209 protein-coding genes and 3 tRNA genes (2 of these 212 running past the window's edge) are annotated in these 230686 nt (G+C 31.8%); 76 read left to right on the top strand and 136 right to left on the bottom strand.

Annotation, left to right across the window (positions count from 1 at the left end; genetic code table 11):
• The 4 genes from ABGB03_RS01910 to ABGB03_RS01895 form a co-directional block, all read right to left on the bottom strand.
• Positions 1 to 198: the 5' end (the start) of a M1 family metallopeptidase gene (locus ABGB03_RS01910; protein ID WP_347924381.1), read on the bottom strand. 1797 nt of this gene lie to the left of the window's left edge; the window shows 198 of its 1995 coding nt (coding positions 1-198); the start codon lies at positions 196 to 198; its stop codon lies off the left edge, out of view.
• A 126-nt stretch (positions 199 to 324) separates the two neighbouring features.
• Complete coding sequence (locus ABGB03_RS01905) at positions 325 to 720, bottom strand: hypothetical protein (protein ID WP_347924379.1); 396 nt, start codon at positions 718 to 720, stop codon at positions 325 to 327.
• Positions 721 to 869: 149 nt separating this feature from the next.
• Entirely contained in the window at positions 870 to 1694 is an 825-nt protein-coding gene (locus ABGB03_RS01900) for an alpha/beta fold hydrolase (protein WP_347924377.1), read from the bottom strand.
• On the bottom strand, positions 1654 to 2532 hold the full coding sequence (locus tag ABGB03_RS01895) for an alpha/beta fold hydrolase (protein WP_347924376.1): 879 nt from the start codon (positions 2530 to 2532) through the stop codon (positions 1654 to 1656). The genes ABGB03_RS01900 and ABGB03_RS01895 overlap by 41 nt, the downstream gene beginning before the upstream one ends.
• A gap of 191 nt (positions 2533 to 2723) precedes the next feature.
• On the opposite strand from ABGB03_RS01895, the gene ABGB03_RS01890 reads away from it, so the two are divergent.
• Complete coding sequence (locus ABGB03_RS01890; RefSeq protein ID WP_347924375.1) at positions 2724 to 3713, top strand: hypothetical protein; 990 nt, start codon at positions 2724 to 2726, stop codon at positions 3711 to 3713.
• Positions 3714 to 3843: 130 nt separating this feature from the next.
• Positions 3844 to 6309, top strand: coding sequence for a zinc-dependent metalloprotease (locus tag ABGB03_RS01885; RefSeq protein ID WP_347924373.1), 2466 nt, complete (start codon positions 3844 to 3846; stop codon positions 6307 to 6309).
• Between the two features lie 124 nt (positions 6310 to 6433).
• Here ABGB03_RS01885 and yiaA read toward each other — a convergent pair whose 3' ends face one another.
• Complete coding sequence (gene yiaA, locus ABGB03_RS01880) at positions 6434 to 6913, bottom strand: inner membrane protein YiaA (protein WP_347924372.1); 480 nt, start codon at positions 6911 to 6913, stop codon at positions 6434 to 6436.
• 150 nt (positions 6914 to 7063) lie between these two features.
• On the opposite strand from yiaA, the gene ABGB03_RS01875 reads away from it, so the two are divergent.
• Positions 7064 to 8578 (top strand): hypothetical protein, encoded by a 1515-nt coding sequence (locus tag ABGB03_RS01875; RefSeq protein ID WP_347924370.1) that lies wholly within the window; start codon positions 7064 to 7066, stop codon positions 8576 to 8578.
• Positions 8579 to 8652: 74 nt separating this feature from the next.
• Positions 8653 to 9129, top strand: a complete 477-nt coding sequence (locus ABGB03_RS01870; protein WP_347924368.1) for a hypothetical protein — start codon at positions 8653 to 8655, stop codon at positions 9127 to 9129.
• A gap of 54 nt (positions 9130 to 9183) precedes the next feature.
• Here the strand turns inward: ABGB03_RS01870 and hemL are convergent, their stop codons facing one another.
• Genes hemL through ABGB03_RS01850 form a run of 4 tightly spaced genes read right to left on the bottom strand, consistent with a single transcriptional unit; the run spans position 9184 to position 12511 of the window.
• Complete coding sequence (gene hemL / locus ABGB03_RS01865) at positions 9184 to 10470, bottom strand: glutamate-1-semialdehyde 2,1-aminomutase (RefSeq protein WP_347924366.1); 1287 nt, start codon at positions 10468 to 10470, stop codon at positions 9184 to 9186.
• Positions 10470 to 11276 carry a glucosaminidase domain-containing protein gene (locus ABGB03_RS01860; RefSeq protein WP_347924365.1) on the bottom strand — a complete coding sequence of 269 codons (807 nt, stop codon included), beginning with the start codon at positions 11274 to 11276 and terminating at the stop codon, positions 10470 to 10472. The genes hemL and ABGB03_RS01860 overlap by 1 nt, the downstream gene beginning before the upstream one ends.
• On the bottom strand, positions 11269 to 12183 hold the full coding sequence (locus ABGB03_RS01855; RefSeq protein WP_347924364.1) for a pyridoxal-phosphate dependent enzyme: 915 nt from the start codon (positions 12181 to 12183) through the stop codon (positions 11269 to 11271). The genes ABGB03_RS01860 and ABGB03_RS01855 overlap by 8 nt, the downstream gene beginning before the upstream one ends.
• Positions 12173 to 12511 (bottom strand): hypothetical protein, encoded by a 339-nt coding sequence (locus ABGB03_RS01850; protein ID WP_347924363.1) that lies wholly within the window; start codon positions 12509 to 12511, stop codon positions 12173 to 12175. The genes ABGB03_RS01855 and ABGB03_RS01850 overlap by 11 nt, the downstream gene beginning before the upstream one ends.
• Positions 12512 to 12559: 48 nt before the next feature.
• Between ABGB03_RS01850 and ABGB03_RS01845 the strand changes: the two genes are divergently transcribed.
• From ABGB03_RS01845 to ABGB03_RS01835, 3 genes are all read left to right on the top strand, one after another.
• Entirely contained in the window at positions 12560 to 12727 is a 168-nt protein-coding gene (locus tag ABGB03_RS01845; RefSeq protein WP_347924362.1) for a DUF5522 domain-containing protein, read from the top strand.
• A 131-nt stretch (positions 12728 to 12858) separates the two neighbouring features.
• Positions 12859 to 14844 carry a urocanate hydratase gene (locus tag ABGB03_RS01840; protein ID WP_347924361.1) on the top strand — a complete coding sequence of 662 codons (1986 nt, stop codon included), beginning with the start codon at positions 12859 to 12861 and terminating at the stop codon, positions 14842 to 14844.
• 17 nt (positions 14845 to 14861) lie between these two features.
• Positions 14862 to 15407, top strand: a complete 546-nt coding sequence (locus ABGB03_RS01835) for a DUF4136 domain-containing protein (RefSeq protein WP_347924360.1) — start codon at positions 14862 to 14864, stop codon at positions 15405 to 15407.
• 36 nt (positions 15408 to 15443) lie between these two features.
• On the opposite strand, the gene ABGB03_RS01830 is transcribed toward ABGB03_RS01835, so the two are convergent.
• Complete coding sequence (locus ABGB03_RS01830) at positions 15444 to 17351, bottom strand: histidine kinase (RefSeq protein WP_347924359.1); 1908 nt, start codon at positions 17349 to 17351, stop codon at positions 15444 to 15446.
• 20 nt (positions 17352 to 17371) lie between these two features.
• Here ABGB03_RS01830 and ABGB03_RS01825 point away from each other — a divergent pair, with 20 nt between their 5' ends.
• On the top strand, positions 17372 to 18124 hold the full coding sequence (locus tag ABGB03_RS01825) for a LytTR family DNA-binding domain-containing protein (RefSeq protein ID WP_347924358.1): 753 nt from the start codon (positions 17372 to 17374) through the stop codon (positions 18122 to 18124).
• Between the two features lie 214 nt (positions 18125 to 18338).
• Entirely contained in the window at positions 18339 to 20207 is a 1869-nt protein-coding gene (locus tag ABGB03_RS01820; RefSeq protein ID WP_347924357.1) for a zinc-dependent metalloprotease, read from the top strand.
• Positions 20208 to 20255: 48 nt separating this feature from the next.
• Here the strand turns inward: ABGB03_RS01820 and ABGB03_RS01815 are convergent, their stop codons facing one another.
• Positions 20256 to 21350: an ABC transporter permease gene (locus tag ABGB03_RS01815; RefSeq protein ID WP_347924356.1), complete on the bottom strand. Its 1095-nt coding sequence runs from the start codon at positions 21348 to 21350 to the stop codon at positions 20256 to 20258.
• 4 nt (positions 21351 to 21354) lie between these two features.
• Entirely contained in the window at positions 21355 to 23577 is a 2223-nt protein-coding gene (locus tag ABGB03_RS01810; protein WP_347924354.1) for a carboxy terminal-processing peptidase, read from the bottom strand.
• Between the two features lie 154 nt (positions 23578 to 23731).
• On the opposite strand from ABGB03_RS01810, the gene surE reads away from it, so the two are divergent.
• From surE to ABGB03_RS01785, 5 genes are read left to right on the top strand one after another with little or no spacing between them, the layout of a single operon-like run.
• Entirely contained in the window at positions 23732 to 24511 is a 780-nt protein-coding gene (surE, locus tag ABGB03_RS01805; protein WP_347924352.1) for a 5'/3'-nucleotidase SurE, read from the top strand.
• Positions 24501 to 24782: a hypothetical protein gene (locus tag ABGB03_RS01800; RefSeq protein WP_347924351.1), complete on the top strand. Its 282-nt coding sequence runs from the start codon at positions 24501 to 24503 to the stop codon at positions 24780 to 24782. The genes surE and ABGB03_RS01800 overlap by 11 nt, the downstream gene beginning before the upstream one ends.
• A gap of 4 nt (positions 24783 to 24786) precedes the next feature.
• Positions 24787 to 25902: a lipid-A-disaccharide synthase gene (gene lpxB / locus ABGB03_RS01795; RefSeq protein ID WP_347924349.1), complete on the top strand. Its 1116-nt coding sequence runs from the start codon at positions 24787 to 24789 to the stop codon at positions 25900 to 25902.
• 21 nt (positions 25903 to 25923) lie between these two features.
• On the top strand, positions 25924 to 26457 hold the full coding sequence (locus ABGB03_RS01790; protein ID WP_347924347.1) for a C40 family peptidase: 534 nt from the start codon (positions 25924 to 25926) through the stop codon (positions 26455 to 26457).
• 21 nt (positions 26458 to 26478) lie between these two features.
• Positions 26479 to 28518 (top strand): ComEC/Rec2 family competence protein, encoded by a 2040-nt coding sequence (locus tag ABGB03_RS01785; protein ID WP_347924345.1) that lies wholly within the window; start codon positions 26479 to 26481, stop codon positions 28516 to 28518.
• Between the two features lie 2 nt (positions 28519 to 28520).
• On the opposite strand, the gene ABGB03_RS01780 is transcribed toward ABGB03_RS01785, so the two are convergent.
• A complete protein-coding gene (locus tag ABGB03_RS01780; RefSeq protein WP_347924343.1) occupies positions 28521 to 29069 on the bottom strand; it encodes a thioredoxin family protein in 549 nt (182 codons plus the stop codon).
• 88 nt (positions 29070 to 29157) lie between these two features.
• A complete protein-coding gene (locus tag ABGB03_RS01775) occupies positions 29158 to 30690 on the bottom strand; it encodes an oligopeptide:H+ symporter (protein ID WP_347924341.1) in 1533 nt (510 codons plus the stop codon).
• A gap of 156 nt (positions 30691 to 30846) precedes the next feature.
• On the opposite strand from ABGB03_RS01775, the gene ABGB03_RS01770 reads away from it, so the two are divergent.
• Positions 30847 to 32157, top strand: a complete 1311-nt coding sequence (locus ABGB03_RS01770; protein WP_347924339.1) for a hydroxymethylglutaryl-CoA reductase, degradative — start codon at positions 30847 to 30849, stop codon at positions 32155 to 32157.
• Positions 32157 to 33068 (top strand): GYDIA family GHMP kinase, encoded by a 912-nt coding sequence (locus tag ABGB03_RS01765; protein WP_347924337.1) that lies wholly within the window; start codon positions 32157 to 32159, stop codon positions 33066 to 33068. The genes ABGB03_RS01770 and ABGB03_RS01765 overlap by 1 nt, the downstream gene beginning before the upstream one ends.
• Positions 33069 to 33117: 49 nt before the next feature.
• Here ABGB03_RS01765 and ABGB03_RS01760 read toward each other — a convergent pair whose 3' ends face one another.
• The 7 genes from ABGB03_RS01760 to ABGB03_RS01730 form a co-directional block, all read right to left on the bottom strand.
• Positions 33118 to 35265 (bottom strand): SurA N-terminal domain-containing protein, encoded by a 2148-nt coding sequence (locus tag ABGB03_RS01760; protein WP_347924336.1) that lies wholly within the window; start codon positions 35263 to 35265, stop codon positions 33118 to 33120.
• A 175-nt stretch (positions 35266 to 35440) separates the two neighbouring features.
• Positions 35441 to 36727 carry a hemolysin family protein gene (locus ABGB03_RS01755; RefSeq protein ID WP_347924335.1) on the bottom strand — a complete coding sequence of 429 codons (1287 nt, stop codon included), beginning with the start codon at positions 36725 to 36727 and terminating at the stop codon, positions 35441 to 35443.
• Between the two features lie 3 nt (positions 36728 to 36730).
• Complete coding sequence (locus ABGB03_RS01750; protein WP_347924333.1) at positions 36731 to 36922, bottom strand: hypothetical protein; 192 nt, start codon at positions 36920 to 36922, stop codon at positions 36731 to 36733.
• Positions 36923 to 36974: 52 nt separating this feature from the next.
• Positions 36975 to 37529, bottom strand: coding sequence for an LPS export ABC transporter periplasmic protein LptC (gene lptC, locus ABGB03_RS01745; RefSeq protein WP_347924331.1), 555 nt, complete (start codon positions 37527 to 37529; stop codon positions 36975 to 36977).
• Entirely contained in the window at positions 37529 to 38917 is a 1389-nt protein-coding gene (locus ABGB03_RS01740) for a hypothetical protein (RefSeq protein ID WP_347924330.1), read from the bottom strand. The genes lptC and ABGB03_RS01740 overlap by 1 nt, the downstream gene beginning before the upstream one ends.
• Before the next feature lie 15 nt (positions 38918 to 38932).
• Positions 38933 to 40231 carry a hypothetical protein gene (locus tag ABGB03_RS01735; RefSeq protein WP_347924328.1) on the bottom strand — a complete coding sequence of 433 codons (1299 nt, stop codon included), beginning with the start codon at positions 40229 to 40231 and terminating at the stop codon, positions 38933 to 38935.
• A complete protein-coding gene (locus tag ABGB03_RS01730; RefSeq protein ID WP_347924326.1) occupies positions 40228 to 40959 on the bottom strand; it encodes a type III pantothenate kinase in 732 nt (243 codons plus the stop codon). The genes ABGB03_RS01735 and ABGB03_RS01730 overlap by 4 nt, the downstream gene beginning before the upstream one ends.
• Positions 40960 to 41058: 99 nt before the next feature.
• Between ABGB03_RS01730 and ABGB03_RS01725 the strand changes: the two genes are divergently transcribed.
• Positions 41059 to 41131, top strand: a tRNA-Phe gene (locus ABGB03_RS01725).
• A gap of 522 nt (positions 41132 to 41653) precedes the next feature.
• Here ABGB03_RS01725 and ABGB03_RS01720 read toward each other — a convergent pair.
• The 17 genes from ABGB03_RS01720 to ABGB03_RS01640 all read right to left on the bottom strand — a co-directional run bounded on the left by ABGB03_RS01720 (position 41654) and on the right by ABGB03_RS01640 (position 51215).
• Positions 41654 to 42088 (bottom strand): hypothetical protein, encoded by a 435-nt coding sequence (locus ABGB03_RS01720; protein ID WP_347924324.1) that lies wholly within the window; start codon positions 42086 to 42088, stop codon positions 41654 to 41656.
• A 9-nt stretch (positions 42089 to 42097) separates the two neighbouring features.
• Entirely contained in the window at positions 42098 to 42226 is a 129-nt protein-coding gene (locus ABGB03_RS01715) for a hypothetical protein (RefSeq protein ID WP_347924322.1), read from the bottom strand.
• 24 nt (positions 42227 to 42250) lie between these two features.
• Positions 42251 to 42925 (bottom strand): hypothetical protein, encoded by a 675-nt coding sequence (locus tag ABGB03_RS01710; protein WP_347924321.1) that lies wholly within the window; start codon positions 42923 to 42925, stop codon positions 42251 to 42253.
• Complete coding sequence (locus ABGB03_RS01705; protein WP_347924319.1) at positions 42909 to 43040, bottom strand: hypothetical protein; 132 nt, start codon at positions 43038 to 43040, stop codon at positions 42909 to 42911. Before ABGB03_RS01705 ends, ABGB03_RS01710 begins: the two co-directional genes overlap by 17 nt.
• 34 nt (positions 43041 to 43074) lie before the next feature.
• Complete coding sequence (locus ABGB03_RS01700; RefSeq protein ID WP_347924318.1) at positions 43075 to 43959, bottom strand: DUF5694 domain-containing protein; 885 nt, start codon at positions 43957 to 43959, stop codon at positions 43075 to 43077.
• Between the two features lie 53 nt (positions 43960 to 44012).
• On the bottom strand, positions 44013 to 44453 hold the full coding sequence (locus tag ABGB03_RS01695) for a DoxX family protein (protein WP_347924316.1): 441 nt from the start codon (positions 44451 to 44453) through the stop codon (positions 44013 to 44015).
• Between the two features lie 24 nt (positions 44454 to 44477).
• Positions 44478 to 44645 carry a hypothetical protein gene (locus tag ABGB03_RS01690; protein ID WP_347924314.1) on the bottom strand — a complete coding sequence of 56 codons (168 nt, stop codon included), beginning with the start codon at positions 44643 to 44645 and terminating at the stop codon, positions 44478 to 44480.
• A 77-nt stretch (positions 44646 to 44722) separates the two neighbouring features.
• Positions 44723 to 45403, bottom strand: a complete 681-nt coding sequence (locus tag ABGB03_RS01685; RefSeq protein ID WP_347924312.1) for a hypothetical protein — start codon at positions 45401 to 45403, stop codon at positions 44723 to 44725.
• Between the two features lie 47 nt (positions 45404 to 45450).
• Positions 45451 to 46041, bottom strand: coding sequence for a class I SAM-dependent methyltransferase (locus tag ABGB03_RS01680; protein WP_347924310.1), 591 nt, complete (start codon positions 46039 to 46041; stop codon positions 45451 to 45453).
• Between the two features lie 23 nt (positions 46042 to 46064).
• Positions 46065 to 46508, bottom strand: coding sequence for a hypothetical protein (locus ABGB03_RS01675; protein ID WP_347924309.1), 444 nt, complete (start codon positions 46506 to 46508; stop codon positions 46065 to 46067).
• A complete protein-coding gene (locus ABGB03_RS01670) occupies positions 46495 to 46917 on the bottom strand; it encodes a nuclear transport factor 2 family protein (protein ID WP_347924307.1) in 423 nt (140 codons plus the stop codon). The genes ABGB03_RS01675 and ABGB03_RS01670 overlap by 14 nt, the downstream gene beginning before the upstream one ends.
• A gap of 25 nt (positions 46918 to 46942) precedes the next feature.
• On the bottom strand, positions 46943 to 47398 hold the full coding sequence (locus tag ABGB03_RS01665; protein ID WP_347924305.1) for a nuclear transport factor 2 family protein: 456 nt from the start codon (positions 47396 to 47398) through the stop codon (positions 46943 to 46945).
• A gap of 92 nt (positions 47399 to 47490) precedes the next feature.
• Positions 47491 to 47712, bottom strand: coding sequence for a hypothetical protein (locus ABGB03_RS01660; RefSeq protein WP_347924303.1), 222 nt, complete (start codon positions 47710 to 47712; stop codon positions 47491 to 47493).
• Positions 47713 to 47717: 5 nt separating this feature from the next.
• Positions 47718 to 48035 (bottom strand): hypothetical protein, encoded by a 318-nt coding sequence (locus tag ABGB03_RS01655; protein ID WP_347924301.1) that lies wholly within the window; start codon positions 48033 to 48035, stop codon positions 47718 to 47720.
• Between the two features lie 28 nt (positions 48036 to 48063).
• On the bottom strand, positions 48064 to 48543 hold the full coding sequence (locus ABGB03_RS01650) for a hypothetical protein (RefSeq protein ID WP_347924299.1): 480 nt from the start codon (positions 48541 to 48543) through the stop codon (positions 48064 to 48066).
• 9 nt (positions 48544 to 48552) lie between these two features.
• Positions 48553 to 50070: an ankyrin repeat domain-containing protein gene (locus ABGB03_RS01645; RefSeq protein WP_347924298.1), complete on the bottom strand. Its 1518-nt coding sequence runs from the start codon at positions 50068 to 50070 to the stop codon at positions 48553 to 48555.
• Between the two features lie 86 nt (positions 50071 to 50156).
• A complete protein-coding gene (locus ABGB03_RS01640) occupies positions 50157 to 51215 on the bottom strand; it encodes a helix-turn-helix domain-containing protein (RefSeq protein ID WP_347924296.1) in 1059 nt (352 codons plus the stop codon).
• Between the two features lie 578 nt (positions 51216 to 51793).
• On the opposite strand from ABGB03_RS01640, the gene ABGB03_RS01635 reads away from it, so the two are divergent.
• Positions 51794 to 53254 (top strand): Xaa-Pro peptidase family protein, encoded by a 1461-nt coding sequence (locus tag ABGB03_RS01635; RefSeq protein WP_347924294.1) that lies wholly within the window; start codon positions 51794 to 51796, stop codon positions 53252 to 53254.
• Here ABGB03_RS01635 and ABGB03_RS01630 read toward each other — a convergent pair.
• A complete protein-coding gene (locus tag ABGB03_RS01630; RefSeq protein WP_347924292.1) occupies positions 53251 to 54204 on the bottom strand; it encodes an NAD-dependent epimerase/dehydratase family protein in 954 nt (317 codons plus the stop codon). The genes ABGB03_RS01635 and ABGB03_RS01630 overlap by 4 nt on opposite strands.
• 120 nt (positions 54205 to 54324) lie before the next feature.
• On the opposite strand from ABGB03_RS01630, the gene ABGB03_RS01625 reads away from it, so the two are divergent.
• Positions 54325 to 54861 carry a hypothetical protein gene (locus tag ABGB03_RS01625; RefSeq protein ID WP_347924290.1) on the top strand — a complete coding sequence of 179 codons (537 nt, stop codon included), beginning with the start codon at positions 54325 to 54327 and terminating at the stop codon, positions 54859 to 54861.
• Positions 54862 to 55003: 142 nt separating this feature from the next.
• Positions 55004 to 57067, top strand: coding sequence for a M13 family metallopeptidase (locus tag ABGB03_RS01620; protein ID WP_347924288.1), 2064 nt, complete (start codon positions 55004 to 55006; stop codon positions 57065 to 57067).
• 69 nt (positions 57068 to 57136) lie between these two features.
• Here the strand turns inward: ABGB03_RS01620 and ABGB03_RS01615 are convergent, their stop codons facing one another.
• Both ABGB03_RS01615 and ABGB03_RS01610 read right to left on the bottom strand, forming a co-directional pair.
• Entirely contained in the window at positions 57137 to 57844 is a 708-nt protein-coding gene (locus tag ABGB03_RS01615) for a hypothetical protein (protein ID WP_347924286.1), read from the bottom strand.
• Between the two features lie 67 nt (positions 57845 to 57911).
• Entirely contained in the window at positions 57912 to 60233 is a 2322-nt protein-coding gene (locus ABGB03_RS01610; RefSeq protein ID WP_347924284.1) for a M28 family peptidase, read from the bottom strand.
• Between the two features lie 100 nt (positions 60234 to 60333).
• Here ABGB03_RS01610 and ABGB03_RS01605 point away from each other — a divergent pair, with 100 nt between their 5' ends.
• Entirely contained in the window at positions 60334 to 60798 is a 465-nt protein-coding gene (locus ABGB03_RS01605) for a CBS domain-containing protein (RefSeq protein ID WP_347924282.1), read from the top strand.
• A gap of 1 nt (position 60799) precedes the next feature.
• Here the strand turns inward: ABGB03_RS01605 and ABGB03_RS01600 are convergent, their stop codons facing one another.
• From ABGB03_RS01600 to ABGB03_RS01585, 4 genes are read right to left on the bottom strand one after another with little or no spacing between them, the layout of a single operon-like run.
• Positions 60800 to 61507 carry a GIDE domain-containing protein gene (locus ABGB03_RS01600; protein WP_347924281.1) on the bottom strand — a complete coding sequence of 236 codons (708 nt, stop codon included), beginning with the start codon at positions 61505 to 61507 and terminating at the stop codon, positions 60800 to 60802.
• A 58-nt stretch (positions 61508 to 61565) separates the two neighbouring features.
• Complete coding sequence (locus ABGB03_RS01595; RefSeq protein ID WP_347924279.1) at positions 61566 to 61916, bottom strand: hypothetical protein; 351 nt, start codon at positions 61914 to 61916, stop codon at positions 61566 to 61568.
• Positions 61917 to 61927: 11 nt separating this feature from the next.
• Positions 61928 to 62722, bottom strand: a complete 795-nt coding sequence (gene speB, locus ABGB03_RS01590; RefSeq protein ID WP_347924277.1) for an agmatinase — start codon at positions 62720 to 62722, stop codon at positions 61928 to 61930.
• A 1-nt stretch (position 62723) separates the two neighbouring features.
• A complete protein-coding gene (locus ABGB03_RS01585; RefSeq protein WP_347924275.1) occupies positions 62724 to 63248 on the bottom strand; it encodes a DinB family protein in 525 nt (174 codons plus the stop codon).
• A 165-nt stretch (positions 63249 to 63413) separates the two neighbouring features.
• On the opposite strand from ABGB03_RS01585, the gene ssb reads away from it, so the two are divergent.
• A complete protein-coding gene (ssb, locus tag ABGB03_RS01580; RefSeq protein ID WP_347924273.1) occupies positions 63414 to 63749 on the top strand; it encodes a single-stranded DNA-binding protein in 336 nt (111 codons plus the stop codon).
• A 53-nt stretch (positions 63750 to 63802) separates the two neighbouring features.
• Here ssb and ABGB03_RS01575 read toward each other — a convergent pair whose 3' ends face one another.
• The 3 genes from ABGB03_RS01575 to ABGB03_RS01565 form a co-directional block, all read right to left on the bottom strand.
• Positions 63803 to 64255, bottom strand: coding sequence for a hypothetical protein (locus ABGB03_RS01575; protein ID WP_347924271.1), 453 nt, complete (start codon positions 64253 to 64255; stop codon positions 63803 to 63805).
• Between the two features lie 207 nt (positions 64256 to 64462).
• The gene (locus ABGB03_RS01570) at positions 64463 to 66718 is read right to left on the bottom strand and encodes a DUF5916 domain-containing protein (protein WP_347924269.1); all 2256 of its coding nucleotides are present in this window, start codon (positions 66716 to 66718) and stop codon (positions 64463 to 64465) included.
• A gap of 405 nt (positions 66719 to 67123) precedes the next feature.
• Positions 67124 to 67366 carry a hypothetical protein gene (locus ABGB03_RS01565; protein ID WP_347924267.1) on the bottom strand — a complete coding sequence of 81 codons (243 nt, stop codon included), beginning with the start codon at positions 67364 to 67366 and terminating at the stop codon, positions 67124 to 67126.
• A gap of 223 nt (positions 67367 to 67589) precedes the next feature.
• Between ABGB03_RS01565 and ABGB03_RS01560 the strand changes: the two genes are divergently transcribed.
• Positions 67590 to 68036 (top strand): Rrf2 family transcriptional regulator, encoded by a 447-nt coding sequence (locus ABGB03_RS01560; protein WP_347924265.1) that lies wholly within the window; start codon positions 67590 to 67592, stop codon positions 68034 to 68036.
• Between the two features lie 10 nt (positions 68037 to 68046).
• Here ABGB03_RS01560 and ABGB03_RS01555 read toward each other — a convergent pair whose 3' ends face one another.
• The 5 genes from ABGB03_RS01555 to nrdG form a co-directional block, all read right to left on the bottom strand.
• Complete coding sequence (locus tag ABGB03_RS01555) at positions 68047 to 69867, bottom strand: hypothetical protein (RefSeq protein WP_347924264.1); 1821 nt, start codon at positions 69865 to 69867, stop codon at positions 68047 to 68049.
• Positions 69868 to 69881: 14 nt separating this feature from the next.
• Positions 69882 to 70115, bottom strand: a complete 234-nt coding sequence (locus ABGB03_RS01550) for a cytochrome C oxidase subunit IV family protein (RefSeq protein ID WP_347924262.1) — start codon at positions 70113 to 70115, stop codon at positions 69882 to 69884.
• Position 70116: 1 nt separating this feature from the next.
• Positions 70117 to 70698: a cytochrome c oxidase subunit 3 gene (locus ABGB03_RS01545; protein WP_347924260.1), complete on the bottom strand. Its 582-nt coding sequence runs from the start codon at positions 70696 to 70698 to the stop codon at positions 70117 to 70119.
• A 121-nt stretch (positions 70699 to 70819) separates the two neighbouring features.
• Positions 70820 to 72697, bottom strand: coding sequence for an anaerobic ribonucleoside-triphosphate reductase (gene nrdD, locus ABGB03_RS01540; protein WP_347924258.1), 1878 nt, complete (start codon positions 72695 to 72697; stop codon positions 70820 to 70822).
• Positions 72690 to 73151: an anaerobic ribonucleoside-triphosphate reductase activating protein gene (gene nrdG, locus ABGB03_RS01535; RefSeq protein ID WP_347924256.1), complete on the bottom strand. Its 462-nt coding sequence runs from the start codon at positions 73149 to 73151 to the stop codon at positions 72690 to 72692. The genes nrdD and nrdG overlap by 8 nt, the downstream gene beginning before the upstream one ends.
• A gap of 177 nt (positions 73152 to 73328) precedes the next feature.
• Here nrdG and ABGB03_RS01530 point away from each other — a divergent pair, with 177 nt between their 5' ends.
• Positions 73329 to 73754 (top strand): cupin domain-containing protein, encoded by a 426-nt coding sequence (locus ABGB03_RS01530; protein ID WP_347924255.1) that lies wholly within the window; start codon positions 73329 to 73331, stop codon positions 73752 to 73754.
• A gap of 16 nt (positions 73755 to 73770) precedes the next feature.
• Here the strand turns inward: ABGB03_RS01530 and metG are convergent, their stop codons facing one another.
• Positions 73771 to 75840 (bottom strand): methionine--tRNA ligase, encoded by a 2070-nt coding sequence (gene metG, locus ABGB03_RS01525; protein ID WP_347924254.1) that lies wholly within the window; start codon positions 75838 to 75840, stop codon positions 73771 to 73773.
• Between the two features lie 302 nt (positions 75841 to 76142).
• Here metG and ABGB03_RS01520 point away from each other — a divergent pair, with 302 nt between their 5' ends.
• Complete coding sequence (locus ABGB03_RS01520) at positions 76143 to 77069, top strand: LD-carboxypeptidase (protein WP_347926360.1); 927 nt, start codon at positions 76143 to 76145, stop codon at positions 77067 to 77069.
• A 1-nt stretch (position 77070) separates the two neighbouring features.
• Here the strand turns inward: ABGB03_RS01520 and ABGB03_RS01515 are convergent, their stop codons facing one another.
• Both ABGB03_RS01515 and ABGB03_RS01510 read right to left on the bottom strand, forming a co-directional pair.
• A complete protein-coding gene (locus tag ABGB03_RS01515) occupies positions 77071 to 77652 on the bottom strand; it encodes a hypothetical protein (RefSeq protein ID WP_347924252.1) in 582 nt (193 codons plus the stop codon).
• An 8-nt stretch (positions 77653 to 77660) separates the two neighbouring features.
• The gene (locus ABGB03_RS01510; protein WP_347924250.1) at positions 77661 to 78221 is read right to left on the bottom strand and encodes a YceI family protein; all 561 of its coding nucleotides are present in this window, start codon (positions 78219 to 78221) and stop codon (positions 77661 to 77663) included.
• Positions 78222 to 78250: 29 nt separating this feature from the next.
• Between ABGB03_RS01510 and ABGB03_RS01505 the strand changes: the two genes are divergently transcribed.
• Positions 78251 to 79204 (top strand): winged helix-turn-helix domain-containing protein, encoded by a 954-nt coding sequence (locus ABGB03_RS01505; RefSeq protein ID WP_347924249.1) that lies wholly within the window; start codon positions 78251 to 78253, stop codon positions 79202 to 79204.
• Between the two features lie 64 nt (positions 79205 to 79268).
• Positions 79269 to 79628 (top strand): YraN family protein, encoded by a 360-nt coding sequence (locus tag ABGB03_RS01500; RefSeq protein WP_347924247.1) that lies wholly within the window; start codon positions 79269 to 79271, stop codon positions 79626 to 79628.
• 131 nt (positions 79629 to 79759) lie between these two features.
• On the opposite strand, the gene ABGB03_RS01495 is transcribed toward ABGB03_RS01500, so the two are convergent.
• The 3 genes from ABGB03_RS01495 to mfd all read right to left on the bottom strand — a co-directional run bounded on the left by ABGB03_RS01495 (position 79760) and on the right by mfd (position 85193).
• Positions 79760 to 80431, bottom strand: a complete 672-nt coding sequence (locus tag ABGB03_RS01495) for a pentapeptide repeat-containing protein (protein WP_347924245.1) — start codon at positions 80429 to 80431, stop codon at positions 79760 to 79762.
• A gap of 16 nt (positions 80432 to 80447) precedes the next feature.
• Entirely contained in the window at positions 80448 to 81728 is a 1281-nt protein-coding gene (locus tag ABGB03_RS01490; protein ID WP_347924243.1) for a TlpA disulfide reductase family protein, read from the bottom strand.
• Between the two features lie 120 nt (positions 81729 to 81848).
• Positions 81849 to 85193, bottom strand: coding sequence for a transcription-repair coupling factor (gene mfd, locus ABGB03_RS01485; protein WP_347924241.1), 3345 nt, complete (start codon positions 85191 to 85193; stop codon positions 81849 to 81851).
• 110 nt (positions 85194 to 85303) lie between these two features.
• Here mfd and ABGB03_RS01480 point away from each other — a divergent pair, with 110 nt between their 5' ends.
• The gene (locus ABGB03_RS01480; RefSeq protein ID WP_347924239.1) at positions 85304 to 85735 is read left to right on the top strand and encodes a TerB family tellurite resistance protein; all 432 of its coding nucleotides are present in this window, start codon (positions 85304 to 85306) and stop codon (positions 85733 to 85735) included.
• Between the two features lie 67 nt (positions 85736 to 85802).
• On the opposite strand, the gene fbp is transcribed toward ABGB03_RS01480, so the two are convergent.
• Positions 85803 to 86810: a class 1 fructose-bisphosphatase gene (gene fbp, locus ABGB03_RS01475; protein WP_347926358.1), complete on the bottom strand. Its 1008-nt coding sequence runs from the start codon at positions 86808 to 86810 to the stop codon at positions 85803 to 85805.
• A 132-nt stretch (positions 86811 to 86942) separates the two neighbouring features.
• On the opposite strand from fbp, the gene ABGB03_RS01470 reads away from it, so the two are divergent.
• From ABGB03_RS01470 to ABGB03_RS01460, 3 genes are all read left to right on the top strand, one after another.
• Positions 86943 to 87425, top strand: a complete 483-nt coding sequence (locus tag ABGB03_RS01470; protein ID WP_347924237.1) for a GNAT family N-acetyltransferase — start codon at positions 86943 to 86945, stop codon at positions 87423 to 87425.
• Positions 87425 to 88675, top strand: a complete 1251-nt coding sequence (locus tag ABGB03_RS01465; protein WP_347924235.1) for an aspartate kinase — start codon at positions 87425 to 87427, stop codon at positions 88673 to 88675. Before ABGB03_RS01470 ends, ABGB03_RS01465 begins: the two co-directional genes overlap by 1 nt.
• 69 nt (positions 88676 to 88744) lie before the next feature.
• The gene (locus tag ABGB03_RS01460; protein ID WP_347924233.1) at positions 88745 to 90559 is read left to right on the top strand and encodes a lysophospholipid acyltransferase family protein; all 1815 of its coding nucleotides are present in this window, start codon (positions 88745 to 88747) and stop codon (positions 90557 to 90559) included.
• Here the strand turns inward: ABGB03_RS01460 and ABGB03_RS01455 are convergent.
• The 23 genes from ABGB03_RS01455 to ABGB03_RS01345 form a co-directional block, all read right to left on the bottom strand.
• Positions 90551 to 90973 carry an arsenate reductase ArsC gene (locus ABGB03_RS01455; protein WP_347924232.1) on the bottom strand — a complete coding sequence of 141 codons (423 nt, stop codon included), beginning with the start codon at positions 90971 to 90973 and terminating at the stop codon, positions 90551 to 90553. The two genes, ABGB03_RS01460 and ABGB03_RS01455, sit on opposite strands and share 9 nt — an antisense overlap.
• 136 nt (positions 90974 to 91109) lie before the next feature.
• Complete coding sequence (locus tag ABGB03_RS01450; protein ID WP_347924231.1) at positions 91110 to 91601, bottom strand: N-acetyltransferase family protein; 492 nt, start codon at positions 91599 to 91601, stop codon at positions 91110 to 91112.
• Positions 91602 to 91603: 2 nt separating this feature from the next.
• Entirely contained in the window at positions 91604 to 92101 is a 498-nt protein-coding gene (locus tag ABGB03_RS01445; protein WP_347924229.1) for a DUF6428 family protein, read from the bottom strand.
• 47 nt (positions 92102 to 92148) lie between these two features.
• Positions 92149 to 92472, bottom strand: a complete 324-nt coding sequence (locus ABGB03_RS01440; RefSeq protein WP_347924227.1) for a metalloregulator ArsR/SmtB family transcription factor — start codon at positions 92470 to 92472, stop codon at positions 92149 to 92151.
• A gap of 110 nt (positions 92473 to 92582) precedes the next feature.
• Positions 92583 to 93050, bottom strand: coding sequence for a hypothetical protein (locus ABGB03_RS01435; protein WP_347924226.1), 468 nt, complete (start codon positions 93048 to 93050; stop codon positions 92583 to 92585).
• An 85-nt stretch (positions 93051 to 93135) separates the two neighbouring features.
• On the bottom strand, positions 93136 to 93522 hold the full coding sequence (locus ABGB03_RS01430; RefSeq protein ID WP_347924224.1) for a VOC family protein: 387 nt from the start codon (positions 93520 to 93522) through the stop codon (positions 93136 to 93138).
• Between the two features lie 51 nt (positions 93523 to 93573).
• Entirely contained in the window at positions 93574 to 94029 is a 456-nt protein-coding gene (locus ABGB03_RS01425) for a DUF1801 domain-containing protein (protein ID WP_347924222.1), read from the bottom strand.
• Between the two features lie 5 nt (positions 94030 to 94034).
• Positions 94035 to 94544, bottom strand: coding sequence for a DUF4199 domain-containing protein (locus ABGB03_RS01420; protein WP_347924220.1), 510 nt, complete (start codon positions 94542 to 94544; stop codon positions 94035 to 94037).
• Between the two features lie 106 nt (positions 94545 to 94650).
• The gene (locus ABGB03_RS01415; RefSeq protein WP_347924218.1) at positions 94651 to 95061 is read right to left on the bottom strand and encodes a response regulator transcription factor; all 411 of its coding nucleotides are present in this window, start codon (positions 95059 to 95061) and stop codon (positions 94651 to 94653) included.
• Between the two features lie 9 nt (positions 95062 to 95070).
• Complete coding sequence (locus ABGB03_RS01410) at positions 95071 to 96006, bottom strand: 2-hydroxyacid dehydrogenase (protein WP_347924216.1); 936 nt, start codon at positions 96004 to 96006, stop codon at positions 95071 to 95073.
• Positions 96007 to 96372: a cupin domain-containing protein gene (locus ABGB03_RS01405; protein ID WP_347924214.1), complete on the bottom strand. Its 366-nt coding sequence runs from the start codon at positions 96370 to 96372 to the stop codon at positions 96007 to 96009.
• Between the two features lie 25 nt (positions 96373 to 96397).
• Positions 96398 to 97768 carry a magnesium transporter gene (mgtE, locus tag ABGB03_RS01400; protein WP_347924212.1) on the bottom strand — a complete coding sequence of 457 codons (1371 nt, stop codon included), beginning with the start codon at positions 97766 to 97768 and terminating at the stop codon, positions 96398 to 96400.
• Positions 97769 to 97803: 35 nt separating this feature from the next.
• On the bottom strand, positions 97804 to 98583 hold the full coding sequence (rsmA, locus tag ABGB03_RS01395; RefSeq protein WP_347924210.1) for a 16S rRNA (adenine(1518)-N(6)/adenine(1519)-N(6))-dimethyltransferase RsmA: 780 nt from the start codon (positions 98581 to 98583) through the stop codon (positions 97804 to 97806).
• A 9-nt stretch (positions 98584 to 98592) separates the two neighbouring features.
• Entirely contained in the window at positions 98593 to 98916 is a 324-nt protein-coding gene (locus tag ABGB03_RS01390; RefSeq protein WP_347924208.1) for a DUF4286 family protein, read from the bottom strand.
• A 56-nt stretch (positions 98917 to 98972) separates the two neighbouring features.
• The gene (locus tag ABGB03_RS01385) at positions 98973 to 99488 is read right to left on the bottom strand and encodes a GNAT family N-acetyltransferase (RefSeq protein ID WP_347924206.1); all 516 of its coding nucleotides are present in this window, start codon (positions 99486 to 99488) and stop codon (positions 98973 to 98975) included.
• Positions 99489 to 99492: 4 nt separating this feature from the next.
• Entirely contained in the window at positions 99493 to 101274 is a 1782-nt protein-coding gene (locus ABGB03_RS01380; protein ID WP_347924204.1) for a tetratricopeptide repeat protein, read from the bottom strand.
• Between the two features lie 419 nt (positions 101275 to 101693).
• Positions 101694 to 102965, bottom strand: a complete 1272-nt coding sequence (gene serS, locus ABGB03_RS01375) for a serine--tRNA ligase (protein ID WP_347924202.1) — start codon at positions 102963 to 102965, stop codon at positions 101694 to 101696.
• A gap of 45 nt (positions 102966 to 103010) precedes the next feature.
• Positions 103011 to 104330, bottom strand: coding sequence for an HTTM domain-containing protein (locus ABGB03_RS01370; protein WP_347924200.1), 1320 nt, complete (start codon positions 104328 to 104330; stop codon positions 103011 to 103013).
• Positions 104323 to 105255, bottom strand: a complete 933-nt coding sequence (locus ABGB03_RS01365) for a bifunctional riboflavin kinase/FAD synthetase (protein WP_347924198.1) — start codon at positions 105253 to 105255, stop codon at positions 104323 to 104325. The genes ABGB03_RS01370 and ABGB03_RS01365 overlap by 8 nt, the downstream gene beginning before the upstream one ends.
• A 46-nt stretch (positions 105256 to 105301) precedes the next feature.
• Positions 105302 to 107287, bottom strand: a complete 1986-nt coding sequence (locus ABGB03_RS01360; protein WP_347924196.1) for a M43 family zinc metalloprotease — start codon at positions 107285 to 107287, stop codon at positions 105302 to 105304.
• 48 nt (positions 107288 to 107335) lie between these two features.
• Positions 107336 to 107902, bottom strand: coding sequence for an aminoacyl-tRNA hydrolase (pth, locus tag ABGB03_RS01355; protein ID WP_347924194.1), 567 nt, complete (start codon positions 107900 to 107902; stop codon positions 107336 to 107338).
• Between the two features lie 150 nt (positions 107903 to 108052).
• Positions 108053 to 108691, bottom strand: a complete 639-nt coding sequence (locus ABGB03_RS01350; RefSeq protein ID WP_347924192.1) for a 50S ribosomal protein L25/general stress protein Ctc — start codon at positions 108689 to 108691, stop codon at positions 108053 to 108055.
• Positions 108692 to 108717: 26 nt separating this feature from the next.
• Entirely contained in the window at positions 108718 to 109659 is a 942-nt protein-coding gene (locus ABGB03_RS01345) for a ribose-phosphate pyrophosphokinase (RefSeq protein WP_347924190.1), read from the bottom strand.
• Positions 109660 to 109805: 146 nt separating this feature from the next.
• On the opposite strand from ABGB03_RS01345, the gene ABGB03_RS01340 reads away from it, so the two are divergent.
• Positions 109806 to 109887 (top strand) — tRNA-Leu (locus ABGB03_RS01340).
• Positions 109888 to 109944: 57 nt separating this feature from the next.
• On the opposite strand, the gene ABGB03_RS01335 is transcribed toward ABGB03_RS01340, so the two are convergent.
• The 9 genes from ABGB03_RS01335 to ABGB03_RS01295 form a co-directional block, all read right to left on the bottom strand.
• The gene (locus tag ABGB03_RS01335; protein ID WP_347924188.1) at positions 109945 to 111363 is read right to left on the bottom strand and encodes a TolC family protein; all 1419 of its coding nucleotides are present in this window, start codon (positions 111361 to 111363) and stop codon (positions 109945 to 109947) included.
• A gap of 12 nt (positions 111364 to 111375) precedes the next feature.
• A complete protein-coding gene (locus tag ABGB03_RS01330; RefSeq protein WP_347924186.1) occupies positions 111376 to 112050 on the bottom strand; it encodes an ABC transporter ATP-binding protein in 675 nt (224 codons plus the stop codon).
• Positions 112051 to 112064: 14 nt separating this feature from the next.
• Positions 112065 to 112808 (bottom strand): head GIN domain-containing protein, encoded by a 744-nt coding sequence (locus ABGB03_RS01325; protein ID WP_347924185.1) that lies wholly within the window; start codon positions 112806 to 112808, stop codon positions 112065 to 112067.
• An 18-nt stretch (positions 112809 to 112826) separates the two neighbouring features.
• A complete protein-coding gene (locus ABGB03_RS01320) occupies positions 112827 to 115268 on the bottom strand; it encodes an FtsX-like permease family protein (protein ID WP_347924183.1) in 2442 nt (813 codons plus the stop codon).
• A gap of 29 nt (positions 115269 to 115297) precedes the next feature.
• Positions 115298 to 117649 (bottom strand): ABC transporter permease, encoded by a 2352-nt coding sequence (locus ABGB03_RS01315; RefSeq protein ID WP_347924181.1) that lies wholly within the window; start codon positions 117647 to 117649, stop codon positions 115298 to 115300.
• 25 nt (positions 117650 to 117674) lie between these two features.
• Complete coding sequence (locus tag ABGB03_RS01310) at positions 117675 to 120107, bottom strand: ABC transporter permease (protein ID WP_347924180.1); 2433 nt, start codon at positions 120105 to 120107, stop codon at positions 117675 to 117677.
• Between the two features lie 25 nt (positions 120108 to 120132).
• Complete coding sequence (locus tag ABGB03_RS01305; RefSeq protein ID WP_347924178.1) at positions 120133 to 122538, bottom strand: ABC transporter permease; 2406 nt, start codon at positions 122536 to 122538, stop codon at positions 120133 to 120135.
• A gap of 140 nt (positions 122539 to 122678) precedes the next feature.
• Positions 122679 to 123356, bottom strand: a complete 678-nt coding sequence (locus tag ABGB03_RS01300) for an ABC transporter ATP-binding protein (protein WP_347924177.1) — start codon at positions 123354 to 123356, stop codon at positions 122679 to 122681.
• Between the two features lie 23 nt (positions 123357 to 123379).
• Positions 123380 to 124630 (bottom strand): efflux RND transporter periplasmic adaptor subunit, encoded by a 1251-nt coding sequence (locus ABGB03_RS01295; RefSeq protein ID WP_347924176.1) that lies wholly within the window; start codon positions 124628 to 124630, stop codon positions 123380 to 123382.
• Between the two features lie 207 nt (positions 124631 to 124837).
• Between ABGB03_RS01295 and ABGB03_RS01290 the strand changes: the two genes are divergently transcribed.
• Both ABGB03_RS01290 and ABGB03_RS01285 read left to right on the top strand, forming a co-directional pair.
• Complete coding sequence (locus ABGB03_RS01290; RefSeq protein ID WP_347924175.1) at positions 124838 to 126187, top strand: sigma-54 dependent transcriptional regulator; 1350 nt, start codon at positions 124838 to 124840, stop codon at positions 126185 to 126187.
• Positions 126177 to 127520 (top strand): HAMP domain-containing sensor histidine kinase, encoded by a 1344-nt coding sequence (locus ABGB03_RS01285; protein WP_347924173.1) that lies wholly within the window; start codon positions 126177 to 126179, stop codon positions 127518 to 127520. Before ABGB03_RS01290 ends, ABGB03_RS01285 begins: the two co-directional genes overlap by 11 nt.
• Before the next feature lie 118 nt (positions 127521 to 127638).
• On the opposite strand, the gene trxB is transcribed toward ABGB03_RS01285, so the two are convergent.
• The 4 genes from trxB to ABGB03_RS01265 form a co-directional block, all read right to left on the bottom strand.
• Positions 127639 to 128586, bottom strand: a complete 948-nt coding sequence (trxB, locus tag ABGB03_RS01280; protein WP_347924172.1) for a thioredoxin-disulfide reductase — start codon at positions 128584 to 128586, stop codon at positions 127639 to 127641.
• Positions 128587 to 128600: 14 nt separating this feature from the next.
• Positions 128601 to 130073 carry an aminotransferase class V-fold PLP-dependent enzyme gene (locus ABGB03_RS01275; RefSeq protein ID WP_347924171.1) on the bottom strand — a complete coding sequence of 491 codons (1473 nt, stop codon included), beginning with the start codon at positions 130071 to 130073 and terminating at the stop codon, positions 128601 to 128603.
• 63 nt (positions 130074 to 130136) lie between these two features.
• Positions 130137 to 132671, bottom strand: a complete 2535-nt coding sequence (locus tag ABGB03_RS01270) for a cytochrome c biogenesis protein CcdA (protein WP_347924169.1) — start codon at positions 132669 to 132671, stop codon at positions 130137 to 130139.
• Between the two features lie 58 nt (positions 132672 to 132729).
• Positions 132730 to 135546 (bottom strand): insulinase family protein, encoded by a 2817-nt coding sequence (locus ABGB03_RS01265; RefSeq protein WP_347924167.1) that lies wholly within the window; start codon positions 135544 to 135546, stop codon positions 132730 to 132732.
• A gap of 187 nt (positions 135547 to 135733) precedes the next feature.
• On the opposite strand from ABGB03_RS01265, the gene ABGB03_RS01260 reads away from it, so the two are divergent.
• The 8 genes from ABGB03_RS01260 (at position 135734) to ABGB03_RS01225 (ending at position 144672) form a co-directional block, all read left to right on the top strand.
• Positions 135734 to 136069, top strand: a complete 336-nt coding sequence (locus tag ABGB03_RS01260; RefSeq protein WP_347924165.1) for an arsenosugar biosynthesis-associated peroxidase-like protein — start codon at positions 135734 to 135736, stop codon at positions 136067 to 136069.
• Between the two features lie 8 nt (positions 136070 to 136077).
• Complete coding sequence (arsS, locus tag ABGB03_RS01255; RefSeq protein ID WP_347924163.1) at positions 136078 to 137142, top strand: arsenosugar biosynthesis radical SAM (seleno)protein ArsS; 1065 nt, start codon at positions 136078 to 136080, stop codon at positions 137140 to 137142.
• 3 nt (positions 137143 to 137145) lie between these two features.
• Positions 137146 to 137748: a TIGR04282 family arsenosugar biosynthesis glycosyltransferase gene (locus tag ABGB03_RS01250; RefSeq protein WP_347924162.1), complete on the top strand. Its 603-nt coding sequence runs from the start codon at positions 137146 to 137148 to the stop codon at positions 137746 to 137748.
• The gene (locus ABGB03_RS01245; protein ID WP_347924160.1) at positions 137745 to 138557 is read left to right on the top strand and encodes a purine-nucleoside phosphorylase; all 813 of its coding nucleotides are present in this window, start codon (positions 137745 to 137747) and stop codon (positions 138555 to 138557) included. The genes ABGB03_RS01250 and ABGB03_RS01245 overlap by 4 nt, the downstream gene beginning before the upstream one ends.
• 2 nt (positions 138558 to 138559) lie before the next feature.
• Positions 138560 to 139531 carry an arsenosugar biosynthesis arsenite methyltransferase ArsM gene (gene arsM / locus ABGB03_RS01240; protein ID WP_347924158.1) on the top strand — a complete coding sequence of 324 codons (972 nt, stop codon included), beginning with the start codon at positions 138560 to 138562 and terminating at the stop codon, positions 139529 to 139531.
• A 22-nt stretch (positions 139532 to 139553) separates the two neighbouring features.
• Positions 139554 to 140327: a DUF547 domain-containing protein gene (locus ABGB03_RS01235; RefSeq protein ID WP_347924157.1), complete on the top strand. Its 774-nt coding sequence runs from the start codon at positions 139554 to 139556 to the stop codon at positions 140325 to 140327.
• Complete coding sequence (locus ABGB03_RS01230) at positions 140320 to 141105, top strand: glycosyltransferase family 2 protein (protein ID WP_347924155.1); 786 nt, start codon at positions 140320 to 140322, stop codon at positions 141103 to 141105. Before ABGB03_RS01235 ends, ABGB03_RS01230 begins: the two co-directional genes overlap by 8 nt.
• 114 nt (positions 141106 to 141219) lie before the next feature.
• Complete coding sequence (locus ABGB03_RS01225; protein WP_347924153.1) at positions 141220 to 144672, top strand: pyruvate carboxylase; 3453 nt, start codon at positions 141220 to 141222, stop codon at positions 144670 to 144672.
• An 18-nt stretch (positions 144673 to 144690) separates the two neighbouring features.
• Here the strand turns inward: ABGB03_RS01225 and ABGB03_RS01220 are convergent, their stop codons facing one another.
• Positions 144691 to 145650 carry a glycoside hydrolase gene (locus ABGB03_RS01220; RefSeq protein WP_347924151.1) on the bottom strand — a complete coding sequence of 320 codons (960 nt, stop codon included), beginning with the start codon at positions 145648 to 145650 and terminating at the stop codon, positions 144691 to 144693.
• Between the two features lie 145 nt (positions 145651 to 145795).
• Between ABGB03_RS01220 and ABGB03_RS01215 the strand changes: the two genes are divergently transcribed.
• From ABGB03_RS01215 to ABGB03_RS01195, 5 genes are read left to right on the top strand one after another with little or no spacing between them, the layout of a single operon-like run.
• Positions 145796 to 147136: an FAD/NAD(P)-binding oxidoreductase gene (locus ABGB03_RS01215; RefSeq protein WP_347924149.1), complete on the top strand. Its 1341-nt coding sequence runs from the start codon at positions 145796 to 145798 to the stop codon at positions 147134 to 147136.
• A 4-nt stretch (positions 147137 to 147140) separates the two neighbouring features.
• Entirely contained in the window at positions 147141 to 148721 is a 1581-nt protein-coding gene (locus ABGB03_RS01210) for a 4Fe-4S dicluster domain-containing protein (RefSeq protein ID WP_347924148.1), read from the top strand.
• A 43-nt stretch (positions 148722 to 148764) separates the two neighbouring features.
• Entirely contained in the window at positions 148765 to 149457 is a 693-nt protein-coding gene (locus ABGB03_RS01205; protein ID WP_347924147.1) for a glycosyltransferase family 2 protein, read from the top strand.
• The gene (locus ABGB03_RS01200; protein ID WP_347924146.1) at positions 149454 to 150944 is read left to right on the top strand and encodes a cellulose synthase family protein; all 1491 of its coding nucleotides are present in this window, start codon (positions 149454 to 149456) and stop codon (positions 150942 to 150944) included. Before ABGB03_RS01205 ends, ABGB03_RS01200 begins: the two co-directional genes overlap by 4 nt.
• Positions 150944 to 152434 (top strand): mannosyltransferase, encoded by a 1491-nt coding sequence (locus tag ABGB03_RS01195; RefSeq protein WP_347924144.1) that lies wholly within the window; start codon positions 150944 to 150946, stop codon positions 152432 to 152434. Before ABGB03_RS01200 ends, ABGB03_RS01195 begins: the two co-directional genes overlap by 1 nt.
• A gap of 47 nt (positions 152435 to 152481) precedes the next feature.
• On the opposite strand, the gene ABGB03_RS01190 is transcribed toward ABGB03_RS01195, so the two are convergent.
• The 11 genes from ABGB03_RS01190 to ABGB03_RS01140 all read right to left on the bottom strand — a co-directional run bounded on the left by ABGB03_RS01190 (position 152482) and on the right by ABGB03_RS01140 (position 161047).
• Positions 152482 to 152895 (bottom strand): bleomycin resistance protein, encoded by a 414-nt coding sequence (locus tag ABGB03_RS01190; RefSeq protein ID WP_347924142.1) that lies wholly within the window; start codon positions 152893 to 152895, stop codon positions 152482 to 152484.
• Between the two features lie 9 nt (positions 152896 to 152904).
• Positions 152905 to 153138: a hypothetical protein gene (locus ABGB03_RS01185; protein ID WP_347924140.1), complete on the bottom strand. Its 234-nt coding sequence runs from the start codon at positions 153136 to 153138 to the stop codon at positions 152905 to 152907.
• Between the two features lie 9 nt (positions 153139 to 153147).
• Positions 153148 to 153474 (bottom strand): hypothetical protein, encoded by a 327-nt coding sequence (locus ABGB03_RS01180; protein WP_347924139.1) that lies wholly within the window; start codon positions 153472 to 153474, stop codon positions 153148 to 153150.
• A 137-nt stretch (positions 153475 to 153611) separates the two neighbouring features.
• Positions 153612 to 154586: a deoxyhypusine synthase family protein gene (locus tag ABGB03_RS01175; RefSeq protein ID WP_347926357.1), complete on the bottom strand. Its 975-nt coding sequence runs from the start codon at positions 154584 to 154586 to the stop codon at positions 153612 to 153614.
• A complete protein-coding gene (speB, locus tag ABGB03_RS01170) occupies positions 154576 to 155517 on the bottom strand; it encodes an agmatinase (protein WP_347924137.1) in 942 nt (313 codons plus the stop codon). Before speB (ABGB03_RS01170) ends, ABGB03_RS01175 begins: the two co-directional genes overlap by 11 nt.
• Positions 155518 to 155521: 4 nt before the next feature.
• A complete protein-coding gene (locus ABGB03_RS01165; RefSeq protein ID WP_347924135.1) occupies positions 155522 to 156982 on the bottom strand; it encodes an arginine decarboxylase in 1461 nt (486 codons plus the stop codon).
• Between the two features lie 443 nt (positions 156983 to 157425).
• Positions 157426 to 158313 (bottom strand): EamA family transporter, encoded by an 888-nt coding sequence (locus ABGB03_RS01160; protein WP_347924134.1) that lies wholly within the window; start codon positions 158311 to 158313, stop codon positions 157426 to 157428.
• A 5-nt stretch (positions 158314 to 158318) separates the two neighbouring features.
• On the bottom strand, positions 158319 to 159218 hold the full coding sequence (locus ABGB03_RS01155; protein ID WP_347924133.1) for a hypothetical protein: 900 nt from the start codon (positions 159216 to 159218) through the stop codon (positions 158319 to 158321).
• 10 nt (positions 159219 to 159228) lie between these two features.
• On the bottom strand, positions 159229 to 159543 hold the full coding sequence (locus ABGB03_RS01150) for a hypothetical protein (protein WP_347924131.1): 315 nt from the start codon (positions 159541 to 159543) through the stop codon (positions 159229 to 159231).
• Positions 159540 to 160661: an aminotransferase class I/II-fold pyridoxal phosphate-dependent enzyme gene (locus ABGB03_RS01145; RefSeq protein ID WP_347924129.1), complete on the bottom strand. Its 1122-nt coding sequence runs from the start codon at positions 160659 to 160661 to the stop codon at positions 159540 to 159542. Before ABGB03_RS01145 ends, ABGB03_RS01150 begins: the two co-directional genes overlap by 4 nt.
• Before the next feature lie 14 nt (positions 160662 to 160675).
• On the bottom strand, positions 160676 to 161047 hold the full coding sequence (locus ABGB03_RS01140; RefSeq protein ID WP_347924128.1) for a cupin domain-containing protein: 372 nt from the start codon (positions 161045 to 161047) through the stop codon (positions 160676 to 160678).
• A 110-nt stretch (positions 161048 to 161157) separates the two neighbouring features.
• Between ABGB03_RS01140 and ABGB03_RS01135 the strand changes: the two genes are divergently transcribed.
• The 8 genes from ABGB03_RS01135 to ABGB03_RS01100 all read left to right on the top strand — a co-directional run bounded on the left by ABGB03_RS01135 (position 161158) and on the right by ABGB03_RS01100 (position 167217).
• Complete coding sequence (locus ABGB03_RS01135; RefSeq protein WP_347924127.1) at positions 161158 to 161763, top strand: CGNR zinc finger domain-containing protein; 606 nt, start codon at positions 161158 to 161160, stop codon at positions 161761 to 161763.
• 32 nt (positions 161764 to 161795) lie between these two features.
• Positions 161796 to 162641 carry a PhzF family phenazine biosynthesis protein gene (locus ABGB03_RS01130; RefSeq protein ID WP_347924125.1) on the top strand — a complete coding sequence of 282 codons (846 nt, stop codon included), beginning with the start codon at positions 161796 to 161798 and terminating at the stop codon, positions 162639 to 162641.
• A 173-nt stretch (positions 162642 to 162814) separates the two neighbouring features.
• Positions 162815 to 163447 carry a LysE family translocator gene (locus tag ABGB03_RS01125; protein ID WP_347924123.1) on the top strand — a complete coding sequence of 211 codons (633 nt, stop codon included), beginning with the start codon at positions 162815 to 162817 and terminating at the stop codon, positions 163445 to 163447.
• 176 nt (positions 163448 to 163623) lie between these two features.
• Positions 163624 to 164763: an aminotransferase class V-fold PLP-dependent enzyme gene (locus ABGB03_RS01120; RefSeq protein ID WP_347924121.1), complete on the top strand. Its 1140-nt coding sequence runs from the start codon at positions 163624 to 163626 to the stop codon at positions 164761 to 164763.
• Positions 164764 to 164784: 21 nt separating this feature from the next.
• The gene (locus tag ABGB03_RS01115; RefSeq protein ID WP_347924120.1) at positions 164785 to 165174 is read left to right on the top strand and encodes a RidA family protein; all 390 of its coding nucleotides are present in this window, start codon (positions 164785 to 164787) and stop codon (positions 165172 to 165174) included.
• Positions 165175 to 165415: 241 nt separating this feature from the next.
• On the top strand, positions 165416 to 166330 hold the full coding sequence (locus tag ABGB03_RS01110; RefSeq protein WP_347924119.1) for a PhzF family isomerase: 915 nt from the start codon (positions 165416 to 165418) through the stop codon (positions 166328 to 166330).
• Positions 166331 to 166355: 25 nt separating this feature from the next.
• A complete protein-coding gene (locus tag ABGB03_RS01105; RefSeq protein ID WP_347924117.1) occupies positions 166356 to 166826 on the top strand; it encodes an OsmC family protein in 471 nt (156 codons plus the stop codon).
• Positions 166813 to 167217: a Rid family detoxifying hydrolase gene (locus ABGB03_RS01100; RefSeq protein WP_347924115.1), complete on the top strand. Its 405-nt coding sequence runs from the start codon at positions 166813 to 166815 to the stop codon at positions 167215 to 167217. Before ABGB03_RS01105 ends, ABGB03_RS01100 begins: the two co-directional genes overlap by 14 nt.
• 198 nt (positions 167218 to 167415) lie before the next feature.
• Here the strand turns inward: ABGB03_RS01100 and ABGB03_RS01095 are convergent, their stop codons facing one another.
• Genes ABGB03_RS01095 through ABGB03_RS01055 form a run of 9 tightly spaced genes read right to left on the bottom strand, consistent with a single transcriptional unit; the run spans position 167416 to position 175192 of the window.
• Positions 167416 to 168255, bottom strand: coding sequence for a pseudouridine synthase (locus ABGB03_RS01095; RefSeq protein ID WP_347924114.1), 840 nt, complete (start codon positions 168253 to 168255; stop codon positions 167416 to 167418).
• A 39-nt stretch (positions 168256 to 168294) separates the two neighbouring features.
• A complete protein-coding gene (locus ABGB03_RS01090) occupies positions 168295 to 169245 on the bottom strand; it encodes a carbon-nitrogen hydrolase family protein (RefSeq protein ID WP_347924112.1) in 951 nt (316 codons plus the stop codon).
• Positions 169245 to 170150: a geranylgeranylglycerol-phosphate geranylgeranyltransferase gene (locus ABGB03_RS01085; RefSeq protein WP_347924110.1), complete on the bottom strand. Its 906-nt coding sequence runs from the start codon at positions 170148 to 170150 to the stop codon at positions 169245 to 169247. The genes ABGB03_RS01090 and ABGB03_RS01085 overlap by 1 nt, the downstream gene beginning before the upstream one ends.
• 53 nt (positions 170151 to 170203) lie before the next feature.
• Complete coding sequence (locus ABGB03_RS01080) at positions 170204 to 171133, bottom strand: mevalonate kinase (RefSeq protein WP_347924108.1); 930 nt, start codon at positions 171131 to 171133, stop codon at positions 170204 to 170206.
• 6 nt (positions 171134 to 171139) lie between these two features.
• Positions 171140 to 172225: a diphosphomevalonate decarboxylase gene (locus tag ABGB03_RS01075; RefSeq protein WP_347924106.1), complete on the bottom strand. Its 1086-nt coding sequence runs from the start codon at positions 172223 to 172225 to the stop codon at positions 171140 to 171142.
• 6 nt (positions 172226 to 172231) lie between these two features.
• On the bottom strand, positions 172232 to 172765 hold the full coding sequence (locus ABGB03_RS01070) for a DUF1697 domain-containing protein (protein WP_347924104.1): 534 nt from the start codon (positions 172763 to 172765) through the stop codon (positions 172232 to 172234).
• Positions 172766 to 172780: 15 nt separating this feature from the next.
• Complete coding sequence (locus ABGB03_RS01065) at positions 172781 to 173179, bottom strand: endonuclease domain-containing protein (RefSeq protein ID WP_347924102.1); 399 nt, start codon at positions 173177 to 173179, stop codon at positions 172781 to 172783.
• Between the two features lie 42 nt (positions 173180 to 173221).
• Positions 173222 to 174445: an NAD(P)/FAD-dependent oxidoreductase gene (locus ABGB03_RS01060; protein WP_347924100.1), complete on the bottom strand. Its 1224-nt coding sequence runs from the start codon at positions 174443 to 174445 to the stop codon at positions 173222 to 173224.
• Positions 174446 to 174496: 51 nt separating this feature from the next.
• On the bottom strand, positions 174497 to 175192 hold the full coding sequence (locus tag ABGB03_RS01055) for an energy transducer TonB (protein WP_347924099.1): 696 nt from the start codon (positions 175190 to 175192) through the stop codon (positions 174497 to 174499).
• 131 nt (positions 175193 to 175323) lie between these two features.
• Here ABGB03_RS01055 and ABGB03_RS01050 point away from each other — a divergent pair, with 131 nt between their 5' ends.
• Positions 175324 to 176109 carry a hypothetical protein gene (locus tag ABGB03_RS01050; RefSeq protein ID WP_347924097.1) on the top strand — a complete coding sequence of 262 codons (786 nt, stop codon included), beginning with the start codon at positions 175324 to 175326 and terminating at the stop codon, positions 176107 to 176109.
• Here ABGB03_RS01050 and ABGB03_RS01045 read toward each other — a convergent pair.
• From ABGB03_RS01045 to msrB, 5 genes are all read right to left on the bottom strand, one after another.
• On the bottom strand, positions 176106 to 179789 hold the full coding sequence (locus tag ABGB03_RS01045) for a metallophosphoesterase (protein ID WP_347924095.1): 3684 nt from the start codon (positions 179787 to 179789) through the stop codon (positions 176106 to 176108). The genes ABGB03_RS01050 and ABGB03_RS01045 overlap by 4 nt on opposite strands.
• Positions 179790 to 179930: 141 nt before the next feature.
• Positions 179931 to 180065, bottom strand: a complete 135-nt coding sequence (locus tag ABGB03_RS01040) for a hypothetical protein (protein WP_347924093.1) — start codon at positions 180063 to 180065, stop codon at positions 179931 to 179933.
• On the bottom strand, positions 180049 to 180303 hold the full coding sequence (locus ABGB03_RS01035; RefSeq protein WP_347924091.1) for a glutaredoxin domain-containing protein: 255 nt from the start codon (positions 180301 to 180303) through the stop codon (positions 180049 to 180051). Before ABGB03_RS01035 ends, ABGB03_RS01040 begins: the two co-directional genes overlap by 17 nt.
• The gene (gene msrA, locus ABGB03_RS01030) at positions 180300 to 180839 is read right to left on the bottom strand and encodes a peptide-methionine (S)-S-oxide reductase MsrA (RefSeq protein ID WP_347924089.1); all 540 of its coding nucleotides are present in this window, start codon (positions 180837 to 180839) and stop codon (positions 180300 to 180302) included. The genes ABGB03_RS01035 and msrA overlap by 4 nt, the downstream gene beginning before the upstream one ends.
• Positions 180829 to 181290 (bottom strand): peptide-methionine (R)-S-oxide reductase MsrB, encoded by a 462-nt coding sequence (gene msrB / locus ABGB03_RS01025; protein WP_347926356.1) that lies wholly within the window; start codon positions 181288 to 181290, stop codon positions 180829 to 180831. The genes msrA and msrB overlap by 11 nt, the downstream gene beginning before the upstream one ends.
• Before the next feature lie 275 nt (positions 181291 to 181565).
• Here msrB and ABGB03_RS01020 point away from each other — a divergent pair, with 275 nt between their 5' ends.
• Positions 181566 to 182765: a Pycsar system effector family protein gene (locus tag ABGB03_RS01020; RefSeq protein WP_347924087.1), complete on the top strand. Its 1200-nt coding sequence runs from the start codon at positions 181566 to 181568 to the stop codon at positions 182763 to 182765.
• Between the two features lie 17 nt (positions 182766 to 182782).
• Here ABGB03_RS01020 and ABGB03_RS01015 read toward each other — a convergent pair whose 3' ends face one another.
• Both ABGB03_RS01015 and ABGB03_RS01010 read right to left on the bottom strand, forming a co-directional pair.
• The gene (locus ABGB03_RS01015; protein ID WP_347924085.1) at positions 182783 to 185155 is read right to left on the bottom strand and encodes a GAF domain-containing protein; all 2373 of its coding nucleotides are present in this window, start codon (positions 185153 to 185155) and stop codon (positions 182783 to 182785) included.
• Between the two features lie 208 nt (positions 185156 to 185363).
• Positions 185364 to 185445 (bottom strand) — tRNA-Leu (locus ABGB03_RS01010).
• Positions 185446 to 185546: 101 nt separating this feature from the next.
• Between ABGB03_RS01010 and ABGB03_RS01005 the strand changes: the two genes are divergently transcribed.
• From ABGB03_RS01005 to ABGB03_RS00995, 3 genes are read left to right on the top strand one after another with little or no spacing between them, the layout of a single operon-like run.
• Positions 185547 to 186938, top strand: coding sequence for a dipeptidase (locus ABGB03_RS01005; RefSeq protein ID WP_347924083.1), 1392 nt, complete (start codon positions 185547 to 185549; stop codon positions 186936 to 186938).
• Between the two features lie 45 nt (positions 186939 to 186983).
• Positions 186984 to 189311 carry a DPP IV N-terminal domain-containing protein gene (locus ABGB03_RS01000; protein ID WP_347924081.1) on the top strand — a complete coding sequence of 776 codons (2328 nt, stop codon included), beginning with the start codon at positions 186984 to 186986 and terminating at the stop codon, positions 189309 to 189311.
• Positions 189312 to 189340: 29 nt separating this feature from the next.
• Entirely contained in the window at positions 189341 to 190213 is an 873-nt protein-coding gene (locus tag ABGB03_RS00995) for a DMT family transporter (protein ID WP_347924080.1), read from the top strand.
• A 189-nt stretch (positions 190214 to 190402) separates the two neighbouring features.
• Here the strand turns inward: ABGB03_RS00995 and ABGB03_RS00990 are convergent, their stop codons facing one another.
• Positions 190403 to 191794 (bottom strand): M28 family peptidase, encoded by a 1392-nt coding sequence (locus ABGB03_RS00990; protein WP_347924078.1) that lies wholly within the window; start codon positions 191792 to 191794, stop codon positions 190403 to 190405.
• 322 nt (positions 191795 to 192116) lie between these two features.
• Here ABGB03_RS00990 and ABGB03_RS00985 point away from each other — a divergent pair, with 322 nt between their 5' ends.
• The 12 genes from ABGB03_RS00985 to ABGB03_RS00930 all read left to right on the top strand — a co-directional run bounded on the left by ABGB03_RS00985 (position 192117) and on the right by ABGB03_RS00930 (position 212758).
• Positions 192117 to 192482, top strand: a complete 366-nt coding sequence (locus ABGB03_RS00985; protein WP_347924076.1) for a BlaI/MecI/CopY family transcriptional regulator — start codon at positions 192117 to 192119, stop codon at positions 192480 to 192482.
• Between the two features lie 2 nt (positions 192483 to 192484).
• On the top strand, positions 192485 to 195091 hold the full coding sequence (locus ABGB03_RS00980) for a M56 family metallopeptidase (protein ID WP_347924074.1): 2607 nt from the start codon (positions 192485 to 192487) through the stop codon (positions 195089 to 195091).
• A 52-nt stretch (positions 195092 to 195143) separates the two neighbouring features.
• Entirely contained in the window at positions 195144 to 196163 is a 1020-nt protein-coding gene (locus tag ABGB03_RS00975) for a thioredoxin-like domain-containing protein (protein ID WP_347924073.1), read from the top strand.
• A gap of 98 nt (positions 196164 to 196261) precedes the next feature.
• A complete protein-coding gene (locus ABGB03_RS00970) occupies positions 196262 to 197365 on the top strand; it encodes a DUF4407 domain-containing protein (protein WP_347924071.1) in 1104 nt (367 codons plus the stop codon).
• A gap of 70 nt (positions 197366 to 197435) precedes the next feature.
• On the top strand, positions 197436 to 197984 hold the full coding sequence (locus ABGB03_RS00965; protein WP_347924069.1) for a PepSY-associated TM helix domain-containing protein: 549 nt from the start codon (positions 197436 to 197438) through the stop codon (positions 197982 to 197984).
• 101 nt (positions 197985 to 198085) lie between these two features.
• On the top strand, positions 198086 to 200098 hold the full coding sequence (locus tag ABGB03_RS00960) for a trehalase family glycosidase (protein ID WP_347924067.1): 2013 nt from the start codon (positions 198086 to 198088) through the stop codon (positions 200096 to 200098).
• Positions 200091 to 203375: a glycoside hydrolase family 2 TIM barrel-domain containing protein gene (locus tag ABGB03_RS00955; RefSeq protein ID WP_347924065.1), complete on the top strand. Its 3285-nt coding sequence runs from the start codon at positions 200091 to 200093 to the stop codon at positions 203373 to 203375. Before ABGB03_RS00960 ends, ABGB03_RS00955 begins: the two co-directional genes overlap by 8 nt.
• Positions 203376 to 203385: 10 nt before the next feature.
• Positions 203386 to 206415 carry an aminotransferase class III-fold pyridoxal phosphate-dependent enzyme gene (locus ABGB03_RS00950; protein WP_347924064.1) on the top strand — a complete coding sequence of 1010 codons (3030 nt, stop codon included), beginning with the start codon at positions 203386 to 203388 and terminating at the stop codon, positions 206413 to 206415.
• Positions 206415 to 209522, top strand: coding sequence for a glycoside hydrolase family 2 TIM barrel-domain containing protein (locus tag ABGB03_RS00945; protein ID WP_347924062.1), 3108 nt, complete (start codon positions 206415 to 206417; stop codon positions 209520 to 209522). The genes ABGB03_RS00950 and ABGB03_RS00945 overlap by 1 nt, the downstream gene beginning before the upstream one ends.
• On the top strand, positions 209522 to 211108 hold the full coding sequence (locus ABGB03_RS00940) for a solute:sodium symporter family transporter (protein ID WP_347924061.1): 1587 nt from the start codon (positions 209522 to 209524) through the stop codon (positions 211106 to 211108). The genes ABGB03_RS00945 and ABGB03_RS00940 overlap by 1 nt, the downstream gene beginning before the upstream one ends.
• Entirely contained in the window at positions 211109 to 212263 is a 1155-nt protein-coding gene (galK, locus tag ABGB03_RS00935) for a galactokinase (RefSeq protein ID WP_347924060.1), read from the top strand. It abuts the gene before it with no gap.
• Between the two features lie 27 nt (positions 212264 to 212290).
• Entirely contained in the window at positions 212291 to 212758 is a 468-nt protein-coding gene (locus ABGB03_RS00930) for a GNAT family N-acetyltransferase (protein ID WP_347924058.1), read from the top strand.
• 11 nt (positions 212759 to 212769) lie between these two features.
• Here ABGB03_RS00930 and ABGB03_RS00925 read toward each other — a convergent pair whose 3' ends face one another.
• From ABGB03_RS00925 to ABGB03_RS00900, 6 genes are read right to left on the bottom strand one after another with little or no spacing between them, the layout of a single operon-like run.
• Positions 212770 to 214017, bottom strand: a complete 1248-nt coding sequence (locus tag ABGB03_RS00925; RefSeq protein WP_347924057.1) for an FAD-dependent oxidoreductase — start codon at positions 214015 to 214017, stop codon at positions 212770 to 212772.
• A 53-nt stretch (positions 214018 to 214070) separates the two neighbouring features.
• A complete protein-coding gene (locus ABGB03_RS00920; protein ID WP_347924055.1) occupies positions 214071 to 215081 on the bottom strand; it encodes a 4-hydroxyproline epimerase in 1011 nt (336 codons plus the stop codon).
• Entirely contained in the window at positions 215074 to 216795 is a 1722-nt protein-coding gene (locus ABGB03_RS00915; protein ID WP_347924054.1) for a DUF885 domain-containing protein, read from the bottom strand. Before ABGB03_RS00915 ends, ABGB03_RS00920 begins: the two co-directional genes overlap by 8 nt.
• Positions 216796 to 216812: 17 nt before the next feature.
• Complete coding sequence (locus tag ABGB03_RS00910; RefSeq protein ID WP_347924052.1) at positions 216813 to 218396, bottom strand: aldehyde dehydrogenase (NADP(+)); 1584 nt, start codon at positions 218394 to 218396, stop codon at positions 216813 to 216815.
• A complete protein-coding gene (locus ABGB03_RS00905) occupies positions 218396 to 218659 on the bottom strand; it encodes a DUF1272 domain-containing protein (RefSeq protein ID WP_347924051.1) in 264 nt (87 codons plus the stop codon). The genes ABGB03_RS00910 and ABGB03_RS00905 overlap by 1 nt, the downstream gene beginning before the upstream one ends.
• Before the next feature lie 10 nt (positions 218660 to 218669).
• The gene (locus ABGB03_RS00900; RefSeq protein WP_347924049.1) at positions 218670 to 219596 is read right to left on the bottom strand and encodes a dihydrodipicolinate synthase family protein; all 927 of its coding nucleotides are present in this window, start codon (positions 219594 to 219596) and stop codon (positions 218670 to 218672) included.
• A gap of 138 nt (positions 219597 to 219734) precedes the next feature.
• Between ABGB03_RS00900 and ABGB03_RS00895 the strand changes: the two genes are divergently transcribed.
• Positions 219735 to 220586, top strand: a complete 852-nt coding sequence (locus ABGB03_RS00895; protein WP_347924048.1) for an AraC family transcriptional regulator — start codon at positions 219735 to 219737, stop codon at positions 220584 to 220586.
• A 1-nt stretch (position 220587) separates the two neighbouring features.
• On the opposite strand, the gene ABGB03_RS00890 is transcribed toward ABGB03_RS00895, so the two are convergent.
• The 3 genes from ABGB03_RS00890 to ABGB03_RS00880 all read right to left on the bottom strand — a co-directional run bounded on the left by ABGB03_RS00890 (position 220588) and on the right by ABGB03_RS00880 (position 222942).
• On the bottom strand, positions 220588 to 221166 hold the full coding sequence (locus tag ABGB03_RS00890; RefSeq protein WP_347924046.1) for a PhnA domain-containing protein: 579 nt from the start codon (positions 221164 to 221166) through the stop codon (positions 220588 to 220590).
• A 97-nt stretch (positions 221167 to 221263) separates the two neighbouring features.
• Positions 221264 to 221728: a glycosyltransferase family A protein gene (locus ABGB03_RS00885; protein ID WP_347924044.1), complete on the bottom strand. Its 465-nt coding sequence runs from the start codon at positions 221726 to 221728 to the stop codon at positions 221264 to 221266.
• An 11-nt stretch (positions 221729 to 221739) separates the two neighbouring features.
• On the bottom strand, positions 221740 to 222942 hold the full coding sequence (locus tag ABGB03_RS00880) for a response regulator (protein WP_347924042.1): 1203 nt from the start codon (positions 222940 to 222942) through the stop codon (positions 221740 to 221742).
• A gap of 178 nt (positions 222943 to 223120) precedes the next feature.
• Here ABGB03_RS00880 and ABGB03_RS00875 point away from each other — a divergent pair, with 178 nt between their 5' ends.
• Genes ABGB03_RS00875 through ABGB03_RS00865 form a run of 3 tightly spaced genes read left to right on the top strand, consistent with a single transcriptional unit; the run spans position 223121 to position 228947 of the window.
• Positions 223121 to 226210, top strand: a complete 3090-nt coding sequence (locus ABGB03_RS00875; protein ID WP_347924040.1) for a hypothetical protein — start codon at positions 223121 to 223123, stop codon at positions 226208 to 226210.
• Positions 226210 to 227430, top strand: coding sequence for a hypothetical protein (locus ABGB03_RS00870; protein WP_347924038.1), 1221 nt, complete (start codon positions 226210 to 226212; stop codon positions 227428 to 227430). Before ABGB03_RS00875 ends, ABGB03_RS00870 begins: the two co-directional genes overlap by 1 nt.
• Complete coding sequence (locus ABGB03_RS00865) at positions 227424 to 228947, top strand: glycoside hydrolase family 2 TIM barrel-domain containing protein (RefSeq protein ID WP_347924036.1); 1524 nt, start codon at positions 227424 to 227426, stop codon at positions 228945 to 228947. The genes ABGB03_RS00870 and ABGB03_RS00865 overlap by 7 nt, the downstream gene beginning before the upstream one ends.
• On the opposite strand, the gene ABGB03_RS00860 is transcribed toward ABGB03_RS00865, so the two are convergent.
• Both ABGB03_RS00860 and ABGB03_RS00855 read right to left on the bottom strand, forming a co-directional pair.
• Positions 228934 to 230181 carry a glycosyltransferase gene (locus tag ABGB03_RS00860; protein WP_347924034.1) on the bottom strand — a complete coding sequence of 416 codons (1248 nt, stop codon included), beginning with the start codon at positions 230179 to 230181 and terminating at the stop codon, positions 228934 to 228936. The two genes, ABGB03_RS00865 and ABGB03_RS00860, sit on opposite strands and share 14 nt — an antisense overlap.
• 110 nt (positions 230182 to 230291) lie before the next feature.
• On the bottom strand, positions 230292 to 230686 hold the final stretch of the coding sequence (locus tag ABGB03_RS00855; protein WP_347924032.1) for an oligosaccharide flippase family protein. It continues 871 nt past the right edge of the window; the window shows 395 of its 1266 coding nt (coding positions 872-1266); its start codon lies off the right edge, out of view; the stop codon is at positions 230292 to 230294.

Genomic DNA, 230686 nt, shown 5'->3' with positions numbered 1-230686 from the left:
TAGCTGCCAGTAGTTGTTACCTGGTTTACCTGTAAAATTTCGAGTACCTTCGTTAAATGCTTTTGTTATAGAATTGGTTAATGGAACTTGTTGCCTAATGGCTCTCTTTTTTGAAGTTCCATCATTAATTTGTGCAGACATTAGTGAAAACTGCATCAAAACTAACATTAAAATAATGTGCTTTTTTTTTGTAATCATTGCGGTTGGATTTAAATTTTAATAACTTAATAAGCATAATTACAACATATTATATAAATATTAAAAAAAAAGCCAGTAATTAACATTACTGGCTTCAAGGTCCTTATTAATACTCTTTGGCAAAAATTAATAAAGACACACTACTACATCTTCTTTTTCACAGTTTATACCTTTATATGGATTAAAGCCACTAGGTAGATATTTACTAGTATCGAACTCTAGTTCCACTTCTTCCTCTACTTCTACTAATTCAATGCTTGACCAGTCAATATCGTTTTTCCCTTCTAATGGGTTAAAATCTTCAGGTAAATATTGTTTTGGATCAAAATCGAAATGCACTTCTTCTTCTATTTCATAGACTTCAAAAAGGCTTAGATTAATATCGCTTTCAAAAAGTGCAATTTCAAGGTTTATTTCTTTTAACGTTTTATAATTTTTTTTAGTATCAATAGGAATCTCTCCAGAGATTGCATTAGCATTAAACGCTATAAATGCTACAAGTAATAAAATTAATCGGTTCATAATATTTTTGGTTTTTTGTTTTGTTTTATACCTCTATTGACGCTACAAAAACCTAAATGTTACGAGTGTTTAGAAATGTTTAACACATTTAAACTCTTTTTAGTGATTTTTTAAGATTCGTGACTTGAAATGTTAATTTTTTAAGACAGCTATTTCAGAATTTCATTGATAAGTTGGTGGTATTTATCAAACTCATTTAAATTATTATGACCACCATTTTCTATAACTGTTAAAGTTGTTTTGCCTTTAGGTGAAACCTCATACAATTTTTTTCCGCTTGAGAATGGTACAACATAGTCATCAGTTCCATGGATAATAGAAATTGAACATTTTACATTTTTAATATGTTCGTTATTTGGCAACTTATATTTAAGTAAGCTATTTGCAGGAAAAATTGGAAATCGTTTTTTAGCAACATCGGCTATACTATAAAAAGGGGCTTCTAAAATTACTTTTTTAGGGTTATTTAAGGATGCCATTTTTGTTGCCATAGCTCCTCCTAAAGATCGACCATAAACAATAATGTTGTCTTCTGCCCAAAACTGTTTTAAATGATTATAGCATACTTGCGCATCATCATATAGTGCTTGCTCACTCAACACTCCTTTACTTTTTCCATAAGTTCTATAATCCATGACATATATATCATATCCCATAGTCACAAAATACTCAACAATCTTTCCCCAGCGTTTTAAATTTCCTGCATTACCATGAAAATACAATATTGCTCCTTTTGGGTTGTTTGCCTTTATGTGTAACGTATTTATAACACCTTCATTTGGTGTATCTAGAAAATACTCATCATATTCATAAGTCAATTCGTAGATATAATCTTGAGTTAGCGTTTCTGGTAAAAACAAAAACTTCTCTTGCAATATATAAAGTATTGCTCCAACAATAATATAAAGCCCTAGCAGAGTTAAAGCGAGTTTTTTAAGCTTTCGTTTTAGATTTTTTGGACGTGTGTATAACATTAATACTTGTTGTTGAAAAATCGATTTCTACAGGTTTTGAATTTATAATTTCTTCAATCATTTTATGGTAAGACTCATAATTATTTAAGTTTTTATGTCCTCCGCCTATCACAGTATGCAATTTAGTTCGCTTAGCATTAACCTGAGATAACTTAACACTAGACTTGTAAGGTATTAACTTATCATGTGTGCCATGAATGATATGTATTGGACATTGTACATATTTTAACCATTTGTAGGTTGGCAATGGATATTTCATTAACAATGATAAAGGCATAAAAGGCATATAGCGTCCAGTAACCTTAGTTAAACTATAATAAGGTGCATCCAAAATTAAAAGTCTAGGATTATTAATGGATGCTAACTTTGCCGCAAAACCTGAACCTAGTGAGCGACCATATAAAATAATATGCTCCTCTGGAGTTCGCTCCTTTAATTTATTATACACTTCTTGTAAATCTCGCTTAATAGCTTTTTGCGAACGTCGTCCTGTACTTTTTCCAAAGCCTCTATAATCGACCATAAACACACTATAGTCATGTCTTGTAAAGTCTACAGCAAATTTGCCCCAACCCTTAATACTTTTTGAATTTCCTTTTAGATATAATACAATACCTTTAGGTTGATTTTTACTCTTAAACAATAAACCATTAATTTTTGCTCCATCTCTGGTTTCTAAATAGTATTCTTTTGTGTCTTGATTTTCGTAAGCAAACTTAAAATCTTCACTCAGTTTTTCTGGTTTAAACAACATATAATCTTGCAAATAATATAAGGCAATACTAATTACAATATAAGTAACAGCAACAATCAAAATAATTTGCAACCAATAAGGCATTTTTAATAATTTCTATACAATATATGAAATTTCAATCTATCTCATTATTGACGTATTTCTTATTCAAGAATAAAAATAGCTTTCTTCTTAGCAGAGTGAATTCATAGAAAATAATGACAACATATCGGTTTTTTTAAAATGCTTTGAGACTTTTTTACTACTTTCAGCAACAATTATTAAAACCCAAATTAATGAAACGCCTTATAATTGCTTTAGTGGTATCATCTCTTTTTACGTCATGTTTAAATGATTCTGATGATTATGTTGTATTACAAGATGATCCTATTGTTGCTCAATTTTTACCAAACCTCTCTCAATTAAATTTATTTGTAGGAGATTTAAATACCCTAACCATAAACTCCAATATGTTTAAGTATGAATTAAACACTCAATTGTTTACCGATTATGCTCATAAACTAAGAATTATTGGACTACCAGAAGGTGCAACTTTACAGTATGAAGATGATGGGTTTCCAATATTCCCAACAGGAACTTTGATTGCAAAAACATTTTATTACAATTTAGACGAAACCGACCTAAACTCGGCACAGCAAATTATAGAAACTCGTGTGCTAATTAAAGAAGAAACCGAATGGACAATTGGGAACTACGTTTGGAACGAAGAACAAACTGAAGCTTATTTAGATACTAATGAGCATCAAGTAAAAGTAGACTTTGTCAATGAAGAAGGTGAAGACGTTGAGATAAACTATGTTGTACCTGGGGCAAATGACTGTACAAAATGCCATAGTAATAGTAATGATGTTACGCCAATAGGTCCAAAATTACGCACCATGAATTTTGATATTGATGGTGTTAATCAATTGCAAAGTTTTATTGATAAAGGTTACTTAACAGACGCTCCTTCTCTAGGTGAAATAGAAGTTTTACCTAATTGGGAAGATGATGTAAACTACAGTTTAGAAGAACGCTCACGTGCATATTTTGATATAAACTGTGCTCATTGCCACACACCAGGTGGGTTTTGTGAATTTCAATCGACTTTAGATTTAGCTTTTGAAACTGACTTTAATGACACTAATATATTTCAAAGACGATTTAGCATTTCTGCTAGAATGAGTTATTATTTTCCTGGAACTAGCATGCCACTTATAGGCACAACCATGATTCATTCTGAAGGTTATAATTTAATACAAGAGTATTTAGATTCTTTAGAATAATTAACTTTTATAAAGCTCGTTTTTAACACTCACTCATTTAAGTTAAATAAATATTAATTTTTTTTAACAAAAAAGAGCCGTTTGTTTAGTATTTCCTATTTTCACGTACTAAACCAAAAAACTAGTTAATTTGAAACATTCTATTAAAGTGTTACTATTAGCCTTAACGCTAATTATATCTTCATGTAACACATCAAAAAAAGCAGCCGAAGCTGAAGCTGCAAAAAAAGCAGCAGCAGCAAAAAAAGCAGCGCCAAAACCAAAGAAAGGCGATATTCAACCTTATAATAAGGTAGTAACTAAAGATGCCAAAACTGACGAAGGTCTTTTTAAAGTCCATAAAATTGATGATAAATACCTTTATGAAATTCCTGATTCACTTCTAGGAAGAGAAATGTTAGTTGTGACGAGAATTGCAAAAAACACTTCTAACAACAGAAACTTTGGGGGTCAAAAAGCCAATACACAAGTATTACGTTGGCAGAAAAAAGACAAACAAATAATTGTTCGAGTAGTATCACATAACATTGTTGCAGATGAGGATTTACCAGTTCATGAAGCTGTGGTAAACTCAAATTTTGAGCCTGTTTTATACACATTTCCAATACAAGCATTCAATAATGACAAAACTGCTACAGTTATAGATGTAACTGAGTTATACAGTTCGGACGTAAAAGCACTAGGACTTCCTGGTTATTTAAGAACCAGTTATAAAATTAGTAGGTTAGACACAAAAAAATCGTTTATTGAAAGTGTAAAAAGTTACCCTCTTAATATTGAGGCTAGACACGTAAAAACTTACATTGCTAATGCGGCTCCTTCAAATAGCTCTACTGGAACAGTATCTGTAGAAATGAGTAACTCAATGGTATTATTACCAAAAGAACCTATGAAGCGTCGTCATTATGATGAGCGTGTTGGCTGGTTTGCTCGCGGTCAAGTAGATTATGGTCTTGAAGATCAAAAAAGTAAAATGGTAAGATATCTTGATCGTTGGAGACTTGAAGTAAAGGAAGAAGATATCGCAAAATTTAAGCGAGGAGAGTTAGTTGAACCTAAAAAACAAATCGTTTATTATATAGACAGAGCTACTCCAGTGAAATGGCGTAAATACATAAAACAAGGTATTAACGATTGGCAAATAGCTTTTGAAGCAGCTGGGTTTAAAAATGCTATTATTGCTAAAGACCCACCAACTGCAGAAGAAGATCCAGAATGGTCTCCTGAAGATGTGCGTTACTCTGTGGTTCGCTATTTAGCATCTCCAATTCCAAATGCAAATGGACCTCATGTAAGTGATCCTCGTTCTGGAGAAATTTTAGAATCTGACATTAACTGGTATCATAATGTAATGAGTCTATTACAAGGGTGGTTCTTTGTTCAAACTGCAGCTATTAATCCAGAAGCCCAAATGGTAGGATTTAAAGACGAAGTTATGGGTGAACTAATCAAATTTGTATCGTCTCACGAAGTAGGACATACTTTAGGATTGCCACATAACATGGGTAGTAGTAGCGCTTATAAAGTTGATGATTTACGTGACGCTGCTTTTACTCAAAAATATGGCACTGCACCATCTATTATGGATTATGCACGTTTTAATTATGTAGCACAACCAGGAGATGAAGGTGTTGCATTGATGCCAAATATTGGTGTATATGACAAACACGCAATTAAATGGGGATATCGTCCAATTTTAGATGCGAAAACTGCATATGATGAAAAAGAAATTTTAGATAAATGGATTTTAGACCATGCAGACGATCCAATGTATCGTTTTGGACAACAAAACGGAATCGATCCTTCAGCTCAAACTGAAGATTTAGGTGACGATGCTATTAAAGCTAGTGCTTACGGAATAGCTAACTTAAAGCGCATTGTTCCTAACTTAATTGAATGGACTACAAAAGATGGGGAAACATTTGGCGATTTATCTGAAATGTATGGACATGTTGTATCACAATATAATCGCTACATGGGTCACGTAACTACTAATATTGGTGGTGTGTATAAATACACAAAAACTGCCGATCAACCTGGAGATGTATTTGTTAATGTTGACAAAGAGCACCAAGAAAACTGTTTAGAATTTTTAAATGAAGAATTATTTAAAACACCTACTTGGTTAATAGATGAAGCTATCATTAAAAAAACTGAGTTTAATGGTGTTACTGAACGTATTAGAGGTATTCAAGCAAGAACTTTGAATAATGTTTTAAACCTTACTAGAATGATGCGTATGATTGACAATGAAACGCTTAATGGTTCCGAGGCTTACAGCTTAACATCTATGATGACTGATTTACGAAATGGAATTTGGTCTGAGGTAAGAACAGGAAGAAATATTGATACTTACAGAAGAAATCTACAGCGTGCACATGTTGAAAGATTGGCAACACTTATGGAATCTAAAGATGTAACTGGTTTTAGAGGCACAGTAACTGTAAAGCAATCAGATATTCTTCCAGTTGTTCGTGGTGAGTTAAACAGAATTAAACGAATGGCTCAAAATGGAGTTAATAGAGGAAATACCTTAACAAGATACCATTTACAAGATATTGTAGAGCGTATCGATGCTATTTTAGATCCTAAATAATTACATTTCCAAAAAAAAAAGAATAAAAGCCTCTAAGTAAAATACTTAGAGGCTTTTTAGTTAACGCCAACTCATCACCAAACAAAATTTCGCTTGTCCAATATCTTGAGTTTTAAACTAAAAATCACTCCTTATTATCGTCTTTTTCACGATCAATATAATATATATCTCTAGTATTTTTTTGCACAGCAATGGCTGAAAAAATACTTAGCAAAAAGGATATCCCATAAAAGCCTTTTTCACTTAATAATAAATCTGCATTCCATAAACCAATAACCAACAGAACAACTGCAGCAGCCGTTGAAAACCAACTTAAACTATAATAAATTTCTGTTACTGGTATTCCTTCTAACTTATCTCTGACTGCTTTTTGCAAAGAGACAACTGAAAATAATCCGAAAAGTAGTATGGTAAAATAATACCCCTTTTCATTAAGCTGCATATCTGCATTCCATAAACCTATGCAGTATGAGGTTACAGCAACTAATAATGCTGTCCAAGAAGCACCAATAAAAGCAGCCGTAGGCTTTTGGTCAAATACTTTCACTTTCTTTTCTTTTGTTTCTAATGTTTCGTCAACCGAAACCGTTGTTTGATAATCCATGTTTTTTTGTTTTATGATTACAGGTCAAAAATGCAAAACAAGAAATAGTTTTAAAAATTAAAATTATCATATAACTGACGATATATTCTATACTAAATACTATTTTATACTTTTATTTAATGTATTTTTAAATTATATACTGACGATATAATGAACAATATAAATGATATAGTTTTAGATTTAACAACTGAAGAACAACAACGTTTCATTACTTATTTAGAAAAAAAGAATAAGCGTAATGATTCTAAAAATATTCAGTTATTTAAACTTTTAGTCAAAAATGAATTCTCCTCAAAAGAAATCTGTTTCAAACTTTACAATATCAACAAGCTTAATGCATATCATGCTTTAAGAAAAAGACTGTATAGATCTCTAATAGATTATGTTGCTAATACAAATTTAGAAGAAGAGAACTCGATAGATATGCAAATAATTAAATATATTTTGGCATCGAGAACATTTTTACAACAAGGACAATACAGAGTTGCCTATAACATTTTAAATAAAGCAGAAAATCTGGCAAGTGAGCATTATTTATTCGCCTTACTAAGTGAAATTTATCATACCCAAATTCAATATAGTTATTCTTATAAAGAGCTAAACATTGATGATCTAATTTCAAAATTTCAAGAAAACGAAAAAAATCATCATTTAGAGAATCAATTAAACATTGTTTACGCAAAAATCAGGCAAATTCTTAATGAAATTAGTTTCCAAGGAGAAGTAATCGATTTTCAAAGTATTTTAAATAATACCCTTAAAGAGCATAATATTGATATTAATGAGTCTTTATCATTTAAGTCTTTATATCAATTAATGAGTATATTTAGTATTTCTGCTTTTGTAACTAATGATTATTTAAACATTGAACCTTTTTTATTAAACACATATAGACCTATACTACTTCACAAACACAAACACAAGCAATTATATTACCACATACATGTTGTTTATATAATAGCTAACACCTTGTTTAGAAATAAGAAATTTAGTAAGTCAATAGATTTTTTACAGCAAATGCATTTATTAATGCAGGAAAAAAAAGGTAAACATTACAATAATTTTAAGTTAAAATACAACTTATTATTGGCCTTAAATTTAAACTATTCTAATAAACAAAAACTTGCTATTAAGACACTTGAATCAATCGTAAATGAGAATCATTCAGATATTGAATCACTATTAAATATCAATCTTAGTTTAATAACATTTTACTTTCAAGTTGATGATTTCAAAAAAGCTCATGGGATTCTTTCTAAACTTTACCACACAGATTTATGGTATACAAAAAAAGCAGGAATAGAATGGGTTATAAAAAAGAACTTAATAGAAATACTACTCCATATTGAACTTAACAATATCGAATTAGTAGAATCTAGGATTGCAAGTTTTAAAAGATCACATTTCAAATACTTAAAGAGTATTAAACAAGATCGAGCAATAACTTATCTTTTACTTGTTGAATCTTATTATAAAAACCCCGAAATTATTTCTGGGTATGCATTTAAAGAGAAGATAAAATCTTCTTTTGAATGGATAAAACCAGAACAAGAAGATATTTTTGTAATGAGTTTTTACTCATGGCTAAAAAGCAAAATTGATAATAAAAAGCTTTATCCAACAACTTTAAACATCATATCATTATCTCATTCTGTTAATACATAGTTAAAAATAAAACCTCTATTAAACCTTTAAATACTATTTAGGTCTTAACAGTATAACATCAATAATAAAAGCAAATGAAAAGATTAATTGTAATTGCTATAGCACTTGTAAGCTTACAAGGCATAGCACAAGAAAGACAAAGAGAACATCGAAAAGAAGATAGAAAAGAACGTCCACAAACTCTAAAAGACTTAAGTCCAGAAGAAGTTGCAACGCTTCAAACAAAAAAAATGACTTTATATTTAGATTTAACCGAAGCGCAACAAAAAGAAGTCTATAAGATTAATTTAGCTAACGCTAAAGAGCGTCAATCAAAAATGGAAGCGTTAAAAAAAATGAGAGAAAATGGTGAAAAACCATCAAAAGAGAATCGCTACAGCATGATGAATGAACGATTAGACAAGCAAATAGCTCAGAAAAAACAAATGAAATCTATACTTTCTAAAGAGCAATTTGAAAAATTAGAAAAAAGTGTTAAGCATAAAAAAACCGCACAACGTAAACAACATAAACAACGTGGAAAGCAAAAACAAAGATTAAGAAAATCTTAGTTTATTTGATTGGTTAGTTAGAAAAAGCATTGCTTAAAGCAATGCTTTTTTTTATTATAAATTTCTTGCTACTTTTTCTACCGCTTCTATTGTATCATCTAAATCCTGATAGCTTAAAGCATCTGTAATAAACCACGTTTCAAAAGCACTTGGTGCTATATAAACACCTTCATTTAAAAGTCCATGAAAAAAGCACTTAAATCTATCATTATTTCCTAAAGTAGATGTATCAAAGTCTGTAACCTCTTCCGAAGAAAAATGAACCGAAATCATCGATCCAACTCTATTAATCGTATGCTCAATATTAGCATTTGATAATACTTTGGCAATTCCATTATGAAGATATGCTGTTTTTTCCTCCAAACGATTAAACAATTCCTTATCAGAATTAATTGTAGTCAACATCGCTAAACCTGCAGCCATAGCAAGTGGATTGCCACTTAAAGTTCCAGCTTGATAAACAGGACCTAATGGCGCTAAATAATTCATTATTTCGTTACGCGCAGCAAATGCTCCTACTGGTAAACCACCTCCAATTACTTTTCCAAAACAAACAATATCCGCAGCTATTCCAAATAATTCTTGGGCACCTCCTTTTGCTAAACGGAATCCTGTCATTACCTCATCAAAAATCAATAAAACATTATGAGCATCACATAAACTTCTAAGCGATTGTAAAAAACCATCTTTTGGCGGAATACAACCCATATTTCCTGCAACTGGCTCTAAAATAATACAGGAAATATTATCTTTATTAGCCTCTATAAGTTTCTCAACATTTTCAATATCATTATACCTTGCTAACAAAGTGTCTTTAGCTGTACCTTCTGTAACTCCTGGACTATTTGGCGTTCCAAATGTTACTGCACCACTACCAGCCTGAATTAAAAAAGAGTCACTATGTCCATGATAACAACCAGCAAACTTGATAATTTTATCTTTACCTGTATAACCTCTAGCTAATCTAATAGCACTCATACAAGCTTCGGTACCAGAATTTACGAATCGTATTTTGTCAATATTTGGAACCATTGACACAGCAAGTTCTGCTATTTTAGTTTCGATTTCTGTAGGCATTCCAAAAGACGTTCCTTTTTTAGCCTTATCTACTACTGCTTTTACAACTGGCTCAAAAGCATGACCCAATAACATTGGTCCCCAAGAGTTTATATAATCAATTAATCGATTACCATCTTCATCATATAAATAAGCTCCTTTAGCTTCTTTTACAAAAATTGGAGTTCCTCCAACAGCTTTAAATGCTCTTACTGGTGAATTTACACCTCCTGGAATTACTTTTTCTGCTTCTGCAAACAACGCACTACTACGCTTATAAATCATTAATTTTTTTCTTTGGATTGTATATTTAAAACTTGACCAACACTCAAGTCTGTTCCTGACAAACCATTAAGTGTTTTAAGTTCTTTAACTGTTATATTGTGTTTTTTTGATATTGAATACAATGTGTCTCCTTTCACCACAGTATAGGTAGCAACTATATACTCTTGCTCCTTTTTTCGATGCGGTTTTGAAGGTTTATCATCAAATTTATATAACTCATAACGCTCTATAAGGCTAATGAGTTTTTCTGGATACTTTCTATCGGTTGCATAACCTGCGCGTCTCAATTCTCTTGCCCAACCCTTATAGTCGTCTTTATCTAACTTAAATAATTTAGCATATCGTTCACGTTTGGCTAAAAACTCCGAATGATCTCTAAAAGATTTGTCAGCATTTTTATACTTTCTAAAACATTCTTGAGCTTCATCATCATCATGATAGATTTTTGCTCCTTTCCAATCATGACATTTTATTCCAAAATGATTGTTTGCTTTAACAGCTAAACGCCCTCTTCCAGAACCTGATTCTAGAATACCTTGGGCCAATGTAATACTTGCTGGAATACCATATTGTTTCATTTCGGAAACAGCAATATCTTTATAAAAAGCAATGTAATCGTTAGTAGATTTAATTACTGGAGACTTCTTTATTTCTTCAGTTTCTGACTCAGTAACAACTTCTTTTGTTGAAGTAGGTCTTGTATCTGTCTTATTAATTCTAGTATCTACGGTTCTAGCCGATTTTTTTCTAGATCCGCAGCTAACTATAAGAATACTTAGAGCGAATATTAATACTATTCTATTCATTAATTAATGGTAATTCTTTTTCTTTTAATCTTTTATTCATGCCTTTAATGCCTTGTAAACCGCCAGTATGAATTACTAATATTTTAGAATGTTTTTCAAAATAATTAGCCTCAATCATTTTAATAACGCCAAACATGAGCTTTCCAGTATAAACAGGATCTAATGGAATGTTATATTCTTGTTTAAACTGATTTATAAACTCAATCAATTCCCTATTCACTTTAGCATAACCTCCAAAATGAAAATCGGTAATTAATTGCCAATTATTGTTGGTTACAAATTTACTAATATTGGTTGACAAAAAATCACCTTTTAAGGCTGGAAATCCTAAAACTTCTTGATATGATTTAGATGTATTTATAAGCCCTGAAATTGTTCCTCCTGTGCCAACTGCGGAACAGATATAATCAAATTTCTCATCTTCAGCTACTAATATTTCCTCACAACCCTTAACTGCTAGTTGGTTTGTACCTCCTTCGGGTACTAAATAAAAAATACCAAACTCCTCTTTTAGAGTCTTTAAAAAACTATTACTTTCTTTATCACGATAAGCACTTCTAGAAACAAACTTGAGTTGCATACCTTGAGATTTAGCAAACCGCAATGTTGGATTTTCATTAATTTTATTAAACAACTCCTCACCTCTTATCACTCCTATAGTCTTAAAACCAAATTCTTTTCCAGCTGCTGCAACTGCTACAATATGATTTGAGTAAGCACCTCCAAAAGTAAGCAAAGAGTCACACCCAAACTTTTGAGCCTCTTGTAGATTGTATTTTAGTTTTCGATATTTATTCCCAGAAATAAATGGGTGAATTTTATCTTCTCTCTTAATATAGAGCTCAATATTAAGTTCTTCTGGTAATTCAATCTTTTGATTAATACTATCCTGAAATTTAAAATTCATTGGCACTAATATACTTTAAAAAAGTCCAAGGTTTTCTATTTTTTAAATAGCCTAAATTTGTTTCGTTTAAGTAGCATTCTCTCTCAAAAGAAATATTCCTATAAGCAGTTTTCCAGTCTCTATATTGTATTAATCTAATCAAAAATTCAACTAAATACATAAGATAAAAAGGCACTACTAATAATTCTAATTGTTGCCGTAAATGGATACGCTCATGATTAATTAAAATCACATCTGTCTTTAATCTTCGGTATTTTAAAAACACAAAAGGATAAATTGTGAGTCCAGTGTATCCTTTTGGAACTAAGAATTTAGAGATTAAAATCATATATGTTACAATAAAAAATCAATCAAATTTACATTATCTTTGTGACTTATGAAGGAGTTTGTCCCAATTGAAGAAGGAGATTACTATTTAACTCCTGAAGGTTATCGTTGCTTTACCGAGCAATACCTTTTAAAAAGAGGATATTGTTGCGAAAGCGGTTGTAGACATTGTCCTTATGGTTTTGATAACAAAACTAATACCACAAAAAAATTGTAGTTTGGATACTTATTTAATGACATATAAAATAAAAGTTTCAAATACACATCATCGTATTGATATTCGTTATCCTTAGTATTGATAGTCTATTTAAATTTAAAATATTCTATCAATAAAACACACTAACATATATGACATTTCAAGAACAAATATTAGAAGGAATACCAAACATATTACCTCAACCAAAACCATACGAGAGTGCAATTAATCATGCACCAAAACGAAAAGATATTCTTTCGGTAGATGAAAAAAAATTAGCAATTAGAAACGCGCTTCGTTATTTTGATAAAAAACATCATGCAATACTAATTCCAGAATTTAAAAATGAGTTAGAAACTTATGGTCGTATTTATATGTATCGTTTGCGTCCAGATTATAAGATGTATGCGAGACCTATAGATGAGTATCCTGCAAAATCTAAACAAGCTGCTGCTATTATGCTCATGATTCAAAACAATTTGGATTATGCAGTAGCACAACACCCTCATGAGCTTATTACTTATGGCGGTAATGGCGCTGTATTCTCCAATTGGGCGCAATACAGATTAACCATGAAATATCTTGCCGAAATGAATGATGAGCAAACGCTCGTGATATATTCTGGCCATCCAATGGGATTGTTTCCTTCGCATAAAGAAGCACCTAGAGTGGTCGTTACAAATGGTATGATGATTCCAAATTATTCTAAGCAAGATGACTGGGAAAAATTCAACGCCTTAGGAGTTACACAATATGGACAAATGACAGCTGGAAGCTATATGTATATAGGTCCACAAGGTATTGTTCATGGTACAACGATAACTGTTTTAAATGGTTTTAGGAAAATTAAAAAAGAACCTAAAGGCAATTTATTTGTCACTTCTGGTTTAGGAGGAATGTCTGGAGCGCAACCAAAAGCTGGAAATATTGCAGGATGCATCACTGTTTGTGCTGAAGTAAATCCAAAAATCACTCAAGTACGATTAGACCAAGGTTGGATTGATGAAAAAATAACAGATTTAGATGAATTAGTTACTCGTGTAAATAAAGCAAAAGAAAATAAAGAAACCATTTCGATAGCTTATTTAGGAAACATTGTTAATGTTTGGGAAAAATTTGATGATGCAAACATACATATCGATTTAGGAAGCGACCAAACTTCACTTCATAATCCTTGGGCTGGAGGTTATTACCCTGTTGGCTTATCGTTTGAAGAAGCCAATGATATGATGGCCAATAATCCTGATACATTTAAAAGAAAAGTCAAAGAATCTTTACGTCGTCATGCAACAGCAATTAATAAGCATACAGCCAAAGGCACGTATTTCTTTGATTATGGAAACGCCTTTCTTTTGGAAGCTTCAAGAGCTGGTGCTGATGTTATGGCTGAAAACGGTATAGATTTTAAATATCCGAGCTATGTACAAGATATTATGGGGCCAATGTGCTTCGATTATGGATTTGGACCATTTCGTTGGGTTTGCACCTCAGGAAAACCTGAAGATTTAGAAAAAACAGATACTATTGCTTGTGAGATTTTAGAAGAAATGAAGAAACATTCTCCTAAAGAAATTCAACAGCAAATGGCAGACAATATACAATGGATTAAAGGAGCTCAGGAAAACAAACTAGTTGTAGGCTCTCAAGCCAGAATATTATATGCAGATGCCGAAGGACGCATGAAAATTGCTACAGCTTTTAATCATGCTATTGCAAAAGGAGACATTGGATATGTTGTCTTAGGACGTGACCATCATGATGTATCTGGAACCGATTCGCCATATAGAGAAACCTCAAATATATACGATGGTTCTCAATTTACAGCAGATATGGCTATTCACAATGTAATTGGTGATAGTTTTAGAGGCGCTACTTGGGTAAGCATACACAATGGAGGTGGAGTTGGTTGGGGAGAAGTTATAAATGGCGGATTTGGTATGGTTCTTGATGGTACTAAGGATGCTGAAAGGCGCTTAAAATCAATGTTATTCTGGGATGTAAACAATGGGATATCCAGACGAAGTTGGGCAAGAAACGAAGAAGCTGTTTTTGCAATAAAGCGAGCTATGGAAATAGAGCCTAATTTAAAAGTAACACTTCCAAATAATGTTGATGACGATTTACTGAACACATTTTAACCATTAATAAAATTGTTATGAAAAAGTTATTTTATTTATTACCAGTTACATTGCTCTTTTTAGCTACTTCTTCTTGCGTCTCTGTAAGAGTTGCTAGCGATTATGACCGAAATGCTAATTTCAATACGTACAAGACATTTGCGTTTTTTAAAGATGGTATTGATAAAGCTGAAATTAGTGATTTAGATAAACGAAGAATTCTTCGCGCTGTTGAAGCTGAGTTATTAGCCAAAGGGTTTACAAAATCTGAGAATCCAAATTTGTTAGTTAGTATTTTCACAAAGTCTAGAGAAAAAATAAATGTTTACAACAACGGTTGGGGACATTATGGTTATGGTTGGGGTTGGAGCCCTTGGTACTGGAACAATTACCGAGGAAGTACAATTTCTAGGTCTACTGAAGGTACGTTGTTTGTGGATTTAATAGATGCAGATAAAAAAGAATTAGTTTGGCAAGGAATGGGAACAGGTTATATTAAACAGAATATGAAAAATAAAGAAGAACGCATAAAAGAATTTGTTGCCAAAATCATGGAGAAATATCCTCCAGGTACAGAACGATGAATGATAAAAAAGCGCCCAAAAAGAGGGCGCTTTTATTTACGTATCTATCAAATATGGCAAATAGATTTCCACATGAGTCCCATTATTGTTACTACTAATTGAATATCTACAATTAACTTTAAACTTTTTTCTTAAAATTTCAAGACGTTCTTTTATTATATCACCAGAAATAGATTTGTGTATACCTTTTTTATCTATTAAAGAGGTTTTTGAATAACCAACTCCATTATCATCTACTTCACAAAGCAACAAACCTTTATCATTCTTAGTAATTTTAATTTCAATTTTACTTTTATTACTATTTTTTTTTAAACCATGTAAAATAGCATTTTCTACAAAGGGCTGTATCAACATTGGCGGTATAATATAATCTTCTTTATCAATAGTATTTTTTATTGAAAATTTAAAAAAGTTTGAAAAGTTTGACTGTAGCTCTAAATAACTATTGAGGGTTGCAATTTCATCTTTAATATTAACAAATTCTTCTCTTGAATTAGTAAGTACCAGTCTAAATAAATTAGATAGCTTATTAATATATGGTATAGCATCTTCAGATTTCTTATCAACCAATGCACTTATTGTATTCATAGCATTACCGATAAAATGAGGATTCATTTGCGAACGTAATAACCGTTGTTCTAGGTTTTCTTTTTCATATTGGTTTTTTAACTTTCGTTGTCTCCAAAAAAGATAGCCAAAACCAAATAAAAGCAAAATTAATCCACTTAATCCATATGCAATTGTTTTTTGTTGCTTTATTATTGTTTTTTGTTGCTCTTCATTTTTCTTTAACTGCTGAATAGATTCGTCTTTCTCTTTTGCTTGATATTTTGTTTCTAGACTTTGGATATTTTCTTTTGACCTGTCTTTTTGGAATGCATTTAAAAACAAAAATGTTTTATCTATCAAACTCTGATATTGATTATAATCTTGTGTTTCCTTATATGCATATCCTAGCGCTTTTACTGTTAAAAGCAATAGTTTTTTATCATTTCTGGTTTTCGTTTCAATAACATTCAAACTATCTAATAAATTATTCATATCCCGAATACCCTCATCCATAGAATTTTCGAGCATTTTCACATATGCTTTATAAAAAAATATATCATTTTCTCCTGCATCATCTCCTGTTCCATATTGCTCAAAAGCATCAATCGCTCTTTTATAATACTGTAAAGCTAAAATTGGCTGTTCTCTTATCAAATTTAAGCTCGCAATACTTCCATTTATTGAAGCTAGACTTATATTATACTTTGTAGAATCAGAAACATGCAATGCTATATCATAATAATCTTCTGCTTTATCATAATCTCCAAAAAATTCATAAAGATGACCAATTCTTGTATTGATTATAACTGATGCTCTTGGCACTTGCATAAAGATCTTATCATGAGTAGTTTCTAAATAATATTTAAGTGCAAGACTATCATTTCCTAATTTATAATGACTTGCAGCAATCCCTTGTTTAAAAACTCCAGCATACTTATATGGATGAGTCTTATTAATATCTAAAGCTTTTTGATGATTTATTATTGCAAGATTATATTCTTTGTTTTCCATCAAAATATCTCCTTTATAGTAGTAAAGCATCATTAAGTCTTGAATATTTGCTTCTTTCCTTTTACTTTCAACTTCATTATAAAAATTAATTCCTTTATCAATAGAAATTAATGCTTCATCATTATCATTTGCTCTCCATTTTGTAACTCCTTCTCCAAAATAATAATAGGACCAACCATAAAAATCTTCACCTGACTCAAGTATTTTTTTAAAATCCTCAAGTTCTATCCTTTTTCCAGCACTATTCCGAAGCACATTAATAAGCGAATCTACATAGACTTGCGTATATTCTTTACCAGTATCAAATTTAATTAATGCATCATTTTGAGCGTGACTTCTATTAAAAATTAGAAAAAAAGGAATTAAAAAAAGTATTACTTTCATGGTTATAAAAAATTTTAAAAATGCAGAATACCTCTAAAATTATAACAATTATTATAGAAGATGATATTCGTGCTCAGGAATATTTGATAAACATACTTCGAAATCACTTTTCTACGATTGATATTATTGGTGTCTCTCCAAGTATCAAAAAAAGTGTCGAACTTATAAATAGATTAAAACCTGAACTCATTTTTATGGATATTGAATTGACGGATGGATCTTCATTTGCAATATTCAACCAGCTAAACTATCACGATTTTGAAGTCATTTTCGTAACAGCTTTTGATAATTATATACAAAAAGCGATAGATCATTATGCGTTTAGTTTTATAACTAAGCCTATAGATAATGTTAAGCTCGTAGCTGCAGTCCAACATTATTTAAATTTAAAGGAGCGTCTTTATACGCAAAGTAAATTTGAACATTTTTCTAAATTCTTGGATCAAAAAAACACACGCCTTTTAATACATATCGGATCAGAGCATATATCTATTAAAATTGAGGAACTTATTAAATGTGAAGCCGAAGGCAACTACACACAGTTTTATATGAAAAATGGAGATACTCATTTAGCTTCAAATCCGCTTAAATATTATGAATTTCTTTTAATAGAAAAAGGTTTTTTTAAAGCCCATCGTTCAGTAATTATCAATATAAATTGGATAAAATCCATTTACAAAAAAGAATCTATTGTTTTAGAAAACAATGATAAAATACAGGTGTCTGTACGTAACAAATCACATTTATCAGATCTTATTAATTCTATTTCATAAATCTAGTTTACGCTTAACACGATATTCTTAACACTTAACATTTAATTGTTAACGCTCAACTACTTTCTCTAGCAAAAAAACATTTTTAGGAATAACTTCAAACAGTCTTTTATTAATTATTGTTGCTAGACACAACTATTTTAATACACCTTAAACAAAGTAAGATCGCGGTAGCCGAAAAGCGTAAGAGTAGGTTAAATCTAATTTCTATTTTATGAAAAAAATTAACTTTTTTATAGTACTCTTAGTACTTTTAAAAGCAGTAACACTTTATAGTCAGGGTGTTTCTTCTGAAGGCTTACATGCATCAGCATGTAATTATTATACTTCTGATGACTATTGCATTAAACTTAACATGCATAGTGTTGTTGATTCAAACTTTCCTCAAACTATTAATAATGCCATTCTTAATAATGCTGTAAACTTATTAAATGAGGCTTTTAGTAACTCTGGAATTACATTTCAATGGGATAATTCTGTTACAATACATAATAACAATGAAAACATTACTAGTTATTCTTTACCAAATCCAGGGTGTTATAGTGCTAACCAAAATATGTCCATTTTTAATGCTTATACTGAAAGTTCAGGTTTGAGCTTGTTTTTTTTTAATAAACACATTGGTGCAGATGGTGCCACAGATGGAGTAGCCAAATCTCCTTTTGTATTAATTTCCAATCCTACATTTGCAAGCAATAACGGGTTAAAATATAATTTAGCGCATAACGTTGGGCATGCTCTAGGACTATTTCATTTGCAACATGGAACCACCAATGGAAGCTGTGAAAACAACGATGGTTATACTGAAGTACCTGAAACGCCATCAACTAGATGTAATGGAGGTGATTATGTAGATGACACTCCTATTTTACTTGCCGAAACCCTTTTAATTGGTGCTAATTGTATGGTGCCGCAAGACCCAACTGCACCAGAAGCATACGGTCAAGGCAGCTTTACAGCAGATAATTTTATGCTTAATCCAACTCCTGGCACTGCTTCAAATCTTATTAATTGTATGAATTCTACAGCTTTTGGTTTTACTTCTGGTCAAATTAATAGGATGAAAATGTTTCTTGGTCGTCCAACTGATAATTTAAGTCACCTAATAGGAGATTGTTCTGTATCAACTGAATGTAGTGAGTGTAATAAAACTTCAAACTACTATGCGCAGAAAATATTATTTGAATCTTCATCTCCAACATTTTGGCCACCATCTCCTGGAGAAAAGTACTTAGAGCTTAATTGCAATAGTATTACAATAAATAGTTTACCTACTTTTTTTGAGCAACTCCCTCCCAATATTGCCGACTGCGAATATGAATATTCATTAAAACTACCTGGTAGTTCAAATTTTGTACCTTATCAATCTTTGTTTGGTCAAACGATAAATTTCACAGGAGATTCAACTACAGTCCTTAAATTATCAAATAGTGATGGTGATGTATGTTGTTATGAAATAAATTGTAGCACTCCATATACTACAGGATCTGCTATGAATAATTTGCAAACTGAATGCCCAATTGAATGTGATCCTTGCGATATTAACCCAAGTTTTACCTATGAATTTTTGAATTTTTGCACATACAGATTTGTAGCTAACTCTGGGACAAACTGTGAAGATAGTTTTTACGTTTATAAATGGTACCTAACTAGATTAGGTTTCCCTACCTATTATGTTGGTAGTGGCCAATCAATAGATTTGTTTGTTGAAGATTACCCTATGCTTAAATTAGTTATTGAAAATACCCAGCAAAATTGTGAGGTAGAAATAAATCAACAACTTTTGTTTGGTTGTTTTCAACTAAGTCCAAATAATGGAACAATTGAACAAAAACTATCAGGCACAAATAGAAGTATTACTATTTTTCCAAATCCATCAAAACAAGATACTGAATTACGATTTATTGGAATTGATTATAAAGAAGTTTCAACCATTGAAGTTTATAATATTATTGGTAACATAAAAACAATAATGAAGCCTAGAAACAATAGTTTTAAAATAGAAAAATTAACTTCAGGAATCTATTTCATTAGATTTAATACAACTAAAGGAATTGTTCAGAAAAAACTCATTATAGAATAATCAAATATTAAATTCATAATAAAGCCTCTAAATTTCTTTTTAGAGGCTTTAACTTTTAACGTCCAGAGCATCACGCAGAGTATTCCCAATAAGCATAAACGCCATAACCAAACTCATAATACACAATCCTGGAATTAAAGCTAAATAAGGTTTTCCAAGAATGATATAATTATAATGGTCTTTTATCATAGCTCCCCAACTAGCCATTGGTGGTTGTGCTCCTATACCTAAGAAGCTTAAACCACTTTCAATTAAAATAGCTGCAGCAAAATTAGCCGCAGATATTACAATAACTGGTGCCATGATATTTGGAAGAATATGCTTAGTAATAATTCTAAAATCGTTATATCCTAAAGCTCTTGCGGCTGTTACATACTGCATCTCTTTTACTCCAATAATTTGTCCTCTTACGACTCTTGCTACCTCAACCCACATTGTTAAGCCTACCGCAATAAATACTTGCCAAAAACCTTTACCAAGTGCCAATGTAATGGCAATAACCAAAAGTAAGGTTGGAATAGACCACGTAACATTTATAAGCCACATAATAATAGTATCTACTTTTCCTCCAAAATAGCCTGCAAGGCTACCTAATAATATTCCAATAACCAATGATATAAATACTGCTACAAAACCTATAAAGAAAGAAATACGAGCTCCTACAAGAATGCGACTTAAGTAATCACGCCCATATTTATCTGTTCCAAAAAGAAATGTTTTCTCCTCAATATAATCTTGAACTTCTCTATTAAGAAATATAGTTAGTGGTAAGGTTTTTATTTGTCCTACTAAACCATCGGAAGCATATTCGGTGTAACTTAAGATGTCATTTTCCATGTTATAACTGGAAATAGGAATCTCTTCAATTTGATTTATTTCACCAAAAAAAAGTTTCTTAACAAAAGACTGTTCTGTTTTATTCTCTGAAGGTAAAGATAACATAGTCACTTTAAAACCTGGTTTTTTTGAATGAATTGATAAATGCATCTGGTTAGCATTTTGAGAATTATCTGGCGCAATTACATAAGCAAAAACTGAAATTAAGCCTACCAAAACAATAAACCAAAAACTAAAAACGCCCCAAAAGTTCTTTTTAAACTTCTGGAGCGCTAAACTGGTTAATGAGCTACTGGTTTTACTCATTAAATTAATTTTTTACTGTCGTCGCTAATTTTGTTTTTACTTGGTAAGACATTTTTAAATCATTAAGAACGTTAAGAGCCTCCTCAATATATACATCTCTACTTAAACTTTCATGCCAACGGTCTCTCTTCATTTCTAACGTAGAATCTTGCGCTATTAAAGCCAATTCATAAGGCAATGAGTTGAACGTTAAATCTGTTTTGTATTCTGCTAATTTATTAAAACGTTTCGCTTCATTTTCATTAGCGTCCAATTGTGATTTATAGTCTTGATAGTTTAAAGAAAAGTTATTATTATCTCTAATTTTCTTAATCCATTTAGCATTTTCGTCAATTAGCTTAAGTTGCTCACTTTGTTCCATTCGTTCTTTACTTCTTTTTATGGTATCATCGTAATCGAAATAATTTCCCCAAGCTTCATAAGGTGCTGCTTCAATTTTATCCCATGGTAATGGATTGTCTTGATCCTTTTCGCCAATATTAATATAGCTATAACGATCTGGAACAACCACATCACTTTCAACACCTTTCAACTGAACAGAGCCTCCATTTATACGATAATATTTTTGGATTGTAAGCTTAATAGCTCCCATATCACCGTTGGTATTGTTTCTAACAAATCTATTTAAATCTACAACTCGTTGTACCGAACCCTTACCAAAGGTTTGCTTACTTCCAATAACAATAGCTCGCTTATAGTCTTGTAATGCAGCAGCCATAATCTCTGATGCAGATGCCGAGTTTTCATTCACTAAAATTACTAATGGACCATCCCAGGTTATAGAACGATCTCTATCTTTTAAAACCTCAGCTGGTTCACCAGTTGTACGTACTTGCACTACTGGACCTTCTTTAATAAAAAGACCAACCATATCTATAACTGCCCTTAAAGAACCTCCTCCATTATTTCTTAAATCTATTACAAGACCTTCCATTCCTTCGGACTTTAAACGCTCTACCTCTTTCTTAATATCACTTGCAGAATTTCGTGCGTTTTTATCATCGAAATTATCATAAAAACCCGGTAAATTAATCACTCCAAAGGTTTTATTATCCTTTTTAACAGTCGACGACTTTGCATACGTTTCTTCAAGCTCTATAACATCTCTTGGAATAGACAAATCTTCAATAGTTCCATCTACTTTTTTAAGAGTTAAAATAACATTAGTCCCTTTTGGACCTTTTATATATTTAACTGCATCACCAGATCTCATCCCAACAACATTAACGCCTTCTTCTTCATCTTCTTGTCTTACTTTTAATATGGCATCACCAACTTCCAACTTGTTTTGTCTCCAAGCTGAACCTCCCGATATAAGTTCGGTTATGGTAATATATTCACCTTTTTGTATTAACCTTGCTCCAATACCTTCATATTTTCCAGTCATTCGTACATCAAACTCTTCTCTTTCTTGAGGAGCTAGGTAATATGTATGTGGGTCAAATTCTCGTGCAATAGTATTGATGTACACTGTAAACCAGTCATTACGCTCTCTTTCATTAATAAAAACATAAAGTTCATCAAGTAAACGTAATGTTGTTTCTCGTGCTTCTATTTCTAACTCAGTATCAGATCTAACGACAAATTTATTTTCACTATCATCATTAAAAAACTTTTCTAATTCAACATCAGTTAAAGTTTTAATTCCTTCTTCATCTAAAGCACCTACTTCTTGTTTTCTTTTTATATCTGCTTCTTGCTCTAAAACAATATCATGGTAATTAGCAATAGTAGAAAACTTTAATTGGTGCCTCCAACGTTCTTTCATTTCTTTTTTTGATGACACATAAGCTAAGTTTTCATAATTTGCTTCAAAAACTTCATTTTTATTATAATCAAAAGGGGTTTTTAATACTTCTTTATATACCTCTTGAGATTCTGCCATACGCTTTAATAAACGTTCATAAGTTAAATCAAAAAATGCTACATCATAAGCCAATATTTGATCGTCCAACTCAGTTTTATATTTTTCAAATTCCTTAATATCTGACTCATAAAAATAACGCTTATATGGATCTATTTGATCTATATATTCATCAAAAATTGCCTCTGAAAAGTTGTCATTTATGTCTTTAGGTTGAAAATGTCCTTGTTCCAATACCATGGTAATTAATTCCATAAGAGCTTTATCTTTATCGGTATCATCATCTATAGTTTTTGTAGTAAAACTACATGATGCAAAGGCTAAGAGTAATGTAAGTAGTAAAATATTATAATTCCTTTTCATTCTTTCTTTCTTTTTGGGTGAAATTTTATATAAATTAAAGAAAAAATTATGCCAATATTGTGTTATGACACACAATTTTTTGTTAAACAGTATAAAATAAGAATTTCCGAGCGAATTTATTTACTTTTGTAGTTCACAATTTTCCAGTTAAAGTATGCATAAAAAACCACTTATTCTTGTTACAAATGATGATGGTATTACGGCTCCAGGTATTAGAACTTTAATTAAAGTTATGAATACTATTGGTGACGTTGTTGTTGTGGCGCCAGATAGTCCACAAAGTGGGATGGGTCATGCAATTACTGTTGATGCTACTTTACATTGCAGAAAAGAACATATTGATGATGGCCCTCAAGTAGAATATAGTACTTCAGGCACTCCAGCCGATTGTATTAAATTGGCAAGACATGAAATTTTAGACAGAGTACCTGATTTATGTGTTTCCGGAATCAATCATGGCTCCAATTCATCAATAAATGTTATTTACTCAGGCACTATGAGTGCTGCCATTGAAGCTGGAATAGAAGGTATTCCAGCTATTGGATTCTCATTATTAGATTATAATTATGACGCTAATTTTGCACCCAGTGAAGGTTTTATAAAGGCAATCACACTTAATGTTTTAAATAATGGTTTACCAAAAGGGGTGGTTTTAAATGTAAATATTCCTAATCTATCAAAAAAAGCTATTAAAGGCATTAAAGTTTGTAGGCAAGCAAATGCTAATTGGGTGGAGAAATTTGATAAACGTCAAAATCCGCAAGGGAAAGATTATTATTGGTTAACTGGAGAATTTGTGAATTTAGATAAAGGTGAAGATACCGATGAGTGGGCTTTAAAACAGGGTTATATTTCGGTAGTTCCTGTACAATTTGACATGACTGCTCACCATTTTATACAACAATTAAACTCATGGTCTTTTAATGAAGAATAAAAATATTATTATTGGCATACTAGTTGGACTAGTTGCTAACGCTATTGGCTTATATTTTGCAGCAATGTTTTTAGGAAAAGGAGACGATCCTTTTACGGTTATTAAAGCTGCAAATACTGAAGGGTTTTTAGGCAAATTAGTGAGTCTCGGTGCTATTGTAAACCTTGGAGCTTTTTTTGTTTTTATAAAAAAGAAACAAGACCATCGTGCTAAAGGTGTGCTTTTAGCCACTGTTTTAATTGCTGTTTTTACGTTTGTAATTAAATTATAAATACATGAAGTACTACATTATTTCAGGAGAAGCTTCGGGTGACTTACATGGATCTAATCTCATGAAAGCACTCCAACACCAAGATGTGAACGCTGAGTTCAGGTTTTGGGGAGGCGATCTTATGCAAAATGTTGGTGGTACTTTAATTAAGCATTATAAAGAATTGGCCTTTATGGGTTTTATCGAGGTTATTATGAACCTTAGAACCATTACCAAAAACCTTAAATTCTGTAAGCAAGATATTGAAACCTATAATCCAGATGCAATTATATTTATAGACTACCCTGGATTTAATTTACGTATAGCAAAATGGGCGAAAGTCAAAGGATTTAAAACGCATTATTATATTTCACCACAAATTTGGGCATGGAAAGAAAATAGAATCAATGCTATTAAAAGGGATGTTGATAAAATGTATGTTATTCTTCCTTTTGAAAAATCGTTTTATGAAGACAAACATAATTATCCAGTAGAGTTTGTTGGTCATCCATTAATTGATGCAATAGCCAATAGAACACAAGTTGATTTATATGAATTTAGAGCAGAACATGAACTAAGTAACAAACCAATTATTGCCTTATTACCAGGAAGCAGAAAACAAGAGATAACAAAAATGCTTTCTATAATGCTGAGTGTGGTTGAAAATTTTAAAAATTACCAATTTGTTATCGCTGGTGCACCTAGTCAAGATTATAGTTTCTACCAACAATTTATTAAAAAAGCCAATGTCCATTTTGTAAGTAATAAAACGTATGATTTGCTAAGTGTATCCAAGGCTGCTTTGGTAACATCTGGCACTGCTACCTTAGAAACAGCCTTATTTAAAGTTCCTCAAGTAGTGTGCTATAAAGGTTCATGGTTATCATATCAAATAGGTAAACGTTTAGTAAAGCATATTAAATATATTTCACTAGTGAATTTAATTATGGACAAGGAAGTTGTTACCGAACTGATTCAAAATGAATGCAATACAAATCGTATAAATAAGGAGCTGCAAAAAATTCTAGATGATTATGAACGCTCCAAGTTTTTTATAAGCTATTACGAACTTGAAAAAAAGCTCGGTGGCAAAGGCGCTAGTGAGAAAGTTGCACAATTAATTTTTAATTCTTTAAATTAGCAATGACTACATATAGTTTTTATGCGATTTTTGCCCTTTATTTTATTACTTCTTATTGGTTTTACGTCTTGTAAATCTTCAAAACTTACGACTAAAAACAAGAGCGAACCCATTGCAAAAACACATCGGTTAAAAAAAAGTAAGAAAACCTATAACGCAAGTTCTGAAAGTTTAAAAGCAGAAAATATTGTGTATTATGCTCAACAATTTGAAGGTGTTAAATATAAGTACGGAGGTACTACAAAAAGAGGAATGGATTGTTCTGGGCTCATTCAAACTTCATATAAAAGTGAATCTATATTGCTGCCAAGAACAACTCATGATTTAGCTAAATCAGGTGATTGGATTGATTTAAAAGAAGTGAAAAAAGGTGATTTACTGTTTTTTGCAACCAAAAAAAACAGCAGAAAAGTGAATCATGTTGGTATTGTAACCAATGTAAATAATGATGATGTAGAATTCATCCATGCTTCTACAAGTAAAGGTGTTATTAATTCAAAATTAAAAGAACGTTATTGGTATTTTGCCTTTGTACAAGCAAGACGTGTTTTGTAAGATTTTTATTATCTTACATGTATGCAACTGCTTAATTTTACGATAATTAAACTGGCTATATGCTTAATCATAGGTATTCTTATTGGATATTTTTTTGATGTAAACACAGTGTATATTATAAGTTTAAGCGTTGCTTTTTTATTAATGTTAATTGTTGATTTATTCATCTTTAAAAATACTCGAAAGAAACATTCTTGGGCTGCATATGTTATTTATTTGACAACCATTTGTATTGGCTGTTTAAGTATTAATACACATACTGAGTCTAATTTTAATAATCACTATACTAAGCTTAATAAAAAGCAAACAGATTCAACTCTACTAATAAGCCTTAGAATAAGAGAGGTTTTAAAATCAGGAAGTTTTTACGACAAGTATATTATTGACATCTTGAGTCTTGATAGTACAAAAATCTCTGGTCGTTCGCTACTAAATGTTGCTAAAGATTCAACAACATCCCCTCTAAAAGTTGATGACATTTTAATAACTAAAACACAGTTTAAGGAATTGATTCCTCCTCTAAATCCTTATCAATTTGATTATAAAGCTTATTTAAAGAAACAACATATTTATCATCAACTTTTTGTTTCAAATACTGAAATTTATACTATAAGTAAAAACAAACACACACTATTCGGTTTTGCTAGCTTACTAAGAGAAATCATAAATAGTAAACTTCAAAGCTATAGTTTTAAACCTGAAGAACTTGCTATAATTAATGCATTACTATTAGGGCAAAGACAAGACATATCTAAAGAGATATATGATAATTATACACAAGCTGGAGCCATACATATACTGGCGGTTTCTGGTTTGCATGTTGGGATTATTCTTATTCTATTAAATGTTTTGTTTAAACCTATAGAATACTTGAAACATGGTTTACTTATTAAAACCTCATTGCTAATTATAGTTTTATGGAGTTTTGCAATAGTTGCTGGATTATCTGCTTCGGTTGTTAGAGCCGTAAGTATGTTTACTGTGGTAGCAATAGCCATAAATTTAAAAAGACCAACCAATGTATACAATACATTGACTATATCCATGTTTATCCTTTTACTATGGAAACCAACCTTTTTATTTGATGTAGGTTTTCAACTAAGCTATCTGGCAGTTTTTGCAATTGTTGCCATACAACCAATGTTAGATAAACTATGGCAACCTAAACTTAAGTTGGTAAAAATATTCTGGAATATTTTTACTGTAACACTTGCTGCTCAATTTGGCATTATACCAATAAGTCTATATTATTTTCATCAGTTTCCAGGATTATTCTTTATTTCAAATCTTGCTATTATTCCATTCCTAGGAATAATTTTAGGTTTAGGAATTATTGTCGTTGGACTATCATTACTAAATCTGCTCCCATCTTTTCTTACAAATGCTTATGGAACTATTATTTCAAAAATGAATATGCTTGTTGATTGGGTAGCAAATCAAGAATCTTTTTTGTTTAAAAATATTTCTTTTGACTTTATACATGTACTAATTAGTTATACAATCATTATTGGCATCATATTTTATTTGAAAACTAAAACGTTAAGAAGTATTATTTCTTTACTTGCCATCATTATTGTTAGTCAAGGTGTTTTAATGTTTGACAAAAAGAAAAATGTTGAAAATTCCTTTGTAGTATTCCACAAATCAAGACACAGTATTATCGGTCATAAAGCAAACCAAGAATTGCATCTTTATACAAGCATCAATGATAGTATTTTACAGAATGAAAAAACTATTACCAACTACAAAGTTGGTGCCCATATAAAAACTACTACTATTGATTCCATTAAAAACATCTATATTTTTAACAATCATAAACTATTAGTAATAGATAGTTTAGGTGTTTATAAAACTTCAAAATTTAAGCCTACTATAGTATTGCTTCAATACTCTCCTAAAATTAACTTAGAACGATTAATAGAATGGTTACAGCCTGAATTAATAATAAGTGATGGAAGTAATTACAAAAGCTATCAAGAACGTTGGAAAGTTACTTGTGAAGCAAAAAAAATCCGTTTCCATAGGACAAGTGAAAAAGGAGCTTTTATATATGATTATTAAAATTACTTCTCTGTAAACTCAGGCTTGAATGCTTTGTAATACTCAGTAAAAGCGTCTTGCGATTTAATGTTTTTATGCTCGTCCTTTTTAAACATCTTTAAGTATAATTCAAGTTCTTGAGGTTTTTTAACACCTCTTAATGGTACTAGCATTTTTAAATCTTCATCTAAAAAAACAACTGTTGGGTAAGCTGAAACTTGAAAATATCGTGTTAATTGATGTGCTGAATTTCTAGATTTTGCCCTAGCTGGTTCGTAATTAGGGTTAGAGAATACTCTACCATTAAATACAAGCTCATCGTTTCCTTCTGCATTAAATTTTACAGCATAATAATGCTCATTTACATAAGCAACTACATCTTTATTTTTAAATGTAATTCGATCCATCAATTTACATGGTCCACACCAAACGGTGTACATGTCTATCATGATTTTTTTAGGTGTTTTCTTTTGAAGCTCAACAGCTTCTTCAATGGTTACCCAATTTATATCTTGTGCTGATATTAGGTTTACAGCAAAGACTAGCACGAAGGTTATTACTATCTTTTTCATAATTCGATTTGTTGCAAAATATGTGCCTAACTTACAAAAAATGCTCCTAAAAAGGAGCATTTTACGTTTATTTTAACTGTTTTTTCGATTAATGAACGTTACCCATTAGCTTTTTCATTAATGGTCCAAATACAAGAACAATAAGACCTGCACCAATAGAATATTGCGCAATTAAGCTAAATCCATCGGTATAAACACTCAACGTATCAAAACCTCCAATATTGGCATCTGTACTTTCAATAGCCAATTTTTTTCCGATAAACCCAACTATTTGAAATGCAAAAGCGGAAGACAAAAACCATATACCCATCATAAAGGCTACAATTCGTTTTGGTGATAAATCAGTAATTTTAGATAACCCAACAGGTGACATAAATAACTCACCAACAGATATAATAAAATACATTGCTAATAGATACCACATTGGTACCATACCATTTTCATTAGCACTTCCTCCACTTAACGCCAACACATAAAAACTGACACCAGCTAGCACTAATCCCAAACCAAACTTATAGGGCGTTCTTGGGTTTAACCCTCTTTTAGATAAGTAACCCCATAATAGTGAAATTGGGATGGCCAATATAATAATGAACATTGAGTTCAGTGCATTTGTTTGACCAGCGTTTATTAAGGATAAATCAACATTTCTAGAAGCAAATAAGGTAATTACACTTCCTGATAATTCATGAAAACCCCAAAAAAGTGTCATAAAAAACGTAATTAAAACTGCCATAAATAATTTTTTTCGCTCATCTAAAGTCGCTTTAATCATTATATTCGCCATATAAGCAACAACAGCAACCAAAATAATTTTGAATAATAATCCAACCACAGTTTCATCTCCTAAAAAAGATTCTCCGTTTGCTATAGACTTATAAGAAGATAGTAAATATGCTATTATTGGTGCACTTAGGAAAGCAACAATTGGAACGAACGTTTTTTGAGGAATTCCTAAAATTTTCTTTTTATAAACTTCTGGGTTTGGAGGCATTCCCTTATCTCCAAAAACATTCTTTTTAATACCACTCCAAAAGAAAATAAGTCCTGTTAACATCCCTATGCCTGCCAATCCAAAACCATAATGATACCCATAAGCCTTTGCTAACCAAGCACATAGTAAAGGTGCCACAAAGCCTCCAATATTAATTCCCATATAAAAAATAGTAAACCCTGAGTCCTTTCTGGTATCACCATCTGGATATAGTGAGCCTACAAACGTGGATATATTAGGCTTAAAAAAACCATTACCAACAATAATAAAAGATAGGGCTAAAAAGAAAGCTACATTATTTTCTATCGCAAGGACAAAATGACCTAAAGCCATCAAAATACCTCCTAAAAATATAGAGCTTCGCATCCCTAGTATTTTGTCAGAAATTCTTCCACCAATTACTGTTGAAGCATATACTAAAGATCCGTACGAAGAATATACTACTGCCGTAGCAAAATCTCTTTCCATTAATGCTTCAAATATCACTTCAATCATGTAAAGCGTTAATAAAGCTCTCATTCCATAGAAACTAAAACGCTCCCATAATTCTGCAAAGAATAAATAAAATAAGCCTCTTGGATGCCCAAATAAATCAGACTGATTATTGTTTTCTACTGTATCTGCCATAATTAAATAATTAGTTTAGTTAGTTTATTAGTATGCCAAGTTTAATAAAAAATAAGCAAAAACTCGCAATAATCGCAGTTAAATAAATGAATGCTTCGGTGAAATAATCATATTTTAGGTAAGAATAGTATCTTTACAAATATAATTATTGATTAAATGAGTAAGTCTATTTCTGGTTTTTCTAAACTGTCAAAATCTAAAAAAATTGATTGGATTGTAAACTCTTACTTCTCTAACAAAGTAGAAGCTAAAACCATAATAAAGCAGTATTGGAATACCAATGACAAGTTGCAACAATTACATGACGAGTTTATTGAAAATACGATAACAAACTACTATTTACCTTTGGGTGTTGCTCCTAATTTTCTTATAAATAACACCCTGTATACTATTCCAATGGCTATCGAAGAAAGTTCGGTAGTTGCTGCTGCGAGTAAAGCTGCAAAGTTTTGGTTAGATCGTGGTGGTTTTAAAGCTGAAGTTCTATCAACAAAAAAAATTGGTCAAGTCCATTTTATGTATAATGGCAATTATGATATATTAAAAGCTTATTTCAGCTACATAAAGCCTCAATTAATATCCAATGCAAAACCTATTACAAAAAACATGGAAAAGCGTGGTGGTGGCATTTTGAATATTGAATTAGTAGATAAAACTCAAGACATCCCAAATTACTATCAATTACACGCTACTTTTGAGACCTTGGATGCTATGGGCGCCAATTTCATTAATTCTTGCCTAGAAAGTTTTGCTAATACCTTTAAAACTGAGGCAGCCTATTTTAATGATATAAAAGATTCACACATTGATATAGTGATGAGTATTCTCTCTAATTATGTCCCAGAATGTCTAGTTAGAGCTGAAGTAAGTTGTAAAATTGAAGAGTTGAATGAAGATCCAAATATTTCTTCAGAAGATTTCACAAACAAATTTTTACAAGCAGTTCGAATTGCTGAAGTTGAGCCATATAGAGCAGTTACTCATAACAAAGGTATTATGAATGGTATAGATGCTGTTGTATTAGCTACTGGAAACGATTTTAGAGCTGTTGAAGCTGGTGTGCATGCATATGCATCTAGAAACGGTTCTTACTCTAGTTTAACTCATGCTAGCGTGAAAAATGGCATTTTTAAATTTTGGATAGAAATTCCATTAGCTCTTGGAACTGTTGGTGGCTTAACAGGATTACACCCTTTAGTAAAGTTATCTCTAGAAATGCTAAATAAACCTTCTGCAAAAGAACTTATGATAATTGTTGCTGTAGCTGGTTTAGCGCAAAATTTTGCTGCACTTAAATCATTAACAACCACAGGAATACAAGAAGGGCATATGAAAATGCATTTAATGAATATATTAAATCAGTTTAATGCAAATGACAATGAAAAGACGGCACTTATTGAATATTTTAAAACTAATATCGTAACTCATAGTGCCGTTGTGGAAGCTATAGAAAACTTAAGACGCTAATGAATAACTTCTATAGCAACGGAAAGTTATTAATAACAGGTGAATACACCGTTTTAGATGGTGCATTAGCCTTAGCACTTCCAACAAAGCATGGCCAATCCTTAAACATTACTAATATTATTGAAAATAACATTATTTGGAAAAGTATTGACAATAAAAACCAAATTTGGTTTGAAGAAGTATTGCCAATAGAAGAGATTGCTTTAGGTGTTTTTAATACTCGTAATGAAATTTCGAAAAAACTTATTGAAATATTACATGCTGCAAAAGTACTAAACTCCAGTTTTTTAGACTCTAAAGCTGGATTTTGCGTCACTACCAAGCTAGGTTTTCCAACAAACTGGGGACTAGGAAGTTCTTCAACACTCATAAACAATATAGCTAATTGGGCGAAAATTGATGCCTACAAGCTTTTAGAGCTAACCTTTGGAGGTAGTGGTTATGATATTGCTTGTGCGCAGCATAACCAAGCTATTACTTATCAATTAACAAATTCTCATAGAGAGATTAATAAAGTAGAGTTTAATCCAAAGTTTAAAGACCACTTATATTTTGTTCATTTAAATAAAAAGAAAAATAGTCGTGAAGGAATTATAGAATACAATAAAAACAAACAATCCATTTCGGCAGAAATAAATGATATAAATACTATTACCCAAAAAATAATTAATTGTACTTCTTTAGAAAACTTTAATCTCCTTATAGATTCGCATGAAATTATAATAAGTTCTATAATTAAACAGAAAACTATTAAAGATTTACTTTTTAATGATTTTAAAGGCTCTATAAAAAGTCTAGGAGCTTGGGGAGGTGATTTTATTTTAGTGAGCACTTTAGATAATCCAAGCTCTTATTTTAAAGAAAAAGGTTATCCTACAATTATTCCTTTTAAAGACATGATATTAAATTAAAAAAGCTTCACAATGTGAAGCTTTTTTTTAGTATTTAATAACTACTTTATTAATAAAAAGTAGCTCTATTATCTTCAATTTTAGCTGCTTCTTTTAGAGCATTTAATAATGCTACATCTACTGTAGTAGCTTTTGCTGTACCAATTCTATTAGCTGCAGCTTGGTAGTTTGGCAATTCAGCAGCAGGAGTTAGTTTTGTTAGTTGAACAACAAACACACCTGTATTACCTCCAATTGGTTTAGATATAGCACCCTCAGTTAATCCAAAAGCTGTCCCAACTATTTTAGGCTCACTTCCTGCACCAGATACTGTTGGGGCTTTCATAGTAACTGCTAATGCTATTTGCACAGTTTGACTTTGATTAGTAGCAATATCTTCTAAAGTTGCTCCAGAAATTTGTGCTTTAATAAGTTCGGCTTTCTTTTCTTTTCTTATCGCTGGTAATGCTGTAACTGAAGCTTTCTCTGTACTCATTAATCCTTTAGCATTTATAGCAGTTAACTGCACAATTGCATAACCTCCTGGTATATTAAATCTTTTAACGTCACCAACTTTAACACCATCTTCGTAAGCCCATCTTACAATATTTCTTTGACTACCCAAACCTGGAATAGCTTCGTCTAACGCTTTAACAGCGCTTACAGGCATTACAGTGTAATCACTTTCGCTTGCAACTTCCGTAAAATCTCTATCTGCCACTGCAATTTCAAATTTAGACGTCTCGTTAAATACTCTATCAACAGTTTCATCTGATGCTTCAATTGCTCTTGCTAAGTTGCCAACTTTTATAGCTTTTTGTTTTTCTCCTTGGCTTAATATTTCAATAATATGGTACCCAAAATCAGTTCTTACTACGTCTATATCTCTTACTTTATTATCAAATGAAAAGGCTTTAAATTCTGGTGCCATTCCAGCAGTATAAGCAAACTCTATTTCTCCATCGTTTTGATTGCTTACTAAATCTGATGATAGTGTTAACAGATCTTGAAATTTAGAACGATTAGATTTTATAACAGCTAAAATACTATCGGCTGTTACTTTTGCTTCAGCTTCAGTTTTCACAACATCTGGAGCAGCTTGTACAGCACCAGCAAACGGAATTAATATGTGTCTTACTTTAACTGAGTCCGCTATTTGCTTAACATCTATCACCTTGCTTATCATGAACATGTTATTGTTCTTATAAGGGCCATAAAGCTCTCCTTTGTTTAAATTCCATATGCTATCGGCATGTTCAACAGGCAGATTTGCTTTAAACATATAATCATCAAATAATTTAACTGCTGAATTTGCTGCTAAAAAACCTTCATCATCAGTTGTATTTTTAAAACCAATAACTGTTTCAGTGCTTTTTGAAGCTTCAACATATTCCTCTTTATCTTCTAACAAGCTTTTTAAATCATTTTGAATGTTAGTTTCGTCTTCTAAAGATGCTTCTTCTTTAAATTGCACAAAACGAATGTCTCTCGATTCATCTACTTCGTATTGGCTTTTATTTTTGTTGATATAGTTTGTGATATCAGACTTAGTTACTGTTATTGTACTATCAGCAATTGATGTGTAAGGGATTCTAACATATCTAAAATCCACCTTATTATTTTCTAACTTATAATCTAATTCTCCTTCAGCAAGTGTTCCTAAAAGACCAGCTTTAACCATATTAAAATATGTTTGTTGCTTCCCAGTAACTGCCATATTATTTTCATAATTTGTCCAAGCTTCATAATTGATTGGTGAACCACCTAAGATTGCTGTTTCTGGAGAAATGGCTTTTAAGTTTGCAATGAATTCGTTTAATTTATTTTCATCATAAATGCCATCTTCATTTTTAAACTCTTCAAAACTGGCCAATCCTAATCTTAACAAGTCTCTCATTTGGTCACGCTCTACTGTTAGTCCTAAAGCATCGTATTGCGCATTCATTACTGCATCGTTCACTTCTTGATCCCAAACTCTATTCATTGCTTGAGTAGCTGTAAGCGATCCTCCAAATTGGCGTTGAGCATTTTCAACTTTAAGTTGAAAATCGGCACGGTCAATATCTTTACCATCTATGGTAGCGATGACGTTTTGAGACTTACTATTAAAGCCATCTGTATTTTTAAATAAATCTGCTAAGACAAAAGAGAAAAGTGCCATAGCGATTACTAAGATTAAGAATAACGAACGTTGTCTAATTTTATTTAAAATTGCCATATATAATATAAATTTTAAGTAACCTTTTTTGGGGTTTAACAAATGGATCAATACATCTAATAAATAAGTAAGTAATGATCTTTAATTAATTTCGATAAAATATCGTGCGCGAAAATACCATTTTCTACTTAATAATAAAAGCAGAACAACGTATTAATTGTACTGTTGTAAGATTTTAATCGTCATTTAGAATACGAAGAGAAACAATTTCGATTTTAGTATTAGAGACTTCTAAAATTGTAAATAAATAGTTATCTATAGTCACTTTTTCGTTTTGTTCTGGAATTTCTTCGGTGCTATTAACAATTAAACCTCCTAACGTCTCATAATTTTCATTTTCGGGCAAATCTAATTTATAGGTTTCATTTATATAATCTACATCTAATCTTGCTGAAAAATTAAATTCAGTATCGCTTATTTTTTCTTCTAATAATTCAGTAGTATCATGTTCGTCTTCAATTTCGCCAAACAATTCTTCTACAATATCCTCAATAGTCATAATGCCTGACGTTCCTCCATATTCGTCTAGCACTACCGAAACACTCTTACGTTTTTTAATAAGCACGTTTAAAACATCTTTTATCAGCATCGTTTCTGGAACAAACTCGACAGGCATAATGATGGATTTTATGGTCTTTGGGTTTTTAAAAAGATCGAAAGAATGGACATATCCTAAAATATCGTCTATTGTATCTTTATACACCAAAATTTTAGAATATCCCGTAGATGTGAAAAGCTCACTTAATGTTTTTATTTTATCATGAATCTCTACAGCAACCAACTCTGTACGCGGTATCATAACTTCTCTAGTTTTTACTTCGGAAAACTCTAAAGCATTTTGAAAAATTTGAATTTCGCTATCTACATCGTCGTCATCGTCAACCGATTCCATTTGTTCACTAATATAATGTCCCAATTCAACTTTAGTAAATGCCAACTGCACTTGATCTCCATCGGTTTTAAAAAAAGTTTTTAATACCACGTCGGAAATCCAAATAACAAAATTGGAAACCAATGAGAACAAGACAAAAAACACATATGCTGGAATCGAAAATAGTTTAAGCAACAAATTGGAATAAATTTGAAAGAATACTTTTGGTAAAAACTCTGCAGTAATGAGTATTACTAAAGTGGAAATAATAGTTTGAGTTAATAAGCTAAAATCTGTAATTAGGGCATTAAGAAAAGTATTATCTAGCGTCATGCTTTGAAACCAACCCATCAATACATCACCCATATAAAACCCATAAATGACTAGTGCTATATTGTTTCCAATAAGCATAGTGGCAATAAATTTTGAGGGTTTTGCAGTAAGTCTTGTAAGGATTTTGGCTAACAAGCCACTTTGTTTTTTTTCAATTTCAATATGAATCTTGTTAGAAGATACATAGGCTATTTCCATTCCTGAAAAAAATGCCGAAAATATAAGCGAGATAATTATAATTAAGGTTTCGGAACTCATCTTTTAAAGCTTTCCTCTATCCTCGAAACGCTTTCGGAATTTCTTCCTAAAAAAGAACATAAATATTGCTAAAGCTGCAAGTGCTAATGACAAGTAAGGGCTTTTTCCCTCAACATTCCAGTTGCTAATAGCGTCGAATAAAAACAATACTGCAAAAATTAAATACGCATATTGAAAAAGCTGTAATACCTTCATTACTAAAATGAGTTAGTGATTGTTGTAATTTATAACTACGCAAAGGTAAGAATTATTCGTCTAAATAAATTGTTCCTGAATACTCTAAAACGTTGGCAATTGTAAAATCTTTATTCGCATCGAAACCCGTCCCTAAATCAATATTATCTTTACGACGAAATTTTACAGGCTTGTTCGTAAACATCCATTCTCGTTTTTGATCATAAAATAATTGTTCAGTGAAAAGAGTGTCGTTTGCATGTGTTGTCACTATGACGTTTCCTTGTAGATCTATTAAATCGGTATCGTTATAAATCATAGCAAAATCTGCTATCACATTATTTTTATTGCCCTTTTCGTCATAAATAGTAAAATTGATACCTTCGGGAAACTCGACGAAGGAAAATTTTCTATTAGAAAAATCTAACATTTTAGGGCTCACTAAGTGTGATTTTAATCTTCCCGAATCAGTATACTTTGTGTTAATGTTTTCTGCTTCGGTAATTGGTTTATTACTTAAAAGCCCAATGTTTTGGACTTCTTTAAAATTATCTTTGCATGAAAAAATTATGGTCACAGTAAAAACTGTGACCATAATTCTTATAATATATTTTACTATTGAATTCATTAAAGCTTTGGCACTGTTACGCTTCTACCAATCCAACATCCAATTTTAATTGTTGTTCCAGCATTAGCTTCTGCAAATATTTCGCTTTTTGTAGGCGCTTTTGCCACATAGTTTGCAACATTTTGAGAAGCTGCTGAAGCTAAATTAGGATCTACTCTACCTGCTTTTCTAGCTTCCTGAGCAGCTAACCAATATACAGCTCTTTTATTAAAGTTTGTATCTCCACAGTTATTAGCACTAGCAGCGTACATTTGTGCTATTGCTAAATGTGCTCTTCCATAAGAAGGGTTCGCACCAAGTACTTTCTGGTAATATGTTCTTGCTTGTCCATAACTACCCTTTTTCTTAAATCCAGAAGCAATTCTATAAAGTATTTTAGCTTTATCAATATTATCTGTTTCTAATTCTACAGCTTGATTGTAAAAAGTTAATGCTGCAGCACTATCTCCTTCTTTATCTTTTAAAATTCCTAAATAATATGCAGTAGATGCATTAGGCTCTAAGTTGTTCTTTTGTTCTACTATTTTAACAAATAACGGATCGTCTGTACATTCTTTATTAAACAATCTATTCATTGCTCTTTGTAACCATAAACCATCATTTTTGTTCTCTTCGTAGTTTCTAGTATATAAAGGAATTAAGTTTTCACAATTTGCACGATCACCTAAATCTCTATCCATTCCAGACGAAATTTGATCGTAAGCTCTTAAAAAACTAGTATAAGATTTAACTCTACTGGCGTCCTTTTTACTTAATACTGGCTCTTCATCGGTATCTTCTGCAGGCACATATTTATTTAATAAATTTGTATAGTGCTTTACCTCTGCTTCAATTTTCTCTGAAACCTCATCATATTTTGTAAACAACTCTTCAGCAGGTTTTTTTCCATCATCATACAAATTTACCATTAGTTTAAAATATGTATATAATGATTTTGGGTTTTTAAATGTTTCAGCGTCTGTTTTAAAAGCTTTATCAAAACAATCGTACAATTGACTATCAGTCATTTGCAACTCATCCTTGTAATCATATTGTAATTGACATGCTTTTGCCAAAAATTCTCCTTCTGGAGTTTTACTAGCAAAATGTTCACGTCTCTCATCCCACATTTTTACTAGGTCTTTAATAAAACCTACTTTTTCGGCACCTGATGATTTTTCTATTTTGTGATCAAGGATACGTTCTCCATAAGTGAAAATTGCTCTGTTAAACTTAGGGTTTCTTTTTCTTAATTCCATCCAAGGACCATAAGCAGCATCATAATTTTTAGCTTTAGCATATTCACTAAAAATTGACAATGTATTCATGTCTTCTTCCTGACCCTGAGCATTAATTGCACTAAACCCAAGAAAAAGCATTGCTATTAATAGTGTAATTTTCGTCTTCATAATTCTAGTTATTAATTAGTTAAATTTTCTTTTTTCAAACCATAAATCATTTAATGATAGGCTAAGCTGGAAATTTACAAAATTTTCTTTTACTAAATTTTGGTTAATTGTTCCGCGTTGTCCAACTTCAATTCCAATATTTACATTTGAAAACACATCTCCAACTGGTAATCCTACACCAAAAGACATGCCAAACTCGCTTATTGATTCATTTGCTATTTTTAATCCTGTGTTTTCAAATCTAATTCCCGCTCTATAAACCGTTCTTTTCCAATAACTAAAGGAATTGTATTGTGGCACTAAAAATCCTCCAACCGAAATTGTTGAAGCATCTACGTAAGTAGCATTGTCAAAACTGAAAATTTCATTCGAGAACTCACTGGTTTTTAACATTGTATACTCAGCTCCTAAAAACCATTTTCTAGGTTGTCCAATACCAGCTCCGATAGCTGTTTTAGTTGGCAATGACAATACTGTTTTGTCTAATCCTTGAGCTTCAAGATCCATTTCTATTTCATTAACAACAAATTCTTGACCAGTCGAATTAATTACTACACTTGCAAATGTTCTTTGATTTGTAGAGGTTAAATCAGCTTTGGGAGAAAACGTAATTGAAGATGTTAGCTGTAACTTCTCAGAAATCATTGGTGTATATGTAAGTCCGAAGTTAAAATTCAATCCACTTAAGTCTGACCTATTCACTTCTCGACTATGGTATTGCAGAGGATTTCCTTCATCATCATATCTAAAATTTAAGACATTATTTCTAATATTTCCAAAATTATAGTTTGCATCTGCACCAAATCTTAAATCTTTAGTTATTAAATATCCTATCCCCAAAAATGCTTTATTTACACCTCCTTCGCCACTATATCTATAATCCAAAATATCTTCGTCTCTAATGGACTGCAATTTATATCCAACCGACGTGTAAGGCATTAAACCAAAACCCATACCTAGTCTACCCATAGGAATTGATAAAGCTAGATAATCGAAAGTTATTGCGTCATCTTTATCAGATGCAGAATTAGTTTTTAATGTTGTATTTGAGCTACTACCTCCAACTGCAAACTTCACATAATGCCCTTCACCGCTTTCTGTAAATAACCTTCCCGCATACGATGCTGGATTGCGCAAATTAACATGAATACTATCTGTAAAAATACTTAAACCTCCCATACTCACGTTTTCGGTTGTACCTTTAAATTTCAAACTTCCTAAGCCATAAAATGAATATGGCGAGGTAGTTCCTTCTTGAGCATGAATATTTAATGCTAAAAACGCTATAAATATTAAACAAAGTTGTTTTATCATTCGTTTAAGTTAAATTCTAATATGAAATTCAAACCTTCTAATAGAAAATTTGAGTTCGCAAATATGCTACTTTTTAATCGCTTTGACAAGAAATCTGAGTCTCCTCCTGTTAAAATAACTGTTAAATCTTTATATTTTCTATGGTATTTTTTAACAATTCCATCAATTTCCATTAAAATTCCATTAATAACCCCCGAATGAATAGATTCTTTTGAAGAATTACCAATTAATTTTTTTGGTGCTTTTCTTTTCAATAACGGTAAGTTGGCTGTTAAATTATTTAGTGAATTGTAACGAGTTGAAATACCAGGTGATATGGCTCCCCCAAAATATTCATTTTTTTTATTAATAAAATCGTAGGTAATACAGGTTCCAGCATCAATAATTAATACATTTTTTTTAGGATATTTTAGCACAGATGCGCTTACTAACGCTATTCTATCGACGCCTAATGTGCTTGGTGTTTTATATTTATTTTTAAATGGAATTTTGGTATCCGAGCTTAAAACAATCGTTTTAAGTTGTTTGGTAATGTTTGTAAGCTGTTGTTGACTTAAATTACCTACTGAAGATATAATGGATTTATCTAAAAGCTCATACTTTTTTAAGAGTCTTTCTATTTTAATTTCAATATCATCTAAGTCAATAGTCTCTTTATGGACTATTACACTATCTTGAAAAACAGCAAGTTTCACACTAGTATTACCTACATCAATAATTAAATTCATCTGAAAAATAAAAGGTGTAAATTTACAAAACCATTTTTTATATCTTTTTATTTTGCGGAATAATAAAATAGGATATATATTTGCATCCGCATTTAGCGAGGTACCTTAGCTCAGTTGGTAGAGCAACGGACTGAAAATCCGTGTGTCCCTGGTTCGATTCCTGGAGGTACCACTCGAGAGGACAATTTCAATTTAGTTGAAAATTGTCCTCTTTTTTTATTATATAACTCGCTGTTTATCTGCAAAATAAAGCGTAATACATCATTGATTCTTGCAGTTCGACATTCATTCCCTTCAAAAAATAAATTTTCAGGAAATATCGAACTTAATAGTTTTTGTTTCTGTTTAACTGTCGATTTGTTATAGTGCTCTTTCATGTTTTTAAGTAAATGGATTCCTTTGATTAGCCAAATTCTGTATTGGCTATTTCCCGTTTGCAAACTTTTAACCTCTTTTTTTAATCCTTCTCGTTTCAAATTATATCTATCATAGGTATCAGTATAAGCGTTTACATCTATTTTGTCATCAACAAATAAGTCTTGAAGCTTTTCTAAACGTTTTGTGGTTTGGTCAATTTCAGAATTTAGCTTCTTTCTTTTTATTGCTGCTTGCTGTTCATTTCCAGATAATAGTTTCTGATGCTTTCGTACTCCCCTCTTGTCTTGTGGATGCAATGTTATTATTTTTTTTGTCATCAAGCATGATTTCTATTTTTAAATGTGTAAAAAGTAAATAGAAGGCCTAATAATCCAAACGAAACTATTTTATCGAATGCATTTACTAATGTATAACTGGCAGGAAACATAAACCAATTCATTAAACTAATATCACTCATAATTACAGTTAAAAGCCCTAAAAATAAAGTTACACTAAAAATGTTTTTCCGATTCTTAATAGTCATTCTTGAAATAATAAATATGGAAAAAATTACGGTTACTAAATTGATTAATAAGCTAAATACAAATGTTTTACTATTAAATAGCTGAGTAGGTTCTTTTACATAAACCATTAAAGTTATTCTTGGATCTTGTTTTAGTTTATTTTTAATTTTATCAATTTCTATTTGAGATTGATTTTTGGGTAACCCAGGATAATGATAAACACCACTTTCGGGTATTTCGTTTTTCAAAACATTTGTTTAAATTACACTCTCAGGTATCGTTTTTAATGTTTTTGTATGAAAAGGCAATGCCATCCAAGAAATGACATTCCATAAAAACAATAATAATGTTCCTAATATAACCGAAACTAGTACTTTTTTATCCATGTCATTAAGTTCTTTTTATTTAAATTACATCAAAATAATTTTAGCCCCTTCCCTCCACAAATAAGTATCTGAAAACCAAATGCTTCCAATATGCATTAAAAAAAATAAAATACATCCTACTAAATAAGGTTTATAGTCTTTCTTATAATAGGTATCATATATAAGAAATGCTACAAGGCATAAATCCATAAACCATAAGTCAGCATTAAAGCTATCAAGCCCAAAATCTATTCGTCCAATGGTTGGTCCAAAAAGAGCAACAGAAGATACTATTATATAGCGCATATGAATTTTTAGTTTTTTTACATTCAGCATAGCCAATATGTAAAATAAGACAAACAGGAATAGTTGAGATATAGGTAAAAATAGCTGACTTAGATTTTCATCAAGAGATAAATGAGTCTTCATTCTTTCAAATGAATAAACAATAATCATACAAATTGTATAAACAACTAAAGGAAAAAATAAATACGATAGTTTGCCTATTAACTTATGTGCTTTATTTTTTCTTTTTCTTATTAAAATTGGTTGAATGATTAATAACAAACACCATATACCCATTACCAAAGTATGAATATGAAGAATGTTGTTTATGCTTTCTTCATTAAATAGTTTTATAAAATATCTTTTGAAACCTATTGGAACTAATGCCAATATAATGATGAAAAAGATATGTATACTTTTATACTTCTTTTCCATTTATTTTGCTTTTTAAGTAATCATCTAATGATAAATGTGCTACACCAAAAGCAGCTAATATATTTAATTGTACGGTTGCTTTCAAAAAGGGTTTAATGTTTTTATTTTGTGCCATAATATATATGTTATTTATATTCTGTTGCCCTTAGCTATTTTTCATTGTTCAAAAAGCTATTCGTATCTGTAATATTAAACTCAGGATTGTCGTCAAAGAATTGTTTTAAATACCTTACGTGTCCGCTACCGAAAATTATTAAAACTCTATCACCTTCTTCCGTTTTCTCAAGGATGTTACGGTATATGAATAGATTCCGCTTATACCATTCAGTTACAAGTTCTACACCGATGTTATTGAAATCAAAAGAACGCATTTGATAAGGTAGTCCATCAATTTCCTTTTCCATTTCTTTATAACTAAACATAACACTTGAAGTGTCTTTTACGGTAATCGCTACGTTGTTGTAATAGTTGTGATTATTTAAAATTTGCTGCCAATCATTTAGATAAATGAAATTTTCTTTTACCGTATTTTTAGTAAAGCTTTTTTGTCGTTTTTCTATTTGTTGTTTGTAATCTACACTATAATCTTGATATGATTTTATTAAAAGCGTGTCTGCAATGAAATCCACATATGACCCTAAATATACTCCATGATGGTCTACTGCTAAAATTTCTTTAATACCCAATTGTTTTGCTAACCGAAATCCTAATTGATATACCTCATTCTGCCCACCATTAATATCTTTTAATGATAAACGATTATCTGCATATAGAGTAAACAAACTATCTAGTTTGGCTTGTTGGCTTGGTAAGAATTCTACAAATATTTTATTTGGCCTATTTTTTGCTAACAGATTAACAACTTCTTGGATCTCAGCCTGTCTTTTTTTTGTAGAATAATCATCAACTTCCATATTATAGGTATCCATTCCTGGATTATTGAAATGATATACACCAAGAATCATTACTTCTTTTGAAGCTAGAGAAGATAATTGTGCTGATTTATTTTGAGCTTCTTTTTGATTGCATCCCATTATAATAGATAATGCCAGGAAGGATATTATTAATCGTATTTTATTCATATCTTTTATACTTCTTTTCCATTTATTTTGCTTTTTAAGTAATCATCCAATGATAATTTTCCAGAACCGTTGAACAAAAAGAAAAAAGAAATAGCTAACATTTGTATAGCCTGAAACGAATCTTTATAAGGGTCAGCAGCATGTACCAAAAAGAATGCTACTAAGAATGTTACAATTAAAGGAATAGAAATCAATCTTGTCTTAAAACCTATAATTAATAAAACCCCACCAAAAAATTGCGCTAGAATATATAGCCAAGATGCAAAAAAAGGAAAAGGAACGCCTAATGAACCTAGCCACTCAGCATTATCTCCAGCAGATAAATTTATCACATCACTACATGAATAGTATAATAAGTGAAAACCAAAAGCAAGCCGAATAAATAAAACTCCTAAATAATTTTTGCCTACTACTACTCTTTCTAAGCTTTTAAATATATTATTCATTTTTTAAATTATTAAAAACATCAACTACAATCCTATATCTCCATCTTTATTAAACCTCCAAACATTTACATACTTATATTTTAAAGCTTCAATATTGAAATTCTTGATATTTACTTGATCTTTTTTATCTACATTTTTTTTACAGCTAGTAAACGCTATTAGCACTACTATAAAAAGATAATTGTTTTTCATAATAATTTATTTATCAAAGTTTTTTTATACGTCTCACAGAAAAAACATAAGTTAGATGCTGTTCCGCTTATCTAAAATTATTTTATACTCTTTAAAATCCAAACACCCAATGCTATTCTTACTAGAGGTTGCAGATAAGAATAAATCCATTCATAACACCAATTCACAATTCCAGTTAGAGTATCTAGCCCCAAGTAATAGCGCAGAAATGAAGATAAACTAAGGATTCCAATAAAGATAAAGGAAATCCCAATCCACTTCCCTAAACCTTTTTCATGAATAAATGCTAATCCATATAGTAGAGTACCTATACCAAACCCATAAATGACTAAGAAATACTTACTATCAGAAATACCATTCGCAGCATTGATTAGGGTTTTAAATATACTCCTTGTAACACCATCATTTGCTTCAATATAACCTGGTCTCCAGATTTGGTTTAATGTATCAATTAGTAGTGATTGTTGAGACATTTCCGAATATGCCCAAATTAACAGAAAGAACGTGCCAAAAATTATTTGTAATGGATACTTTTTGAGTATTAGATATGCTATACCGAAGATGGCTAAAATATTTACTTGTGGATGAATGTAAAGAATCCATAATTTACTTAAATAAAGATTATTATTATAAAGTAATGTTCTTGTCTCAAAACTAAAAGTTTCCGGGTTTGGAAGAAAAATTAATAGGATTGTTGTCAAAGCTCCAAGAAAAGAACAAATTGCTGTTGCTCTAAGAAATGTTTTGTTTTGTTCCATGATATTTTTTTTATAATTCATAGTATAACTACTTTTTATACATTGTTTTATGACAGTTGTATTTTATTAAGTTTTGTTATTTTATAAATTTTAATAACGGGATCGAAAGTTGAATACGATTCATAGCATATATGACTTAATGATTCTAAGAGTCCTTCCATATAATTGTTTTCTTTGTATACTTTAAATTTTGAATAATGACCAGAAAACTTCTGATCCATATATAAAAGAAAACTCTGTCTCAAATTTTCAGGTTTACTCAGTCCGCATACAATAGTTACCTCCGATATATTAATCATTTGTTTTAGTAGAAAATAAGCATCATTCTTAGAAAGGACATGCAAAAAAAGACTAGCTATTGAATAATTAACCAATCTGTTTGGAAAAGAATCTTTGCATAAATCTATTAGTTTGAAATCAATATTACTTATTCCATTTAATGCTTTTTTCTTCATTGCATAAGAAATCAACGCCTTTGAATTATCAAACCCTATTCCTTCTTTTATCTTATGCGATAGTTTAAAAAGCAAATCACCATTTCCACAACCAAAATCCAAAACATCTGCATTTGGTAGAATCAAATCTATAATCTGTTCGCGTATTGGAAGCAAGTATTTATCAGCTATTATACCTTTCATGTAGAATTAATGAGTAAATATTCTTAATCTATTCTATGCCATCTTTCCTTTAAAGTCAGTTCTCCTACTTTTCCAAATTGATAAAGGTATAGACTATCAAAATAGAGGGTTCCTTTAAATTCCGTTCCATTAAAATCTGATTGATGATGGAACTCAATCTTTTCAACATACACAGAATCTTTTAGAGTAAATGTTCCTCCTCCCATTCCTGCGATTTCATTTTTATTAAAATCATAGCCAGTAAATGTGAACCTGTTTTTTGTGAATGTTTTTATTCTAACCCAATGTTTAGGTACGTGGTGAAATGTAGTATCTTTCTTTATTTCCATTGAATAATCCATTTGCCAAACCGTGCCTTCTAAACTTTGCTTTTGAATATACTTTTGCTGATCTTTTTTAAGATCAATATTGTTTCTACAACTCACTCCAATTATAGCAAGTAATAAAAGGAAACTATTCACCTTCATTTCTCATCCTTTTGTAAAAGATCTTGCTCACTATTTTCCACTGACCATCAATTTTCAATAAACTCATATAGTCAATAAATGTAAAAGTTTGGTATTCAATTTCTAATTGAGCAGTAGCAGCATTTCCTGTTATATTTATAGAAGTTATTCTTGTTTTTCTTTCTTGTTTTGGACCTGGCTTAATGCCTTTTTTGAAAAAATCAATTGCATTCACTTCTTTATATTCTTCCCCTACAAACTTCATTGTAGCTGTTGAATGAAAGGCTTTCTTTAAAGTTTCAAAATCATTATTAGTACCTCCATCTAAATAATAATCTAAAGTTGTTTCAATTTTTGTGAATTCTGATTCTTGTGCGAAGAGGTTTGTACAAAAAAATAGCACAAAGCTTATTAATAAAATAGATTTCATTTGTATCGTATTAAAGTTTTAATTATTAATCCGTTATTGGAGAACTATGTGTTGAGAGCGTAAGAACTTTTCCGTCCTTCTTTTTATAAATATCTGTAAAACTGAGTTTTATTTTTGCTGTATCACCTTTTTCACCAATAAACTTTAATGTTTCTTTTGCTCTAACGATGGCTATATCATCAAAATACTTAATGACAATATCGTAGTATTCTGGTGGTAACATATTTGAGTTATCATTCTTAAGATTTTCTACCATCTGTTCTTTATTAGTTAGTGAACCATCATTACTCCCTGAATAAATAAAACTTTTATCAAGAATAGATTCAAGAAGCTGATAGTCCTTATTTATAAATGCCTGCTTCCAATTGGAGATCATCTGATCGACATCCTTTTTCGAAATTTGTTCACTTTGATTGCTCTTGTTTAAGCATCCCATTGAAGTAAATGCTATTATTATTAAAATTAAGGTTATGTGCTTCATGTTTTTGTTTGCTTTGTTTAATCGGTTATCTCTGCTAACTATTAGTTCGAGTTTTCAAGAAATATTTTATTTAACTATAATCGTTTGGTTCTTTATTCTTTTTGCTTTTTCAACTTCATTTGAAAGAAGGGAAACCATTTTATTCCACCAAAAGAATAGTCTCCTTGTTCCAACCATACTCCATCTTCTGAAAAATCTTCTCTAAAACGTATTGCTCCTCCGTTCTTATCTTTAAATGACCATTCCAGTTTTTTATCTCCAATTAATTTTAGTTCATTTTCCATTTTGTCACCAGCTGAGGAAAAAGAAAGCATAGTCATCATTCTTTTTCTTCATTATAAGAAATTACTCCAAAAGCATTATGAATAACTTTTTTCGTCTCTTGCCCCTTGTTAATACCATACCCTATTCCATCAATAATCAAAATTTTGTTATCTATTCTCGAACTGATTGTTTCATTTTGAGTAAATTTTTTACGTTCTTTTTTAATCATCATCCAGCCATCTCCTTTCCAATTTCCTTTCATAAAACTTACTTGATCAATTGTTTTAAGTGATTTAGTTTTAAATGCATTTTGAGTAACACTAGATACACTAATGAAGAGTAATAGAATATAAAGTAAAGTTGATTTTTTCATAAAAAGATTAAATTAGATTAGTTGCATTCTATTGTTTTATACTATCATTAAAAGTGTCAATAACAACTTTGTACTTTCCAGAACTATTTAATTTCCAAACATTTACATATTTGAAACTCAGTGTGTCTATAACTCCGTTCTCATTGAGCACCATAACAATACCTTTTCCTGTTTCGTATAACAATTCTTTTGTTCCCTCTAGCGATTCCATACTCAACTGTAAATCAGTTAGAAAATCCATTGAAGCTTTCCAATATTCTGTAATAGCTTCTCTGCCATGCAGAGCTACATCTTTATTTGGTAAATAATGTGCTTTAGGATCATAGAGGTTAGAAATTAGGGATATATCTTTATTTCTTAAGGCCTTTCCCCAAACCTCTCCATTCTTTTGGATTATTGGTTTTATTGCTTCTATGTTAAAAATCCCTTTTTGCTTTTGATTTTCTTTTTGTTGACATGAAAATATGATTAATAAAATCATAATAGATAAGTATTGCGCTTTTTTCATAATTCAATTTTACTCTTTTATTAATATGAATTTTACTTTTAATTTCTCAAACCATTCTGGCTTATTTCCATTTGGATAGGTTTCATCAAACATAATAAGCTCCAATTCTTCCTCTAAATTAAAATGCAACTTATAGAACTGTTTCCCTCCCTCAAAACCAGGTACTTTAGCTATATCTGCTTGAGTTTCGATTACATGGTTATTAATGGAGTAACTTCCTGTGTTAAATACAATGCTACCAAAAGCATTGTTTATTTCATCCTGATCTGGTTTAGATAAATTTTTAAAAGGGACACGTTTTTGCATTCTAGGGTTGTACATTAACGCATAGCTGTTTTTAGAAAAGATAAAGCGTCCATAATCTTTTGTTTTCATTATGTATGTCGTGTCTGAATATTGATAATGAATTTCTTTTACTTTCCATGAACCTAAAAGCTTTGCTTTTTCTTTTTGTAAATCTTTTTCCTCTATTAGCCTTATAAGCTTTTCATTTTTGTAATTCTTAACCATATCATAGGCAGAGTACATATTTTCTTCCAATGCTTTTTCATGATAATTAGCTCCATTATTAATTAGAAATTCGGCAAAATCTGTATTGCCGTAAAAAATAGCCCAATGCAACGGAGAAGCATTGTTTATAACATCTTTATGATTTATTTGAGCTTTGCTATTAATAAGCAATTTACCAATAGAAACATCTCCGCCAATAGCTGCCCCAATCAATGATGTAAGTTGATACTTATGGTCAGTTTTATTAGAATCTGCTCCTGACTCTAATAAATATTTAACAACTTCTAAATGTTTAAAACGAGATGCCCAAGTAAGAGGTGTTTGCCCAACTCTGTTAAGAATGTTTACATCTGCACCGTAACCAACCAAAAATTCAATCATCTTTTTATCACCTTTCTGTGATGCTAGTTGCATAATTGGGATTCCAATTCCATCTTTTAAGTTGGGGGAAACACCTTTTTCTAATAGTTTTTTAAAGACATTATAGTTTTCTGATTTTATTGCTTTTAAAAATTTATTTTCATCTTTTGTTATCAATTGTGCCAATGAAGTTGACCTAAATATATTGGCAACTGAATCGTGATGCCATAATCTTAAAGCTACATCTACAGCTGTCCCATGCTTACTTTTAAGACTGAGATTAGTGCCTTCTTTAATAAGTAAGCTCATAATATCAACATAGCCATAAAATGTTGCCCAATTTAAAGCATGATCTTTATTCACATCCAATTGGTTGATATTTGCGTCATGCTCAAGCAGCAGTTGACACAATAGTTTATCTCCAGTAGAAACAGCATACATTAAAGCTGTGCCTTTGAGGCCATCTTTTTCGGCAAGATTTACGTCAGCTCCTTTCTGTAAAAGTGTTTTTACTTTATCAAATTCTTTATTCGAAACGGCTTTTATAAGTCTTGTTTTTCCTTCTGAATCAAATTGATTTAAACCCTCTTCTGTAGTTTGCCCATTAACTTGAATTATAAATACTAGACAAATAATAATGCTATTTATTAATTTCATGTTTAATAATTTATACAGCAAAACTTCGCTTTTTTGCTTAATAAATCGTCAGAAGTAATTAGTAAAACGTTAATAAAAATTATTATTTACTTTTTACTTCTTGCCTTTCGGAATTTTGATGGCGTAGTATCTGCAAACTTTGAAAAAGCCTTATAAAAAGTAACTTTATTATTAAAACCACTATCAAAAGCGATAGCCTCAATTTTGTAATTTGAATGAGAAGGATTAATTAATAGACTTTTAGAGTGCTCAACTCTATGCTTGTTAATGTAGTCATTGAAATTTTCTTTTACCAATTCAGATAAGGTCTGAGAAATATGATGTGGCTTTACTTTTAGTTTTAAAGAGAGTTCGTCAAGCGTCAGATTATTATTTAAAAATATTTTTTCTCTGATAAGCTCATTTTTAATTTTTGATTGAATAGTTTTCATCTCTTCAATGTTAAGTCTTGCCCCTTTATACTTCTCTTTAATTGCTTTGAAAAAGTTTGGGTCTTTAAACAAAACATATCCTAAAACACAGACAAAACTGATAGAAATAATATAATACAAGGAAAAATCTCTGAAAGAATTTGCGAAAAATGTTAATGAGGTAATAAGAACCGTTGTAATTATATACATAATTGATATGCCTCCTAAATGAAATTTCTCATTAACATTTATACGATCTTTAAATAACCAAACGATTCTAAATAACAAAAAAGCGTAAATAATTTGGTGTAAATCTCTAAAATAATTTAGATAGATTATACAGTTGTTAAAATTATCGATATTTTCAATATAGGCTATTCGCTCTTCATTAGAGAGAGTAATGACATCAAACATAAATACATTAAGAACAAGTAATGGTAATAAATGCCAAAGGTCTTTTAAAATAAATTGTTGCTTTTGCCCAATTATAGATTTAAAATGAAAATATAATAGTGGACCATATAAAACACCTATTGAAAAATAAAAAAGACGACCATAAAATTCTGGATATAATTTACCTATTTCGCTCGTACCATATAAAAAATATAATATTTCAAATGACAGAAGTAAAAAGTATAAAGAGAGCGTTTTATTTTTATAGCTATTTTCTTTAAAAAATATACCCCCAGCAATAAATAATGTTAATAGTGCTTGAAAAAATAAGAAAATTTGCATAAAACTCTTTTTTAGCAAATATAAATATTTTGTAGATGCTCCTTTGTCTTAAGTGAAAGAGTATTCCACACACATTTTCCTTCACTCCTCATCCTTTCGTAAAAAAAGTGTTCCATTAACATCTTAAAGGAAACTTATAGGGTAATTTTTTTAAGAACCTTTAGTAAAAAAATTCACTTTTAACCAAAGCTCAAGTTACATAACGCGATACATTATATTGCAAATGTATTGTTTAGTAATAAGAGTCGTTTATCTATTTGATAGCTATAATGTAGTATTATGTACAATAGACTAACTAATTATATTGCACATTGATACTTAATCAATTATTAATTCTATTCAAATCCTCATCAAAATAGTTCGACTTTTGTCCCGTTGACTCCACTTAAAAACCTTGAAAACAATAAATTTTCGAGGTTTTTTTGTTTAAACTTCTTTACTTTTTTATACATTAAATTTCTTTCTGGATTTCATATTAGGGTAATATCTGTGTTAAGCTTGGTAAAAATATTCTTAAATTGTTACCTATCTAGATAACAATAGCATCAACTCTTTAATCAACTAAAATAATATTCATCATGAATTCCAAAAAGACACAATCTCTAGCATTCATACTTTTATTTTTAGGTCAATCTATTTTAATCGCTCAAGAAAAGCACTATTATCAAACAGATTTCTCGATTGAAGAATTTGAAACTCGAAGAGGTAAAATATTTGATGAAATAGGGAACAATGCTATTGCACTCATACAAAGTGCGCCTAGTGTAGCAGGTTTTAAAGTTTTTAGGCAATCAAATACCTTTTATTATTTAAGTGGACTAGAAGAAGGACATGCTTATTTATTATTAAATGGAAAAAATAAAAGCACCACTCTTTATTTACCTCACAGAGAAGAAAGTAGAGAAAGAAGTCAAGGTAAAATTTTATCAGCAGAAGATGCGAATTTAATAATAGAATTAACAGGTGTAAATCGTGTACGTCCGTTAGAATTTCTTGGAAATGATCTCGTTGGCACTGGACTTATAAAAGGAAGTACCCCAATATTATATACTCCTTTTAGTCCAATAGAAACTGGAAATGATAGTCGTGACGAAATATTGCATGGTCATGCTCGTGCAGCAGCCGATCCTTGGGATTCACAAACGACGAGAGAAGCGCGTTTTATTAAGCTAATAAATGAACGATTTCCAGAATTTGAAATTAAAGATTTATCCCCTCTTTTAGATTCCATGCGTTTAATAAAAAGCAAAGAAGAAATTGAAGTTATAAGAAAAGCTACAGAAATTGCTGGTCTTGCGATAGTGGAAGCAATGCGATCAACCAAACCTGGTGTGTATGAGTATCAATTAGATGCAGCTGCTAAATATGTTTTTTATCAACATGGTTCGCAAGGTGATGGTTATCCTGCAATAATTGGAGGTGGCACCAATGCATTTATGGGGCACTATTTTAGAAAAACTGATGTGTTAAATGATGGTGACTTAGTACTTATGGATTATGCTCCAGATTATCATAACTACACGAGTGATGTGACACGAATTTGGCCAGTAAATGGAAAGTTCAATAAAGAACAAACAGTATTATATGAGTACATTCTTGCTTACAGTAAAGCATTATTTAGATACATAAAACCTGGAACAACAGCCAATGAAGTTATGGATAAAGCTGCAGCAGATATGAAACAATACCTAGTTGGAAAAACATTTGTAAAATCTGCTCATTTAAAAGCTGTAGAAAATGGTATAAAGTTTAGAGGCCACTTTCAACATCCTGTTGGTATGGCAGTTCATGACGTTGGAAGAGTTAGAGGGAATGTAAAATTACAACCAGGAATGGTTTTCACAATAGATCCAATGATTTGGATTCCAGAGGAACGTTTATATATTCGTATAGAAGATGTAGCAGTAGTCACAGAAACTGGTGTTGAAAATTTAAGCGCTTTTGTACCAACAAAAATTAGTGATGTAGAAAAAACAATAAAAGAAAAAGGTTTAACCGAGTTTAGACCAGCGGAATTGCTGCCTCTTAAAAAAAACTAAGAGATTGCTTTTTCACCTAATTGAAGTAACATTTCATTAGTAATTGCTTCTAAGTCATACGAATGATTCCAATTCCAATCTTCTCTTGCAGAACTATCATCAATAGAATTTGGCCATGAATTTGCTATTTTCTGTCTAAAGTCTGGTTTATAGCTTATAGTAAATTCAGGTAATTGCTTAACAATTTTCAAAGCTAATTGCTTTGGTGTAAAACTAATAGCAGACAAATTGTATGATGACCTAATTTTTACATCATTAGTGTTAGCACTCATAATATCTAAAGTAGCCTTTACAGCATCATCCATATACATCATTGGCAATTCTGTATCTTCAGTTAAAAAACAATCATAATGTCCAACATTTATAGCTTTATGAAAAATATCAATGGCATAATCGGTTGTACCACCTCCTGGAAGGGTCTTCCAACTAATAATTCCAGGGTATCTAATACTTCTTACATCCACTCCGTAATTATTAAAATAATACTCACACCAACGCTCGCCAACTTGCTTAGTAATACCATATACAGTTGTAGGCTCCATAATGGTTCGTTGCGGTGTATTTGTTTTTGGTGTGGAAGGTCCAAACACAGCAATACTAGATGGCCAAAACACTTTGCTTATAACCTTATCTTTTGCTAAATTAAGTACATTCAATAAAGACGACATATTTAAATCCCATGCTTTTTGAGGAAATTTTTCACCTGTAGCACTTAATAGAGCAGCCATTAAATAAACAGTATCAATATTGTACTTTTTAATACAGTCTTTAATTTGTTTCAAGCTTTTAGCATCAATAATTTCAAATGGTCCTGATTTAACAAGCTCCAAGTTACTTTCTCTTATATCACTTGCAATTACATTTTCGGGACCTAATTCTGCTCTTAATTTATTAGTCAATTCAGAACCTATTTGACCACATGCTCCAATAATTAAAATTTTCGATACCATTCTTTAACTTTATTCGTTTTCAAAAATAATAAGATTTTAAGCATTGTATGAAAATAACATATAAAACTTTTTACAATGCCGCTTTAGCAATATATTTGTATGATTATAAGTTTTATTTTTATGTCTAAATTACATCTGGTTTTTTTTCGTTTCGCTTTGCTAGGAATACTGCTTTTTAACATCCAATGTAAAAATACTGAAGACTCCTCATTAGAAACAGAACAAGAAACAACTACTGAGTTTACCAAAATCACAGCTCAAGACATAAAGAATATTAAGTTTACAGAATACGTCCTTAGTGATCTTGCAAAAAAAGAAGTTACAAATTGGTCGAAATTTAAAGACTTAGAGATTCAAATTGAAAACTTAAAAAATGGGATTTTATCTTTTTTCAAAGACGACAAAACTATACTTCAAGGATTTATTACTGATTTAAAAAATCAAATTCCAGAAAATTTAAATAGTTCATCAATTATTGTACGCCTTTCGGTTTTAGAAACTGCCATGTATAAATTTGATGAAACTATAAACCTACAAAGCTCAACAAAAGAAGCTGTTATTAAGGACATTGAAAATCTTCTTTTAGCGCACAACAATGTTGTTTATCAAGTAAATAAAGTACTTGAAAAAAAATCTCAAAACATTATTAAGCCTTAGACTGTTTTTTTTTCTAATTTAAATCTACAAAAACGTTAATATTTATTCTGTTTTAGGTAAAATCCTTATTAACCTGTAACAAAAAAAGTTTTTAGACTTCTAAATAATAAGTAAATTGTACACTAAATAAATACTATACAAAATGAAAATCAATTCAAAAAGCGTATCGCTATTAGGTCTTTTTGCCTTTTTAGCGGTTGTGGCTTGTAAAGAAGACACAAGCAAGGACACTGCTGAAGCAGAAAAAATTCCAGGTATTATTCTAGAAAACATGGATCGTGACGTAAATCCAAAAGACGATTTTTACAATTACGTTAACGGTAATTGGATGAAAACTAACGTAATTCCTGACGACAGAACACGCTGGGGAGGGTTTGGAGTGTTAAGCAAATCAACTGACGAAGATGTATTAGAGATTATTAAAACATCTAAAGAACTTGGTAAATATGCTGAAGGAACAGACCAAAAGAAAGCGTTATTAATCTTTGAAACAAAACTCGACACAGTTGCAAGAGATGAAGCAGGGATTAAACCACTCCAACCACTACTTGATGCAATTAATGGTATCAATAATCTTAGTGATATGCAAACTGTATTTGCTACAACACTTGGTGTTGATGCACCATTTACAGGAATGGGTGCAGGTCCAGATATGAATAATAGCACCATGAATATGGCATGGGTAGTTTCTGGAGGACTTGGTTTACAGAGAGATTATTATTTAGAGAACGACGATAATTCTAAGAAAATAAGAACTCAATATGTTGATTTTGTATCAAAAATGCTTCAGTTTATAAATTATGACGAAGCAACTTCAAAAGCTGCTGCTGAAAAAATTCTAGCATTAGAAACAAAATTAGCAGAGCCAAGATTAGATAAAGTAGCTAGAAGAGATGCTCGTAATATCACTAATCCTATGTCTGTTGAAGAACTACAAGAACTAACACCTGTAATAGATTGGAATAAGTTTATTACAGATATGGGAATAACTAAAACCATAACAAGGGTAAACGTTCAGGAGCCAAAATACATGAAATATCTTAATGAATTCTTAACCTCAACATCTATTGAAGACATAAAAACGTTAATGACATGGAGTACGCTTAGATCTAATTCTGGGTATTTAACGACAGATATGGAAAAAGAAAATTGGAACTTTTATGCAAAAACCTTAAGTGGCGCTAAAGCCATGCGACCAGCTGAAGAAAGAGCACTACAAACAGTAACTGGAACTGTTGGAGAAGCTATTGGACAATTATATGTTGAAGCTAAGTTTCCGCCAGAAGCAAAAGAAAAAGCTGAAAAAATGATTGCTGATGTGATAAAAGCTTTTCAAAACAGAATCCAAAAGCTAGATTGGATGAGTGATAGTACCAAAACTAAAGCTATTGAAAAGCTAGATAAGTTTACAGTTAAAATAGCTTATCCAGATGAATGGGAAGATTATTCGGAATTAATGGTAAAAGAAGGCAACACTTTTGCAGAAAATATGATGGCAGTTGGAAAATGGGGAATGGATAAAAATTTATCTGAAATTGATGAGCCTATTGATAAAAGTGAATGGGGAATGCCACCACAAATGGTAAATGCTTATTTCAATCCAATTAACAACGAAATTGTTTTTCCAGCAGCTATTTTACAACCTCCTTTCTATAACTATACAGCAGATGACGCAGTTAATTATGGTGGTATTGGTGCAGTAATTGGGCACGAAATATCTCATGCTTTTGATGATTCAGGATCTAGATTTGATGGTGACGGAAACTTAAAAAATTGGTGGACATCTAAAGATTTAGAAGAATTTACAAAAAGAGGAGATGCATTAGCAGAGCAATATAGTTCTATTGAAGTTTTAGATAGTGTTTACATTAATGGTAAATTTACCTTAGGTGAAAACATTGGAGATTTAGGTGGTTTACTTGGAGCTTATGATGGTTTACAACTTAGTTTTGAAAGAGAAGGTCGACCAGACGATATTGACGGATTTACTGCAGAACAGCGTTTCTTTATGTCTTGGGCTACTGTTTGGAGAACTTTAATTAGAGAAGATGCTTTAAGAACACAAATTAAAACAGATCCACACTCTCCAGGAATAAATAGAGCTATACAACCTTTAAAAAATATAGATGCTTTTTATGAAGCTTTCGATATTAAAGAAGGTGATAAAATGTGGTTAGCTCCAGAAAAAAGAGTACGTATTTGGTAAAATACCAAAGCTATATAAATAAAAAAGCAGCTCTTTCGAGCTGCTTTTTTATTTATACATGTGCTGCTTTTAATTATCTTTTTTAGCTGGAGTTGACGGAGGGTTTTTTCTTGCTTCTAAAGCTTTTTTACTTAATAATGCCAAATTAAAATTAGGAGCTAAAGCAATAGCTTCATCTAATAAAGCTATGGCTCCATCTAAATCACTCTGGTTTAATTTATATTTTGCTAAACCCTTTAAATACACAAAAGCTGCTTTTGCTGGTACTTGATAAGGTGTTTGTGAATCATAATACGTACGCATTTCATCATCCTTAGAATTAGAAATACCATATTCAATATTTACAGTAGCCCCAGCTATGTTATTTAATTGAATTTTAATATCAGCCATCTCATAAGCAATCATAATATTTGGTGTTCTTTTGAACAATTCCTCAAAATGTACTAAAGCTTTTTGTGGTTCATTTAAAGATTGAAGGCTAACTGCTTTAACTTCTACAGCCATATTAGAATCGCTTGCATTTGCATCAATACCAATGGTATTTAGAGCTTGCATATGCTTGCCGCCATTCATATACAATACCGCTAAAGTATCTAGTCTTGCCTGATTAGGTGATAATACATTTAGGTGAGTTAATGCGTTAATAACACCTTGCATATCTCCTTGCTTTTTCATTTGCGCATAATAAGCTTCATAATGCTTTAATAACTCAGAATTAGTTTGTGCACTAGCTTGAAATGCTACAACTAATAATAAAATTCCTATAACTTTTTTCATGTGTAATTATTTAAGGGTTCAAAACTAAACAATTAAGTGGAACAATAGTAATGCCAAAGACTAAATTTTAGTTAATATCAATAGTTTTTGTAACTATAATTGCATCGTTCAAAATGAAAGGTTTTGGTATCATTCCTTTAGTTCTTTCAGGGACGCTAAACAGTTCATTTGACAATAAATCAAAAGAGGATTCATAAATTTTAAATTGTGTTTTTTGATCTTTAGGAACTGTAAAATTCAAATTTAAAGAATCGTTATCAGACACATAATAGCTAAGTAACCTAGTACTTCTTCTATTTTCGAAAGCTAACCCTTCTGGTTTTCCTTTAGGTACTTCAACACCATTTACTTCAAAATCTTTAAACATCACCTCTTTGTTTGCATATAAATCAAACCTATTGATTTGTCTTTGCTGGACAATAGACATATTAATATATCGCAAATCATCAATTATAGTATCCTTGTAAATAGTGATTTTAGACTGTGGTATTGACTTAACGTCAGTATTTTTTATATAGGTAAATCCTGAGTTATACTTACTACTAAATGTATTATCCTCTCTACTAGAATCAGCCTCATTATCTATAAAATTCTTTGTCCATGCATCGAGTTTCTTATCATACGTCGCCCAATTAGCCGCATTAGTATCTGCATTTAAAACATATACTAAACTGTTTGGTTTAGGTCGTTCTTCATTAAAACCAGATTTAAACTGTGCGGAAATTAAAAAACAAAATGCAATAAAAAATAGCACATAAGCTAAACGCTTTTTATGCTTAAAGAATCCGAATACCGATATCATTAGTCCAAAAATTAAAGCAATAAGCAACATGGACACTAGTTTAACTGTAATTGAAACAGCTCCAATCTTCATAAAAAACCCTAATGCTACTGGAAAAAGCTTTATAAACGGACTAAAAATAAACAACAACGGAAAACACAAAATAGCCATTAATAATAAACTTGGTTTTTTCTGTTTTATAAGAACAAACAAGCTAATTAATGCAAAATACACTGGAATTATAAAAAAGCTAGCACCTTTTAAGTACTGCCCTACTAGAGCACATATTATTAGCCATATAAAAATTGGTGCTACTAATAAACTAGCAGTATTGTCTTCTTTATAATATTTGTTATAAACACTCGCACAAATACCAATCGCTATTAAACTAAACGTTGCAATGTATGTGTAACCGTTATAGGTAAACTTATGCAACATTTCATAATATTGAGGATTCAAAAATTTAATAATCTCCCAGAGAATAAATCCAACAACTAAACAGCTAATAATTGAACCGATTAGAGGTATGAAACCTTTAAAAACATCAGCTATAGCTAGTTTACCATTCTTAAACCCGAATAATAGAAGAACAACAAATATTATTAATGCCACAAAAAACATTGGCCATATTAATGCATAGTCGTAAGCTACAGTTTTAAATAATGGCACATTAAAATAGATTTTGTCTTCTGTACTTTTTAGATTGCTTAAATCTGCATTCGAAAAATGACTTAACAATGGCATTAAATAAGAACCTTGATGCTCAAGTGTATTTCTATCTAATCGCTCAAAAGAATCGTTAGCTGTGTGGTAATCGTAATGGTCATCTATAAATGCAAAATTAAAGCTTTCAATATCGCCGTCTTCTCGAAATCGCGTGGCATCAGTATCATTTGGTAATAGCTTATAAATACTATAAATTAACGAATAAGCAACAGGATACGATGGATTTGCTTGAACAAACTCATCTACAAGTTTCGCATTTCCTCCATTGGTTTCTGGCCACATTACAGCTGGCCCTCCACTTCCTCTAGCTTCAAAATTCAGCACTAAACCAACATCTTTTGCCCATCGATGCTTATTTACAAAAATATCTGCACCATTAAGTCCTAGCTCTTCAGCATCAGTAATAACAATTATAATATCGTTTTTTGGTTGTTTTCCACTATTTAAATATGCCCTTAAACTTTCTAGAATTGTAACCACTCCCGAACCTGCATCACTAGCTCCTAGTGATGCTTGTGGTGCACTATCGTAATGAGATAATAACAATAATGCTTTCGTATTATCACTTCCTTTTATTTTCGCAATAATGTTTTTAGGCTTAGATAAGTTTCCCCATTCTCTCATAGAAAAACTTTCCTGAATTTCCACATCTAGTCCAAGTGCTTCTAACTCACTAACTATATAGTTTCTTACGTTTTCATGTTCGTCACTTCCAACATAATGTGGTGCTTTGGTAATTTCTTTTAGATGAATTAACGCTCGTTCGGTTGAAAACTCATCCTTATCAGTATTTAAATCAGATATTTTTGAAGGTATCATTGCTGAATAGCTCCAGTATACAGCAACAATTAATAACAATAATGCTATTGCTTTTTTTATCATATTAGGAAGATTACTTAGTTTTTATAAATGTAGTAAAAATCCATTTAGAGTAAGTCGCAAAAAATTAGTAACTTATAAGACAACACTAAATACAAATATTATGGGAATTAAAAGCTTTCAAGGCTCGCGGAGGATGCAACAAGAAGTTGAAATATCTCCTATAAAAGTTAAAGATTACATGACTACGAATCTAATTACATTTAAACCAGAGCAATCTGTTGAAGAGGTTATTGATTCGCTTATAAAAAATAGAATTTCTGGTGGTCCAGTTGTGAATAACAACAATGAGTTAATTGGTATTATATCAGAAGGTGATTGTATTAAACAGATTAGCGAAAGTAGATATTATAATATGCCTTTAAGTAACAGTTCGGTTGAAAAGCATATGGCAATTAATGTTGAAACCATTGATGGTAATATGAATATTTTTGACGCAGCAAGTAAATTTTTAGATTCTAAAAGACGACGCTTTCCTATTGTTGAAAATGGAAGGTTAATTGGTCAAATTAGTCAGAAAGATATTTTAAAAGCAGCTCTTAAACTTAAAGGGCACAATTGGAAATAATTTAAAATCTACTTCTTTTTTCATTCTTCTGTGGAATATCAGTAATTATTAATTTTTCTTTTCCTTCGCTTACAAGTTCAGCAATTTTGGAATAATGGTAGTCAGGTATTGGTTCGTTTAATGTTTTCCATTTAGCAATACCAGCAACCGTAATTTGCTCGCCAATTTCAATAACGCCTTCCTTGTAACGAAGTGATTTATTAAACCCTAAAAAATTAAGAGGGTCAATATTATAGCTTTTTAAAAGCGATTCAAACTCAGGTGTTGGGTCGTTAAAAGCTCCAGAAGATGTTCTTTTATCTTTTACTAGATAACTTAAATAATTTTTTGGTGATTGCGAAGGTCTCACTATAACAAAGTCTCCGTTACTATCTATAAAGAATTCTTGCGTTTTTTCTTCATCAATCACAGTTTTCCAATGTGAACTTTTTCCTGTACTTACTCGTTTTTCAATTTTAATAGTATAAAACACACATTTTCTTCCGCTTAATGGTGCTATTAAAGGTTCTTTAACATGTAATGCTTTACCACTTACTTTTGTGAGTTCGCTAGTTTTTAAACCTGTAGCAGGTTTCAAAGGAATTTTAGATAAGTTCCTTAAAACAACTTGCTTTCTAGAAAAATAATAAGACAGAAATATAATTGTACCAACAAGTACAATTATTAGTGGGATGATTATCATCATTTCATTTGAAGAAAGCAATAGCATATTGATGGGTTTTTAGTGTAATATATTAGTGCAAAAATCTTAAGTAATGTTACAAAATCTAAGAATCACGTTTTACCAAAGCATAATAGTCATTCTCCAAAGGTAAATAACCTTGGTCATACACAAAGTAATAAATAGCTCCTGCTTTGGTTGTGTAAATACTTGTAAAATAATTGAAATCAAATCCCTTTTCTATCAGTTTAGCCCGTGAAGTTCTCGTTTTTTGATCAGGATTAAGATCTTCAAGAATTCTGTAATTTTTACGTAACCTATTGTTTGTATTACGTATTAAGTTCTTGCTATCCTTATTAACTCTGTTGTTGTAAGAGTTTCTGCAAGCATCACTACAGAACTTCTTGTCTACACGACCAACAATCTTGTCACCACATTCTGGACATTCTCTTTTCATAATTTAAAAATTTAATCGAGCATTTTAGAAGCTAATTCCTTAAATAATTTATAAGCTACCATGGCAGTCATATTGTTAACATCTCTTTTTGGGTTTAACTCCACAATATCTGCTCCAACAATAGGTGTCTTTATTCGCTGTATACAATCTATTAATTGTCTTGTAGTCATTCCTCCAGGTTCATGATGGGAAATTCCAGGAGCATATGCTGGATCTAGTACATCAATATCTAATGAAATATACAAAGGTGTTTCTAACGAATTAATAAACTCCATATTAAAATCTTTCATTTCAATAACCTTAACATCAAAACGTTCAGCTTGTTCTTTTTGATGCGTATTAAATGTTCTAATACCCACTTGGGTTAGCGAATTTAACACGCCTTTTTCCATGAGTCTTGCAAATGGTGACGCATGCGAATAGGGGTTGTTCTCAAAATTATCATACAAATCGGCATGTGCATCAAAATGGAGCACATTAAGTTTTGAATATTTTTCTGAAAATGCTTCAATCACAGGAAAGGAGATAGAATGATCGCCGCCTAAACTAATGACTTTACTTCCATCCTCTAATTGTTTGCTTATAGTCTTCTTTATTTTTTTATAAGCAAAAGCGGCATCAATTTCAGTAAATTCTATATCACCACAGTCTGTATAATTTTTACCTTCAATTATTTCGTTACCAAATTCACAAAATTTATTTGCTGAACCTTCTTGATCCATTAACCTAATGTATTTTGGAGCTAAAGCTGGACCTCTTAAATAAGAAGAATTAGCATCGTAAGGTATTCCTATTAATTTAAGCATACTATTTATTTAAAATCGAAATATATTCTATCCAAGGTCCGACCTCATCTTTATATTGCTTAGCCATTACTCTTGAGATTTGTGCAATATGACCAAGGTCGTGTGTCACCCAAGTAGCTAATAAGTTTTTAAGTGTTACTTCACCAAGTGATGGATGAAATGCTTTTTCATTGAAATCTGCTTCAGATATATTTATAGACTTTAAGAACTTTATATTTTGTTGTCTAAGATTTGAAAATTCCTCTAGCAATTGTCTTGCAGATTTTCCTTTCGATTCTTCAAACTGCGCAAACCTATCGTAAGGTTCAAAGGTTTTGTTTTCGGAATCATTTAAAACAATTTTTAAACGAGGTATCCAATCGGTTTTTTCACCATGAATTAAATGTCCAACGATATCGAATGCACTCCAAGTTTCATCACCTTCATTACAAAAAATCCATTCATCGGATAAATTCTCTAAATATGATTTTAAAATCTTTGGTGTGCGTTCTAAAATCTCTAAAGCCTTATCAATACTATATTCCATAAGGCTAATATAATAAAAATTATTCGTTTACAAACGACTACAAACATTTACAAACGAGTTTAAATGCGTAATAACCGACTAATACTTTGATAGCGTCGCATCTTTGCAGTGTCGAAACATAAGAACTCGATAGTATTAACTGTTTAACACAAAAAATTTAAAATTATGAACTCATTAAGAAACAAAGTACAGTTGATTGGAAACCTTGGGAACGACCCAGAAATTATCAATCTAGACTCAGGAAAAACATTAGCAAAATTCGCAATCGCAACCAACGAAAGCTACAAAAATGCAACTGGTGAAAAAATTACAGATACGCAGTGGCACAACGTTGTTGCCTGGGGAAAAACAGCTCAAATCATCGAGAAATATGTTACCAAAGGAAAAGAAGTTGCTATAGAAGGTAAATTAACCTCAAGAAGTTATGATGACAAAGATGGAAATAAACGATACATTACAGAGGTAGTTTGTAATGAATTATTAATGTTAGGTGGCAAATAACAAAATATCATCTGTGATAAAGAATAAAAAGCTGTCCTAATTTAGGCAGCTTTTTATTTATTTGTATGTTTTATACTTACGTTTTCTAAAACAAAGTTTAATTTACCTTCTAAATCATAAATAGGATTGAATACTCCTGTTACCTCTACCGTGTCATCTGATTTAAATTTCTTTTTTTCATTTTTAAATCCTAATAATTCCAACACAGTTTCTGGACCAGCCTTACCACAAAAGAAACAGGTTGCAAAAGGGTTTTTTGAAAGAACAAACCATTCCCCATCTGGATCTAAATCCAAAAAATATCCAACAATCGTTATTCTTTTATTTTCAATATCTCCCATCGTCATTGCCTTTTCATTAATTGTAGATGTAGGATTTTTTTCGGTGAGACGAAACTCATTAGCATATACATCTAACATATTTTTCCAAGTGATCTTTTTTTGACCAAAAGTATTCTTTGGAAGTAAAACAAGAAGGAAAAGGAATAATACAGTTCTATTTTTCATTACTTAATATTTTAGATACATACATTTAATAATAGGACGAATAGCCATTAAAGTAGCTGTTATAATAATGCCAAATATAAAGAATAATAATTCTAGAATGTTATGGGAAAATTCCAATAAACAACAAATCTATTTATTGGAATTTTCCATAGAAATAAAAATCACAAATAATCCAAGAAAAATAAAAAACCCTTATTTATCAACATTCTAAAACTGTTTTAAAAAAGTAAGTTTCCCTATAAACTGTCTATTATTCTGCACTGGGTCTAAACTATTATCTTGTGTATCGTTATAAACCATATAGATGAAAGAATTGGGCTTATATTCCCAACTAAATCGGGCGTTCCACCTACCTTGATTTGTAAAAGAATTGTGTTGGTAAAACGTTGACAATTGCACTCTAGGGTTTAGTGCTAATCTTAAACTACCTGTATATAAATTGGTTTCTAACTTTTTTTCTTCTATCCCTATATTTTTTAAATCGTTGTATACGTAATCTAAAGAAAGAGAGAAATGAGGAATCGGAGCATAGCGAGTCCCTACCGATAGAGATTTCCTTTTTCCATTATAAAACTTACCCCACTCAAATTTACCAGATAAAGACATTTTTTTAGACCTATCAGAATTATAGCGAACAAATTGTCTTGTGTAATAGTACTGATCTTTTGCAATGGAAAGTCCTAAAGGAGCAAAATCAAAGTTAATATTCTGCCATGTAGGAGTTACAGCATATTCTACAAAGCTATTGTCTTTAAAGAAAATATAAATAGGAAATAAGTACAAGCTAGCTTGTTGGAAATTTTTGGGGTTATTGAAGTCATGATAATATTTTACAAAAACACCTGGGTCCCAACGACGTATCCATGGCATAGACTTGGGACGCAATATAAAGTAACCTCCTGGATTGTGTTGTATAACATTGTTTTGATAAACAAAACCCATAGCTGGGTTATAATTATTACTTACAAAATTAGATTTCCAACCCCAATACATTTTATTGGTACTATACCCTGCAAAAACAGTACCTGAATAACCCCATTTATTAGATGCCTCATCTTTGGATGTAGACATTAAATAAGAAAGTGTCCATTCTGCTTTAGGACGAATTAATCCGTCTATAGTAAAAGTGGTATTGTTGTTTTTATCCAATGATAGTGCACTATTGTTTTCGTTTAATCGATGCGTTAACATAACACCTACATTATTCTCTTTACCATAATTTTGAAGATAACGGAGTACTCCAAAATTTGCAGCAGCCGATACATCCGTGTCTCCTTGATGAACATATAAACCTGCCAAAGTTTTATTTTCATCTCTATTAGTAAAACGCGCTCCAACATCTATAGGAGCTGGTTCAGCATTAAAGCCTCCGTCTAGACCTATTTGCCTACTAAAAAAAGGAATTATATCATTGTCTGAAGCTCCGGCCCAAATCCCAGAGTTTTCAAGAAAAAATTGTCTGCGTTCTGGAAAAAAGATATTAAAGCGTTCTAAATTATTTACAGCTCTATCCACATCAGCTTGAGCAAAATCAGTATTAACAGTTAAATCGACTACTGTATTAGGAGAAACTACCCATTTTACATCGCCACCAACTTTCACATCATTATGAGAATCGACCACATTAGTACCGCTTTTGGTTTCATCAAATTGATATAAAGTATAAGGTTCAATACGCAAATTTGCCGAAGGGGGAGGCACTTCTAACCCAGTAAGTTTAGCAGCATAGGTCATTCTATATTGCGAAAAAGCTTGTGGAATTTTAGGAAAAACTGTTAGTTCATAATCTCTACGTGCTAATCGAGAAAACGTAATCCCCCAACTTACTGGCTCTCCTTCTTTTGGTTCATCGTACCTTAAAGATTTAAAGGGAATAGCAAATTCGGCATAATATCCTTCTGAGGTACGCTGAGTCCTAACTGACCAAAGAGCATTCCAATCATTATCGGTATAACTATCGTTAAAACTTTGTAGGTCTCGCTGGTTACCATATGGTGTTGTCTGAAAAGAAACCGCATACTGCTTAGTGTTTTGCGCATCAATTTGAATAGCAAAAATATCGTTCTCTCCAAAAGCAAAATCACGCCTTAAATCTTGAACTCGAATTCCTTTAAGCCCTAATGAGTCTTTACAAAAAGCACCAACATAAAGGTTTTTATCGTCATATAGGAGTTTTACTTCTGTTTTATACCTATAGTTATTAGATTGTACAGGTTCTATTTTAAAGAAACTGGATATAATAGGCGCATTCTTCCAATCTGTTTCATTCAACTTTCCATCAATGGTAATAACTCCTTTTGCTTTAGTGGCTACAATTTCATTGGGAGTTTCTGGAGGTGGAAAATTATCATTTTCTTGACCAATAATTACTTGCTGAGCCATTGTAGGCATCCAAAACAAAAAGAAAAGAAGAATTGTTACTGTTAATTTTTTAAAAGATTTGATTGAATTACTATATGTCATAACTACTTTTTAATATTTATATCATGGCTTTTTGTTTCCATGTGTTTTGTTTAAAATACTTAAGGACAAATTGTTTACATCAAAAAGAATATTGACATGATTCTTTAATTGTCATGCATTTTGCATCAATCATATTTTTTATCACCTGCTTCTTAAAAGGTATAAATGATTGCAAACAACTGACTTTTCAATTTGTGATTAAAAGATGATTTTGAAGAATAATTTTCACCCTCTAAAAGGATTATTGTATAGGACTATAGCTTTTTATACACCTATCTTTTTAATATAGCATTATATAAATTAGCCACATATAAAGATTGTACTGCTATTAAAACTAGCCATATATGCTTAATTAAGTAAAAAAGGGATTCTTTCTATCTTAAAAAAATACATTAGAGTTGAAAATTATATTAGAACCGGAGGTGGCCTAGAAAATAAGTTAGTAGTACTTGGTGTAGAACTATAAATGAAATTATAATCTATAACAATTTTTGCAACATTAAAATCTAAGTCGCAAAATGTGTCACTTTTAAAACTATCACTGATTGTAGGTGTTAAATTACTAGCAGTAACTAACTGACAAACTTCGCAATGTTCAATAGCTCCATCATCATTATGGACAATGACATGTAAGCTTGCCACTTTCAAAGAAAGAAATATGACAATAAAAGTATAGGCTATATAATTTTTTAAACGACCTAATTTCATCGCTACTAACCTACTAAATAAAAATAAAACAAAATGTTAAATTTTTAAAAACCCTTTAAACCTTATGATTAACTAGAAAAGAAATGCTCTAATACAAGTTTCTTTTCTAAACTATACGTTACAAGTATAAGTACTATATTTGACTAATAATTTTATAATTAAAATGCTTACTAACGCCACCAAAATTGCTATTAGAGCTACATTATATTTAGCTATGTTTTCTAATGAAACAAAAAAGCTAGGTGTAAAACATATTGCAGATACTTTAGAAATACCTAAACCCTTTCTAGCAAAATTATTACAAAAGCTCAATAAAAGTGATATTGTATCTTCTACAAAGGGACCAAAAGGAGGGTTTTACTTAAACAAAATAAATGCTAAAAAAAATGTTTGGGATATTATTGTTTGTATAGATAACCCAGAGCGTTTTGACCATTGTTTTTTAGGTCTAGCAGAGTGTAGTGATGAAAATCCATGTCCTGTTCATTTTACTGTATCGCCTTTTAAAAAAAGAATTATGAAGGACTTTAAAGATAAGACTATTTATCAGTTTGCAACTGAAATTAAAAACTCCGATAAGGTTATTATTTCTTTAAAAGACTTGTTTTAATTTTCAAAGTCTAAAATGTTTGAAGGTTCTTTTTTTTTAAACCTTCTATCTTAACACTAATCAAATTTAATTCATGCTCACCTATTTTTAACTCATTAAAAATTACTGTTTTCTCCTTATTGAAAGTGTGTTTTAAATCATTAAATAAATTATAATAATATAATATACCTTCTTTTAGATTATTTGTAAAAGTCGTTAGGTATTTTTCTTGTTTCCTATTCATAGTCGTTTTTGACTCTTCTATCTTGTTTTTAAGAAAATCGATATAGATCTGTAATTCCTTTATAAATACATTAGGTCTATCTGTTCTGCTTATCACATTTGACCTTCCATAAATATGGTCTGTAATATCCTTTAAACTCATAATCTTAGAATAGTAAGCCATATTAGGCCCCGGACAAATAGAAACACCCTCTCCTTCTACTCTAGTATCTAAATCGTAAGCCAAAAGTGCCGATGTTCCTAAACCAACACAGGTACATGTTTTTTCAATAATCTTGTGATACTTACTTTGATATTCTATAGAAGTTACATTCTCTTTATCAAGCTCCTTTAATTTTAAGTACTGATATTGCCTTGAAGCTGTACATATTCCTTTTTCGGTAAATTCCTTATTCAATGCAACAAACTTTTTAGGGCACGAACTTCCTGGTCGTCCTTTAGTAATAAAAACCTCCTTTTCTACATCTTTAGTATTATCCCTAAGATTATTAAATGGCACACCTAAAGGAGAAATATCACTTAAGTATAAATCTTCTTCTTTTGCTGTAACTAATTTTTCAAGCGTTTTATTATCTACTGTTGTAGCTTCTGGTACCAATAAAAAGGGACTTCCCCAGCCCACAGAATCTAGCTTATAATATTTCATTAAAAAGTCATGTTCTTCTTCGGTTCCTACCCCTCCTTGAGCAGTAATTTTCAATGATAGTGCTTTTTTAGGCACTATACGTTCTTGACTTATAAGTTCCAAATTTAATAGCCCTTGAATAGACGCTCTTAACTCTTCTCTTTTTTCTTTAAACTCGGCTAATACAGGTCCTAAAAGATATCCATCAGTAGCAAAGGCATGTCCTCCACAATTAAGACCCGACTCGATTCTATATTCCGATACCCACAAGCCTTTTTTAGCTAGAAACTTTCCTTGAATTAAAGCTGATCTATAATCGCTAACTTTTAAAATAATTTTCTTTTTAATATCTCCACTTTTATTAGGATAAAAATCATCAAACTGATTCATATAAGCATACAATCTAGGATTCATGCCTGCCGAAAGTATTACTGAAGATTTCAAATCGCTATTGGCATACCCTCTAAGCGCAGCATGAGCATCATTATACTCAATTGGTAACTTTTCGTTTTTATTATAGTTATCCTTATCTACTTTGGTCATAATATTCACGTCAATACTTCCCATCGTTAGAGTTTTGGTTGCCCAACTTTTAATTTCAGAAAAATCATAGCCTTTAGTAGTAATTTTTTTAAACTCTTTTTTAATTATCGAAGTATTTGGCAGCATATTGACATACGCTTTTATTTCATCTGTTTTCTCAGTAGTAACATTTTTTAAGGCTTCAAATTTTTGTTCAGCTAGAGTATTTATTAAGTTTAAGTATGACGTAATTCTTTTAGCTCTAAAGTCATCTATTTTATCTGTAATTTCTTTATAAGGGATTTTAAATTTATCACTATACATTTTTCTCAATTTTTCTAGTAAAATATCATCAACTAGAGAAATCACCGAATCCATACCATATTTTGCAACTTTTAATGGGGTGTCTATTGTAAATCCAATTCCCATAACTGGAATGTGAAATGAATGCGTCTTTTGCATAATCTATATATGTTTTATATTATTATTAATATTGTTGCTAAAAACAGCGCTAAAAAAATTAATATACTTCCTTTCCAAAATACATTAGCATGTCTTAAATCCATAAAGTAAAAAGACACACCTATAAATTTTAATACAGCCAATAATAGTATCACAATTACTACATAACTAACAGTAGCACTAGAAATTATTGCAGTAATAATGGTCAATGCAATTAAAATAGTTAGTGTTACTAGTAGTTTCTTCATCTTAAAACAATAAATAAATTATAGGAAATAATAGTAACCATATTAAATCACACATATGCCAAAAAGCAGCACTAGCCTCAACATCTTCAAGCTTTGTTGTTGAATTAACTTTACTTAAGCCTAGATAAACAGACCCTAGAATAACTAAACCTACAATTACATGAACTACATGAAATAAGGTAAGCATCCAGTAATATGTGAAAAATGAATTATAGCCAATGTTAAATCCTGCTTCTATTTTATCATAATATTCAACCCCTTTAAACCCTAAAAACAAAAAGCCCCCAAGCATCGTAAATTTTAAAAATAACTTTGCTTTATAGAGATTTTGGTGCTTTAAATGGTATACAGAAACTGCCATAAAAAACCCACTTACAATTAAAAATACTGTATTTATAGCACCAATTGTTGTGTTTAAATATAGCCTTGATTCATGAAATAATTCAGATGTTTGCTTGCTGCTATAAACCATTGCAATTAAAGCAATACCAAAGGTAAAAAGCTCTAAAAAAATGATAATCCACATCAAAATTCCTCCTGGAGGGTAGTATATGCTTTTATAATTGATTTTAGTTATTTCCATTTAGCTTAATAAGACCTTAAATATTCCATTTTACATCTATTTAAGGTTTCCAAATGTATAGCGACCCTTTTTTTTAACATATGATATTTATCACCTATTCTCTAAAACTATTCAAACATTATTATTTGAGTAGTTTATTAAACTTCATTTCAACAAGTTTGTTTTTATTTTGATAATGTTTTACCATAAGTTTAGTTCTATTTTTAGCAAATTTATTTTCTAGTTGATTTATGTGATAATATCTTAAATTATGCTCTTTTTGACGACCTGAACTAAAACTTGATACACGTTTTAAATAACCAATAACTCTAGTGCCATGATCTACGTTTTTAGAGTAACACTTACTACAAGAGTAAGACGTTTGCTTATCTATATGTTCGCAGTCATTACAAATTGTTATTTTAATATTAAAGCAAAAGTAATTGCAACCAGCTTTAGCTGTCGCATGAATTAGTTTTACAAATCCCTCCTTATTTGGAGCTTCTTCAAGATTTAAATGTAATGCTGAGCCTCCATCAAGATATTTAATGATTTCCTCACCATGCAAAACTATTTTATCTAAAGTATTGGTATTGGTGTCTTCAACTTTATAGAAATAAGAATTATAACAATCTCGTGGTACAAATAATCCATCTTCTCGATCCCATTTAGCATTCTTCACACCTAAATTTTCAGCAGGAACAAACTCTGTGTTAAACATATAACCGTATTGCTTTTTAGCTCGTTTGTTTTCATCATAAATGGCTTTTAAATGAGTATTTACAAATGCTTTGTATTCGTCATTATTTCCAACTTTCACTCCTTGACTTTCTGCAGCTTCTACCATACCATTTATTCCTATGGTTAAAAATTGTTTTTCTAATGATATAAAACCAGCTTTATAAACTGGAAGCAATCCAGCTTCCTTATATTCATTTATTAAAATTCTATAGGCTACTTGATATTTATGAATTTTTTGAACTTCAGAAACAATATCTGCTCCTTTCTGAATCAATCTATTCATGTTTAGCGTAATGACATTTATAGAACCTGTGGCAACACCTCCTGCTCCTAATGAATAACTAAAGGTGTTATCACTAATTTCGTTTCGTAGTCTACAACAAGAAGCTAAACTATCTGCATTTTCAGATTGATAGATAAAAAAAGAGTTTCCTTCACTTAGCTCTTGGGCACACATATCTGTGAATTCAGTATCTACAGGTTTGCCATCATTCACCAACATGGCTGCAGTAACCACAGGAAAGGTTAATATTGCTTTATTGCGTTCTTCATTAAACCACTTCATGAAGAATGCTTGCAAGCGTTTAACCCTTTCCCATTCTGGCTTTGCCATATCTGGAAACACAAAATCTCCAAACATACTATTAAAATAGGCTTCATCATATAAAGAGATATTCCAAAATACAGATTGATATCCTCTTGCAGCTGCTGGTTGGTTGATAGCGTAAACCACATGTTGTAAATGGTTTTCAATTGTTTTTTTATTTGTTTTTAAATAATCTTTACCATAATCTTTTGCTGCAAAATGATCGAAATACATTAAAAATTCAACAGTTGCTAATGCTCCAGCAAATTGAGAGCTTACAGCAAAAACCAAGTTTACAAACTCACCACAAAAACTTTCTAGGTGCTGAGGCGCTCTACTTTCTCCTCCAAGTTTGGTGAGTCCGTCAAATAAAAAAGGATACATACTAATCGATACGCAATAGGGCTTTAATGATGTTTCGTCATGCACATATATTTCATGTGTTTCTATTTGACGTTCATATTCATTCGCTAACTCTTTCCCAAAAAGCACTTCTATTTTACGCTTTACTAAAGCACGATTAACTTGAATATTTATGTCCTTATTAAGTTCGGCTTCCATGGTGGCAATATTCTTGGAAGTTACATTTGCATTAGCATCAACTTTAGAACCATCTGCTGCATTTGATGAATTAATGTATTGGTCAATAAAATTAATCTTGTTGTTTACCTGTGTTTCGGTTAGTCTAATCATAGTTTTGGTTTTTAAGAAATAAATGGTTTTGTATTGTATTTGTTTTTACGTTTATAAATTTTTGATTTGTTGTAGGCTTATCTAAGCCTCCTTTTAAAGCCTCCCATTTTCCTGTTTTAATCCAATTTAGCTCGTTAAGGATAGACTCAGAAATCTGCTCCTCTCCAGTATAAAGACAAGTCTTATAGTGATTTTTATTGGCTATTTTTAAGTACTCTACTAATTCTTTTTCATGCCATTCACCTCCCATAAATAGCACACAAGAAGCCAAGTTTTTATATTTATTTAATAAGGATAAGTATGTGCTTTTGTTTAATAAACTACCACTGCCTTCTTTCCACAAAAAAGGAGAATGACAGCCTTTACAACACAATTGGCAACCAGAAATTGAAAAACAAAGACTTACCTCGCCTGGGACTTCTTGAAGAACAACTTGAAAATCGTGATAATACATAAATAATAAAAGACTATTTTATCTTCTATAAAAATATAGAACAAAAACGCATACTCAATAACTCTTAAAATGAGTTATTAAAAATGTTATTAACATACTTGAAATTGGACAATAAAAAATAAATGCAATCTTGATTATCCTATAATATACCTATATTAGTCAGTAAAATAAATTACAATGAAAAAAAGAAAATCATTAATAGTTTTATCATTTGTATTCTTCATCAATATAAATGTTTTTTCTCAAGAGTCTGAAGCGGTTATTATACATTCAAAAGATTTAGTAGATCAAAAAGTTAAAGATGAAAACAAAACTTCAAGAGTTTGGAACCTAAAAAAAGATAATACTATTAGAATTAATTTAGTAGAAATGAAGGGTGAATTAACAAAACATATTCATCCAGATGCTGATCATAGCCTTATCGTTATAGAAGGAAAAGTAAAAGTGCTAGTTGGAGAAAAAATATACTATCTGGAAAAAGGAGATTTTATTTCGATTCCAAAAAACATACCTCATAAGTATTGGACAATAACTAAAACTGCTCTTTTAGCCAGTATGGATGCTCCATATTACGATCCAAAAAAGACAATTCGTTTAGAATAAATAACTACTTTACCTTTTAACTTATCTTCAATCCATTTGAAACATCATTGGTATCATCAGGATTAACAAACACCAAATTACCAGTTTCGTCTTCGGTCATTAAAATCATGCCTTGACTTTCAACACCACGTAAAGCTCTAGGAGCAAGATTTACCAATACCGTTACTTTTTTACCTACAACTTCTTCAGGTGAAAAACTTTCAGCAATTCCAGATACGATAGTTCTTGTATCAATTCCAGTATCGACTTTTAAAACTAATAATTTTTTAGTTTTTGGCATTTTTTCGGCTTCCAAAATAGTACCAACACGAATGTCTAATTTTGAAAAATCTTCCCAAGTAATTTCTTCTTTTTGTGGTTCTACTTTTTTACCAGCAGCTTCGTTGGCTTTTTTACTTGCTTCTAATTTATCTAATTGAAATTGTACATCTTTATCTTCAACTTTAGCGAATAATAATTCTGCTTTTCCTATAGTATGATTTACAGGAAGTAATTCTCGACCTTCGGAAATACCGTTCCAAGTCCAATTCGATTCTAATTCTGAAGTATTAAGTATTTTATTTAATTTATTTGAAGTGAATGGCAAAAATGGTTCGCTCAATATAGCTAATGCAGAAGCTATTTGCAACGCTATATACATAACAGTTTGCACGCGAGCTTCATCTTCTTTTATGACTTTCCAAGGTTCTTCGTCTGCTAAATATTTATTACCAAGTCTAGCTAAATTTATGAGTTCTTGACTTGCTTCTCTAAAACGATAACGTTCAATAGAACTAGCAATAACATTTGGAAATGCTTTTAGTGTTGCTAAAGTTTCTTCATCAACTGTTGAAAACTCATTAGGTTTTGGTACAACACCTCTATAATACTTATTAGTAAGCACTACTACTCTATTAACAAAATTTCCAAAAATAGCAACTAACTCATTATTGTTACGTGCTTGAAAATCTTTCCAAGTAAAATCATTATCCTTATTTTCTGGTGCATTTGCAGTTAAAGCATAACGCAACACATCTTGTTTATCTGGGAAATCTTGTAAATATTCATGCAACCAAACTGCCCAATTTTTAGACGTTGACAGTTTATTGCCTTCAAGATTTAAAAATTCATTTGCTGGTACATTATCTGGTAAAACATAACTCCCTTCTGCCTTTAACATTGCTGGAAATATGATGCAATGAAACACAATATTATCCTTACCAATGAAGTGCAGTAACTTAGTGTTTTCATCTTTCCAATAAGGCTCCCAATCTTTTCCTTCTCGTTCAGCCCATTCTTTAGTTGCCGAAATATAGCCTATTGGTGCATCAAACCATACATATAAAACCTTGCCTTCTCCTCCTTCAACTGGAACAGGAATTCCCCAATCTAAATCACGAGTTACAGCGCGTGGACGTAGACCATCATCAATCCAAGATTTTACTTGTCCATACACATTAGATTTCCAATCTTTTTTATGACCAACTAGAATCCATTCCTTTAAAAAAGCTTCATGTTTGTCTAAAGGTAAAAACCAATGCTTGGTTTCCTTTAGTATTGGCGTTTTTCCTGTTATTGCAGATTTTGGATTAATTAAATCAGTTGCATTGTGACTTGTTCCGCAACTTTCACATTGGTCGCCATAACTTTCTTCATTCCCGCATTTTGGACAGGTTCCAACCACAAAACGATCTGCTAAAAACTGATTTGCTTCGGCATCATACAATTGCTCTGTAACTTCTTCAATAAATTCACCTTTATCATACAACGTCTTGAAAAATTCAGACGCAGTCTCGTGATGTATCTTAGCTGTAGTTCTTGAATAATTATCAAAAGAAATTCCAAAATCTAAAAATGACTGCTTGATAATAGCATGATATTTATCAACTATATCTTGAGGTGTTACGCCTTCTTTTTTAGCCTTAATAGTAATAGGCACTCCATGTTCGTCACTACCGCAAATAAATGCTACATCCTGACCTTGAAGTCTCTGATAGCGTGCATAAATATCTGCAGGAACGTAAACACCTGCCAAATGACCAATATGAATAGGGCCATTGGTATAAGGTAAAGCCGCAGTTATAGTATATCTTTTTGGATGATTCATCAATCTTAAAATTAAATTATTACGTCATTGCAAGAAGTAAAACAATGAAGCAATCTCATTAATTACAACACCAAACAGACAGATTACTTCATTATACTCGTAATGACGAGGTATTTTAAAGGCACAAAAATACACAATTTGAATCCTATTTAGAAACCAAATTAATTAGAACTTCGTTATATTTACAAAAAGCCATTAATATGATTTTTAAACGCATTATATACACTTTATTAATACTGACTTTATTTGGTCAAAGTATGGTTTTAGCTCAGTCATCCAATTCATCTTATTCAAATACAACAATGTCCAAACCTTTTATACAACCGCAACATTTAAAAGCTGGTGATTCAGTTGCCATAGTTGCTCCTTCAGGGATTTTAAAAAACCGTGAAAAAGAAATAAACCAAGCTAAAGAGTTACTTAAAAGCTGGGGACTTAATGTTATTGTTGGTGATCATGTTTTTAAAAAAGCGAATCATTTTGCTGGAACAGATGATGAGCGAGCAAGCGATTTTCAAAAAGCATTAGATAATCCAAATATAAAAGCCATTTGGTGTGCGCGTGGTGGTTATGGCACTGTGAGAATGATTGACAAATTAGATTATACTAGGTTTAAAGAAAACCCTAAATGGATTATTGGGTATTCTGATATTACTGCCATTCATAACCAGTTAAATATTGAAGGCAGTGAGAGCATTCATGCAATGATGTGTACGAGTTTAAAAGATGATTTAACAGAGATAGAGCATACTATAGAAACGTTTAAATGTGCTTTGTTTGGCCAACCTTTAAACTATACCGTTGAAGGTTCAAAGTATAATAAAATTGGAAATACTAGTGGTCCATTAGTTGGTGGAAACTTAACCTTACTACATACTATGCTAGGCTCAAAGACAAGTATTGATACCTCAGGTAAAATTTTATTTATTGAAGAAATTGGTGAGTACAAATATCATATCGACCGAATGTTGCAAAGCTTAAAACGAGCAGGTTATTTTAATAACCTAAAAGGACTCATTGTTGGAGACATGAGTAACATGCGAAAAAACACAACGCCTTGGGGAACGACTGTAGAACAATTAATTTTAGATGTAGTTGCCGAATACGATTTTCCTGTATTGTTTGATTTTCCAGCTGGTCACGAAGATGATAATCGTGCATTAATTTTGGGAAGAACGGTTAAGTTGAAAGTTGGCAGTGAACAGTCTACGGTTGTTTTTGAAGACTAATTTAGTTTTCACAAAAGTCTTTTTTAAGCTTTACTTCAGCCAATGTATCCCAAACTGGGTTATCAAACGGTTTTGGTGAAAACCTAAAATGGATGATTGTTTTATTTTCTTGTTCACAAAAAGAAGTTTCTACAGTTACATTTAGTGTCATAGGCTTTTTGGTGTAACGAGTATCATGTGTTTTTACTTTACCAACAAATTGCGATTTATTTTTTTTAATAAATACTGCATTTGTTTTCCGCAAAGGTTTGTCGTCTATTTTATAAAAATCAAGACCTAATAAGCCATCAAAATAATACTGTATGTTTTTTTCTAAATCGTTCGTCGTTACTTCTTCTGTGTCAATAATACTCCAAGCCCAAACATAAGACCAAAAATTTGGGCTATCCTCTTTAGACCAACCTTGAGGGAAACGTAAATCTTCAAATCCTTCGTATTTAATTTCTTGAGCAAACCCAATAGGGAATTCGATGATTTCTTTTATCCAAGTACTATCAGTTTCAAAGACTGCGAGATCTTGTTTTTCTTGACTAAATCCAACTAAAGAAAAAAGAAATAGTGATATTGTGATTATTTTTTTCATTTTGGGTATTAAAAATACAATTCTACTTCAAATTCAATAGCATCAGAAATGGCGTAGTCTTTTACACTGACTTTGTCTTTAGAGCCATATCTAATGTTCCAATCCGTACGATCAATTTTAAATTTGGTTATCATTTTGTTGTCGTTTATGAGTTTGGCATCAAAAAATATTGGTTTAGTAATTCCAATTATTGTCAGATCTGCATCAATTCTTAAACTTCCATTGTCATTATATGTTACCTTGCTTATGGCTAAGCTTGAGGTTGGGTGTTTTTTTACATCAAAAAAATCTTCGTTTTTTAAATGGTTCACTAAGTCTTCATTATAATCTCCATCTGTATTTAACATGGTATTCATATCAACTATAAATGTTCCGCCTGAAATCTTGTTCTTTACTTTTGTTATTTTACCTTTCTTAAATTTAGCTGTTCCAAAATGTTCCCCAAAGTTAAAAAGCATAGTTCCTTTCCAATTTATGGTGCTTTTAGAAGTGTTGATTGGCACTTCGGTTTGAGCGCTAATTAAATTTGAGCATGCAATAATGATAAATGTGATAACTGTACGTTTCATGATGATTTGTTTTTTTTGGTAAAACTATTTTGAAAGCTGAAGAAAAATGTCAAAAAAGTGTAAAAGATGTGTCAACAACTGCAAAAAGTCGTGAAATTGTCTTTTTTTTACAATTAATTATGAATTACAGCGCCAAATATTTTTTTAGAAGTTTAGCCTTAGTTGCTTTTTTAATTTGTGTATTATCCAGTTCCAGAAATAGTGATAAAGAGTTAGCCGAAGTTGCCAAAGTATCTTTACGTGATGTTGGTCACAGATTATTGTTATTTAATCAAGATTCTACATCTTTGGTAAAGCCTATAATTGCTTTAGAGAATTTAAAATTTCAACTGTCTTTTGAAGAAACGATTTCCATACATCCAGATACTTTAGTTAACACCATTAAAAATAGTTTTGAAAAAGCAGGTTTGCCAAAACATTATCTAACAGAAGTAAAACACTGCGAAAATGAAGAGGTTGCCTACAGCTATGAAATTAAACAAGATGTTGAAAATGACATTGTACCTTGTAGTGGAAGACAACTACCAAAAGCCTGTTATGTAATTAGTGTTAGGTTTACAAAAGCACAAGAAGTTACAAGCTTAGAGTATTTATATATTCTTATTCTTGGAGCTTTATTGGTTTTTACTATTGTGTTTTACAAAAGGAAACATAGTGCATCTACTTTAACAAACAATGAGAACTATGCTGAAATAGGCAGCTATCACTTTTATCCTAATCAAAATAAATTGGTTAAAAAGGCCAAAGAAATAAACCTTTCTAAAAAAGAATGTGAGCTATTGGAAATTTTGGTGGCTAATCCTAACCAAACTGTAAAACGTGATGAATTAGAAAAACGCGTTTGGGAAGATAATGGTGTGGTTGTTGGTAGAAGTTTAGATACTTATATCTCTAAGCTTCGCAAGAAACTACAAGATGATGATTCTATAAAAATAACCAACACTCATGGAGTTGGTTATAAATTGGAAGTCCTTAAAAAGTAAACTTAATTTATTATATTCATTTTAATTAACTGCAAACTAAAGACTACTACTGAATACTTTATTTATGGCACAACACAACGAACTTGGTAAAAAAGGCGAGCAATTGGCTGTAGATTATCTACTTAAGAATAAATATGAAATCATAGAACGCAATTACCGATTTGAAAAAGCCGAAGTTGATATTATTGCCAAACAAAAAGACACCCTTGCCATTATTGAAGTTAAAACACGTTCCTCTTTAGAATTTGGTAATCCGCAAGATTTTGTAAAACCAAAACAAATACAACGCCTAGTAAAAGCTGTTGATGAGTATGTTACTGTTAATGATTTAGATGTAGAAATTCGCTTTGATATTATTGCTATTGTAAAACAAGGAAAATCATACAATATTGAACATTTAGAGAATGCTTTTTATCATTTTTAATGTGTTCATATATAATTTTTGCCCGTTCCGTTTACCTAATTTTACATATACAAACCGAATAGAAAGCCCTCACGAATTTTGGTAAAACTTACACTGACAATAAATAATAAGTGTTATAGATGTTTCGGCTTTTATTCCATTTCTATTACCCAATCATTAAATTCGGTTTGTCCGATTCCTTCAACTGAATGACAATAATTATCATTAAAAATAAAACTATTTGTTTTAGCTCCTTTAAATTTTGTGGATTCGAAAGACACATTTTCCATTAATCCGTTGGTCAAATCCGCATTCCGAAAATCTGAAGTTTTAATGTTACTTTTTATGAACTTCGCACCTCTTAAGTTAGAATTTCTGAAATCGGCAGAAATAAAACAATTTTGAAAAGTTATTCCTGAAAGATTCTCATTTCTCAAGTCCATATTTTCCAAGTCAATTTCTTCAAATATTGTTTTCCCAGATCTTAATTGCTCTAAGAATTCTACTTTTGTTAATTGATGATAATCAGATTCATTGCATTTCATGTCACTTATTGTTGAATCGATTAGTTGAATCAGTTCGCTATGAGTATTAACAAAGTCTTTTCTTATTTCATAAAATTTTGATTCATTCCACAAATGCTTTTCTTTTAACGCAGGTAAATCGTCAAATCCGTTCAGATAGAAATGAGCAATCGGTTCGAGTTCTTTTATTCCGTTGGAATATTTAGAATAAACTTTTTCTAAAAGAATTATATGATCAACTTTTTCGGTTGATGGATTTTCTTTTAAATCGTTTAGTAAATTAATTATTTCTTGGTTCATTTTTAATGAATAGCGACTACTTACTAATAAACTCTTTCAAAGCGGCTATATCATAAGGCTTCGCTAATATTTTTTTATCGCTATCTAAAATAAAATATGTTGGCGTTGCACCCACATTATAACTATTACCAATTTTATTTTCCCATTTTCCTAAACCTAGAACGTGTATAAACTCTGGATATTTAACAATTTCTTTCTCCCATTGGTAAGTATCGTCTTCTAAACCAATAGCAATTACTTTATAATCAGGATTATTTAGGCTTTGAAGATGCGCTTGTAATTGTGGGATTTCTTCTAAACAATGTGAACATGAGCTACTCCAAAAAACAACAATATACTTTTTGGCTACATCTAAAGAGTACATTGAAATTGGTGTTCGTTCTCCATTTTTTTCTACGAACACATCAAATTCTGGTGCTTTGTTACCTATAGATACACTTTTAAAAAGCTTGAGTCCATTTACTAATTCAGTGTCTTTTAAAGATTCTGCTAGCTTTATTAAATACCTATCAGAAATATAATTTGCAACTTCCTCAAAATTAGTGTCAACCATTTGTTGCCAAACAACTTCTAATAAAGTGCTTTTAATTTCTGGTTTGGCATCTTTCATTGCCTCATAAACTTCATCTATGTTGCGTTTATAATCATCTATTTCATCTTCCTTATTAGAAGCCATTCCAAACACATAATTAAGCACACGCTCTATTAAAAAATTAGAACTCTGCAGTACTTCATTGTTAAAATTCACGTCATTAAAAAAGTGTTTTTTTAGATTTTCTATATAGGTTGAAATATCCTCGTAAGATTCAGGAATATATGGCCTATTAGCTTTTATAAAATTACTAGCTATAGAGTTTTCAGCAGCTTTTTCATATTCTATTTGTGTTTCCTTTTGGGTTTTAAAAATTGCCATTAAAGCTAAACTGTCTTGGCTTTGTTGATTATAAAAATTCCCTATGCTTTGACTAATAAGTGACATACTATTTGTGTATGAACTCATTAAAGTATTTTCTACAGATGCTTTAAAATCGACACCTGTCTCAGTATTAAAGGTTAACGAAACATCTTCGTTAGCATTATAAATTATATCGAAATTAAACTCTTCTTGTGGTAAAGCATATACCAACCTATAGATGCCTTTGTTAACTGTAGAGTCAAGATCAAATTGAAAATTTCCCTTCTCGTCCATTTGTGTATTTGCCACATATAGAGTAGTTGTTGGCGTTACTTTGTATAATACCGCGAAAGGATAATCTTTAGCTGGAGAAAATGTCCCTTTTATGGTATGCTGCGCCATTAAAAAAGTTGGAAAAATTGAGAGAATGAAAATTAGTTTTTTCAACATTGTAGTTATTTATTAATAAGACCCTTATTAAGTTTTATGGTCACGGATTTTTATTTATAATTGTTTCAACAATCAAGCCAAAATTGGTTGTAATACTTTTAAAGCATTATCTACCGATTTTATGTTTTCAAAAGTAAGCAATAAACGTAAACCTTGGCGTGTTTGTTTTTCTTTCATTTTACAAGCAGTAGGATGATTTTGAATGTATTGCAACACTTTTGTAAAGTTAGCGCTTTGGTAAAAACTACTTTGCTGATCTTTTATAAAATATCCAATGCATTTGTTTTGTTTCATTATTATTTTTTCAAAGCCTAACTTGGTTGCCATCCATTTTACACGAACACTGTTTAATAAATCCGCAACTTGAACTGGTAACTCGCCAAAACGATCAACTAATCTTATCTCAAAACTTTCCAATTCTTCTTCTGTTTTCAGCTCGTTTAACTCGGTATATAGACTTAAACGTTCGGCAATATTGTTTATATAATCATCAGGAAATAATAACTCAAAATCTGTGTCGATTGTTATGTCCTTTACATACGTTTTTTCTTTCTCTTCATCTTTATATAAATCTTTAAACTCATTTTCTTTGAGCTCTTCAATGGCTTCATTTAATATTTTTTGATACGTATCAAATCCAATTTCATTAATAAAACCACTTTGCTCACCACCAAGTAAATCTCCAGCTCCTCGAATTTCTAAATCTTTCATAGCAATATTAAAACCACTTCCAAGCTCTGTATGCTGCTCTAAAGCGGTAATACGCTTTCGTGCATCATCAGTCATTGCCGAATATTCTGGTGTAATGAAATAGCAAAACGCTTTTTTATTACTTCTACCAACACGACCTCGCATTTGATGTAAATCACTTAGCCCAAAATTATTGGCATTATTAATAAATATGGTATTTGCATTTGGTACATCCAGACCACTTTCAACAATAGTTGTACTTACTAATACATCAAATTCACCATTCATAAAAGCTAACATAAGCTGTTCTAATTTCTTACCTTCCATTTGTCCATGACCAATACCAATTTTAGCATCAGGAACCAAACGCTGAATCATACCAGCAACTTCTTTAATATTTTCTATGCGATTATGAATAAAAAATATTTGTCCACCACGTTGAATTTCATAACTCACAGCATCACGAATAGTTTCTTCGCTGAAGCGAATTACATGACTTTCTATTGGATAACGATTTGGTGGAGGTGTTGTAATGACTGATAAATCGCGAGCAGCCATTAAACTAAATTGAAGCGTTCGTGGTATTGGTGTAGCTGTAAGTGTCAACACATCCACATTCTCTTTAATAGTTTTGAGTTTTTCTTTAACAGCGACTCCAAATTTTTGTTCCTCATCAACAATGAGTAAACCTAGGTCTTTAAATTTGACATTTTTATTGACTAATTGATGTGTGCCAATTACAATATCGACTCTTCCATTTTCAAGGTTTTCTAAAGTTTCCCGTTTTTGTTTTGCTGTTCTAAATCGGTTTAGATAATCTACAGTTACAGGAAAATCTTTTAAGCGTTCTGTTAAAGTTCTATAGTGTTGATACGCTAAAATTGTTGTCGGCACTAAAATAGCCACTTGTTTTCCATTATCAACAGCTTTAAACGCTGCTCTAATAGCTACTTCTGTTTTTCCAAAACCAACATCACCACACACCAAACGATCCATAGGTTGCTCGCTTTCCATGTCTGCTTTAATATCAGCAGTTGCAGTTATTTGATCTGGTGTGTCTTCATATACAAAAGATGCTTCCAATTCGTGTTGCATATAACTATCTGGCAAATACTGATATCCTTTTTCCAGTCTACGTTTTGCATATAATTTAATAAGATTGAAAGCTATTTCCTTAACACGAGATTTTGTTTTTTGTTTAAGTGTTTTCCAAGCTTTACTACCTAATTTATAAATCTTTGGAGGTTTGCCATCCTTTCCATTAAACTTCGTGATTTTATGTAATGAATGTATACTTAAATACAATACATCGCGTTCGCCATAAACTAATTTAATGGCTTCTTGTTTTTTTCCTTCAACATCAATTTTTTGTAAGCCTCCAAAACGGCCAATACCATGGTCTATATGTGTTACATAATCGCCAACATCTAAATTGGTGAGTTCCTTTAAGGTAATAGCTTGTTTTTTAGCATACCCATTTTTAAGATGAAACTTATGATAGCGTTCAAATATTTGATGATCTGTATAGCAAACAATTTTGCTGTTATGGTCTATAAATCCTTGATGCAAGGACAGCACAAAAGTTTTGTAATGTACATCTTGCTCAACATCGTCAAAAATATCGTGAAAACGCTTTGCTTGTTGTTCAGAAATACAACTAATATAATTCGTATAACCTTTAGTGTAATTGGTATTAAGGTTTTCTATTAATACATTAAACTGTTTGTTAAATGAAGGTTGAGGGGAAATGTTGAATTCAATTATTTGTTCAGCTGTATTGGTGAAAAACGAAGTCGTTCCAAACTCAACTAAACTAAAGTCTAACAGTTGCTTTTTTAATAATGCTGAATCACAAAAAAGAGCTTCGGGTTCGGCATGTTTAATATCAGAAGACAAATTATTAAACGCTTCAACTGCTTTGCTATAGAAGTCGTCAATCCTTGCGAACATCAAATCTATATTTTTGGCATAAACCACAGTTTTTTGAGCAATATATTTAAGAAAACTCTGTCTACTTTCTTCTAAAAATTTATTTGCAACATTAGGGATGATATTTATTTTATTAACCTGTTCTGTAGACAATTGCGTTTCTACATCAAACGTTCTAATACTATCTACTTCATCCCCAAAAAACTCAATGCGATATGGTTCATCATGAGAAAAGGAAAACACATCTACAATCCCTCCTCTAACAGAAAACTCTCCAGGTTCAGTAACAAAATCCACACGCTTAAATTTATATTCGAACAACACTTCATTTACAAAATCGATAGATAAATTATCATCTTTCGAGATTTTTAACGTGTTTCTCTCTAACTCCTTTCTAGTTACAACTTTTTCAAAAAGAGCATCAGGGTACGTAACTATAATTGCTGGCTTTTTTCTAGAATTTATTCTGTTTAAAACTTCAGCCCTAAGTAACACATTAGCATTATCGGTTTCTTCAATTTGATACGGTCTTCTATAGCTTCCTGGGTAGAATAAAACATCTTTATCATTAAGCAATTGCTCAAGGTCATTTAGGTAATAAGCTGCTTCCTCCTTATCGTTAAAAATCAATAAAAATGGCTTGTTTGCTTCCTTAAAAGCATTAGTAATTACAAAAGAAAGTGCTGAGCCTAAAAGCCCTTTTAAATGTACTTTAGATTCATTTTTGGCAATAGCAATTTGCAGTTTTTGCTGTTGCAAAGACTGTAAAAAAGTTTGCGAGATTGTTGTTTTACTCACTAAGAAAATTTTGGCACAAATATATAATAAATGTTAATTAGAATTTTACCTTTTATTAGAACAAAAACGTATTAATAATATTATATTTGCAGCACAAAAAATTACAAATTATGTCAATTTCAGATTTATTTGATAGCGGTTTTAGAAAACGAAATGAAGATCATTTTGCTGCTATTGTAAGGATTGCTATGAGCGATGATATTATTAATGATGCTGAAAAAGCCTTTTTAGATCGCTTAGCACGAAATTTAAATATTTCGGAACTCGATTATAAACAAATTTTAAAAGATTATAAAACGCACCCTATTAATCCACCATTGTCTTACGATAGACGTTTAGAGCGTTTATATGATTTGGCAAGAATGGTTTGGGCAGATCATATTGAAGGTAAGGATCAGGTGAAAATGCTTAAAAAGTTTGCTATTGGGTTAGGATTTAGAGCAGAAAATGCAAAATACATTACAGACAAAGCCCTTAAATTAGTGCATGAAAATGTTGATCTTGATACATTTACTGAGGAAATGAAAACAATGAATCAATAATTATAAAAGCCATATAAAAAAAGCGAACTGAAAAAGTTCGCTTTTTTTATATCTTAAATTTAAGCTTTTAGTTAGCGTTCTTCATGAATTCCTCAACTTTTTCAACCATATTTTTACTCCCACAAACAAAAGGAATTCTTTGATGTAACTCTGTTGGCTTTAAATCCATAATTCTAGTAAAACCGTCACTAGCTTTACCATTAGCTTGTTCTGCAATAAATGCCATTGGGTTTGCTTCGTATAACAAACGTAATTTTCCACTAGGGTATCTTGAACTTTCAGGATACATATACACACCTCCTTTTATCATATTTCTATGAAAATCGGACACTAAAGAACCTATATACCTAGATGTATAAGGACGATTACCCTCTTCTAATTGACAATACTTAATGTAATCTTTTATACCTTGTGGGAAACGAATATAATTACCTTCATTTACCGAATAGATTTGTCCATCTAATGGAAACTCCATATTTGGGTGAGATAAATAAAATGTTCCAATAGCAGGGTTCAATGTAAATCCATTAACACCATCTCCAGTTGTGTATACTAACATGGTTGACGTTCCATAAATAACATATCCTGCTGCAACTTGATCACTTCCTTTTTGAAGAAAATCTTCTAAAGTTACTGGAGTACCAACAGGAGTAACACGTCTATAAATAGAGAAAATGGTACCAACCGACACATTTACATCTATATTAGAAGATCCATCCAGTGGATCCATTAACACTACATATTTGTTTTGATTATTCTCATCCTGACTATTAATGGTGATGAAGTCGTCTTCTTCTTCACTAGCAATCCCACAAACTATATTTCTGTTAGTAAGTGTTTGGATAAATTTTTCATTGGCATAGACATCTAATTTTTGCTGGTTTTCACCTTGAATGTTTTCTTCGCCTGCAGCACCTAGAATATCTACTAATCCAGCTTTATTTACTTCATAATTCACAACTTTAGCCGCCAACCTAATTGAATTTATCAAGCGAGATAATTCACCTGAAGTATATTTAAAAGATGTTTGATTTTCAATAATAAACTCTCCTAAAGTTTGATTTCTTTGAGACATATAAAGTTGTGCTTTAATTTTGTGCAAATATCGTACTTTTTAACAAAATTATCTGGTTTCGTTATATAATAAATAAACAATATTATCAACTTTAAACTATCTTTGGCCTTATTAATTTCCTAGATAATTATAATGAAATTTACAATTAGAGATGCTGCTAAAAGTGATATGCCTAGTGTTTTAGGGCTTATTAAAGAATTGGCAGAATTTGAAAAAGAGGCTGATGCAGTAGAAGTAACTATTGATGATTTACAAAAAGATGGTTTTGGAGACAACCCCGCTTTTAAATGCTTTGTTGCTGTAGTAGATAACCAAGTACATGGAACTGCCATTGTTTATAATCGATTTTCTACTTGGAAAGGAAAAATAATTCATCTTGAAGACTTGGTTGTAAGCCAAAAAATGAGAGGTCACGGTATTGGTACTGCGCTTCTTGACAAAGTTGTTATGTATGGGCATGAACTAGGTGTAAAGCGTATTAATTGGGAAGTTATAAATTGGAATGAAGGAGCCATTAAATTATATGAGGCTAAAGGAGCTAAAATTTTACGTGATTGGGATGTGGTGCATTTAGATGAAAACGGAATAAAAAATTACATTTCAAACTTAAGCTAATGCGCATATTTAAATTTGGTGGAGCATCGGTTAAAGATGCCGAAGGTGTAAAAAACTTAGTTAAAGTATTGCAAACCGTTGGCTATAATGATACCCTTGTAATTGTTTCGGCAATGGGCAAGACTACCAATGCGTTAGAAGTTGTTATAGACAATTATTTAAATAACGTAAAAGAGCTGCAAAGCTCTATCCAAGAAATTAAAAAGTATCATAATGCTATTTTATTAAATCTTTTTGAGAACGAAAACCACCCTGTTTTTAAAACTGTAGCAAATCTCTTTGAAGAATTAAATATTTTCTTTAATCGGAATAAATCACCCGATTACAATTTTGTATATGACCAAGTTGTAGGATATGGAGAGCTAGCTTCTACAGCTATAATTAGCAGTTTTCTTGAAGAAATAGGTATAAAAAATAACTTATTAGACGCTAGAGATTTTATTAAAACAGATAACTATTACCGAAGCGCAACGGTAGATTGGGATGCTACTCAAAAAAATATTTCAAAAAAAATAAATACATCAATTTTAAATATCTCTCAAGGGTTTATTGCAAGCGATAAGAACAATTTTTATACCACTTTAGGAAGAGAAGGAAGTGATTACACAGCAGCCATTTTTGCCTATTGTTTAAATGCTGAAAGTGTCACTATTTGGAAAGACGTTCCTGGAGTTTTAAATGCAGATCCTAGATATTTTGAAAATGCACAACTAATTAACCAAATATCGTATAGAGAAGCCATTGAATTAGCTTTTTTTGGTGCTTCTGTCATTCATCCAAAAACACTACAACCATTACAAAGAAAGGAAATTCCATTATTTGTAAAATCATTTAAAAACCCTCAAGAAAATGGGACTTCAGTAAGTAAAGGTATTGATATTGATCCTAAAATTCCTTGCTTTATAGTTAAGAAGAACCAAGTATTACTTTCTCTGTCCTCATTGGATTTCTCATTTATTGTAGAAGAAAATATCAGTCACATTTTTCAATTATTGCACTTATATAAAATGAAAGTGGATGTTATACAAAATTCAGCCATCAGTTTTTCAGTTTGTGTAGATAATAACTATAATAATCTTGAAGAATTATTATTGCATCTTAAAGCAAAATATAAGGTAGATTACTTTAACAATGTATCACTTTATACTATTAGACACTATAACAATCAAGTTATTAAAGCATTAGAAGAAGATAAAACAGTTTTATTGAAACAAATCTATCAAGAAACCGTTCAAGTTGTAACAAAGTAAGACCAGAAATAGTCTTTATTGATATGAAAAAAATGATTAGGTTTGTAATTCTTTCATAAATACAACTAAATGGGACTAGTAACTGCAAAAGAAGTAGCAAAAGCCATTCATGCTGATAAGTATGGATTTATTGGAACTTTTTTTGGATGGATTATAATGAAAGTCCTTAATATTTCTACTATTAATAAAATTTATAATAGAAACAAACACCTTAACAATCTTCCCTTTTTAAATGCGCTTTTAGATGATTTTCAAATAAAATTTGAAATACCTGACGAAGATTTAAAACGTCTTCCAAAAGATGGTTCCTATATCACAGTTTCAAATCATCCTTTAGGTGGTATTGACGGTATTTTGTTGCTTAAACTAATGTTGGAACAACGAAGTGATTTTAAAATTATAGGAAACTTTTTATTACATCGCATTGAGCCATTAAAACCTTATATAATGCCTGTAAATCCTTTTGAGGATAGAAAAGATCTAAAATCTAGTATTGCTGGTTTTAAAAATTCATTATTGCATTTAAAACAAGGACATCCATTAGGTGTTTTTCCAGCTGGCGAAGTTTCAACTTATAAAGACGGAAAATTAGTGGTTGACAAACCTTGGGAAGAAGCTGCAATGAAGCTAGTAAAAAAAGCAGAAGTTCCTGTAGTGCCTATATATTTTCATGCAAAAAATAGTCGCCTATTTTATCGTTTATCCAAAATTAGCGACACATTGCGTACAGCTAAACTGCCATCAGAATTACTAACTCAAAAACATCGAACCATAAAGGTTAGAGTTGGAAAACCTATTTCAGTAAACGATCAAAAAGAACATGAATCGCTAAAAGATTTTTCAGAGTTTATTAGACGAAAAACCTATATGCTATCTAATGTCTTTGACAAGCCCAAAATACTTGACAATTTTCAATCTAGTTTAAAAGTTCCAAAAGCTCCTAAAAATATCGTCACTCCTGTAAGCAGAGAAAGTATGGTTGCTGAAGTAGAGGCTCTAAACGGAAGTGACTGTAGGCTTTTAAAAAGTAAAAACTACGAGGTATACTTATGTCATGCCAAACAAATACCCAGTATTCTACGTGAAATTGGTCGTTTAAGAGAAATTACTTTCAGAGAGGTTGGAGAAGGCACAAATGAAGCTATTGACTTAGATACATTTGACACATACTATCACCATATGTTCCTTTGGGACGATGACAAAAAAGTAATTGCTGGAGCTTATAGAATGGGGTTAGGCTCAAAGATTTTTGAGGCTTATGGTATCGATGGATTCTACCTTCAAGATTTATTTAGGTTTGAACCAGAGCTTTATAAAATGATGAGTCAATCTATAGAAATGGGACGTGCTTTTATTATTAAAGAGTATCAGCAAAAACCAATGCCTTTATTTTTACTTTGGAAAGGTATTGTACATACAACGCTTCGTTATCCTGAACATAAATTTTTAATTGGTGGTGTAAGTATTAGTAATCAGTTTTCAAACTTCTCTAAATCATTAATGATTGAATTTATGAAGTCACATTACTACGATCCTTATGTAGCGCAATATGTACATCCTAAAAAAGAGTTTAAAGTAAAACTAAAAGATGCAGATAAAGACTTTGTATTTGATGCCACCGAAGCTGATTTAAACAAATTCGATAAAATTATTGATGAAGTTGAACCTGGTGCATTACGTTTACCTGTGCTTCTAAAAAAATATATTAAGCAAAATGCTAAATTGGTGGCGTTTAATGTCGATCCTTTGTTTAATAATGCCGTTGACGGTTTAATGTATATTAAAATTGCCGACTTGCCAGAAAGCACTGTAAGACCCGTTATGGAAGAGTTTCAAGCAGAGTTAGAGAGTAAGTTTTCTAATAACTCAGAGGCATCAGAGTAAATTTTGATCTACAAACTTTTTAAAATAATCTTTTATCTCATTTCTAGCTTTTAAAAAAGCAGTATGCTTTTCATTTTCGGTTCCTATAACTTTTGAAGGATCGAAAAAATTATGATGTAGCCTCACAGCATTTTTGCTTGGGATATAAGGACAGTTTTCATTGGCATGATCGCAAACAGTAATGATGAAATCAAAATCAATATCTTTGTATTCATCAACATTATTTGAAGTGTGATTAGATATATCTATACCATCTTCTTTCATTATTGCTGCAGCTCCAGGGTTTATTCCATGTGTTTCAATGCCTGCGCTATATACTTTTACTTTTCTATTATCTAAAAAATGATTCAAATAGCCATGTGCCATTTGGCTTCTACAGGAGTTTCCTGTACATAATACTAGGATGTTTTTCATCAAAATATTTTTTCTTCAATTTAATTCTACTCCTTTATAAGGAGGAGTGGGTTTCGATTTTATAAATCGAAAGACGAGGTGGTTTTTAACCCTTCCGTCACTTCGTGACACCTTCCCTTAAAAGGGAAGGAATTTTTTAATTATTTAACTTACTTCGCCTTTCTAAAAAGTGGTTATCATGCCATTTTCCATCACGTTTGCCAATTTTTTCTCTAATACCCACGACTCTAAATCCACATTTTTCATGTAATTCTATACTTGCTTTATTAGATGAGAAAATTCCAGCCTGTAAAGTCCAAAAGTTTTCTTTTTCACTTTCTTCTATCAAAGCATTTAACAATAGTTTTCCAATTCCTTTACCTCGTTCCTTTTCTGCTACATACAGCGTTACCTCAGCAACGCCACTATAAACTTTACGCTTAGAAACTTGAGATAGTACCGCAAAACCCAAAACATCATTATTAGCTTCAGCAATTAAACGAGTTTTTTTTATGAATTTTTCATCCCAAACATCAAAAGTAGGAACTTCGGTTTCAAAAGTTGCAATTCCAGTAGCAATACCTTCAGCATAAATTCTTGAAACCGAATTCCAATCTTGCTTTTTAAATGCTCGAATAGAAATATCCATTACTAGCAACAATTTCCGTCTGGTGTGCAACAAAGCTCGTCAGACACAAATACTTCTTTAACTTTATCTACAACACCACAAACTGTCTTCGCTTTACAGTCAGTTTTCTCAACGGCTAACTTAAAAATTAAGTTATTATCTCGTATTTCGAAATCGTTAACAAACAGTTGCGCTGTATGAAATGTTTTATTACTGTACTCAAATTTAACCTCAGCTTCCATATCATAAGGTTTCATTTTACCTACTTTGTTTAAAATTCCTAAGGCCTTATAAACGCTCATGAAATCGCGTTTACCAATTTCCAGAGGGCTTTCCCATAATTGAATAATAGTTTCATTCCAAGCATCTATTCCTGAGCCACAGTCAACAGAATCAATTTTTAAGTGCTTTACTTCGGTAATATGATAATTTGCTTTTACAAACTCGTTAGGCATAAATTCGAACAACAGTGATTTGTCTTGGTGTGCATTTAAAACTTCAAATAATTCTTTAGTTTTCATATACTTTAATTTTCTTGTGAGTTATATTATTAATTGTCATTATAAGGTTAGCAACAATTTAATTTTGTTTTATTAAAAAATGTATTAAATAGCTCTTGCAATTGTTGAAATCGGTCAATATTTAAGCAATAACAAAGGCTTTTTCCTTCAAAAGTACCTCTTAGTAATCCTGCGTCATTAATGACTTTTAAGTGTTGTGATATTGTAGCTTGAGCTAATCCAATTTCTTCAACTATATCATTACAAATACATGCCTCTTGTTTACTTATATATTGTAAAATCGCTACTCTTGCAGGGTGAGAAAACACCTTTGCTACAACTGCAATTTCGTTTATTTCATTTGAATAAATATCTACTTTTGACGCTCCCATTATCTTGATTTAGATGACAAATATACAAAATAATTGTATTATTGCAATATTACGATATTAAATAATTAAAAAAAGATCGAAAACAATATTCCGATCTTTAAATTATGATTTTAGAACCAAGGTTTTTTTCCTACTTGATACGTATTATAAAATTCTTCATCTGATTTTGTGAGATAGATGATACCTTCAATTAATCCAATAACTCCAGGGATCCATATTAATAAAAGTCCAATCCCAACACAAGATAGGATAGCTCCAAGTAGCCAAACACCCAGTAATATACCACCTTCTTTATTATAACCTAAAATAAACTTATGGACGCCTAATCCACCAAGGATAATACCTAAAATTCCAGCTAGTATTTTTTTATTATCTCCAGCTGTAACATCATTAAATGCTTCTTTAGCACCACTTGCAAATTCTTTAGCGCTTTCTTTTGCGCCATCGGCAAATTCACTTGCTTTCTCCTTAGCATCACCTAGAGCTTCTTTAGCTTCATTAGCAAATTCACTAGCTTTTTCTTTTGCGTCGCCTAACATATCGTTAAGATCGTCGCCTAAATTTTTTTCATCTGACATTTTAAATAATTTTGGTTAGATATATAAATATACTAAAATAAAGGTTGGTTAGCTGTAATTTTTTCCTTGTTTAGAGTCTTTTTGTTTATTGAAATGCCTTGTCTACAGGCTCCCATAGTTCAATTTTATTTCCGTCGTTGTCCATAATGTATCCAAACTTTCCGTAGTCATATTCTTGAATATCTCCAATAATAGTGACGCCTTCTTCCTTTAAAACAGCCATTAGTTCATGTAAATTTTCAACGCGATAATTAAACATGAAATCTTTCTTAGAAGGTTCATAATATTTGGTGTCTTGTGCAAACGGACTCCACTGCGTTGAGCAATCATTCCCATCTTTGTCTTTCCACCAAAAGGTACAACCGTAATCATCTGTATTAAATCCTAAGTGTTTTTTGTACCATTCTTTAGATGCTTTTGGGTCTGTAGTCTTAAAAAACAAACCTCCTATTCCAGTTACTCTTTTTTTCATCTCTTTAATATATTAGTCTTTAGGTTTAAAATTTTGTTACAAGTTTAGGAATTATCTCTTAAAAGCACTTTCATATACTTGAATCCATTCATCAGCTGACATCTTAGCCGTTAGCTGACCTATTAGCTCATATGGAATGTCTTCAATTTTTTTAAATCGAACACAGCTTTTCCCCATATCTAATTTGTATTTACAATGCTTTGGGTATTCAGATGTAAACCAATCTAATATTTCTTTTTTTGCATACATTCCCATGTGATACACAGCTACAAAATTTTTCTGTGAAGCAATATTCATAAATGGCAATGGTAGTTTTGTATCACAGTGATAACCGTTTGGGTAAATTGAATGTGGAACATAATAACCAATCATGTTATAATTCATTCCTTCTTCAAATCCTTTTGGTAAATTATCTTGAATAACTTTACGAAGCTTTTTCATTGCTTCTTGTCTTTCTTTAGGAATTTGGCTTATGTAGTCTTCTGGTGATGTTGCTTTATACTGCATAATATTTAGTTTTTTCGTTGAAGGATTAGCCCTGAAATTAATGAAATTATAAATCCAATGATTACGACTGTTACAAACATTAATGTAGCCATAAAGCCTGAGCCTCCGTAATCCTTCATTTGCTGAGTGAGTTCTGCCTTTTTGGCTTCAAGTTCGGCACCAGAATACTCTGTTTCTAAAATCGCAATGGTTCTATCTAAGTATTCTTGAGCAAAATCAGGATTTACAACTGTTGTATAAATATAATCTGCTATAGCAACTCCCACTCCAACAAGTGCAGAAATTAGCAAGCCAATCAATAACGATTTTCCAAAGCTAACAACACCATTATTTACCTTGTCTCTGTAATGTTTAATTCCGAAAAATATAAAGGATAATGTTGCAACCATGGTAACATAGCCTAAAATTTCTTGTAATGAATAATCAAGGCTTTTGGTTACTAAAATTGAAACTAAAAATAATACAACTCCTGTTAAAAGTCCATAAGAGCCATATTTTAAAACTGTTTTTTTCATCTTTTTGAATTTAAAAAATTATGATTCAAAAGTAGAAGAAGACATCCTTTTTTGAGTCATACTTTAGTGCCAAAATAATCATACTTTAGTCTAAAAGTAACCATTTTTAAATAATTTGATATGCTTTAGCAATTTGAATGGCTTGTGTACGTCTTTTTGCGTTTAGCTTTACTAAAAGATTTGAGACATGAGTTTTTATAGTACTTTCTGAGAGAAATAATTTTTCAGCTATTTCTTTATTTGATAATCCTTCAGAGATGGCCTGAAGTACTTCATATTCTCGATTACTAATTTCTAAATCTTGAATCTTTTGATGGTTAATTTCGGTTGAAGTAACTTTCCTTTTATGAAGACTCTTTTTGTTGAGATACACACCAACAAAAAAGAAAACTATGGCAATAACGGCAATCGTAATTTCAAGGTTTAAATTACCAGATATCATTGCATATTTACTAAGTTGAAACAATAGAAATATAGCTAGAATAAGCAGCGTAAAAACAAGAATCGTTTTCTTCATGCTTTAAATTTAGCAAAATCTTTGCTTTATTCTATCTACAATGGTTTGTGCTAACTTTTCTTTACTCTCAATAGTCCAACCTGCTACATGAGGTGTGAGTAAAACATTTTCAGATTGTATTAAATATTGGAAAGCTTGAAGCATTTCAGAAGAAAACAAATTCTCAAATGACGCTTTTTCATACTCCAAAACATCTAACCCTGCTCCTAATATTTTGCCAGATTTTAATGCTTCAACTAAATCTGAGGTCACAACGCTCTTACCTCTTGCTGTGTTAATTAACCAAAACGATTTTTTAAATTGATTAACAAAAGCTTCATTCACCATTTTTGTAGTCAAAGGTGTTTGTGGTGTATGTAGACTAAGCACATCTGCTTTGTCTTGAAGTTCTTGAAGCGTTACTTGCTTTGCATTTTCATCTCCAACATTGGGTTTAATGTCATAACACAACACCTCAACCTCAAAGCCTCTTAGTTTTTTAGCGAAAGCTTTTCCCATATTGCCATAACCAATCAATCCAACCGTTTTTCCGTCTAGTTCAATACCTCTATTGTCTTCTCGCAACCATTTACCTTGCCTTACTTCTTTATCTGCTTTATTGAGTTTATTAAACAACGAAAGTAACATTCCTAAAGCATGTTCACCAACAGCGTTTCGGTTTCCTTCAGGCGCAGAAATAAGATAAACATCTTTTGATTCGGCATAACCGCAATCAATATTTTCAAGTCCAGCTCCTACTCTTCCAATAAATTTAAGATTGGTTGCATTATCTAAGAACTCTTTATCTATCGTGAATCTGCTTCTAATAATAATTCCATCATACTCATGGATTTTTGTTTCAATGTCTTCTTTTGAAGATTTATAATCCTCGTGATTTATAAAACCTAAATCATTTAGTTGATTGATTAATAAAGAATGATTGGTATCGAGGTGAAGAATTTTCATCTAGATTTTAGGATAATGCGTTTGTGTTTTTTCGTCTATAACCTTTCCTGTATGTGCTGTTGATAGTTTTTCAAACAATAATACATGTACTTCCTCATCATTTTTAGTACAAGGATTATGCTCCACACCTTTAGGAATTACAATAATTTCTCCTTCACTTACAACTTCTGTTCTATCTCTAAATTGCATATAAAGTGTGCCTTTTATAACCTGAAATAACTCATCTTCATCATCGTGACTATGCCATACAAACTCACCTTTTAACTTAGCTAAAATGACTTGCATATTGTCAACAATTGCAATTTGATGTGGATGCCAATTTTTAGAGAATTTGTTGAATTTTTCAGAGATATTTATTGATTTCATAAAATAGAATTAATTATGAAGATTACTATATATTAAGAATGAATTTTGCAATCCAAAAATAAATTAAGATTCCAAAAATATCATTACTTGTAGTAATAAAAGGGCCAGTTGCAATAGCAGGATCTATACCTCTTTTGTCTAAAAATAAAGGAATAAATGTTCCTATTAAACCAGCAATAATAATGACAGCGACAAGAGAAACAGAAATAGCTAAAGCTGTAGTAATATCATGCTCATACAGCCATACAAATAAAAATAAAAATAGCGCTAAAATAACACCGTTAAGTGCCGCTAAAAGCATCTCTTTTATTAAGCGGTTATTAATACTGCCTTTAACATCGTCATTAGCTAAACCCTGAACAATAATTGCACTTGATTGCACACCAACATTTCCAGCCATAGCCGCAATTAATGGTGTAAAAAAGAAAAGTACTTTATAGGTATCGAAAGCTTTTTGAAAACCTTCCATAATTAAAAATGCACCAACACCTCCTACCAAACCTAAAAAAAGCCAAGGTAATCTTGCTCTAGTAAGCTCAAAAATACTATCATCTGCCTCTACATCTTGGGTAATACCTGCTGCTAATTGGTAATCTTTATCCGCTTCCTCTTTCATGACATCTACAACGTCATCGATAGTAATTCTTCCTAGTAAAATTTGGTCATTATCTACAACAGGAATAGCTTCCAAGTCGTATTTAGACATTATTCTTACTACTTCTTCCGCTTCTTCATTTACATTTACGGAATCGACATTTGAGTTAGATATTTCAACAATTTTTTGATCGCTTTTAGCAACAATTAAATCTTTTAAAGACAAACGACCAATAAGTCTTTCTTGTTTGTCTACAACATAAATAGAGTGCACGCGAGTCACATCTTTGGCTTGACCTCTAATACGACGCATGCAACCAGCAACCGTCCAGGTTTCATAAACTTTTACAAGTTCTTTCGCCATAAGTCCACCAGCTGTATCCTCGTCATAAGCTAAAAGTTCTTCAATCTCCGCTTTATGCTCTTCGTCTTCAATTTTAGAAATTACTTCTTCCTGACGTTCTTCTGGAAGTTCAGAAATCATATCGGCAGCATCATCGGTATCTAGCTCTTCAATTTCTTCAGCAATTTCTTTAGCCGATAAATTTTGGAGTACTTTTTCTCGAATATCTTCATCGAGTTCCATTAAGATATCTGAAGTGGTTTCAGAATCTAATAACTTAATCACATACACTGCTGCTTCTTGATCAAGTTCGTCAAGAATTTCAGCAACATCAGCATAATGAAATTCATTTAATAATAGTTGTAACTTTTTATCGCTTTTTTCTGCGATAAGCTGTTCAACATTTTCAATGAGTTCATCAGTGAGTTGAAACTGTATGTTTTCGGTTTCTTCTGACATAAGATACTTCGACTGCTATCTACGCGACAATTAATTTATGATTCAACATCACTTTCAATTAATTGTGTAAGTTCAATAAACGAATCAACACTTAATTGTTCTGGACGTTTGCCAAATATAACATTTGCTTTTAAATTATCGGAAAGATTCAAGGTTTTTAAACTGTTTCGTAATGTTTTTCGACGTTGTTGAAAAGCAGTTTTAACCACTCTAAAAAAAAACGTTTCATCACACGGCAAATCAAAATTTTCTTTTCTAGTTAAACGGAGTACTCCAGAATCCACTTTTGGGGGTGGATTAAACACAGATGGTGGTACTGTAAATAAGTACTCAGCGTCATAAAAAGCTTGTGTTAATACTGAAAGTATTCCATAAGTTTTATTACCTTCTTTTTCGCAAATACGCTGTGCTACTTCTTTTTGAAACATTCCTGAAAACTCAGGAATTTGATGACGCATTTCTAACGTTTTAAAAACTATTTGTGTAGATATATTATAAGGAAAATTACCAATAATAGCGAATTGCGATTCCTTAAAAACTTCGTTAAGATTATATTTTAAAAAGTTTTGTTCAATGATTCTTGGTGCTAAATTCAAGAAGTTTGCTTGTAAATATTCAACCGATTCTGAATCTATTTCAATAACATACGTCGCAATATCTTTTTGAAGTAAATACTTGGTAAGAACACCCATTCCTGGTCCAATCTCCAATACGTCATCATACCCTATTAAGGATAATGTATTGGCTATTTTTTCTGCGATATTTTCATCTCGCAAAAAATGTTGTCCTAGGTGTTTTTTAGCTTTTACTGTCAAAAATATATTTTAATTAAATGTTACCGAATACTCATCAATCACTTCCAGTTCTGTTCTAAAAGCTAACATTTTATCTGCAAACTGTTTTAAACCTTCACTTCTTAATCGCTCTGCATCATGTGCATAGTAACTATCTAAAGCTTCTCTAGACTTAGCTTTATACTGTACTGAATAGGTTGTACCTCCCATTTCTTCGTCAATTAAAACTTTAGTGAGTTTTGCATCTATAAATTTTCCCGTAGCTAATACTTGAGGGATATGAAGCTTAATCCAATTAAGCCATTCTTGATGAATACTTTCATCTACATTAACGGTTACGTTGTAAATTATCATAATATTATTAAAGTGAATTCCTGCTCCCGAAAATTTCGAGACAAAAGGAATGACAATTAAAGTAATTCTTTTGCAAAGAACAGAAGTTCTTTATCATCATCAAAGGGTTTTACTCTTTTTTCGAAAGAAAAGCCTAGTTTTTCTAAAAGTTTGATGGAATTTGTATTTAACTCTAAGGTAATTGCGCCTACTTTGTCTAAACAAAACTTATTCTTCGCTTGCTCTAAAACTGCAACCGAAGATTCATAACCAAACCCTTTGCCTTCGTGCTCTGGTAAAAATCCAAAACCAATATCTGGAATATCCAATTCTTCACGTTTCACTAAACCACAAATACCAATAGCAGTATTAGGCTCTAATTTTTGTACAACTTTATAGAAACCATAGCCAACTCTTGCATAACTTTTTAGAATGCCATTTTTAAGATATGCCTCAGTGTCATTAACAGTTTTCACGTTTCGGTCACCAATATATTTAATCCAGTTAGGTGTATTCATGAGTTTTAACATGAATGGTGCATCCTCTAAGGTTATTTCGGTAAGGATTAAACGGTTTGTTACAGCTATTTGCATACTATTAATTTATAGCATCACCACGCAGCGCTCTATACTTCTTACGTGCTTCAACAAAAAAGATACTATCTGCATAATCGAAAATAACTTTTTCGTAAAACTCTTTCGCCTTTTCTGGTTGTGCCAATTGGTTGCTGTATAGTTCAGCTAATCTGTAATACGCATCGTCTGCTAAAATATCTTCACGATAATCTTCAATAATTGCTAAGTAATTAGTTTCGGCTTTTGGGTAGTCTTTTAATTGTTCAAACAATCTAGCTTGCTTATACAAAGCTTGATCCATAATAGACTCCGTTTTGTGGTTAGCAATAATTACATCTAACTTAGAAATAGCTTCATTGGTTTTATTTTGAAACGCCAATAAATCTGCCTTAGCATACAACTTTAAAGCGGTTTGCGTGGAGTCGTCATATTTATTATCTGATATTAATAACTTTAAGTCTAAAGCATCATTAGCAATTAATTGCGATGTGGATGATTTAAGAATTTTTAATTGAGATTCTGCCCATTTAAAGTCGCCTTTATAATAACTTGCTTTTGCTACTCGAAACCTAGCTTCTTGCGAAATAATACTATTTTTTAAACTCACTTGAATTTGAGAATAATAAATTAGTGCTTCGTTAAACCTTTCTTGCAATATCAATATATCTCCTAAAAGTAGTTTAACTCTAGCTTCTTGCACTCTAGATACTCTATTATTTAACGTTTCTTTTAAAAAGACAATAGCTGCTTCTGGCTTGTTAAAATAAAAAGCCAGAAACTTAGCGTAGGACAACTGTAAATTAGTGGTTTGAACATTTCTTCCATAGAGCTCCAATAAGCTTTTATACTTTTCGTCTATGGAGATGTAATTATCCTTTAAAGAGTGTTTCGCCTCAATTTCTAACAAATCTTTGTGAGCATCAAGCACAATGGTTGGTTCCATCACATTTTCGATAACATAATTTAAAATAGTATTTGCTACTTCAACCTCATCTTGCTCAATTGCAATTCTTGCTAAATCTAAAATACCTCTTAAAGACTCTGGTGCTCTTTTAAAAATAGCGCGTTCTTGTGCAAATGCTTTATTATAGTCTCTTTGCTGAATAAATAACCAACTTAACAACTGATTCCAAATTATATCTGGGTTTAATTGTGCCTTACGTAAAAATGCTTTTCTTAAAAACTCATTATTCTCGTCGTTTCCATTTTCAGTAATGTACTGACTAAATAACCGTTTTGCTTGATGTACAAATGTTGGGCTTACTTCTATGAAGTCGACATAACTATTGAACATTTTTTCAACCTCACCTTGTTCTCCATAAATACGAGCTAACTGATTGTGAAAATTTGACTCAGGACGCAATTCCATAGCTCTCTCGTAAACAATTGCAGCTTTATCAATAAGCGCATGTACTTCAAAACGACGTGCAACAAAATAAGCAAACACAGGTTCGTTTTCTATTTGAGAAATAGCTTCGCTATAATACTTTTCAGCCTCATCTTGATTCCCTCTTAACTGAAAATTATAACCTAGCTCCACAAGAAATTGTCCATCTCTTTGACCATTTATTCTTTCTTTAAGTAAAAGTTCGGCTAAATCATACTGTTCTAACTGTTGATGTATTTCAATAATTGTAAAAAAGTAGTTTAAGTTATTTTTCTTAGTTTGATATAGGTTTTGATAAGAAATTAATGCTTTCTCAAACTCACCATTATCAAAATAGCTCTTAGCTAAAGCCTCATCATTCTGTGAAAATGCAGTGACTGATAAAAAGAAACAACTTATATAGATTATAAACTTCATAGCTCTGTAAATATAATAAATGTGAGTTTTAGATATTGTGAATATTTTAATAAAAAAATGCCTGAACCGAAGTTCAGGCATAACCATCCAAAATAAATGTGCTATTAATCATGTTTTTTCAAAATGATTCAATTATCCTGTTGTGGCATTTTAGATATCTTAAGGGAGTTATATCGATTTGGGTTCTTTTTAATTAAAAATTACTTGAACTACCAGTACCACAAGGGTTACCAATAGAAATATTCGTTTAAAATTTTTCATAACTGTAGGTTAATTAGATTTGGTGCTACTAACTTCAGCATTTTTTTTCAAAAATCAAAGAAAAAAGATAAAAAATTCGTCAAACAACGAGTTTTTGTTACATTTTAACGATTGAAATGTTAAATTTTAACATTTCAATTTGATTCTAGAAAGTTGAATTAATCTATAAATGTAAAGCCAGTATAAGGTACTAAAACGTCTGGAATTTTAATTCCTTTTTCTATTTGACAGTTCTCTAAAATTCCAGCTAGTACACGAGGTAATGCTAAAGAGCTTCCATTTAAAGTATGTGCTAGCTCACTTTTACCGTTACTATTTTTAAAACGCAATTTTAAACGATTCGCTTGAAATGTTTCAAAATTTGATACCGACGAAATTTCTAACCATCTATCTTGCGCTGTTGAAAATACTTCAAAATCGTATGTAAGTGCCGATGTAAACCCAAGATCTCCACCACATAATCTTAAAATTCTGTAAGGAAGCTTTAACTCTTGCAAAATAGACTTTACATGCTCTACCATTTCATCAAGTGCTTGATATGAGCGTGTTGGATGTTCAACTCTTAAAATCTCTACTTTATCAAATTGATGCAGCCTATTTAATCCTCTTACATGTGCTCCATAGCTCCCTGCTTCACGACGAAAACAAGGCGTGTAGCCTGTTAAGGCTTTTGGTAGTTCATCTTCTTTTAAAAGTTCGTCTCTAAAAATATTGGTTGCAGGTACTTCGGCTGTTGGTATTAAATACAAATTATCTCCAGTTACATGGTACATTTGCCCTTCTTTATCCGGTAATTGACCTGTTCCAAAGCCTGATGCTTCATTTACTAGATGTGGCACTTGCACTTCCTGGTAACCAGCTGCTGTATTTTTGTCTAAAAAGTACCAAATAAGTGCACGTTGTAGTTTTGCTCCTTTTCCTTTATATACTGGAAAACCTGCACCTGTAATTTTATTTCCTAGTTCAAAATCAATGATATCGTATTTTTTAGCTAGCTCCCAATGTGGCAAGGCATTCTTATGCAAAACAGGGATATCACCTTCTCTAAATACTTCTTCGTTATCTTCATCGGTATTTCCAGATGGAACAGATTCATGTGGCACATTTGGAATCTTGAAAAGCACTTCTTCCAACTGTGAAACTATGGTATTTAAGTCTTCCGTTAGTTGTTTTGAGTCTTCTTTAAGCAACAATGTTTTTTCCTTTAAAATATTAGCTTTATCGGCTTGTCCAGATTTATACAACATACCAATCTCTTTAGAAAGCGCATTAGATTCTGCCAAAGTATTATCTAATTGAGTTTGTATGGTTCTGCGATTTTCATCTAGAGTAATCACTTCGGCAATCATTTGTTTTGCATCAATATTTCTTTTTGCTAAACGTGTTATTACCAAATCTTGGTTTTCTCTAATAAAAGGAACTTGTAACATTGAGTAAAAAATTTAAGCAACAAATTTACGGAATTACAAAGAAAATCAATCTTGTTTTGATGGTAAAATCCATGGTGAATGTTTAAAAGCATTCCACTTTACAGAAGCTAAATCAACCTTAGGATCTATAAATGGTTTAAAAGGCTTCCCATTTACTTTAATTTGACAGTCAACAAATACCATAACATCTCTATTCACTTCTTCTTTATATATCTTTTTTATAAATTGTGAGAATTGCCAAATCATATCTGGCTTGGTCGCAAAATTTCTTTGTTGCTTATAAGTTAAATAAGTATCTAATTGAATTGGAATAGCTTGATTGTTTTCCTTATCTATAACTCTAAATGAAATTATACCTTGTCTTGCTCTTAACATCATTCTCCAAGATAATCGATGACCTTCTTCTGTCCAAAGTACATCACCTTTAATAACCCAATGACGTAGTGGTAACACTAATTGAACAACAAAATAAGAGATAAATACTATTTTTATGAAATTTGATTTTTTAAAGACTGTTTCTTTTTTACTCTCAATAGATTTTAGCTTTTTAAGGAATATTTTCCTTATGGTTTTAGGTTCAAAAAAGAATACACACAAAGCCAAAGACATATATGGAAATATCCCTATTTGAAAAACTATAGAATTAAATAGATGAAATACAATGGTTACTAAAAAAGCATACTTTCGGCTTTGTTTCCAGAGTAATAATGGCACAATAACTAAATCGAAAATTATTCCAAAATATGCGATGATGTAGTGCATCCATTTTTTTTGCAGCAAATTACCTATAATGAAATAGTCTTTTTTAGACTTCACTAAAATTTCAATAACTGATGTATCTAACCAATCTGGGTACAATTTTGCTATGGATGCGCAAGTATATACTATCCACATTTGAATAATAAAAATCAATGCACACCAATTTGGCATTATATTACTTTGGATGCTTGAGTTGTTTTTAGAATCTAATGAAAGTCTAGTATTTGCAGGTACTACTACCATAAAAACACTTAACAGAATTAATAAATAGTAATGATTATTATATGACGTTTTTTGCATGAAATAAGTTCCAGACCATAAAACTGCAAACGATATAATACTCCATCGATACTTATAACCTACCATTACCAATAAGCCACAAACTCCCATTATTGCATAATACACATACATCCAAAAATCTGGAAGTGGCTGCAACCATTCAAAACCAATAAATGAAAACGTGTATTTAGGTTCAACTAAAGCTTGATGTACCCAACCAGAAACTATGGCACCAAAAGATTCTAAAGAAATAAGAAAGCCAAATAGAATTCTAAACACAATTAATGCGCTATTATCTATTGGTTTGAATAAAAACTTATTAAGCATTGTTATGCTCTAAAAAATTTAAGCTAATATCTTTATCTTTATGTAGTTGTTCTTTTAAAGCATCTATTGAGCTAAACTTTTCTTCATCTCTTAGTCTTTTTAAAAGCTCTACTTGTATTTTTTTATTATAAATATTTTTACCGAAATTAAAAAAATGAACCTCAATAGTTTGTTTTTCTCCATTTACGGTAGGATTGTTTCCTATATTCATCATTCCGTAAATGGTTATACTATCTATAATTGATTTAACTACATATGACCCATTTTTAGGAATAAGCTTATAAGTTTCTTCAATATTAAGGTTTGCTGTTGGAAAACCAATTTCTTTTCCAAGATTTTTACCCTCTACAACTGTTCCTGTGAGCATGAAATTATAGCCCAAAAAAGCATTCGCAATTTCAATATCCCCAGCATTTAATGCTTTTCTAACTTTTGTAGAGCTTACAGCAACTTCATTAATCTCTTGTGCCGATATTTCTGTGATTCGAAAATTATAAACCTCTCCATATTCTCTTAAATTGTCAACATTTGCATTTCTATTTCTTCCAAACCTATGATCGTAGCCAATAATAATATGTTTAACACTAAGCTTATTCACTAAAATATCTCTAACAAATTCTATGGCTCCTAATCGAGAAAAGTCTTTGGTAAATTTGTGTATTACTAGATGGTCTATCCCTAAATTTTCTAATAATTGTGACTTCTCATCTATGGTATTAATCAATTTAATGTTTGTATCCTTTTGTAACACCATTCTAGGATGAGGGAAGAATGTAAGCACAACGGCTTGTAAATTTTCTTTTCTAGAAATTTCAACAAGTCGACTGATTATTTTTTGATGACCAATATGTACACCATCAAAGGTGCCAATTGTTACTACTGAATCTTTTTTAGGGTAAGCTTCTAAAGTGGTCTTAATTTTCAACTAATTCCTTTTTTACAAAATTAGATAATATGTTAGTAAAAACACGTTATTTTTTTATAAACGGTAGCGATAAGGAAGCTCCATTTTTTATAACTTTAATAAAATACAACCCATTACTTAAACTAGAAACATCTACATTAAGTTGTGAAGTATTTTTTACTTGATTTTCTTTTACTAACTGACCTAATAAATTATATACTTTGTATGCATCAGGTAAATCATTCCTATTAGCTAATTTTATGTTTAAAATACTATTTGTTGGGTTTGGGTAAATACTTATTCTGTTATCAACAAAATACTTATTCCCGCGAAGAGTTACCATAGTTGAAACCTTAGTTGTTTCAGAAGCTCCATAGTCTCCACCAGAAACAATCACTGTATTATCATCTGCTTTTAATTCATAAGAACCTGTTCCAAAATCACAACAAATTCCATCACCAGGTGCATCAAAAATAGTAAATGTGTAACACTCATTAGCTACCACATTAAACGATTCGTTTATTACATCAGTATTCCCATCAGTATAAGGGCCTCCATTATTAAGTAGGTTATTTCCAGAATCTCTGAATTCCCATGTTATCTCACTACCAAAACTATCTGGAGTTAAAGTTAAATGTACTTGAGTTGTACTGGCATAAGATTGATCTATACTAAATGCAGCACTATCATCATCATTACAACTTCTTAAATCTGTATTCCCATTCGGATTGGATATAGACACATTAAATGTGTGATTTCCAGAAGAAGAAACAATTACTGGTAAATTAACTACTTCAAATTCACCATAATCTAAAGACCCTGACCAATTATAGTTGGATGCAGTTCCTCCATCTTCATCATAAGTAATTAAAGCTGAAGTTAAGGTTATTGTACCCCAGTTAGTAATCCTTATAGAAGGTGTTACGTTAAAGCCACATTCTTCGATTGCAACACCTTCTATTTGCACACTACCATCATCATTAACCGAAGCCAATGGTGTGCAGACATTTGAAGTTATTGTTGTTGGTCTGTTCGCAGACCCTGTTAGAGTAGCTACAACTCTTACTTTTTGATCATTTGTAAACACATTCATACATGAGTCTTGGCTATAATCCATATAGTTCTCAACCATATCTGGGAATCCTGCAGGTGTAGGACAAGAATCATTTCCAGTATTACATATGTTTGCATTAGAGCCTGAGCTTGCTACAGCTGGAGTATCAGCGCATAAATCTCCTCCATCTATTTCAGAACAACCGCCTTGAAAAGTATGGAATAGCCCTAAATAATGACCTACTTCGTGTGTTGCAGTTCTTCCTAAATTAAAGCGTGGATCAGAGTCAGGTAAAGTCACACTTGGATCATCCTCCGTACCGAAATATTGATACCCAATCACAACACCATCACTAATGGCAGGACCTCCAGGAAACTGCGCAAATCCTAAATTACCGCTGTTTGAAAACTTAACAGACCACATATTTAAATATTTAGAAGCATCCCAAATTGTAGCTGGTTTTAAAACAGTATCTGTATTACCACCAGGTCCAGACCATGTAGTACTTACTGCAGACATATCTATTCTATTAATCCCATTGGTAACACAGCCATCTGGTGTTTGTTGTGCTAAACAGAATTCTACCTCAACATCTGCTCCATCTGGATGTGTGTTAAAACCTCTTGTACCAGAAAGTCTTCTAAAATCTTCATTTAACACTTGTATTTGAGAAAGAACTTGAGCATCAGAAATATTAGTTTCAACACCAATAGCCTCTCCATTATGAATAACATGAACCACTACAGGAATAGTATAAACTACTCTCCTATTTGAAGACGAATTAATACCACTTCTTTTTATATTATTTAATTGGATTTGCTTGCTAAGTTGCTGTTCAAACGCTTTGCTACCCATCATGTTTGGGTTGTCTTTTAATAACATTTTGTTATACTCGTCTGTAGCACAACGCTCTGGCTCTTTTTCTTGGGCAAATGTTACTACAGTTGATAATAAAAAACTAAAAAACAGAATGCTAAATGTAGTTTTCTTGAAGTCCATATTCCTTAGGTTAAATCATTTAAAGCAGTTGTAAAGTTACCATTTTTTTTATTTACCGTTAAATCCGTTCATCGTGTTATTCATTCCAGATAGCGCAAATGACTTAATTATCTCTATACTTTTGCTTAGTCGTTCATCTAATTTTTCGCTTTCCTCTTGAGTCCATTCCCCTAAAACATAGTCAACTTGTCGACCTTTTCCAAAATCGTCACTAATACCAAATCTAAATCTATTGTACTTAGTTGTGCTTAATTTTTCCTGAATATCCTTCAGTCCATTATGTCCTCCATCGCTTCCTTTTGTTTTTAATCTTAATGTTCCAAAAGGGAGGTTTAAATCATCTGTAATAACTAATAAGTTATCTAAAGGAATTTTTTCTTTTTCTAACCAATACTTAACTGCTTTTCCACTTAAATTCATAAATGTATTTGGTTTTAAAAAAATAAAAGTCCTCCCTTTTAATTTGTATTCTGCTCTATCGGCTAGTTTTTCTGTTTTAAAAACCAACGTCTCTTCGGTTGCAAAAAAATCAAGTATTTTAAATCCAATATTATGTCTTGTGTTATGGTATTTTTCGCCAATATTACCTAAACCAACTATTAAAAACTTTTTCATTATTGTTTTATCTTCTTTAAAAGATTGCTTCTTTTTTTCGAAAATCCAATTAAAAAATTTACACATATAACTTAGTATATATTGTAAAAATAAAAAAGCATCCTGAATTAACAGGATGCTTTTAATTTTATTACATGAATATAATAATTGTTATTCTTGAGTAGCTTCTGCAGTAGGTGCTTCTGTTGCTCCATCAGTCGCTCCTTCCACGCCTTCTTCATCTTCATCCTCATCAATATCTACTGAAACTCTAGAACGCTTCACTTGACATACTACTGTATTATCTGGGTGTAGAAATCTATACCCTTCATTTTCTAATTCAGTAATATAAAGCTTACTTCCTATTTTTAGTTTAGTAATATCTGCTTCAATAAAATCTGGAAGATTTGTAGGTAAAGCTTTTACTCTAAGCTTACGTCTATTTCTTCTTAAATTACCTCCATTTTTTACTCCAATAGAATTCCCTACAATACGTACAGGAATATCCATTGCTATTTCTTTATTTTCGAATAATTGATAAAAATCTACGTGTAAAATTTTATCTGTTACTGGGTGAAATTGAAGGTCTTGTAAAACCGCATCATACTTTTCACCGTCTAAAGCAATCACAACTGTATGCGCATTAGGCGTATATACCAGTTTAGAGAATGCCAATTCATTTGCTGAGAAATGTACTGGTTTGTCTCCTCCGTATAATACGCAAGGAACCTCTCCAGCATTACGTAAGGCTTTTGTTGCTTTTTTGCCCACGCTTTCTCTTTTCGATCCATTGATTGTAATTGATTTCATTTTGAAATTGTATATTAATTAATTGTTTACATTATAAATTTTGAACTGATAGATTTGTTATGATGTACTTTATGCATAACATCGGCAAATAAATTAGCACAACTTAATACTCTTATTTTTTTACTTTCTTGTGATAACGGAATAGAATCGGTTACGATTAATTCTTCTAATTTTGAATTTTCTATACGCTCGTAAGCATTTCCAGATAAAATTGGATGTGTACAAATTGCTCTTACACTTAACGCTCCCCTTTCCATCATCAAATCGGCCGCTTTTGTAAGTGTTCCTGCTGTATCTACCATATCATCGGCAAGTACAACATTTTTCCCTTCTACATTGCCAATTAATTCCATGTGTGAAATTACGTTTGCCTTTGCACGTTGCTTATAACAGATCACTACATCACTCTCTAAGGCTTTAGAATATGCGTAAGCTCTCTTAGAACCACCCATATCTGGAGAAGCAATAGTTAAATTATCAAGGTTTAAACCTTTTAAATAAGGTAAAAATATAGTTGAAGCAAATAAATGATCGACAGGTTTTTCAAAAAACCCTTGAATTTGATCTGCATGCAAATCCATTGTAATAATTCTAGTTGCTCCAGCAGTTTCAAGCATTTTTGCAACTAACTTAGCTGCAATTGGTACTCTTGGTTTGTCTTTTCTATCTTGTCTTGCCCATCCAAAATATGGTATAACTGCTGTGATATGTCTTGCAGAAGCTCGTTTTGCAGCATCTAACATTAACAATAGCTCCATTAAATTTTGAGGTCCAGGATGTGTAGACCCGATAAGAAATACTCTAGCACCTCTCACCGATTCTTCAAAAGAAGGCTGAAACTCTCCATCACTATAAGTAGATGTAATTACATTACCTAAATCTTCACCATAAGCTTTAGCTATATTTTTAGCTAGCTCGGTACTTTGGGTACAGGCAAATATTTTGGCTTGTGTTTTAATTTTTGTCATGACTAACTATTTGTTAATGAGTCGAAAAAATACTACTTATTTTTAATGAGGTGCAAATTTAGGGATTTATTTGAATTCCAAAAGGATAAAAGCTACTATTTTAATAGTAAGGAGTGAATTTATTTTTTATTTTTGCTGTCCGTTTTGCTCAAGTGGCGGAATTGGTAGACGCGCTGGATTCAAAATCCAGTTTCTTTGGAAGTGTGGGTTCGATTCCCACCTTGAGTACAATAAAACCTTCAACAATAAAGAGTTGAAGGTTTTTTATTTAAATAATGTTGGTTATTAAAAGTTACCTCTATAATATTCTAAAACCTTAACAAGTAATAAATACTCATATTTAGCATTTGTAAGGTTGGTTTTAGAATTATCTAAGTTATTCTTACTTGTTATATAAGCTAAGAAATTTGACACACCATTATTAAATCTAATTTCGTTAATACGATAAGATTCTTTAAACGCTTCAACCTGCTTCATTAGACTTTGATAACGCATATAGCTTGCATCCATATCAAAATAAACTTGAGAGATTGTATTTTTAATTTCTTGGCGAGTCCTATCTAACTCTATACGAGATTCTTCAAGCTTAATTTTTTCAAGTGCTACATTATTCTTAGCCCTAAAGCCATTAAAAATTGGAAGGCTTACAGATAAACCTACTACTGTACTTAAATTATTATCGAATTGATCTCTATAACCAATTTTATGACCTTCAAAGACTGTTTGCTCTTTTAAAACAGGAACATCTTGATTGTCTATAGTTACAAAGTCACCCGTTTCAATAATATTAGTGCCTGTTGCTGTAAATGTTTCTGCAAGACTAGAATAATTCGTGTTTAAACCTGCAAAAGCTGATATTTGAGGTGTAAATTGAGCTTTAGCAATACTTATTCCTTTTTTTACTGCCTTTATTCTTGTTTCTTTAGCTTTAAAAGTCGCTAAACCATTCAAGGCATCATTGAATACATCTTCTGGAGAAAATTCATAGCGCTCAAGATTTAATAAAAGGTCATTAGCTTCAATAGAAATAGTTTCATCTAAGTTAAGTAATCTTGTTAGGTTTAGTTTAGAATTATTTAACGCACTTTTTAGATTAAGTATGTTTGTTTCGTCAAGAGTTTTCTGCGCTTTTATATCTGTATAATCAGCTGGATTCCCAACTTCTTCTTGATAGATTTCTTCTTGTCTTTTTAGTTGATTATTTGTGACTTCTAAACGCTTATTTGCCAATTCTAATACATCACTATTATTTAACACTTGTAGATATGCCAAAGTTACATCTAATATCAAATTTTGCTCAGCCTCATCTATTTCATGCTCTGAAGCTAGCCTATTTAAACGTTCTTGTTTTACAGTATTAATTAACCTAAACCCATTAAATATTACAGCATCTAAATCTAATCTAGCATTAGAAAATGTTAGTTCTTGGTTTATAAAATCATTAGTAAAAGGATCTATACTTCGTCCATCGTTAATTCCTATATTATAGCTTCCGTTTATTGATGGCAATATATTCGCTTTAGATTGTTGGAAATTTATTTTAGCTGAATTCGCTCTTAATTTTGACGATTTCAAGTCTAAGTTATTCTCTAAAGCAATTGCAATACATTCGTTTAATGTATATTTTTTCACACTTGTACTTTGAGAAAACCCTATTGAGAATACAAAAAAAGCTATTGGGAAAATTTTGAATTTTAATGACATAGTTTTGATTTATTAAGAAACAATTTTACCGTCCAAAAGATTAATAATTCGAGAGCCAAAAGACGCATTATTTTCTGAATGTGTAGCTTGTATTATGGTAACTCCTTCTTTGTTTAATTCTGAAAATAACTCCATAATTTCTTCACCTTGTTTCGAATTTAAATTCCCAGTTGGCTCATCAGCTAATATTAATTTAGGCTTAGAAATTAAAGCTCTGGCAATTCCTACAAGTTGTTGTTGACCACCACTTAATTGTGATGGAAACAAATCTTTTTTACCAACAATATTAAAACGATCTAGCATATCTGCCACAAGTGCCTTACGCTCAGATGATTTTATACTTTTGTACAATAATGGTGTTTCAATATTTTCTAAAACAGTTAACTCATCAATTAAATGATAGGCTTGAAACACAAAACCGATATATTCTTTATAAAGCTTAGATCTGTCTCTTTCCTTCAATCTGTGCACAGGTTCTCCAAGAAAAGTATAACCCCCTCCTGTAAAACTATCTAACATTCCAATACAATTTAGTAATGTTGATTTACCAGAACCAGATGGCCCCATTAGTGATATAAATTCTCCTTCATTAACCTTTAGATTAATATTATCGAGTAAAGTCACTTTATTACTTCCAGAATTAACCGTTTTTGATGCTTCACTTATATGTAATAATGTATTTGTCATTTTAATAGATAGTTTTAATTAATGCGTTCAACTTCTGAATCTCCAAAGCTTAGTCCTTTATCAACATTAGCATTGCCTTTATAACGTAATTTTGCTTCTCCATAGGCTGTAAATCTAATATGCTCTGAAGCATTAATAATAAACTCCGCTTCGCCAAACGCCTTAAGTTTTGATGTTTTATTATCAACCTCAATGAGGTTAATTTCACCTTCGCCGTATGCTGTTATTTTTTGATGATTAATAGTTCCTTTTTCAATTGTTAATTCACTTTCTCCATAGATATCTACATCTAATTCTTTTAAATTAACTTCACTAAGCACCACTTGAGATTCGCCATAAATTTTAAGCTTAAACTTTTCAACATCAATTAAATCTTTACATTCTGTTCTTTGTTCTCCCCTCAATGAAAGTTCATTAATATGTTTATAGGTAACAAGAATAGTTAGCACTTTGCCCTTATATATAGGCACTTTCATTTTTATACCATCCTTTACTATTTTTTTACTCTTAGTAGTTTCATTAGCATCATCTAAGTAAACTCGAAGTGTTTCTCCCTTTACTTCTATATTTATTTTATTCTCTGGTTCTGTGCTATCAAGAATAGTTACAGACTCTTCATCTCCTTGTACAAATGTGGTTTCAATATGTGGACTAATAATCACTTTATCAAAAGACGCAACAGTCTTTTTTGTTTGTGATAACAATGCTTGACTTATAAAAACCAAAGTAATTATTGTTAAGTACTTTGAATGTTTCATGATATATATTTTTAATATTTATTCTGTCTTTAAACTATGAACTGGGTTTTTTAAAGCAGTTGATACTGTTCTAGCACTCATTATTGCTAGAGCAATAATTACCATTCCTAAACCACTTAAAACAAAAATCCACCAGCTTAAATTAGTTTTAAACGAAAAGTCATTTAACCATTTGGTTAATCCATAGTATGCTATTGGAGTTGCAATTAAAAAAGCAATCCCTACTAATACTAAAAACTCTTTACATAGTAATACATTAAGTTGAGACAACGTAGCTCCTAATACTTTACGAATTCCTATTTCCTTAATTCTACGTTCTGTTGTATAAATTACTAGACCTAATAAGCCTAAGCAACTAATTAACACTGATAATCCCATTGCCCAATTAAGTAACTTAGATAAACTTTGCTCTTTATTGTAAAATCTTTCAACAGTATCATCCATAAAATTTACTTGAAAATCATCCTCAGGATAAATTGATTTAAATGAAGTTTCGATTTTAGCAATTGTTGCTGCCATACTAATTTCTTCATTAGTTGCTAAAGTAAAATGCATCACTCCAAAAAATGCTCCGTCCCAATTTCCAACTAAAGCAAGTGGATTAATAGGCTCTTTTAAAGACCGTTGATTAAAGTCTTTTACGACGCCAACGATTGGATACAATTCATCACTCCTTTTAACTTGTTTTCCAATAACATCTTGAGGGTCTTTAAACCCTAAAATATTAAGGTAAGTTTCATTAATAACAAGTTCTTTAATTGTATCATTTAATGTGGTTCTACCTGCCAATAGCTCAATATCATAAAGATCAATATAATCTTTAGTTCCTCTTATCATCTGCAATGGTGTTTGAATCTCAATACCTTCATCATTGATGTAAGTCACAGAAGTAGTACTAGTACCAAATGATGCAGGTGTACGACCTCCTCTAGCAAGTTTTGTTATTTCTGGATATTTTTTAAGTTCTTGTTCAAATCTCACTTGCTTTTCTTCAGTGTTATTATACCATGGTGTTTGGACATTAGCAATAGCATCAGTTTTAAAACCCATATCCTTATTCATCATAAAATGAATCTGTTTGGCTACCAAAATTGTTGAAATAATAAATACTTGGGCTATTGAAAATTGAAATACTGTTAGAAAGCGTCGTAACGCAGGCTTCCCAGTTTTACTAACAACTTGGTTTTTAAGTACCGAAATTGGTTTATACTGTGTTAATACTAAAGCTGGATAAATCCCTGAAAAAATAGTGACTAAAATGATTAACACAACAGCAAACCCAATAATTAGAGGATCTTTAAAAAGCGAAAAACTTAATCCGTTTGGAGTAAAATCTGAGAATACCTGAAGCAACCAATATGCCATCGCTACAGAAATAATTGCAGAAGCAAGTGTTAGTAAAAAAGTTTCTCCCATGAATTGAAAAACAAGTTGCTTTTTAGAACTCCCAAGTGTTTTACGAATGCCTATTTCTTTAGCTCTCTGGCTAGCTTGCGCAGTATTAAGATTTATAAAGTTAATGACGCCTAATAAAAGCAAAAACAATGCAATTAAACCAAGCCCAATCATAACCGATTTATCTGCTGGCTCTTCACTAAAATTAAAAATCCCCACATCACCATTAAAATGCAAGTCACTAATTTTTTGAAGATTAAAACTTTGCTTCTGATTGTATTTTATTTCCCAATCCGATCTGTGCTCAACAGCCAAAACATCCATTTGTTCTTTGATTGATTGTGTCACTAAAGGATTAGATACTTTAATAAATAATTGATCTCCAGAGTTTGTACTATCCCATTGAGGGTTTAAAAAATTGCTTCCTTGATTTGTTTTTTTTGACGTTTCAATTGATAGAAACTCTTCGAAAATTAAATCGGTGCGTTGTTCAAAATTTGCAACAATTCCTTTAATAGTGGTTTGTATTGAATCATTATAGACCAAGGTCTTTCCTATAATTTCGTTTAGCGTTAGTGTTGGGAAATATTTTTCAGCTCTATTTTTTGTTAATACTAATTGATTTGGAGCATTCAAAGCCGTTTCAGGAGTGCCAGCTAGCCAATTATAGCTAAATATTTTGAAGTACTCTGGGTCTGTAAAAACAACATATTTTGGATTCCTAAATATTTTATTATTGATTTCTTCTTCAACCTTTTGAAGATATGCAACGTGAATTCCACTTGCTATTTCTATACCACTTATATTTTTTTTAGCCTCAACTATATAAGGTATAGGAATCCCTGGATTACTACTTTCTGATTCATTAGAAATATGACTAGTGGTTACTCTATAAATAAGCTCACTATCGGGATGAAACTTATCGAATGTTAAGTCATAATAAACCATTAATCCAATTACAAATGAAGCGCTAAAGCCAATTGCTAAACTAATTATATTGATAGACGAAAAAAGTTTATGCCTCCAAAGGTTTCTCCAAGCTATTTTAAAATAATTTCTAAACATAATTTTTCCTCTTTTGATTAATGATAATATTATTCCGTTTTCAAACTATCTACTGGATTTGCTAAAGCTGCCTTTATTGCTTGAAAACTCACAGTAACTAATGCGATAAGTACAGCCATTATTCCTGCAATAACAAAAATCAACCAATTAATTTCTATACGATACGCATAATCTTGAAGCCAATTGCTCATAGTTAACCATGCGATTGGAACTGCAATTAAAATTGAAACAAAAACTAGCTTTAAAAAATCTTTAGATAATAACTTAACAATAGTAGATACACTAGCTCCTAACACTTTTCGAACTCCAATTTCTTTACTTCGTTGTTCTGCTGTATAAGCTGCCAAACCAAAAAGCCCTAAGCATGAAATAAATATTGCTAACAATGCAAATATTTGTGAAAGCTGACCAACAAGTTGTTCACTTTTAAACTTCGCATTAAACCTTTCGTCTACAAAAGTATACTCAAAAGGAAAAGCTGGGTTGTGCTTTTTTAATACTGCTTCAACTTTAGAAAGCATCTCTCCTGCTGCTATGTCTGAATTCGCTTTTATATAAAAATATCGTGCGTAATTATGATAGTTAAAAAATAATACTGGATCACTAGCGCCATACATATCTCCATATAAATAATCTTTTACAACACCAACTACTGTATAGGTATCTCCTCTTGTAACTTGTTTTCCTATAGCACTCCCTTCTCCCATTAATTTTGCAAAAGATTCAGTAATCATCACATTCGTACTATCAGCATCAACATTTTTATTAAACCCTCTACCTTCAACTAATTCCATTCCTGTAGTATTCAAAAAATCTGAGCTTACATACCTAAAAGAAATTAACACGTCTTCTGTATTGGTTCCGCCTGTCCATTCTAAACCTGATCCATTATTTCCACCTTGTAATAATTGAGAATTACTCAATGTAGCATCTTTAACAGCTCCTGTGTTTATCAAATCTTGCCTTATGACCGAAAACTTCTCAATCATGGTTCCATTAACATTCATTGAGATCAATTGGTCTTTATCATAGCCTAAATCTCTATTCTTAACATGTTGAATTTGTTGATATACTAAAATGGTACTTATAATAAATACAATAGATATTGTAAACTGCCCTACAACTAATCCTTTGCGTATAAATGTTGCCGAACCATGAGTTGCTTTAATGCCTTTTAAAACTTCAACAGGCTTAAAGGATGATAAATAAAATGCTGGATATAAGCCTGCAAAAACACCACAAACCAGTGTAATTCCTAATAGAACTAGTATATGTATTGGGTTAGATAATCCTAATGCTAAATCTTTTTCTATTAATAGATTAAATTGAGGCAATAGTATTAATAGTAAGAATACACTAAATAACGTGGCTATAAAAGATAGTATCAATGCTTCAGAAACAAACTGAATAATTAATCGTGAACGTCCTGAACCCATTGCTTTACGAACACCAACTTCGTTCGCACGTTTTTCACTACGAGCTGTTGATAGATTCATGAAATTTATACAAGCTATAAGTAATATAATTAAAGCAATTATGGAAAATAACCGCACATAAGTTATTCGGCCACCAACTTTTTCACCACCTTCAAACTTAGATCTCAAATGCCAATCTTTGATGGTGTGCAAAAAAGCATACGAATCACTCTCTTCGGTTTTCTCTTGAAGAATTTGACGAACCTGTGCATCAACAGTATCAAAATCAGCTTCAGGCGACAATTCAACAAAAGTATCTGAAAAGAAGCTCCCATATTCAGTCATCCATTCTGCTCCATCTCTATAACGCTCAAACGGAGCCACCCAACTAAAGGGAAAAGATACATTCTCTTGAAGATTTTCTACAACACCAGTAATTACATAATTGTCAGTATTATTAACTCTTAAAACTCTCCCTAATACTTTTACATTTTTACCATAAAGATCCTCTGCAGTCTTTCTTGTAAGTACTATTGCTTCTGGATTAGAAAAAGCATCTTTGGCATTTCCTTCAATAAACTTCAGGCTAAATATTTCTAAAAAATCGGCATCTGCATATCTCCCTCTTCTATTTATAACATTGTCCCCAACTGTAAACATACGTTCTTCACTGCTTGAACGTGTTGCTCTTACTATTCCTGGAATTTCATCCTTCATGGCTTGCGCAAGTGGTCCAGGGGTGGAATAAAATGTACGCCATTCCCCCTCATAACTTTGATTGGTAGGAATGATATATACTTGATCTTGTTTTTCAAATGCATTATTATAGCTCACTTCATCTTCAACCCAAAGAAAGATTAAACTTGCGCAGGTAATACCAATGGCGAGTCCAAAAATATTTAAGAAACTGTAGCCTTTGTTTTTTAGTAGGCTTCTAACTGCAATTTTTATATAATTAAATATCATGATTGTTCGTTTTTTGATGATTGATTTATTCCGTTTTCAAACTCTTTACTGGATTGGCTATCGCTGCTCTAATAGCTTGAAAACTCAATGTTATTAATGCTATTAATAATGCTACAAATCCGGTTATTGCAAAAATCCACCAATTAAGGTCTATTCTATAGGCAAAATCTTGTAACCATTTATTCATAAACCACCATGCAATTGGTGCTGCAATTAGAAAAGCTATAAGCACTAACTTTATAAAATCTATTGAAAGCATCCTCACAATATTTGAAACAGATGCTCCAAGTACCTTTCTAACTCCAATCTCTTTAGTTCTCTGTTCTGCTATATATGTTGCCAATCCGAATAACCCTAAACACGCAATAATAATTGCTAAAATTGCAAATGTAACTGCAACCTTACCTACACGTCTTTCTTGACGATACATATTATCAAATGACTCATCCATGAATCTATACTCAAAAGGCATTCCTGGAGATACAGCTTTATATTTATTGCTAATAACATTAACTAAATTAGCAACATCAGTAGTATTAAATTTATAAGCAGTTTCCCAGCTATTATTTCCTAATCTAAAACTCAATGCTCCAACATTTTCCCTTAGAGATTGATAATTAAAATTTTTAACAACACCAACAATAGTATATACTAATTGACTATTGTCTCCATCTGTTGTATATAATTTTTTTCCAATTGGATTATCAAATCCAGCTAGTTTTGCAGCAGTTTCATTAATAATCATTGCAGTTGAATCAGAACCAAAGGAAGGAGAAAAATTTCGCCCTTCAACTAATTCCATATTCATTGTTTTTAAATAATCGTAATCAATTCGCCAATATTGCATATTAAATGCGTTGGACGACGTCATTACAGTTTCAGTGGAAAAAGTGGTGTCACTTCTTGAAGATCCCGATACAGGTAAAAAACCTGCAAATGAAGCAGATTCAATTTCTGTTAGTTGCTCAATCTCATTTTTTAAAGACTGCCTAGTTTCACTTGGCATTCCAGAATTACTTACAATCATAACTTGATCTTTATCAAAACCTATTTTTGCAGTTTGAATATGTTGTAGCTGTTTATAAATTACAACTGTTCCAATAATTAATATCACAGAAGTTGCAAATTGAAATACAACTAAAAAGTTTCTCAGTGTATTCTTTTTATGTCCAGTTGATAATTTACCCTTTAATACAGTTATTGGTTTAAATGATGACATAAAAAAAGCTGGATAAATTCCTGCTAAAGCACCAATAATAAGAGGAAGGATTAATATAAACGACAAGAATTGCGGAGTAAACAATGAGCTCATTATCATTTCTTTTCCAGAAATATCATTAAACCAGCCAAGAGATAACCAAACAAACAACAATCCTACTACCAACGCCAAAATTGATATAAGTGTAGATTCTGTTAAAAATTGCCATATTAATGACTTTTTTTCTGTTCCTAATACTTTTCTAATTCCAACTTCTTTTGCTCGACCAGAAGAACGTGCAGTAGTTAAATTCATAAAATTAATGCAAGCAAGTATTAAAATGAACAATGCTACAGCTGAAAAAATATACACATATTGTATATTGCTATTCGCACTTAACTCAATTCCGCGAGAAGAGCGTAAATGTATATCTATAATTGGGAATAATGAATATTCAAGATGATTTCCTGCTTTCTCAAACTCTTCCATACTATTAATTTGCATAAATTGAGAAGCTTGCGGAAGTATGTATTTATCAATGACTTCATTAAAGTTATTATTAAATACTTTGTAATCTGTACCTTCCTTTAATACTACATACGTATGAAAGTTATGACTTAAATAATTTCCAAAATCATAATTGATATTTGCCATTGAAAAAAAGAAGTCAAAATTAAAGTGAGAATTTTTAGGTATATCTTCAATTACTCCAGTAACATTGTAAAGCGTACTTCCGTTATCGTCTGTTTCTAGCATTTGCCCAATAGCGCTTTCTGGAGTTCCAAAATAACGCTTAGCTGCCGATTTTGTAATAACAACTGTATTTGGCTCATTAAGTGCTGTTTTGGTATTTCCAACTATTGCAGGTAATGTAAAAACATCAAATAATGTTGAGTCAGCATGAGTGACAGCATTTTCATTAATAAATTCACTTCCTTTTTTTACTAATTTAGAACCGTTTGAAGCATATAACCTGGCATATTGTTCTACTTCAGGGTAGTCATTTTTTAAAGCTTCTCCCATAGGGTCAGCACTGACTGCCATACTCAGATCTGTCCCACCAAAAAGTATGTCAGAATTAATTCTATAAGTACGATTTGCCTTTTCATGAAAACGATCGTAACTTAATTCGTCGGTTACGAACATTGCAATAACTATAAAACATGCAATACCCAATGATAAACCTATAATATTAATAACAGTAAACCCCTTGTTCTTTAGAAGGTTTCTCCATGCTATTTTAAAATAATTACGTACCATAACATTCGTTTTTTTGATTAATTGATTACTCTGTTCTTAATGAATCTACTGGGTTTGATGTTGCTGCTTTAACAGATTGAAAGCTTACCGTTATAAGTGTTATTATAAGTGCTCCTGAACTAGCGATTAAGAATACACTCAATGAAATATCTGTTCGATAACTAAACTTGAGCAACCATTGACTCATAACGTAATAGGCAATAGGCGAAGCAATTAAAAGCGATATAACAACAAGTGTTATAAAATCCTTTGAAAGAATCATCCATAATTGACTAACAGAAGCTCCTAAAATTTTGCGAACGCCAATTTCTTTTGTACGTTGCTCTGCTACAAAAGCGGCTAATCCGAATAAACCTAAACAGCTAATAAATATGGCTAATCCTGTAAATACTTTAGCTAAGCTCGCAATACGTTCTTCAGCTCTAAATTTCCTGCCGTATTCTTCGTCTACAAATTGAAAATCAAAAGGTGTATTAGGAAAGTTCTTTTTAAAGGTACTTTCTATTAATTCTAAGTTTTCACTAGTTCCTTTTGCTGGATTTAATCTCAAATTATAGTAAGCTATATTTCCATATTTTTCAAAAACATACATGGCCTGTTTTACTGGACTATAAGGCGATTGAATTATCATATCTTCAACAACACCAACAATTCTTAACGGTGGCTCTGGACTAGGATCATCTATGTCTGAATCTTTAATGAACTTACCTATTGGATTTGTTAAATTCATATACTTCACAGCTGTTTCATTAAGAATTACAGCATTAGAATCTGTAGCAAATTCTCGTGAAAACCCTCGTCCTTCAAGGATCTTTAAACCTAAGGTTTCAACAAAATCATAATTAACCGACGTATATGCTAAATCCTCTTGAAAGCCTTCGGTTTTACCTTCCCATGTATAGCCACTTCGATTAGACCAAACACTGGTCATTGGACCACTCATTGTGGTCATTTTTACGGCTCCACCTGAAGCAATAAACTGATTCCGCATTGTTTCGTGCTTCCCTATAAACTGTGAACTCATCACTGGGATTTGAATCAAGCCTTCCTTATCATATCCAACAGGTCTATCTTTACTATGTTGAATTTGATTCATGACTACTAAGGTTCCAATAATTAGTGCAATAGAAACGGTAAATTGAGTTACAACAAGCACTTTTCTTGGTAACGACGAATAACGTCCCGCTTTAAAAGTTCCTTTTAAAACGGTAACTGGATTAAAGGAAGATAAATATAATGCTGGATAACTCCCTGCTAAAAATGAGGTAATTATTATAAAAACAAGTGAGATTAGCCAGAACATAATATTCACCCATGGAAAAACAATCGACTTACTAGCTAAGTTATTAAAGCCATTTAAAAACAATAGTACAATACCAAGAGCAAATACAAATGATAAAACAACAATTAAAAACGATTCGCTTAAAAACTGAAATATTAGCTGACCTCTTTGCGATCCTATAGATTTTCGTATGCCTACTTCGGTTGCTCTTTTTTCAGAACGTGCTGTACTTAAATTAACAAAATTAATACACGCTAATAACAGTACAAACAAACCAATAATACCAAATAACCATACATTTTCAATGCGCCCACCAGACTGAACACCGTTTTCAAAATCGCCTCTTAAATACCAGTCTTTCATTGGGAATAAGAAAACTTGAGGATTAAATTCCGCTTCACCTGGTGATGCGTTTTTCTTAACATCAATAATTTTAGCTGTAATGGCTTCCATTGTTGTGTTCTCATTAATTTGCACAAACATTTGAAACGAATTATTGCCCCAAGATGTTTTAGCTCTTTCTATCCATTGTTGAGTAGTTATATAATACTTCCATGGGATTAAATAATCCGTGTCATTAAACGAATTATTCTCAGGTATATCCTTATAAACTCCAGAGACAATTAAGTCGTCTTGATTATTAACTTTTACGATTTTACCAATAGCAGTTTCTGAACCAAATAATGCCTTTGCAGAAGATTGAGAAAGCATAATGGCATTTATTTCTTTTAACCCATCTCTTATCCCTTCAACAATTTCTAAGTTCAACATTTCTGGACCGTCTTCTTGCATGGCGTTCCCTGATCTGTTTATATTGGTTTCGCCAAAACTTAGATATCTAGGTTGCGTCCAAGACGCCATAACAATATGCTTAAAATTGTCATTATAATCTTGTCGTAAAGCAAATTCTAATGGTCTTGGAATTGCTGGACTAGTTTCTATATTACCATTACTGGACGACGACTCATATACTTGAGCGATGTTAGATTTATTTTCAAAGTAATTATCGTAACTAAGCTCATCCATTATCCACAATCCTATCATCATGGTTGCAGCCATACCAATGGCTAATCCAGAAATATTAATGAATGAATACACCTTGTTCTTTAACAAGTTTCTAAACGCTATTTTGAAATAATTTTTAAGCATAATTTATAAGAATTACTGTTCGTTTTGTTGATTGAATTAGCTTTAACACTTCAGTACAAATTGATTTACTGGTTGGTTATTTCTTATACCGAAGTGAAATTGCCCGATTGATTGATTATTGATTGATGCGTATTCTTCTTTTAAGCTAAAATATTCTCGGTTACTTTTTGACCGTCTAGCATGCGTATAATGCGATGACTGTATTTTGCATCATGCTCGCTATGAGTTACCATAATAATTGTAGTTCCTGCATCATTTAAGTCAATAAGTAAATCCATAACCTCATTACCATTTGTACTATCTAGATTTCCTGTTGGCTCATCGGCTAAAATCAATTTAGGATTATTCACCACAGCTCGGGCTACAGCAACACGTTGTTGCTGACCACCAGATAATTGCTGCGGAAAATGATTTCGTCTGTGCATAATTTGCATTTTTTCTAAAACTGCCTCTACTTGCACTTTTCTCTCGGCAGGTTTTACACCTGTATAGATTAATGGAAGTTCTACATTTTCAAAAACTGTTAACTCGTCTATAAGATTAAAGCTTTGAAAAACGAATCCTACATTATGCTTTCTTAGTTCAGATCGCTTACGTTCGTTATATCCTGAAACTTCTTCACCATTGAATTTAAAACTCCCTCCATCGGAATTATCTAACAGTCCAAGTATATTTAGCAAAGTAGATTTACCGCAACCAGAAGGCCCCATAATAGCAACAAATTCGCCTTGCTTTACATCAAAAGATAATTTGTTTAAAGCTATGGTTTGAACTTCTTCGGTTCTATAAAATTTTTCTAAGTCGGTTATTTGTATCATTGCACTCATGTTATATTGATTTCTTATTTTAATATTAATTCTTCTGTATCTCCATAGCTGTCATAGCTAGATGTAATAACTTTATCACCAGGATTTAATCCGTCGAGAACTTCGTAATACTCTGTATTTTGACTTCCTAGTTTAATATTTACTTTATAAGCTGAATTTCCGTCATCACTAACCTTGAAAATCCAGTTACCTCCCGTTTTTTGAAAAAATCCTCCTTTAGAAACTAGTAAGGCTTCTTTTTCTGCACTTAAAGCCACTCTAATTTGTAAATTTTGACCTCGACGTATGCCTTCTGGCACATCCCCTTCAAAATGCATGTCTACTTGAAAACGACCATTTGTAACTTGAGTGAATACCTTTTTGATGACTAAAACATATTGTTTATTATTAAATGTAAATGTTCCCTTTTGCCCATTATAAATTCTTGAAATATAATGTTCGTCAATATCTACACGTACTTTAAAACCACTTAGCACATCCACTTGCCCTAGACGCTCTCCTTTAGTTTTAGATTGACCTATCTCTGCATCTAAAGAAGTAAGCTGACCATCTACTGGAGCTTTAACAACTAAATCACCAACTTTTTTCCTCATTAACTCTAAAGCATTTTGAGTTCTTGCATAAGAACTCTGTGCCTGACTAAATTCTTGCTTAGATGCTATAGAGTCTTGGCTTAATACCTGTTTTGCCAACTGCATACGTTGCTTTTGATAGTCGTAATTATTTTTAGAAGATTCATAATCTTGTCGACCAATAGCATCTTTTTCATAAAGACGTTTATTTAAATCATATAAACGTTTCGCCTCAATAAGACTATTTTCTACATCAGTAAATTGATTGCGTCTATTAATAGTATTTTGTCTTGCAGCATTTTGCGAAATTTGCATTTGAGTTAATAGATTGTAAACTGATGTTTCTTGATTGATTAAAGTCAATTCTAAATCTGTGTTAGACAATCTTAAAATAGGCTCTCCCTTTTTTAATATAGCACCATCCTCAACATATTTTTCTTCTACGCGACCACCTTCTAAAGCATCTAGATAAATAGTACTAATAGGTAAAACTATTCCGTTCACTGGAATATTCTCTTGAAACACATTGTTAGTAACAGTATTAATAGAAATACGTTCTTTTTCTACATTTAATTTAGAACCGCCTGAAGTACTAGAAATAACAAAAACAATTAAGGCTATAATTGCTAACCCACCAATAATTAATGTTAATCGTGATTTTGAAAATTTTTTCTTTTTAATTGGAACGTCCATTTTAGTTTTTTTAATTACAATAGTATATAGTGAAGATGATGCCAAAAACACAAAGTACTCACAAACAGCTTTTTATGTTTTTGACTAAAATTTAAAGTGTCCGTTTTTGATACACTTCATGCACGTAAACGGACACATTTTTAAGCTTATATTTTTTTCTTTTTCTAATTTTTACAAGCTGAATATAATATTGTATTATTGTATTATATGGTACTAAAAGAAGCTACAATATTAGTAATAGATGATGACCTCGATGTGCTAACGGCATTACGCCTCTTACTCAAGCCATTGGTTAAAGAAGTAGTTATCGAAAAAAATCCTAGCAACATAAATTCACAAATCGCTAGTAAAAAATTCGATGTTATAATTTTAGATATGAATTTTAATGGTTTAGTTAACACTGGAAATGAAGGCATTTTTTGGCTAAATAAAATTAAAAATCAAAAACCTGAAACTGATGTTATTTTAATTACTGCTTACGCAGATATTGACTTAGCCATAAGAGGTTTAAAGGAAGGTGCCTCTGATTTTTTAGTAAAGCCTTGGAAGAACGAAAAAATTCTAGATATTATAACATCTATTCTTCAATCTAAAAAATCTAATACTAAAAAAGAGGCCGCTTTAAACTCTATTAGCGCAGAGATTATAGGTGATAGCGATGCAATGAAAGATGTATTTGTCAAACTTAAAAAAGTTGCTCCTACAGATGCCAATGTTTTAATATTAGGAGAAAACGGCACTGGTAAAGATTTAATAGCTCGCGCCTTACATGAAAATTCTAACAGAAAAGACAAGCCCTTTATTAAAGTAGATGTTGGGTCATTATCTTCTTCATTATTCGAAAGTGAATTATTTGGCTATAAAAAAGGAGCTTTTACAGATGCAAGAGAAGATCGTAAGGGACGCTTTGAAGCTGCTAATGGTGGCACACTTTTTTTGGATGAAATAGGTAATATTACATTAGGCCAACAGGTACGTCTTTTAACAGTTTTACAAAACAGGCAAGTAACCCCATTAGGCTCCAATGAATCTATTCCTATAGATATTAGACTTATTTGCGCCACTAATATTGAGCCAAAAACATTAGCAGATGAAAAGAAATTTAGGAAAGATTTAATTTACAGAATTAATACAGTTGATATTATAGTACCTCCTTTAAAAGATCGTAAAAATGATATTACAATACTAGCAAAATATTTTATTGAAATTTACGCTGAAAAATATAACAAGAATACCTTTTCTCTAGATTCTGGATTTATTTCAAAATTAAAGAAACACCCATTTCCAGGAAATGTAAGAGAGCTTCAATATGTTTTAGAAAGAGCTGTTATTATGACTGATGGAAACATTCTAAAACCTGAAGATTTAGTATTTTCTTCAATCGAACAGCCTATAAATTCTAGTACTAGCGATAGTACCATGAACTTAGACGATATCGAGAAAAATGCTATTCTTATAGTACTAGAAAAACACAAAGGAAATATTTCAAAATCTGCAAAAGAATTAGGAATAACACGAGCAGCTTTATATAGAAGATTAGATAAATATGAACTATAAAGGCTACATTTTTAGACTCTTTTTAAGAATACTCTTTCTTGTTTTTTCAATTCTAAGTTTAGCATATTTTATATATACCAACAAGGTTACTTTTATTGTCTTATCTGGCTTTGCAATAGTGTATTTGCTTAACAATATTTATTCATTCGTTAAACGCCGTTTTGTCGCAATGGATGACTTTTTTGAAGCAGTAAAATATCGTGATTTTTCAAGATGGTTTCCCGAGGACAGAGGTCCAAGTGATATTAGGTTTCTATACACAGGGTTTAACGAAATAAACCGAACCATAAAAGACATAAATTCTAAAAACGAAGCACAATACGTCTATCTGCAAAAGATTTTAGAAATGGTTGATATTGGTATTATTGCATATAACCTTGAATCTGGAGATGTATTATGGAGCAATAATTCTTTTGGAGAAACTTTAGATGTTCCCTCTTTTAAAAACATTCGATTTTTAGAAAACAGGAAACCCAAGTTATATGCAACTATTTTTGAGACCTATCATAGAGAACCTAACTCTATTTCAATAGTAGTTCAAAATGAAAAGATAAAAATTTTAATTTCAGATACGGTTTTTCAAGTTCAAGATGATGCTTTCAAATTAATAGTTATTCAAAATATAAATGATACATTGAATAAAAATGAGTCTGAATCTTGGAAAAAATTATTGAGCGTCATGACTCATGAAATAATGAATTCTATTGCGCCTATTTCATCTTTAGCAGATACTTTGCAAAGAAATTTACAGTTGACTTTGGAGAATCCAGAAGAGCATAAACTTGAACCTGAAGATCTTAATGCAGGGATAAAAACTATTAAAAGTAGAAGCGAAGGACTCTTAAAATTCGCAAAAACATACCGTAGTTTAAGTAAAGTTACTCACTTAAATCTTCAAAAAACGAAAGTCGCTGATTTATTCAAGAATATTCAGTTACTAATGGAGCCGTCAATAAAGGCAAAAAACATTGCCATAGACTTTAATATAAATACACCAAAGTTAGAACTTGATATAGATTTACATCTCATAGAACAAGTTCTAATAAACTTAATATTAAATGCTGTTGATGCTTGTAAAAATAAAAAAGATGCCCAAATAAAAGTTCAAGCTTCTCAAAATTCGAATAGAGATATTATTATTAAGGTTTTTGATAATGGTAGTGGAATCCCGCAAGACATATTGGAACAAATTTTTATTCCTTTTTTTACAAGTAAAATGACAGGAAGTGGAATTGGTTTAAGTCTTTGCAAGCAAATAATGCTATTACATAAAGGCAAAATTTTAGTCAATAGTATTGAAGATGAAGGCTCTGTTTTTAGTCTAGTATTTTAATAATTAATCCAAAAACTGTTAGATTAGAAGCTAATTGTGTTGTACTAAAAAACCTCAACCATTTAATTTATAATAGATTGAGGCTTTTTATAGTTTCTAGTCAATTACTAGTTATATATTATTCTTTAGCAGCTAAATAACGTTCAGCATCTAACGCAGCCATACATCCTGTTCCTGCTGCTGTTACTGCTTGTCTATAGACATGATCTGCTGCATCTCCGCTAACAAATACACCATCAATATTTGTCTTTGATGTTCCAGGCTTATTGATGATATAACCTGTTTCATCTAACTCTAAATAGTCTTTAAAAATATCGGTATTCGGTTTATGACCAATAGCTACAAAAAATCCAGTTGCTGGAATATCGTGCTTTTCGTTTGTTTGGTTATTAAAAACTCTAACACCAGTTACAACTTGACCGTCTCCTAATACTTCATCTGTTTCGGTATTAAAAAGAATTTCAATATTTTCAGTATTCTTAACTCTAGCAGCCATAATCTTAGATGCTCTAAATTCATCTCTTCTAACTAACATAGTCACCTTGGTGCATAACTTTGATAAATAGTGAGCTTCTTCACAAGCCGAATCACCTGCTCCAACAATAACAACTTCTTGGCCTCGATAGAAAAATCCATCGCAAACTGCACAAGCAGATACACCTCCACCTAGTTTTAGATATTTTTGCTCAGATTCTAAACCTAAATATTTTGCAGATGCTCCTGTTGAGATAATCACTGTTTCACAATGAATTTCCTTAGTATCATTTACCCAAACCTTATGAATATCTCCAGAAAAATCTACTTTAGTAACCCATCCATCTCTAACATCTGTATCAAACCTTTCAGCCTGTTGTTGTAATTGAATCATCATTTCAGGTCCAGTTACACCATCTGGATATCCTGGAAAATTCTCAACTTCATTTGTCGTTGTTAATTGCCCTCCTGGTTGTGTCCCTTGGTATAATACTGGGTTCATATTAGCTCTTGCTACATAAATTGCAGCTGTATAACCTGCAGGTCCTGAACCAATAATTAAGCATTTTACTTTTTCTATTGTCTCTGACATTTTATTAATCAATTTTAAACATTAAACCAATTGTTGGTTATTTCTTTTTCTATTTCTAAATTTTGATTGTGCTCGAATTCGTTCTTAATCGCATTATATTCGTAATCCTTACCCCAAGCTTCATAATTTTTTGCTACATCTTTAATCGCATCACAAATAAAATGCACTTCTTTATCTGTCATTGTTGGATGAATTGACATTCGCACCCAACCTGGTCTTTCAATTAAACAGCCTTCTAAAATCTTCAATTCAATAGCTTTTGACGTTGGTAAATCTACATTTAGCAAAAAATGACCATACGTTCCTGCACATGAACAACCTCCTCTGGTTTGAATACCATAACGATCATTTAAGAGTTTAACCACTAAATTATAATGTGCATCTATAATGTAAAATGAATATACTCCTAGACGCTCTTTATGATGTCCCGCTAAAATTTGAAGGTTTTCAATTTTAGATAGTTTGTCTAAAATAATAGTATTCATTTCATGCTCTCGTTGCAAAATATTTTCAACACCCATTTGCTCCTTAAGTTTAATAGACAAAGCTATTTTAATAGCTTGTAAAAACCCTGGAGTTCCGCCATCTTCTCGAGATTCGATATCATCAACATAATCATGATCTCCCCAAGGATTAGTATAAGATACTGTTCCTCCTCCTGGATTATCTGGCACTAAATTTTTATATAATTTCTTGTTGAATATTAAAACTCCCGAAGCTCCAGGTCCTCCTAAAAATTTATGTGGTGAAAACATGACAGCATCTAAATACGCCTCTTCATCTTCAGGATGCATATTTATCTCTACATAAGGTGCCGAACATGCAAAATCGACAAAACATAAACCATTATTTTGGTGTATTAGTTTCGCAATAGCATGATAATCTGTTTTAATTCCTGTGACGTTAGAACATGCCGTAACAGCAGCTATTTTTATTGGGTGGTCTTTATACTTGTCTAAAAGCTTTTGATAGCTTTTCATGCACACCAAGCCAACTTCATCACATGGAATTACTTCAACTTTAGCAATAGTTTCTAACCAAGAGGTTTGATTTGAATGATGCTCCATATGAGTCACAAAAACCACAGGTCGTATATCGCTAGGAATATTGGTGTAGTCCTTTAAGTTTTCAGAAACTTTTAGTCCTAAAATGCGTTGAAACTTATTGATTGCGCCTGTCATTCCTGAGCCAACAGTAATGAGGATATCATCAGTTGATGCATTAACATGCTTTTTAATAATATTTCGCGCTTCATGATACGCATGCGTCATTGAAGACCCTGTAATTGATGTTTCAGTATGCGTATTAGCCACATAGGGTCCAATAGCATTCAACATCTTTTCTTCTATAGGTCTGTACAACCGCCCACTTGCAGTCCAATCGGCATAAATAATGTCTTTTTTACCATAAGGCGATTCGAAGGATTCATCAATCCCAACAATATTTTTTCTAAATGTTTGGAAATATTTTTCTAACTCGGTTGACATTGTTTTCTTAAAATTTTGCGTGTACAAAAATAGTGAAAAGAATTGCTTTACGTAACTAAATATTTAAGGTGTTATGCTAAAATCCGTTTTATTAGATTCTTTAAAAACACTAAGTCCGCATTCTAAAAATTTCGCATATTCTTCTTCATTTGGCGTATATCCTACTGGTTGATTTAAAATCTTTGTACCATCTGGGTTTAACAACACGTAATATGGTTGCGAATTAGTTTGAAAGAACTGTGTTTGAAAATGCGCCCATTTATGTCCATAGTTTTTTAATGTTCTAGTTCCGCCATTTATTCTTGGTACTTCAATACGTTCGCTTTCTGGCAATTCTTTTTTATCATCAACATATAAAGAAATTAACACATAATCATTTCTTAAATACTTATCTATTGAAGGTAATGGCCAAACGTGTTCTTCCATTTTTCTGCAATTGACACAAGCATATCCTGTAAAATCAAGAATAATAGGTTTGTTAACTTTTTTGGCATATTCAATTCCTGTTTTTAAATCTTTAAAACAATCCAATTTATTAGGACAATCCATAGGCTTTATAAAACTATAACCAACCGGTGGTGTTAAACCACTCAGTAGAGTAAGCGATGTAAACGTATCTGTTTCTTTATTTACTCTAAATCCAGACACTAAATACACAACAAAAGCAGCTACTAAAATTCCAGAAGAAATTCTAAAAAAAGATAATTTTCTAATTGGTGAATCGTGAGGAAACCTGATTTTTCCAAAAATATACAATGCTAATCCAGCAAATATAATAATCCATAAACCTAAGAAGGCTTCAAATTTTAAAACCCCCCAATGTTGCACTAAATCGGCATTTGATAAAAATTTAAATGCTAAAGCTAATTCTAAAAATCCTAAAACTACTTTGGTTGTGTTTAACCAACCTCCAGATTTTGGCAATGCATTTAACATATTTGGAAACATGGCAAACAATGCGAAAGGCAGTCCTAAGGACACTCCAAAACCAGCCATTCCAGCTGTAAGTTGCCACGCACCACCATCTGCAGTTAATGATCCTGCTAGTAATGAGCCTAAAATTGGTCCTGTACATGAAAATGAGACTATGGCTAAAGTAAGTGCCATGAAGAATATTCCTAAAACTCCTCCAATATTTTCGCCTTGCGTTGTTGTGTTTGTCCAACGTGCTGGTAATGTTAATTCATAATATCCAAAAAATGAAAAGGCGAAAAAGACAAAAATGATAAAGAAAATAACGTTCAATACAACATTTGTAGAGATTTCATTTAAAATATCTGGGTTTACCGAATCCAATAAATGAAATGGCACACTTAATACCACATAAACTGCAAAAATAAAAAAGCCATAAAGCAATGCTTTTGACACGCCTGCGCTATTATTTCCTCCGCTTTTTTTAGTAAAAAAACTTACCGTTAAAGGTATCATTGGAAACACACAAGGTGTTAACAATGCTAACAAACCACCTAAAAACCCTAGCCCAAAAATGCTCCAAAGAGATTTTCCTTTTTCTTCTACATTTGACGTTATTGTTGCGCCTTCTATATCACAATTTATATCAGATTTTGAAATATCACCTGCAGACATTCCATAGAGTAACTGGTTGGTGTTTTCCGTATTAACAATAGTCGGATTGACAACTAAGTTTTCATCATCATTAACAGCAACTAAACCTGTGTTTTTCGAGTAATTAAATGTAAACGGATTGTCTGGTTTAAAAATACATTGCTCATCATCACAAGTCATATATTCTACATTACCATTAATCACAAATTGATTACCAACTACTTTAATTCGTTGTGTAAAAGTGGCTTGGTTATAAAACTTAGACACCTCCATGTCAAACACCTTGTCGTGTTTTGTCACTTTATTTTCATCACTTTCAACAACTGAGTCAATTAGTTGATAGTCGTTACTTTCTTCAAAATTAAATGTGGTAGGCAAAGGCCCTCCTTCTTCAACAAATTGCGAATAGACAGCCCATTTATCATCAATATTGGCCTTAAAAATGATATCGTATTCTTCCTCACTAACTTTCTTCGTTTCAAATTCCCACGATACTGGGTCTAGTATTTGAGAACTACCTAAATTAAACTCAGGAATGTCTTCTTGTTCCAACAAACTATCAGAAATATTAAATTCAAAAGGCACGTCTGTTGGAGGCAGGCAACGCTTATCGTCACAGGTCATAAAATTAAGCGTTCCAGTAATGGTAGCATTTGGATTTGACAACTTTACAACTTGCGTAAATTCGGCTTTATTATAAAATTTAGATAAGATCATGTTAAACACAGGGTCGTGTTTGGTTACCTTATTTTTATCATTTTCCTTAACATTTCCTATTAAGGTAAATAGATCGCTTTTATCAAACTCAAAGCTTGTAGGTATTGGACCATCATCAGGAATATCTTGGGAATAAATAGCCCAATTATCATCTACAAAAGCGATGAATTTTAACTGATACTCATCTTCAGATAGTTTTTCTGTTTGAAACTCCCACTTTACAGGCTCTAAAATTTGAGCAGGGAGCAAAGTGCTAAATAGAAAAGCAATAATTACAATGATATGCCTCATCATGATGGTTTTAAACAAATTCAAAAATAGCGTTTTAGAATAAATGTATCTAAAACCCTATTTATTTTAACTTAACATTATACTACTGCTCTGGTTTAAATACAATTTCAAACGATTTATGGTCATCTAACAATCTTTTTGCCATATCCTGAATATCTTTCTTTGTGATTGATTTAACAATATTTTCGAAGTTTCCAGGTGCATTCATGTTATAACCTTCTAATATCAAATTCTTTATTGAGGTCATTTCGTAAGCATTAAAGCTCTTACTATCTTCTCTTTCTTTTAAAATATTAGTTGTTATTTTATCCAAATCGTCTTGTATAACAGTACCATTTTTAATCGTTTCAATTTCTTTATGAACGATTGCTATTAATTTTTCAACAAGATCTGGATTACAATCAAAAGACACTGATAAATAAGCCAAAGACCTTGGTTCTTTTACCATAAAACCAGAACTGCTAGCTCCATATGTACCTCCTTCGTCTTCTCTTAAAGCTTCGGTGTAACGCAACTGTAATATTTTCCCAAATGCCTCCATTAAAATTTCATCTTTTAAAGTATGAGGCATTTCTTTTTTATAAGCAATACGAACAGAGCTTTTTGGATCTTCCATTGGTAAATAAATATCTTTATCTACGTTTTTAGCAGACCATTCTACAGCATTGTTTTTCCAATTTTCTTTAAGATTTGTAGTTGGAATACTAGCAATATAGTTAGCCAATAATGGTTTTAAATCGTCTTTTGCAACGTCACCAACAATAAAAAATGTAAAATCGGCAGCATTATTGAATCGGCTATTGTAAACCGCTTTCGATTTTTCAAAACTCATATCTTCAACAAATGCTTTATTAAAAATACGTTTTGTCGGATGGTTATTACCATAGAGTGTTGTAGTTACACTATCGGACATTTTAGAATTTAAATCTTTACTTTTTCTTGTTAAAAAATTATCAACGTTTTGCATTAATATACTATAACTGGTTTCATCAAAACGTGGCTTTATAAAGCGTAAATTAACCATTTGCAACATCGTTTCAACATCTTTTGTTGAAGATGATCCAATTATAGCTTCTGTGGTTTCTCCAATGCTAAAAAATGTATTTGCTGTTTTTCCAGCTAGAACTTTAGGCAAGTCTGTCATTGAAAATTCACCAAGCCCAGATAGCTGTGCTACATTACCAACTATTTCAGCTGATGGCAATTCATCAACTTTTAATAACGATTTTCCACCATCACTTATGGCTTCTAGTTTTACATCGTTTTTATTTTTATCTGCAAACTTGTAATGTACATTAATCCCATTACTTAAGGCAAAAGTTGTAAACCCTAGAGTTTCATTTGTTTTTTCACTTACAATTTTTCCAGGAACTAGATTAACTCCTGTCATTAATGATTTTACTTCCTCCTCCTCTTCATAAGGTTTTAGAGTCTCATCGTTTTCAACCTCATTTAAGATTTGAATTGCCTGTTCTTCTGTTAAATTGTTTTTCCCTTCTACACCTGTTACAACGATACTTCTATTTTTTTGAGTATATATACCTTGCATTCTCTTTAACAAATGGTCTTGAGTTATTACATTAAACAACACCTTTACAATCTCATATTCCTTTTCGATATCTGTTAAATGTGCATTCTCAAGATAATTTTTTTGGATAGACCGTATTATTTGTCCATGTGGACGATCATTACGTTTTGCTATCTGGTTTTCGTAACTATTAGATAATTGTGCTTTAACTCTAGTGATTTCAGCATTAGTAAATCCAAACTTAACTGCTCTATTAATTTCAGCCATAGCTAATTTAAATGCTTCTTGCTGCATGTCAGGTTTAGGAAAAACACGAACATTAAAGGCATTGTGCACTCTAGTCATATCTCCAAAACCAGCCCCAACTGCCATAAAAGGTGCATCTGGAGTTTGCGAGATTTCTTGAAAACGTGTGCTTAAAATACTTGAAATTATATTATCAATAAGACCTTGAGCTAAATCAACAATTGTTTCGTCTTTTAAGGATTTATCATGTCGAATACCAAATGAAATATTAGCTGTAGACACTTCCTTATCCATAGCTATATCATACATAAGTTTTTCGTTGTCCTCAATTTTAACTACAACACGTTCAGGTCCATTTTCAACCGCTGGAATTGATGAGAATTTTTCTATTATTTTTTTCTCCATCTCATCAACATCAAAATCACCTACTATGGCTATTGCTTGTAAATCTGTTCGATACCAATCGTGATAAAAATCACGAAGTGCTTTATACTCAAAATTCTCAATAACGTCCATATCTCCTATTGGAATGCGTTTTGCATATTTTGAACCACCAAACATCGTCTCGATAGATTGTTGCAAAATTCGCATTTGCCCACTTTGGCGTGTTCGCCATTCTTCTTTAATCACGCCTCTTTCTGCATCAATCTCTTCGTCTGTTAACGACAAATAATTAGACCAATCACGAAGAATTAACAATCCTGTTTCTATTAACTCAGGTGTTGTTGGCACATTATCAATATTATACACTGTTTCATCAAAAGATGTATACGCATTAATATCTTTTCCAAATACAATACCTTCCTTTTCAAGAGTATTTAAAATGCCTTTTCCTTCAAAGTTCTCAGTGCCGTTAAATGCCATATGTTCTAAAAAGTGAGCCAATCCTTGTTGGTCGTCATTTTCTAAAACAGATCCAACATTTTGAATTATATAATAGCTTGCCACATCTTTTGTAACATCTGTACTGTGCAAATAATAAGTCATACCGTTTGGCAAGACTCCCTTTTTAATACTTTGATCTACAGGTAGTGGTTGGTTTAAATTTTGTGCAGACACAGTAAAACCTAACACTACAAGGCATAGATTTAGTAATAAATTTTTAATTTTTTGGGTGCTTCTCATTTTCATATTATTCAAATAATTATATAAGTTGCAATTTAATTACTTTTCTTTAAGGTTTCAATGTTAAATTGATTTTAAATTAAAAACAATAGGCGTTTTTGTGCTTTTAATTAAGAATCTTTTAATAGCATAAGTGTAATCTTTTGTATATTTTTCGAACTAATGAAAACGACTTAAATTTATATAAATGTCTAAAACATATTACGACCCAGCAGATCTTAGAAAATTTGGGAATATTACCGAATGGAGTGAAGAACTTGGGACCAAATTTTTCGATTATTACAATTCAGTTTTCAAAGAAGGAGCTTTAACTGCTCGTGAAAAATCACTAATTGCATTGGCTGTATCACATACTGAAAAATGTCCATACTGCATCGATGCTTATTCAAAAGATGGTTTGCAACGTGGCATAACTAAAGAAGAAATGATGGAAGCTGTTCATGTTGGAGCTGCTATTAAAAGTGGAGCTGCTCTAGTTCATGGTGTTCAAATGATGAACAAAGTGAATAAACTAGATGGATAAAACAACTTATGACAAAACTCAAAACACAATCTTTACATAAACGCGAAAGCGAATTAGCCAATAGCAATAGGCAGCTAGAAATTCTATCTAATGGGATTTTTAAAACTGGTGAACTACCAAAATTTAAAGACAAAATTGCTGAAATTGGACAGTTCCCATTAAGACCTAAGAAACTTGAAATTCTTCAAATTAATGTTGGCTATATGTGTAACCAAGTTTGTGAGCATTGCCATGTAGATGCTGGTCCAGATCGTAAAGAAATTATGACGCTTGAAACTATGCAGCAATGCTTGGAGGTGATTAAAAATACTGGATCACATACATTGGACTTAACTGGAGGAGCTCCAGAAATGAATCCTAATTTTAGGTGGTTTGTTGAGGAAGCTTCAAAAGCTGGTATAAAAGATTTTATTGTTCGTTCTAACTTAACCATTATTAGAGCCAATAAAAAGTATTACGATTTACCCGAATTCTTCAAAAAACACAATGTTCATGTGGTGAGTTCGATGCCTCATTGGACACGCGGAAAAACAGACAAACAGCGTGGTGAAGGCGTTTTTAATCAATCAATAAAAGCCTTGCAAGACTTAAATGCAATTGGCTATGGGATGCCGAATAGTGACTTGAAATTAGATTTAGTTTATAATCCTTCAGGTGCTTTTTTACCAAGTGATCAAGCTTCGATGGAAAAGGATTTCAAAAAAGCTTTGTTAGAAGATTTCAATATTCAGTTTCATAATTTATTTGCCATAACCAATTTACCTATTTCAAGGTTTTTAGACTATTTAATTGCTTCAGAAAATTATGAAGATTATATGTATGCCTTAGTTGATGCTTACAATCCAGCAGCTGTTGCAAACGTGATGTGTACCAATACGATTTCTGTTAGTTGGGATGGATGGTTATACGATTGCGATTTTAATCAAATGTTAGATTTAAAGGTTGCAAGCAAAGTAAAACATATAAGTGATTATAATGAAGATTTACTAAACGACAGAAACATTATAATCTCTCAACATTGTTATGGCTGTACTGCAGGAGCTGGAAGCAGTTGCCAAGGTACTGTAGCTTAAAATATGTCAAAAAAATTACTCGTCATTTTTGTTAAAAATATCAAACTTGGAAAGGTCAAGACACGTTTGGCTAAAACTGTTGGTAATGAAAATGCTTTCACAATTTATAAAGCCTTAGTTGAGGTTACAGAAAACGCGACTTCTACCATTAATGTTGATAAACGCATCTATTTTTCAGATGCAATTATTCATGAAAAATGGCCAAATGATTATAAAGCAGTCCAAAAAGGAGCCAATTTAGGAGAGCGAATGAGCAATGCATTTCAAGATGGGTTTGATGATGGTTATGCCGAAATTGTACTTATTGGGTCAGATTTGCCAAATATTACCGAAACTATTATTCATGAAGGTTTTAGGTCATTATTGCAGAATGACGTTGTTTTCGGTCCAGCTGAAGATGGAGGCTATTATCTTGTTGGAATGTCTAAATTTTATAATTGCATTTTTCAAAACAAAGCATGGAGTACCACAACCTTATTAGATGAAACTTTAGCAGAATTAAAACAGAAAAAAATTGAAGTTTCACTCATTGAAACTCTAAATGATATTGATACCTTTGAGGATCTTCAAGGATATCCAAAATTTTTAAAACTCATTTCTAAATGATCAAACAAATAGAAAAAACAACCGAATACTTAATAGAAAAAGGATTCGAAAAACCAGAAATAGGCATCATTCTAGGCACTGGTTTAGGACAATTAATTGATGAAGTTGAAGTCTTAAAAGAAGCAAGTTATAACCACATACCTTACTTCCCAACTGCCACTGTTGAATTTCATAAAGGAAAATTGATTTATGGTATTTTGGAAGGTAAAAAGGTCGTGATTATGCAGGGACGTTTTCATGTTTATGAAGGTTACTCGCTTCAAGATGTAACGTATCCTGTTCGCATTATGGAAAAATTGGGGATTCACACCTTATTAGTTTCAAACGCTTCTGGTGCAATCAATTTGAATTTCAAAAAAGGAGAATTAATGCTCATTGATGACCACATCAACTTACAAGGCAGTTCTCCTTTGGCATTTAAAGGTGTTTCACAATTAGGAGAACGTTTTGCCGATATGAGTGCACCTTATGATTTAGAAATCAATAAAAAGATTGAATCCATTGCAAAAAACCACAACATCAAGCTTCATAAAGGTGTGTATGCATCAATGGTTGGACCTCAGTTGGAAACCAGAGCAGAATACAGAATGCTTAAAATAATTGGTGCAGATGCTGTAGGAATGAGTACTGTTCCAGAAATCATTGTGGCTAATCATTTAAAATTAAAAGCAGCTGCTGTGTCAGTTTTAACAGATGAATGCGACCCAGATAATCTAAAACCAGTAAATATTGAAGAAATCATTGCTATGGCTAATAAAGCCGAACCAGAAATGATTACTTTATTTAAAGAACTTATTAAGACCTTATAGTTATGAGCAACTACCTTGACACTACTCACGATGTATATAAAGAAGCAGCATTAACTCCAGATGTAGGCTTATGTTGTACCACAAATCCTATTTGGGAATTACCAGGTTTAAAAATTCCACGCATCATGCAGGAAATGAATTATGGTTGTGGAAGTACAGTTCATGCTCGAGATTTGACCAACAACCCTAAAATGCTCTATGTTGGTGTTGGTGGAGGTATGGAATTACTCCAGTTTTCATATTTCAATAGAACAAAAGGTGGTGTGATTGGTGTTGATGTTGTTGACGAAATGTTAGAAGCTTCTCGCAAAAACTTTGTGGAAGCTGAAGCCTTAAATCCTTGGTTTAAAAGTGACTTTGTGGAGCTAAAAAAAGGTGACGCAATGCATCTTCCAGTTGAAGATAACAGCATCGATGTGGCTGCGCAAAATTGTCTGTTTAATATTTTTAAAGCTGATGATTTAAAAAAAGCCATTGCCGAAATGTATCGAGTACTAAAACCTCATGGACGTTTAGTCATGAGTGATCCAACTTGCGAACAACCTATGAATGATGATTTACGAAATGATGACAGACTTCGAGCCTTATGCCTAAGTGGTAGTTTACCGATTGCAGAGTATGTAAAAATGCTAACTGATGCTGGTTTTGGAACCATTGAAATTCGCGCTAGAAAACCTTACCGAATTTTAGACCCAAAGCATTATGCGACTGATGAATTAATTTATATTGAATCGATTGAAGTTGCTGCTATAAAAGATCCAATGCCAAGCGATGGACCTTGCATGTTTACTGGAAAAGCAGCAATTTATTTTGGTGATGATGATTTTATTGATGATAATGCTGGACATATTTTATTAAAAAATCAACCCTTAGCTATTTGTGATAAAACGGCAGGAGCCTTGGCTTCACTAAATCGTGATGATATTTTTATTAGCGAATCAACTTACCATTATGATGGTGGAGGTTGTTGCTAATTAGTATTTAATATAACTATTAATGAGACGATTATTTTTTCTAGTGTTTGTTACGATTATATCTTCTAGTTTTTTCTATAAAGGTATAGCTCAGAACACATCAGAGAGAGGAAATCAATTTCATCAAGAACTATCAAAACGAACCGGTCCGATTCATTTATTATGGGATGAGTTATTACAAAAACACGTTTCGGATGATGGAAATGTCAATTATAAATCGTTTAAGACTGAACATAAAAAATTATTAGGATACATAAAAGTTTTAGGATTATTCCATTCCAATGATATCTTTAAAACTATTTCTAAAGAAGAAAAATTAGCCTTTTGGATTAACGCTTACAACGCCTTAACTGTAGATTTAATCATTAGAAATTATCCAATAAAAAGCATCAAAGACATTAAAAATCCATGGAAGCAACGCTTATGGAAACCAGCTAATTTAAATTATAATTTAGACGAAATAGAACACGATATTTTACGCAAAATGAATGAACCTCGTATTCATTTCGCAATTGTGTGTGCGTCTTATTCTTGTCCGAAGTTACAAAATAAAGCCTTTACTGCTGAGGGTTTAGAAAAGCAATTAACCACAGCAACCAAAGAATTTTTAGCTGATACAAACCGAAATGAAATTTCAGAAAACAGCATTAAAATTTCAAAAATTTTCGATTGGTTCTCAAAAGACTTTACCAAAAATGGAAGCTTGATTGATTTCTTAAACCTATATACGGACATAAACATTTCGCCAAACACAAAAAAGCGATACAAAGATTACAATTGGGCTTTGAATGACTAAAATTTCAATCATTATTCCTATTCTTAATGAAGCAGAAACCATTGAAAAACTGCTTAATCACCTAATTAAAAATTCTTCAAAGCAAAATATAGCAGAAATTATCGTTGTTGATGGTGGAAGTACTGATGGTTCACAAAACATAGTTTTACCTTTTATCACTTCGAGTAATTCTGAACGAAGTGAAGAATTTTATCGAGAAGTAAACCAAAAAGGTCTCGATACTTTTCCGCAAAGCGAAAACACTCGACCTAACATTATATTGTTAAACTCTCAAAAAGGCAGAGCCAAACAAATGAATACAGGCTCTAAAATTACTACAGGAAACATTCTATATTTCTTACATGCCGATTCATTTCCTCCAAAAGATTTTGATCAACATATCATTAACGAAGTTGTAAAAGGAAATCGTTCTGGTTGTTTTAGATTGCAGTTCGACCATAACCATTGGTGGTTACGCTTAGCTAGTTGGCTTACCCAATTTCGTTGGAGAGCTTGTAGAGGTGGTGACCAAAGTCAGTTTATTACTAAAACGCTATTTGATGAGATTGGTGGTTTTGATGAAAACTATATTATTTATGAAGACAACATTTTAATTAATGAGCTTTATAAACGAAAGCAATTTACAGTCATTAATAAAAAACTAATTACCTCGGCGCGTCGTTATGAAAAGTATGGTATTTGGAAAATACAATACCACTTTTGGATGATTTATATAAAAAAATGGTTTGGTGCTTCAGCAGAAGAACTACACATTTACTACTCGAAAAAAATAAAATGATTGTTATATAATTTACAATTTCTGCTTTTTTGAAATTTCCTACAATACAAAACTATTTAATACCCTAACATTTAATACTTTTGCAAAAAAGTAAATCACTAATTCAAAAAAAACATGAAAATTAAAAAAGTACTTGTCGCTAATAGAGGAGAAATTGCTATCAGAATTTTTAGAGCTTGTACCGAAATTAATGTCAAAACAGTTGGTGTATATACTTTTGAAGATCGCTATTCATTACATAGATATAAAGCTGATGAATCATACCAAATTGGAAAAGATAATGAGCCTTTAAAGCCCTATTTAAACATTGATGCTATTATAGCAGTAGCACTAAAAAATAATGTAGACGCTATTCATCCTGGTTATGGTTTTCTTTCTGAAAATGCTGAATTTGCTCAAAAATGCAAAGACAATGACATTATTTTCATAGGTCCTAAAGTATCTGTTTTAAAAGCTTTAGGTGATAAAATTACTGCAAAACAAGTTGCAGTCGCCAACAATATTCCTATTATTAGAAGTAATGAAAAACCTATAAACAGTATTGAAATAGCCTTAAGTGAAGCAAAAAAAATCGGCTATCCAATTATGCTTAAAGCTGCCTCTGGTGGTGGTGGACGTGGTATGCGTGTTATAAGAAAGCCTGATGAATTAAAAAATGCTTATACCGAAAGTAAACGTGAAGCCTTAAATGCTTTTGGAGATGATACCGTTTTTCTTGAAAAATTTGTTGAAAACCCAAAGCATATTGAAATACAAATTGTTGCCGATAATTACGGCAGTACAGTACATTTATTTGAGCGCGATTGTTCCGTACAACGACGTTATCAAAAAGTGATTGAATTTGCCCCTTCTTTCGACTTAAAACAAGATACAAAAGATGCACTTTACGAGTATGCTATTAAAATATGTAAAGCAGTAAACTACAATAATATTGGTACAGTCGAATTTTTAGTTGATGATGATGGCTCTATTTATTTTATAGAAGTAAATCCACGTATTCAAGTAGAGCATACCGTTACCGAGGTAGTTACCAATATAGATTTAGTAAAAACACAATTGTTTATTGCTGGTGGTTATAAATTGTCAGATCAACAAATAAAAATCACTAATCAAGAAGCAATAAAAGTTACTGGTTATGCATTACAATGTCGTATTACTACTGAAGATCCGCAGAATGATTTTAAACCAGATTACGGTGAAATTACAACATATAGAAGTGCTTCTGGTTTTGGAATTAGACTAGATGCTGGTAGTGTATATCAAGGAGCTGTTATATCCCCGTTTTTTGATTCTATGCTAGTAAAAGTTACTGCAAACAGTAGAACCTTAGATGGTGCTTGTCGTAAAGTGCGTCGTGCTTTAGCTGAGTTTAGAATTAGAGGCGTTAAAACTAATATGCCCTTTCTTGATAATATTTTAAAACACGAAACTTTTAGGAAAGGAGAAGTCACCGTAAATTTTATCAAGCAAAATCCAGATTTATTTGTTTTTAAAGCTCCTAGAAACAGAGCTACAAAGTTAGTAACATATTTAGGAAATGTTATTGTTAACGGCAATCCTGATGTTAAAAAAATAGACACTACAAAAACATTTGTAAAGCCCATTGTTCCAAAGTTTGATGCAAATGCAACCTATCCAGAAGGAACAAAAGATTTATTGACCAAATTAGGTCCAGATAAATTCTCTCAATGGTTAAAAAATGAAAAGAAAGTTCATTTTACTGATACCACAATGCGAGATGCTCATCAGAGTTTATTAGCCACCAGAATGCGAACTTTTGACATGCTAAAAGTTGCTGAAGGTTATGCAAAAAACAATCCAGACATCTTTAGTATGGAAGTTTGGGGTGGAGCAACCTTTGATGTTTGCATGCGTTTTTTACAAGAAAATCCATGGGAACGTCTTCTATTACTACGTAAAGCGATGCCAAACGTATTGCTTCAAATGTTAATTAGAGGCTCTAATGGAGTTGGTTACACTGCCTATTCCGACAATCTAATTGAAAAATTTGTAGAACAATCTTGGGAAAAAGGTGTAGATATTTTTAGAATTTTCGACTCGCTTAACTGGATGAAATCCATTGCACCTTGTATAGAGCATGTTAGAAACAAAACTCAAGGTTTAGCTGAAGGCTCTATATGTTACACAGGAGATATTTTAAATCCAGAAAACACAAAATACAATCTTAGGTACTACACGTCACTTGCAAAAGATATTGAAAATGCAGGTGCACATATTTTAGCTATTAAAGATATGGCTGGTTTACTAAAACCTTATGCTGCTTTCGAGTTAGTATCCGCATTAAAGCAAGAAATAAACATTCCTATTCATTTACATACACATGATACTTCTTCAATTCAATCTGCTACCTATTTAAAAGCTATTGAAGCTGGCGTAGATGTTGTCGATGTGGCTCTTGGTGGTTTATCTGGATTAACCTCTCAGCCAAATTTTAATTCGGTTGTAGAAATGCTTAAATTCCGTGATAGAGAAAGCAATATGAATATTGATTCTTTAAATGAATATTCCAACTATTGGGAAACCGTAAGAGAATACTACTATCCTTTCGAATCTGGTTTAAAAGCTGGTTCGGGAGAGGTTTTTAAACATGAAATACCTGGTGGTCAATATTCAAATCTAAAACCACAAGCCCAAGCTTTAGGCTTAGAAGATCGTTTTCATGAAATAACCAAAATGTATGGTGATGTGAACTTACTTTTTGGAGATATTGTAAAAGTAACGCCTAGTTCAAAAGTTGTTGGAGATATGGCGCAATATTTAGTAAGTAATAATTTAACTATTCGAGATGTTTTAGAACGTGGTGATACTATTTCGTTCCCACAATCTGTAGTAAGCTTCTTTAAAGGCGATTTAGGACAACCTGTTGGTGGTTTTCCAAAAGATCTTCAAAAATTAATTTTAAAAGACGAAGAACCATATACTGATAGGCCAAATGCACATATTGAACCTATTGATTTTGAAGAAGAATATAAATACTTTAAAAAAGTATTTGAAAGTGGATTAGGACGACCTATAGACATTACCGATTTCCTATCATACAGACTCTATCCAAAAGTATTCACCGATGCTTTTAATAACCACTTAAAATATGATAATTTAATGAACCTTCCTACTAAAAATTTCTTTTACGGAATGGAAAGAGGTGAAGAAATTACTGTAGAATTAGATAAAGGAAAAACACTACTAATTACTTTAGAATCTGTTGGAAGACCAAATAAAGATGGTCTGGTTACCGTATATTTTAAAGTAAATGGGCAAGGTAGAAGTGTACAAATAAAAGACGAATCAATTAAAGTTGATAAAGTTGAACACATTAAAGCTGATAAAAATAACCCAAAAGAAATTGGAGCGCCTTTACAAGGTATGTTGTCTACAATTTTAGTGAAGAAAGGTGAAAAAGTTGCTAAAAATCAACCTTTATTTGTAATTGAGGCCATGAAAATGGAAACCACTATTACAGCTATAGATGAAGCTACAATAAAGCAATTAGTTTTAAAATCTGGAGTAATGGTAAATTCTGAAGATTTAGTTCTTATTCTAGATTAGAAATATCTAAAAAAGAATCTATTGTTGAAGTTTAAAACGTTCTCTAATAATAGATTCTACTGGTTTATTTTGTGGTGTAAATTGGTTATTATCTTCGCCTCCACTTCTTTCATAGTTATGAAACCACTTCCAAACAAAGCCTCCAGCTAACCAATCTTCTTGCCAAAAGGTATCGAATAATGCCTTTGTTGTATTTGTTTGAGCTTCCATGTTTATACTGTTCATACTTCTGTCAGATTTCCAAGGTTCTTTTCCCGAATAATCCACACTTCTATATCCAAATTCAGTAAATAAAATGGGTTTGTCAAATTTATCAGAAAGCTCGCTTATAATTGTTTTATGAACCTTCCAACCCTCTAAACATTCTTCAACAGTTGGTGTTTGTGAGTCACTAACAGGAAAATAGGCATCCACACCAATATAATCTAATTCGCCCCAAAAAGGTGTACGCTTAAATTCATCCCAATTGGCTGCGTACGTCAGTTTACCTTTATAAACAGTTTTAATCTTTTTTATTAATTCGTGCCAATAAGCTGGTCTATGCTCTATAAATTTTTCTAATTCTGTTCCAATACAAAGTATTTCGGCATTTGTTTCTTCTGCTAATTCAGCGAAATCAAGTATAAATTTTGAATATGACGCTTCTAGCTGTCGCCATTTGTTTTCCGATGACATAGTTACATGACCTGTAAAATCACCTCTACCAATCCAAATATGAGGCTTCATCATAACTTTAATATCTTGTTTATGTAGTGCTTCGATGTATTGTTTTGCCCCCAATTTTGATTCACCAAACCATTGTCTATTTGTATTGTAGATAATCTCAGGATTTTCGACGTCTCTAAAAAACCCAAAAGGCATAATAGCTGCATAATTAGCATTAACATTTAATACTGGCTGAATGTGTTTTTCAAAAATTGAATCTCTTGAAGCAACAAAACTCACTCCATTTATTTTTGGAGCATTGTAAGTAGTCATACTACATGAGCATAGAAGCAATATCAAACAAAGCCGAAAAAGAATCTTCATAAGTGTTAATTAATTTCTAAATTTAAACAATCTGAAATTATCTAGTTAAGGATTTAACAAAACGTTCGACAAACCTTTCAACTAAACCACAACTATGGAGCATATTGTAATTATTGGAAACGGAATTTCTGGCGTGACTGCTGCTAGACATATTCGAAAAGGTTCTAATAAAAAAATTACTATTGTTTCTGCTGAATCTGACTACTTTTTTTCGCGTACTGCACTTATGTATGTGTACATGGGGCACATGAAATTTGAACATACACAACCCTACGAAAATTGGTTTTGGAAAAAAAATCGCATCGATTTAAAAAAAGCTTATGTTAATCGCATAGATACAAAAAACAACACTTTACATTTTGCCGAAGGTGACTCTTTGCAATATGACAAACTCATTATTGCCACAGGAAGTAAACCAAACAAATTTGGTTGGCCAGGACAAGATTTGAAGGGCGTTCAAGGACTTTACAGCAAGCAAGATTTAGAAAACCTTGAAATCTATGCACCAAATAACAAAGTATGTAAACACGCTGTCATTGCTGGTGGTGGACTTATTGGTATTGAACTTGCTGAAATGCTACATTCTCGTCATATTCCTGTAACTTTTTTGGTTCGTGAAAGTAGTTTCTGGAATGGTGTTTTACCTGCTGAAGAAAGTGCTATGATTAACAAAGAAATCCTTAGCAATGGTATTGATTTGAGACTGTCTTCAAATTTAAAAGAAATCAAATCTGATGAAAACGGAAAAGTGAAATCTGTTATTATTAAAGAAACTGGCGAAGAGATTCTATGCGATGTTGTTGGACTAACAGCTGGAGTTTCTCCTAATATTTCCTTTTTAAAAAATTCAGATTTAGAAACTGGAAGAGGTATTAAAGTAAATCGTTATTTAGAAACGAGCATTCCAAACATTTATGCTATTGGCGATTGTGCCGAACAACATGAAGCCATTGGAAATCGCAGATCAATTGAAGCGGTTTGGTATGCAGGACGTATGATGGGAGAAACAATAGCGCAAACCATTTGTGGTAACCGGATTGAATATAAACCTGGACATTGGTTCAATTCAGCTAAGTTTTTTGATATTGAATATCAAACTTATGGCTGGGTCTGGGCGCAACCTAAAGAGAATGAAGCGCGCTTTTATTGGGAACACGATAGTGGTAAAAAATGTATTCATATAAGTTTTGATAAAAACACTCGCGAACTTATTGGTATTAACACTTTTGGAATTAGAATGCGTCATGATTTTTTTGATAAGGCACTTACAGAAAAACGAACCGTTGAATATGTCTTAGAACATTTAGCTGATGCTAATTTTGATCCTGAGTTTTATAAACTCCATGAAAAAGAAATCGTGGCAAAATTCAATACTGAAAATAGCACCAATATTCAACTGAAAAAGAAAAGCTGGAAACGTATTTTCAGTGCTTAATTATATGAAACAAATACAAAACATAGGATTAAGTCTTTTTTTAATCGGTCTTGCTATATTCACTTCTCTCATCTTTTTTGGGAGCTATGAAGTCACTCCAAAGGTTCTGGAGAATCTAGTCAACAACAAAGGCATAAAAAGCGAACTTTTTATCAATAACATGAACAGTCAAGTTATTGGCAAGGAATTTAGTAATCCGTTTTCGTTTTCAACTGAAATTACATCAGTCTTAGAAAGTGCAAACGAAACACACAAGCAGAATAGTGAATGGGATAAAGTGATTTGGGACAAGCCTCATAGCTTAACTTATGAAATAGCAAAACAATCAGGAAGTGGTTTAGTTAAAAACAATCAATGGTTATTTTGGTGGCTCACCTTTGGATTAGGCATTATTGGCGCTTTGATGTATATCATTCCGAATGTGGTTGTAAAAGGACCACCTGGAATTAAAAACAATGGCATTTGGTTTAATGCTGCCACTAATAGAGGTTGGATTGGTTGGTTTGTATTTATCTTTTTGGTTGGCTTTTATTTGCTACTCTATTTCAGACCAGATTACATTGTCAATTGGACTTACATTGTCGATCCAATAAGTGAAAGTTTAAGTGGAAATTTAGCTAGTCAGTGGTTTTTATATGGCTTTTTGTACTGCACTGTTATGACTGTGATGGCAGTAAGAATGTATATAAAGTATCGCCATAACAGATACCAAATATTACGAACCACTTCAGTACTGTTCTTTCAAATTGTGTTTGCATTTTTAATTCCTGAAATTTTAGTGCGCTTTGAAAAACCTTGGTACGACTTTAAAAATGCCTTTCCTTTAGATTATGATTTCTTTTTTAGTTGGAATTTAGATCAGCTTATCGCAAGTGGTGGATTGGGATTATTTATTCTCATTTGGGGAATTGTCCTTACACTTATTATAGTTCCTGTGATGGTATATTTCTTTGGGAAACGATGGTACTGCTCTTGGGTTTGTGGTTGTGGTGGCTTAGCGGAAACACTCGGTGATCCTTACAGACAATTATCTGATAAATCTCTGAAAGCCTGGAAGCTAGAACGTTGGGTTGTTCATGGTGTTTTGGTATTTGCGTTAGTGATGACAGTATTTACGCTTTACTCCTATTTTTCTGGAGCTGATACTGTTTTAGGAATTAAAACACAGACTATACAAGATATTTATGGCTTTTTAATTGGAGCCATTTTCGCTGGTGTAATTGGCACAGGCTTTTATCCAATTTTTGGAAATCGTGTGTGGTGCCGCTTTGGTTGTCCATTAGCAGCTTACTTAGGCATTGTGCAACGCTTCAAATCTCGATTCAGAATTACGACTAATGGCGGACAATGTATCTCATGTGGTAATTGTTCTACCTATTGCGAACAAGGTATTGATGTAAGAGCTTATGCGCAAAAAGGAGAAAATATTGTACGAGCTAGTTGTGTTGGATGCGGCATATGTTCTGCAGTTTGCCCAAGAGGTGTTTTAAAATTAGAAAATGGACCTGAAAAAGGCCGTATCAATCCTACAGAAATCCTTCTTGGTAATGATGTGGATTTGATGGATCTAGTGAATCAAAAATAACAATAAAACTATTGTACTTTTGCAACTTCAAAAGAAACTTTAAATGCCAATAATAAAAGTCATCATTCCAGCTTATAATGAAGCTGATTCAATCTCTCATGTCATAAACGACATTCCTGAGATTGTCGATGAGGTTATTGTGGTGAGTAATAATTCAACTGACGCAACCGAAACTAATGCCAAACAAGCTGGAGCAACCGTTTTAAAAGAATCGAGAAAAGGATATGGCTATGCATGCTTAAAAGGAATGGAGTATGTTTCAAAACAGGAAACGAAACCAGATATTATTGTTTTTTTAGATGGTGATTACAGTGATTACCCAGAAGAACTTACCAAAATAGTAGAGCCGATTGTAAATGAGGACATTGATTTTGTAATTGGATCTAGAGTTAAGCGACTTAGAGAACAAGGTTCAATGACCATACCTCAAATATTTGGAAACTGGTTAGCCACAAATTTAATGCGATTAATGTTCAAATCAACATTTACTGACTTAGGACCTTTTAGAGCCATAAAACATGAAAAGCTATTGGCTTTAAATATGGAAGATAAAACATATGGCTGGACTGTAGAAATGCAACTAAAAGCCTTAAAACAAAAATTAAGTTATGTTGAAATTCCTGTGAATTATAGAAACCGAATTGGTGTTTCCAAAGTATCTGGAACTATAAAAGGTGCTATATTTGCAGGCATAAAAATATTAGGTTGGATTTTTAAATACAGCTTTAAAAAATGATTTTAGAAACCATCATTATCATTATTTATTCTACAACACTCATACTGATTTTTATGTATGCTTTGGCTCAGTTAAATCTGTTATTTAATTATCTATCTGCTCAAAAAAAACAAGATAAATCTCCTAAATTTGATTTTTCAAATCCTAATGAAATTCCTTTTGTGACTATTCAGCTTCCAGTATACAATGAACTTTATGTCATGGAGCGTTTACTGGAAAATATTTCTAAAATGGAGTATCCAAAAAACAAGTTGGAAATACAAGTACTAGACGATTCTACTGATGAATCTTTTCAAGTTACTGCCAATCATATTAAAGCACTACAACAATCAGGATTAGATATTAAACACGTACTTCGTGATGGACGAAAAAACTTTAAAGCAGGCGCCTTAAAAGAAGGGTTGAAAGTTGCAAAAGGTGAATTTATCGCTATTTTTGATGCCGATTTTATGCCAAAAAAAGATTGGCTCAAGCGAACCATTCCTTATTTTAAAGACACAGAAGTTGGTGTGGTACAAACACGTTGGGGACATATTAATAAAAATTATTCCCTACTTACCAAAGTGCAAGCCTTTGCTTTAGACGCTCATTTCTCTTTAGAACAAGTTGGACGAAATAGTAAAGGTCATTTCATCAACTTTAATGGAACTGCAGGTGTTTGGCGAAAACAATGCATCATTGATGCGGGAAATTGGGAAGGAGACACACTCACTGAAGATCTAGATTTAAGTTACAGAGCTCAGCTTAAAAATTGGAAGTTCAAATATTTAGAAGATGTTGAAACACCTGCTGAATTACCTGTAGTAATTAGTGCAGCGAGAACGCAACAATTTAGATGGAATAAAGGTGGTGCAGAAAACTTTAGAAAAATGATGTGGAAGGTTTTAAAAAACCAGAATATTTCAGCAAAAACTAAAATTCATGGACTGCTTCATTTGTTAAATAGTACTATGTTTTTAAATGTCTTGATTGTTGGGATTTTGAGTATCCCAATGCTATATATTAAAAACGAACACATACATCTTAGAATGTATTTTTATATGATGAGTTTCTTCGTGATTAGTACAGTCATATTTTTTATTTGCTATTGGTTTATATTTAAGAAAACTTATGGAAGTAGTTTAAAGAGTTTCGTGCAATACATAGGTATGTTCATTACCTTTTTCTCTATTGCAATGGGCTTCTCCTTGCATAATTCCATTGCAGTAATAGAAGGGCATTTAGGTAAACGTAGTGATTTTATTAGAACTCCAAAATTCAATATTAAATCATTAAAAGATAGCTGGAAAGGCAACAAATACCTTAAAAAGAATATCTCTTTAAATGTTATTTTTGAAGGCTTATTGATGCTCTATTTTGCCTTTGGGATGTATAGCGCGTTTGTAGTTGGTGATCAAGGTGGCGATTTTGGTCTGTTCCCATTTCACCTGATGCTTTTTTTAGGCTTTGGTTATGTGTTTTTTAAGTCGATAACGTCAAAGGCGTAATGCAATATTGGAAGCTTCATAAAATCCCAATACTGTTTTCAATAACTTCAGTTTTATTTTACTTTTCTTTTGCTTACGACCTCGTTAGAACCGACTATATTAAACTCATTGGTTTATATACTGGATTATTTTTTCTGTTTTATAAACTTGTTCAAATTTCAAAACACAATTTAAAATTACTTACTTGGATGGCTTTTGGCTTTCGAGCCATTTTTATTTTGGCCATACCAAATCTCTCTCAAGATTTTTACCGTTTTATTTGGGATGGTCGCATAATTTTAGAAGGCTTCAACCCATATCTATTTACTCCAGAATCCTTTATTGCAAATGGCGAATTTCCAGTAACGCAAGCACAAGAATTGTATGTTGGAATGGGAAACTTGAGCGCTAGTCATTACACCAATTATCCCCCTTTAAATCAATTGTGTTTTGTCATAGCTGGATTATTTACTGCAAAAAGTATTTTAGGTTCTGCTATGGTTTTAAGGCTCATTATTATTGCTGCTGATTTTGGTACACTGCATTTTGGAAAAAAACTATTAGAAAAACTAAAATTGCCTGCACACAACATCTTTTGGTATATCTTGAATCCGTTTATCATTATTGAACTTACAGGTAATTTACACTTTGAAGGTGTGATGATTTTCTTTTTAATGTGGAGTATGTATTTGCTTCATTCTGGAAAGTGGCAACTTGCTGCTGTTGTGTTTGCTTGCTCTGTATCCATAAAACTAATTCCGTTGTTATTTTTGCCTTTGTTTTATCAATGGTTTACAAAAAGAGATACTTCGACTACGTTCGGTATATCAACAGATGTCATTTCGACAGAGCGAAGCGACGAGAAATCTTATAATCAAATTAAACATAAAAATGGTGTGATGCTGAAACAAGTTCAGCATGACAAAAAGTGGATTCCTGCCTTCGCAGGAAAGATAAAATTGATATCATTTTATGCAATCGTAGGCGCTACTACTATTTTATTATTTCTACCATTTTACTCATTGCAATTTGTGAGTAACTACGCAGAAACAGTTGGTTTGTGGTTTCAAAATTTTGAATTCAATGCGAGCTTATATTATATAGCCAGAGAAATTGGTTTCTCTATTACAGGTTACAACGAAATTGCCATCATTGGAACAATAACAGCAATCATTGTGTTTCTTTTTGTTGTTGCAATGGCTTTCTTCCGAAAGAACTCATCAACAATTCAGCTCATCACTGCAATGCTTTTGGCTTTATCGTTTTACTACTTTACAGCAACTACAGTACATCCTTGGTACGTAGCAACACTTCTTATACTTTCCGTGTTTACCAAATACAAATTCCCTTTGGTTTGGAGTTTTGTAATCATATTAAGCTATTTGGCTTATTTACAAATAGGGAATGCCAACAAGTCTGAAAACCTATGGATTATAGTATTAGAATATACCATCGTTTATGGTGTTTTTATTTGGGAAGTTTGGTTACAACCTAAACGTTATCATACTTGACTTTATATGAAAAACATCGCATTTCACAACACAACTACAGCAACCAATTAAGATTTAAACATCTCTTTTGGCTCTTTAAAACTCTTAAATTCTAACATATAATCATTAGGATCTTTAATAAAAAAAGACAAATGTTCTCCCAGCTTATCTTTTAAGAAAGTGGTTTGGGTTACAATCTCTAAATTTTTTTCACTTAGTTTGGAATAGATATTTCCCCAAATTTCAACACCTACAATTACTCCAAAGTGAAAGGATGGCAAAATTTTGCCTTCAAACACATAATTAGGATTATTAAAATTAAATTTTTCTGCCTTTATAAAGGTTAATTGATGATTAAATAGATTAATGTCTACCCAATTTTGAGTTGTCCTTCCCATTGAAGCACCAATTGTATCAACATAAAATCTCTTGGTATCTCTCACGCTTAAGCATGGTAAAGATAAATGAAATGAAGTTTCCATATTACTTAATTATATAGGATATTTGATACTTTCTATACGATAAACCAAAAAATCATCGTCTAAATCGTCGTAAACCTCAACAAATGAAATTCTAAATTCTTGATTAATTAATGACGTATCATTTTTTAAATCGAATTGTTTCAACACACGAGGATGTATTTCTTCAAATACCATGTCCTCTCCATTGCTAAACAAAAACGTATAATAACCGTTTTTGTATGATTTAAAAACAGCAGTTTCCATCTAAAAAAATTAATCGAAATCTTCTGGATCTTCGGATGGTTCTAAATCTGGATCTTGTACAGCATCTGGATCGTCATCTTCAAAATTTTCATAATCATCTTCATCATAATTTTCCATAGTTACCTCAAGCTTTGCACTTACTTTTACTAAATACTTAGTGTCTTCAGTAACAACTTCAACAGCTTCAATAATTTCATTGTTTATATTTCTAAATGATATTATTTGGTCATCATCATAACCATCAGGATACTTCTCAACTAACAAGCCAAGGATTTCGGGTGTTAATTTTTTAAAATCAACGATAATACGTTTTAGATTGTCGTTTTTGTTTTTCATTTATTTAATAAAATAATAATTTTTACAAATTTAAAGATACTATTTATGGTTATTAATTCTAATAACATCATAAAAATCTTTTCGTCTATCTTTTAAATTCTTAAGTTCAATATTATCAATTATATTTTCTTCCTTAATTATTGTCCTAGAAGATAAGCAAAAATTAAAGGCGCAACAATAGTTGCATCACTTTCTATAATAAACTTAGGCGTATCTATATCTAATTTTCCCCAAGTTATTTTTTCGTTTGGCACTGCCCCAGAATACGAGCCGTAACTAGTTGTAGAATCACTTATCTGGCAGAAATAACTCCAAAAAGGCGTGTCTGTACGTTCCATATCTTGATATAACATTGGCACTACACATATTGGAAAATCACCTGCAATTCCTCCTCCTATTTGGAAAAAACCGATGCCTTTTTTAGAGTTATTAGTATACCAATCTGCTAAAAAGGTCATGTATTCTATTCCAGATTTCATAGTGCTTGCTTTCAGCTCTCCTTTAAGCACATAACTTGCAAAAATATTTCCCATAGTACTATCTTCCCAACCTGGGCAAACTATTGGCAAATTCTTTTCGGCAGCTGCGTACATCCAAGAGTCTTTTATGTCAATCTCATAATATTCCTCTAGCACACCAGATAACAACATTTTGTACATATACTCATGTGGTAAATAGCGTTCTTCTTTCGCTTCTGCGTCTTTCCAAATTTTTACAATATGCTTTTGTAATCTACGGAAAGCTTCGTGCTCAGGAATACATGTATCAGTAACTCTATTTAGTCCTTTCTCTAACAAATCCCATTCTTCTTGAGGTGTTAAATCACGATAATTTGGCACACGCTTATAATGCGAATGTGCTACCAAATTCATGATGTCTTCTTCTAAATTTGCTCCTGTACAAGAAATAATATGTACTTTATCTTGACGAATCATTTCAGCAAAACTTTTACCTAATTCAGCAGTACTCATAGCTCCTGCTAACGATACTAACATTTTAGCACCTGAATCTAGTTGTGTTTCATAACCTTTTGCTGCATCAACCAAAGCTGCTGCATTAAAATGCAAATAATGCGTTTCAATAAATTGCGAAATTGGGCCTTTAGTAGTCATCGTCTTCATTAAATTTAGAGTTCGTATTTTTATTTACATATGTATTATCATAAGAGTTATCATAATCATCATCAGTATCTTCATTTTTAAACTTATAGCTTAGCATTTTATAGTATAATTTTGCAGCTAGAAAATCTGAAGATTTTTCTTTTGCATTAGGGCACAACTCCACAATATCAAACCCTACAACATTTTTCTCTTCAAATACTTGCTTTAAAAACTCTAAGGTTTCGTACCATAATAATCCTCCAGGTTCAGGTGTTCCTGTGCTTGGTAAAATAGAAGGATCGAACGCATCTAAATCTATAGTAATAAATACATTATCTGTCATTTGGTCTATAGCAGAATCCATCCAAGTATCATCTACAGCCATATCGTGAGCAAAATAGGTTTTATCCTCATCCATGACTGTTTTTTCAATGATGTCCATCGAGCGAATACCTACTTGAATTAGGTTAGTAGTTTGACTCGCTTCATATACTGCGCAAGCATGATTACATTTTGAACCTTCGTAGCTTTCACGTAAATCGGCATGCGCATCTAACTGTAACACCGTTAAGCTTGGATACATCTCATTGAACGCACGAATAGTTCCGATAGAAATTGAGTGTTCGCCTCCAAAAATGGTTACAAACTTATTTTTTTTAATGTACTTTTTTGTTACCTGATGTACTGCATCTACCATTGCTTCTGGTGAGTTGTTTTCAGTCACAGCTTCAACTAAATGTATACCTTGTTTATACACTTCGGTATCAGTCTCAATATCATACAGCTCCATATTTTCTGAGGCATTTAAAAAAGCTTGAGGACCTTTATCTGCTCCTTTTTGCCATGTGCTTGTGCCATCATAAGGCACAGGAATTAATACTATTTTAGCTTGGTCTAATTTTCCAAGCTCTTCTGGAATTCCAGCGTAAGTCTTTGTATTCATTTTCTTATTTATCTGCTAATTGAACATCAGCACTTTTGTTAATTGATTGTGTTGCGCTTGTTTCAGGTTTCATATTGTAACCTAATATTTTAAGCAAATCTTCACTTTTTTGTTGTTCACAAAATAATTCTGTGGTAATGTTTCCATCAGCATCTTTATTTATTAAAATATGTTTTGGTGTTGGAATTAAACAGTGTTGCAAACCTCCAAATCCGCCAATGGTTTCTTGGTAAGCTCCAGTATTAAAAAAGCCAATATATAATGGTTTCTCTTTGTTGTATTTTGGTAAATAAATAGCATTCATGTGTTGTTCGCTATTATAGTAATCGTCACTATCGCAAGTTAAGCCACCTAGTAAAATACGCTCATAGCTTTGATCCCAACGATTTATAGGCAACATAATAAAACGCTTGTTAATTGCCCAAGTATCTGGCAAGGTTGTAATAAATGATGAGTTAATCATGTTCCATTTTTCACGATCGTTTTGTTGTTTTTGGTACAACACTTCATATATAGCCCCGCCACTTTCACCAACTGTAAAGCTTCCAAATTCTGTAAAAATATTTGGCACATCAACTTCTTCTTCTTCACAAGTTATGTTGATTTGGTTTACAATTTCATCCACTAAATACTCATAATCAAAGTCGAATGCTAATGAATTTTTTATAGGAAATCCGCCTCCAATATTTAAACTATCTAAACTTGGACAAATCTTTTTTAAGCTTGTATATACTTTTAAGCACTTTAACAATTCGTTCCAATAATATGCGTTGTCTCTTATGCCTGTATTGATAAAAAAGTGAAGCATTTTAAGCTTTACTCTTTTATTATTTTGAATTTGATTTTTATAAAATGGCACAATGTTTTTGTAGCCAATACCCAATCTAGATGTATAAAACTCAAACTTTGGTTCTTCTTCTGAAGCAATACGTATCCCAACATTAAATTTGCCATTAATTTCTTGTGATAGCAAATCTATTTCCTCGTAATTATCAATGATAGGAATACAGTTTTTGTGCCCTTCATTAATAAGTCTCGCAATGTTTGTGACATATTGTGCACGTTTAAATCCATTACTTATTACATATGTATCATTGTTTATTTTACCTTCACGTTTAAGGTTTTCAACAATATCTATATCAAATGCTGAAGAAGTTTCGATATGTATGTCATTTTTTAACGCTTCATGTAACACATGTTTAAAATGTGAACTTTTTGTACAATAACAATAGTTGTATTTACCCTTATAATCATACTTTTCAATTGCATTATTAAACCATTGTTTAGCGCGTTGAATGTTGTTAGATATTTGAGGTAAATATGTAAATTTTAATGGTGCTCCATATTGTTCTACCAATTGCATTAGGTCGACATCATGAAATTGTAATTTGTGTTCCGTAAGCTTAAACTCTTCTTGTGGAAAATCGAAAGTTTGATTGATTAAATCAATGTATTTAGTATTCATTATTTGTTTTAAAAATAGTGTTATTTAAAATTGAAAAACAAGAAACATGCGCTTCTAAAAACGGAAATAATGAATTATATCAAATTTGTATTTGACTTTGTGTAGTAGGTACAAAGCCAAAATTATGCTGGCTAGCATAGATAGGTGAAACGGAAGTTAGCTTTAAAATTCGGTTACTTAAACGATAAGCTGCTTTTGAATATGACTTCCTAATTTTCAAAAGCCCGAACATAGAAACAGGTTTCAATTTGTTCAGCTAAATGCGTAGCAAATGTAATTTTTTTTTTAATATGCTACACTTTTTTATAAAAAATTTTAATTTTTTATTGAAGGGCCTGAAACTCCTTTGTTTGTTTGACTTTTTAAGAAAAATAGCCGAACTTCGTTTAACGTCGGATATAAGTCATTAAAACGACGCATATCCGTAAAAACGTTGTAGCCAATTAACGTTTATTTCTCTTAAAAATTACAATTCCAAGAATGATGATAACTCCTCCAAAAATTTGTACACTATGTAATTTTTCTCCAAAAGGAAAAGCCAATAAAACTGCAAAAAAGGGAATGAGATTCATGCTTAATGCAGAAATGGTAGTACCAAGTTTTACAACGCAATAAAAGAAGGCTGCATAGGCTAAACCAGTACCCAATACCCCCATAAATAAAACACTCCACCAAAAGGAGGGTGCAGTAGGAATTGTATTTACGGCCAACTCTGGAATAGAAAATATGCTAAATAAAACCAAAGCAAAAAAAGATGCAATACTGGTCATTTTAATAGCATCTATATGTGCTAAATGCTTGCTTACAATAATCTGTGAATATGAAAATACGATAGCCATTAGCAATATGTAAATATCACCTATTTCAAATTTGAGATCAAAAAGTTTGGTTACATCTCCCTTTACTAAAATGATAATGACTCCAAAAAAGCTTATTGAGATAGCAAGCCATTGCATAAATGTTAGTCTTTGTTTTAAAAGAAAAAATGAAAATACTCCTGTAATAGCTGGAGCTGTAGCAAGAATTAAGGAACCATTAATAGCACTCGTGGTTTTTAAACCTACATTAAAGAAATAAATTGTAAGGAATATTCCAAAAAATGCGGTTAAAAATAGATACCACCACTCTTTTTTTTTATATTTAAGAAGAAAAACTTCTTTCCTATTCCTAATAAATAGAATCCCCAAAAGTGTTAGCACACCAAATAAAAACCGCCAAGTAGCAATACCCAAGGGTGCGTAGTGCTCTAGTGCAATTTTTACAGCATAAAAATTTGCAGCCCAAAGCAACATAGTTAGTATTAAAAGTATAAAGGGTATCGCTTTGTTCATATTTTCTATAATAATTTTTTAACGCCAGTGATTAAAGAAGACACTGCCAATTCCGATTCTGGGTACCACAATTGTGGTTCTATTACTTCTAATTCCATTAGCAGGATTTCACCCGATTCGCTATAACAGAAATCTATCCTTGCGTATAAAGGAGCACTCTTTATCTTTTTACAAACTGCTAAAACTTGTTTTCCAAAATCAATCTCTTTTGCATTTGCTTTATGCTCGTGTAATGTGCCTCCATGGGCAAATTGCACTCTAAAATCATCTGATTTAGGCTTTTTTACTCTTGCATGCGTAAATTTTCCATTGATAAAAACCAAAGATATTTCGCCCTCTTCTACAACTGATTGTATAAAGGGCTGTATTATCATTGGTTGTCGTTTAACATCTGATTGTATGAATGTTACCTTTCTTTTATCATATGGAAACTTTAAATAATAAGTGTCTTTAGAACCTCCCGATATAGTTGGCTTAACCACAAACCCATTACCACCTAAATTTTTATCCCATAGATATGGATCAAAATTTTCTTCCGCACTCAACAAATGAGTTTCTGGTATTTGAATTCCATACTTGCTTAATTCAAATAAATAATGCTTGTCCATATTCCACAGCACTAGTTCTTTACTATTTATGAGGGTACAATTTCGGGAAACATTTTCAAGCCAAATCCTAAATTCTGGTATGAGATGAAAATAATTCCAGGTGCTTTTTATAAGAGCTACCTTGGTTGTTGACCAATCAAAATCTGGATCTTCCCAAGCAACACGCTTTGCTGTAATATTGTGCTTTTTAAAAGCCGCAATGAGCGTTTCATCTTCTTCTATTGCTACTGCACTATGTGCTACTTCTTTACTTGCTATTAAACAAGCCTTTTCTGTAACTATTACTATATCAATCATAAATTATTTTTTAGAAAATAAAGGTTTCAAAATGCTGTACTTCTTCCTCAAGTTCTAATAAAAATTCTTTGTCTTTCGGATAGTATTTTGCTTTGGTGTAATCTTCACCTGAAAAAGCTTTGATATCGTCGTACGATTTCCATTGTGTTACTGTATGAAAATGACATACCTCTCCTTCAATTCTTCTTAAAATTTCAACATTTAAAATTCCTGGAATGGATTTATAGTCAGCAATACCGCTTTCTATTAAATATTGTAAGTATGCTTCGGCGTCTTTCTTTTTAACAACACCGTGCCATGATCTTGTAATTCTTTCTAACTTCATATTGCCTGTTGTTTTATTAAATAAGTATCTAATACATTTAATGTGTCTTTAAAATTTTCTCGCCCAAAACCAATACGCAAATATTTTCCTAAATACTCAAACATTTCAGACGGAACAGCCATAATTCCTGTTTTTTCAACCAATTGGTCACTAAATTCTAATGCAGAACCTTTGTAGTTTATAGGAACAAACGAAGTAGAGCCCACCTTTGGAGGAACAAAATCAGGGAATATGCTTTTATGTTTCTCCTGAAATTCCTTAAAAAGGATACTATTCTTTTTAATTTTTTCAATATTAGGCTTTAGAAAAGCATTACTATGATTTAATGCAATGATGGTTAGTATTTCTGCAGGAGCACTATTACAGATGCTTAAATAGTCTTTAAAAGCAATAATTTTTTCAATTAATTTTTCATCTTGAGCTACAATCCATCCTGTCCGCAATCCTGCCAACCCAAAAGATTTTGACGTTCCCCAGAGGCTAATTCCTTTTTCATATAAATCGCAAACAGTCGGTAGTTCTTCTGCATTACTAACCATTAATTTATGATACATTTCATCAGAAAAAAGATAGCAATTGTTTTCTCTAGCAATAGTAATTATTTCTTCTAATTCAAGTTTTGAAAGATAGCTCCCAGTAGGATTATGAGGAAAATTAATAACGATAACCTTGGTTTTAGGAGTTATTAATTGTCTTAAGTCGGCAACATTAAAAGTCCAATCCTTTTCATTAGGTTTCCAATACGAAATAGTACAGCCTATAGCCTTTATAACCTCATACAATGATTGATAACTTGGAGCAACCACCACTGCATGATCCTCTTTTTTTAACAAGACATTCATTGTTATATAATTGAGCTCCCCAGGTGTAGCAACTACTATTCTTTTTGAAATATTGGTATTGTAATGTTTAGAAATGGCTTCTAGCAACAAGGGGTGTCCTGCACTTTCGGTATAGCCGAGGTGCAAGTTTTCCCAAATAGCCAGTTCTTCTGCTGTTGCTTGCTCTAATATATAATTCATTGAAAAGCCATCACAGTCAGAACTAGATAAAAGGTGCTTTGCAGTAAACTCGTGTTTACCAAAATACCTTTCTAATTTAAAATCGCGTAAATTCATACATGCTATTTCTGTTAATATTGTTGTTCACTAATACTTTTGGTGATTTCACTTTGTACATTCCCCGTATGCAAAGTCTCCTTGCTCTCTATAAGAAGAATGTGGCACTCTTCTGCGGAACTTACCCTGTGGGTGATACCTTTTGGAACTATAAACAAATCCCCTTCTTTCATGATAAATGAGGGTTTATTCTCAATCTCAAACAATAATTCTCCCCGTATAATATAGAATAACTCATCCTCATTCTCATGGGCATGCCACGGAACTTTATTGCCTTTTATCTTTGATAGCTTTGCATATACATCATTTACCTCACCTACAATTTTAGGCAAAAAGTAATCTTTTATTTCACCGAATGCTTCATTCAGGTTTAAGCTTTTTTTCATGATTATGAATATTTTGTAACCATCTATAATTATTTTACTGGTGCAAATATATAAATTAATTTTTACCAACAAAACTTGTTTTAATGGTAATAATGTTTTTTCTTTGTAATATGAAAAATGTAAACTTTATTTCAGATGAACTCCGATTGGACGGCAATCACTTGTGCTTGAATTTTATTAATACCATATTTGACAGGCATGCGAGCGAAATAAGAGATTTAATCACTTCAAGGGAGGATTGGGTTGCATGGTTAAAAAAGGTTAATCTCATTGATAAAGATTTTGAGGATTTTAAAGAAACGAAATTTGAGTTAAGCAATATTGTTGAAACCAGAGAGCTTTTTTATCGCCTTTTTAAAGCGATTCAACTCAAAAAAGTTGTATTAAAAAAGGACTTAAAACAATTTGAAGCCTTGTTGTTGAAAAAGCAGAGATCGATAAAACTTTCTGTATTGAATGGAAAACCCTTTCAAGAAACAGTGCTGAATGATAAAAACCTGAACGATTACCTGCTTCCAATCATTCAAACGGCATACGAATTATTTATGTCTGATAAAATAAACCGAATTAAAATGTGTAATCATTGTGGATGGTTGTATCTGGATATCAGTAAGAATAATAGCCGAAAATGGTGCAGTATGGATACCTGTGGTAGTCAGCTAAAAGCAAAGCGGTACTATAGAAATAAAAAAGCCAAAGCAACTTTTGAAGATTAGTGATAAAAATTTAAAAAAATAATTATAGAAATATGACGATAGATAAAATTCATAAAATAGCAGCTTTCTCCCATAATAATATAGGGGGCAATCCTGCGGGTGTTGTGCTAACCGAAAAAATGTTGCAGGAAAAGGAAATGCTTAGCGTTGCCAACAAAACGGGATATTCAGAAACAGCATTTTTACACCCTGAAAATGATGGCTGGCGTATCAGGTACTTTTCACCAGAAATAGAGGTTGACTTTTGTGGACATGCTACCATTGCAACCGGAGCCGTTCTGGGGAAGCGATTTGGAGAAGGTGTTTACAAGCTCTTTTTAAATAATGGCGCAATTAGCCTTACCGTTAGCGAGAGTGCAGGACATGATTTAACCATTAGCTTGCAGTCACCTGAAACATGGTCAAAACCAGCGCCCCTGGCTGTTGTTAATGAGGTTCTTGATTTATTTAATCTTAAAAGGTCTTTTCTTAATACGGACTTTCCAGTCCGATATGCTTTTGCTGGGGCCAAGCATCTTATTCTTGTGTTAAAGAACAGGGAAATATTAGCAAACATGAATTATGAATTTGAAAAAACCAAAACCTTGATGCTACAAGAGGGATTAATTACCATTAGTTTATTATGGCAGGGTTCAGCAAATGTATTTTACTCCAGAAATGCATTTGCGGCTGGTGGTGTTTATGAAGATCCCGCTACAGGTGCAGCAGCAGCGGCTTTGGCAGGTTACCTTCGTGACATTAACTGGGCAGGAGGCAATAAATTTGAAATTATTCAGGGAGAGGATATGAAAGTTCCATCACACATAAGTGTTGAATTTACTCCTATTGTAGGGGCTAGTGTGAAAATATCGGGAAAGACAAGAGAAATAAGTGAATAGCCCTTAAATTTTGGATGTACAATTATTAAATGAAAAGGCAAATGAAAAACCTGTAAAGCCTGTGTTGACCAGTTAGAATGGCGAATAAAATTGAAGAGCTTTTGGATTGAATTCATATACCTGAGAGGATGAATGACTGATATATTATAAAATGATAAAAAATTGTTGACTATATGAGTTTTACTATTTGGATTAGTTTTCTAATTGTTGCAGCTGTTGCAGCAGTTAGTCCAGGCCCCGGAACGATGCTTACAGTTTCAAACGCAGTACGTTTTGGAGCTCGCAATGCCTTTTTGACGGCTTTAGGTAATGCTATCGGGTTATTATTTGTTTCTACTTTTGTAATGCTTGGCTTGGGCGTCGTCCTAAGAACATCGGCTACACTATTCTTTATGTTTAAGCTTATAGGCGCTCTTTATTTGATATATCTAGGCATTAAGCATTTAAATAATAAGCAATCTGGCTTTATTAAATCATCAGAACCTTCAAAATTAAGTTCACCAAATAGTGCAAAACTCTTTGGACAAGGTCTTTTAATAGCCGTAACCAATCCCAAAGCCATTGTTTTTTTCTTTGGAATTTTTCCTCATTTTATAACCAATAATCAGGCATTATTTCCTCAGTTTATTATATTAACCCTTACCTTTTCTATTTGTGTTATTGTATCTCATCTGTTATATATCGTACTATTAAGTCGTATCCGAACATGGTTTTCTGATTATAAAAGGACAAGATGGTTCAACAGGGTAGTTGGTAGTATATTTATTTTTTTAGGTCTGGGAGTGTTTTGGTTAAAACGAACATAGCACCTTTTATTGAAGCTGATGAATTTATCAATAAAAAATAGAGCCTCAGAATTAAACTACATTAATATTTTTAGACGAAAAGAGGATTACTATTTATCCGGAAAAGAGCCTTTTATATGAAGTAAAAGCCAAAAAATATTACAAAAGCAAAAAAGTAAAACTGACAGGTAGTGCAAATGAAAGAATTTCAGATAAATAATAAAATAAACTGGAAAAAGTATCGTCAAGAGTTTCCTGCATTAAATACTTATGCATATTTAAATACTGCAGGAGGATGCCCCTTGGCAACATCGGTAAAAAATGCTGGTGTCCAATTTTATAATGCTATGGAACAGCATGGCGATATACCATGGAACAAGTGGATAGTTCAAATAGAAGATACACGTAAAAAAGTTGCTTTATCTATAAATGCAGATATAGAAGAAGTTGCCTTTCTTTCAACAGCTACACAAGCTACTAATTTGGTTTCCAGAATGCTTCCAAAAGGAGGCGTGCTTATGTTGCATAATGAATTTCCGTCTACTAGCTTGCCTTGGATTCATCAAAATTACCCAGTAATTTTTGTTGAAACACCGCATGATTTAACTGAATTATTTACCAATTTAAAAAAAGCCGTACGTCCTGATACTCGTTATTTGGTTACAAGTCACACCCACTATATGACGGGTTTTAGACATGATCTAAAAGAACTTTCTGCATTTTGTAAGGATTATAATTTGAAACTTATACTAGACGCCACACAATCTTTTGGTTCAATACCTATTGATGTTAAAAAAGATTTTATTGATATTATGTGGTTTAGTGGCTATAAATATGCACTTGCAGGATATGGAGTTGCTGTTATATATATCAATCAATCTCTTCTAAAAGAGATGAAAATCTCAGAAGTTGGCTGGAATAGTGCTGAAGATCATGGAGAGATGGGGTACGACCGTATAGTTATAAAAAAAGGAACCGCTGCACTAGAAACAGGACATCCTCCTTTTGCCGGAATTTTTGCACTAAATAAAGGCCTAGATATCCTGCTAGAAATATCTCTGGAAGCCATACATGAACGACTAACAGAACTTACAAGTTATTTAATATCCTCTTTAGTTGAAAATGAGATGGATATAGATTTTCCAATAGCTGAAAAATATCGATCACCTATTGTTATGATAAATGTTGAAGATGCCAATAAGATTAAAAAAAAGCTTATCCAACAAAACATATTTGTAGGAAAACATAAAAACCAATTAAGAGTTTCTTTGAATTTCTATAATACGTTTAAAGATATAGATCGCTTTGTAAAAGCAATGAAAGAATTTGAACATTAGAATAATATAAATACTAAAACAATGAGTAAAAGAAAAAACATTACTACGGGTAGCCCTTGGGAAGATAAAGTAGGCTACTCTAGAGCGGTACAGGTTGGAAATATTATTGAAGTTTCTGGCACCACAGCCACAGGCAAAGATGGAGTAATTGTAGGAATTGACGATCCTTATTTACAAACCAAAACCATTATTGAAACTGCTAAAAATGTATTAGAAAATATGGGTTCAAGCCTTGCGGATGTAGTTCGTACACGTATTTACACTACAGACATTTCACGCTGGGAAGAAATAGGAAAAGCACATGGTGAATATTTTGGCAATATTAAGCCAACAACTTCTATGATTGGTGTTTCTGCTTTTGTTTCACCCGATATGTTAGTAGAAATAGAATTTACAGCAATAATAGATTAAACTTTAAAATAAAATAATTATGAATTGTAATTCACCTTGCCTAGCTTCTTCAGGTACTTTAGTAGAAGAAAAAAAGAAAACAGTATCTCTCAAAAAAATTGTAAAAAAAATTCTTAGTTATAAAATTTGTGGAGCAGAAGACTTAGCAAGATTCAAATAATTTAGATTATTAAGTTATGGAAGTTGATTATTTGAACCACTTTGTCTTAACAGTATTAAAAGCTTATTGAAATAAGCACTTATGAATAATCAGATGAAAAATAGAGCTATTTATCAAATAGATGCTTTTACTAAAGAAAAGTTTAAAGGAAACCCTGCAGGAGTTGTACTTAATGCGGAAGGGCTTTCAGAAGATAAAATGCAACAAATTGCACGTGAGTTAAACAATTCGGAAACTGCATTTATTTTTCCTCCAAACGGTAAAGATAATGATGGGGTTATTCGTTATTTTACCCCTACGGTAGAAGTCCCTATTTGCGGTCATGCAACTATTTCAGCTATGTATGCCAAAGCAATATCAGAAAATCTTGATTCTTGTGTGTTAAATATGAAAACAGGGGTAGGAACGTTGCCCTTTGAAATTATAAAAAGCACAACTGATTATAAAATAAGAATGACACAAGGAGCTATTAGCTTTGAACCTCTTTTTTACAAAAAAATTGAAGGTGAAATTTTAACTGCTCTTGGGTTAAAAAATACTGATATAGATGAAAAATGTCCTATTCAAATAGCTTCTACGGGTCATTCAAAAGTAATGATAGGCATCAAAAAGAATACAACACTTAACACTTTAAAGCCTGATAATACTAAACTTATTGAGTTGAGTAAAATAATTGAGTGTAATGGCTATTATGTTTTTACGTTTGACACTACTGATACCAATTGCTTAATTGATGGACGTATGTTTGCTCCTGCTATAGGCATAAATGAAGACCCCGTTACTGGAAATGCTAACGGACCTTTAGGAGCCTATTTGGTACATCATAATTTAGTTTTGCATAACAATAGAGAATTCACTTTTAAAATAAAACAAGGTGAAAAAATGGGAAGAATGGGTTATATGGATGTTACAGTCACTATAACAGAAAATCAACCTAAAAAAGTACAGATTACAGGAGACGCGGTGTTAGTCTTTAAAACCGAAATAGCACTTTAATAATATAAACCTTTTAAAAAAAATTATGTCAAATTTAGTTTACACATCAAACATTAAAATTGTACGCAAAAAAGGATCTTTACGCTATGCCTACTTGCCTGCAGAAACAGAACCTGTAAAATTTGGTCTTCACGGTGCTATTGCAAAACATTATGGCGTTGGTGAAACTATTGATGATCCTCACGCGACTACTATTGATTACTTAATTTCTGCAGTTGGAGGCTGTTTAACAGGTACATTTGGGGGTGCACTAAGAGTTCGTAATATTGATCCAGATAATGACAAACTTTCATCAGAAGTTATTGGAGAAGTTGAGCTCGAAGACAATGTTTTAGTTATTAAAAGAATACTTGTTAAGTATACACTTTTAGCCAAAGAAAAAGATAGAAAAGCAATAGAACGTGTACACAAAATTCATAAAGATTATTGTGCTGTTTATAAATCAATTTATAAGTCCATTGATGTTACTACAGATTTAAAAATTGAAAATATATAAGGTATCTCATTTCATGAAAATAGTTTCATCTCCTGAAATACCCAAAAGCCTTGGGCATTATTCAATGTGTATAGAGCACAACGATACACTATATTTGAGCGGACAAATACCTATAGATCCAGCAACAGGAAAAGTGCCCAATACTATAGAAAAGCAAACCTTTTTACTTTTACAGAACATAGAAAAAACACTAAAAGAAGCTGGTAGCGATAAGAACCGCATACTTAGAAATGAAGTCTTTCTGGCAGATATTGCAGATTGGTCTGTAGTGAATAAAATTTATAGCGATTTTTTTGGCACTCACAAACCCGCAAGAATGGTTGTAGGAGGTGTACAATTACACCATGATAGTTTGATTGGAATAACAACAACTGCCGAATTAGTTGGTTAAATTGAATTTAGCGTACATTTACTTTAAATAATGTCCTAAAAAAGAAACTGGCTACAACATTTTGTATAAGTAATGGCAGGCAATGTGTAAATATTAAGGTTTGTAGCTCGCTCAAACAGCGTAATGGTTTGACAGGGAAGCACCACGCAATCTGCCACTACTCATACAATTTACCGATAAACGAATCTAGAAAATAATTTAAAGCATCTTCAAATTATTTACTTCTTGTTCGGTTAAATGTTTCCAGTGACCTCGAGGGATATCTTTTTTAGTCAATTCGGCAATCATTACACAATCAACTTTAATAATGTCGTATTTAAAGTGTTCGAAAATAGTTCTAATAACAGTGTTTCCAGTATTCTTTATTTTTAGACCTATTTCTTTTTTTGGAGCACCTTCAATATAACTAATATCCACTACCGAAACCTCTTTCCCAGTTATTTTAAAGCCTTCTTTAATTTGCTTTAGGTCTTCATATTTCAAGTTCTTATCAAGCTCCACTTGAAACAATCTTGTAACACCATTTTTAGAATTTGTAAACTTATTATGTATAGCATCATCATTAGTAAACAACAACAAACCTGTCGAGTTTCTGCCAAGTCTACCTATTGGTCTTATTCGTGAAGTTGTAGCATTGGCAACTAAATCCATAACTGTTCTGCCTTTTCCTTCGCTAGTTGTCGTTGCAAATCCTTTAGGTTTATTAAGTAATACATACGCCTTTTTTTCAGGGTTAACCCGTTGTCCGTCGTAACGAACCTCATCATCCAATTTTACCTTATAACCCATTTCGGTAATAACCACACCATTTACAGTTACTAAACCAATAGAAATATGGTCATCTGCTTCACGACGAGAACAAATTCCAGAATTGGCAATGTATTTATTTAAACGAATTTCGTTTGGGTTAGAAGCAACTTTTGGTTGCGGTTTCTTTTTTATAGGAGCATTTCCTCTTGCATAACTATCTTTACGTGTGTTATTTGCACCACGTCCAGAAGGCTTCCCTTTACTCTTACTATTTCTTGGTTTACTCATTGCTCTAAAATTTTTGCAAAGGTAAGACAATAGTTTACATTAACTATTATATTCTACTGTAGATTGTCGTTCTCGATTAACGCTTAATTTAGTAACATCTGGACGCGAATAATGACCAACAGGATCGAAGTTTTGACGCTCTTCGTACACACGATTAAAATCTATAGTTTGAATAATTAATCCTTCTTTGTTTAAAACAGGTTCAATAATCCATTCGCCATCGGGTCCAGCAATACAACTTCCTCCATTTGCTAAGGTCTCTGGTGCTTTTTTTACTATTTCGTTATAATGAGGTGTGTCTTTAGGAAAATCGTTCTTACTCATTAAACTTGATACAGATACCACATACGAACGTGATTCTCTTGCTATAAATCGTGTAATATCTTTAGTATTATGGTCGCTTCCAGGCCATACAGCAATATGCAAGTTTTCGCCTAATCCATATAGTGCAGTACGAGGTAGTGGCATCCAGTTTTCCCAACAGTTTAATCCACCAACGGTAAATTGCTTTAAAGGATGCACTTGTAAACCGTTACCATCTCCTGGCGACCATGTTAAACGCTCGTCGTAAGTTGGTTGTAACTTTCTATGAACCGATTTTATGTCGCCTTCTTGATTAATATAAACCAATGATGCATAAACACTATGTCCTCCACGATCTAACGGTCGTTCAATAACACCTATATACACAGCTATTTTATGCTCTTTAGCTAGTTGGCAAATAACATCTAAATCGCCATTTTCAATAGTAATGGAATTAGACACATAATGTGCATGCAACTCTTTGTTTGCTTTTTTATCCCATTCGGCACCTCCTGTTAATGCTAACCAAAACGGATAACCAGGAACTAAGCCTTCACCAAATATAATAAGTTCACATTGCTCTTTACTAGCATCAATTATTGATTGTTCAACTTTTTTAAGGGTTTTATCTTTATTTAACCAAACAGGTGAAATTTGAGCGAGTGCTATTTTTAAAGTATTGTCCATTATAAAATTCGGTTTAAAACAACGTTGATATCAATTAATATAATACTAAACACACCAGCTACAATTATAAATTTTAAAATATTATGCAATAATAAATAGTGCGATTTATTGTTTGATTTCCAAACTAAAATTAGAAAAATTAAAAGTAACACAATGCTTAAATAAAAAAAATAGGTCATTCGTCCTACTTGGTAGTTATATATGAGTAAGTATGCTGGGATTAGTGTAAGTATCGCTAAAAGCGTTAGCATTATTTTTGAAGTTTTTTCGCCATAAATAATTGGAATGGTTTTATAGCCCAATGCTAAATCTCCTTTAATATTTTCAAGATCTTTAGTAAGCTCCCGCATTGACAATATTAAAAACAAAAACAGAGCGTGAACAAAAATGACTGTTTCGAAGTTCTTGTAATAAATAAATACTGCAAAAAATGGCAGAGTAGTTAATACAGCAGATGTAAGGTTACCAATAATTGGTAGTTTTTTTAACTTATGTGAATAAAACCAGATACCAAAAATGTAAACAGAAAAGAATATAACTGCCTTAAAAGACACATAACTTGCAAAAATGACTGCAATAAAGTTAAGCAAAAAATAGAATACCAATTTGGTATTTTGGCTCACCAATCTATCTAACATAGACTTTTGTGGACGATTGATTAAATCTTTCTCAGAATCGTAAAAATTATTAATAATATAACCGCTTGCAATAGTTGTCGCAGATGCCAAAACAATCATAAGCAAATTCAAATCGAAAACGACTAACCCTACTGGTTTATCATGAGCAAGGATATATATTGCCGATAAATATTGCGCAATAATTACTATAAGAACATTATACCCTCTAACGACAGAAAACATACTGAAAAATTTCAGTAGAACATGTTTTTGTTTTCGAGTCAACATATATTTAAGGTGAAGTGAGACTCTTCGACTACGCTCAGAGTGACAAAGGATTTCTAAAAATTATAGACAACTTCTAATTTATAATCGGACAATGATTTTTGAGCACGATCTATATCTTTTGTAAAACCTAAAATATAACCTCCACCACCAGAGCCACAAAGTTTTAAATAATAGTCGTTTGTTTCAATTCCTTTTTTCCAAAGTTCATGAAACTGTTTTGGAATCATTGGTTTAAAGTGATTTAATACTACTTTAGACAGCTGTTTTGTATTACTAAATAAAGACTTTATATCTCCTTTTAAAAAGTCATCCACACAAGCATCAGTATGCTTTATAAATTGGTCTTTTAGCATTTTTCGGAAACCTTCTTGCTTCATGTTCTCCATAAAAATACCAACCATTGGTGCTGTTTCACCTATAATACCACTATCTAATAAAAATACAGCTCCTTTTCCAGTACTTTGTTGCGATGGAATTCCAGTGGCTTCAATATTATCTTTAGAATTAATGAGAATTGGAATGCTTAAATAGCTATTTAAAGGGTCTAAGCCTGAAGATTTTCCATGAAAAAATGATTCCATTTCAGAAAAAATTGCTTTTAACTTTAACAGCTTTTCACGAGTTAAATTCTCTAAAACTGTAATTTTATTTTGAGCATACTTATCGTAAATAGCTGCAACTAAAGCACCACTACTTCCAACACCATATCCTTGCGGTATTGAAGAATCAAAGTACATTCCAGCATCAACATCTGCTTTTAAAGTTGCAAAATCGAAAGTAACTAAATTAGCATCTAAAGTTTCTAAATAGCTAACAAATGACTTCAAATTTTTATTAGAAGTAATAGCTTGTTCTGAAGGATTTTCTTCCTTCTTTAAAGCACCATTATAAAAATTGTATGGAATTGATAATCCCTTAGAATCCTTAATAATACCATACTCACCAAAGAGTAAGATTTTTGAGTAAAAAAGTGGCCCTTTCATAAATTTTTAAATCGGTAATTGTTTAGCACCAAATCCAATTCTATCACAAATATAGTGACCATTTTGGCAATACGCAACTAACTCAGTCTTAATGAATTTATAAATCTCTTTTGCTTCGTTCTCAGGATACAAAATATGGACATTGGCTCCTGCATCTAAAGTGAAACAAATATGTAATCCTGTGTCTTGTCTAAAACGCCAAATTTTATTAATTATTTCAAGCGTATTAGGCTTCATAAGAATAAAATACGGCATGCTTGTCATCATCATTCCATGAAGTGTTAAGGCCTCACTTTCAACAATTTCAATAAAAGATTTCAAATCGCCTTCTTTAAAAATGCTTGTCAATTTTGAAAGATTTTCATGAGCTTGAGCAAAACGTTGTTCGGCAAAAGGGTGATTATGCATTAAATTGTGTCCAACGGTACTGCTTACTTGCTTTTCGCCTTTATCTACTAATAAAATAGTGTCGTGATAGTTTTTAAAATTCTCATGAACTTCAAATGGATATTTTACACCAAACAAATCTGAGCTATTAGGAATCTCCTTGTGTTTCCCCCAAACTATTAAGTCTCCTTCAATACTTCTGCAAGCACTACCAGAACCTAATCGTGCTAAAAAAGAGGTTTTTTTATTAAAATAGTCATCCGATATTTTAGGATTCAACTTCCTTTCCATACTCATTAAGCATAGTGCTAATGCACTCATTCCTGAAGCTGATGAAGCTATTCCAGAACTGTGCGGAAAAGTGTTTTTGGTGTCTATTACAAAATGATAATCTTTTAAAAAAGGTATATACGCTTCAATTCGCTTAAAAAAGGTTTCAATTTTTGGTTTGAAATCATCTTTTTTTTCTCCATCTAGAAATACTTCAAAAGAAAAATCAGTATTATTTTCTTTTTTGGAACATGTTAAAGTTGTAGTTGTCTTACATGCGTCAAGTGTAAAACTAATGGAAGGGTTTGCTGGAATTTGATGCTGCTTTTTTCCCCAGTATTTTACTAGAGCTATATTACTAGGTGAAGACCAAGAGTATTTATCTCCTACAAAGTTTTTATTATAATTTTTTAATATAAAGTCTTTCTCTGTCATTATTTTTTAATCTGCTGACAAAGATAACAACTTTAACATTGTGTTGTAATTTCTTGCTGTGGCAAATGTGTTGAGTTTTCGTTCAAAAAATTTGGCATCAAATTTTGACTGTCCAAAACCTTTCGCCGAATAATAATAAATACAATCTTCAATAATTTGATACGCTTCTCCTTCGTAAATCTTTTCTGAAGCAATTTTTACTAACTCTTTATCTGGAGTATTGTGCAACATTATAAAGTAACTAGCCTTTTTTTCGGCTTCTGAAAATGGAGAATTATTAAAAATACGTTGTAAATCTTGTCTCGTTTTAACTAAAACAGACACTTCAAATCCGAAGTAATTTGTAATAGCTTCCTTAACTGTTTTTTCAATTTTTCGATTGCTTTTTTCTGAAGATTGCAAAATCACATTGCCGCTTTGAATGTAGGTTCGTACATTTTCAAATCCAGATTGACAAAGCAATTCACGCAACTCTGCCATTGGGGCTTTTTTGTGTCCACCAACATTAATACCTTTTAAAAGTGCAATGTATGTGTTCATAATTTAACTTCCCTCCTAGCAAGGAGGGATTGAGGGAGGTGTATTATTGTTTTCTTCAAATTTATGAATATAATCTTCAATTGCTCTCAATACATTTTCAATATCATTCATTATTTGATAATCTGAAAAACGCAAAACATGAATACCTAATTCATTTAACCGTTTCGTCTTTTTCACATCTTTTTCATATACGTCTAATATTTCATGCGAATATCCATCACACTCAATTGCTAGTTGTAGTTTATTGCTGAAAAAATCGACAATATATTCATCAATTGGTTTTTGCCTATGAAAATCATAACCATACATTTGGTCTTTTCTTATATATGTCCAAAGTTTTATTTCTGATTTTGTAGAGTTATTTCGAAGTTGTCTTGCTAGTTCTTTAAGTTTTGGATTATAATAAATTTTCATTTCTAACAAAATTAGTAAAACACACCCCTTAATCCCCTCTTGTTAGAGGGGAAACTCAAGCGATATATTCTTTGCTACAATATAAGCTCCAGTCCAAGCATTTTGAAAGTTAAAACCACCAGTTACTGCATCCACATTAATTACCTCTCCTGCAAAATACAAATTGTTATGTAATTTACTTTCAAAGGTTTTAAAATTGATTTCTTTTAATTCGACCCCTCCAGCTGTGACAAACTCTTCTTTAAAAGTACTTTTTCCATCTACATGAAAAATTGCTTTTGTTAATTGATTTGCTAAGTTTTCAAGTTGATTCTTATTTACATCTGCCCAACGTGCATCTTGATCAATTTTAGCTGCTAAAACTAGTTTTTGCCACAAACGTTTTGGCAATTCAAATTGCGCAGATTTAGCAACCATTTTTTTTGCCAAGTCGTGTTTTAAAGCTTTCAAATTATCTAAACATTCTTCAACCGATTGTCTAATAAAATTGACTTCAATATCGAATTTATAATTACACTTTTCCAGTTCTAAAGCGCCAAAAGCAGACAATTTTAAAATGGCTGGAGCACTCATACCAACATGTGTGATTAGCAAAGGACCCTCGCTCCAAAGATTAGTTTCTAGAACTTTAACCTCAACATTTTGAGCAACTACACCAGGAATATCTTTAATACGCTCATCCTTAATATCGAATGTAAAAAGAGATGGAACTGGTTTTGAAATAGTGTGACCTAAATCTTCAAGGAGCTGCCATATTTTGGTATTGCTTCCTGTGGCAATTACTAATTTATTAGAGGTAAGATTGTCTTGAGAAGTTTCTATTTTCCATCCGTTTTCATCCTTTTTAATAGATTTTACAGAGTGATTGTATAATATTTCAACGCTGTGCTTTTTTACTTCATTTAAGAAGCAGTTTATAATAGTTTGTGACGAATTTGTAATAGGAAACATGCGACCATCTTCCTCAATTTTTAATTCTACTCCACGTTTTTCAAACCACTCAATTGTGTCTCCTGTCATGAATTGATTAAAGGGTCCTAATAATTCCTTTTCACCTCGAGGATAATTTTGAGCTAATTCAGATGGAATAAACTCTGCATGAGTAACATTACAACGTCCTCCACCAGAAACCTTTACTTTTTGCAGGCCTTCTTTACCACGTTCTAAAATACAAACTTTTAAATCTGGATTTAGTTCAGCAATATTGATGGCTGCAAAAAAACCTGCTGCGCCTCCTCCAACTATTATAACATCGTAGTGGTTCATTGGCATTTATATGATTATTCTTGAATCTGTTGAGTTTAGAAGAATCTTTTATTAATTCTTAATTAATTTTTTAAGTTCTCTCTCAGTTAATGGTCTTGTTGATTCTCCTGAAACTCTTATTTCCTTATGCATCATTCTACGCTCAACACCAAAAAAACCAACTTTTATATGTGTCAGAAAAATTCTGTTTAATTCATCACACTTTTCTAAATCAGATAGAGCTCCTTTTTCATCACCTAAAGCTTTTTTAATGGCAGCTCTTTCAGAATAATACTTTGCCTCATCAGTAAACTTTTCAATAAACTTATTATACATTTTTAAAGCTTTTTCATATTTCCCTTTTTCATTTAATCGTTTAGCTTTACTATAATCTTCATTAAATGTACCTTTCTTACTTATAAAGTGAAATTTAATCTTATAAGTATAACTCACTTCCTTTCCATCAATTAAAGTTGGATTCCATAAACCATTCGTTTTTTGTACTGCCAACATAGCGTTTAACCCATTAGTCTTACTGCTATTAATTTCTGGAATTACATCTAGGACTTCTCCTTTTTCGTTAATGGTAAAAGAAATTGTCACTGTGCCATCATCAGTCGCTTTTTTTCCATTAAACATATAGAATTTCGATGTAATAAATTTTTGGACATTACCTTCTTTAAAAGCGGCTTGTGTAAACTCTTCTTGTGAAACCACAATAGCACTGTGCATTAAAAGTATTATTAATAAAAAAGGGATTTGTTTCATAATCGGTAGAGTTTTATTATTCTTAAAAGTAAGAAAAACTACGTACTTTTAACATTGTTTTATAAATCTTTACTTTGAATAAAATTGCTCTCTTTACTATACTTACCTTTCTCAGCTGTGACACTGGAGATTTGAAGGTTATTACAGATTTACCAAGATCTCTAAATGAAGCTTCTGGTTTAGAAAAAACCACCCATTCTGATCTTTTATGGATGATAAATGATGGTGGAAATAAGCCTGTTTTATATGGTTTGGATACTTTAGGAACTATAAAAAAGCACATAAAAATTAATGCTAAAAATAGAGATTGGGAAGATTTAGCAGCAGACGACACTGGAAATATTTATATTGGTAATTTTGGAAACAATAGCAATGACAGCAAAAACCTTTCTGTCTTAATAATTAACAATAAAGATTTAGATACTGCTAAAACAATAACACCAAAAAAAATCTCATTTACTTATCCAGAACAAAAAAAATTTCCTCCAAAAAATAAAAAACGTCACTTTGATTGTGAGTCCTTTTTTTATTTTAATGATAGCTTGTATTTATTTACAAAAAGCCGTAGTTCTTCTAACAAAGGAAGAACCAACCTCTATCAAATACCTACTAAACCTGGAAAATATGAAGCTAAATACATTAGCTCTTTTTCAACCTGTAACGATTCTGGTTGTTGGGTAACTTCAGCTGATATAAATGACAAAAAAGATCAAATAGTTTTACTTACTGAGCATAGTGTTTTTATATTTTCTAATTTTAAAGGAAATGATTTTCTAAATGGAGATGTTAAACACATAGATTTTAAACATAGATCTCAAAAAGAAAGTGTCATTTTTAAGAATGATAGCACACTTTTAATTACTGATGAATATTTAGGTGTGAGTGGTGGAAACTTATATCAATTAGATATTCATTAAAACCCGAAACCTAGCTTAAAAGCCAATCTTAAACCATCATTACCAGAAAAAGCTGAAATATTACCAACAATCATATCTGCTCCATTAAAAAATAATCCTCCACCAACAGAGTTGTTCCATTTATCGGAATCTTCACCATCAACCCAAACGCGACCATAATCTAAGCCACCATAAATCCCAATATTAATGGGAAGCAAGCTTGTTTTTACCTTTCTAAGGTTTAATCGTAAATCTGTACTTTGCACAAACGAACTCTTACCAGTAAAACGTTCATTTCTATAACCTCTTAACCCATTATTAGCTCCTAAGTTAGCTGCTTGATAAAATTCAAAATCATCACCAATATTAATACGTCCACCCAATTTTGTGGCTAAAACAAGTTGCCCATTAGAAGTCAATCTATAGTCAAAAGCAATTGAAGGAATTAAGTACCCAAATCCATTTGAGTCATTAATATTTGATTTATAACCTAGATGCACATTTGTTTCCATTCCTAAAGTTGGAAAAGCCTTGTTATCTCTATTTTCAAATCCATAAGATAATTCAGCGCCAACAAAATTATTATAGACATCAACATTGTTGCCAATAATTGTATTAATAAATCTACCCTCGGTTTCTTCAACTTCAATGGATTCGTATGATAATCCTAATTTAACTTTCGAGCCTAAATCACCATGCCATTGTAAAGCAGGTGCTATTTTTATGGTTCTTAATTTAACTCTGTTATAATCTAAATCTACATCTAAGCCATCTTTCTCATCAGCTTCAGGATTAACTGTTTTGTTTCCATATCCAAAGAAATTTATTGCATAATTTGGACTAGTAAATTTAGCGTCTACCACTAAATTAGCACTCCCTATTATATTTGCAAACTCCCCTGAATAAGAAATATCAAAGCCTTTAGTAGCGAAATAATACGCAGCAGATACTATGTGTTGAGATGTAAAAGGATTTCTTTCAAATCCATTTACTGTAAAAGTGTTTACAAAACCTATTTTAAAACCATCATCTGGATTTGAACCTATTGATGGTACAAATTGGTTAGAATTATAGGTTGGTTTTTTATAATTGTAAACATTAGTTTCGTAATCATCTGTTAACTTTCTGCTTCCTTTATTGGTTATAAACTTGCTCACCTTGGACTTATAATCGTAAACCCTTATTTGGCTGCCATTTTCTATATTGTAAGTATCCTTATTCTGTCCTCCAATAATTCTAATTTTAATCAAATTTTCACCTTTACCCGACACTTTAAAAACATCTTCATCATCTAGACCATACACCCAAATTTCTTTAGTATCCAAATGTGAATAATCACGCTGATGAAATACTTCTCCCTTTTCTCCTTGCTGAATTCTATAAACTGTAACCTTAGTTAATTTTTGATCACGCTCTATTTCAAACCAATCATCTTTATCAGTACCTTTAATGATTGCATATTTGTTTACTTGATTGTAATATTCGTTTGAAATCTTTTGAAGATTGGCTCTTCTGCCAATTAATTTGCGCTTAATATCTTGAACTGTTTCATCATGAACTTCTTTTGGAAAATGTTTAAAGGCACTATCTATTACTTCATCAGTAAGATTTTCAACAATATGTTTAACTTGAACATTCCAATCTTGTCTAGTAGACTGATTTATTAAAGCAACATCCAAAGAATAAGGCTCTAAATTGAACCATTTTGGACTTTTTAATTCTTCATCATAAGATTGCATTAATCTTAAAGTTGGAACAATTTTGGTTACAAAACCTAACAAAGTTCCATCTGCCATTATCGAAAATGCTTGATCTCGATCTCTTGGCATTGGTCTGTAAATAGTTTTTTTATTTTCCTTAAATTTTGCCCAACGCCATTGATCTTCATGTCTATCCCAATCGCCAATTAACATATCGAATAAACGCGCTCTAATATAAGCTGCTTCATCTACAAGGTTATCTTCATCTTCTCTTAACTCTCGAAGCATATCATGTGTGCTTATAAGTTCATTTGAAAATCCAAAACTTTCCTTTTCTCCATGACCATCGGCTGCTCGTTCTTCAATCATATATAATTCATCTCCAAATTCGTTATTATAAGCGCCCAAAGCCTCTTGCTTAGGCACATAATACAATTTTGGGTTTGTATGCATAACACCAATAGCTTTAGATAATGTTGCTATTGTAAAAGGTGCATAAGGATGTGAACCTGTAAAAACATCAAGCAACAAATTCTCTGCAGCTGTATCGTCAAATTGACCTTTTATATACTGATTTTTAAAAGCTACTGCTTGCAAATATTGCAAAGCATTTTTACGTAAAGCTCTCATCACATACTCTCTACCTTCGGCATTTTCTAAACGCAATGATTTAGATTGATGCCCACCTCCTTTTCGTATTGGTTTTAAGCCTCCAAACAAAGTATCCAACTTTATAGCTGGAACTGTTACATCTTTACTAAAATATTCCCTATAACGCTCTCCCCATAACTTTTTAAAGGCCTTTGTTTTTGCTGTTTCTTCTTTTGTATAAATAGAGACTGTTTTCTGAGTTGGTAAATCTAAAGGGTATACTATTTGAGTTTCAACGCTATTTGGTTTTAAAACTTGAGTTTCGAAAACAATTTTATTAGTTTTTGCTTCAAAGAATCGCACATAAGAAGATCCATCTTTAAATACATCTAATCGAGCATATCCTTGTGTCGCAAATGAAAATTTTCCAGAACCTGAGTTTCTCACAGGATTCGTTTTAGATCCTGAACCGCTGATAATTTGTGGAAGATTATCTTGAACTAGGTATTGTAAATTATGATCATGTCCAGAAACAAAAACTACCTTTTCATTTTCTTGAGAAAGCGTAATTAAACGGTTTTTAAACTCTCTATATTTCTTGTTTTGATCATCAACTGTTATTATACCTCCAGTTTTTCTAATAAGATTTTTTAATGTCCCTAAAACTGGTAATGGCGACATGTGACTTTTAAAGGAATATTGTCCTCCATGAGAACCATTTGTGAATAAAGGATGATGCAATGCAACTATTGTTGTTTTTCCTCTTGCTTTTTTTACTAGACTTTCGTATTCATCAAAAAAAAGCACTCTTGTTTTTATTTCACAATCATCATTAATTGTAGGATGCTTATCCCAATTAGTTAAATACCACTCTGAATCTATTACAATTAACACCACATTATCACTAACATCAATCTTTTCAATTGGACAACCATTTTTAGGAAGAAAAGTGTTTCTGCCAAGGATGTCTTCTATGTAATTTTCTTGACGCTTTAATCCTTTTAAACCATCACTATACCAATCATGATTTCCTGGAATAAAAATGGCATTCCCTTGAAAATTTTTCGCTGCATCTGCTTGTACATTAAGTTGGTGTTCAGCAAAACTTCTTTGTTCATGATTACTTTTTGGCATTCCTGATGGATAAATATTATCTCCTAAAAATAATGCCGTACTATTATTCTTTGCTGCTTTATCAAGTTGCAGTTTAAATTCTTTTAAAGCTTTAGTTTTTGTGCCTATTGGAGAATTCCCTCCGTCTCCAATTAAATAAAATGAATGCTCAATTTGCTTTTCGTCTGGAAAAACCTGATCACTAATACCATCTTCATACTGAAGCTTGTATGTAGCACAACCATTTAGCATAATAAAAACAGCTATAAAAACTAAGGCTTTAAAAGTATTCTTCATTACTAAATTATTTATCATACTTCATATTGCAGGTCTCACAAAAGTAAGTATCTTTTTGTAGAGTGATTTTATCTAACTTCCCTACCACTTCTTTAATAAAATTATTATATATATCTGACTTTTGGTCAGTGTTTTTTCCTTTTATTTTTCTATAAAATTCACCATCCCATTCTTGTTTCCCCAACAATTTGGACAAATACCTTCTGGTGCTTTTCCTGTTTCTTTATTCTCTGATTTCGCTTTAAAATAACTCTTAATCTTAGCTGTTATGTTCATTCTCTAAATTTTTATTTAATTCTTTATCTGTTGGATTTCTATGCTTCTTTTTTCCAATGGTAATTGTTGGAAAATTTAATTTTCTATTTTCATAAAGACTACATAACTCTTCAGCAAAGTCTTCATTTTTTTCTACATCTAAAAATACATATTCTACTTTTCTATTTTCTAAAAAAGCTTGATAGTATTTAGTTTTATGGCACCTTTCGGTGCCATAAAGTTTAATTTTTGGTGTCATTTTAATTTGTCAGCATGAAGCTTACGAAGCTTTGTTAGTTTTGGTGTTATTACAAAACTACAATAACCTTGCACTTGATTATCTTTATAGTAATCTTGATGTTCTTTTTCGGCTTCGTAAAAAATATCCAAAGGAGATATTTCGGTAACAATTGGATCGTTATAATAAATAGAAACTTCTTTTATAACAACTTCAGCAATTCTTTTCTGCTCATTATTATGATAATAAATTACCGAGCGATATTGTGTGCCACGATCAGCTCCTTGACGATTCAACGTCGTTGGATCGTGAGTAGTCATGAAAATGATTAATATATCTTCATAAGAAATTGTATTAGCGTCATAAGTTACTTGTACTACCTCTGCATGTCCTGTTAAACCAGAACAAATTTCACGATAGGTTGGTTTTCCAGGAACGCTCCCTCCAGAATAACCAGATACTACTTTATCCACTCCTTTTACTTCTTGAAATACTGCTTCTGTACACCAAAAACAGCCACCACCAAATGTGGCTTGCTGTATGTTTTTAGTTGCCATGTATAACCTCCTTATCTAATTTCATAGATTCAGAATTTACGCAATAACGTAATCCACTTGGTTCAGGACCATCTGGAAATACATGACCTAAATGTGCATCACAAGTATTACACATAACCTCAACTCTAACCATACCAAAAGCCGTATCCTTTGCATATTTAATAGCGTTTTCTTTAATTGGTTGTGTAAAACTTGGCCAGCCTGTTCCAGAACTAAATTTAATAGTTGAGTCAAATAAAGGTGTATTACAACACATACAGTTGTATTTACCTTCATCATAAATATTGCAAAGATCGCCACTATGTGGACGTTCAGTTCCTTTTTGTCTTGTAATTATAAATTGCTCTGGAGTTAACTGATTTCGCCATTCTTCCTCTGTTTTTTCAACTCGTCTATCTGGAGTTGGGTTTCCGTTAACAGAGTAACTAATTATATCTTTCCAAGTAAGCATACTGTTGGTTCCTTTCTTTCTGTTAGTTAATAATTTCATTAAATAGGTCAGAAACAACCTCTGTTGTTTAATAAAATACTTTTATGTAAATCTTCTATTTTATTAAAGCAATTCGGTTTCTATTCTAATTAATAATCATACTTTTCAAGATAAATATAGTCGAAATATAGTTTTAATCATTACAAATGTATTTAACTGAAAGTAACTGTAAAGTTTACGACAAACATTCTTGTTGAATAAAGTTTAGTATTTTTACTAAAAATCATCTTTTTTATATGGATAATCTTATTTATGAAACTGAAAAATTTGTAGTCCACTTATTAAACAATAAACTGGATAACAAGTTTGTCTATCATAATTTGGCACATACACAACGTGTTGTTGAAAAAGCCAAAGAACTTGCAGAACTTGCTCAAATTAGTGAGTTAGAGAAGACGCACCTTATATTAAGTGTTTGGTTACATGATACAGGTTTTACAGTGAAAATTGAGAATCATGAAGATGAAAGTGCCAAAATTGCAACGGCTTTTTTAACTGAACAAGGTTGCTCAAATAATGATATTGAAGCTGTTTGTAATCTAATTTTAGCAACAAATCTTGATTATGAGCCAAAAAATAAACTTGAAAAAATTATTCGTGATGCCGACTGTGCTCATATTGGCAGTAAAAACTACCTTGAAGTTGCTGAATTACTAAGAAAAGAATGGGAATTAACATGTAATAAAACAATAACTGAAGCTAAATGGTTAGAGGAAAGCATAAACTTTTTAACTACACAACATCGTTTTTATTCAAACGTAGCTTCTTCAATTTGGGATAAAGGAAAGGGTAAAAATTTATCGCAGTTACTAAAAATGCAAAAAAAGTTAATAAACGAAGAATCTAAATTAAAACACAAAAAAGACGAATTAAAGTTTAAAAAAAACAAAATAGAATTACCAGAACGTGGTATTGAAACCATGTTTCGAGTTACTTTAAAAAATCATATGCATTTAAGTAATATTGCAGATACTAAAGCCAATATTTTGCTATCTGTAAATGCTATAATAGTCTCTTTGGTACTTTCAAATTTGGTTTCTAAACTTGACAACCCTTCTAATGATTACTTAATTTGGCCTACAGTTATTTTTGTGATTTTTACTGTAATCTCTATAATATTATCCATTCTAGCCACTAGACCAAATGTTACAAGTGGTAAGTTCACAAAGGACGATGTTGCTAACAAAAAAGTAAACCTATTATTTTTTGGTAACTTTCATAAAATGAGTTTAGATGATTTTGAATGGGCAATGGGGGAAATGATGCAAGACAGAGATTATTTGTATTCATCCATGAAAAAAGATCTTTATTTTTTAGGAAAGGTTTTAGACAGAAAATACAAAATATTACGTTTAACCTATGCTGTATTTATGGTTGGAATTGTTGTAAGTGTTTTTGCCTTTGCAATCGCCTTTAAAGCTCAACCAGTAATGTGAAATTATTTAAAATAAAATCAGGCTTTAATTTCCTTCATTAAATCATCGTAAGTATAAAACGCTTTATCATCTTCACTTTTATGATATAAAACACTTACTCTAATTGCCTTTAATCCAGTTACTGCTTGCAAATCCTGTAACTCAACTATTTCTACATCAGTATCTAAATACTTTTTTGATTGTAAAAATTTGATATATCGTAAATATTCTACTTCATCTTGCTTTTGAGAATAAACAATACTAATCTTTCCTTTTTGGGTAACACGTTTTTTTGTGCCTTTTATGTATGCTTTATCTACACGCTTTTTTACAATTTCATAACGTGCATTGTATGTACCATCAACATCAAATTGCTTTTCATCCATTCTAAAACTAATAGATAATGGCTGGTTAAACACTAAAATCATAGAGGCTACATCTAATGACATAGGAAATTCAGATTTCATTTGATAATATGAATTTTCCATTTCGCACATCACTTGTAATTGCCAAAGTCTTAAATTGTATAAGTAAATAGGATTAAAACTATCATCTTTAGTTATGGACTCTCCTATATACATATTATGCTCAACACCATCAGTTTTAAAGCGCTCAAAATAATGAGGATACATTGCCTGCGCCTCCACTTGCTTTTTATCTAGAAGAGAAGCCATTTCTTTGTTAATATGAGTAATCGTATCATCATATTCTTTTCTATGCTTGTATAAAACATCAACTTTTTCATCAATGCTATTATAATAATTATCAATTTCAGATTTTAAAATATTTGCATTGTATAAGTGCTGAAGAACATCGTGGATATCACCTTTAAAGAAAGAAGATATTTGCTGTTCACTATCAACTTGAAAATTATTTTCTAAACCAACCAAATAATCTTTTATTTGATACATATACTGCTCGTATATTGGCAATTCTTCAATTTTATAAGCCCTTTCAAGTATTGAATTAACAGACTTCAATTGTATTCTTAAATCCTGTTGGGTCGCCCAATTTCTTGCTTCAGAAGAACCTTTTATATCTATTTGTCCATATAGTGGATAAATGTTATCAAATGCAATTTTATTAAATGTTGGTTCCTTTCCATTAAACTGATCTTTAATAAAATTCTTAGCCTCAGTAACAAATCTCCAATGCACACTAGGGTGAATTGATGTACATTCTTTTTGAATTATGGCTTCTATTAGATTCTCTTCATCATTTTTAGAACGCTCCACAGCCGAAACAATAAAAGGCATTACATCTTCCAACTTATTAGCATTAATACTGTTTAGAACCAATGGTTCTTTTGACACAATTTCAAGTATTCCCATTAGCCCATCATCATTTGCAATAGGCGCAAAAATAGCGCTTTTTAAACCTTGATTATATAATGCCTTTATGTGAGGTGCCTTCCCTTTGGATTTTTCATACAAACGATCTACGTCTGATACTGAAAAATATTTTTTCTCTTGCAACAATCTTTTGTATGACCAACTACATAAGGCATCAGCGCATTTAGATGTTTCAAGATCATCTAGCAAAAAACTATTCATTCCTACTCCATAAACACGTTCAAAAATATCTTCCTCAGAATTATAAATAGAAAAACCAACTTTAATATCTTTTAAACCGAGAAGCGATTGGAAAATTTCATAAAAACTTTCCATAAACCCTTCATCTTGTCGCTTATCTTCTCCAATTAAGGACGATTTAATATTTGAAATAGATTGATCGTCTGTAACATCAAAAATATTAGAAATCACAAACCCCTTAAATGTGTAGCTGTTTGGCGGGAATTTTTCTTTCCATAAATTAATATTCTCAAAATTATCAAGTAATAATTCGTAATCCTCTTGAGTGATTTTAGGCGTATTCTTTTTTGGTGTTATTTCAGTAAAATCAGCATTATACAATATCTTGTAATACCTCATAATACCATTAACGTCTGGAATTTCGTAATAAAATGGTCGTTTAAAATTTATGTTATATCCATAACAAAATGCTAAAACAATAGTACAAGCAATAATGTACTTATCGTCTTCTGGCATATTTTTAATCTTTAATTCAAAATCATCGCCTGCGGTTTTTATGATGTTTTTAAAACGTTCCGAAGAGTTAAAAATCAAATTATGAAAAGGTACAGAAGCAGTCTTTATTTCATTGTTTGTTAATACTGGACTAAATGAATCTTGAAGAATTACACTTATTTCTTTTTCTCTTTCTTTCAAGACATTATAATCACAAAAACCATCACGCAGTTCTGGATATGCTTCAGCTGTTTTTAAAACTCGCTTTGCTTTTACAGCAATGAATTCATCTTCATTATTCGCTAAAGTTTCGTAATGATTAAGTAACTTATTGAAACTTACTTTAAGCTCAAAAGGCGACTCAATATTTTCATTAATATCCATGATACGTAATTGATTATATAACAAATTTACAAATTATTGATTTAGTCGTTATAAACTAGACTATCTAACAATACAATTGTTTCACTTTTAAATGTTAAACTTTAAACAAATACTTGCAAATAGTTTGTGTGAGCTTTAACTAAAAATTATTTATAAAACATTAAATCAAAAAAAAGCCTCTCAAATTATGAGAAGCTTTCTAACTTTGTGCGGGCGGAGAGACTCGAACTCTCACACCTCGCGGCACTAGATCCTAAGTCTAGCGTGTCTACCAATTCCACCACGCCCGCAAAAGGACTGCAAATATAAACATTCCTTTGAATATTCAAATCTATCTACAAAAAATAATATCTCTTTTTGTACTTTTAAGGTTCATTAAAACTTATTCTCAATGCAAGGTATAAAACCATACATCAGCAATCATAAAGATCGCTTTTTAAATGAACTAATCGAACTGTTGAAGATTCCATCTATTAGTGCAGATTCAGCATACAAAAAGGATGTTCTACTAACAGCAGAATTCGTTTCAGAAAGTCTAAAAAAAGCTGGCTGTGATAATGTTGAAATTTGTAAAACTGAAGGCTATCCTATAATATATGCCGATAAAATTATAGATACAAACCTACCAACTGTTTTAGTATATGGTCATTATGATGTACAACCCCCAGATCCTTTAAATCTTTGGGATTCCCCACCATTTGAACCTATTATCAAAAAAACAGACTTACATCCTGAAGGAGCAATTTTTGCAAGAGGATCATGTGATGACAAGGGACAGTTTTACATGCACGTTAAAGCTATAGAGTTCTTAATTTCAACAAATCAATTACCATGTAATGTAAAATTCATGATTGAAGGTGAAGAGGAAGTTGGTAGTACAAGTTTAGCTGGGTTTGTGAAAAATAATCATGACAAATTAGCCAACGATGTAATATTGATTTCGGATACTGGAATGATTGCCAAAGATGTACCTTCAATAACTACTGGACTTAGAGGTCTAAGTTATGTTGAAGTTGAAGTTACTGGTCCAAATCGCGATTTACATTCAGGATTATATGGAGGCGCTGTCGCCAACCCAATTAATATATTAACCAAAATGATTGCATCGCTTCATGATGAGAATAACCATATTACTATCCCTGGGTTTTATGATAAGGTTGAAGAACTCTCTGCTGGAGAACGGGCTGAAATGGCAAAAGCACCATTTTCACTAGACGCTTACAAAAAAGCATTGGATATTGACGCAGTTTATGGAGAAAAAGATTACACTACAAACGAACGTAATTCCATTCGACCTACACTTGACGTGAACGGAATTTGGGGAGGTTACACAGGTGAAGGCGCAAAAACAGTGATAGCAAGTAAAGCCTATGCAAAAATTTCAATGCGTTTGGTGCCTGACCAAGATTGGCTAGAAATTACTGATTTGTTTAAAACACATTTTGAAAACATTGCACCAAAAGGAGTTACGGTAGAAGTAACACCTCATCATGGTGGGCAAGCGTATGTAACACCAATAGATAGTATTGGTTATAAAGCAGCTTCGAAAGCCTATGAAGACACTTTTGGAAAAACACCAATTCCACAACGAAGTGGTGGAAGCATTCCAATTGTTGCCTTGTTTGAAAAAGAGCTAAAAAGTAAAACCATATTAATGGGCTTTGGCTTAGACAGTGATGCAATTCACTCTCCAAATGAACATTTTGGATTATTTAACTACTACAAAGGCATAGAAACCATTCCTTTATTCTATAAATATTTTACTGAGTTGAAAATGAAATAGTTCCAAATTCCTTACATTTATACATCCAACTAAAACATAATTCTCATGAAATTCAGATTTGCACAATTAATTGTAGTAGTTTTTACAATTTCACTAATTTTTAGCTGCTCAAATTCGAGCACATCAGAAAAAAAACAGCTAACAGAAACTGATTATAAAAAAGCAACCGCTCACATGAGTAGTGATTTAAATAAGCTTATTTCTAATCAAATTACAAGTCAAAAATGGCTAGACGATGGTTATTTTTTATATTCAAAGCAAACTGAAAATGGCGACGAATACATTCTTGTAAATCCAATTTCAAAAGAAAAAACAACGGTTTTTGATGTCGCAAAATTGACATCTAGCTTATCTTCAAAATTAGATGAAACAATTGATGCAAAAGATTTATCCTTAAGAAATGTCAATTATTCTAAAGACTCTAATAATGTAATTTTTTCTTATGGCGGCAACAACTATTCGTATAACGCTACCGATAATTCTATAACCGATTTTGAAGATAATTCTCCAGAAGTTAGCAGAAATGAACATCTGTCTCCTAACGGTAAACTCGCAGCCTATATTGATAATTTCAACCTTTGGGTTAGAGATATCAATACCAATAAAAAAACCCAATTAACTTTTGATGGGATTGAAGATTACAGTTATGCTATTAATAATGCAGGATGGACCAAAGGGGATAATGCGGTTTTAAAATGGTCCCCTAATTCTGATAAAATTGCCACTTTCAGGCAAGATGCACGAGGTGTTGGTGAAATGTATTTAACCTCAACAAATGTTGGTCATCCTAGACTGGAAGCTTGGAAACATCCTTTACCTGGAGATTTAAAGGTATTTAAAATTGAGCGTATTATTATTCATTTGGATGGCGCGCCAAGAATGACACAATTAAAAATGGAATCAGATTTTCAACGCTCAACAACCACAGACCATATTGCTGGAAGAGGTGGTGAGTTTTTGGATGTAGAATGGAGTGAAGATGGGTCTCAATTGTCTTTTGTATCATCCTCAAGAGATCATAAAATTGCACACTTAAGAATTGCTAATTCCTATTCAGGTGATGTTCGCTCTGTTCTAAAAGAAGAGACTGAAACGTATTTCGAGTCTGGTGTGAGGATGAGAAACTGGCATTTATTAGAGAAAAGCAATGAAGTAATTTGGTTTTCCGAAAGAGATAATTGGGGACATTTATACCTATACGATTTAACAACTGGAGATTTAAAACAACAAATAACCAAGGGCGAATGGGCTGTTCAGCAGTTGTTGCATATTGATGAAGATACTAGAGAATTATTTTTTACAGCAGGTGGAAAAGAAGATGGAAACCCTTATCATCAATACTTATACAAAGTTGATTTTGATGGAAACAACCTCATTAATTTAACTCCTGATACTGGAACACATAGTATTAACTTCTCTCCTAATTACGATTACTTTGTTGACACCTATTCTACAGTTGAAAACCCTCCTGTAACTGTATTAAGAAATAGAAATGGAGAAAAGATTGCTGACTTAGAAACTGCAGACATTACAAGGTTAAAAGCCAACAACTGGCAACAACCAATAGAGTTCAACGTAAAAGCTAGAGATAATAAGACCGATTTATATGGTATTATGTACTTGCCAAGTCATTACTCTGAAACTGGGTCGTATCCAATATTAAATTACATCTACCCAGGACCACAATCAGGAAGTGTTCGTGGTTTTGGTTTTAGTGCTGTAAGCAGAGATTATCAAGCTGTTGCCGAATTAGGTTTTGTAGTGGTAGCTGTAAACGCTATGGGAACTCCAGGACGCTCAAAATCTTTCCATGATTTTTATTATGGAAATATGGGAGACAATGGTATTCCAGACAACATCACTACTATTGAACAATTAGCAAAACAATACAAAGGAATGGATCTTGACCGAGTTGGTATTTGGGGACATTCTGGTGGTGGTTTTGCGTCAACAAGAGCATTGTTTGCTTATCCTGATTTTTATAAAGTAGCAGTATCTGGTGCTGGAAACCACGATAATAGAAATTACGAAGCAGATTGGGGAGAAAAATGGCAAGGACTTTTAGTAACCGATAAAGAAAGTGGCACTACTAATTACGACAATCAAGCAAATCAGTTGATAGCTGAAAACTTAAAAGGAAAACTTCTTATTACTCATGGCTCTATGGATAATAATGTACCTCCATCAAACACGATGTTGGTTGTTGAAGCCTTGATTAAAGCCAATAAAGATTTTGACTTTATTTTATTCCCAAACCAAAGACATGGTTATGGAAATATGACCGATTATATGACTAGAAGACGTTGGGATTATTGGGTAAAGCATTTACTGAATATGGAACCTCCCAAAGAGTTTTCACTAGATAACTTTTAATAATAACATCACTGCTTAATAAAGCATGAATGAAGAATGACCATTTAGTTCGACTATTAGAACTAAGTTTAGCCACATTATTTATTAGTACCTCAGGTGCTTTAGGTAAATTTATTGCTATGCCAACGCCAGTAATTGTATGGTGGCGTTGTGCATTAGCTTTGATCTTTTTGTTTGTTTTTTCTAAAATTGTTAGAATTCATTTGGCTCCTAAATCAAAAAAAGACTTACCAACCATAATTATTAGTGCTTTATTCCTAGGAGCTCATTGGATTACATATTTCTATTCATTGAAACTATCTAATGTAGCAATAGGTATGTTGTCGTTGTATACCTTCCCTGTAATTACTGCGTTGTTGGAACCTTTCTTCACAAAAGTGAAACTCGAAATAAGTCACATATTTTTGGGCTTACTCATTTTAGTAGGTATTTACATTTTATCACCTGAGTTGAATCTTGAAAACTCACAAGTTAAAGGTCTGTTATTAGGAATACTCTCAGCAATCTGTTATGCTTTAAGGATTTTGATTTTAAAGAAGCATGCAAAAAACTACCATGGTACGACGTTAATGATTTATCAATTGATTGTGTTAACTATCGTCCTAGTACCCTTTATGTTCTTAATGGACACTAGCGGAATTAAAACACAGTATCCTTATGTGATTTTATTGGCACTACTTACTACAGCAATTGGACACTCGCTCTTTGTGCACAGTTTAAAGTATTTTTCAGCAAGTTCGGCAAGTATTATTAGTAGTTTTTTGCCGATTTATGGGATTATAATTGCTTACTTCTTTCTGGGAGAAATTCCGAAACTAAATACCATTATTGGTGGAAGTTTAATTATGATAACTGTAATTATTGAAAGCATATTGTCTAAAAAGAGGATGGTGAAAAAATAACATTTTTACCTATTGTACATTTTGACTCACTAAACATAATTTTATGTCAGTTCGAGTGATTTTCGATAGAAAATTGTATCGAGAACTCTTGTTTTGAAACAAAAATTTGATTCTCGATACTAATTTCACTCATTTTCAATCGTGAAATTCACTCGAATTGACAAATTTCAATTAAAATACACAATGGGTTTATTCCTTAACAACCTTATAACTCAATGTTCTTCCTTGGCTTTCAATGTTTACAAAATAAATACCATTAGCGAATTGAGAAAAGGACACTTCGTTATACTGTTTGTCAATTGTGGTTTTTAAGAGTTCTTTTCCTTCAATTGAAACTATAGACAACATTGCTTTAGGTATTGTTTCAGGAATTTTAATGTTCAATTTTGAAGTTACAGGGTTCGGAAATATTTCTATGTCTTCTTTTGTAAATTCATCATCCCCTAAACCAGCGTGATAAATACATTCACTAATTTCAACACATGCACCATCGGTAACTTCAACCGCATAATAGCCCTCTGAAGTAGGATAGAACCAGTTATTTGTAGCACCAGGAATCAGTGCCATATTGTTATTACAATCTAACCATTGATATGTTGCGGTAGGTGACCAAGCTACATCCAAATTACCAGGTAAATTTATGTAAGCTTTACTATCAACAGGTAGTAAATTCCCTTTTGTCGCCATATAATACAGTGACAACTTTGTTAAATCTGTAAAATAGTCCATATCTAAGTCAGCAAATCTATCATTAGCTGTATGGTAATTTGGTGTTTCATCATTATTAAACCACGATTCTCCAACAAAAATTGCTGGAAAACCATTGCTCCAAAACCAAAAATGATCAGAAGCACCAGACCCAGGATTAACAACATTAGCATTTAAATTGAGCCCTGAGCTAGCTAAAGCATTAAGCATATCATCCTTTAAGGTTAATGATCCTGCAATATTTCTAACATCTATATCAAAATCGTTGTCACCGTCGCCATCATACGCCATCATATCTAAATTTAAGACACCCAATATGTTATCACCATTAGCTGCAGCAGCATTGGCGTAATATCGAGAACCTATTAAATTGTTTTCTTCTTGATCCCAAAGTGCATAAATAATAGTATTATCAAAACATTGAGTCGATAAAATTCTGGCCATCTCTAACACAGCAGTTGTTCCGCTTGCGTTATCATCAACGCAATAATCATCCACACTATCGTAATGTGCACAAATAATATAAATATCGTCTGGATTTGTTTTTCCTAACTGCGTCGCAATAATATTTCTGCCATTATAGGTTGTAGAGCCATAAGTTACTGTGTAGGCTTGGTCGTTAATGGTTAAATTATTGAACACGGACAATCGTTCCTTTAAATAATCGGCTGCAACGTCGTTATTAGCACTTTCTCTGTTTAAAATAGTAACCGTACTTCCATTAACAACCGTTGGGTCCTCACCTGAAAATTCACGAATCACCTTTGTTAAAGTATCTTGACTTACTAAATTCATTAAATCTGATACGGTTTGAGCCGATAAAGAAAACGACACAAAAAAAGTTAATATCAATATAGCAGTAAGTCTGTTCATTTTTGGATTTTTTTAATAATAACAATACCAAATATACATGATTTATAAAAAAAGGCTCGTTTAAAACTAAACGAGCCTTTTAATTATCTATAAAATCAAACATTAAAATTAACAATTAAAACTAAGTAAACCTTAATCATTTTTTGTTTTAAATGCTGTACAAATTTAATGGATATCTATATAATTAAGAGTAACATTTGTTACAGAGCAATTACTCTTGTTGCGAAAAATCTATGTTAAAATATTAATAATTAGAAACAAATATTTGTTTATTTTAATTTTTATTCTACATTTGTAGAGTTAATTCTAATTTTGTAGAGCAATGCAATTATCCAAAACCGAAGAACAACTAATGCAACATTTATGGAAGCTTGAAAAAGCATTTATGAAAGATCTTCTTGATGCTTACGACGACCCTAAACCAGCAACCACAACTATTGCAACACTATTAAAACGTATGTCTGGAAAAGGGTTTATAGCTTACAATCTCTACGGAAAATCAAGAGAATATTACCCGCTTGTAAAAAAGAAAGATTATTTCTCTAAGCATGTAAATGGGCTTATAAAACACTTTTTTAATGATAGTGCTACGCAGTTTGCATCGTTCTTTACTCAAGAAACGGACTTAAGCAAGGATGAGCTTGAAAGTCTAAAAGAAATTATTGATAACGAAATTAAAAAGAAGTAATTATGGCACTATATCTTTTAAAATTTTCGGGATGCCTTTTAATCTTTTTAGCCTTTTACAAATTGGTATTAGAAAAAGAAAATATGCATGCATTTAAGCGATTTTTCCTTTTGGCTGCACTTGTCTTATCAATAAGCATTCCTTTGGTGACGTTCACTCAATACGTTGATTATTCTCCTCTAACTTTTAACGAGGTTTCACAAGATATGCTTATTGCTAATAACCCCATAGAAATTGAGACAACTACTAGTTATACACCTTATATTATTTGGTCCATATACTTAATTGGTGTATTAATATTTGGTTTTAAATTTATTAGAAATCTCTATCGATTAAACTATAAAATAAAACATAACCCAAAGCAACGTTATTACGAATTCACACACGTATTATTAAAAGATTTAATAGTACCTCACACCTTTTTCAATTATATCTTCTTTAATAAATCTAAATTTGAAGCCAACCAAATACCTGAAGAAGTATTTTGGCACGAACAAACACATGCAACACAAAAACACAGTATAGATGTTGTCTTTATTGAGGCTTTACAAGTACTGCTTTGGTTTAATCCGCTAATCTATATTATTAAGCACGCCATTAAATTAAACCATGAGTTTTTGGCAGACCAAGGCGTATTACGTAAAGGGATTAACACCAACACCTATCAAAAAATTATTTTGGCATTCTCATCAAATGCTACACAACCACAACTGGCTAATGCCATAAACTATTCATTAATTAAAAAACGATTTACAGTTATGAAAACTCAAACTACAAAACGAGGTGTTTGGCTTCGAAGTCTAGTACTACTACCTCTTTTAGCAATTATGTTGTATAGCTTTAGCGATACAAAAGTTATTGAAAAAACTTCTGAAGAAGTTTCAGATACTAATTATACAGCTAGAAGCATTAACATCGAAGTATTCAACAATGGCACTTATGAAATAGAAGGCACTAAAGCTACTAAAAAAACATTTGCATCAGTTATTAACCAATTGCATCAAGACATTACTCCTGAAATACGTAATCAAATTATAAATGTTCATGTTAATAATGGAAAAGCTGTTTTAGATGAAGACGTATGGTTTATTTATAATTCAGTAATTGATTATGGCTTTCATCGCATTGTTACTTACAACCAAGAAATAATTCGAGAAAAAGGGAACAAACCTTTTGCTATTACAAATACAGATACCTATGAACAACAAAAAGCTACCAAGCTAAATACTCAAAACAAATATTATAGAATAATAACTTATTTAGACAAAGATGGTCTTGTATTACTTCCTAACGGATGGCATCCTGTTACTAACTTAAAACAAAGTTTTAGTAGATTTCACAATAAATCTAAAGCGGATTCTACAGAAATTGAACTATTAATTCATAAGAAAAGTTCAAAAAATGCAACTTCGGAAGTTATTGATATTCTAAATAGTTTTGGAACATTAAAAACCAAATATGTAGACAAATTAGGTTGGGAAACTAATAGCAGAAAACCAAATGCACAACAAAAAGCAACAAAAGCTCAAATCAAAGAGTACAATACTATAGCGAGAAAATACAACAGCATGTCTAAAAATGATATGGTTATTAAGAAAACTGACATAGAGCGATTAAAATACATTTATAGCATTATGAATGCTGAGCAAAAAAAGAATACAGAACCATTTCCAAATATTCCAGCTCCACCTGCACCAAAAGCTCCTAGAGATATTGAGGTAGAAGAAGTAATGCCTCCACCACCACCTCCAATTCCAGCCAATGCCACACCTGAGCAAAAAGCTAAGTATAAAAAGATAATTTCGGAGTATGCAAAAAAATATCCTGAAAGTGTTACTAGATATAAATCTAAATCTGGAGAAATTATTGAAGAAGTTGAAGTCCCAACTAACTTACTCCCACCACCTCCACCACCTCCAGTGCCTCACAATGCAACACCTGAACAAAAGAAAAAGTATAAAGAAAACATTAAAAAATATAAACTTGCTGTTGCAGAATCTAGACAAAACATGGCTAAGGTTAGAGAGGCAAAAAGTACTGAAAGAACTCAGCTTATTGAAGTAAAAGAACAATATGCTGCTGAAAGAAAAGCATCGCAAGAAGTTAAACTGGCTCGAGTTGCTGAAATGAAGGTGAAACAAGAGAAATTGCAACGTATTGTAGAAAGACAAGCCATTAGCGAAGAGCGTAAAGCACAATTAGTAAAAGAAAAACTAAAACATGTTGAAGAACGCAAAGCTGAAACTGAAAAGCGCCAAGAAATGCTAAAAAAGGAAAAACTAAAGCACGTAGAAGAGCGTAAGGTTTTAGCTGAACAAAAAAGAAAACATGCTATCGCTGCAAAAGTAAAACGTCAAGAAGAAAATATAGCTAGACGAGAAATGAACATTCCTCCATCTCCTCCAAAGTCCCCTTTAGACCATGTTATCGAAATGGCTAAAAAAGATGCTATTTTCTATTTTGAAGGAAAAGAAATTTCATCAGATGAAGCCATTAAAAAAATAAAACAAGGTTCTAAAATAAATATTAAATCTTATAATAAGGATGATAAGCCAAAAGTCTATCTTTCTACAAAACCGATAGTAGTAGAAATGAAGAAAAAGAATTAAATATTTTATTAAAAGCCTCTAAAATAGAGGCTTTTTTCATATTATAAATATTATGCTAAAAAAAACTACCCTCTTAATTTTAATAATTTCATTACTCTCTTGCCAATCAAAGAAAAAAAGATTTGCTGATTTAAACCTACATTTTACAAGTAACTTAAAGATTGACAGTGTATTTATTTCCAATATAACACAAGACAGAGAGTTTCAGTTCCTTCCATTTTCCAATAAAATGCACATAGAATTCAATGATAGCATTAATGACTTATATAATATAAATTTTTATACAGAAAAGGGGTTAATCATGAACCAAATGTGGCTTAATGGTAATCAAGTAACAATAAAAGGAAGTATATCAAATAAAATAACCATTGATACAGTTATTGGCTCTAACCTATATTATAAATCTACTGCTTTTAAAAAAAAATACAAAAAGCTAGTAGATGAGGATTCCTTAGATAGCTCTAAAATAAATTTATTTCTTTTAGAGCATACTAAAAATAACGTTAACAATCCCTTATCTATTGAAATTTCAAATCATTTTTTTCTTAGAAATATTAACAACAAGAAACAACTTAATAACATATATACTATTCTAACAAATCAACCAAACGATATAAAAGTTCATCTATTGAATCCTATAAAAAAAATCGAAAACATTCTTACAGATAAAAAAATAGATTTTTCAAAACATACTTTTTACGATGACAAAAATAACCTTGTAAATATTTCATTAGACGAAGCTAAAACATATCTTATTGACTTTTGGTTTGTTAACTGTCCTCCTTGTGTAAAAGACCATATGCTAATAGCTAAAAAATTAAAGACTCTCAAACAAAATAATATTGAGCTAATAAGTATATCTACAGATAATGACCACAATACTTGGATTGACTACCTAAGAAAAAATAATTATAATTGGTCTAACTTCAGAGAAATTGAAAATTATAATAATAGAATAACAACAAAAAACCTAATTACAGTATTTCCAACTTACCTTGTAATAAAAAAAGGTAACATATTAAAAAGGTCTCATTCCTTTTCATTCATTGAGGAATATTTAAGTATTAAATAGTTGTAATATTACTCTTAAATTCATAAAGTTATAAGCTTTAGTGTAACATTTTGTCTAAAAACACGTTCTAATAGACAATCAATCAAAACCACTATATTATGTTACAGCAATTTTTCATCATCTGCTCAGGCTCCGACACCGATATTTTAAAGGACTGTTCCAAAGGCGAGCAAAACAAATATGCAGGCATTGGTGCTACCGTATTCTTTACAGCATTAATGGCTTTTATAGCAGCAAGTTATGCACTTCATACAGTATTTGATAATCTACTTGCATCTGTAGGTTTTGGTCTTGTTTGGGGATTACTCATTTTTAATTTAGATAGATACATTGTATCAACTATCAAAAAAACTGGTAATGTTATTGATGAACTCATTCAAGCGTCACCCAGAATTATATTAGCTATAATTATTGCCATCGTTATTTCAAAACCTTTAGAATTAAAGATATTTGAAAAAGAAATCAATCAAGTATTATTAGAGCAAAAAAACGATTTCACATTAGCAAATAAAGACCAAATTGCACAACAATATATCCCAACAGTAGAAGCATTAAATAATAATATTAAAGCTTTAAAAGATGAAATTAATTTAAAAGAAACCGAAGTCACCAATTACTACAATACCTATATTGCTGAAGCTGAAGGGCGCCAAGGCACATTGATTTTAGGCAAAGGACCAGTTTATAAAGAAAAACGAGATAAACACGATGCAAGTTTGGCAGAGTTACAAACTTTAAGAGACACTAATAATGCAAAAATCATACAAGCGGAAGCTCAGATAGCACAATTAAATTCGGACTATGATTCCGCTGTAACAACCTCACAGCCAATAATTGATAATTTTGATGGTTTAATGGCTCGTGTTAATGCTTTAGGTGAATTACCTTGGCTCCCTTCTTTCTTTATTTTTCTACTATTCCTAGCTATTGAAACCTCTCCTATTCTCGCAAAGTTACTGTCTCCAAAAGGTGAATATGATATCAAGTTTTTAGAAGAAGAGTCGAAACTCAAGACTTGGGCAGAACAACAAACATATCAGCGAAAAGCTGTTTTAAATACTGATAATGCAATTAATGATCGTGTGTATGGAGATATAAGTGAAGAAGAAGAGCTTTATGCTTACAAAAAGAAAATTGCAAGAGAGCTCATGAAAAAGCAACAGGAAGCCTTCTATAAAAAGCAAACTAAAATCTTAGGATAAATTTCTTATTTTTATTTATTCTAAATAAAAATAATTATTATTTTTGGCAAAATATTATTATTTGCTAATCATGAAATTTACCAACAGAGCCATACATAGAGATTTTGGATTCTTCTATTTTGGATTAATTATTGCTTTTTCTTTTTCTGGAATTATTCTAAACCACAGACAAGACTGGTACCCTATGGATTATGTTTTCGAGTCTGAAAACATTAGTATGACCATACCAACTGAACTACAAAAACTAAACGATAAAGATTATCTTATAAAGATTTCTAATCAATGGACTGAAAACAAATTTGATAGTCATAGATTAAGAGATAACCAACTTAGAATTTACTTTAAAGACAATGCAATAGCAGATATTGATATTGAAACTGGAAAAGGCTTATTAGAATACAAAAGAAAAGTGCCTTTTTTAGGACACACTATGTATCTACATAAAACCACAAATAAATTCTGGATTTGGTATTCTGATATTTTTGGTGCGGCCTTGATTTTAATAGCAATGACTGGAATATTAATTCCAATGGGAAAGAAAGGTTTTAAACAAAGAGGATGGAAATTAGCTGTACTTGGGATACTATTTCCTATTCTATTTCTCATTCTTTTTTCTTAAAATGCAATAAACATTTTATTAGGTAATCATAATTATTACTTTTATATAATCTATGTTATTTTTTTAGACAACTAATAAATAACGGCGATTTAATTTTTTAGATGAAAAAAGTAATACTCCTACTAATTGCTACATTAATTTTAGGTTGCAAATCAGAACTCAAAACTGAACATGCAACTGGTTATCTAAAATTCAGTGAAAACATTTTAGACTATCGCATTACACCTAAAGATTCGATTGACAAATCTGGGTTAATGTTTTCTGACCAAGGTGCTTGGTTTGCTTATAGTTTACATAAAACCAATAGGGGTTTAATTGGCTTTTCAGGCCCTTTTTTAATGACTCAAGATAATGGTATTTGGAGCAAACTTTCTCCTACTATTCACATAACTTCGGGTGACCACCATGATAGAGTTATTGACCAAGAAAAGGATTTAATTAGTCAAAATGGCTACAGTAGCCATCTAGAGCAACTGATAGAAAACGATAAAATTCGAATAAATATTGAATTAGTCTACTTAAATGGTAATACCGCTTTACAAAGGTTTAAAATTAAAAATAAGAGAGAAGGTAATTTTGAATTAAACACAAGTTTTGTTGGAGGAATACCAAATATTGGATTAAAACTCACGAAAGAAAATAATTATATTAAAGTTTCCTCAGGAAAATCAAATGTATTAGGCTATGTTAGAGCTATAGGATTATTTGATGATTTTGAAGTATCTGAGAATTTGTATTATGATTCTCATAAATCTATAGAACTGAAACCCAACGAAACAAAATCACTCATAGTTTCCCAAACCTTCATCTTCCCAGAATACTCTTGGGAACAAGAAAAAGTACTCATTGAACGTGTCGATTTTGACTCTGTTTTAAATGCCAGAAAACAAGAAAAAAATAGTCAGTTAAAATCACTTATAGAAAATAGAAAGCCACAATTTCAAGAAAACAAATATGCTGAAGTACTAGCCAAAGCACACTTAACATTGCAAAACAATTGGCGCATTCCAGCAGGCGAAATTGAGCATGAAGGCTTATTCCCTAGTTATCATTATAAATGGTTTAATGGTTTCTGGTCCTGGGATTCTTGGAAACATGCAGTTGGTTTATCGTATTACGATCTACGCTTAGCCAAAGAGCAAGTAAAACTCATGTTCAAATTTCAAAATGATGATGGTTTTGTGGCAGATTGTGTTTATCGGGACACAACTATTGAAGCTCATAACTATCGCGATACCAAACCACCTTTATCAGCTTGGGCAGTTGCCAAAATTTATGAAAAAGATAAGGATTTAGAGTTTGTAAAATACATGTATCCAAAACTTAAAAAATACCATTATTGGTGGTACAACAAACGTGATAACGACCAAGATGGACTTTGCGAATATGGTTCAACTGATGGTAGTTTGATAGCTGCCAAATGGGAAAGCGGCATGGACAATGCCATCAGGTTTGATGATTCTAAAATTCTAAAAAATGAAGAAAGCGCTTACTCTTTAGACCAAGAAAGCGTCGATTTGAATGCTTACCTCTATGCCGAAAAATTATTTTTGTCACAACTTGCAGAAGCCTTAAATTTAAACGATGCTTCACAGTATAAAAGTGAAGCAGAAAGTTTAAAAGTCAAAATTCAAACACAATTTTATGATGGAAATGATGGTTGGTTTTACGACACCAACTTAGATGGAACTCAATTTATAAAAGGTGAAGGTAGTGAAGGTTGGACAGCGCTTTGGGCAAATGCCGCAACTCAAAAACAAGCAGAAGCAGTAAAAAACAAAATGATGAATCCTAATAAATTTTTTACCAAAGTACCATTTCAAACCATGAGTGCTGACCATGAAAAATTTGATCCTTTAAAAGGGTATTGGAGAGGTCCAAATTGGTTAGATCAAGCTTATTTTGGAGTCAAAGGTTTACGTAATTACGGTTTTAATAAAGAAGCTGACAAAGCAACCATACAAATTTTTGAAGGTGCTGAAGGTCTCTTAGGTAAAGGGAAATCTATTAGAGAAAATTACCATCCATTAACTGGAGAAGGCTTACATGCTCAAAATTTTAGCTGGAGTGCAGCTCACGTCATCATGTTATTAATGAATGAAAAAAATGATTAAAAAAATTACAATTTTTACGCTTTTACTTTCTAGCTTATCAATTTACAGCCAGCAAAAAGACCCAATAAAAGACTATAAACACTTCATAGAAAACGAACAGGTCATTTCTGAAAATAAAGAACCTGCTCATGCATCGTTTACCTCTTTCACTTCAAAAGAAAATGCATTAAAAAACAATCCTCAATTTCGTCAATTATTAAATGGCACTTGGAAATTTAATTGGGTGAAAAATCCTAAAGACAGGCCAACTCTATTCATGAAATCAAGCTTTGATACGTCTAACTGGGATGACATAAAAGTACCTTCCAATTGGGAAGTTGAAGGCTTCGGCACACCTATATACGTAAATCATCAATACGAGTTTACCGATTATAAAGCGATGATTGCTGACGACATGGAATTAGTTGATAGAATCTACCCGAAAAACCCAGGTGATGTCCCAGACAATTACAATCCAGTTGGCACCTATAGTCGTGATTTTACTATTGAAAAAAACTGGACCGAAAAGGAAATATTTCTACATATTGGAGCTATGAAATCTGGTGGATTTGTTTGGCTAAATGGAGAGTATATTGGTTATTCTCAAGGCAGTAAATTACCAGCAGAATTTAACATTACCAAAGCGGCCAAACCTGGAAAGAACACCATAGCCATTCAAATTTTCAGATGGACAGATGGCTCCTATTTAGAGTGTCAGGATTTTTGGCGAATAAGCGGAATTGAGCGTGACGTTTTTATTTATGCGCAACCTAAAATTAGGATTCAGGATTTTGAGGTCACTTCAACACTTGATAAAGGATATGGAAATGGTGTGTTTCAATTAGACGTTGACTTACAAAATCACACTCCGAAAAACAGAAACATTAAGGTCAGCTATGAGTTGTTAGATGGCAATAAAATGATCTCTTCAGGAAATAAAAAAATTGAAATCCCTTCCTCTCAAAAAGATGCCACTAGTTTTTGGGCAATAATTCCTGACGTAAAACAATGGAATGCCGAACATCCTAATTTATACACCCTCATTATTGAAACTAACGATTCTAAAGGGGAGATCATAGAGGTCACGCACAGAGAAATAGGGTTTCGTTCTGTTGAAATAAAAAATGGCTTGCTTTTGGTAAATGGCCAACGCATTACCTTAAAAGGTGTCAACGCTCACGAAGTTGACCCAGAAACTGGCCATGTCATGTCTGAAGAGCTTATCAAAAAGGACATTCAGCTTTGGAAAGAAAACAACATTAATGCGGTTCGATTAGCACATTATCCAAGAGGAAGACGATTCTATGAATTATGCGACAAATACGGAATTTATGTGGTCGATGAAGCTAATATTGAATCTCATGGCATGTACTATGGCAAGTATTCATTGGCAAAAATACCATCTTGGGAAAATGCACATGTTGATAGAATGTTACGAATGGTTGAGCGAGATAAAAACCATCCTTCTCTGATCATTTGGTCAATGGGAAATGAAGCAGGAAATGGTATTAATTTCTTTAAAGGTTACGATGTTATTAAAGCAAACGACAACACTAAGCGTCCTGTGCAATATGAACGTCCATATAAAGATTATGATGGTAATTTGTACGATATGGATTCTAATACAGATATTATTGTGCCTCAATATCCAAGTCCTGCACGATTTGAAGAAGTAGGGAAATCAAAAACCGACAGACCATATATTCCAAGTGAATATGCACATGCTATGGGAAACAGCACAGGTAATTTTCAGGATTATTGGGACATCATTGAGTTATACGACAATCTACAAGGCGGATTTATTTGGGATTGGGTAGATCAATCCATTTGGAAAACTAACGAAAAAGGTGAACGCTTTTATGCTTATGGTGGCGATTTTGGCGAAAACATGCCAAGTGATAACACGTTTTTAAATAATGGCATTGTGTTTCCTGACAGATCACCACAACCTGCTTTGTATGAAGTTAAAAAGGCTCATGAATATATAAACTTTAAGGATAAAGGCATTAATCGTCACGATGAGTTGCGAGTACTGGTCGAAAATTTATACGATTTTACCAACCTTAATCAATTTAATTTTAAAGCAGCCATAAAAGCTGATGGCAAAGTGCTAAAGACTATCAATTTTGATGATATTTCAGTTGAAACGCATACAGGAAAATTGATTCGTATTCCTTTAAAGAGTGTTGAATTTCAAGACAATACGGAATATTTTGTTCACTTCTCAGCTACTACAAAGGAGGATTGGGGAATATTGCCAAAAGGCTTTGAGGTCGCTCGTGAGCAAATTCCGCTATCAAGTAAATTCAAACAAACAAAAATTGAAATAGAGGAAAACACAGAGTTGGCTGTACAAAATAGTAAAGGCATTTTAACGATTAACAACGATGACCTAAGTGTTATTTTTAGTAAAAATGAAGGTCGTTTAACTTCTTATATTTTTAAAGGAAACGAATTATTAAAAGATGGCAAAGGACCAAAACCAAACTTTTGGAGAGCAGTAACAGACAATGATTTTGGCAATCGAATGGATGAAAAAAATATTGAATGGAAGCGCGCTTCTTTGGAATTAAAAGCATCAAGTGTTGAGTATAAAACTTTAAAAAATGGTTCAGTTTCAATAACAATAAATTATAATTTACCTGCAGTTGAAACTACTTTCGTTTCAAACTACACTATTTATGGAAATGGCGTCATTCATATTGAAAACACGTTAAATGAAACCTCATATGAAGGCGACATTCCAAGAATTGGTATGCGTTTACAACTGCCCAAATCTTATGAAAATCTAAGTTATTTAGGTCGTGGTCCACATGAAAATTATCAAGATAGAATGGCCTCAGCTTTTGTAGACTTATACATGTCAAAAATTAGCGAACAATACGTTCCATATATTCGTCCACAAGACAATGGATACAAAACTGACACACGTTGGTTGGCAATTGCAAATCAGCAAAACAATGGATTGCTTTTCGTATCAGCTTCCAAAAATTATTTGAGTTTTAGTGCCTTACACATGGAAAATGAAGATTTTGACACGACTCCTGGATTGGATTATAACAATTCTAATAAAAGTAAGCACACCATTGACATCACGGAAAAAGATTTAGTGCAAATCAACATCGATTTAGGACAACGAGGTCTGGCTGGTGATGATAGTTGGTGGTCTAAACCTCAAGAAAAATATCAATTCAAAGGAAATCAAAAACATGGTTACAGCTTTTATATAATTCCTTTTGAAAACAAAACAGCTGATGATTTTATTCCATTAAGCAAAACTTTTCGCAATCAAAATTAGTTGAATAAACATGAACTATACTGATATAAAAATATCAATACAAGAAGCCGAAAATATTCTTTTTCAACTCTATAATATCAAAGGAAAAGCGTTAGAACTTCCTGGTGAAATTGATTTTAATTTCAGAATCAAAACAGAGCATGGTGAAGATTATATTCTAAAAATTTCTCGTCCAAATGAAAATAATAACTATTTAGATTTTCAACAAAGCCTAATAGAATACATAAACCAAAATGACAAAAATGCCATAGCTCCAAAAGTTATTAAAGATAAAAGTAGAAATGCAATTTCTTCAATTATTGATGAGCATGGAAACAAAAGATTTGTTAGGCTTTTAACATGGATTTCGGGAAGACTTTGGAGTAAAGTAAATCCTCAACTGGATGATTTACGCTTTAGTTTAGGTGAACAATGTGGACTACTCACTAAAGCTTTACAAGGGTTCTATCACACTGAAGCTCGCCGTGAATTTGATTGGGATACTGCGCAATCACTTTGGACTAAAGAACATTTAGATTTATTTGATGATGACAAAAAAGAAATTCTAACCTATTTTCAAAATGAATTTGAAGCCTCACAAAATGAATATGCTCAACTTCGAAAAAGCGTGATTCATAATGATGGAAATGACAACAATATAGTTGTTTCAAAGGATGTCTTACAGCCTAAAGTAAAAGCTGTTATCGATTATGGTGATGCCATTTTTACGCAAACAATAAACGATTTGGCCACTACATGTGCTTATGCCATTATGCATCATAATGATCCTTTAGATGCTTCATTAGCCATTGTGCGAGGTTACCATAAATCGTTCCCTTTACAAGAAAATGAGCTCAAACATCTTTACAATTGCATCGCTATGCGTTTGGTGATTTCGGTTACAAAATCGGCTATCAATAAAGTAAAAGAGCCTGATAATGAATATCTTCTTATTAGCGAAAAACCAGCTTGGGAATTACTTGAAAAATGGTTCAATATCAGTTCAGATTTTGCACATTTCAGTTATAGAGTTGCTTGCGGTTATACGGCGCATCCTGATACTGAAAAATTCAATAGATGGGCTTCAGCTTATCAATTTAAAGTGTCTGAATTATTCCCAACAGCTCCAAGTGATGAATTCCATCATATCGATTTAAGTGTGTCTAGCAAATGGGTTGGTCATCAAGAAAATTTTAATGATTTGGACTTGTTTCAGTTTAAAATTGACAGATTGCAGGCTGAATATCCTAAAAAAGTCCTTGCTGGTGGTTATTTGGAGCCTCGCGCTTTATACACCTCAACTGCTTATGATAAAATTGGAAACAATGGTCGTGAGAGTAGAACTATTCATTTAGGAATTGATTTTTGGTTTCATGCCAACACACCTGTTCATGCCTTGTTTGATGGTGAAATAATGACAGCTTGTAATGATGCTGGCGATAAAGAATATGGAGGGTTAGTTATCCTAAAACATCGTGTTGATGATTTTGAATTTTATACACTTTATGGTCATAACACTGTTGAAAGTGCCACCAAACACAAACTTGGTGATATTATTAAAAAAGGCGAAAAAATAGCTGAATTAGGCAACTATCCAGAAAATGGGAATTGGGTGCCACATCTTCATTTTCAAGTAATGATGTCGATGCTAGATTATAAAGTTGATTTTCCTGGAGTCACTTATTTTAATCAACTTAATGTTTGGAAAGACTTATGCCCAGATCCAAATCTATTATTTAAATCTGAAGCTCTTATAAACTCAAATAATAAAACCAATGATAAACTCATTGCCTATAGAAAACAGCATCTAGGCAAAAGTTTGAGTTTACAATACAAAACACCTATAAAAATGGTTAGGGGTGTTGGTGTTTACCTAATGGATCAGTATGGTCAAAAATATTTAGATACAGTAAATAATGTAGCTCATGTTGGACATGAACATTACGATGTTGTAAAAGCTGGTCAAGAACAAATGGCTTTAATTAATACAAATTCACGCTATTTACATGAAAATATAAATGAACTTGCTAAAGAACTTATTGAGACCTTACCTCCAAAATTGAATGTTTTTCATTTTGTAAATTCTGGAAGCGAAGCAAATGAATTGGCTATTAGAATGGCTAAAGCCTATTCTGGAGAAAAAGACATCATTGCTAGTGAAGTTGGCTATCATGGCAATACGAATATGTGCGTAGATATTTCATCGTATAAATTTGATGGAAAAGGAGGTAATGGTGCTCCAGAACACACCCATATTTTTCCAATTCCTAATGAGTTTAGAGGAAAATACCGAGACGAAAACACAGCCGAACAATATGCTAAAGAAGTTAAACAATGTATTGCTAATATTCAAAGTGAAGGACGTAATGTTGCGGCATTAATTATTGAACCGATTATAAGTTGTGGTGGTCAAGTAGAATTACCTAATGGTTTTTTATCAAAAATATATAAACTAATTAGAGAATCTGGGGGTGTTTGTATTTCTGACGAAATTCAAACAGGTTGTGGTAGAATGGGGAAAACATTTTGGGGATTTCAATTGCACAATGTTATTCCTGATATTGTCACAATTGGTAAGCCTTTAGGGAATGGTCATCCAGTTGCTGCTGTGGCGTGCACACAAGAAGTTGCTAATAAGTTTGCCAATGGTATGGAGTATTTCAACACTTTTGGAGGTAATCCTGTGTCATGCGCAATAGCTACAAAAGTGTTGCGTGTAGTAAAAGGTGAAAAACTTCAAGAAAACGCACTAAAAGTAGGTGAGTTTTTAAAAGAAGAGTTGACAAAACTTTCAGACGAGTATCCTATTATTGGAGATGTTCGCGGACAAGGGTTGTTTCTAGGCATTGAATTGGTTGATAATAATATGAATCCGTTAGCAGAGCAAACGGATTATTTAGCTAACAGAATGAAAGATCATGGTATTTTAATGAGTGTTGATGGCCCAGACTATAACGTCTTGAAAATTAAACCACCTATTGTTTTTACTAAAGAAAATGCCAAAGAATTATTATTCTATTTAAGAAAAATTCTAGCTGAAGATTTTATGAAGACTCACTGATGAAAAAAATCACACTCTTATTTTTTATTTTTATAGGTTGTAAACAAGAACCTTTACAGATTGTTGCAGAACAAACTTTTCATTACAATCATGAAATCTTTGAAGACAACAAACTTCCACCTCGAGCAACCTTTTTTTCATTTGAAAATGAGACAATTAAAGAAAAAGAGGACTCAAAACGGTTTGTGAGTTTAAATGGCGAATGGAAATTCCATTGGGTTAAAGATCCTAAACAACGCCCTATTACTTTCCAAAACGCCAACTACGACGATTCAAATTGGACAACTATTCCAGTTCCTGCCAATTGGGAAGTTGAAGGTTTTGGAAAACCTATTTATTTGGACGAACGCTACCCTTTCACAACGAAATGGCCTAACGCTCCAACCGATTATAATCCAGTTGGTACATATAGAAAATTCATCGATATAGATTCTGAATTTCTATCTGAAGATGTTATCCTTCACTTTGCTGGAGTTAAATCTGCAATGTATGTCTATATAAATGGTAGTTATGTTGGTTATTCCCAAGGCAGTAAAACGCCAGCTGAGTTTAATATTACTAACTACTTAAAAAAAGGCAAAAATCTTATTGCCTTACAAATGTTTCGTTGGAGTGATGCAAGTTATTTGGAAAGTCAAGACATGTTGCGAATAAGTGGTATTGAGCGTGAGGTTTATTTATATACTAGACCTAAAGTTTATATTTCTGACTTTCATGCAGATACCAATTTAGACAATACCTATAGTAATGGTATCTTTAAGGGAACTGTTTCAATTAAGAATAAAACTGATGAAACTATTTCAAAAATTCTCTCTGTTGAAATTTTAGATGGCGAAAATTCAATTTTTAAAACTTCAGAAGACGTTGAAGTTTCAGCAAATTCGATAAAAGAATTTAACGCGAACAAAATTATCAATGATGTGAAACCATGGTCTGCCGAAATTCCCAATTTATACACCCTTAAAATTTCATTCGATAATAATCAATTCATCACAAAACATATAGGTTTTAAAAGTGTTAAAATCAAGAACAGTCAAGTGCTCATTAATGGAAAAGCTATTTACTTTAAAGGTGTTAACAGACATGAAACAGATCCATTTACAGGTCATGTAGTATCCAAAACATCGATGGAAAAAGATATCAAATTAATGAAGCAAAATAACATTAATGCAGTGCGTTCTGCTCATTATCCAAACGACCCTTATTGGTTAGATTTATGCGATAAATATGGTTTATATGTTATTGATGAAGCTAATATTGAAAGTCATCCCTTAGCAATTTCAGAAGACACACAAATAGGAAATGAAATGTCTTGGTTGCCAGCACATATGATGCGCACACAGCGTATGTACTATCGTGATAGAAATCATCCTTCCATTTATTCTTGGTCGCTAGGAAATGAAGCTGGAGAAGGTGATATTTTTAGAGCAACTTATAAATGGCTTAAAAGACAAGATGACAATAGAATTGTACAATACGAACCTGCAGGAAAGGAAGATTATACAGATGTGTATTGCCCAATGTATCCAAAACCGGAATATCTAATCAGTCATGGAAAATCAGATTCTGACAAACCATCTATCATGATTGAATATGCACATGCCATGGGAAATTCGGTTGGAAATTTGCAGGACTATTGGGATATTATTGAAACCTACCCTAATCTTCAAGGAGGTTTTATTTGGGATTGGGTAGACCAAAGTTTGGAGTATAAAGACGAAAACGGAAAACCCTATTTAGCCTATGGTCATGATTACCATCCAGATTTGCCAACAGATGGCAACTTTTTAAACAATGGTTTAGTGGATCCATATAGAAATCCGCATCCTCATTTAACTGAAGTCAAAAAAGTATATGAGCCAGTTCAGTTTAACTATTTAGGAAATGGTTTAGTCGAAATTGAAAACAAGAATTTCTTTGCAGATTTTTCAGATAAAACACTTCAATTAAAACTTCTGGTTGATGGTAAGGAAACACTTTTAAAAAAAAATGGCGAGCTTAATATTAAGCCTCAAACCAAATTAAAAATAACTTTTTCTGAAATCCCTGAGATTTTTATTCCAGAGAGTGAGTTCATTTTAGAAGTAAGCCTAATTCAAAAAGATGAAAATGTTTTAATACCTAAAGGATATGAAATTGCTTGGGATCAATTTATTTTACAAGAAGGGAAAAGTTTTAATTATTCCAAAATTGGTGAAGATTTAGAAATAATTTCTGCCGATAATATTCTAATTAAAAACGATATTATCGATTTAAGCATTGACTCCAATTCTGGAGAAATTATATCTTGGAAACATGAAGGAAAAGAGGTGACTAATCAACCTATTAAACCAAATTTTTGGAGACCACCAACAGATAATGACCTCGGAAATAGTATGGATAAATGGGCGAAAATATGGCAAGATGCTACGTACAATTACAAAGCCGAACTATTAAGAAAGCCACATATTATAAAAAAACATGTCATTTATGATGTGCAATACGAGTTGCCAAACGATGAGGCAAAAGTTATTGCATCTTTTATAATTGGTAGAAATGGGCTTATGCAAGTTACCTTAAGTTTTAAACCAAACAAAAAAGATTCACCTAATATTCCGCGACTAGGCATGTACATGACTTTAAACAATACGTACAGAGATGTTTCATGGTACGGAAAAGGTCCTGAGGAAACCTATTGGGATAGAAAAACAGGGCAAAAAACGGGATTGTACTCAGGTAAAATTAAAGACCAATTTCATCGGTATTCTCGTCCACAAGAAACAGGTAACAAAACAGATGTGAGATGGGTGGAAATTTCCTCAGAGGATTTAAAACTTAAAGTTTTAGGTACGGAATTATTGAATACTAGTGTCTGGCCTTTTAATATGAAAGAAATAGACTTTAATAGTAATGACGGCGCAGAATCGGCTTCAGGATTAGTTCCAGTAACCACAAAGCATGGAGCTGATATTGAGATAGGAAATACAATTCAATGGAATATTGATTTTCTCCAAATGGGAGTTGGTGGAGACACATCTTGGGGAAGATTGGTGCATCCTGAATATAACATCCCTTCAAATAAATTATATAGTTATACATTTACAATACAACCAACACGTAAAGACTAATGCAAATACTAACTTTTATTCTTTTTACGCTTTTTGTTGCCATTATTTCCTACTGGAAAACAAGAAAAACAGACGAAACAAGTCATGATGGCTATTTTCTAGGTGGACGCAGTTTAACAGGAGTTGTTATTGCTGGTTCTTTATTATTAACCAATCTTTCTACTGAACAAATTGTTGGACTTAATGGCGCTTCTTTTAAAGATGGTATTTTAGTGATGGCTTGGGAAACTTTAGCTGCCATAGCTATGGTAATTACTGCGGTATTCTTATTACCGCGTTATTTAAAAGGTGGTTTAACAACTGTTCCTCAGTTTTTAGAACAACGTTATGACAAAGTCACAAAAACGATAACTTCAGGACTCTTTTTAAGCGGCTATGCTATTGTTTTATTGCCCATTGTACTTTATTCTGGTGCGCTGGCATTGAGTAACATGTTTAATATTCCAGAATTGTTAGGTGTTTCTAAAACAACAGCTTTATGGATAACTGTTTGGGCCATTGGTATTATAGGCTCAATTTACGCCATCTTTGGTGGACTAAAAGCTGTTGCTGTTTCAGACACCATCAACGCCTTAGGTTTATTAGTTGGAGGTATGCTAATTCCAATATTTGGTTTAATGGCTATTGGTGATGGTAGCATTTCTGAAGGAATTTCAACATTAATAGCTGATAATCCAGAAAAATTTAAATCGCTGGGAGGCCCAAAATCATCTATTCCTTGGGAAACAATTTTCACAGGAATGATGCTTGTTCAGTTATTTTATTGGGGAACTAATCAAGCAATTATACAGCGTGCTCTGGGAGCAAAAAATTTAAAAGAAGGGCAAAAAGGACTGTTACTTGCCTCATTTATAAAAATACTAGGACCATTAATTGTTGTATTACCTGGAGTTATTGCATACCACATGTTTGGAAGTCAAATAGAAAACCCTGACGAAGCATATCCAATGTTAGTCGAAAAGGTATTACCAGACGCTTGGTTAGGATTTTTTGCAGCAGTACTTTTTGGAGCCATTTTGAGCTCGTTTAATTCAGCTTTAAATAGTTCTGTAACACTTTTTGGAGTTGATATTTACAAATCCCACATTAATACTGAAGCAAATGAAAAGAAAGTAGTTAGGATTGGGAAAAATTTTGGAATATTTCTAGCTATAATCTCAATGCTTATTGCACCTTTAATTGCCAATGCACCAGACGGTTTATTCGGCTATTTACAAGAAGTTAATGGTTGCTATAGCATTCCAATATTAACTATTATTGTGGTTGGATATTTAACAAAATATGTTCCTGCTATAGCTGCAAAAATAGCTGTATTTTCAGGTGTGATATTATATAGCATAAGTCAGTTTATTTTGAAACCTTTTGTGTTTGGCAACGATAATTACCCACATTACTTACACATTATGGCCATATTATTTATACTAAACATCCTTATTATGCTTATAATTGGTAAATATAAACCTAGAGCTGAAGCCTACGAATTGTCTTATTCAAAGCAAGTTGATATTGCACCTTGGAAGCATGTAAATAGCATTGGAATTGGAATTTGTATTATGGTTTTAGTCATTTATATTTATTTCATCTAAATGAGTTCATATCTAAAATTAAAAATTAAATCGAGGTTTCTATCTGAGTTTAAAACTGAGCCTCTATTAGTTTTTTCACCTGGACGCATTAATCTTATTGGCGAACACACCGATTATAATAAGGGCTTAGTATTTCCTGCAGCTGTTGATAAAGGAATCGTAGTTGGTATTCAAAAAAGTGAATTAAACATATCATCAATAATCGCTGTAGATGAAGATGAACGCTACGACTTTTCTTTAAATACTATCAAACCAATTAAAAATAGTGATTGGAAAAATTATATTTTAGGAGTTATTTCAGAGATTCAAAAAGCAGGAAAACAGATTGAAAATTTTAATCTCGTATTTGGCGGTAATATTCCTAAAGGAGCAGGAATTTCGTCCTCAGCTGCATTAGAAAACAGTATTGCCTATGCTATAAATGAATTATTCAATTTAGGCTTAACAAAAAAAGAGCTAATCTATATTTCTCAAAAGGCTGAACACAATTATGTTGGTGTTAAATGTGGTATCATGGATCAATACGCAAGTATGTTTGGAAGAAAGGATACAGCTATTCTATTAGATTGTGAGAGTTTAGAAGCTAAACAAGTTACACTAAATCTTAATGGCCATTCTTTGTTGTTAGTTAACTCTAATGTTAAACACAGCTTAGCAGAAAGTGCTTATAATGAAAGGCGGAATACTTGTGAAAAAGTTGCTATAAAATTAAAAGTTCAAAGTTTAAGGCAAGCTACTTTGCCAAATTTGAATTACATAAAAGATGTTTTAACTGATGATGAATATCAAAAAGCATTATATGTATTGCAAGAAAATAAGCGAGTGCTAAATGCTTATGAAGCTATTTTAAAAAATGACTTATTAAAACTAGGTGACTTACTTTATGATTCACATAATGGCTTAAAAAACCAATATAAAGTAAGTTGTAAAGAATTAGATTTTCTAGTAGAAAAATCAAAAAAATCAAATGCAGTTATTGGAGCAAGAATGATGGGAGGCGGTTTTGGTGGCTGTACTATTAACATTGTTAAAAATGGTTTCCTTGAGGATTTTAAAAAAGATATTGCTAATTTGTACAAACAAAAATTTAACACAGAATGTTCTTTTTATTTGGTAAAATTATCACAAGGAACTCGCTTATTATCAATAAAATAAAAATTAATTTTAAATTCTTGCAGACTTATGCAGCCAATTGTTAGAAAAGCAACCATAGAAGACCTTCCTATTTTAATGGAGTTTATGAGAGGATTGGTGGACGCAGAACGTCCAATGGACCCAACAATTAAAGATGGAAATGTAGTTTATTACGACCTTTCCGAAATTATGAAAAATGATGATTCAGAGTTATTTGTTGTTGAATTGAACAAAGAATTGGTTGCTTCCGGTTACGCTAAAATTAAAGATGACAGACCTTATTTAAAACACAAAAAACAAGGTTATCTAGGGTTTATGTTTGTACCTGAAAAACATCGAGGAAGTGGTTATAACAAACTAATAATGGATACTCTGTTAAAATGGTGTAAAGACCGAAAAATAGATGAAATTAGATTAGATGTATATAACGATAATCCTTCAGCCATAAGAGCTTATGAAAAAGCTGGATTAAAAAAGCACCTCATTACAATGCGCCTTGATATTGGTGATTTATAAGCTAAATATTTTTAGAATTTTCTATCAGGATTAAATGAATCAATATCTAACGACAATTTTTGTTCAGAAATAATCTCAGACACCAACTTCCCTGTTGCTGTAGCCATACTCCAACCCATCATTGCATGACCAGCAGCAATAGTTAAGTTATTACATTTTTTAGATTTCCCGATGTATGGTAAGCCATCTGGAGACACTGGACGCAAGCCACAAGCTGCATTATCTTTTTCTTCTGAGGTTAATTCAACACTCGGATAATATCTTTTAGCTGCATTTGCAATTGCCTCTACACGTACTTTATTAATGTTGTGATTGATGCCTGCAATTTCCATAGTACCTGCAAATCGCGTAAATCCGTTCATTGGCGTAATGGCTACTTTTGCTTCGGCTAATATTGCTGGAATAGTAATTCCTGTTTCCCTTTCAGAATTTACACGATACCCTTTTCCTGCTTGTAAGAGTAGCTTTATACCCAATTTTTTACTCAACATATTACTCCAAGATCCAGCAGCAAGAACAAACTCATCTGCTTCAATAGTTTGCTTATCCGTTTTGATGGACTTGATGGTGCTATTATTAACTTCTAAGTCAACAACTTTTTCGTTAGTATAAAACTTTACGCTTTTGTTTTTAAGAACTGTTTTTAAACCAGTCATAAATTCGTGTGGAGTAGTATGGTGATCACACTCAAAATAAGCAGCACCAATAGCATTTATATCAACATTTGGTTCTAGTTTTTTTATTTCCTCTACACTAACTTCTTTAGCTTTTAGTCCTAGCTTATTTGCGTAAAGTGCAATATTTACTTCTGTTTCTAGCGCTTTTTCGGTTTGACAGAGCATAAACAAACCTTTTGTTTCATAATGCGAGTTGATGTTTTCTTTTTCTGAAATATCTCTATAAAGGTCTTGACTTAATACTGCAATATCCTTAATTATTGGAGCAGCTTTTTCAACATGCTTTGGATTACAGGATTTATTAAACGCCCAAGTCCATCTTAAAAAATCTGCTTCTAATCGTGGTTTGATATACAACGGACTCGATTTGTCAAACATCCATTTTATACCTTTTCGCATCACTCCAGGAGCAGACAATGGTATAATATGACTAGGCGATAAATACCCTGCATTAACATAAGAGGCTCCAGCATCCATGTTTGATTGATCTATAACTGTAACCTGATGACCTTCATTTTGAAGATAATATGCGGACGATAAACCCATTATTCCTCCACCAATAACTACAACATTTTTACTCATTACTACTATTTACATTGAAGTATATTTTTTGATAAATCTACAATAAAAAATTATTAAATTACTTGAAATCCATGAGCATATGGATCATCTTCATCATCAATAAAAATCGTATTATAACCGTATACTTTTGCCCAACCTTGGATGCTCGGAATAATGGCTAATTTACCATCTATAGTAGTTTCTTTTTCAACACGACCTATAAATTTACTGCCAATAAAACTTTCATGCACAAACAGTTCTTCAACTTTTAATTTTCCCTTGGTGTATAATTGTGCTAATCTTGCTGAAGTCCCTGTTCCGCAAGGTGAACGGTCTATTGCCTTATCTCCATAAAACACAGCATTTCTTCCAGAGGATTTTGGGTCTATTGGGTTTCCTGTCCACAGCATATGTGTCACATCTCTTATTGTTTCATTTTCTGGATGAATAAATAGATTTGGATATTTTTTATTGATACGCTCTCTAACTGCTTGCGAATATTGTACAATCTTACTTGCTGTAAAATCATGCACTCCTGAAAAATTTTTCTGAGGATCTACAATAGCATAATAGTTTCCACCATAAGCTACATCAAACATAATCTCGCCTAATTCTGGACATTCTACAGTTAAATTTTCGGCAGCTAAATAACTTTTCACATTAGTAAGTTTTACCCAATCTACTTTTCCATTGGTTTGTTGATAATCTATTTCAACTAAACCAGCTGGTGCTTCCATTTTAATTTTACCAGGAATTTTTGGTGTTACTAGACCTTCTTCAATAGCAATAGTAATCGTTCCAATAGTTCCGTGTCCACACATTGGTAAACAACCTGAAGTTTCAATAAATAAAATTGCAAAATCGTTTTCTGGATTGTGAGGTGGGAATAAAAAGCTACCACTCATCATATCATGACCACGTGGCTCAAACATCAATCCTTTACGAATCCAATCGTACTCCTTTAAGAAATGTTGGCGTTTTTCGCTCATGTTTTCACCAACCAAGTTTGGATGCCCTTCAGTTACAACGCGAACTGGATTTCCGCAAGTGTGAGCATCAATGCAAACGAACTTTGTTCTACTCATTTAATTTTTTATGTATATAAGAATCCATTCGTTTTTCCATAATAGAAAGCGTTACAGTACCTTCTTCAAGAATTACCTCATGAAACTCACGAATGTCAAATTTTTCTCCTAAGGTTTCTTCAGCTTTTTTACGGAGCTCTCTTATTTTTATTTCCCCCATTTTATAGGATATAGCTTGTCCTGGCCATGAAATGTAACGATCTGTTTCTGTAGTTACTTCATGTATTGACAGAGCCGTATTCTCAGTCATGTAATCTAACATTTGTTGCCTTGTCCAACCTTTTGCATGTACTCCAGTATCAACTACCAATCTACATGCTCGCCACATTTCGTAAGTTAATTGACCAAATTTTTCATAAGGTGTTGTATAGATCCCCATTTCTTCTGCTAAATATTCTGAATATAATCCCCATCCTTCACCATAAGCTGATAAATATAAACCTCTTCTAAAAGCAGGAATAGTTTCAGGTAATTCATTATTCAATGAAATTTGCAAATGATGTCCAGGAACTGCTTCGTGTGCTGTTAAAGCTGGAATAGTATATAAGGTTCTACTTGGTAAATTATATGTGTTTACCCAATAAAAACCTGCTGTTGTATCGCTATAAGAGCCTGAATATCTTCCTCCAGTATAATTTGGTGCAATTGCTGCGGGAACAGGAACAACACCATAGGGTTTTCTAGGTAACGTGATAAAGTATTTAGGTAATTCTGCATCAATTCTTTTTGAGATATCTCGTGCAAACATCAATAATTCTTTGGCTGTTTTTGGATAAAATTGCTCGTCTGTACGCAGAAATTTTAAAAAGTCGGCAAAGCTTCCTTTAAATCCTAAATCGTCAATAATTTTTTGCATTTCAGCTTTAATTCTCGCTACTTCATTTAACCCAATTTGATGAATATCATCAGCTGTATATTTTGTACTTGTTGTATAATAATTGATTCTATTTTGATAAAAAGCGTGGCCATTTGGTGTTGTTGACACACCCAAACCTTTTCTTGTATTTGGGAAGTAATCGTTTTCAAAATAGTTTTTAATCTTCTTATATTGATCTACAGCATTTTTTTGAACGCTTACTTTTGCCACCTTAGTTATGGAGTCCTTTAGTGCTTTTGAAAATGAGTCTGGCAGGTCATTAAATGGCTTGTAAAATTCGCTTTTAGTCACATCAGAAACGATGTGCTTATCATACGTAATTTCATAATTATTAAATACTGCTTTTGGTTGTGAAATACCTTCTTTTACACCTGCTCTTAATAAATCTAAATTATAATCAACTCTTTTAGGTAACTCATCAAGTTGTTCTAAATATTTAAGAACTTGCTCTTTATTTTTGAAGGACCTATTAGCCATTCTACTTAAATTCAAATGAAATGCTCTTTCGTTTGTAATAGGATTCAAATACGTTTTAAATGTATGTGTGTCTATTTTATCCTGTAATACAAACAGCAATAATTCTCTTGAAATTTGTTCAGATTCTGATAAACCTTCAATGTTCACTTTTTCTAATTCTTCTCTAAGTCCTTTAACAAAATCTGATTCTGCTTGATAGTACTTAATTGTATTTTCAACTGATTCGTTTCTTTCGAAATCATACTCTCGATCTGCTTCATATTTTGCAATGATATCGTTTAAATTATCAGAATTTGATACTTGTTTAAAGGATAGAACTCCTAAAAAAACGAAGACAACTAAAAACTTAAGTACTTTCATAAATATTCTTTTTATAATTATATTTTTTGATTCGTAAGCTTACCATTTACCGTTCTTGAAATTTCTAACGGATTTTCATTTTTCAACTCGTCTGGAAGCAAATTGTTAGGCCAATCTTGAAAACTAAAAGGTCTTACAAATCGTTTAATAGAATCTACACCAACTGCAGTAAAACGACTATCTGTAGATGCAGGATAAGGCCCTCCATGTTGCATAGAAGGGCACACCTCAACACCAGTTGGAACTCCATTGAATATAATACGTCCAACTCTATTTTGAAGCGCATTAACAAGGTTAGAGTATTTTGCTACTTCATTATCATCTGAAATTATTGTTCCTGTTAATTGCCCTTCTAAATTAGAAATAATTTCTTCTAATTCGAGTTCATCCTTGCATTGTACGACTAACGAAAATGGTCCAAATACTTCGTGATGTAACGTTGGATTATTTAAAAAAGTACCCCCTTCAACTGTTGTCACAACTTGTCTAGCATAATTAGGTTCTACATCATTTTCATAACCAGCTAATACTTTTATTCCGCTTTGTGATAATGCTTTAGATTTATTGGTTTCATATGCTCCAGCAATATTTGGATGCAACATACAAGACGGTTCAACTTTTACAATTTCTTCAGCTAAAGTATTCACAAAACTGGTCAACCCTTCAGATTTTACACCAATAATCAAACCTGGGTTTGTACAAAATTGTCCTGTTCCTAAAGTAATTGAGCCTGCATACGTTTTAGCAATTGCTTCAGCTCTATTATTTAATGCTTGTGGCAAAATAACAACTGGATTAATACTTCCCATTTCAGCAAATACTGGAATTGGTTCTTCGCGTTTTGCAGCTAAATCGTATAATGCTCTTCCACCACGAATACTCCCAGTAAAACCAACTGCTTTAACTTTAGGATGCATTACTAATTGTTGTCCAACTTCTATTCCACTAGAATTTAAATTAGAAAACACACCATTAGGCATGCCAGTTTTTTCTGCAGCCTTAATCACTGCGCTACTAACCATTTCACCTGTTGCTGCATGCATTGGATGCGATTTTACAATAACAGGGCATCCTGCTGCGAGGGCTGCTGTTGTATCTCCTCCTGCTGTTGAAAATGCGAATGGAAAGTTTGATGCTCCAAAAACTACAATTGGGCCTAAAGGCACATTCATTTTACGTAAATCTACTTTTGGAAGCGGTTTTCTATCTGGTTGTGCTGTATCAATTGATGCATCTACCCAATTACCTTCTTCAATATGATTTGCAAACGCTCTTAATTGCCCAAGTGTTCTTCCTCTTTCTCCCATGGCTCTTCCATTTGGCAATCCACTTTCAGATGAGTACACTTGTAATAATGAATCTCCAAGAGCTTCTATCTCATCTGCAATTGCTCTAAGGAATTCAGCTTTTTTTATTCCTGAAATTTTAGAATAGGTTTTAAAAGCTTCAGCAGCTAATTCTGCTGCTTGATTGACTTCATTGTTTGAAGCCTCAGTGATTTCCCATTCATTTTCAATATTCAACAAAGGGTTAAATGTTTTAAACGTTTTACTTCCTTTGGCTGATAGTTGATTTCCTATATAATTTTTTCCTGTAATCATTATTGATTTATTCTTTTTAGGTGAGTTTCAACATCGACAGGCTTATGCACTATTTTAGTTGAAACTGGATATTTTTCTAATAACTTTTTTGGTCTAATTGGACGTTTTTCAAAACCACCTCCACAATTAGGACATACATGCTGTAATACACTCTCAACACAATCTTTACAAAAGGTACATTCAAACGTACAAATCATTGCATCACTAGAATCGTGTGGCAATGATTTGTTGCAATGTTCGCATGTTGGTCTTATTTCTAACATATTTACATTATTATATTAGCGATTGTAAATTTTTATATTCTGGTAATGTTGGTCTAGTTCGCATTCCTTTAGCAATAATTGCTAGTACTTTTGTTCTTTCTTCTCCAAAAAGAGGTAAACGTGGTGCACGTACATTCTCTGTTCCAATTCCTGTGGCTACTTCAGCTAGTTTGATATTTTGTACTAATTTAGGGTTAATATCTAACTCTAGCAACGGTAAAAACCATCTATAAATTTCTATTGATTCTTGTATTCTTCCTGCTTTTTGCAGTTCGTAAATAGCAACAGTTTCTCGTGGAAAAGCACAAACCAAACCTGCTATCCATCCATCGGCTCCCATTAATAAACTCTCAAGAGCAACAGTATCTACTCCTGTCATTATTTTTAATCTGTCCCCAAATCTGTTTTTTATTCTAGTTACATTAGATATATCTCTAGTAGACTCTTTTACCGCTTCAATGTTATCACATTTTAGAAGTTCTTCAAACATATCCAAGGTGACTTCAATTTTATAATCCACAGGATTATTATAAATCATTATTGGTAATGAGGTGTTATTAGCTACAGCCTTAAAATACTCTACGGTTTCCGTGTCTCCAGCTTTATAACGCATTGGAGGTAACATCATTAATCCCTTTGCACCATCCTTCTCAGCTTTTTGAGCTACAGCTATTGCACCTTTAGTTGATTGCTCAGCTACATTCATTAACACAGGAACTTTTCCATTAACTATTTTTACAGTTTCTTGTGTTAGAATGCTTTTTTCTTCATCTAATAAGGTACTTGCCTCACCTAAAGTTCCTCCTAACACAATACCGTGGACTCCAGCATCTAATTGTGCTTTGATATTGGTTTCAAACATTTGCAAATCTAAAGTATCATCATTCGTGAACTTTGTTGTTACTGCTGGCATTACGCCTTCCCATTTTAAACTCATTGTAATTAATTTTGTTTTGATAAAAATAGTACAGATTTTAAAATAAAAATAATGAGTTCTTATCCATAATACATATTATATTATCCTAAAATGTTATAATTAATAAATTTTTGAATATTATTTGCATATATTCATGCGATGAAAGTATTACCTTTTCAAATACCTAAACCTGAGCATGACGCTCTAATTTATCAAGAAGATAAGGAATTAATATTCTATGATAAGTTTCATCAACATGAAGAAATTCAGGTGAGTTTTATTGCTGAAGGCGAAGGCGCTCTTGTGGTTGGAGACACTATTAATTACTATAAAAAAGGCGATGTAATTGCCCTTGGAAGTAATCTACCTCATGTTTTTAAAAGCGACACAAGTACTAATATCCGATCGGAAATGTTGACCCTTTTTTTTTCAAATGATGCATTTGGTTCACCTTTTTTTGAATTGGAAGAATTAAGGGGACTAAGACCTTTTTTTAAAAAGGTAAATTATGGTTTTAAGGTATCTCCAAAATCAAAAAAAATTGAAACGCTTTTTAAGCAACTAAATGAAAGTAGTAAGCTGCGGCGTTTTATATTACTACTGGAAGTTTTAAAAGCTCTTTCCAAATCCAAAATCCAACCTTTATCCTCTTTTATATATGATAAAAAATATACTGATAGTGAAGGTAAACGCATGAGAGATATTATGGACTTTACCATGCAAAATTATCATCACCAAATTAGTTTGGACGATGTTGCTAAAGTTTCTGCAATGACAAAAAATGCCTTTTGCAAATACTTTAAAAAAAGAACTAACAAAACTTATTTTAGATTTTTAAACGAATTACGAGTAGAAAATGCTAGTAAATTATTATTAGCAAATAATGATTTCTCTATTGCTGAGATTGCCGACAAATCTGGATTTAATAATATTTCTAATTTTAACAGACAATTTAAAATGATTAAGCAATTAGTTCCTTCAGAGTATCGAAAAATAAAAACCTTAAACTGAGTTATATTTTTTTAACGTATTGCGTAATTATTACAATTTGGGTTGGCCCTACTTTTCCTTCTATATACTCAGCATTATCACGATCCAAACGTATGTTTCTAACAGCAGTTCCTTGTTTAGCAACTAAGCTAGACCCTTTAACTTTTAAATCTTTAATTAATACAACATTGTCTCCTGTTTCTAAAATCACACCATTAACATCTCTATGAATTATTTTCTCCGATGCGTCTTTGTCTTCACCTGTTGCTCTAGCTAAAGCTAAAGCATCATCATTAAGATACATCATATCTAATAAATCTTTTGGCCAACCTTCATTACGCAATCTTTGTAACATTCTCCAAGCCATTATTTGTACAGCAATATGCTCGCTCCACATACTGTCATTTAAGCACCTCCAATGGTTTGGATTTATATCTACTTTTTCTTCTATTTGATCTGAACATACTTTACAAACCAATAAATCATTAGCAACATTTTCATTTAAAGAAGGTGGAATAGTATACTGTTTCAATTCATGCTTAGAAGTACATAGTTCACATGTATTATTACTTCTTTCTATTAGTATTTGTAATACGCTCATTTTAACAAATCATTTAAGGTAGACAAATATATGAATTGTCACTGGGTATTAGGTCTTAGATATTTATTCCTTTAGCTATATTTAGTATTAAAGATTATTAAGCTGCTTCCTTTAATTTAAGTATTATTAAATAATCCACCACAGAAAAAAACTTTTTATATAATATCTTTTTTATTTCGTCTTGTTGAGTACCCTTAGAATTAAAGTTTGCTATTGCTTCTTTATTTTTTTCAATACCTAAGATAACATTATTGAGTGCTTCTTGGCAGTTCAGTAAATTTGCATTTACATACCCCAAATAATCTAATCTATATTGACTAAACATATACCTTGCTCCAGCTTTTACTGCCGGAATGTTAGGTTTATAAGTTTTGATATTTACAACCGAAACATTTTCACAAGCTTCTTTTATCTCTTTCAAGATGTTATACGTATTATCTTTACTATCATTGTTTACTAAACAAAATTCTATATTATTTACTCTCTTTATATGCTTAATTATGAATGACCTATCAATCTCTTTCTCATGATTATGGAATATGATTATAATTCCTATTTTCATTGATATATAGTTTAAGCGTTATTTAATTCTACTAAGTCTATTTTGGTTGTCTGCAGCGGGCTTTTATTTTTAATTTTCTTTCTATAAGCCCAAGCAATTTGAGCTAATTGAAAAATTATCTTTAACGAATCTTTTATTGATAATTTAGAACCGTCTGCATGAATCCAACGTTTTAATGGTTGTTCATAAAGCAATTCTTTTGCTTGTTCTAATCCAAAATGATGTGCCATTCGTTTAAATATTTCCACATCAAATATCCATTTTGTTATAAATTTTTTGCTAAAAGCAATATCAATTACATCTTTTCTAAAAACTTTAGCTCCACATTGGGTATCCCTAAAATTCATTGATAAAATTTTTCTAATGATATAATTAATCGTTAGACTTATAGCCTTTCTTGCAGATTCTTTAGTAATATTAGCTCCCATTCTAGAAATTCGAGAACCACTTACAATTTTAAATTCTGATTGAGCAATAGTTGTTACTAAATCATCAAAATCTGCTAAATCTGTAGATAAATCTGCATCTAAAAAACCTATATAATCAAGATCATTCTTTTGAGCCATATGTAACATTCCTAGACGTACAGCTTCTGCTTTTCCTCCATTCTTTTCGCAATTATAAACCGTAATGAAGTTTTCTTTTCCTTTTTGTAAATCATGCAATACTTTTAATGTATCGTCTTTGCTTCCGTCATTTACAAAGCATAAATGATAACCAGAGTTTTTACTTATAAAACCAGTAAATTCTTCACTTAACAATCTCTTTTCTTCATTATAACATGGTATTACAACTCCAACACATCTCTCTTGTATTATAACAGAGTTGTTAAACGACATTATGCTTGTTGTAATTGGAACACCTATTAATTGTTTTACTCGAGTACAAACTTCATTGAGGCTTAATGGTTTTTTCATATAATCATTAATTCCTAATTCGTAACTCTTTGTTATTATAACATCTTTAGTATTCCCAGATAGAACCATTATTGGTACTTGAGATTTTTTAGTTACTCGAATGAAGTTAATCAGTTCTAAACCTGAAATATTAGGCATATTAATGTCTACAATTACTAGATCTGGGTTAAAAGAATTATATAAATCTATTCCTTTTACTGAGTTTGTTTCAATCTTCACAATATAACCTAGTTCAGTTAATCTCTTTTTTAATGGTAATAAAACTAACTGTTGGTCATCTATAGCTAAAATTTTCATAATATGTGTTTTTGATGTTTCATTATTTCAAAAGTACTCTGGTAGTCGCTCAAAATTTGTTTGTTTAGCTAATCATACATTTACTGTAGATGAAAAGCAGGTTGCTTTAGACGACTTATAAATACCTGATTATCTTTATTGTATATATTTACAATATCAAAAAAAAGTATAACCCTAGATGAAAAAAAGAATTAATAAATATCTTATAGCTGCACTCCTTTTTGGACTTGCCTTTCATGGAAGTTCCATTTTCTTTACTTTGGAAAGCTCTTATGATGCATTAATACATTTATTCTTCGCAGATCACTATGCAAATAGTTGGTTTGAGCCTTGGAATTATAAGTGGTATACTGGTTTTTCAGTTATGAGTTATCCACCTCTAGTACACCAATCTATTGCTTTACTATCATTAATAGGTGGTTTAAAATTTGGGCTATTTATAGTAGCACTAATTAGTATTATCCTATTTATTACTGGAGTTTATAGGCTTTCGTTACTCATCATAGGGAATCGCATTGCTGCAGGGTATGCTGCTATATTAGCCGTTTTTTCTTCATCTTTTGTAGAAACGTTACATATTTTTGGGCAACTGCCCAGTATTATAGGCATATCTATTTTAATGCATGCTCTACCAGAAATTTATTTATGGCTAAAAACCGGAAAATATTGGCACTTAGCAACATCTTTATCTTTAATTGCAGTAACAGTAACCTCACATCATGTGACACCAATTTTTGGAATGATATTTTTTATCTTTCCAGTAATTGGAATGGTTATTATGGATGCTTCGAAAGAGAAAACAACTTCTATGAAAGATGTTTCTTTTAAACTTTTTCTTAAAACTTTTTTGAAGCTTTTTAAACGAATAACCATATTTGGATTATCATCTCTTATTATAATTATAGGTTGTATTCTGCCTTATTGGATTAACTCTAAAAGTAATCCAATAACACAAGTTCCAATACCTCATGGGTCAAGAGATAATTTTTTGGAAATAAGTTCTTCTGGGCTTATGTTTTTTATAATTCCTTGGGGAGCCTTACTTTTCTTCGTCCCTTATATTTTCTATAGATACTTTAGTAAACGTTACCTATTTTTTGGATTATCAATAACGCTGCTCACTCTATTAGGAGCCGGAGGCACCACTTCAATTCCAAAAATGATTTTAGGAGAAGCAACATTTAATATTTTAACCTTAGATCGTTTTACGCTATGGGCTACTATTATTTCTTTGCCGCTATTAGGTGAATTTACCTATCGTTTTGTACAAGGTGATTTAAAAGCTCTTATCCAATTAAAATATGGAGCTGTGTATCATCGAATAATTGGTGGTTTTCTTTCAGTACTATTTATAGTTATGACCATTTTTACAATTAGTCTGGGATATTTTAGACCTTCACAGCCGCAGAAAATAAAAATGCTGCCTATTGTGAACTTTCTAAATCAAGATGATCATGATAAATGGCGCTTTTTAACTTTAGGTTTTGGCGACCAAATGGCATGGTTAAGTGCTCAAACTAATGCGATGACTGTTGATGGTAATTATCACTCTGCTAGACGATTGCCAGAGTTAACAACACGTCCTATTGAACGTTTAGAGAATTCTAAATTTAAAGGAGTAGCTGGAATTGGGTCACTTCAACAATTTTTAACAATACCTGAAAAGTATAATCTTAAGTATATTTTTTCGAACGATAAATTTTATGATCCAATATTATACTTCTGTGGTTGGCAGCGATTAAAACAATTAGAAAATAGTATTGAGGTTTGGGAACGACTAAATGTTCCTCCAATTTCATCAATCTTACCAAAAAATGATGTTCCAATTTGGCAAAAAATTGTTTGGGGGATTATTCCACTGTTAACCGTACTAATTGCTTTTATGCTAAACATTCAAATGATTTGGATTAATACTCTTAAAACAAGGGTTAAGGAAGTTCCAGCTTATTTTACCTTTAAAAAAGAATATTTAAAATTCTCGAAAAAAGTGTTGAATTTCAGTCATCTATGGTCAATCACTCTAACTGGGTTACTACTTTACAGTATATTTCTATTCTATATAAAAAATGATGCCCATCGTAACCCTGAAAATACAGTAATCGCTTATTATAATGCTCTAGACCTTAAAGAATTTGAAACTGCTTATAGCCTTATCAATCCTAAAGAAGATGTAACAATTGCTCAATATATGCTTGAGATTTCAGTGACCGATGGGTTATTAAACAGTTATGCTAAATTAGATGCTATTGAAACAGAGATTATTAATTTAAGTGATAATTTAGCAACAGTAAAAACAACTACTAATTGGATTACTCCTCTTGAAAAAACAAACAAAATAGAATATAAAACACTGTCTAAAAAACATGGAAAATGGTATTTGGAGCATGAAGATTTAGATACAGATTTACCTCCAGACCAGCTCTACTCAAACAATACTACAGCTTATTTTAATCAAGGCAGAAGACGCATTACTACTGAGCAAACTTACCATGAAGATGTATTAAAGCAACCCGTTTTAGAGGTGCTATCTGCTAAGCTTGTTAAATATGGTAATCGCTATGCTATCATTGGTGAAATACAAAACATAGATAATGTTCCTGCAGATGTTGTATTAAAAGGGGCTTTATATAACGATAATGACAAAGAATTAGCAAGTTATAATGCTAAATATCATGTAAAACACAAACTAATGCCAAAAGAAACTAGTGCATTCAAAATAAATTTTGAAGGAATTGCTTGGTCAAAAACTAAAGATCAAATTCCTAATACCTTTAATCCAGATGAATTTACTCCTGTCGAGCTTGAGGAGCAACCAACAAAGTTTAATATACAAGCTGCAGGTAATGTATCTGGTTTAGATTTATATAAAAGCATTGTACTTAGTGATTTTGAAATTCATAATAATAGTGCTACAGGTAGTTTATTTAATAGTGGAACACAAGAAATAACTGTTCCTCAACTTTTAGTGAGCTATTATAATGAGTATAAAACCATTGTATGGGTAGATCATTTATTTGTAAAAAAAGGTATTAGACAACAGCGAAAACAAGACTTCAACTATAAATTCTCAAATAATGGGGCTATAACAATTATTAATGATAATATGGAATATGTTTTTGTAAATGGGTTGCCAAATAAAGACATCTCCAATAAAATTATTCCAAATAGAATTGAGAATCATCTCAATTCGCAATTACAAAACATAATTCACCCACATTTTAGCTATATTAAAATTGAAACCAACTCATATATTGGAAACCCAAACTAATGCAACTTAATACTATATACATACTCCTTTTCACTTTAATGATCTCTTCATCTTCTAATGTTGCTAAAGAGACAACTACTGAAGTTTCTAGTTTTAAGTTACTGACTAAGCAAATACAATTTGAAGCTGGTAGTGACGTTGTTTTAAAAATTTCGGCAACAAATTCTGCTCAACCCCCATTATATTGTACTAATAGTTATGGTTCTATATTGATTTCTCCTTCAATTACAAATAATATCCTTCAGTATGAGATTCCAAAACATATAAGTAACAAAATAGGTAAAGTATATTGGAAATTACTCATTGAAAATGATGAGCTTTCTGGTCAAATAAATATCGCCCCTAAAAAGGAAGTAGCAACTATGGAAACATATATTGGACCTCCTAGTATTGAAGCAGGAGGTATTGATTATGCCATGTTAGTTGTAATTCCAACTGATGTTTTAGATAATCCATTACCTAAAAACACCATTGTAAATACAAAGTATCAGTTTTTATCTAATGAAATTATTGAAGAAGTTAAAACTGAGCACTTAATAGCTTATAAAAACATCTATTCAAAACAAGAAAGTGGACGTATACTAGCATCATCAGAATGTCTAAATACAAATTCTAAAGAGTTTACAATTAATGTTTTCCCTGCAATACCAACAAATTTTACTATTACCTTTAAACAACCGCATAATTATGCTGATGGTAATCAAATTACAACATTTGAAACTTCTGTTATTAAAGACAAACAAAACAATATTGTAAGTGATGGCACTTATGTTGAATTTTTTATTACCAATGAAAAAGGTAATAGGCTAAAAACGTCTGGAACAACAATTAATGGTATCGCTACTGCCAGAATGATTCATCCAGATTATAGTGCACAATGGCAAATCAAAGCTTTTATTGATGGAATTGCTGAAAGCAATATAATAGCTGTAAACTATAAACAAGTGATAACTGATTTTAATGTTGTATTTTCAAAAAACAATAGGCTCATTACAATTGGTCCCTTACAAAGCTTCATGAAACAACTAATCCCAGATGGATTGCAGGTTAAGCTCAATATTTACAAAAACGATATTCTTTTAGATGTAATTAACAAAAAATCGATAGATGGCTATGTTCATTTTAATCTAAAGCCAGACTTATTCGAAAATGATGAGTATACATTTATTATTAAAACTGCTGAGATAGAAAAACCTTTTAATATGATCTCATTATGGTAAGTTTCAGTAGAAATATAATTCGCTTTATTTTAATAGCTTCATATGTTATAATAATTGCTCTTATTATATCTGGCATTAGTGTTCTATTTGGCTATTTAAATACAGGAGCCGATAGAAGTACAATGCTTAATACTGAAGTAAAAAGAATTGAACAATATTTGCCAAAAATTGAATGGTCTTCTTTGACTAATGAAGGCAGGCCAATGGATAGTGAAAACTTAAAAAACATTGAAAACGACTACCTAAATGCCTGGTATATACAACACATTGCTTTTAATACTAATTCCACTAAAGGCATTAACGATTATTATACTGATAATGCACGCATAAATCTCTTTAACTTAATAGAATTAAATAAAACTGAAGGTGTCTATATTGAATCTACTACACTCGAACATCATCCGAATTTAGAGTTTTTTAGTGAGGATGGCCAACTAGCTGTGATTACAGATAAAGATGTTATTGAATATAAACGAGTTTTTAAAAATAATACCCTTGTTTTAGAAACAACTGAAGTATCAACCTATAAAATTATACTACTTCTAGAAGATGACTTTTGGAGAATTAGACATAAAATAAAAATTGAGACTAAGGATTTAAAAAATACCAACAACAATATTATCACTTCTAACAATCTTAATATAAAAGGAATAAACTATTACCCACAAACAACACCCTGGGATATGTTTGGAAATGCGTTTTCTAAAGACACAATTATAAAAGACTTCAAAATTATTAAGAACTCTGGATTAAATACAGTAAGAATATTTGTGCAATATGAAGACTTTGGTAAAGCAAAAATCAACCAGGATAAAATTGATAAGTTAATACAAGTTTTAGATGCTGCTGAGGCTAACAATCTTGGCGTAATAGTTACTCTTTTCGATTTTTATGGTGACTATTCAGTTATAAACTACACCCTTAATATGCGTCATGCAGAAACTATAATTTCAAGTTTAAAAAATCATGATGCACTCATCGCTTGGGATGTTAAAAACGAACCAAATTTAGATTTTAAGTCTCGTGGCCAAAAAAAAGTTATTGCTTGGCTTGATAATATCATTACTCTAATAAAAGCAACAGACAAAGCACATCCAGTAACTATAGGCTGGTCTAATCCAGAAAGTGCAATTATTTTAAGTGACAAAGTCGACTTTGTCTCTTTCCATTATTATGAAGATCTAGACGATTTAGATGCTTCAATAGAAACGCTACAACTAGATATCCCAAATAAATCAATTGTTATGGGTGAATTTGGATTATCATCCTATAATGGTCTTTGGAATCCATTTGGGAGCTCAGAAGAAGATCAAGCAAATTATCATAAACGTGCTCAAAAAATTATTGCTGAACATAATTTACAATATGTATCTTGGACACTCTATGACTTTGTAAATATTCCCAAGGAAGTTGTAGGCAAACTTCCTTGGAAAAAAAATGTTCAAAAGCAATTTGGGTTCATTAACAAAAAGGGAGAGAAAAAAAGTGCGTTTAAATATATTACTACGCAGCAGTAGATTGCTGAACAATTGGTGCTTGAATAGGTTTTTGAGCAACTGGTATTTGAATAGCTTCCTTCCCAATAATTTTACTAAAATTATTTAAATACATATTTGTAATTCTCTCCATAGGGTAGGCAGTTGCTGCTTTATAATTTGTTTTAGCAATGCTTAATCTATGTGCTTCGTTTGTCACTAATGCTTCTATTGCTAATGCTAAACTGTCTACAGAAGTTGGCTCAAAAAACTCTCCTTTATATCCTTCATCTTTAACAAGCAAAGCAAGGTCTCCTAAATCTGGCATAACAACTGCTTTTCCATAGCTTCCAGCTTGATGTAATACGCCTGAGCTTCCTGTAGTAGAAGTATAAGGAAATACCACTACTGCGCTTTCTTTAAATAGTGTTGGTACTTCATGCTCTTCAACATAACCAGTAAACCTTATTTGTGGTACATGCTTATAGTCTTCTTGTACTTTAGCTAAATATCCTGGTACATTTGGGTTGTCTGTTCCTGCTATAACTATTTCAAGATTTAGTCCAGATGATTGTCTAACTCTTTCAACAGCTTCTATCATTGGCTCTACCTTTTTGTAAGTTCCAAACTTACCAAAAGTCATAATTTGCAAAGGCCCCTTTGGTAAATTATAATCTGGCTGTTTCATTGTTACTTCAAAAGTCCCATGAGGAATTAAGGTTACATTTTTGGCATTATATTTTTTCTCCAAAATATCGACATATTTTTGCATAGTTACAGCAACAATATCTGCCTGTAATATCAACTTTGTTAGAGCTGTTCCTATATACCCATATATCTTTTGTAAAAACCTATTTGCAGTAAAACCAGCAGATCCAAGATCCACTTCTTCTAATATATTATGTAATAAAACAATATTTGGTATACGCTTTAATCTACATATTAAGGGCAACATTAAACCTAAAGCTGCAGGAATTTTCTTGTCTCCAAATTTCATGAACTGTAAATTAAATAGTACAGCATCTGGGTTTGAAATATTAATTGCTTTAATAACATTAATAATGTTAGAATAACTATTAAATTCCCAACATTCTTTAATTGTAACTTTACACCCTTCTTGAGAAAAAGCTACATCTTTTTCTCCTTCGGTCTTGTCGGTTAATAATACTATTTCAGTAATATTTTGCTTTTTTCTAAAGTGTTTTACTAGGTGATATGCATATTCATTTAAAGTTACCTTACTTGGTGGATATGCTGTGATAATTGCTAGTTTCATAATGTATATTTTTTATTGATTCCATTATAAAATTGCAATTTAAAGCACTGAATATCAGTGTTTTTAGACAGAATGCCTTTTAGTGTAGTTGAGTGGAAAAGAGCTTTAGATTAGCTATTCTCATAAAAATGTTTTTTACTTTTTCTTGTGTCTAAAACAAAGAATCCAACTTGAATAATTAACAATAAAACCATTGCCGCTATTTGTATATGAACCACTTGTTCTAAGCTTTCATGAAATAAAATAACAAGCCCTACCTGAAGTATTCCAAACACTCCAGAGATAATAACCGGAATATATTTCTCTAAAGACAGGTAGTAATATGCAAAAATGTTTGAGATAGCAAATAGCCCAGTTGCAAAAGAATACTTCCATAGTAGAGGAGCCATTGCTAAATAGTTCTTACCAAATAATAATTTGATTGTTGCTTCTGGAAACAAAGCACATACAACAACAATACTTGAAGCTATTGTTGCAATATATGTAACATACTTAAATAAAATTG

It is taken from the genome of Pontimicrobium sp. SW4 (assembly GCF_039954625.1).
GTDB lineage: Bacteria > Bacteroidota > Bacteroidia > Flavobacteriales > Flavobacteriaceae > Pontimicrobium.
The sequence above is the reverse complement of the archived record's forward strand: the minus strand, read 5'-3'. Positions and strand labels throughout refer to the sequence as shown.

Coding starts and splice junctions, on each gene's coding strand:
- ABGB03_RS01905 (WP_347924379.1), bottom strand. CDS start 720: ATGAACCGATTAATTTTATTACTTGTAGCATTTATAGCGTTTAATGCT.
- ABGB03_RS01900 (WP_347924377.1), bottom strand. CDS start 1,694: ATGTTATACACACGTCCAAAAAATCTAAAACGAAAGCTTAAAAAACTC.
- ABGB03_RS01895 (WP_347924376.1), bottom strand. CDS start 2,532: ATGCCTTATTGGTTGCAAATTATTTTGATTGTTGCTGTTACTTATATT.
- ABGB03_RS01890 (WP_347924375.1), top strand. CDS start 2,724: ATGAAACGCCTTATAATTGCTTTAGTGGTATCATCTCTTTTTACGTCA.
- yiaA (WP_347924372.1), bottom strand. CDS start 6,913: ATGGATTATCAAACAACGGTTTCGGTTGACGAAACATTAGAAACAAAA.
- ABGB03_RS01875 (WP_347924370.1), top strand. CDS start 7,064: ATGAACAATATAAATGATATAGTTTTAGATTTAACAACTGAAGAACAA.
- ABGB03_RS01870 (WP_347924368.1), top strand. CDS start 8,653: ATGAAAAGATTAATTGTAATTGCTATAGCACTTGTAAGCTTACAAGGC.
- hemL (WP_347924366.1), bottom strand. CDS start 10,470: ATGATTTATAAGCGTAGTAGTGCGTTGTTTGCAGAAGCAGAAAAAGTA.
- ABGB03_RS01860 (WP_347924365.1), bottom strand. CDS start 11,276: ATGAATAGAATAGTATTAATATTCGCTCTAAGTATTCTTATAGTTAGC.
- ABGB03_RS01855 (WP_347924364.1), bottom strand. CDS start 12,183: ATGAATTTTAAATTTCAGGATAGTATTAATCAAAAGATTGAATTACCA.
- ABGB03_RS01850 (WP_347924363.1), bottom strand. CDS start 12,511: ATGATTTTAATCTCTAAATTCTTAGTTCCAAAAGGATACACTGGACTC.
- ABGB03_RS01845 (WP_347924362.1), top strand. CDS start 12,560: ATGAAGGAGTTTGTCCCAATTGAAGAAGGAGATTACTATTTAACTCCT.
- ABGB03_RS01840 (WP_347924361.1), top strand. CDS start 12,859: ATGACATTTCAAGAACAAATATTAGAAGGAATACCAAACATATTACCT.
- ABGB03_RS01835 (WP_347924360.1), top strand. CDS start 14,862: ATGAAAAAGTTATTTTATTTATTACCAGTTACATTGCTCTTTTTAGCT.
- ABGB03_RS01830 (WP_347924359.1), bottom strand. CDS start 17,351: ATGAAAGTAATACTTTTTTTAATTCCTTTTTTTCTAATTTTTAATAGA.
- ABGB03_RS01825 (WP_347924358.1), top strand. CDS start 17,372: ATGCAGAATACCTCTAAAATTATAACAATTATTATAGAAGATGATATT.
- ABGB03_RS01820 (WP_347924357.1), top strand. CDS start 18,339: ATGAAAAAAATTAACTTTTTTATAGTACTCTTAGTACTTTTAAAAGCA.
- ABGB03_RS01815 (WP_347924356.1), bottom strand. CDS start 21,350: ATGAGTAAAACCAGTAGCTCATTAACCAGTTTAGCGCTCCAGAAGTTT.
- ABGB03_RS01810 (WP_347924354.1), bottom strand. CDS start 23,577: ATGAAAAGGAATTATAATATTTTACTACTTACATTACTCTTAGCCTTT.
- surE (WP_347924352.1), top strand. CDS start 23,732: ATGCATAAAAAACCACTTATTCTTGTTACAAATGATGATGGTATTACG.
- ABGB03_RS01800 (WP_347924351.1), top strand. CDS start 24,501: ATGAAGAATAAAAATATTATTATTGGCATACTAGTTGGACTAGTTGCT.
- lpxB (WP_347924349.1), top strand. CDS start 24,787: ATGAAGTACTACATTATTTCAGGAGAAGCTTCGGGTGACTTACATGGA.
- ABGB03_RS01790 (WP_347924347.1), top strand. CDS start 25,924: ATGCGATTTTTGCCCTTTATTTTATTACTTCTTATTGGTTTTACGTCT.
- ABGB03_RS01785 (WP_347924345.1), top strand. CDS start 26,479: ATGCAACTGCTTAATTTTACGATAATTAAACTGGCTATATGCTTAATC.
- ABGB03_RS01780 (WP_347924343.1), bottom strand. CDS start 29,069: ATGAAAAAGATAGTAATAACCTTCGTGCTAGTCTTTGCTGTAAACCTA.
- ABGB03_RS01775 (WP_347924341.1), bottom strand. CDS start 30,690: ATGGCAGATACAGTAGAAAACAATAATCAGTCTGATTTATTTGGGCAT.
- ABGB03_RS01770 (WP_347924339.1), top strand. CDS start 30,847: ATGAGTAAGTCTATTTCTGGTTTTTCTAAACTGTCAAAATCTAAAAAA.
- ABGB03_RS01765 (WP_347924337.1), top strand. CDS start 32,157: ATGAATAACTTCTATAGCAACGGAAAGTTATTAATAACAGGTGAATAC.
- ABGB03_RS01760 (WP_347924336.1), bottom strand. CDS start 35,265: ATGGCAATTTTAAATAAAATTAGACAACGTTCGTTATTCTTAATCTTA.
- ABGB03_RS01755 (WP_347924335.1), bottom strand. CDS start 36,727: ATGAGTTCCGAAACCTTAATTATAATTATCTCGCTTATATTTTCGGCA.
- ABGB03_RS01750 (WP_347924333.1), bottom strand. CDS start 36,922: ATGAAGGTATTACAGCTTTTTCAATATGCGTATTTAATTTTTGCAGTA.
- lptC (WP_347924331.1), bottom strand. CDS start 37,529: ATGAATTCAATAGTAAAATATATTATAAGAATTATGGTCACAGTTTTT.
- ABGB03_RS01740 (WP_347924330.1), bottom strand. CDS start 38,917: ATGAAGACGAAAATTACACTATTAATAGCAATGCTTTTTCTTGGGTTT.
- ABGB03_RS01735 (WP_347924328.1), bottom strand. CDS start 40,231: ATGATAAAACAACTTTGTTTAATATTTATAGCGTTTTTAGCATTAAAT.
- ABGB03_RS01730 (WP_347924326.1), bottom strand. CDS start 40,959: ATGAATTTAATTATTGATGTAGGTAATACTAGTGTGAAACTTGCTGTT.
- ABGB03_RS01715 (WP_347924322.1), bottom strand. CDS start 42,226: ATGGATAAAAAAGTACTAGTTTCGGTTATATTAGGAACATTATTATTG.
- ABGB03_RS01710 (WP_347924321.1), bottom strand. CDS start 42,925: ATGGAAAAGAAGTATAAAAGTATACATATCTTTTTCATCATTATATTG.
- ABGB03_RS01705 (WP_347924319.1), bottom strand. CDS start 43,040: ATGGCACAAAATAAAAACATTAAACCCTTTTTGAAAGCAACCGTACAA.
- ABGB03_RS01700 (WP_347924318.1), bottom strand. CDS start 43,959: ATGGGATGCAATCAAAAAGAAGCTCAAAATAAATCAGCACAATTATCT.
- ABGB03_RS01695 (WP_347924316.1), bottom strand. CDS start 44,453: ATGAATAATATATTTAAAAGCTTAGAAAGAGTAGTAGTAGGCAAAAAT.
- ABGB03_RS01690 (WP_347924314.1), bottom strand. CDS start 44,645: ATGAAAAACAATTATCTTTTTATAGTAGTGCTAATAGCGTTTACTAGC.
- ABGB03_RS01685 (WP_347924312.1), bottom strand. CDS start 45,403: ATGGAACAAAACAAAACATTTCTTAGAGCAACAGCAATTTGTTCTTTT.
- ABGB03_RS01680 (WP_347924310.1), bottom strand. CDS start 46,041: ATGAAAGGTATAATAGCTGATAAATACTTGCTTCCAATACGCGAACAG.
- ABGB03_RS01675 (WP_347924309.1), bottom strand. CDS start 46,508: ATGAAGGTGAATAGTTTCCTTTTATTACTTGCTATAATTGGAGTGAGT.
- ABGB03_RS01670 (WP_347924307.1), bottom strand. CDS start 46,917: ATGAAATCTATTTTATTAATAAGCTTTGTGCTATTTTTTTGTACAAAC.
- ABGB03_RS01665 (WP_347924305.1), bottom strand. CDS start 47,398: ATGAAGCACATAACCTTAATTTTAATAATAATAGCATTTACTTCAATG.
- ABGB03_RS01660 (WP_347924303.1), bottom strand. CDS start 47,712: ATGCTTTCTTTTTCCTCAGCTGGTGACAAAATGGAAAATGAACTAAAA.
- ABGB03_RS01655 (WP_347924301.1), bottom strand. CDS start 48,035: ATGAAAAAATCAACTTTACTTTATATTCTATTACTCTTCATTAGTGTA.
- ABGB03_RS01650 (WP_347924299.1), bottom strand. CDS start 48,543: ATGAAAAAAGCGCAATACTTATCTATTATGATTTTATTAATCATATTT.
- ABGB03_RS01645 (WP_347924298.1), bottom strand. CDS start 50,070: ATGAAATTAATAAATAGCATTATTATTTGTCTAGTATTTATAATTCAA.
- ABGB03_RS01640 (WP_347924296.1), bottom strand. CDS start 51,215: ATGCAAATTTTCTTATTTTTTCAAGCACTATTAACATTATTTATTGCT.
- ABGB03_RS01635 (WP_347924294.1), top strand. CDS start 51,794: ATGAATTCCAAAAAGACACAATCTCTAGCATTCATACTTTTATTTTTA.
- ABGB03_RS01630 (WP_347924292.1), bottom strand. CDS start 54,204: ATGGTATCGAAAATTTTAATTATTGGAGCATGTGGTCAAATAGGTTCT.
- ABGB03_RS01625 (WP_347924290.1), top strand. CDS start 54,325: ATGTCTAAATTACATCTGGTTTTTTTTCGTTTCGCTTTGCTAGGAATA.
- ABGB03_RS01620 (WP_347924288.1), top strand. CDS start 55,004: ATGAAAATCAATTCAAAAAGCGTATCGCTATTAGGTCTTTTTGCCTTT.
- ABGB03_RS01615 (WP_347924286.1), bottom strand. CDS start 57,844: ATGAAAAAAGTTATAGGAATTTTATTATTAGTTGTAGCATTTCAAGCT.
- ABGB03_RS01610 (WP_347924284.1), bottom strand. CDS start 60,233: ATGATAAAAAAAGCAATAGCATTATTGTTATTAATTGTTGCTGTATAC.
- ABGB03_RS01605 (WP_347924282.1), top strand. CDS start 60,334: ATGGGAATTAAAAGCTTTCAAGGCTCGCGGAGGATGCAACAAGAAGTT.
- ABGB03_RS01600 (WP_347924281.1), bottom strand. CDS start 61,507: ATGCTATTGCTTTCTTCAAATGAAATGATGATAATCATCCCACTAATA.
- ABGB03_RS01595 (WP_347924279.1), bottom strand. CDS start 61,916: ATGAAAAGAGAATGTCCAGAATGTGGTGACAAGATTGTTGGTCGTGTA.
- speB (WP_347924277.1), bottom strand. CDS start 62,722: ATGCTTAAATTAATAGGAATACCTTACGATGCTAATTCTTCTTATTTA.
- ABGB03_RS01585 (WP_347924275.1), bottom strand. CDS start 63,248: ATGGAATATAGTATTGATAAGGCTTTAGAGATTTTAGAACGCACACCA.
- ssb (WP_347924273.1), top strand. CDS start 63,414: ATGAACTCATTAAGAAACAAAGTACAGTTGATTGGAAACCTTGGGAAC.
- ABGB03_RS01575 (WP_347924271.1), bottom strand. CDS start 64,255: ATGAAAAATAGAACTGTATTATTCCTTTTCCTTCTTGTTTTACTTCCA.
- ABGB03_RS01570 (WP_347924269.1), bottom strand. CDS start 66,718: ATGACATATAGTAATTCAATCAAATCTTTTAAAAAATTAACAGTAACA.
- ABGB03_RS01560 (WP_347924265.1), top strand. CDS start 67,590: ATGCTTACTAACGCCACCAAAATTGCTATTAGAGCTACATTATATTTA.
- ABGB03_RS01555 (WP_347924264.1), bottom strand. CDS start 69,867: ATGCAAAAGACGCATTCATTTCACATTCCAGTTATGGGAATTGGATTT.
- ABGB03_RS01550 (WP_347924262.1), bottom strand. CDS start 70,115: ATGAAGAAACTACTAGTAACACTAACTATTTTAATTGCATTGACCATT.
- ABGB03_RS01545 (WP_347924260.1), bottom strand. CDS start 70,698: ATGGAAATAACTAAAATCAATTATAAAAGCATATACTACCCTCCAGGA.
- nrdD (WP_347924258.1), bottom strand. CDS start 72,697: ATGATTAGACTAACCGAAACACAGGTAAACAACAAGATTAATTTTATT.
- nrdG (WP_347924256.1), bottom strand. CDS start 73,151: ATGTATTATCACGATTTTCAAGTTGTTCTTCAAGAAGTCCCAGGCGAG.
- ABGB03_RS01530 (WP_347924255.1), top strand. CDS start 73,329: ATGAAAAAAAGAAAATCATTAATAGTTTTATCATTTGTATTCTTCATC.
- metG (WP_347924254.1), bottom strand. CDS start 75,840: ATGAATCATCCAAAAAGATATACTATAACTGCGGCTTTACCTTATACC.
- ABGB03_RS01520 (WP_347926360.1), top strand. CDS start 76,143: ATGTCCAAACCTTTTATACAACCGCAACATTTAAAAGCTGGTGATTCA.
- ABGB03_RS01515 (WP_347924252.1), bottom strand. CDS start 77,652: ATGAAAAAAATAATCACAATATCACTATTTCTTTTTTCTTTAGTTGGA.
- ABGB03_RS01510 (WP_347924250.1), bottom strand. CDS start 78,221: ATGAAACGTACAGTTATCACATTTATCATTATTGCATGCTCAAATTTA.
- ABGB03_RS01500 (WP_347924247.1), top strand. CDS start 79,269: ATGGCACAACACAACGAACTTGGTAAAAAAGGCGAGCAATTGGCTGTA.
- ABGB03_RS01495 (WP_347924245.1), bottom strand. CDS start 80,431: ATGAACCAAGAAATAATTAATTTACTAAACGATTTAAAAGAAAATCCA.
- ABGB03_RS01490 (WP_347924243.1), bottom strand. CDS start 81,728: ATGGCGCAGCATACCATAAAAGGGACATTTTCTCCAGCTAAAGATTAT.
- ABGB03_RS01480 (WP_347924239.1), top strand. CDS start 85,304: ATGTCAATTTCAGATTTATTTGATAGCGGTTTTAGAAAACGAAATGAA.
- fbp (WP_347926358.1), bottom strand. CDS start 86,810: ATGTCTCAAAGAAATCAAACTTTAGGAGAGTTTATTATTGAAAATCAA.
- ABGB03_RS01470 (WP_347924237.1), top strand. CDS start 86,943: ATGAAATTTACAATTAGAGATGCTGCTAAAAGTGATATGCCTAGTGTT.
- ABGB03_RS01465 (WP_347924235.1), top strand. CDS start 87,425: ATGCGCATATTTAAATTTGGTGGAGCATCGGTTAAAGATGCCGAAGGT.
- ABGB03_RS01460 (WP_347924233.1), top strand. CDS start 88,745: ATGGGACTAGTAACTGCAAAAGAAGTAGCAAAAGCCATTCATGCTGAT.
- ABGB03_RS01455 (WP_347924232.1), bottom strand. CDS start 90,973: ATGAAAAACATCCTAGTATTATGTACAGGAAACTCCTGTAGAAGCCAA.
- ABGB03_RS01450 (WP_347924231.1), bottom strand. CDS start 91,601: ATGGATATTTCTATTCGAGCATTTAAAAAGCAAGATTGGAATTCGGTT.
- ABGB03_RS01445 (WP_347924229.1), bottom strand. CDS start 92,101: ATGAAAACTAAAGAATTATTTGAAGTTTTAAATGCACACCAAGACAAA.
- ABGB03_RS01440 (WP_347924227.1), bottom strand. CDS start 92,472: ATGGGAGCGTCAAAAGTAGATATTTATTCAAATGAAATAAACGAAATT.
- ABGB03_RS01435 (WP_347924226.1), bottom strand. CDS start 93,050: ATGTCAGATGAAAAAAATTTAGGCGACGATCTTAACGATATGTTAGGC.
- ABGB03_RS01430 (WP_347924224.1), bottom strand. CDS start 93,522: ATGAAAAAAAGAGTAACTGGAATAGGAGGTTTGTTTTTTAAGACTACA.
- ABGB03_RS01425 (WP_347924222.1), bottom strand. CDS start 94,029: ATGCAGTATAAAGCAACATCACCAGAAGACTACATAAGCCAAATTCCT.
- ABGB03_RS01420 (WP_347924220.1), bottom strand. CDS start 94,544: ATGAAAAAAACAGTTTTAAAATATGGCTCTTATGGACTTTTAACAGGA.
- ABGB03_RS01415 (WP_347924218.1), bottom strand. CDS start 95,061: ATGAAGAAAACGATTCTTGTTTTTACGCTGCTTATTCTAGCTATATTT.
- ABGB03_RS01410 (WP_347924216.1), bottom strand. CDS start 96,006: ATGAAAATTCTTCACCTCGATACCAATCATTCTTTATTAATCAATCAA.
- ABGB03_RS01405 (WP_347924214.1), bottom strand. CDS start 96,372: ATGAAATCAATAAATATCTCTGAAAAATTCAACAAATTCTCTAAAAAT.
- mgtE (WP_347924212.1), bottom strand. CDS start 97,768: ATGTCAGAAGAAACCGAAAACATACAGTTTCAACTCACTGATGAACTC.
- ABGB03_RS01390 (WP_347924208.1), bottom strand. CDS start 98,916: ATGATAATTTACAACGTAACCGTTAATGTAGATGAAAGTATTCATCAA.
- ABGB03_RS01385 (WP_347924206.1), bottom strand. CDS start 99,488: ATGCAAATAGCTGTAACAAACCGTTTAATCCTTACCGAAATAACCTTA.
- ABGB03_RS01380 (WP_347924204.1), bottom strand. CDS start 101,274: ATGAAGTTTATAATCTATATAAGTTGTTTCTTTTTATCAGTCACTGCA.
- serS (WP_347924202.1), bottom strand. CDS start 102,965: ATGTTACAAGTTCCTTTTATTAGAGAAAACCAAGATTTGGTAATAACA.
- ABGB03_RS01370 (WP_347924200.1), bottom strand. CDS start 104,330: ATGCTTAATAAGTTTTTATTCAAACCAATAGATAATAGCGCATTAATT.
- ABGB03_RS01360 (WP_347924196.1), bottom strand. CDS start 107,287: ATGGACTTCAAGAAAACTACATTTAGCATTCTGTTTTTTAGTTTTTTA.
- pth (WP_347924194.1), bottom strand. CDS start 107,902: ATGAAAAAGTTTTTAATAGTTGGTTTAGGTAATATTGGCGAAAAATAC.
- ABGB03_RS01350 (WP_347924192.1), bottom strand. CDS start 108,691: ATGAAATCAATTACAATCAATGGATCGAAAAGAGAAAGCGTGGGCAAA.
- ABGB03_RS01345 (WP_347924190.1), bottom strand. CDS start 109,659: ATGACAAAAATTAAAACACAAGCCAAAATATTTGCCTGTACCCAAAGT.
- ABGB03_RS01335 (WP_347924188.1), bottom strand. CDS start 111,363: ATGTCATTAAAATTCAAAATTTTCCCAATAGCTTTTTTTGTATTCTCA.
- ABGB03_RS01330 (WP_347924186.1), bottom strand. CDS start 112,050: ATGACAAATACATTATTACATATAAGTGAAGCATCAAAAACGGTTAAT.
- ABGB03_RS01325 (WP_347924185.1), bottom strand. CDS start 112,808: ATGAAACATTCAAAGTACTTAACAATAATTACTTTGGTTTTTATAAGT.
- ABGB03_RS01320 (WP_347924183.1), bottom strand. CDS start 115,268: ATGTTTAGAAATTATTTTAAAATAGCTTGGAGAAACCTTTGGAGGCAT.
- ABGB03_RS01315 (WP_347924181.1), bottom strand. CDS start 117,649: ATGATATTTAATTATATAAAAATTGCAGTTAGAAGCCTACTAAAAAAC.
- ABGB03_RS01310 (WP_347924180.1), bottom strand. CDS start 120,107: ATGGTACGTAATTATTTTAAAATAGCATGGAGAAACCTTCTAAAGAAC.
- ABGB03_RS01305 (WP_347924178.1), bottom strand. CDS start 122,538: ATGCTTAAAAATTATTTCAAAATAGCGTTTAGAAACTTGTTAAAGAAC.
- ABGB03_RS01300 (WP_347924177.1), bottom strand. CDS start 123,356: ATGATACAAATAACCGACTTAGAAAAATTTTATAGAACCGAAGAAGTT.
- ABGB03_RS01295 (WP_347924176.1), bottom strand. CDS start 124,630: ATGGACGTTCCAATTAAAAAGAAAAAATTTTCAAAATCACGATTAACA.
- ABGB03_RS01290 (WP_347924175.1), top strand. CDS start 124,838: ATGGTACTAAAAGAAGCTACAATATTAGTAATAGATGATGACCTCGAT.
- ABGB03_RS01285 (WP_347924173.1), top strand. CDS start 126,177: ATGAACTATAAAGGCTACATTTTTAGACTCTTTTTAAGAATACTCTTT.
- trxB (WP_347924172.1), bottom strand. CDS start 128,586: ATGTCAGAGACAATAGAAAAAGTAAAATGCTTAATTATTGGTTCAGGA.
- ABGB03_RS01275 (WP_347924171.1), bottom strand. CDS start 130,073: ATGTCAACCGAGTTAGAAAAATATTTCCAAACATTTAGAAAAAATATT.
- ABGB03_RS01265 (WP_347924167.1), bottom strand. CDS start 135,546: ATGAGAAGCACCCAAAAAATTAAAAATTTATTACTAAATCTATGCCTT.
- ABGB03_RS01260 (WP_347924165.1), top strand. CDS start 135,734: ATGTCTAAAACATATTACGACCCAGCAGATCTTAGAAAATTTGGGAAT.
- arsS (WP_347924163.1), top strand. CDS start 136,078: ATGACAAAACTCAAAACACAATCTTTACATAAACGCGAAAGCGAATTA.
- ABGB03_RS01250 (WP_347924162.1), top strand. CDS start 137,146: ATGTCAAAAAAATTACTCGTCATTTTTGTTAAAAATATCAAACTTGGA.
- ABGB03_RS01245 (WP_347924160.1), top strand. CDS start 137,745: ATGATCAAACAAATAGAAAAAACAACCGAATACTTAATAGAAAAAGGA.
- arsM (WP_347924158.1), top strand. CDS start 138,560: ATGAGCAACTACCTTGACACTACTCACGATGTATATAAAGAAGCAGCA.
- ABGB03_RS01235 (WP_347924157.1), top strand. CDS start 139,554: ATGAGACGATTATTTTTTCTAGTGTTTGTTACGATTATATCTTCTAGT.
- ABGB03_RS01230 (WP_347924155.1), top strand. CDS start 140,320: ATGACTAAAATTTCAATCATTATTCCTATTCTTAATGAAGCAGAAACC.
- ABGB03_RS01225 (WP_347924153.1), top strand. CDS start 141,220: ATGAAAATTAAAAAAGTACTTGTCGCTAATAGAGGAGAAATTGCTATC.
- ABGB03_RS01220 (WP_347924151.1), bottom strand. CDS start 145,650: ATGACTACTTACAATGCTCCAAAAATAAATGGAGTGAGTTTTGTTGCT.
- ABGB03_RS01215 (WP_347924149.1), top strand. CDS start 145,796: ATGGAGCATATTGTAATTATTGGAAACGGAATTTCTGGCGTGACTGCT.
- ABGB03_RS01210 (WP_347924148.1), top strand. CDS start 147,141: ATGAAACAAATACAAAACATAGGATTAAGTCTTTTTTTAATCGGTCTT.
- ABGB03_RS01205 (WP_347924147.1), top strand. CDS start 148,765: ATGCCAATAATAAAAGTCATCATTCCAGCTTATAATGAAGCTGATTCA.
- ABGB03_RS01200 (WP_347924146.1), top strand. CDS start 149,454: ATGATTTTAGAAACCATCATTATCATTATTTATTCTACAACACTCATA.
- ABGB03_RS01195 (WP_347924144.1), top strand. CDS start 150,944: ATGCAATATTGGAAGCTTCATAAAATCCCAATACTGTTTTCAATAACT.
- ABGB03_RS01190 (WP_347924142.1), bottom strand. CDS start 152,895: ATGGAAACTTCATTTCATTTATCTTTACCATGCTTAAGCGTGAGAGAT.
- ABGB03_RS01185 (WP_347924140.1), bottom strand. CDS start 153,138: ATGGAAACTGCTGTTTTTAAATCATACAAAAACGGTTATTATACGTTT.
- ABGB03_RS01180 (WP_347924139.1), bottom strand. CDS start 153,474: ATGAAAAACAAAAACGACAATCTAAAACGTATTATCGTTGATTTTAAA.
- ABGB03_RS01175 (WP_347926357.1), bottom strand. CDS start 154,586: ATGACTACTAAAGGCCCAATTTCGCAATTTATTGAAACGCATTATTTG.
- speB (WP_347924137.1), bottom strand. CDS start 155,517: ATGAATACAAAGACTTACGCTGGAATTCCAGAAGAGCTTGGAAAATTA.
- ABGB03_RS01165 (WP_347924135.1), bottom strand. CDS start 156,982: ATGAATACTAAATACATTGATTTAATCAATCAAACTTTCGATTTTCCA.
- ABGB03_RS01160 (WP_347924134.1), bottom strand. CDS start 158,313: ATGAACAAAGCGATACCCTTTATACTTTTAATACTAACTATGTTGCTT.
- ABGB03_RS01155 (WP_347924133.1), bottom strand. CDS start 159,218: ATGATTGATATAGTAATAGTTACAGAAAAGGCTTGTTTAATAGCAAGT.
- ABGB03_RS01150 (WP_347924131.1), bottom strand. CDS start 159,543: ATGAAGTTAGAAAGAATTACAAGATCATGGCACGGTGTTGTTAAAAAG.
- ABGB03_RS01145 (WP_347924129.1), bottom strand. CDS start 160,661: ATGAATTTACGCGATTTTAAATTAGAAAGGTATTTTGGTAAACACGAG.
- ABGB03_RS01140 (WP_347924128.1), bottom strand. CDS start 161,047: ATGAAAAAAAGCTTAAACCTGAATGAAGCATTCGGTGAAATAAAAGAT.
- ABGB03_RS01135 (WP_347924127.1), top strand. CDS start 161,158: ATGAAAAATGTAAACTTTATTTCAGATGAACTCCGATTGGACGGCAAT.
- ABGB03_RS01130 (WP_347924125.1), top strand. CDS start 161,796: ATGACGATAGATAAAATTCATAAAATAGCAGCTTTCTCCCATAATAAT.
- ABGB03_RS01125 (WP_347924123.1), top strand. CDS start 162,815: ATGAGTTTTACTATTTGGATTAGTTTTCTAATTGTTGCAGCTGTTGCA.
- ABGB03_RS01120 (WP_347924121.1), top strand. CDS start 163,624: ATGAAAGAATTTCAGATAAATAATAAAATAAACTGGAAAAAGTATCGT.
- ABGB03_RS01115 (WP_347924120.1), top strand. CDS start 164,785: ATGAGTAAAAGAAAAAACATTACTACGGGTAGCCCTTGGGAAGATAAA.
- ABGB03_RS01110 (WP_347924119.1), top strand. CDS start 165,416: ATGAATAATCAGATGAAAAATAGAGCTATTTATCAAATAGATGCTTTT.
- ABGB03_RS01105 (WP_347924117.1), top strand. CDS start 166,356: ATGTCAAATTTAGTTTACACATCAAACATTAAAATTGTACGCAAAAAA.
- ABGB03_RS01095 (WP_347924114.1), bottom strand. CDS start 168,255: ATGAGTAAACCAAGAAATAGTAAGAGTAAAGGGAAGCCTTCTGGACGT.
- ABGB03_RS01090 (WP_347924112.1), bottom strand. CDS start 169,245: ATGGACAATACTTTAAAAATAGCACTCGCTCAAATTTCACCTGTTTGG.
- ABGB03_RS01085 (WP_347924110.1), bottom strand. CDS start 170,150: ATGTTGACTCGAAAACAAAAACATGTTCTACTGAAATTTTTCAGTATG.
- ABGB03_RS01080 (WP_347924108.1), bottom strand. CDS start 171,133: ATGAAAGGGCCACTTTTTTACTCAAAAATCTTACTCTTTGGTGAGTAT.
- ABGB03_RS01075 (WP_347924106.1), bottom strand. CDS start 172,225: ATGACAGAGAAAGACTTTATATTAAAAAATTATAATAAAAACTTTGTA.
- ABGB03_RS01070 (WP_347924104.1), bottom strand. CDS start 172,765: ATGAACACATACATTGCACTTTTAAAAGGTATTAATGTTGGTGGACAC.
- ABGB03_RS01065 (WP_347924102.1), bottom strand. CDS start 173,179: ATGAAAATTTATTATAATCCAAAACTTAAAGAACTAGCAAGACAACTT.
- ABGB03_RS01060 (WP_347924100.1), bottom strand. CDS start 174,445: ATGAACCACTACGATGTTATAATAGTTGGAGGAGGCGCAGCAGGTTTT.
- ABGB03_RS01055 (WP_347924099.1), bottom strand. CDS start 175,192: ATGAAACAAATCCCTTTTTTATTAATAATACTTTTAATGCACAGTGCT.
- ABGB03_RS01045 (WP_347924095.1), bottom strand. CDS start 179,789: ATGAAGAATACTTTTAAAGCCTTAGTTTTTATAGCTGTTTTTATTATG.
- ABGB03_RS01040 (WP_347924093.1), bottom strand. CDS start 180,065: ATGAACATAACAGCTAAGATTAAGAGTTATTTTAAAGCGAAATCAGAG.
- ABGB03_RS01035 (WP_347924091.1), bottom strand. CDS start 180,303: ATGACACCAAAAATTAAACTTTATGGCACCGAAAGGTGCCATAAAACT.
- msrA (WP_347924089.1), bottom strand. CDS start 180,839: ATGGCAACTAAAAACATACAGCAAGCCACATTTGGTGGTGGCTGTTTT.
- msrB (WP_347926356.1), bottom strand. CDS start 181,290: ATGCTTACTTGGAAAGATATAATTAGTTACTCTGTTAACGGAAACCCA.
- ABGB03_RS01020 (WP_347924087.1), top strand. CDS start 181,566: ATGGATAATCTTATTTATGAAACTGAAAAATTTGTAGTCCACTTATTA.
- ABGB03_RS01015 (WP_347924085.1), bottom strand. CDS start 185,155: ATGGATATTAATGAAAATATTGAGTCGCCTTTTGAGCTTAAAGTAAGT.
- ABGB03_RS01005 (WP_347924083.1), top strand. CDS start 185,547: ATGCAAGGTATAAAACCATACATCAGCAATCATAAAGATCGCTTTTTA.
- ABGB03_RS01000 (WP_347924081.1), top strand. CDS start 186,984: ATGAAATTCAGATTTGCACAATTAATTGTAGTAGTTTTTACAATTTCA.
- ABGB03_RS00995 (WP_347924080.1), top strand. CDS start 189,341: ATGAAGAATGACCATTTAGTTCGACTATTAGAACTAAGTTTAGCCACA.
- ABGB03_RS00990 (WP_347924078.1), bottom strand. CDS start 191,794: ATGAACAGACTTACTGCTATATTGATATTAACTTTTTTTGTGTCGTTT.
- ABGB03_RS00985 (WP_347924076.1), top strand. CDS start 192,117: ATGCAATTATCCAAAACCGAAGAACAACTAATGCAACATTTATGGAAG.
- ABGB03_RS00980 (WP_347924074.1), top strand. CDS start 192,485: ATGGCACTATATCTTTTAAAATTTTCGGGATGCCTTTTAATCTTTTTA.
- ABGB03_RS00975 (WP_347924073.1), top strand. CDS start 195,144: ATGCTAAAAAAAACTACCCTCTTAATTTTAATAATTTCATTACTCTCT.
- ABGB03_RS00970 (WP_347924071.1), top strand. CDS start 196,262: ATGTTACAGCAATTTTTCATCATCTGCTCAGGCTCCGACACCGATATT.
- ABGB03_RS00965 (WP_347924069.1), top strand. CDS start 197,436: ATGAAATTTACCAACAGAGCCATACATAGAGATTTTGGATTCTTCTAT.
- ABGB03_RS00960 (WP_347924067.1), top strand. CDS start 198,086: ATGAAAAAAGTAATACTCCTACTAATTGCTACATTAATTTTAGGTTGC.
- ABGB03_RS00955 (WP_347924065.1), top strand. CDS start 200,091: ATGATTAAAAAAATTACAATTTTTACGCTTTTACTTTCTAGCTTATCA.
- ABGB03_RS00950 (WP_347924064.1), top strand. CDS start 203,386: ATGAACTATACTGATATAAAAATATCAATACAAGAAGCCGAAAATATT.
- ABGB03_RS00945 (WP_347924062.1), top strand. CDS start 206,415: ATGAAAAAAATCACACTCTTATTTTTTATTTTTATAGGTTGTAAACAA.
- ABGB03_RS00940 (WP_347924061.1), top strand. CDS start 209,522: ATGCAAATACTAACTTTTATTCTTTTTACGCTTTTTGTTGCCATTATT.
- galK (WP_347924060.1), top strand. CDS start 211,109: ATGAGTTCATATCTAAAATTAAAAATTAAATCGAGGTTTCTATCTGAG.
- ABGB03_RS00930 (WP_347924058.1), top strand. CDS start 212,291: ATGCAGCCAATTGTTAGAAAAGCAACCATAGAAGACCTTCCTATTTTA.
- ABGB03_RS00925 (WP_347924057.1), bottom strand. CDS start 214,017: ATGAGTAAAAATGTTGTAGTTATTGGTGGAGGAATAATGGGTTTATCG.
- ABGB03_RS00920 (WP_347924055.1), bottom strand. CDS start 215,081: ATGAGTAGAACAAAGTTCGTTTGCATTGATGCTCACACTTGCGGAAAT.
- ABGB03_RS00915 (WP_347924054.1), bottom strand. CDS start 216,795: ATGAAAGTACTTAAGTTTTTAGTTGTCTTCGTTTTTTTAGGAGTTCTA.
- ABGB03_RS00910 (WP_347924052.1), bottom strand. CDS start 218,396: ATGATTACAGGAAAAAATTATATAGGAAATCAACTATCAGCCAAAGGA.
- ABGB03_RS00905 (WP_347924051.1), bottom strand. CDS start 218,659: ATGTTAGAAATAAGACCAACATGCGAACATTGCAACAAATCATTGCCA.
- ABGB03_RS00900 (WP_347924049.1), bottom strand. CDS start 219,596: ATGAGTTTAAAATGGGAAGGCGTAATGCCAGCAGTAACAACAAAGTTC.
- ABGB03_RS00895 (WP_347924048.1), top strand. CDS start 219,735: ATGAAAGTATTACCTTTTCAAATACCTAAACCTGAGCATGACGCTCTA.
- ABGB03_RS00890 (WP_347924046.1), bottom strand. CDS start 221,166: ATGAGCGTATTACAAATACTAATAGAAAGAAGTAATAATACATGTGAA.
- ABGB03_RS00885 (WP_347924044.1), bottom strand. CDS start 221,728: ATGAAAATAGGAATTATAATCATATTCCATAATCATGAGAAAGAGATT.
- ABGB03_RS00880 (WP_347924042.1), bottom strand. CDS start 222,942: ATGAAAATTTTAGCTATAGATGACCAACAGTTAGTTTTATTACCATTA.
- ABGB03_RS00875 (WP_347924040.1), top strand. CDS start 223,121: ATGAAAAAAAGAATTAATAAATATCTTATAGCTGCACTCCTTTTTGGA.
- ABGB03_RS00870 (WP_347924038.1), top strand. CDS start 226,210: ATGCAACTTAATACTATATACATACTCCTTTTCACTTTAATGATCTCT.
- ABGB03_RS00865 (WP_347924036.1), top strand. CDS start 227,424: ATGGTAAGTTTCAGTAGAAATATAATTCGCTTTATTTTAATAGCTTCA.
- ABGB03_RS00860 (WP_347924034.1), bottom strand. CDS start 230,181: ATGAAACTAGCAATTATCACAGCATATCCACCAAGTAAGGTAACTTTA.